This is a genomic window from Litchfieldella xinjiangensis, assembly GCF_000759345.1.
Taxonomy (GTDB): Bacteria; Pseudomonadota; Gammaproteobacteria; order Pseudomonadales; family Halomonadaceae; genus Litchfieldella_A; species Litchfieldella_A xinjiangensis.
This window is the reverse complement of record NZ_JPZL01000001.1, coordinates 114620-344189: the sequence shown is the minus strand read 5'-3', so window position 1 is coordinate 344189 and position 229570 is coordinate 114620. Positions and strand designations below refer to the sequence as shown.

General features: G+C 59.3%; 222 protein-coding genes and 7 tRNA genes (2 of these 229 cut by a window edge). 120 read left to right on the top strand and 109 right to left on the bottom strand.

The features are described from left to right. On the bottom strand, positions 1-1149 hold the 5' portion of the coding sequence (gene glpD, locus JH15_RS01635; protein WP_043526367.1) for a glycerol-3-phosphate dehydrogenase. Its footprint begins 357 nt before the window's first position; 1149 of the gene's 1506 nt are visible here — the first part of the coding sequence; it begins with the start codon at positions 1147-1149; the stop codon falls past the left edge of the window. A 217-nt stretch (positions 1150-1366) separates the two neighbouring features. Further along, on the bottom strand, positions 1367-2125 hold the full coding sequence (locus tag JH15_RS01630; RefSeq protein WP_043526366.1) for a DeoR/GlpR family transcriptional regulator: 759 nt from the start codon (positions 2123-2125) through the stop codon (positions 1367-1369). 224 nt (positions 2126-2349) lie between these two features. On the opposite strand from JH15_RS01630, the gene glpK reads away from it, so the two are divergent. The 3 genes from glpK to JH15_RS01615 all read left to right on the top strand — a co-directional run bounded on the left by glpK (position 2350) and on the right by JH15_RS01615 (position 4120). Beyond that, positions 2350-3831, top strand: a complete 1482-nt coding sequence (glpK, locus tag JH15_RS01625) for a glycerol kinase GlpK (RefSeq protein WP_043526364.1) — start codon at positions 2350-2352, stop codon at positions 3829-3831. Positions 3832-3934: 103 nt separating this feature from the next. Further along, a tRNA-Val gene (locus JH15_RS01620) sits at positions 3935-4011 on the top strand. 32 nt (positions 4012-4043) lie between these two features. After that, positions 4044-4120, top strand: a tRNA-Val gene (locus JH15_RS01615). Positions 4121-4212: 92 nt separating this feature from the next. On the opposite strand, the gene JH15_RS01610 is transcribed toward JH15_RS01615, so the two are convergent. From JH15_RS01610 to JH15_RS01595, 4 genes are all read right to left on the bottom strand, one after another. After that, positions 4213-4671, bottom strand: coding sequence for a GAF domain-containing protein (locus tag JH15_RS01610; RefSeq protein WP_043526362.1), 459 nt, complete (start codon positions 4669-4671; stop codon positions 4213-4215). 86 nt (positions 4672-4757) lie between these two features. Further along, on the bottom strand, positions 4758-5588 hold the full coding sequence (locus tag JH15_RS01605; RefSeq protein ID WP_081948820.1) for a MetQ/NlpA family ABC transporter substrate-binding protein: 831 nt from the start codon (positions 5586-5588) through the stop codon (positions 4758-4760). 67 nt (positions 5589-5655) lie between these two features. After that, positions 5656-6309 carry a methionine ABC transporter permease gene (locus JH15_RS01600; protein WP_043526359.1) on the bottom strand — a complete coding sequence of 218 codons (654 nt, stop codon included), beginning with the start codon at positions 6307-6309 and terminating at the stop codon, positions 5656-5658. After that, the gene (locus JH15_RS01595; RefSeq protein WP_043526358.1) at positions 6290-7333 is read right to left on the bottom strand and encodes a methionine ABC transporter ATP-binding protein; all 1044 of its coding nucleotides are present in this window, start codon (positions 7331-7333) and stop codon (positions 6290-6292) included. The genes JH15_RS01600 and JH15_RS01595 overlap by 20 nt, the downstream gene beginning before the upstream one ends. Positions 7334-7735: 402 nt before the next feature. On the opposite strand from JH15_RS01595, the gene JH15_RS01590 reads away from it, so the two are divergent. The 14 genes from JH15_RS01590 (at position 7736) to JH15_RS01525 (ending at position 19239) form a co-directional block, all read left to right on the top strand. Then, the gene (locus JH15_RS01590) at positions 7736-8362 is read left to right on the top strand and encodes a riboflavin synthase (RefSeq protein WP_043526356.1); all 627 of its coding nucleotides are present in this window, start codon (positions 7736-7738) and stop codon (positions 8360-8362) included. A gap of 231 nt (positions 8363-8593) precedes the next feature. Then, positions 8594-9898: an NCS2 family permease gene (locus JH15_RS01585; protein WP_043526353.1), complete on the top strand. Its 1305-nt coding sequence runs from the start codon at positions 8594-8596 to the stop codon at positions 9896-9898. 7 nt (positions 9899-9905) lie between these two features. Further along, positions 9906-10451 (top strand): adenine phosphoribosyltransferase, encoded by a 546-nt coding sequence (locus JH15_RS01580; RefSeq protein ID WP_043526352.1) that lies wholly within the window; start codon positions 9906-9908, stop codon positions 10449-10451. A 36-nt stretch (positions 10452-10487) separates the two neighbouring features. Continuing rightward, positions 10488-10976 carry a xanthine phosphoribosyltransferase gene (gene gpt, locus JH15_RS01575; RefSeq protein ID WP_043526350.1) on the top strand — a complete coding sequence of 163 codons (489 nt, stop codon included), beginning with the start codon at positions 10488-10490 and terminating at the stop codon, positions 10974-10976. A gap of 12 nt (positions 10977-10988) precedes the next feature. Continuing rightward, on the top strand, positions 10989-11687 hold the full coding sequence (ung, locus tag JH15_RS01570) for a uracil-DNA glycosylase (RefSeq protein WP_043526348.1): 699 nt from the start codon (positions 10989-10991) through the stop codon (positions 11685-11687). A gap of 105 nt (positions 11688-11792) precedes the next feature. Further along, entirely contained in the window at positions 11793-12422 is a 630-nt protein-coding gene (gene upp / locus JH15_RS01565; protein ID WP_043526346.1) for a uracil phosphoribosyltransferase, read from the top strand. A gap of 89 nt (positions 12423-12511) precedes the next feature. Next, complete coding sequence (locus JH15_RS01560) at positions 12512-13759, top strand: uracil-xanthine permease family protein (protein ID WP_052383845.1); 1248 nt, start codon at positions 12512-12514, stop codon at positions 13757-13759. A gap of 253 nt (positions 13760-14012) precedes the next feature. Then, positions 14013-14600: a molybdenum cofactor guanylyltransferase MobA gene (gene mobA / locus JH15_RS01555; protein ID WP_043526344.1), complete on the top strand. Its 588-nt coding sequence runs from the start codon at positions 14013-14015 to the stop codon at positions 14598-14600. Next, positions 14588-15187, top strand: a complete 600-nt coding sequence (gene mobB, locus JH15_RS01550; RefSeq protein ID WP_422730542.1) for a molybdopterin-guanine dinucleotide biosynthesis protein B — start codon at positions 14588-14590, stop codon at positions 15185-15187. Before mobA ends, mobB begins: the two co-directional genes overlap by 13 nt. Beyond that, a complete protein-coding gene (moeA, locus tag JH15_RS01545) occupies positions 15184-16452 on the top strand; it encodes a molybdopterin molybdotransferase MoeA (protein WP_043526341.1) in 1269 nt (422 codons plus the stop codon). Before mobB ends, moeA begins: the two co-directional genes overlap by 4 nt. Further along, the gene (gene moaC, locus JH15_RS01540; protein ID WP_043526339.1) at positions 16449-17249 is read left to right on the top strand and encodes a cyclic pyranopterin monophosphate synthase MoaC; all 801 of its coding nucleotides are present in this window, start codon (positions 16449-16451) and stop codon (positions 17247-17249) included. The genes moeA and moaC overlap by 4 nt, the downstream gene beginning before the upstream one ends. Position 17250: 1 nt before the next feature. Then, positions 17251-17703, top strand: coding sequence for a molybdopterin synthase catalytic subunit MoaE (gene moaE / locus JH15_RS01535; protein ID WP_043526337.1), 453 nt, complete (start codon positions 17251-17253; stop codon positions 17701-17703). Next, positions 17697-18689 carry a GTP 3',8-cyclase MoaA gene (gene moaA / locus JH15_RS01530; protein WP_156105262.1) on the top strand — a complete coding sequence of 331 codons (993 nt, stop codon included), beginning with the start codon at positions 17697-17699 and terminating at the stop codon, positions 18687-18689. Before moaE ends, moaA begins: the two co-directional genes overlap by 7 nt. A gap of 259 nt (positions 18690-18948) precedes the next feature. Beyond that, positions 18949-19239 carry an H-NS family histone-like protein gene (locus tag JH15_RS01525; protein ID WP_043526333.1) on the top strand — a complete coding sequence of 97 codons (291 nt, stop codon included), beginning with the start codon at positions 18949-18951 and terminating at the stop codon, positions 19237-19239. Between the two features lie 82 nt (positions 19240-19321). On the opposite strand, the gene JH15_RS01520 is transcribed toward JH15_RS01525, so the two are convergent. Further along, the gene (locus JH15_RS01520) at positions 19322-20902 is read right to left on the bottom strand and encodes a ribonuclease J (protein WP_043526330.1); all 1581 of its coding nucleotides are present in this window, start codon (positions 20900-20902) and stop codon (positions 19322-19324) included. Positions 20903-21120: 218 nt separating this feature from the next. On the opposite strand from JH15_RS01520, the gene purU reads away from it, so the two are divergent. Beyond that, positions 21121-21975 carry a formyltetrahydrofolate deformylase gene (gene purU, locus JH15_RS01515; protein WP_043526328.1) on the top strand — a complete coding sequence of 285 codons (855 nt, stop codon included), beginning with the start codon at positions 21121-21123 and terminating at the stop codon, positions 21973-21975. A gap of 6 nt (positions 21976-21981) precedes the next feature. Further along, positions 21982-22653 (top strand): energy-coupling factor ABC transporter permease, encoded by a 672-nt coding sequence (locus JH15_RS01510; RefSeq protein WP_043526326.1) that lies wholly within the window; start codon positions 21982-21984, stop codon positions 22651-22653. A 26-nt stretch (positions 22654-22679) separates the two neighbouring features. On the opposite strand, the gene dinB is transcribed toward JH15_RS01510, so the two are convergent. Both dinB and lexA read right to left on the bottom strand, forming a co-directional pair. After that, positions 22680-23732, bottom strand: coding sequence for a DNA polymerase IV (gene dinB / locus JH15_RS01505; RefSeq protein WP_043526324.1), 1053 nt, complete (start codon positions 23730-23732; stop codon positions 22680-22682). A gap of 17 nt (positions 23733-23749) precedes the next feature. Continuing rightward, positions 23750-24406: a transcriptional repressor LexA gene (gene lexA / locus JH15_RS01500; RefSeq protein ID WP_043526322.1), complete on the bottom strand. Its 657-nt coding sequence runs from the start codon at positions 24404-24406 to the stop codon at positions 23750-23752. A 176-nt stretch (positions 24407-24582) separates the two neighbouring features. Here lexA and JH15_RS01495 point away from each other — a divergent pair, with 176 nt between their 5' ends. From JH15_RS01495 to JH15_RS01475, 5 genes are all read left to right on the top strand, one after another. Then, a complete protein-coding gene (locus JH15_RS01495; protein WP_043526320.1) occupies positions 24583-25251 on the top strand; it encodes a TetR/AcrR family transcriptional regulator in 669 nt (222 codons plus the stop codon). 3 nt (positions 25252-25254) lie between these two features. Next, a complete protein-coding gene (locus JH15_RS01490) occupies positions 25255-25773 on the top strand; it encodes a L,D-transpeptidase (RefSeq protein WP_043526319.1) in 519 nt (172 codons plus the stop codon). 88 nt (positions 25774-25861) lie between these two features. After that, a complete protein-coding gene (gene nagZ, locus JH15_RS01485) occupies positions 25862-26884 on the top strand; it encodes a beta-N-acetylhexosaminidase (RefSeq protein WP_043526317.1) in 1023 nt (340 codons plus the stop codon). A 21-nt stretch (positions 26885-26905) separates the two neighbouring features. Then, positions 26906-27484: a hypoxanthine-guanine phosphoribosyltransferase gene (locus JH15_RS01480; RefSeq protein ID WP_043528605.1), complete on the top strand. Its 579-nt coding sequence runs from the start codon at positions 26906-26908 to the stop codon at positions 27482-27484. A gap of 51 nt (positions 27485-27535) precedes the next feature. Next, complete coding sequence (locus JH15_RS01475) at positions 27536-28273, top strand: S-methyl-5'-thioinosine phosphorylase (RefSeq protein ID WP_043526315.1); 738 nt, start codon at positions 27536-27538, stop codon at positions 28271-28273. Positions 28274-28281: 8 nt separating this feature from the next. On the opposite strand, the gene JH15_RS01470 is transcribed toward JH15_RS01475, so the two are convergent. Next, positions 28282-30084, bottom strand: coding sequence for an AMP-binding protein (locus JH15_RS01470; protein WP_081948818.1), 1803 nt, complete (start codon positions 30082-30084; stop codon positions 28282-28284). A gap of 60 nt (positions 30085-30144) precedes the next feature. After that, entirely contained in the window at positions 30145-30579 is a 435-nt protein-coding gene (locus tag JH15_RS01465) for a MerR family transcriptional regulator (RefSeq protein ID WP_081948816.1), read from the bottom strand. A 194-nt stretch (positions 30580-30773) separates the two neighbouring features. Here JH15_RS01465 and JH15_RS01460 point away from each other — a divergent pair, with 194 nt between their 5' ends. The 5 genes from JH15_RS01460 to JH15_RS01440 all read left to right on the top strand — a co-directional run bounded on the left by JH15_RS01460 (position 30774) and on the right by JH15_RS01440 (position 36675). Next, positions 30774-31943 carry an acyl-CoA dehydrogenase family protein gene (locus JH15_RS01460; protein WP_043526313.1) on the top strand — a complete coding sequence of 390 codons (1170 nt, stop codon included), beginning with the start codon at positions 30774-30776 and terminating at the stop codon, positions 31941-31943. Positions 31944-31972: 29 nt separating this feature from the next. Further along, positions 31973-33091, top strand: a complete 1119-nt coding sequence (locus tag JH15_RS01455; protein WP_043526311.1) for an enoyl-CoA hydratase/isomerase family protein — start codon at positions 31973-31975, stop codon at positions 33089-33091. Positions 33092-33128: 37 nt separating this feature from the next. Beyond that, on the top strand, positions 33129-34031 hold the full coding sequence (gene mmsB, locus JH15_RS01450; RefSeq protein WP_043526310.1) for a 3-hydroxyisobutyrate dehydrogenase: 903 nt from the start codon (positions 33129-33131) through the stop codon (positions 34029-34031). A 242-nt stretch (positions 34032-34273) separates the two neighbouring features. Continuing rightward, positions 34274-35458: an acyl-CoA dehydrogenase gene (locus JH15_RS01445; protein WP_043526308.1), complete on the top strand. Its 1185-nt coding sequence runs from the start codon at positions 34274-34276 to the stop codon at positions 35456-35458. An 11-nt stretch (positions 35459-35469) separates the two neighbouring features. Then, complete coding sequence (locus JH15_RS01440; protein WP_043526306.1) at positions 35470-36675, top strand: CaiB/BaiF CoA transferase family protein; 1206 nt, start codon at positions 35470-35472, stop codon at positions 36673-36675. A gap of 7 nt (positions 36676-36682) precedes the next feature. On the opposite strand, the gene ppsR is transcribed toward JH15_RS01440, so the two are convergent. Beyond that, positions 36683-37516, bottom strand: coding sequence for a posphoenolpyruvate synthetase regulatory kinase/phosphorylase PpsR (gene ppsR / locus JH15_RS01435; RefSeq protein WP_043526303.1), 834 nt, complete (start codon positions 37514-37516; stop codon positions 36683-36685). Positions 37517-37739: 223 nt separating this feature from the next. On the opposite strand from ppsR, the gene ppsA reads away from it, so the two are divergent. Both ppsA and ggt read left to right on the top strand, forming a co-directional pair. Beyond that, complete coding sequence (gene ppsA / locus JH15_RS01430; protein ID WP_043526301.1) at positions 37740-40112, top strand: phosphoenolpyruvate synthase; 2373 nt, start codon at positions 37740-37742, stop codon at positions 40110-40112. Positions 40113-40249: 137 nt separating this feature from the next. Beyond that, a complete protein-coding gene (gene ggt, locus JH15_RS01425) occupies positions 40250-42076 on the top strand; it encodes a gamma-glutamyltransferase (protein ID WP_043526298.1) in 1827 nt (608 codons plus the stop codon). 16 nt (positions 42077-42092) lie between these two features. Here ggt and JH15_RS01420 read toward each other — a convergent pair whose 3' ends face one another. The 4 genes from JH15_RS01420 to acnB form a co-directional block, all read right to left on the bottom strand. Next, positions 42093-43967, bottom strand: coding sequence for a glycerophosphodiester phosphodiesterase family protein (locus JH15_RS01420; protein WP_043526296.1), 1875 nt, complete (start codon positions 43965-43967; stop codon positions 42093-42095). Between the two features lie 64 nt (positions 43968-44031). Next, entirely contained in the window at positions 44032-44523 is a 492-nt protein-coding gene (rraA, locus tag JH15_RS01415; RefSeq protein WP_043526294.1) for a ribonuclease E activity regulator RraA, read from the bottom strand. A 90-nt stretch (positions 44524-44613) separates the two neighbouring features. Next, a complete protein-coding gene (locus tag JH15_RS01410) occupies positions 44614-45216 on the bottom strand; it encodes a porin family protein (RefSeq protein WP_156105229.1) in 603 nt (200 codons plus the stop codon). Between the two features lie 298 nt (positions 45217-45514). Beyond that, on the bottom strand, positions 45515-48118 hold the full coding sequence (acnB, locus tag JH15_RS01405) for a bifunctional aconitate hydratase 2/2-methylisocitrate dehydratase (RefSeq protein WP_043526291.1): 2604 nt from the start codon (positions 48116-48118) through the stop codon (positions 45515-45517). Between the two features lie 252 nt (positions 48119-48370). Here acnB and JH15_RS01400 point away from each other — a divergent pair, with 252 nt between their 5' ends. The 3 genes from JH15_RS01400 (at position 48371) to JH15_RS01390 (ending at position 53515) form a co-directional block, all read left to right on the top strand. Next, positions 48371-48826, top strand: coding sequence for a DUF1289 domain-containing protein (locus JH15_RS01400; protein ID WP_043526288.1), 456 nt, complete (start codon positions 48371-48373; stop codon positions 48824-48826). A gap of 18 nt (positions 48827-48844) precedes the next feature. Next, positions 48845-49501, top strand: a complete 657-nt coding sequence (locus tag JH15_RS01395; RefSeq protein WP_043526286.1) for a MiaE family protein — start codon at positions 48845-48847, stop codon at positions 49499-49501. A 120-nt stretch (positions 49502-49621) separates the two neighbouring features. Beyond that, positions 49622-53515: an ATP-binding protein gene (locus JH15_RS01390; protein WP_043526284.1), complete on the top strand. Its 3894-nt coding sequence runs from the start codon at positions 49622-49624 to the stop codon at positions 53513-53515. Position 53516: 1 nt separating this feature from the next. Here the strand turns inward: JH15_RS01390 and JH15_RS17690 are convergent, their stop codons facing one another. After that, on the bottom strand, positions 53517-53816 hold the full coding sequence (locus JH15_RS17690) for a YkgJ family cysteine cluster protein (protein ID WP_081948814.1): 300 nt from the start codon (positions 53814-53816) through the stop codon (positions 53517-53519). Beyond that, a complete protein-coding gene (gene queC, locus JH15_RS01380; protein WP_043526279.1) occupies positions 53806-54504 on the bottom strand; it encodes a 7-cyano-7-deazaguanine synthase QueC in 699 nt (232 codons plus the stop codon). Before queC ends, JH15_RS17690 begins: the two co-directional genes overlap by 11 nt. Positions 54505-54708: 204 nt before the next feature. Here queC and JH15_RS01375 point away from each other — a divergent pair, with 204 nt between their 5' ends. Together JH15_RS01375 and JH15_RS01370 are read left to right on the top strand one after the other, a co-directional pair. After that, positions 54709-55119, top strand: a complete 411-nt coding sequence (locus JH15_RS01375; protein WP_043526277.1) for an SRPBCC family protein — start codon at positions 54709-54711, stop codon at positions 55117-55119. 88 nt (positions 55120-55207) lie between these two features. Further along, the gene (locus JH15_RS01370; protein WP_043526274.1) at positions 55208-55396 is read left to right on the top strand and encodes a hypothetical protein; all 189 of its coding nucleotides are present in this window, start codon (positions 55208-55210) and stop codon (positions 55394-55396) included. Here JH15_RS01370 and JH15_RS01365 read toward each other — a convergent pair. The 4 genes from JH15_RS01365 to flgA all read right to left on the bottom strand — a co-directional run bounded on the left by JH15_RS01365 (position 55386) and on the right by flgA (position 58615). Beyond that, positions 55386-56924 carry a GGDEF domain-containing protein gene (locus tag JH15_RS01365; protein WP_052383844.1) on the bottom strand — a complete coding sequence of 513 codons (1539 nt, stop codon included), beginning with the start codon at positions 56922-56924 and terminating at the stop codon, positions 55386-55388. The genes JH15_RS01370 and JH15_RS01365 overlap by 11 nt on opposite strands. Before the next feature lie 168 nt (positions 56925-57092). Beyond that, the gene (locus tag JH15_RS01360) at positions 57093-57545 is read right to left on the bottom strand and encodes a flagella synthesis protein FlgN (RefSeq protein ID WP_043526272.1); all 453 of its coding nucleotides are present in this window, start codon (positions 57543-57545) and stop codon (positions 57093-57095) included. 4 nt (positions 57546-57549) lie between these two features. After that, the gene (gene flgM, locus JH15_RS01355) at positions 57550-57843 is read right to left on the bottom strand and encodes a flagellar biosynthesis anti-sigma factor FlgM (protein ID WP_043526270.1); all 294 of its coding nucleotides are present in this window, start codon (positions 57841-57843) and stop codon (positions 57550-57552) included. A 70-nt stretch (positions 57844-57913) separates the two neighbouring features. Further along, positions 57914-58615 carry a flagellar basal body P-ring formation chaperone FlgA gene (flgA, locus tag JH15_RS01350; protein ID WP_052383843.1) on the bottom strand — a complete coding sequence of 234 codons (702 nt, stop codon included), beginning with the start codon at positions 58613-58615 and terminating at the stop codon, positions 57914-57916. A gap of 201 nt (positions 58616-58816) precedes the next feature. On the opposite strand from flgA, the gene flgB reads away from it, so the two are divergent. From flgB to flgL, 11 genes are all read left to right on the top strand, one after another. Then, complete coding sequence (gene flgB / locus JH15_RS01345) at positions 58817-59230, top strand: flagellar basal body rod protein FlgB (RefSeq protein ID WP_043526267.1); 414 nt, start codon at positions 58817-58819, stop codon at positions 59228-59230. Between the two features lie 17 nt (positions 59231-59247). Continuing rightward, entirely contained in the window at positions 59248-59655 is a 408-nt protein-coding gene (gene flgC / locus JH15_RS01340) for a flagellar basal body rod protein FlgC (protein WP_043526264.1), read from the top strand. A 2-nt stretch (positions 59656-59657) separates the two neighbouring features. Continuing rightward, a complete protein-coding gene (gene flgD / locus JH15_RS01335; RefSeq protein WP_043526262.1) occupies positions 59658-60335 on the top strand; it encodes a flagellar hook assembly protein FlgD in 678 nt (225 codons plus the stop codon). Between the two features lie 105 nt (positions 60336-60440). Next, on the top strand, positions 60441-61811 hold the full coding sequence (flgE, locus tag JH15_RS01330) for a flagellar hook protein FlgE (RefSeq protein WP_043526260.1): 1371 nt from the start codon (positions 60441-60443) through the stop codon (positions 61809-61811). A 26-nt stretch (positions 61812-61837) separates the two neighbouring features. Next, on the top strand, positions 61838-62596 hold the full coding sequence (locus JH15_RS01325) for a flagellar basal body rod protein FlgF (RefSeq protein WP_043526257.1): 759 nt from the start codon (positions 61838-61840) through the stop codon (positions 62594-62596). Between the two features lie 22 nt (positions 62597-62618). Then, positions 62619-63401 carry a flagellar basal-body rod protein FlgG gene (flgG, locus tag JH15_RS01320; RefSeq protein ID WP_043526254.1) on the top strand — a complete coding sequence of 261 codons (783 nt, stop codon included), beginning with the start codon at positions 62619-62621 and terminating at the stop codon, positions 63399-63401. 17 nt (positions 63402-63418) lie between these two features. Next, positions 63419-64108: a flagellar basal body L-ring protein FlgH gene (locus tag JH15_RS01315; protein WP_043526253.1), complete on the top strand. Its 690-nt coding sequence runs from the start codon at positions 63419-63421 to the stop codon at positions 64106-64108. An 86-nt stretch (positions 64109-64194) separates the two neighbouring features. After that, entirely contained in the window at positions 64195-65283 is a 1089-nt protein-coding gene (locus JH15_RS01310; RefSeq protein WP_269319781.1) for a flagellar basal body P-ring protein FlgI, read from the top strand. Continuing rightward, entirely contained in the window at positions 65283-66458 is a 1176-nt protein-coding gene (gene flgJ / locus JH15_RS01305) for a flagellar assembly peptidoglycan hydrolase FlgJ (RefSeq protein ID WP_052383842.1), read from the top strand. Before JH15_RS01310 ends, flgJ begins: the two co-directional genes overlap by 1 nt. Before the next feature lie 97 nt (positions 66459-66555). Further along, on the top strand, positions 66556-68445 hold the full coding sequence (gene flgK, locus JH15_RS01300; RefSeq protein ID WP_043526251.1) for a flagellar hook-associated protein FlgK: 1890 nt from the start codon (positions 66556-66558) through the stop codon (positions 68443-68445). 22 nt (positions 68446-68467) lie between these two features. Next, positions 68468-69379 (top strand): flagellar hook-associated protein FlgL, encoded by a 912-nt coding sequence (gene flgL, locus JH15_RS01295; protein ID WP_043526248.1) that lies wholly within the window; start codon positions 68468-68470, stop codon positions 69377-69379. A gap of 77 nt (positions 69380-69456) precedes the next feature. Here the strand turns inward: flgL and fliR are convergent, their stop codons facing one another. From fliR to fliF, 13 genes are all read right to left on the bottom strand, one after another. After that, positions 69457-70254: a flagellar biosynthetic protein FliR gene (fliR, locus tag JH15_RS01290; protein ID WP_043526246.1), complete on the bottom strand. Its 798-nt coding sequence runs from the start codon at positions 70252-70254 to the stop codon at positions 69457-69459. A 13-nt stretch (positions 70255-70267) separates the two neighbouring features. Next, a complete protein-coding gene (gene fliQ, locus JH15_RS01285) occupies positions 70268-70537 on the bottom strand; it encodes a flagellar biosynthesis protein FliQ (RefSeq protein ID WP_043526243.1) in 270 nt (89 codons plus the stop codon). Positions 70538-70594: 57 nt separating this feature from the next. Continuing rightward, positions 70595-71344, bottom strand: a complete 750-nt coding sequence (gene fliP, locus JH15_RS01280; protein ID WP_422730541.1) for a flagellar type III secretion system pore protein FliP — start codon at positions 71342-71344, stop codon at positions 70595-70597. Next, a complete protein-coding gene (fliO, locus tag JH15_RS01275; RefSeq protein ID WP_043526241.1) occupies positions 71337-71783 on the bottom strand; it encodes a flagellar biosynthetic protein FliO in 447 nt (148 codons plus the stop codon). Before fliO ends, fliP begins: the two co-directional genes overlap by 8 nt. A gap of 14 nt (positions 71784-71797) precedes the next feature. Next, complete coding sequence (fliN, locus tag JH15_RS01270) at positions 71798-72301, bottom strand: flagellar motor switch protein FliN (protein WP_043526239.1); 504 nt, start codon at positions 72299-72301, stop codon at positions 71798-71800. Further along, on the bottom strand, positions 72301-73344 hold the full coding sequence (gene fliM, locus JH15_RS01265) for a flagellar motor switch protein FliM (RefSeq protein WP_043526237.1): 1044 nt from the start codon (positions 73342-73344) through the stop codon (positions 72301-72303). The genes fliN and fliM overlap by 1 nt, the downstream gene beginning before the upstream one ends. A gap of 48 nt (positions 73345-73392) precedes the next feature. Next, positions 73393-73875, bottom strand: coding sequence for a flagellar basal body-associated protein FliL (fliL, locus tag JH15_RS01260; RefSeq protein WP_043526235.1), 483 nt, complete (start codon positions 73873-73875; stop codon positions 73393-73395). Between the two features lie 184 nt (positions 73876-74059). Continuing rightward, positions 74060-75406, bottom strand: coding sequence for a flagellar hook-length control protein FliK (locus JH15_RS17430; protein ID WP_052383839.1), 1347 nt, complete (start codon positions 75404-75406; stop codon positions 74060-74062). 34 nt (positions 75407-75440) lie between these two features. Then, a complete protein-coding gene (fliJ, locus tag JH15_RS01250) occupies positions 75441-75920 on the bottom strand; it encodes a flagellar export protein FliJ (protein WP_043526232.1) in 480 nt (159 codons plus the stop codon). Continuing rightward, a complete protein-coding gene (gene fliI / locus JH15_RS01245; protein WP_043526230.1) occupies positions 75917-77308 on the bottom strand; it encodes a flagellar protein export ATPase FliI in 1392 nt (463 codons plus the stop codon). Before fliI ends, fliJ begins: the two co-directional genes overlap by 4 nt. Beyond that, complete coding sequence (fliH, locus tag JH15_RS01240) at positions 77301-78041, bottom strand: flagellar assembly protein FliH (protein ID WP_043526227.1); 741 nt, start codon at positions 78039-78041, stop codon at positions 77301-77303. Before fliH ends, fliI begins: the two co-directional genes overlap by 8 nt. Further along, a complete protein-coding gene (gene fliG, locus JH15_RS01235; protein ID WP_043526224.1) occupies positions 78034-79044 on the bottom strand; it encodes a flagellar motor switch protein FliG in 1011 nt (336 codons plus the stop codon). Before fliG ends, fliH begins: the two co-directional genes overlap by 8 nt. Next, the gene (gene fliF, locus JH15_RS01230; protein WP_043526221.1) at positions 79037-80782 is read right to left on the bottom strand and encodes a flagellar basal-body MS-ring/collar protein FliF; all 1746 of its coding nucleotides are present in this window, start codon (positions 80780-80782) and stop codon (positions 79037-79039) included. Before fliF ends, fliG begins: the two co-directional genes overlap by 8 nt. Positions 80783-81031: 249 nt before the next feature. Here fliF and fliE point away from each other — a divergent pair, with 249 nt between their 5' ends. Next, on the top strand, positions 81032-81361 hold the full coding sequence (gene fliE / locus JH15_RS01225) for a flagellar hook-basal body complex protein FliE (RefSeq protein ID WP_043526218.1): 330 nt from the start codon (positions 81032-81034) through the stop codon (positions 81359-81361). A gap of 11 nt (positions 81362-81372) precedes the next feature. On the opposite strand, the gene JH15_RS01220 is transcribed toward fliE, so the two are convergent. The 3 genes from JH15_RS01220 to folD form a co-directional block, all read right to left on the bottom strand. Continuing rightward, positions 81373-82413: an asparaginase gene (locus JH15_RS01220; RefSeq protein ID WP_043526215.1), complete on the bottom strand. Its 1041-nt coding sequence runs from the start codon at positions 82411-82413 to the stop codon at positions 81373-81375. A gap of 75 nt (positions 82414-82488) precedes the next feature. Beyond that, positions 82489-82854: a flagellar protein FlaG gene (locus JH15_RS01215; protein ID WP_052383838.1), complete on the bottom strand. Its 366-nt coding sequence runs from the start codon at positions 82852-82854 to the stop codon at positions 82489-82491. Positions 82855-82955: 101 nt separating this feature from the next. Further along, a complete protein-coding gene (gene folD, locus JH15_RS01210) occupies positions 82956-83825 on the bottom strand; it encodes a bifunctional methylenetetrahydrofolate dehydrogenase/methenyltetrahydrofolate cyclohydrolase FolD (protein WP_043526213.1) in 870 nt (289 codons plus the stop codon). A gap of 192 nt (positions 83826-84017) precedes the next feature. On the opposite strand from folD, the gene JH15_RS01205 reads away from it, so the two are divergent. From JH15_RS01205 to JH15_RS01155, 11 genes are all read left to right on the top strand, one after another. After that, positions 84018-84094, top strand: a tRNA-Pro gene (locus JH15_RS01205). A gap of 65 nt (positions 84095-84159) precedes the next feature. Then, a tRNA-Arg gene (locus tag JH15_RS01200) sits at positions 84160-84236 on the top strand. Positions 84237-84297: 61 nt separating this feature from the next. Continuing rightward, positions 84298-84372: transfer RNA gene (locus tag JH15_RS01195), tRNA-His, on the top strand. Between the two features lie 43 nt (positions 84373-84415). Further along, positions 84416-84490: transfer RNA gene (locus tag JH15_RS01190), tRNA-His, on the top strand. A gap of 272 nt (positions 84491-84762) precedes the next feature. Next, on the top strand, positions 84763-86124 hold the full coding sequence (tig, locus tag JH15_RS01185) for a trigger factor (RefSeq protein WP_043526211.1): 1362 nt from the start codon (positions 84763-84765) through the stop codon (positions 86122-86124). Positions 86125-86269: 145 nt separating this feature from the next. Next, positions 86270-86890: an ATP-dependent Clp endopeptidase proteolytic subunit ClpP gene (gene clpP, locus JH15_RS01180; RefSeq protein WP_043526208.1), complete on the top strand. Its 621-nt coding sequence runs from the start codon at positions 86270-86272 to the stop codon at positions 86888-86890. Positions 86891-86965: 75 nt separating this feature from the next. Then, positions 86966-88246, top strand: a complete 1281-nt coding sequence (gene clpX / locus JH15_RS01175; RefSeq protein WP_043526206.1) for an ATP-dependent Clp protease ATP-binding subunit ClpX — start codon at positions 86966-86968, stop codon at positions 88244-88246. A gap of 143 nt (positions 88247-88389) precedes the next feature. Further along, positions 88390-90798, top strand: coding sequence for an endopeptidase La (gene lon / locus JH15_RS01170; RefSeq protein WP_043526204.1), 2409 nt, complete (start codon positions 88390-88392; stop codon positions 90796-90798). 175 nt (positions 90799-90973) lie between these two features. Next, positions 90974-91246 (top strand): nucleoid-associated protein HU-beta, encoded by a 273-nt coding sequence (hupB, locus tag JH15_RS01165; RefSeq protein ID WP_043526202.1) that lies wholly within the window; start codon positions 90974-90976, stop codon positions 91244-91246. Positions 91247-91424: 178 nt separating this feature from the next. After that, positions 91425-93245 carry a SurA N-terminal domain-containing protein gene (locus JH15_RS01160; protein ID WP_043526200.1) on the top strand — a complete coding sequence of 607 codons (1821 nt, stop codon included), beginning with the start codon at positions 91425-91427 and terminating at the stop codon, positions 93243-93245. A 73-nt stretch (positions 93246-93318) separates the two neighbouring features. Then, positions 93319-94347, top strand: a complete 1029-nt coding sequence (locus JH15_RS01155) for a CobW family GTP-binding protein (RefSeq protein WP_043526198.1) — start codon at positions 93319-93321, stop codon at positions 94345-94347. Here JH15_RS01155 and JH15_RS01150 read toward each other — a convergent pair whose 3' ends face one another. Together JH15_RS01150 and JH15_RS01145 are read right to left on the bottom strand one after the other, a co-directional pair. After that, the gene (locus tag JH15_RS01150) at positions 94348-95109 is read right to left on the bottom strand and encodes a UDP-2,3-diacylglucosamine diphosphatase (RefSeq protein ID WP_043526195.1); all 762 of its coding nucleotides are present in this window, start codon (positions 95107-95109) and stop codon (positions 94348-94350) included. It abuts the gene before it with no gap. 84 nt (positions 95110-95193) lie between these two features. Beyond that, on the bottom strand, positions 95194-95700 hold the full coding sequence (locus JH15_RS01145) for a peptidylprolyl isomerase (protein WP_043526193.1): 507 nt from the start codon (positions 95698-95700) through the stop codon (positions 95194-95196). Positions 95701-95844: 144 nt separating this feature from the next. On the opposite strand from JH15_RS01145, the gene JH15_RS01140 reads away from it, so the two are divergent. The 10 genes from JH15_RS01140 (at position 95845) to JH15_RS01095 (ending at position 108285) form a co-directional block, all read left to right on the top strand. After that, positions 95845-97524 carry a glutamine--tRNA ligase/YqeY domain fusion protein gene (locus JH15_RS01140; RefSeq protein WP_043526190.1) on the top strand — a complete coding sequence of 560 codons (1680 nt, stop codon included), beginning with the start codon at positions 95845-95847 and terminating at the stop codon, positions 97522-97524. 1 nt (position 97525) lies between these two features. Next, positions 97526-98914, top strand: coding sequence for a cysteine--tRNA ligase (gene cysS, locus JH15_RS01135; RefSeq protein WP_043526188.1), 1389 nt, complete (start codon positions 97526-97528; stop codon positions 98912-98914). A 97-nt stretch (positions 98915-99011) separates the two neighbouring features. Next, entirely contained in the window at positions 99012-99902 is an 891-nt protein-coding gene (osmF, locus tag JH15_RS01130; RefSeq protein WP_422730550.1) for a glycine betaine ABC transporter substrate-binding protein OsmF, read from the top strand. A 72-nt stretch (positions 99903-99974) separates the two neighbouring features. Further along, on the top strand, positions 99975-101099 hold the full coding sequence (locus JH15_RS01125; RefSeq protein WP_081948812.1) for an ABC transporter permease: 1125 nt from the start codon (positions 99975-99977) through the stop codon (positions 101097-101099). Next, the gene (locus tag JH15_RS01120; protein WP_043526182.1) at positions 101096-102043 is read left to right on the top strand and encodes an ABC transporter ATP-binding protein; all 948 of its coding nucleotides are present in this window, start codon (positions 101096-101098) and stop codon (positions 102041-102043) included. Before JH15_RS01125 ends, JH15_RS01120 begins: the two co-directional genes overlap by 4 nt. Next, positions 102040-102789, top strand: coding sequence for an ABC transporter permease (locus tag JH15_RS01115; RefSeq protein WP_052383837.1), 750 nt, complete (start codon positions 102040-102042; stop codon positions 102787-102789). The genes JH15_RS01120 and JH15_RS01115 overlap by 4 nt, the downstream gene beginning before the upstream one ends. 175 nt (positions 102790-102964) lie before the next feature. Then, the gene (locus JH15_RS01110; protein WP_043526179.1) at positions 102965-104149 is read left to right on the top strand and encodes a thiamine pyrophosphate-dependent dehydrogenase E1 component subunit alpha; all 1185 of its coding nucleotides are present in this window, start codon (positions 102965-102967) and stop codon (positions 104147-104149) included. A 1-nt stretch (position 104150) separates the two neighbouring features. Beyond that, positions 104151-105128 (top strand): alpha-ketoacid dehydrogenase subunit beta, encoded by a 978-nt coding sequence (locus tag JH15_RS01105; RefSeq protein ID WP_043526177.1) that lies wholly within the window; start codon positions 104151-104153, stop codon positions 105126-105128. A gap of 25 nt (positions 105129-105153) precedes the next feature. Then, the gene (locus tag JH15_RS01100) at positions 105154-106434 is read left to right on the top strand and encodes a 2-oxo acid dehydrogenase subunit E2 (protein WP_043526175.1); all 1281 of its coding nucleotides are present in this window, start codon (positions 105154-105156) and stop codon (positions 106432-106434) included. A gap of 12 nt (positions 106435-106446) precedes the next feature. Beyond that, positions 106447-108285: a protein kinase domain-containing protein gene (locus JH15_RS01095; protein WP_043526173.1), complete on the top strand. Its 1839-nt coding sequence runs from the start codon at positions 106447-106449 to the stop codon at positions 108283-108285. Between the two features lie 5 nt (positions 108286-108290). Here JH15_RS01095 and JH15_RS01090 read toward each other — a convergent pair whose 3' ends face one another. The 4 genes from JH15_RS01090 to JH15_RS01075 are packed head-to-tail and all read right to left on the bottom strand — an operon-like array spanning position 108291 to position 111750. Then, positions 108291-108827, bottom strand: a complete 537-nt coding sequence (locus JH15_RS01090; RefSeq protein WP_052383836.1) for a winged helix DNA-binding protein — start codon at positions 108825-108827, stop codon at positions 108291-108293. A 2-nt stretch (positions 108828-108829) separates the two neighbouring features. After that, positions 108830-110125, bottom strand: a complete 1296-nt coding sequence (locus tag JH15_RS01085; protein WP_043526171.1) for a TRAP transporter large permease — start codon at positions 110123-110125, stop codon at positions 108830-108832. 15 nt (positions 110126-110140) lie between these two features. Then, positions 110141-110692: a TRAP transporter small permease gene (locus tag JH15_RS01080; protein ID WP_043526168.1), complete on the bottom strand. Its 552-nt coding sequence runs from the start codon at positions 110690-110692 to the stop codon at positions 110141-110143. 53 nt (positions 110693-110745) lie between these two features. After that, positions 110746-111750, bottom strand: coding sequence for a TRAP transporter substrate-binding protein (locus JH15_RS01075; protein WP_052383835.1), 1005 nt, complete (start codon positions 111748-111750; stop codon positions 110746-110748). A gap of 237 nt (positions 111751-111987) precedes the next feature. Here JH15_RS01075 and JH15_RS01070 point away from each other — a divergent pair, with 237 nt between their 5' ends. The 3 genes from JH15_RS01070 to JH15_RS01060 are packed head-to-tail and all read left to right on the top strand — an operon-like array spanning position 111988 to position 114406. After that, the gene (locus JH15_RS01070; RefSeq protein ID WP_043526166.1) at positions 111988-112740 is read left to right on the top strand and encodes a 5-oxoprolinase subunit PxpA; all 753 of its coding nucleotides are present in this window, start codon (positions 111988-111990) and stop codon (positions 112738-112740) included. Continuing rightward, a complete protein-coding gene (gene pxpB / locus JH15_RS01065; RefSeq protein ID WP_052383834.1) occupies positions 112737-113459 on the top strand; it encodes a 5-oxoprolinase subunit PxpB in 723 nt (240 codons plus the stop codon). Before JH15_RS01070 ends, pxpB begins: the two co-directional genes overlap by 4 nt. Continuing rightward, positions 113456-114406, top strand: coding sequence for a 5-oxoprolinase subunit C family protein (locus tag JH15_RS01060; protein ID WP_043526164.1), 951 nt, complete (start codon positions 113456-113458; stop codon positions 114404-114406). Before pxpB ends, JH15_RS01060 begins: the two co-directional genes overlap by 4 nt. Before the next feature lie 4 nt (positions 114407-114410). On the opposite strand, the gene csiR is transcribed toward JH15_RS01060, so the two are convergent. Next, a complete protein-coding gene (csiR, locus tag JH15_RS01055) occupies positions 114411-115097 on the bottom strand; it encodes a DNA-binding transcriptional regulator CsiR (RefSeq protein ID WP_052383833.1) in 687 nt (228 codons plus the stop codon). A 115-nt stretch (positions 115098-115212) separates the two neighbouring features. Here csiR and lhgO point away from each other — a divergent pair, with 115 nt between their 5' ends. Beyond that, the gene (gene lhgO, locus JH15_RS01050) at positions 115213-116409 is read left to right on the top strand and encodes an L-2-hydroxyglutarate oxidase (protein WP_043526162.1); all 1197 of its coding nucleotides are present in this window, start codon (positions 115213-115215) and stop codon (positions 116407-116409) included. 4 nt (positions 116410-116413) lie between these two features. Here lhgO and JH15_RS01045 read toward each other — a convergent pair whose 3' ends face one another. Further along, a complete protein-coding gene (locus JH15_RS01045) occupies positions 116414-118129 on the bottom strand; it encodes a SulP family inorganic anion transporter (RefSeq protein ID WP_043526159.1) in 1716 nt (571 codons plus the stop codon). A gap of 169 nt (positions 118130-118298) precedes the next feature. On the opposite strand from JH15_RS01045, the gene JH15_RS01040 reads away from it, so the two are divergent. Then, on the top strand, positions 118299-119894 hold the full coding sequence (locus JH15_RS01040) for a methyl-accepting chemotaxis protein (RefSeq protein WP_081948810.1): 1596 nt from the start codon (positions 118299-118301) through the stop codon (positions 119892-119894). Between the two features lie 162 nt (positions 119895-120056). After that, a complete protein-coding gene (locus JH15_RS01035) occupies positions 120057-121142 on the top strand; it encodes a hypothetical protein (RefSeq protein ID WP_156105228.1) in 1086 nt (361 codons plus the stop codon). On the opposite strand, the gene rarD is transcribed toward JH15_RS01035, so the two are convergent. Then, positions 121076-122017, bottom strand: coding sequence for an EamA family transporter RarD (rarD, locus tag JH15_RS01030; protein WP_043526155.1), 942 nt, complete (start codon positions 122015-122017; stop codon positions 121076-121078). The two genes, JH15_RS01035 and rarD, sit on opposite strands and share 67 nt — an antisense overlap. A gap of 96 nt (positions 122018-122113) precedes the next feature. Here rarD and JH15_RS01025 point away from each other — a divergent pair, with 96 nt between their 5' ends. Both JH15_RS01025 and JH15_RS01020 read left to right on the top strand, forming a co-directional pair. Next, positions 122114-122917 (top strand): amidohydrolase, encoded by an 804-nt coding sequence (locus JH15_RS01025; protein ID WP_043526152.1) that lies wholly within the window; start codon positions 122114-122116, stop codon positions 122915-122917. Further along, positions 122918-123619, top strand: coding sequence for a pseudouridine synthase (locus JH15_RS01020; protein ID WP_043526150.1), 702 nt, complete (start codon positions 122918-122920; stop codon positions 123617-123619). 51 nt (positions 123620-123670) lie between these two features. Here JH15_RS01020 and JH15_RS01015 read toward each other — a convergent pair whose 3' ends face one another. From JH15_RS01015 to gloB, 6 genes are all read right to left on the bottom strand, one after another. Continuing rightward, positions 123671-125263: an ABC transporter ATP-binding protein gene (locus tag JH15_RS01015; protein WP_043526148.1), complete on the bottom strand. Its 1593-nt coding sequence runs from the start codon at positions 125261-125263 to the stop codon at positions 123671-123673. After that, positions 125253-126344, bottom strand: coding sequence for an ABC transporter permease (locus tag JH15_RS01010; RefSeq protein ID WP_052383832.1), 1092 nt, complete (start codon positions 126342-126344; stop codon positions 125253-125255). The genes JH15_RS01015 and JH15_RS01010 overlap by 11 nt, the downstream gene beginning before the upstream one ends. A gap of 3 nt (positions 126345-126347) precedes the next feature. Further along, positions 126348-127421, bottom strand: coding sequence for a microcin C ABC transporter permease YejB (locus JH15_RS01005; protein WP_043526146.1), 1074 nt, complete (start codon positions 127419-127421; stop codon positions 126348-126350). 25 nt (positions 127422-127446) lie between these two features. Continuing rightward, entirely contained in the window at positions 127447-129210 is a 1764-nt protein-coding gene (locus JH15_RS01000; protein WP_052383945.1) for an extracellular solute-binding protein, read from the bottom strand. A gap of 136 nt (positions 129211-129346) precedes the next feature. Beyond that, positions 129347-130522 (bottom strand): transglycosylase SLT domain-containing protein, encoded by a 1176-nt coding sequence (locus JH15_RS00995; RefSeq protein ID WP_052383831.1) that lies wholly within the window; start codon positions 130520-130522, stop codon positions 129347-129349. A gap of 46 nt (positions 130523-130568) precedes the next feature. Continuing rightward, complete coding sequence (gene gloB, locus JH15_RS00990) at positions 130569-131336, bottom strand: hydroxyacylglutathione hydrolase (protein WP_043526145.1); 768 nt, start codon at positions 131334-131336, stop codon at positions 130569-130571. A gap of 165 nt (positions 131337-131501) precedes the next feature. Here gloB and JH15_RS00985 point away from each other — a divergent pair, with 165 nt between their 5' ends. From JH15_RS00985 to nudC, 4 genes are read left to right on the top strand one after another with little or no spacing between them, the layout of a single operon-like run. Further along, positions 131502-132275 carry a class I SAM-dependent methyltransferase gene (locus tag JH15_RS00985; RefSeq protein WP_043528553.1) on the top strand — a complete coding sequence of 258 codons (774 nt, stop codon included), beginning with the start codon at positions 131502-131504 and terminating at the stop codon, positions 132273-132275. Then, positions 132268-132729 (top strand): ribonuclease HI, encoded by a 462-nt coding sequence (rnhA, locus tag JH15_RS00980; protein WP_043526144.1) that lies wholly within the window; start codon positions 132268-132270, stop codon positions 132727-132729. The genes JH15_RS00985 and rnhA overlap by 8 nt, the downstream gene beginning before the upstream one ends. Positions 132730-132761: 32 nt before the next feature. Next, complete coding sequence (dnaQ, locus tag JH15_RS00975) at positions 132762-133529, top strand: DNA polymerase III subunit epsilon (protein ID WP_043526143.1); 768 nt, start codon at positions 132762-132764, stop codon at positions 133527-133529. Next, positions 133526-134308, top strand: a complete 783-nt coding sequence (gene nudC / locus JH15_RS00970) for an NAD(+) diphosphatase (protein WP_043526142.1) — start codon at positions 133526-133528, stop codon at positions 134306-134308. Before dnaQ ends, nudC begins: the two co-directional genes overlap by 4 nt. Positions 134309-134313: 5 nt before the next feature. Here nudC and JH15_RS00965 read toward each other — a convergent pair whose 3' ends face one another. Beyond that, positions 134314-134625 carry an SCP2 sterol-binding domain-containing protein gene (locus tag JH15_RS00965; protein WP_043526141.1) on the bottom strand — a complete coding sequence of 104 codons (312 nt, stop codon included), beginning with the start codon at positions 134623-134625 and terminating at the stop codon, positions 134314-134316. A 138-nt stretch (positions 134626-134763) separates the two neighbouring features. On the opposite strand from JH15_RS00965, the gene sohB reads away from it, so the two are divergent. Beyond that, a complete protein-coding gene (sohB, locus tag JH15_RS00960; RefSeq protein ID WP_043526139.1) occupies positions 134764-135801 on the top strand; it encodes a protease SohB in 1038 nt (345 codons plus the stop codon). A gap of 44 nt (positions 135802-135845) precedes the next feature. On the opposite strand, the gene JH15_RS00955 is transcribed toward sohB, so the two are convergent. After that, positions 135846-136163, bottom strand: coding sequence for an ArsR/SmtB family transcription factor (locus tag JH15_RS00955; protein WP_043526136.1), 318 nt, complete (start codon positions 136161-136163; stop codon positions 135846-135848). Between the two features lie 319 nt (positions 136164-136482). Here JH15_RS00955 and JH15_RS00950 point away from each other — a divergent pair, with 319 nt between their 5' ends. From JH15_RS00950 to JH15_RS00940, 3 genes are all read left to right on the top strand, one after another. Continuing rightward, positions 136483-138393, top strand: coding sequence for a propionyl-CoA synthetase (locus tag JH15_RS00950; protein WP_043526134.1), 1911 nt, complete (start codon positions 136483-136485; stop codon positions 138391-138393). 124 nt (positions 138394-138517) lie between these two features. Further along, positions 138518-139204: a 7-cyano-7-deazaguanine/7-aminomethyl-7-deazaguanine transporter gene (locus JH15_RS00945; protein WP_043526132.1), complete on the top strand. Its 687-nt coding sequence runs from the start codon at positions 138518-138520 to the stop codon at positions 139202-139204. 32 nt (positions 139205-139236) lie between these two features. Further along, on the top strand, positions 139237-140013 hold the full coding sequence (locus tag JH15_RS00940) for an alpha/beta fold hydrolase (protein ID WP_043526129.1): 777 nt from the start codon (positions 139237-139239) through the stop codon (positions 140011-140013). Between the two features lie 35 nt (positions 140014-140048). Here the strand turns inward: JH15_RS00940 and JH15_RS00935 are convergent, their stop codons facing one another. Continuing rightward, positions 140049-141278, bottom strand: a complete 1230-nt coding sequence (locus tag JH15_RS00935) for an ABC transporter substrate-binding protein (RefSeq protein ID WP_156105227.1) — start codon at positions 141276-141278, stop codon at positions 140049-140051. Positions 141279-141391: 113 nt separating this feature from the next. Here JH15_RS00935 and JH15_RS00930 point away from each other — a divergent pair, with 113 nt between their 5' ends. The 3 genes from JH15_RS00930 (at position 141392) to JH15_RS00920 (ending at position 143948) form a co-directional block, all read left to right on the top strand. After that, the gene (locus tag JH15_RS00930) at positions 141392-143101 is read left to right on the top strand and encodes a potassium/proton antiporter (RefSeq protein ID WP_043526123.1); all 1710 of its coding nucleotides are present in this window, start codon (positions 141392-141394) and stop codon (positions 143099-143101) included. Between the two features lie 83 nt (positions 143102-143184). Further along, positions 143185-143274, top strand: a tRNA-Ser gene (locus tag JH15_RS00925). 455 nt (positions 143275-143729) lie between these two features. Next, the gene (locus JH15_RS00920; protein WP_043526121.1) at positions 143730-143948 is read left to right on the top strand and encodes a hypothetical protein; all 219 of its coding nucleotides are present in this window, start codon (positions 143730-143732) and stop codon (positions 143946-143948) included. Positions 143949-144245: 297 nt separating this feature from the next. Here the strand turns inward: JH15_RS00920 and JH15_RS00915 are convergent, their stop codons facing one another. After that, positions 144246-144449, bottom strand: a complete 204-nt coding sequence (locus JH15_RS00915; RefSeq protein WP_043526119.1) for a hypothetical protein — start codon at positions 144447-144449, stop codon at positions 144246-144248. Between the two features lie 207 nt (positions 144450-144656). Here JH15_RS00915 and JH15_RS00910 point away from each other — a divergent pair, with 207 nt between their 5' ends. The 6 genes from JH15_RS00910 (at position 144657) to JH15_RS00885 (ending at position 147452) form a co-directional block, all read left to right on the top strand. Further along, positions 144657-145325: a Bax inhibitor-1/YccA family protein gene (locus JH15_RS00910; protein WP_043526116.1), complete on the top strand. Its 669-nt coding sequence runs from the start codon at positions 144657-144659 to the stop codon at positions 145323-145325. Positions 145326-145404: 79 nt separating this feature from the next. Further along, positions 145405-145797: a sulfurtransferase complex subunit TusD gene (gene tusD / locus JH15_RS00905; protein WP_043526113.1), complete on the top strand. Its 393-nt coding sequence runs from the start codon at positions 145405-145407 to the stop codon at positions 145795-145797. Positions 145798-145811: 14 nt separating this feature from the next. Then, positions 145812-146183, top strand: coding sequence for a sulfurtransferase complex subunit TusC (tusC, locus tag JH15_RS00900; protein ID WP_043526110.1), 372 nt, complete (start codon positions 145812-145814; stop codon positions 146181-146183). Positions 146184-146227: 44 nt separating this feature from the next. After that, positions 146228-146518, top strand: a complete 291-nt coding sequence (gene tusB, locus JH15_RS00895) for a sulfurtransferase complex subunit TusB (protein WP_043526107.1) — start codon at positions 146228-146230, stop codon at positions 146516-146518. Then, positions 146518-146871, top strand: coding sequence for a TusE/DsrC/DsvC family sulfur relay protein (locus JH15_RS00890; RefSeq protein WP_043526105.1), 354 nt, complete (start codon positions 146518-146520; stop codon positions 146869-146871). Before tusB ends, JH15_RS00890 begins: the two co-directional genes overlap by 1 nt. After that, positions 146871-147452 carry an acyl carrier protein phosphodiesterase gene (locus JH15_RS00885; RefSeq protein WP_043526102.1) on the top strand — a complete coding sequence of 194 codons (582 nt, stop codon included), beginning with the start codon at positions 146871-146873 and terminating at the stop codon, positions 147450-147452. Before JH15_RS00890 ends, JH15_RS00885 begins: the two co-directional genes overlap by 1 nt. Here the strand turns inward: JH15_RS00885 and JH15_RS00880 are convergent. The 11 genes from JH15_RS00880 to JH15_RS00830 all read right to left on the bottom strand — a co-directional run bounded on the left by JH15_RS00880 (position 147432) and on the right by JH15_RS00830 (position 157887). Next, positions 147432-148640 (bottom strand): molybdopterin molybdotransferase MoeA, encoded by a 1209-nt coding sequence (locus JH15_RS00880; protein ID WP_043526099.1) that lies wholly within the window; start codon positions 148638-148640, stop codon positions 147432-147434. The two genes, JH15_RS00885 and JH15_RS00880, sit on opposite strands and share 21 nt — an antisense overlap. Next, the gene (gene moaB, locus JH15_RS00875; RefSeq protein WP_043526096.1) at positions 148633-149163 is read right to left on the bottom strand and encodes a molybdenum cofactor biosynthesis protein B; all 531 of its coding nucleotides are present in this window, start codon (positions 149161-149163) and stop codon (positions 148633-148635) included. The genes JH15_RS00880 and moaB overlap by 8 nt, the downstream gene beginning before the upstream one ends. Then, entirely contained in the window at positions 149160-149477 is a 318-nt protein-coding gene (locus tag JH15_RS00870; protein ID WP_043526093.1) for a DUF1244 domain-containing protein, read from the bottom strand. The genes moaB and JH15_RS00870 overlap by 4 nt, the downstream gene beginning before the upstream one ends. Before the next feature lie 79 nt (positions 149478-149556). Continuing rightward, on the bottom strand, positions 149557-150612 hold the full coding sequence (locus JH15_RS00865) for a formate dehydrogenase subunit gamma (protein ID WP_052383830.1): 1056 nt from the start codon (positions 150610-150612) through the stop codon (positions 149557-149559). A 9-nt stretch (positions 150613-150621) separates the two neighbouring features. Next, positions 150622-151254 carry a formate dehydrogenase FDH3 subunit beta gene (gene fdh3B / locus JH15_RS00860; RefSeq protein ID WP_043526091.1) on the bottom strand — a complete coding sequence of 211 codons (633 nt, stop codon included), beginning with the start codon at positions 151252-151254 and terminating at the stop codon, positions 150622-150624. Between the two features lie 52 nt (positions 151255-151306). Further along, positions 151307-154159, bottom strand: coding sequence for a formate dehydrogenase subunit alpha (locus JH15_RS00855; protein ID WP_043526089.1), 2853 nt, complete (start codon positions 154157-154159; stop codon positions 151307-151309). Between the two features lie 25 nt (positions 154160-154184). Further along, on the bottom strand, positions 154185-154385 hold the full coding sequence (locus tag JH15_RS00850; RefSeq protein WP_043526087.1) for a ubiquinol-cytochrome c reductase iron-sulfur subunit N-terminal domain-containing protein: 201 nt from the start codon (positions 154383-154385) through the stop codon (positions 154185-154187). A gap of 89 nt (positions 154386-154474) precedes the next feature. Continuing rightward, positions 154475-155095, bottom strand: coding sequence for a TorD/DmsD family molecular chaperone (locus JH15_RS00845; protein WP_043526084.1), 621 nt, complete (start codon positions 155093-155095; stop codon positions 154475-154477). A 2-nt stretch (positions 155096-155097) separates the two neighbouring features. Then, positions 155098-156780, bottom strand: a complete 1683-nt coding sequence (locus JH15_RS00840) for a 4Fe-4S binding protein (protein ID WP_043526081.1) — start codon at positions 156778-156780, stop codon at positions 155098-155100. A gap of 112 nt (positions 156781-156892) precedes the next feature. Further along, a complete protein-coding gene (locus JH15_RS00835; protein ID WP_052383829.1) occupies positions 156893-157462 on the bottom strand; it encodes a DUF3306 domain-containing protein in 570 nt (189 codons plus the stop codon). Then, on the bottom strand, positions 157459-157887 hold the full coding sequence (locus JH15_RS00830; RefSeq protein WP_043526079.1) for a DUF3305 domain-containing protein: 429 nt from the start codon (positions 157885-157887) through the stop codon (positions 157459-157461). The genes JH15_RS00835 and JH15_RS00830 overlap by 4 nt, the downstream gene beginning before the upstream one ends. Positions 157888-157971: 84 nt before the next feature. Here JH15_RS00830 and JH15_RS00825 point away from each other — a divergent pair, with 84 nt between their 5' ends. Next, complete coding sequence (locus tag JH15_RS00825; protein WP_043526077.1) at positions 157972-158847, top strand: formate dehydrogenase accessory sulfurtransferase FdhD; 876 nt, start codon at positions 157972-157974, stop codon at positions 158845-158847. Positions 158848-158858: 11 nt separating this feature from the next. Here the strand turns inward: JH15_RS00825 and JH15_RS00820 are convergent, their stop codons facing one another. Next, entirely contained in the window at positions 158859-159491 is a 633-nt protein-coding gene (locus JH15_RS00820) for a helix-turn-helix domain-containing protein (RefSeq protein ID WP_043526074.1), read from the bottom strand. Between the two features lie 173 nt (positions 159492-159664). Next, complete coding sequence (locus tag JH15_RS00815) at positions 159665-160600, bottom strand: histone deacetylase family protein (protein ID WP_043528544.1); 936 nt, start codon at positions 160598-160600, stop codon at positions 159665-159667. A gap of 104 nt (positions 160601-160704) precedes the next feature. Between JH15_RS00815 and JH15_RS00810 the strand changes: the two genes are divergently transcribed. The 4 genes from JH15_RS00810 (at position 160705) to JH15_RS00795 (ending at position 166730) form a co-directional block, all read left to right on the top strand. Then, on the top strand, positions 160705-163452 hold the full coding sequence (locus JH15_RS00810) for a bifunctional acetate--CoA ligase family protein/GNAT family N-acetyltransferase (protein ID WP_043526072.1): 2748 nt from the start codon (positions 160705-160707) through the stop codon (positions 163450-163452). Between the two features lie 227 nt (positions 163453-163679). Next, positions 163680-164882, top strand: a complete 1203-nt coding sequence (locus JH15_RS00805; RefSeq protein WP_043526070.1) for a quaternary amine ABC transporter ATP-binding protein — start codon at positions 163680-163682, stop codon at positions 164880-164882. Between the two features lie 5 nt (positions 164883-164887). Further along, positions 164888-165721 carry an ABC transporter permease gene (locus JH15_RS00800; protein WP_043528542.1) on the top strand — a complete coding sequence of 278 codons (834 nt, stop codon included), beginning with the start codon at positions 164888-164890 and terminating at the stop codon, positions 165719-165721. Positions 165722-165854: 133 nt separating this feature from the next. Further along, positions 165855-166730, top strand: a complete 876-nt coding sequence (locus JH15_RS00795; RefSeq protein ID WP_043526067.1) for a glycine betaine ABC transporter substrate-binding protein — start codon at positions 165855-165857, stop codon at positions 166728-166730. A 72-nt stretch (positions 166731-166802) separates the two neighbouring features. On the opposite strand, the gene pdxH is transcribed toward JH15_RS00795, so the two are convergent. The 5 genes from pdxH to JH15_RS00770 form a co-directional block, all read right to left on the bottom strand. Next, entirely contained in the window at positions 166803-167444 is a 642-nt protein-coding gene (pdxH, locus tag JH15_RS00790) for a pyridoxamine 5'-phosphate oxidase (protein ID WP_043526064.1), read from the bottom strand. A gap of 81 nt (positions 167445-167525) precedes the next feature. Then, entirely contained in the window at positions 167526-167918 is a 393-nt protein-coding gene (locus JH15_RS00785) for a DUF2069 domain-containing protein (RefSeq protein WP_043526062.1), read from the bottom strand. Continuing rightward, entirely contained in the window at positions 167918-168538 is a 621-nt protein-coding gene (wrbA, locus tag JH15_RS00780; RefSeq protein WP_043526058.1) for an NAD(P)H:quinone oxidoreductase, read from the bottom strand. Before wrbA ends, JH15_RS00785 begins: the two co-directional genes overlap by 1 nt. Before the next feature lie 24 nt (positions 168539-168562). Beyond that, complete coding sequence (locus JH15_RS00775; protein ID WP_043526056.1) at positions 168563-168913, bottom strand: arsenate reductase family protein; 351 nt, start codon at positions 168911-168913, stop codon at positions 168563-168565. Between the two features lie 98 nt (positions 168914-169011). Then, the gene (locus tag JH15_RS00770; protein ID WP_231566350.1) at positions 169012-169464 is read right to left on the bottom strand and encodes a gamma-glutamylcyclotransferase family protein; all 453 of its coding nucleotides are present in this window, start codon (positions 169462-169464) and stop codon (positions 169012-169014) included. A 92-nt stretch (positions 169465-169556) separates the two neighbouring features. Between JH15_RS00770 and smrA the strand changes: the two genes are divergently transcribed. After that, positions 169557-170144 carry a DNA endonuclease SmrA gene (gene smrA, locus JH15_RS00765; RefSeq protein ID WP_043526053.1) on the top strand — a complete coding sequence of 196 codons (588 nt, stop codon included), beginning with the start codon at positions 169557-169559 and terminating at the stop codon, positions 170142-170144. Positions 170145-170233: 89 nt separating this feature from the next. Here smrA and JH15_RS00760 read toward each other — a convergent pair whose 3' ends face one another. The 4 genes from JH15_RS00760 to metH form a co-directional block, all read right to left on the bottom strand. Continuing rightward, positions 170234-170752, bottom strand: a complete 519-nt coding sequence (locus tag JH15_RS00760; RefSeq protein WP_043526050.1) for a DUF934 domain-containing protein — start codon at positions 170750-170752, stop codon at positions 170234-170236. Next, entirely contained in the window at positions 170745-172397 is a 1653-nt protein-coding gene (locus JH15_RS00755) for a nitrite/sulfite reductase (protein ID WP_043526048.1), read from the bottom strand. The genes JH15_RS00760 and JH15_RS00755 overlap by 8 nt, the downstream gene beginning before the upstream one ends. A 240-nt stretch (positions 172398-172637) precedes the next feature. Beyond that, entirely contained in the window at positions 172638-173966 is a 1329-nt protein-coding gene (locus JH15_RS00750; protein ID WP_043526045.1) for an MATE family efflux transporter, read from the bottom strand. Positions 173967-174027: 61 nt separating this feature from the next. Next, positions 174028-177729 (bottom strand): methionine synthase, encoded by a 3702-nt coding sequence (gene metH, locus JH15_RS00745; RefSeq protein WP_043528536.1) that lies wholly within the window; start codon positions 177727-177729, stop codon positions 174028-174030. Between the two features lie 230 nt (positions 177730-177959). Here metH and nfuA point away from each other — a divergent pair, with 230 nt between their 5' ends. Beyond that, on the top strand, positions 177960-178550 hold the full coding sequence (nfuA, locus tag JH15_RS00740; RefSeq protein WP_043526043.1) for a Fe-S biogenesis protein NfuA: 591 nt from the start codon (positions 177960-177962) through the stop codon (positions 178548-178550). Positions 178551-178673: 123 nt separating this feature from the next. Here nfuA and JH15_RS00735 read toward each other — a convergent pair whose 3' ends face one another. Beyond that, a complete protein-coding gene (locus JH15_RS00735; protein ID WP_052383828.1) occupies positions 178674-179639 on the bottom strand; it encodes a DNA-binding protein in 966 nt (321 codons plus the stop codon). 267 nt (positions 179640-179906) lie between these two features. Here JH15_RS00735 and JH15_RS00730 point away from each other — a divergent pair, with 267 nt between their 5' ends. Together JH15_RS00730 and JH15_RS00725 are read left to right on the top strand one after the other, a co-directional pair. Then, entirely contained in the window at positions 179907-181070 is a 1164-nt protein-coding gene (locus JH15_RS00730) for a tyrosine-type recombinase/integrase (RefSeq protein WP_422730549.1), read from the top strand. After that, the gene (locus JH15_RS00725; protein ID WP_043526040.1) at positions 181067-181480 is read left to right on the top strand and encodes a SufE family protein; all 414 of its coding nucleotides are present in this window, start codon (positions 181067-181069) and stop codon (positions 181478-181480) included. Before JH15_RS00730 ends, JH15_RS00725 begins: the two co-directional genes overlap by 4 nt. Here the strand turns inward: JH15_RS00725 and yidD are convergent. The 6 genes from yidD to JH15_RS00695 form a co-directional block, all read right to left on the bottom strand. Continuing rightward, entirely contained in the window at positions 181477-181770 is a 294-nt protein-coding gene (yidD, locus tag JH15_RS00720) for a membrane protein insertion efficiency factor YidD (protein WP_052383827.1), read from the bottom strand. The two genes, JH15_RS00725 and yidD, sit on opposite strands and share 4 nt — an antisense overlap. Further along, the gene (hisI, locus tag JH15_RS00715; protein WP_043526038.1) at positions 181770-182210 is read right to left on the bottom strand and encodes a phosphoribosyl-AMP cyclohydrolase; all 441 of its coding nucleotides are present in this window, start codon (positions 182208-182210) and stop codon (positions 181770-181772) included. Before hisI ends, yidD begins: the two co-directional genes overlap by 1 nt. After that, positions 182207-182683 carry a Fur family transcriptional regulator gene (locus JH15_RS00710; RefSeq protein ID WP_043526036.1) on the bottom strand — a complete coding sequence of 159 codons (477 nt, stop codon included), beginning with the start codon at positions 182681-182683 and terminating at the stop codon, positions 182207-182209. Before JH15_RS00710 ends, hisI begins: the two co-directional genes overlap by 4 nt. A 78-nt stretch (positions 182684-182761) precedes the next feature. Then, positions 182762-183748 carry an alpha-L-glutamate ligase-like protein gene (locus JH15_RS00705; RefSeq protein WP_043526033.1) on the bottom strand — a complete coding sequence of 329 codons (987 nt, stop codon included), beginning with the start codon at positions 183746-183748 and terminating at the stop codon, positions 182762-182764. Continuing rightward, on the bottom strand, positions 183745-185259 hold the full coding sequence (locus JH15_RS00700; RefSeq protein WP_043526031.1) for a UUP1 family membrane protein: 1515 nt from the start codon (positions 185257-185259) through the stop codon (positions 183745-183747). Before JH15_RS00700 ends, JH15_RS00705 begins: the two co-directional genes overlap by 4 nt. Before the next feature lie 8 nt (positions 185260-185267). After that, positions 185268-186122 carry an ATP-dependent zinc protease family protein gene (locus tag JH15_RS00695; protein WP_043526029.1) on the bottom strand — a complete coding sequence of 285 codons (855 nt, stop codon included), beginning with the start codon at positions 186120-186122 and terminating at the stop codon, positions 185268-185270. Between the two features lie 615 nt (positions 186123-186737). On the opposite strand from JH15_RS00695, the gene JH15_RS00690 reads away from it, so the two are divergent. Next, entirely contained in the window at positions 186738-187547 is an 810-nt protein-coding gene (locus JH15_RS00690) for a formate/nitrite transporter family protein (protein ID WP_043526026.1), read from the top strand. Between the two features lie 61 nt (positions 187548-187608). Continuing rightward, positions 187609-189330, top strand: coding sequence for a bifunctional protein-serine/threonine kinase/phosphatase (locus tag JH15_RS00685; RefSeq protein ID WP_052383826.1), 1722 nt, complete (start codon positions 187609-187611; stop codon positions 189328-189330). A gap of 69 nt (positions 189331-189399) precedes the next feature. Here the strand turns inward: JH15_RS00685 and JH15_RS00680 are convergent, their stop codons facing one another. The 4 genes from JH15_RS00680 to gorA form a co-directional block, all read right to left on the bottom strand. Continuing rightward, a complete protein-coding gene (locus JH15_RS00680) occupies positions 189400-189795 on the bottom strand; it encodes an ectoine synthase (protein WP_043526021.1) in 396 nt (131 codons plus the stop codon). 123 nt (positions 189796-189918) lie between these two features. After that, positions 189919-191184: a diaminobutyrate--2-oxoglutarate transaminase gene (gene ectB, locus JH15_RS00675; protein ID WP_043526019.1), complete on the bottom strand. Its 1266-nt coding sequence runs from the start codon at positions 191182-191184 to the stop codon at positions 189919-189921. Between the two features lie 94 nt (positions 191185-191278). Next, complete coding sequence (ectA, locus tag JH15_RS00670; protein ID WP_043526016.1) at positions 191279-191860, bottom strand: diaminobutyrate acetyltransferase; 582 nt, start codon at positions 191858-191860, stop codon at positions 191279-191281. A 245-nt stretch (positions 191861-192105) separates the two neighbouring features. Further along, the gene (gorA, locus tag JH15_RS00665; protein WP_043528526.1) at positions 192106-193467 is read right to left on the bottom strand and encodes a glutathione-disulfide reductase; all 1362 of its coding nucleotides are present in this window, start codon (positions 193465-193467) and stop codon (positions 192106-192108) included. 194 nt (positions 193468-193661) lie between these two features. On the opposite strand from gorA, the gene can reads away from it, so the two are divergent. From can to JH15_RS00620, 9 genes are all read left to right on the top strand, one after another. Then, on the top strand, positions 193662-194309 hold the full coding sequence (gene can, locus JH15_RS00660) for a carbonate dehydratase (RefSeq protein ID WP_422730540.1): 648 nt from the start codon (positions 193662-193664) through the stop codon (positions 194307-194309). 151 nt (positions 194310-194460) lie between these two features. After that, positions 194461-196035 (top strand): ABC transporter substrate-binding protein, encoded by a 1575-nt coding sequence (locus JH15_RS00655; RefSeq protein ID WP_043526012.1) that lies wholly within the window; start codon positions 194461-194463, stop codon positions 196033-196035. Positions 196036-196128: 93 nt separating this feature from the next. Continuing rightward, positions 196129-197178, top strand: a complete 1050-nt coding sequence (locus JH15_RS00650; RefSeq protein WP_043526009.1) for an ABC transporter permease — start codon at positions 196129-196131, stop codon at positions 197176-197178. Then, positions 197175-198116, top strand: coding sequence for an ABC transporter permease (locus JH15_RS00645; protein ID WP_043526007.1), 942 nt, complete (start codon positions 197175-197177; stop codon positions 198114-198116). The genes JH15_RS00650 and JH15_RS00645 overlap by 4 nt, the downstream gene beginning before the upstream one ends. 10 nt (positions 198117-198126) lie before the next feature. Beyond that, a complete protein-coding gene (locus JH15_RS00640; protein ID WP_043526004.1) occupies positions 198127-199149 on the top strand; it encodes an ABC transporter ATP-binding protein in 1023 nt (340 codons plus the stop codon). Further along, positions 199146-200216 carry an ABC transporter ATP-binding protein gene (locus tag JH15_RS00635; RefSeq protein WP_052383825.1) on the top strand — a complete coding sequence of 357 codons (1071 nt, stop codon included), beginning with the start codon at positions 199146-199148 and terminating at the stop codon, positions 200214-200216. The genes JH15_RS00640 and JH15_RS00635 overlap by 4 nt, the downstream gene beginning before the upstream one ends. Positions 200217-200227: 11 nt before the next feature. Next, a complete protein-coding gene (locus JH15_RS00630; protein ID WP_043526002.1) occupies positions 200228-201175 on the top strand; it encodes a LysR family transcriptional regulator in 948 nt (315 codons plus the stop codon). Beyond that, on the top strand, positions 201172-202476 hold the full coding sequence (pepQ, locus tag JH15_RS00625) for a Xaa-Pro dipeptidase (protein ID WP_043525999.1): 1305 nt from the start codon (positions 201172-201174) through the stop codon (positions 202474-202476). The genes JH15_RS00630 and pepQ overlap by 4 nt, the downstream gene beginning before the upstream one ends. Before the next feature lie 81 nt (positions 202477-202557). Next, positions 202558-203601, top strand: a complete 1044-nt coding sequence (locus tag JH15_RS00620) for a hydrolase (protein WP_052383824.1) — start codon at positions 202558-202560, stop codon at positions 203599-203601. Here the strand turns inward: JH15_RS00620 and msrA are convergent. The 4 genes from msrA to JH15_RS00600 are packed head-to-tail and all read right to left on the bottom strand — an operon-like array spanning position 203582 to position 211037. Next, positions 203582-204220, bottom strand: coding sequence for a peptide-methionine (S)-S-oxide reductase MsrA (gene msrA, locus JH15_RS00615; protein WP_043525996.1), 639 nt, complete (start codon positions 204218-204220; stop codon positions 203582-203584). The genes JH15_RS00620 and msrA overlap by 20 nt on opposite strands. A 44-nt stretch (positions 204221-204264) precedes the next feature. After that, the gene (gene tamB / locus JH15_RS00610) at positions 204265-208287 is read right to left on the bottom strand and encodes an autotransporter assembly complex protein TamB (protein ID WP_052383823.1); all 4023 of its coding nucleotides are present in this window, start codon (positions 208285-208287) and stop codon (positions 204265-204267) included. After that, positions 208284-210155, bottom strand: a complete 1872-nt coding sequence (gene tamA, locus JH15_RS00605; protein ID WP_043525993.1) for an autotransporter assembly complex protein TamA — start codon at positions 210153-210155, stop codon at positions 208284-208286. Before tamA ends, tamB begins: the two co-directional genes overlap by 4 nt. A gap of 15 nt (positions 210156-210170) precedes the next feature. Next, positions 210171-211037, bottom strand: a complete 867-nt coding sequence (locus JH15_RS00600; RefSeq protein WP_043525990.1) for a hypothetical protein — start codon at positions 211035-211037, stop codon at positions 210171-210173. A gap of 284 nt (positions 211038-211321) precedes the next feature. On the opposite strand from JH15_RS00600, the gene JH15_RS00595 reads away from it, so the two are divergent. Next, entirely contained in the window at positions 211322-211900 is a 579-nt protein-coding gene (locus JH15_RS00595; RefSeq protein ID WP_043525987.1) for a superoxide dismutase, read from the top strand. Between the two features lie 74 nt (positions 211901-211974). Here JH15_RS00595 and JH15_RS00590 read toward each other — a convergent pair whose 3' ends face one another. After that, positions 211975-213270, bottom strand: coding sequence for a nucleotide sugar dehydrogenase (locus tag JH15_RS00590; RefSeq protein ID WP_043525985.1), 1296 nt, complete (start codon positions 213268-213270; stop codon positions 211975-211977). A gap of 4 nt (positions 213271-213274) precedes the next feature. Next, positions 213275-214165, bottom strand: a complete 891-nt coding sequence (gene galU, locus JH15_RS00585; protein ID WP_043525982.1) for a UTP--glucose-1-phosphate uridylyltransferase GalU — start codon at positions 214163-214165, stop codon at positions 213275-213277. Positions 214166-214586: 421 nt separating this feature from the next. Between galU and JH15_RS00580 the strand changes: the two genes are divergently transcribed. The 3 genes from JH15_RS00580 to JH15_RS00570 are packed head-to-tail and all read left to right on the top strand — an operon-like array spanning position 214587 to position 217341. Beyond that, the gene (locus tag JH15_RS00580; RefSeq protein ID WP_043525980.1) at positions 214587-215936 is read left to right on the top strand and encodes a TRZ/ATZ family hydrolase; all 1350 of its coding nucleotides are present in this window, start codon (positions 214587-214589) and stop codon (positions 215934-215936) included. After that, a complete protein-coding gene (gene ubiG, locus JH15_RS00575) occupies positions 215936-216670 on the top strand; it encodes a bifunctional 2-polyprenyl-6-hydroxyphenol methylase/3-demethylubiquinol 3-O-methyltransferase UbiG (RefSeq protein WP_043525977.1) in 735 nt (244 codons plus the stop codon). Before JH15_RS00580 ends, ubiG begins: the two co-directional genes overlap by 1 nt. Next, complete coding sequence (locus JH15_RS00570) at positions 216667-217341, top strand: HAD family hydrolase (RefSeq protein ID WP_043525975.1); 675 nt, start codon at positions 216667-216669, stop codon at positions 217339-217341. The genes ubiG and JH15_RS00570 overlap by 4 nt, the downstream gene beginning before the upstream one ends. A 67-nt stretch (positions 217342-217408) precedes the next feature. Here the strand turns inward: JH15_RS00570 and JH15_RS00565 are convergent, their stop codons facing one another. From JH15_RS00565 to JH15_RS00505, 13 genes are all read right to left on the bottom strand, one after another. Then, positions 217409-218170, bottom strand: a complete 762-nt coding sequence (locus JH15_RS00565; protein ID WP_043525972.1) for a YciK family oxidoreductase — start codon at positions 218168-218170, stop codon at positions 217409-217411. 23 nt (positions 218171-218193) lie between these two features. Beyond that, positions 218194-218967 carry a tol-pal system protein YbgF gene (ybgF, locus tag JH15_RS00560; protein WP_043525970.1) on the bottom strand — a complete coding sequence of 258 codons (774 nt, stop codon included), beginning with the start codon at positions 218965-218967 and terminating at the stop codon, positions 218194-218196. Positions 218968-219003: 36 nt separating this feature from the next. After that, a complete protein-coding gene (gene pal / locus JH15_RS00555) occupies positions 219004-219537 on the bottom strand; it encodes a peptidoglycan-associated lipoprotein Pal (RefSeq protein ID WP_043525967.1) in 534 nt (177 codons plus the stop codon). Positions 219538-219585: 48 nt separating this feature from the next. Continuing rightward, positions 219586-220875: a Tol-Pal system beta propeller repeat protein TolB gene (gene tolB / locus JH15_RS00550; protein ID WP_043525965.1), complete on the bottom strand. Its 1290-nt coding sequence runs from the start codon at positions 220873-220875 to the stop codon at positions 219586-219588. Beyond that, positions 220875-222035 carry a cell envelope integrity protein TolA gene (gene tolA, locus JH15_RS00545; protein WP_043525962.1) on the bottom strand — a complete coding sequence of 387 codons (1161 nt, stop codon included), beginning with the start codon at positions 222033-222035 and terminating at the stop codon, positions 220875-220877. The genes tolB and tolA overlap by 1 nt, the downstream gene beginning before the upstream one ends. 9 nt (positions 222036-222044) lie before the next feature. Next, entirely contained in the window at positions 222045-222491 is a 447-nt protein-coding gene (tolR, locus tag JH15_RS00540) for a protein TolR (RefSeq protein ID WP_043525961.1), read from the bottom strand. A 12-nt stretch (positions 222492-222503) separates the two neighbouring features. Then, a complete protein-coding gene (gene tolQ / locus JH15_RS00535) occupies positions 222504-223193 on the bottom strand; it encodes a protein TolQ (protein ID WP_043525959.1) in 690 nt (229 codons plus the stop codon). Positions 223194-223204: 11 nt separating this feature from the next. After that, complete coding sequence (ybgC, locus tag JH15_RS00530) at positions 223205-223615, bottom strand: tol-pal system-associated acyl-CoA thioesterase (RefSeq protein WP_043525957.1); 411 nt, start codon at positions 223613-223615, stop codon at positions 223205-223207. Continuing rightward, entirely contained in the window at positions 223615-224643 is a 1029-nt protein-coding gene (gene ruvB / locus JH15_RS00525; protein WP_043525955.1) for a Holliday junction branch migration DNA helicase RuvB, read from the bottom strand. Before ruvB ends, ybgC begins: the two co-directional genes overlap by 1 nt. A gap of 55 nt (positions 224644-224698) precedes the next feature. Then, positions 224699-225304, bottom strand: coding sequence for a Holliday junction branch migration protein RuvA (ruvA, locus tag JH15_RS00520; protein ID WP_043525952.1), 606 nt, complete (start codon positions 225302-225304; stop codon positions 224699-224701). 116 nt (positions 225305-225420) lie between these two features. After that, positions 225421-225963: a crossover junction endodeoxyribonuclease RuvC gene (gene ruvC / locus JH15_RS00515; RefSeq protein WP_043525949.1), complete on the bottom strand. Its 543-nt coding sequence runs from the start codon at positions 225961-225963 to the stop codon at positions 225421-225423. A gap of 106 nt (positions 225964-226069) precedes the next feature. After that, positions 226070-227851: an aspartate--tRNA ligase gene (gene aspS, locus JH15_RS00510; protein ID WP_043525948.1), complete on the bottom strand. Its 1782-nt coding sequence runs from the start codon at positions 227849-227851 to the stop codon at positions 226070-226072. A gap of 76 nt (positions 227852-227927) precedes the next feature. Then, positions 227928-228200 carry an FmdB family zinc ribbon protein gene (locus tag JH15_RS00505; protein ID WP_043525946.1) on the bottom strand — a complete coding sequence of 91 codons (273 nt, stop codon included), beginning with the start codon at positions 228198-228200 and terminating at the stop codon, positions 227928-227930. Positions 228201-228401: 201 nt separating this feature from the next. Between JH15_RS00505 and JH15_RS00500 the strand changes: the two genes are divergently transcribed. Together JH15_RS00500 and JH15_RS00495 are read left to right on the top strand one after the other, a co-directional pair. Beyond that, positions 228402-229343 (top strand): D-2-hydroxyacid dehydrogenase, encoded by a 942-nt coding sequence (locus tag JH15_RS00500; protein WP_043525944.1) that lies wholly within the window; start codon positions 228402-228404, stop codon positions 229341-229343. Between the two features lie 25 nt (positions 229344-229368). Continuing rightward, positions 229369-229570, top strand: the 5' portion of a protein-coding gene (locus tag JH15_RS00495; RefSeq protein WP_043525942.1) for a ribokinase. Its footprint extends 719 nt past the window's final position; 202 of the gene's 921 nt are visible here — the first part of the coding sequence; it begins with the start codon at positions 229369-229371; its stop codon lies off the right edge, out of view.

Here is a 229570-nt window from a genome sequence, read left to right as displayed (position 1 = left end):
TGCATCACCCATATGCGGCAGGATGTCATTGATCTCGGAAAGGGCCGCTTCGGCCAGCTTGCGATACGTTGTGATCTTGCCCCCGAAGACCGATAGGAGAGGGGCGCCCTGACGGTCCAGGTCGAGGGTGTAGTCTCGCGTCATGGCCGAGGGATCCGCCGATTCGTCGTCGCATAACGGCCGTACACCGGTATAGGTCGAGACGACGTCATCTGGGCTGAGCTGTTGTTTGAAATGACTATTGACCACTTCAAGCAGGTAATCAATTTCTTCGCTGCTTATGGCCACCGAGGCGGGGTCGCCCGTATAGCGTCGATCGGTGGTTCCGATGAGGCTGAAGTCCTGCTGATAAGGCAGGACGAACACGATGCGGCCGTCACGGTTTTGAAGAATGTAGGCGCGCTCGTCGGTGTTGAGCCGGGGCACCACCAGGTGGCTGCCCTGAATCATGCGTATGCCGTAGCGTGATTCGCGCTTGGCCTGACCGCGAATGAAGCTTTCGACCCAGGGGCCCGCGGCATTGACCAGCACACGTGAACGCCGCTGAAAACGCTGTCCAGTATCGCTGTCTTCCAGCGTGATTCGCCACAGGCCTTCTTCTTCTTGCGCTTCGACACAGCGAGTACGGGTCAGGATCTCGGCGCCCTGTTCCCTGGCCTGGAGCGCATTCAGCACGACGAGGCGTGCGTCATCCACCCAGCAGTCGGAATATTCGAAGCCGTGGGTGATCTCGTCCTGCAGGGGAGAGCTTTCGTCGAACTGCAGTTGCCGAGAGCCAGGTAGGCTGTCCCGCTTGCCCAGGTGGTCGTACATGAAAAGCCCGATACGCAGCATCCATGCAGGGCGCAGGTGGGGACGATGAGGCAATATGAAGCGCATCGGCCAGACGATATGCGGTGCCTTGCGTAGCAAGACCTCCCGTTCCCGCAGGGCTTCGCGGACCAGGCGAAACTCCTTGTGCTCAAGGTAGCGCAGCCCGCCATGGATCAATTTGCTGCTTGCCGATGAAGTGGCGCTTGCCAAGTCTGCCTGCTCGCAGAGACCCACCGTCAGGCCTCGGCCCACCGCATCGTTGGCAATACCGGTTCCGTTGATGCCGCCACCGATGACGTAGAGATCGAAGATCTCGGGTGTGCTGACTGCGGGCATGCGGCCCTCCCGTGTAGTCGATTTCGCTGCGCCTATCGCAACGCGATGTTTGAAAGCGAAAATAGACTAATTATTTTCGAACATCAAGCGACCGCCACGGTCCGTTTACCCCCAAGTGATGAATGAATGCCAAAGCGATCAATTCATCGACGGCGTATTAAAGCGCGCTATACCCGGAGCGGCATGATGAGGCGTCGGGATGAGCAGACAGGCAAGATCAGGCCAGGTGAAGCGCGACGTCGTTGGTATCCAGGAGCTGGCAGATCGTGTCAGGAGGGCGGCGGTCGGTGAACAGCGCATCGAGTTGCGTAATGTTGCCCTGTCTGACGACCGGATTGCGGTGAAATTTGGAATGATCGGCAGCCAGGTAGACTTGGCGGGAATTGCGGATGATGGCTTGTGCGACGCGGGCCTCTTGATAGTCGAATTCGAGCAGCGAGCCATCTTCGTCGATACCGCTGATGCCGATGATGCCGAAATCGACCTTGAACTGATTGATGAAGTCGATGGTGGCCTCGCCAATGATGCCCCCATCCCGCGATCGCACCTGGCCACCGGCAATGATCACGTTGAAATCTTCTTTGTGTTGAAGGGTGGCAGCCACGTTGAGGTTATTGGTTATCACTTCCAGGCCGCGATGGTTTTGCAAGGCCTCGGCGATGACTTCGTTACTGGTGCCGATATTGATGAACAGGGAAGCATGATGGGGGATGTGTTGGGCGATCAGGTTGCCAATCCGCTGCTTGGCATCGAGATTGAGCGTCTTGCGCGTACTGTAAGCAGTGTTGACTGTACTGGATTCAAGCCCGGCGCCGCCATGCACTCGCCGTATCAGCCCTTCTTCGGCCAGGGCGTTGAGATCGCGTCGAATGGTCTGCGGTGTCACCGAAAAATGCAACGTCAGCTGCTCGATTGCAGCATAACCCTGTCGCTTGACCAGTTCGACGATCGCGTCTTGACGTTCTTGTTGCGTCATGGAGCCTCCCAATGCCTGAGCTGATTCTACGGCATTTTTTCCCGTTCTGCGGCCTGATGCTCACGCTACCTCCGACCAATGTTGTAGATAGCGTGACGGGTTGTGGTTTGAGCGCATTCCCCGGCTAGTTTACTCTTCGGTTATCGCTTTCGAACATCCGCGAACACGATCTTGTCGAAAAACGAACATATCATAAATCACTAATAAGACACCAAGGAACCGTCATGGCCTCATACCTACTTGCCATCGATCAAGGAACGACCAGTTCCCGAGCCGTCCTCTTCGATCGCGAGGCCAATGTGGTCGATATTGCCCAGAGAGAGTTTACCCAGCATTTTCCTCATGATGGATGGATCGAGCACGCGCCCGAGGATATCTGGGACACGGTGCTGGCCACGTGCCGAGACGTTATTGAACGTGCGGGCATCGAGGCGTCCGAGGTGGTCGGCATTGGCATCACCAATCAGCGAGAGACGACGCTGATCTGGGACCGCAGCACGGGGGAGCCGCTGTATCCAGCGATCGTCTGGCAGGATCGCCGCACCGCCGAATTGTGTCAGCAACTGCGGGATGCGGGGCATGGAGCCCTGGTTCAAGAGCGTACGGGGTTGCTGATCGATCCCTACTTTTCTGCCACCAAGCTGGTCTGGTTATTGGAGAATGTCGAAGGTGCTCGCGAGCGCGCTGAACGTGGTGAGCTTGCTTTCGGCACGGTGGATAGTTTCCTCCTGTGGCGTTTGACTGACGGTAAGGTCCACGCCACCGATGCCACCAACGCCTCACGCACGGCCTTGTTCAACATCCACTCGCAGCAGTGGGATCCGGCTCTGCTTGAACTCTTCGATATTCCCGACACATTGCTTCCGGAGGTCAAGGACTCCAGTGACGATTTCGGCATCACAGAGCCTTCCCTGCTCGGCGAGGCCATTCCCATTGCCGGCATCGCCGGAGATCAACAGGCGGCCTTGTTCGGCCAGGCCTGTTTCGAACCGGGCATGGGCAAGAGCACGTATGGCACCGGTTGTTTCATGATCCTCAATACCGGCGACAAGGCAGCAGTCTCGCGCAACCGCTTGTTGACCACGGTGGCCTATCGGCTCAATGGCAAGCCAACCTATGCCATGGAGGGCAGTATCTTCGTGGCAGGTGCCACGGTGCAGTGGCTGCGCGATGGACTGAAGTTGTTTAGCGAGGCCTCGGAGACTGAAGCCTTGGCCCAGCAGACCCGTAGCGGTCATAGTGTCTATATGGTACCGGCCTTCACGGGGTTGGGAGCGCCGCACTGGGACCCACAAGCACGTGGCGCCATCTTTGGCCTGACTCGCGATACCGGGATAGCCGAAATCGTGGCGGCAGGCTTGCAGGCCGTTTGTTATCAAACACGGGATCTGCAGGTTTGCATGAGCGACGACATGGCTGCCGCTACGGCGACCTTGCGTGTCGATGGCGGCATGGTGATCAATAACTGGCTGATGCAGTTCCTGGCAGATATGCTGGGCGTGCCGGTCGATCGCCCCAACGTGCTCGAGACCACGGCGCTAGGTGCGGCTTATTTGGCTGGCTTGCGTCTGGGGTGGTATCGCGATCTGGACGAGATCAGTCAATTGTGGCGCTGCGAACGCACCTTCGAGCCACGCATGAAGGCAGATGAGCGAGAGCGTCTCTACCGTGGATGGTTGGATGCCGTCGAGCGGGTGAAGTGCTGAATTCAAAGCATTAATGGCGATGCTCAAAGCTTGCATTCCAAGGCGAAATCAGTAGAATACGCATCCGTTGCCGAGGCAAGCATAACTGCTTTGAGTATCGTTTAGGACCATAGCTCAGTTGGTTAGAGCGCCACGTTGACATCGTGGAGGTCAGCGGTTCAAATCCGCTTGGTCCTACCAGTTTGGTATACTTCGAAGGCAACAGTCACTCTAGGACCATAGCTCAGTTGGTTAGAGCGCCACGTTGACATCGTGGAGGTCAGCGGTTCAAATCCGCTTGGTCCTACCAGATATACAAACACCCTGCAGCGACGCTGCAGGGTGTTTTCGTTTCGGCTCCGTTTTTGGCTGGTGCCTAGTGAGGGGCGATAGCGGCCTGCCTCACGCGACAAGGTCGCTGCAAGCCTTGAATACCTCGACCAAGGCTTCGATGCCGGCCTGGTCGTCCACACTGAAGCGGCCAGGAATGGGGCTGTCGAGGTCGAGCACGCCCCAGAGCCGCCCGTCCACCACGATGGGTACCACCAACTCCGAGCGCGAAGCGGCATCGCAAGCGATGTGGTCGGCCACGGCGTGCACGTCTTCGATTCGTTGGGTCTGACGCGTTCGCGCAGCTGCCCCGCAAACACCCTTGTTGAAGGGGATCGGGTTGCACGCCGGCTTGCCTTGAAAGGGCCCTAGTACCAATTGTTCGGGGAGGCGCTGCAGATAGAAGCCCGCCCAATTGAGATTGGGGATCTCTTGCTGGATGAACGCGCAGGTTTGTGCCGTGTTGGTCAGCCAGTCGCGTGTATCGAGCAGGGCCTCGAGCTGCCGGGACAGCAGAGAATAATCGGTCATGGTAGCTCTTCCTTCAGAAAGAGGCGGAGTAAAAAGAAAACGGGCCGGCCAAGGCCGGCCCGTCAGGGTGCGTCATGGCTGGCCGATCATTCTTCCCAGCCAGGTACTGCAGCGCCCTTGAACAATTCTTCAGCCTTGGCGGCGACTTCGTCACGCTGGTAGGAATCGACCAGCTGCTGGATTTCCTCACGCTCCTCGTCTCCGCCGCGGACGACGATCAGGTTGACGTAGGGAGACTCCGGCCCTTCGCGAATCAGGGCGTCGTCCAGGCTCAGGCCGGCCGGCTGGGCGAAGGTGTTGTTGATGAAAGCCATGTCGACATCGGGCAGTACACGCGGCAGCTGTGCAGCTTCGATTTCGCGGAAATCGAAATCGTGAGGGTTCTCTGCGATATCGATCGGCGTCGCTTCGAGATTGCTGGGATCCTCGAGCTCGATCAGGCCTTCGTTGTGCATCAGGATCAGCGCGCGGGCTTCGTTGGACGGATCGTTGGGCAGAGCTATGGTCGCACCGTCCGGCAGGTCCTCGATGCTATCGTAGCGCTCGGAATAGGCGCCGATCGGATACACGAAAGTGCGTCCCGCCACCGCGAAATCATACCCTCTATCTTCGACCATACTGCGCATGTACGGCTCATGCTGATAGGCATTGGCATCAAGGCTGCCATCGGCAAGGGCGGCGTTGGGTGAGACGTAGTCGGTGAATTCGACGATCTCCACCTCGAGGTCGTGCTCTTCCTTGGCAATGCGAGCGGCGACTTCCATCACTTCGGTCTCGGGACCGGCAACGGTACCGATCTTGATCGAGCGTGTTTCGCTCTCTTCGCTACCACAGCCCGCCAACGTCAGGGCGCCTAACAGGGTGGCGGCGCCAAGCAGGTGCGAGGGACGTATCCATTGGGCCAGCTTGCGTGTCATCGTGGTATTTCTCCTCTGTGCTTCCGGGGGAAGCGGTCGGTTCGGATGTCGCTTGGTATGAGTGATGCTACTTGTGGTCGGCCTTGCGTACCAGATGATCACCCAGGGTCTGGAAGCCCTGAACCATGACCACCAAGATCGCCACCGTGATCAACATGATCATGGGGTCGAAGCGGTTGTACCCGTAGCGAATGCCCAGATCGCCAAGCCCCCCGCCGCCAACGGCGCCTGCCATGGCCGAGTAGCTGACCAAGGTAACCACGGTGATGGTAAGACCGGTAATGATGCCGCCTCGGGCTTCGGGCAGCAGGACCTTGATTATGATCTGGTAGGGCGTGGCCCCCATCGACTGGGCCGCTTCGACCAGACCGGGTGGCACCTCATTGAGGGCGCCCTCGACCAGCCGGGCGACGAACGGGATGGCGGCGATGGTGAGCGGAACCACAGCGGCATTGATGCCGATCGAGGTGCCGGCGATCATCCGCGTGAAGGGAATGATGGCCACCATCAGAATGATGAAGGGCACCGAACGACCGATGTTGGTGACAATACCGAGGATTCGGCTGACCACGGGCTGGGCCAGCACCTGCCCCGGCCGTGTGACATAAAGAAGAACGCCGAGCGGCACGCCCAACAGGGCGGCGATGAGCCCCGATACGCCCACCATGTAGAGCGTATCGAGCGTTGCCTTGATAATCAGATTAAGCATCGCGCTGGACATGGCCGAGCACCTCCACATGCAAGTCGTGACGTTCGAGATAGGCGAGCGCTTCGTCGGTCTTGTCGGCGGTTCCGATCAGTTCGGCAATCATCAGGCCCAGAGTGCGATCCTGTATGGATTCGACCTTGGCCTGGAGAATGCTTACGTCGACACCGCTTTCACGGGCCAGTCTCGATATCAGTGGCGTCGATACGGCATCGCCACGGAATGCCAGACGTACCACCGGATGGGTACGCGGGCCGGGCGTCTCTTCCAGGCGATCGATCAGCCCCTTGGGGGGTTCGAGTTGCAGGAAGGCATTGAGGAATTCACGACCCAGGCGTGTGGCGGGCGCAGTAAAGAAATCGCCCACGTCGGCTTCTTCGACCAACTCGCCGTCGGATATCAGCCCCACGCGATGGCATATCGATTTGACCACTTCCATTTCGTGAGTAATCAGCAGAATCGTCAGCCCCAGCTTGCGGTTGATGTCCTGCAGCAGTTCCAGGATCGAGCGGGTGGTCTGTGGGTCGAGTGCTGAGGTCGCCTCGTCGCACAGTAATACCTTGGGTCGACTCGCCAAGGCCCGGGCGATAGCGACACGTTGCTTCTGGCCGCCAGACAATTGAGCCGGGTACTGGTCAGCCTTGTCGGTGAGACCAACCAGCTCGAGCAAGGGCTCGACACGCTCTCGGATCGCGGCGCTTTTCATATGCATCAGTTCCAGTGGCAATGCCACATTGCGATACACGGTGCGCGAGGCAAGCAGGTTGAAGTGCTGGAAGATCATGCCGATACGGTGCCGCGCCTGATTGAGTCTGTCGTTGGGGAGCGCGGTGAGATCCTGGCCATCGACCTCGACTCGCCCAGCGCTTGGCCGTTCGAGCATGTTGACACACCGAATCAGGGTCGACTTTCCTGCACCTGACAGGCCGATGACGCCATGAATGCTGCCGTGGGGAACATGCAAGTCCACATTCTTCAGAGCACTAACGGCGCTTGGGCCGCTGCCATAAGTCTTCGAAACGTTGCTGAGTCTGATCATGATCCTGTCGCGTCGGCTTGGCGGTTGACACCGGGGCGGGCGTGGCGAGCGGTGGCTGGAACGAAAAAAAGGCCACCCTGGCGGGTGGCCATCAACGCTGGACACACCCTTTTAGCTGCACTTCCCGCCGCCCAGGCATGACGCCAGGGCGGCGAGGGCGCCCGCAATCCGGGTACAAATCGGCGCCTCGATAATGAGCGCAAATAGTAGGCATCGCCGATGGGCGTGTCAACGTGGCCGCACATGTTGCGGTAGTTTCGTCCTATTAAAGGATTATCTTTTTACGCCTGCGGCGTCATACGATAAAAACACCTATAGCCAAGCAGACCGGATGGACGGCCCAGGGCACCTTGCCTAGACTGGCCGCCTGTTCGAGCGCCTACGCGCCGCAAGGAGACACTCATGTTTACAGGCATCGTTCAGGGCATGGTGCCCGTGGTATCCATCATCGAAAAGGAGCAATTCCGTACGCATGTCGTTGCCATGCCCGGAGCATTGGGGGAAGGGCTGACGCTCGGCGCCTCGGTGGCGCACAATGGGGTCTGCCTCACCGTGACCGCGATCGAAGGGGAGCGAGTAAGTTTCGACTTGATGCGTGAGACGCTTCGCGTGACCAATCTTGGTGCACTTCAGGTCGGTGATTGCGTCAATGTGGAGCGCGCTGCCCGCTTTGGAGATGAAATCGGCGGCCATGCCATGTCGGGCCATGTAATGTGCATGGCAACGCTGGTCAACCGCGAAGAGTCGCCCAACAACTGTCGATTGCAGTTCGAAGTGCCTGCCGATTATGGCCGCTTTCTCTTCGATAAAGGATACATCGGTGTGGATGGTATCAGCCTGACCATTGGTGAGGTTCACCGCACCGCAGGCGTCCCGCCCCGTTTTTCGGTCAACCTGATTCCCGAAACGCTGGCGCGCACCAATCTGTCGGAGCGCCGGCCCGGTGATGAGGTCAATATCGAGATTGACCCGCAAACCCAGGCCATAGTCGAAACGGTGGAGCGTGTCCTGGCCGACCGGTTGACATAGCGGGCGGCACTTGACCGTTTCGTCAACTTTTCGTTGGCGATAAACCATGGTCTGGCGCAGTGCTTGCTTATACCTTGGGGCTTATCCAGTGAGCACTCGCAAGATAAGACATAACAACCGATCAGGTTGCCAGGCAGCCAAGTTCATCTCGCGTCACGGGATGGCATTGGGTACCATGTGCGGCCTTTCTCGCACCCCAGGACGTTACGTCCACGCGCAGGACTGAAACCGATGTTGAGACGCTTCCTCGAGAACCATTTCAAGCTCGCCGAACACAATACCAATGTTCGTACCGAGGTCATTGCCGGGATCACCACCTTCCTGACCATGGCCTACATCATCTTCGTCAACCCCAGCATTCTCTCCGAGACCGGGATGGATTATGGCGCGGTATTCGTCGCGACCTGTCTTGCTGCCGCGCTGGGTTGCTTGATCATGGGGTTATGGGCTAACTACCCCATCGCATTGGCGCCTGGCATGGGGCTCAACGCGTTCTTTACTTACGGGGTCGTCATGGGGATGGGTTACACCTGGGAAGCGGCCTTGGGTGCGGTCTTCCTGTCCGGCGTGACCTTTTTCCTGCTGAGTATCTTCAAGGTGCGGGAGTGGATCATCAACTCGATCCCACATTCTCTGCGCTTGGGCATCGCTGCCGGTATCGGCCTGTTTCTGGCCATGATTGCCCTGCAGAATGCCGGCATTGTAGTGGACAACCCCGCCACCCTGGTGTCGCTTGGCACCATTGCACAGCCATCGGCCATTTACGCTCTGGTAGGCTTCTTCGCCATCGCTGCGCTTTCGCACCTGCGGGTGACCGGCGCGGTAATGATCGGCATCCTGGGCGTTTCCATCGTGGCCATGATCCTTGGACATAACGAATATGGCGGCATCGTTTCCATGCCGCCATCGATCGCTCCCACCTTCCTTGCCATGGATGTCGTCGGTGCGCTGGATGTCGCAATGATCAGCGTGATCTTCGCCTTCCTGTTCGTCGACCTGTTCGATACCTCGGGCACCCTGATCGGTGTGGCGCAGCGTGGTGGACTTCTCGACAAGCAAGGCAAGCTGCCGCGTCTGAAGAATGCCCTGATGGCCGACAGCACGGCCTCCATGACCGGTGCCGTATTGGGTACCTCGACAACCACCAGCTATATCGAGAGCGCCTCGGGTATCGCCGCCGGGGGGCGCACCGGTCTGACCGCCGTGGTCGTCGCCATCCTATTCCTGGTGAGCCTGTTCTTCGCCCCGTTGGCCGGCTCGATTCCCGCTTACGCCACCGCCGGGGCGCTGCTCTATGTTGCCGTGCTCATGGCGGGCAGCCTGGCGCATGCCAATTGGGACGACGTCACTGACGCCGCCCCGGTTCTGATCGCTGCATTGGCCATGCCGCTGACGTTCTCCATTGCCGAAGGGATTGCGCTAGGCTTCATCAGCTACGTTGCGATCAAGGCGCTGTCCGGCCGCTTTAGCGATCTCAACCCGGCAGTGGTAGTCCTGGCCATTCTGTTTCTACTGAAATACCTGTTCCTGGATTGAGATTCCGATGAGCATATACGGCGACTATATCAAGTCCGTCATTCGTACCGTCCCCGACTGGCCGCAGCCGGGGGTCAATTTCCGTGACATCACGCCGCTTCTGCAGAACAGTGCCGCCTTCCGCAAGCTGATCGACAGTTTCGTGCATCGTTATCAGGAGATGGAACTCAACGCCATCGCCGCCATCGATGCGCGTGGCTTCATCATCGGGGCGCCATTGGCCTACGAACTCGGCTGCAGCTTCGTGCCGGTGCGAAAGAAGGGCAAGTTGCCGTTCAGGACCATCAGCGAAACGTACACGCTGGAGTATGGCCAGGCCGAGGTCGAGTTGCACTCGGATGCGTTTCGCGAGGGCGATCGCATCCTGGTCATGGATGACCTGATCGCCACCGGCGGTACCATGCTGGCAGCCGCCAAGCTGATCACCCGCAGCGGGGGACATGTAGTGGAAACGGCCACCATCATCGACCTGCCCGATCTGGGTGGCTCGCAGAAGCTCCGCGACGCTGGCCATAGCGTCTTTGCGGTGTGTACCTTTACCGAAGACGAGTGATCCTCGTCTTCCTCCAGGCCTATCGGTAATCACGACATGAGCGCCAATCGCTATCAGCAGCACTTCACCGTGTCATGGGACCAGCTTCACCGTGACGTCCGTGCCCTGTGCCACCAATTGGTGGAACGCGACTTCAAGGGTATCGTCGCCATCACCCGGGGTGGGTTGATACCCGCCGCGCTGATCGCTCGCGAGCTCAATGTGCGGCTGATCGATACCGTGTGCATCAAGAGTTACGAGCACAAGGAGCAGGGCGGCCTCGACGTAATGAAAGGAGTCGACCACGATGGCGACGGTTGGCTGATGGTCGACGACCTGGTGGATACCGGCAAGACAGCTCGCGCCGTCCGCGAGATGCTGCCCAAGGCACACTTCGTCACGATCTATGCCAAGCCGGAAGGCCGCCCTCTCGTCGATCAATGCCTGACGGAGGTCGCCCAGGACTGCTGGATCCAGTTTCCCTGGGACATGGGCATTGCCTATGTCGAACCCCTGGTCGATCAGGTCCGCAGCCAGACACCCTGAGGAGCGAGGGCAATGGCATCGCCGCTACCCACGAGTTGGAACCGTTATCTGGGCGCCGAGTTCGAGGCGCCCTACATGCAGGAGTTGCGTCAGTTCCTGGCGCAGGAAAAGGCGGCGCACAAGATCGTCTACCCGCACTCGTCGGACTGGTTCCGTGCCTTCGAACTCACCCCCGTCGAGCAGGTCAGGGTGGTGATCCTGGGGCAGGATCCTTATCACGGTCCTCGCCAGGCTCACGGCCTGTGCTTCTCGGTGCGCCCGGGCATCCCCGCGCCCCCCTCGTTGCAGAACGTCTACAAGGAGCTCGCCCAGGATCTGGGTGTTGCACCGGTATCGCACGGCTTTCTCGAACCCTGGGCGCGCCAGGGGGTGCTGCTGCTCAATACCTCGCTGACCGTCGAACAGGGCAACGCAGGTTCGCATCGCGGCAAGGGGTGGGAGCGTTTCACCGACCGGGCCATCGAGGTCGTCAATGCGCATGCAGAGCCCAGCGTGTTCCTGCTCTGGGGTAGCCATGCCCGCCAGAAGAAGGCATTGGTCGATACCGATCGTCATCTAGTCCTCGAGTCACCGCATCCGTCACCCCTTTCCGCTCATCGTGGTTTTTTTGGCAATCACCACTTTTCGCGGGCCAATGAATTTCTGGTCTCGCAGGGAAGGGCGCCGGTGGATTGGCAACTGCCCGCCGAGCCAGGTCCGGAGCGGCCTTAACTTGAACGCACGATCAAGCTAGAATAGCGCGCAATTTATGCCCGCCCGCTCCGGTGATCCCGGTGCCGGTGGCACTTAACCTCCACCGAATCGAGGGCCATCGCCATGAGCGTCCACGCCATCAACCATCCCCTGGTCAAGCACAAGCTGGGGTTGATGCGAGCCGCTGATATCAGCACCAAGAGCTTTCGCGAGTTGGCGGGAGAAGTGGCCAAGCTGCTGACCTACGAAGCCACGCAGGATCTCGAAGTGCAGGCCACCACGATAGAGGGGTGGAGTGGCAAGCCGGTTCCCGTCGAGCTTCTCAAGGGCAAGAAAGTCACCATCGTCCCCATACTGCGTGCCGGCCTGGGCATGCTCGATGGGGTCACCGACCTAATTCCCAGCGCGCGCATCAGTGTCGTTGGGCTCTACCGCAACGAGGAAACCCTCGAGCCGGTGCCGTATTTCGAGAAATTTACCAATGACCTCGACGAGCGCCTGGCCATCGTCATCGATCCGATGCTGGCGACGGGAGGGTCGATGGTAGCAACCCTGGATATGCTGAAGGCGCGTGGCTGCCCCTTGATGAAGGTGATCGTGCTGGTTGCGGCGCCGGAAGGGATCAAGCGCGTGCAGGAGGCCTATCCCGAGGTGGAGATCTATACCGCGGCCATCGATGAGCGCCTCGACGAGAACGGCTACATCGTGCCCGGCCTGGGTGATGCCGGCGACAAGATTTTCGGCACCCGATGATACAATCTTCATGACAACCGCCCCTTTCGTCTTTGACGGCAGGGGCTTTTTTTTGCGCAGGCAATGCAACCATAACGGAGAATAAAGCAATGACAGACTCGTCCGCATCGGTGCCTAGCGGGTCGATTACCTCCTGGCCGAGAACCATACTGACCGGGGCGCAGATGCTCTTCGTGGCGTTTGGCGCGTTGGTGCTGGTTCCGCTACTTACGGGCCTCGATCCCAGCGTGGCCCTGTTCACGGCGGGGGCCGGCACACTGGTATTCCACGCCATCACCCGGCAGAGTGTGCCGGTCTTTTTGGCTTCGTCCTTCGCCTTCATCGCGCCGATTCAGGGCTCGGTCGCCAACTTCGGGGTTTCGGCGACGCTCGGCGGGCTGATGGCGGCGGGGCTCGTCTACGTCATCATGTCGCAAGTAGTGCGCCTGAAAGGCACGGGCTGGCTGAACCGTCTATTGCCGGCTGTCGTGGTGGGGCCGGTGATCATGGTGATCGGCCTCGCGCTGGCCCCCGTGGCTGTCAGCATGGCTACCGGGGAAACCAGCGAGAACATCGGTTATGGCCAAGCCATCGTGTTATCGATGTCGAGCCTGCTGGTCACATTGGTGTTGGCGGTTTTCGGCCGGGGGGTTCTCAGGCTGGTCCCCATTATGGGTGGTATCGTCACCGGCTATCTCTTGGCGCTGTTGATGGGCGTGGTCGACTTCACGCCCATTACGGAAGCCGGGTGGGTGGAGCTGCCCAATTTCGTTGCCCCGAGTTTTCATTGGGCGGCGATCCTGTTCATGATCCCTGTAGCCATTGCCCCCGCCGTGGAGCATATCGGCGATATGGTCGCCATCGGCTCGGTAACCCGTAAGAACTATCTGCAGTCGCCTGGGCTCCATCGCACCTTGCTGGGCGATGGTCTGGCAACCATGGTCGCCGCGCTTTTCGGGGGCCCGCCCAATACGACGTATTCGGAAGTCACCGGGGCCGTGACGCTGACCCGCGCGTTCAATCCGATGATCATGGTCATTGCCGCCATCTTTGCCGTCGTGCTGGCTTTTGTCGCCAAACTCGGAGCCTTGCTGCAGACCATTCCCGGTCCGGTCATGGGGGGAATCATGACGTTGCTGTTCGGTTCGATCGCGGTGGTGGGCATGAATACACTGGTGCGTGCCGGGCACTCGCTGACGGCGCCACGCAACCTGGTGGTGGTTTCGTTGATACTGGTGTTCGGCATTGGCGGCATGCAGATCGGCGGCGGTCAGTTCGTTCTCCAGGGCGTGAGCCTGGCAGCCCTGGTGGGGATTGCACTTAACTGGCTGCTCCCCCCAGCCAAGGAAGGCGAGTGAGCTTATCGCTCGGCTAGCGGTGATGCAGCGCCCCGCCGCCAACTGAGAAAGAAGGCGGGGCGCTAACGATGTCATGCCGCCTGATGTGCGTGAGCATAACCCGAGCGAACGCTAATGTGTCGTAACTTTCGCCTCGTTTCAGGTGCTTGGCGGTGTGAGGCAGGTTCTCGATACGTTAGGCTTGAGAAGATTGTTTGACCGCTTGAACCACTTTGGTGAAGACCGTTTCTCGAACCGTGCGATGTGGAGAGCTATGCAGGCAGAGCAAATGACCGGCCTGGTCCTGGCGGGAGGGCAGGGGCGACGGATGGGCGGCCGGGACAAGGGGTTGGAAATGTTCGCCGATGTGCCGTTGATCGAGCATGCCTTGCATCGGCTACGACCTTACGTAAACGAGATCCTGATCAATGCCAATCGTAGCCACGACGAGTATTCTGGTCGTGGCGCGCGCGTCGTGGCCGACATTGAAGGTGGCTACCAAGGACCCTTGATGGGTATCTGGACAGGCTTGACCTTGGCCCGAACGCCTTGGGTGGTCGTGGTACCTTGTGATAGCCCGGTTTTACCCGATGATCTGGTACCCAGGCTCGCTGCTGGCCTGGGGAATCACGACATCGCCATGGCCCACGATGGTGAGCGAGCCCACCCCGTGGTGGCCCTGATTCGTCGGAGCCTGGTCGATGACCTGGGCGCGGCGCTGGCGGAAGGCGAGCGCAAGATCGATCGTTGGTACGCCAGACACGCGCTATGCGAGGTGGACTTCAGCGATTGTCCGATGGGCTTCGCCAATCTGAATACCGAGCAGGACAAGGCACGACTGGAACGGCAATGGACGCAATGACAACCCCTTTTACGCTTGACCTCGACGGCGAGACTTTGCCATTGCTCGGTATCGCGGCGTGGAGTGGCACAGGCAAGACGACGTTACTGGAAGCGCTATTGCCGAGATTGCGCAGCCGGGGCCTGAAGGTCGCCGTGATCAAGCATGCCCACCACAGTTTCGATGTCGACCAACCCGGCAAGGATAGCCACCGCCTGCGTGAGGCGGGCGCGACGCCGATCCTTATCGCCTCCAGGGCACGCTTGGCTTTGATGATGGAGACGCCCGACCAGGAAGAGGCCGACCTCGCCATGCTCGTCGATCAGGTTCGTCCTTTAACACCCGACCTGGTGCTGGTGGAAGGCTTCAAGGCTTGGCCATTACCTAAGCTGGAACTCTACCGCAAGGCGGTAGGCAAGCCACTACGCGTCATGGAAGATGATTGGATACGCGCTGTCGCCTTGCCGGGCGACGAGACCCTGACGCTACCGGTTGGCGTCGATAGGCTCGACCTCGACGATATCGATGCCATCGCCGACTGGATTGCCGATTGGCCGCGACGCTGGTCACACATGACCTTACCCCGTGACGGAGCAAGCCGACCATGAGCCTCTCCTGTTTCGATCTTGGCGAGCGCATGCTTTCCCTCGAAGAAGCATTGGCGGCACTCGATCAGTTCACGCCTGCTGCGCTGGGCGACGAAGCCTGTCCCCTCGAAGCATCGCAGGGACGCATCCTGGCCGAGGACGTCCGCTCCACCCTGGACGTGCCGCAGAATACCAATGCCGCGATGGACGGGATTGCGCTTGCATGGCCGACGCGCGAGGATGCCGGCCCCGAGCGATGGCCACTCGTCGGAGAGTCCTTGGCGGGGCACGGGTACTCCGAGTCGGTGCCCCGTGGCACCGCAGTGGCGATAACCACCGGTGCGCCATTGCCCCCGGGAACTGATACGGTAATCATGAGCGAGCAACTTGAGTTCGTTGCCGAGGATGAAGGCACTTGGGTGGGGATCCAACAACCCGATACGGTGCGCCAGGGACAAAACGTTAGACACGCCGGGGAGGATGTCGCCCGCGGGCAACTGGCGCTTTCGCGTGGAACACGGCTTCGTCCTCAGCATCAAGGGCTACTGGCATCGCTCGGCGTGGCAGCGGTTCGAGTGCATCGCCGCCCACGGGTAGCGCTATTTTCCACTGGCGACGAAGTCGCGGCCCCTGGTGAGGCCCTCCCTGGGGCGGGTATCTACGACGCCAATCGTTTTTCGATACGTGGGCTGCTGGAACGGCTCGGTTGTGACATCGATGATCTCGGAATACTGCCCGACGATCCTCAACGGATCCGGGAAGGGGTAACGAGAGCGGCCGAAACCGCCGATTTATTGATCACCAGTGGCGGCGTCTCCGTCGGTCAGGCGGACTGGGTTCGTCACGTACTCACGGAAGCCGGTGACCTGGGATTCTGGCGCATCGCCATTCGCCCGGGAAGACCGCTGGCCTTCGGACAGCTGGGAAAACGCGGCATTCCTTTCTTCGGCCTGCCGGGCAATCCGGTCGCGGTCATGGTGACATTTCTGCAGTTCGTGCAGCCCATGTTGAGGCACATGCAAGGCGAGTGCGGCTGGTCGAATCCCCGGCTGAGTGCGATTGCCGACGAGCCCTTGGCAAGCCGCCGCGGTCGCGTGGATTTCCTGCGTGGCGTCTATCATTGTGATGAGTCAGGCCAGCTTCACGTGCGCAGTACCGGTCGCCAGGGATCGGGAATCCTGTCGTCCATGGTGGCGGCAAACTGTTTGATCGTGATCACCGCCGACCGTGAAGGGGTCGATCTCGGCGAGGTGGTTACCATACAACCTTTTGGTGAACTGACATGAGTCTGACCCATCTCAATACACGCGGCGAAGCCCATATGGTCGATGTCGCGGACAAGGCGGAAACGCGTCGCGAAGCCCGTGCCAGCGGCTACATCACCATGCAGCCCGCGACGCTGGCATTGCTATCCGCAGGCGGTCTCCCCAAAGGGGATGTACTGGCCACCGCACGTATCGCGGGGATACAGGCAGCCAAGCGAACCCACGAGTTGATTCCGCTGTGCCATATGCTCGCGCTGTCCAAGGTATCGATCGATTTTGAAATCAACGAGACTGAATCCCGCGTCGAGGCCACGGCAACGTGCCGCTTGAGTGGCCGTACCGGTGTGGAGATGGAAGCGCTGACTGCCGTATCGGTGGCCTGCCTTACCCTCTATGACATGTGCAAGGCCGTGGACAAGGATATGATCATTGGCGAGATCAAGCTCGAGGCCAAGACGGGCGGTAAATCGGGGGACTATTATCGAGAACCCGAGCGAGACAGTCCCATCGTGACCGGAGAGTATCGTAGTGGCGAGGTGACGGTGGGGCTACGTCAGGACACGCCTTGCGTGCATGTAAAATGCTTGGCGGAACTGCGTGAACGGTTGGGGATCAATGAACTCGATGTCCCTTTCGAGTCATTGAAGGAGCAAACCGTCGCCGGACTCAAGGCCATTCTTCGAGAGCGTGATGAGCGATTTTTTCAACTCGACGATTCTCGCGTGCTGTGTGCGGTCAACCAAGTGATGGGTAGCGACGGTACGCCATTGACGGCCGACGACGAGGTCGCCTTCTTTCCGCCGGTGACCGGAGGCTAGCATGATCGACGTTCAGCACGCCGCGTTCGATCCGGGTTTCGAACAGACCAAGCTGCTGCAAGGGCGACAGGATATCGGTGCGATCGTCAGCTTCACGGGGCTGGTGCGTGATTTCAATGAAAAGCCCGATATCCTGGGGATGACCCTGGAGCACTATCCCGGAATGACGGAGTCCGCCTTGAATGCTATCGTCGAGGAAGCCGAGTCGCGCTGGCCTCTGCAGGGGGTAAGGGTGATTCACCGCGTCGGATACCTGGCACCTGGCGACCCTATCGTCTTGGTCCTTGTCGCCAGCGCTCATCGGCGGGCCGCCTTCGAGGCATGCGATTTCATTATGGACTATCTCAAGACGCGTGCCCCTTTCTGGAAAAAGGAGCATACCGCTTCCGGTCATCATTGGGTGGCCGAGCGAGCCAGCGATCAGCGAGATGCCAGGCGTTGGGGGGAATCATGACCGCCTTGATCGACAGTTTTGATCGCCGGGTACGTTACGTGCGTATTTCAGTCACTGATCGCTGCGATTTTCGTTGTGTCTATTGCATGAGCGAGGACATGACTTTCCTTCCGCGTGCCCAGGTATTGACTCTCGAAGAGCTCGGGCTCGTGGCCAGGGCGTTTACCGAGCTTGGCGTAGAGAAGATTCGTCTGACGGGGGGAGAGCCTCTGGTCCGGCGGGGCATCGACTCATTGGTCGAGGAGGTCGGGGCCTTGCCAGGGCTGAAGGATTTCGCAATGACCACCAATGGGGCAGGACTCGGTAAATATGCCAAAGCCCTGCACGCAGGGGGACTGCGACGCCTTAACATCAGTCTCGATTCGCTGGATGCGGACAAGTTCCGTCGCCTGACCCGGACAGGGAACCTGAGCAAGGTCATCGAAGGCATTCACGCGGCACGCGAGGCAGGATTCGAACGAATCAAATTGAATGCGGTGATCCTGAAAAACCGTAATGATGACGAAGTGCTCGATCTGGTCGAGTTTTCACGTCATGAAGGTCTGGATATCAGCTTCATCGAAGAGATGCCGTTGGGCGATGTCTCGGATCACGATCGGGCCGAGACCTACTGCTCCAGCGACGAGGTCAAGGCGCTTATCGAGCACAGGCACGCCTTGCTGCCAACTGCAGAGTCGACACTCGGGCCTTCTCGCTATTACCGCATGCACGATAGCGATACACGTGTCGGCTTTATCTCTCCTCACAGTCATAATTTCTGCGATACCTGCAACCGTGTGCGCGTAACGGTTGAAGGCCGCTTGTTGCTTTGCCTGGGTAATGAGCACTCGGTTGACCTGCGTGCCGTACTTCGTCGGTACCCGGGCGACATCGAGGCACTGAAATCGGCCATTGTCGACGCCATGCCGTTGAAGCCGGAACGCCATCACTTCACGACTGACGGCGATGTACAAGTCGTGCGCTTCATGAACATGACGGGGGGGTGATCGAGTTTTTGTTGGCGACTACTGCAAATACCCCGAGTTATTCGGGGTATTTTTATAGGTATGTGTTGTCTCGATGAGCCATCCGACCCCATTTCTCGTTAGTTACCGCTCCGTTTTTATTGAACTTAACAACCGGGGGATTCCCCGAGACAATTGAAAGTTTATATCCTGAACTTCTTGCCAAGCGGGTAACCAAGCATATACTTTTTAGCATAAAGCCATGGAAGTCGTCATTCGACCCTAAGTACGGAGGAGGCAAATGTCTTCCGAAACCTTGGAACGCATCGCCCGTAACAAGAACGTTGCACGTGCCGCCGCGCGTCAGCTGAGCATGGAACAATTGCATAAGCTGGCGGAAGTCATCGGCGAAGTGATCGAGCAAAAGCAGGATGAAGACAAGCAGCGCCAGGAAGAGGAAGCGCAGAAGGAGCGAAAACTGGCTGAAATTCGCGAAGCCATCAATGATGCCGGATTATCACTCGATGATCTGGTGTCAGAGCAGCCGAAGCGGCGCCGTGGCCGGCCACCCAAGAACGCGCCTAAAGCCTGACCCCTCGTTCTCGAACAACGGGTCTCACCCTGGCAGGTAAAAGCGGACATCAGTCCGCTTTTTCTGTTCCTCCTTTTGCATTTTACGGGGCTTCGGCACCCACCACTTGTAGATGCACTTCAGGCATGTGGCGAAGACGCTCGCTGAGATATTGCATCAAGGGGCTGTGGAGTTCCCGCCGTAGTTCCATCAGGCTGTCAGCGTTAATCGTCGTCAGCCGTTCATCCAGCCAATCCGCGAAGGCATCCTCATCGAGCGTGCTCGAGGCACTGGTATCAATCAGCAAGCGACCGATACGAGCCCAGCCTTGTTCCATCGGAGCAACTGGCAGAGCAAGAAACAAACTCCCGTACCGTTGTTGCCGCCGCTGCGTCGTATCGGCTAGCCCAGGCAGCGGAACCACTGCATTCTGATCTACGATACACGGCCGTTGCGGATGCTTGGCCTCGCACGTCAGGCCATCCTGATCGAAACGAATCATGTCGCCGTCGGTGGGTGTCAGCGGGGCCTGGATACCTTGTGCCTGGGCGAGTTCACAATGGCTCTGCTGGTGTAATTGTTCCCCATGCACTGGTAGAAGATAGCGAGGCTCGACCCATTGATAGAACTGTTTCAGCTCTTCCTGGGCGGGATGTCCCGAGGCGTGCAACTCAGGATGGCTTTGTTCGTCATAGACCGCCACGCCTTTACGTGTCAGCGCCCGCTGTAATCGTTCGATGAGGCGCTCATTGCCTGGAATGGCCTTGGCGGAGAAAATCACGCTGTCCCCCGAAACGAGCTCGAAATTCGGGTGGCTACCGTGTGCCAGGCGGGTCAGGGCGGCGCGGGGCTCTCCCTGGCTGCCGGTGGCAATCACCAGCACTTCCTCAGGGGGGAGGTAGCCTAGATCGTTAACCGGCACCAAGGGAGGGAAATCGTCGAGATAGCCCAATCCTCGCGCAATGCCCACCATGCGTTCCATGGATCGGCCCATCAGACTGACACGCCGACCGCAGCGGGCCGCGGAGCGACCGATTGCCAGGACGCGATCCAGGTTGCTGGCGAAGCACGTCACGATGACCCGTCCCGCACATTGGGGAAGCTGCTCAGCGAGGGCTGAGGCGACCTCACTTTCGCTGCGGGAGTGGCCCGCGACCGGGGCATTGGTCGAGTCACCGACTACCAGATCGACGGGAGCCAGAGCACGGAAAGTGGCTGGATCGATGGGGTCACCGATCAATGGCTTGGGATCGAGTTTCCAGTCACCCGTATGCAGCACCCGGTAATCCGGCGTGGCGATCAACAGGGCGCAGCTTTCGGGGATCGAGTGGGTCACCGGAAGATAGCGCAGGGTAAAGGGCCCGCTCTCGAGCGCTTCACCTGGCTCGACGACTTCAATGGCGTCCGTGGCCAGGCCGCGGTCGATGAATTTGGCCCGCAGCAGACCGGCCGCCAGGGGGGTCGCGTAAATCGGGCAGCCCCAACGGGGCCATACCCAGGCGACCGCCCCGATATGGTCCTCGTGACCATGGGTGAGGAAGAGCGCCTGAGGCGTGATCTCCAGGCTATCGAGGGTAGCGGTATTAGGGACCTGCAGGGGACTTCCGGGAAGATCCTGGCGAATCATCATGCCGCAATCGATGGCGATCCAGTGTCCGTCATATCCGTACAACCCCAGATTCATTCCGATTTCACCACACCCGCCCAACGGCAGAAAATGAAGCGGTGGGCGTCGTCTGGGGCGAATCTGGACTCGTGGCTGTGGCATAGGGGAACGTGGGCTCGTTGATCGACTTTCCCCTACGATAAGGGATCGAAGGCCGACCTCACAACGCGCATGAACTTTTGCCCTCGAATTGGCTACACTATGCGCCCCGCAAATCACCCAACGGCAGTCAATCGATGTCTCACAGCTATCGTCTAGTCGTCTCCTGCCCCGATCAGCTCGGGATCGTGGCGCGTGTTTCGGGATTTATCGCAAGCCAAGGAGGCTCGATCACCGAAGCAAGCCAGCATTCGGATCTGGTGACCGGGCGATTCTTCATGCGTTACGAGATTCGTGTGGATTCCTTTGCCCTGGGTACCGAGGCATTCCGGCGCGCTTTCGAGCCCATCGCGGAGGAATTCTCCATGCAGTGGGCCTTGACCGATACGCGACGCCGCAAGCGGGTCGTGCTGATGGTCTCGAAGGCCTCCCACTGCCTGGTCGATCTACTCTATCGGTGGACCGCGGGTGAGCTCGACTGCGACATACCTTGCGTCATTTCCAACCATGAAGATATGCGCTCCCTGGTGGAGTGGCACGGCATCGCCTACCATCACGTGCCGGTGAACCCCAACGACAAGGCCAGCGCCTTCGCCGATGTCGAGCGTCTGGTGGAAGCCGCGGAAGCGGATACCGTGGTACTGGCGCGCTACATGCAAATCCTGCCGCCAGCGTTATGCGAGCGGTATGCCGGGCGCGTCATCAACATTCATCATAGTTTCCTGCCGTCCTTTGCCGGGGCCAAGCCCTACCATCAGGCCTATGAGCGTGGGGTGAAGTTGATCGGGGCGACCTGTCATTATGTGACTTCCGAGCTCGATGCCGGCCCGATCATCGAGCAGGACATTCATCGTGTCAGTCACTGTCATACGGCGGAGGATCTGGTGCGGTTCGGCCGGGATGTGGAAAAAGCAGTGCTGGCGCGTGGCCTTCGCTGGCACTTGGAAGATCGGGTATTGATCCACGGTAACAAGACCGTCGTCTTTGCTTGAGGTGACATGACCTTTACCCAAGTCGTACTGGCCCCATGGGTCCTGGTTGCCTGCGGCCTGGTCAGCCTGGCCATGCTGGGCTTGGTCTTGCGGTTGCGTCCGTGGCAGGCCCTCCTGGGCGATTCGGGCCTGCAGCATCGCCTGATGGCCGCTACGCTATGCGTGGCACTGTTCTGGCAACTGCGTGCCCAGGCCGTCGATTGGCTGAGCCTGCACCTCATGTTCACCGCGCTGTTGACCCTGATCTTCAAGGCGCCGTTGGCGCTGTTGGTGAACGTTCTAGTCAATATTGCGATGCTGGCCGTGGGCCGCACCGAGTGGCCCCTGCTGGGGGTCAATGTGCTGATGAGCGGTGTCGTTCCGGCGCTGGTCATGGTGATCGTCTGGCGATTGGTCGATCGGTACTTACCGGACAATGTGCCGATCTTCATCTTCGTCTGCGGTTTTCTGGGGTCGGCACTGTCCACGCTGGCTGGCGGGCTGACCATGGTCGGGCTGGCCTGGGTGGGGGCTAGCGACCTTCAGGTCTGGTACGTCACCCAGGAATATGCCTTGTTCCTGCCGCTGCTGATGCCCTCCGAGGCTTTCATTACCGGCATGCTATTGAGCCTGCTGGTGGTCTACCACCCGCATTGGGTCGCCACGTTCAATAGTCATCGCTATATCGATACGAAGTGACGACGTGGGGCAGCGCTACAATGTGATCACAGCGGAAGCGCCAATTGGCGTTGTCGGTCGGCCGGTGTGAGGCGTACGCCGACGCCCAGCAAGCGTACTGGACGACTGGCGCGTTGCCAGGCCTGGCTCAAGAGGTTGGCAAAGGTGCCGGCTTCAATGCGCTGACCACTCGTCTCCAATGTGGTCAAGCTGAAATCCTCGAAGCGAACCTTGACGAACAGCTTGTCGATAGCGGGGTGTCCGTGTCGCTGCATGCGCTCCTCGAGGCGTTGGAGCAGGGCAGGGAGGGCCGACTGGCAATGTTCGAGGTCAGGCAGGTCGTGCTGATAGGTCGTCTCGGCGCTGATGGATTTACGCTCGCGCTCGATCTTGATCTCGCGATGATCGATTCCGCGGGACAGTTCATGCAGGCGATAGCCGAACTTGCCGAATCGGGCGATCAAGGTATCGAGGCTGCACTCGCGCAAGTCCTCGCAGGTGACGATTCCCATTTCATCGAGCTTTGCGGCGTTGGCGGGGCCGACCCCGTGCAGGCGCTTGACGGGTAGCTGTCTGACGAAGGTATCGACCTGGTGGGGGGCGATGACGAACAAGCCGTCCGGCTTCTCCCAATCGCTGGCGATCTTGGCCAGGTACTTGGCCGGTGCAGCGCCCACCGACAGCGTGATGCCGGTTCGACGCAGGGATTCTTCTTTCAGCCAGCGTGCCATCCAGGTGGCGCTTCCCCGAAAACGGTCGACCTCGGTGACATCGAGAAAGGCCTCATCGAGGGATAACGGCTCAACCAGCGATGTCAGCTCATGGAAGATCGCCTGTATCTGTTGCGAAACCGAGCGGTAAAGGTCGAAGTTCCCTGGAAGCAGTATGAGGTGGGGACACAAGCGCAAGGCGCGCGCGGTGGGCATGGCCGAGTGCACGCCGAAGGCACGGGCGGGATAGTTGCAGGTGGAAATGACCCCGCGCCGTTCCACGCTGCCACCGATAGCCATGGGGACATCGCGTAGCGACGGATTGTCACGCATCTCTACGGCTGCAAAGAAGCAGTCGCAATCGGCATGCAGAATCTTGCGGGTCTTCATTTCCACCACGCCGGGTGTCAGCTCAGCGCCTGGCCGTTACCACCCCGAATCACGCCGACGCCAATCCCCTCGATCTCCAGGGGTTGCTGGCGCAAATCTACTTCGATCGGGGCGAAATCGGCATTCTCGGCCAATAACCAGACATGATGACCTTGCCGCTTGAAGCGCTTGACCGTGACTTCGTCTTCCAGGCGTGCCACCACGATCTGGCCATCACGAACTCGGCTGGTACGATGAACGGCAAGCAGGTCGCCTTCCAGAATACCCACGTCCTTCATCGATAGTCCGCGTACACGCAGCAGGTAATCCGCCCTTGGGGTGAAATACTCTGGCGGCAGGGGACAATAGCGATCGATGTTCTCGGCAGCCAGGATCGGGTTGCCGGCGGCGACTTCCCCGATGATGGGGAGCCCTTGCTCGGGCGGGCTCTCCGTTTCCGGAAGGCCGCGCTCGTTGTCCTGGTTGGCCAGGCGAATGCCGCGTGACGTTCCCGCCACCATGCGAATGACGCCTTTCTTGCTCAGCGCGCGCAAATGCTCCTCAGCGGCATTGGGCGAGCGAAAGCCCAAGGCTCGGGCGATCTCGGCACGTGTCGGGGGGTAGCCCAACTCTTGCATGGTCTTCACGATGAAATCGTAGACATTCTGCTGTCTTGGCGTGAGAGGGCGTGTCATGCGGCCTCCGCTATGGATGGGGATTGGTCAAGTATACAGCATGGAATTCCATCCAGTAATAGGATATGGCGCGTTTGATGTATCGTTTTAAACGGCTTGCATTGCCATGTGGAGTCATGCAGCGTTGTAGCCATGATGTTTAAAACAATCGTTTATAGCCAGTGAGAGACCAGATCATGGCCCAGACCGATACCGTGACGCGAATACTCGATACCGCCGAGGTGCTATTCGCCGAGCGCGGTTTCGCCGAGACGTCATTACGCAATATCACCAGCAAGGCCAAGGTCAACCTGGCGGCGGTCAACTACCACTTCGGGTCGAAGAAGGCCTTGATTCAAGCAGTATTCGCTCGGTACCTCGATCCTTTCACCGAGCGTTTCCATGCGGCGCTCGATGGGCTCGAGGCAGAATATGGCAATGAGGTCATTCCCCTCGAGATTCTTCTGGAGACCATGGCACGGTGCGTCCTGGAGGTACCTGCCGAACGTAACAGCCTCAAGGTCTTCATGAAGCTGCTGGGACTTGCCTATAGCCAGGCCCAGGGACACCTTCGGCGGTATATCCAGGAGCATTACGGTAGCGTATTCACCCGCTTTACCGGGCTGGTACGCCGGGCGACGCCGGAACTACCGGATGCCGAGCGCTTCTGGCGGCTGCACTTCATGTTGGGCACGGTGATTTTCACATTGTCGGGGCTCGATGCGCTGCGTGATATCGCAGAGAAGGACTATGGCGAGCATGTCAGCGTCCGCGAGTTGATCCGCCGCCTGCGGCCGGTCGTGGTATCGTCGATGCAAGCGCCATTGCCAGCGACCGTAGACGACGTTCTACCGGCGGCGGGTTGAGCCATGCAAACACCTACTCTGGTCGACCTGCCTCCCCGCGATGATGTGTGGATTGAAATTGACGTCCCAAGGCAGGCGCTGTTCGTCTGGCAGGGTGAGCGTCGGGTCGGCGAATACCCGGTTTCGACAGGTAAGGCCGGCACGGGACAGCAGGAGGGGAGTGGTCAGACGCCCTTGGGTTGGCACTATGTACGTGCCGCGATAGGCGGTGGCCTTCCCCCCGGCACGGTGTATCGTGGACGACGCCCGACAGGGGAATGCTATTCGCCGACATTGGCCCAGGCGTTCCCGAAACGCGATTGGATATTGACGCGTATCCTCTGGCTCTGCGGCCTGGAGCCGGGTTACAACCGCGGAGGCGACTGTGACTCTCAGCGCCGCTATATTTACCTGCACGGCACACCTCCGGATGAACCGATGGGGGTGCCGGCATCGCATGGCTGCATACGCATGCGTGACGATGCATTGTTGGCCCTGTTCGACGTAGCCACACCCGGAACCCCGGTCTGGCTGCATGAATGATAGACCTCGCTGGTCTTGCCCATGACGGCTGTCGTCTATCTTCCAGTTGGTCTAGAATCCCCTCCCTTCGTAGCCTAGGAAGCCGACCATGACTCAACCTCTCGGCCCGGTAATGCTGGATCTGGAAGGGCCCAGTCTCAAGCGGGCGGAGCGAGATCTGCTGCGTCAGCCCGAGGTGGGTGGCGTGATCCTTTTCTCGCGGAATATCGAGAATGCCGCACAGGTCCACTCCCTGTGCACCTCGCTGCGTCGACTGCGCCCCGACCTTCTCCTGGCGATCGATCAGGAAGGCGGCCGGGTACAGCGCTTGCGCCAGGGTGTCACGCGGTTGCCCTCCATGCAGCGTCTTGCCGAAGGGTACGACAGCGATCCTCAAGCGACGACACAACGCTGCCAGGATGCCGGTTGGCTACTGGGCATGGAAATGGCGGCATGCGGTCTGGACCTGTCCTTTGCACCGGTACTGGATGTCGATGGCGGGAGTTCGACGGTGATTGGCGATCGGAGCTTCTCCAGTGATCCCCGCACTGTAGCAACGCTGGCAGGCGCATTCCTCACAGGTCTTCACGAGGCGGGGATGGTGGGGGTAGGCAAGCACTTCCCGGGTCACGGAAGCGTGGCCGCCGATTCCCATCACGAACTGCCCGTGGATACGCGCCCACTCGAGGCGCTGCGTGGCCATGACTTGATTCCCTTTGCCGAATTGGCACCACGCCTGGACGGCATCATGCCCGCGCATGTGGTGTTCTCGGCGTTCGATGAGCGTCCGGCGGGCTTTTCTCCCAACTGGTTGGGATTGCTGCGCCAGGACCTTGGCTTCAAGGGCGCCATCTTTTCCGATGACCTGTCCATGGCGGGCGCCGCTGTGGCAGGTGGGCCAGGCGACCGGGCTCGCTCGGCGCTGGACGCCGGTTGCGATATGGTCCTGGTGTGCAACGACCGCGAAGCTGCACGCGAGGTCATTACCGCCTGTTCCGGCCGTTCGGGTAAGCGTCACGCCAAGTTGCGCTATGGTCGGGCGCGTCCCAGTCTCGAAGCCCTGCCAGCGCTGTCGCGCTGGCGCCGCGTCCACGCCCGGCTCGAAGCCCTGGTCGACTCTTCTTCCCACTGATTTCGTAACGCGATGAACTTCATGCCCAAGCTCGATACCGATTTCAACGAATCCCTGGCTACCATGCGCGAAGTCATGGATCACGCCGATTGCCTGATATCTCAGGAACAGGTCGAACGCGCCCTCGATCGCATGGCCGAGGAGATCACGGCCAATCTCGGTGACAAGTTGCCGGTTTTCTATTGCGTAATGAACGGCGGACTGATCACTACCGGCCATTTGCTGACCCGGCTGGGCTTCCCGCTGGAAGTCGATTACCTGCATGCCACCCGCTATCGCGGAGGCCTACGTGGCGGTGAACTGTTCTGGCGCGTCTCGCCTGAAGTGCCAATGGCGGGGCGTCATGTCGTGATCGTCGATGACATTCTCGATGAAGGTGCCACCCTGGGAGCCATACTGGAATACTGCCGTGAGGCTGGCGCTGCCAGTATTTCGACCGCGGTGCTCGTCGACAAGCAGCATGATCGAAAGGCCGTGCCAGGGCTCAAGGCCGATTATTGCAGCCTCGAAGTGGCCGATCGCTATGTCTTTGGTTTCGGCATGGATTACAAAGGCTATTGGCGTAACGCGCCGGGAATTTTCGCGCCCAAGGGGTTGTGATCGCCCTGGCGGCGTAGAAGCTCACAGCGAAAGCAAGCAACAGGAGGCAATATGCTGGCGATCATTGGCGGTACGGGGCTCACCGAGCTTGCCAACCTCACGATCACCCATCGCCATGATGCGACGACGCCGCTAGGCAATGCCTCGTGCGGCGTCATCCAGGGCACCCTCGATGGGTCTCCCATGCTTTTCTTGCCTCGCCACGGCGTCACGCACTCAATTCCTCCGCACCGGATCAACTACCGCGCCAACCTGTGGGCGCTGCAGCAGGCCGGTGCGACACGCATCGTCAGCTTGAATGCGGTGGGAGCGATCGATCCCTTTCTGAAGCCCGGTAGCCTGATGCTACCCGACCAACTGATCGACTATACCTCCGGCCGGGACGCGACCTTCTTCGATGGCGATTTCAAGCCGCTCGAGCACATCGAGTTTTCCCAGCCCTACGATGAGACGTTGCGACATGCGCTGTGCCTGGCGAGCGAGCAGGCAGGCATCGGCCTGGAAGAGGGCGGCACCTATGCCTGCACGCAGGGCCCCCGTCTGGAGACAGCGGCTGAAATCGCCAGGATAGCGATGGAAGGTTGCCGGGTAGTGGGGATGACTGGGATGCCCGAAGCGAGCCTCGCGCGTGAACTGGCGATTCCCTATGCCTGTCTGGCGCTTGTGGTGAACCCGGCCGCGGGCGTCGTGGATGAAACGATTCCCATGGACCGGATCCAGGCGGCGCTCTCCCTGGCCGCCCAACGTGCCGAGCGCGTTATCGTGTCGTTATCCCAGCAGGCGCTTTAAGCGCACCCTCACTCCAGCCCCAGCTCATGGGTGGCTTGCTCGCGCATCTTGTATTTCTGGATCTTGCCGGTCACGGTCATGGGAAAGTCATCAACGAACTTCACGTAGCGGGGAACCTTGTAGTAGGCGATCTTGCCATCGCAGAATTTCCTCAAGCCTTCCTCGTCAAGCGACTCGCCTTCGACCAGCTTGATCCAGGCCATCACCTCCTCGCCATATTTCTCATCTGGTACGCCGATGATCTGAACATCGGATACCGAGGGGTGGGTATAGAGGAAATCTTCGATCTCACGCGGGTAGATGTTCTCCCCACCCCGAATGATCATGTCCTTGATGCGTCCCACGATCGCTACATAGCCGGCATCGTCCATGACCGCCAGGTCACCGGTATGCATCCATCCCGCCGCATCGATGGATTTGCGAGTGGCTTCCTCGTTTTCCCAGTAGCCGAGCATGACACTGTAGCCGCGTGTACAAAGCTCGCCCCGCTCCCCACGGTTCACCAATCGGCCGCTGGAAGGATCGATCAGCTTGACTTCGGTGTGGGGGTGGATGGTGCCGACGGTCGTCACACGCTTGTCGAGTGGCGCATCGGTCTGGGTCTGGAGGCTGACGGGGCTGGTCTCGGTCATGCCATAACAGATGCTGACCTGCTGCATGTGCATCTTGTCGATGACCTGGCGCATGATTTCGATCGGACAGATCGAGCCGGCCATGATGCCGGTGCGCAGGGACGCCAGGTCGAACGAAGTGAACTCCGTATGTTCGAGTTCGGCGATGAACATGGTCGGCACGCCATACAATGCGGTGGCGCGTTCTTCACTGACGGCCTGTAGCGTGGCGAGTGCGTCGAAACCATCGCTCGGGTAGATCATCGTTGCGCCATGTGTCATGCAGCCCAAGTTGCCCATGACCATACCGAAACAATGGTAAAGCGGTACTGGGATAACCATTCGGTCCTGCTCGCTCAAGCCGATTCGCTCGGCGACGAAGAAACCATTATTGAGGATGTTGTGATGCGACAGTGTCGCGCCCTTGGGAGCCCCCGTGGTGCCGGAGGTGTATTGAATATTGATCGGCTCATCGAATTGAAGGTCGGCCTGGTGCGCGCTCAACGTGGCGTCGCTCACTTCCTCGGCGCGTTCAAGCAGTGCATCCCAACTCGACATCCCCGGCAGGGCACGCTGACTATCCAGGCACACGACACGCTTGAGTGAGGGCAGCCGGTCGCTATGCAGCTCGGTGGCGCCGTGGGCCAGCGCGGGGACCAGGCTCTCGATCATCTCAACGTAATTGGAGCGCTTGAATTCGCCTTGCAGAATCAGCGTCGAGGTGCCCGATTGCTTCAGGGCATACTCAAGCTCATGGGTGCGGTAACTGGGGTTGATGTTGACCAGGATGGCGCCGATCTTGGCCGTGGCGAACTGGACGATTGCCCATTCTGCACAGTTCGGTGCCCAGATGCCTACGCGATCGCCTTTTGTCACGCCACTGGCAAGCAGGGCACGGGCCGTGCGGTTCACGACCGTTTGTAGCTCGCGCCAGGTATATCGTTGTCCCTGGTGGCGACTGATGAGGGCGTCTCGCTCCGCATGGCGTTCCACCGTGGCATCGAAACATGCGCCGATGGTCTGCCCCAGCAGTGGCTTGCTGCTGGTGCCGCTGACGTAGCTCAGGGAGCCATCCGCTTGGCTCGGTGACGCGTTATCAGCATGCGTCGAAGATGCATCGGCTTGGGCAGAAGGAGACGTAGCGTTTTTTGTCGGTGTGGAAGCGTTTTTTGTCGGTGTGGAAGCGTTTTGGCGTGACATATCGATTCCCGTTTGTTGGACCGCCTTGTTGGGTTATCTGTCGTCGTGAATGTTCGCTCGTCAAGGCAGGTCGGCGAGGGCCTCTCGGCAGCGTGACTCGACATCGTCGAGCTCCCGTTGCATCAGGCGAATGTCCTCGAGCTGGCGTTGCATGTCGGCACGTTTTTGTTCCAGTAACTCGAGAAGCCGTTTCAACTGTCTTGCATTGCCATCCGGCATGGCATCGTACAGCTCGATGACTTCCCGGATCTCGGCCAGGGAAAATCCCAGGCGCTTTCCTCTCAAGGTAAGCTTGAGTCGGACGCGGTCCTTATCATGATAGATCCGTGTTTGCCCGCGGCGCTCGGGCTCCAGTAACCCTTCCTGCTCATAGAAGCGGATGGTACGAGGCGTGACTTCGAACAGCTTGGCCAGCTCCCCGATGGAATAGGTGCGCCGTTGGCGCGTGGGCAAGGGGGTGTCTGAAATCAGGCTGTCGTCAGTCGCGTCGTTCATCAGGGCCTCGAAAGAAAGGGCGTCGTTTAAACTAGACTAAAACTAGTTGACGTTTACGTAAAGTGCTTGTAGACCAAGGGGTGACTTACACCGAGCCGAGCAAATGCTAGGTTGAACGCCATTCGTTGCACCAGCTTGCGGTCGGCTCGGCATAGACAACCACGCCAGCGAGCGCCAGGCGAGAGGATGCATCCATGAATTTTTCCCTCACAGACGATCATCGCGCACTGCAACAGGCCGCTGCCGATTTCGCTTATGCAGAACTTCAGGCGCATGCCGCGCGCTGGGATGCCGAGTCGCATTTCCCCATCGATGTCATCCAGAGGGCAGGAGAGGCTGGCTTTCTAGGAATCTATATTCCTGAAGAATTCGGGGGACTGGGCCTATCACGATTGTCGGCCTCGCTGATTTTCGAGCAACTCGCCCAAGGGTGCATCTCGACGACGGCTTACCTGACCATTCATAACATGGCCAGTTGGATGATTGCACAGTGGGGGGAGCCTGCCGTACATGAGGCGTGGCTACCCAAGCTGATTGAGGGTCGGGCATTGGCGTCCTACTGCCTGACCGAGCCAGGGGCCGGGTCGGACGCCGCCAATTTACGCACGCGTGCCGTAAAGGACGGCGACGCCTATGTCATCAACGGCTCGAAGATGTTCATCTCAGGCGCGGGTGCTACCGATGTTCTGGTGGTCATGGCACGCACGGGCGATGTCGATTCGGGCGCGAAAGGTATATCCGCTTTTCTTGTACCCGCTGACAGTGCGGGCATCACTTACGGCAAGAACGAAGAAAAAATGGGTTGGAAAAGCCAGCCGACTCGACTCGTCAATTTCGACGATGTCCGCGTGCCGGTGGAACATCGACTCGGCGACGAGGGCGACGGCTTCAAGCTGGCCATGCGCGGTCTCGATGGGGGGCGGGTGAACATTGCCAGCTGTTCGTTGGGGGCCGCCCAGCTCGCCCTCACGCTGTCTCGCGATTATCTGCAAACCCGCAAGCAGTTCGGCCATGAGCTCGCGACCTTTCAGGCGCTACAGTTCAAGCTGGCCGATATGGCTACCGAACTTGCTTCGGCCCGGCTCATGGTACGTCATGCGGCCTGGCGCCTCGACCAGGGCGACCCCGAGGCAACGGCCCACTGCGCCATGGCCAAGCGGCTGGCCACCGACATGGGCTTCCAGGTGTGTAACGAGGCGCTTCAATTGCACGGTGGCTATGGCTATATCAAGGAATACCCCCTCGAGCGGCTCGTACGCGATACACGTGTGCACCAGATTCTCGAGGGCACGAACGAAATCATGCGTGTCATCGTGGCGCGCCGCTTGTTCGCCGAGGGCATGATCGAGGCAATGCAGGCCTGAAACCACTGTATACGAAGCGGAGGTTACCGATGTCCGAGTTGGGCGTGCTTTTCGATGAGCTGCCGGTGCGTGACGGCGGCAAGATCGGCGTGGCGACCCTCAATGCCCCCAAATCACTCAATGCACTGTCGCTCGAGATGATCCATCAGCTCGATGCCAAGCTGGTGGCCTGGGCGGATGACCGTCACGTGGTTGCCGTGTGGCTCGAAGGGGCGGGGGACAAGGCGTTCTGTGCCGGCGGCGACGTGGTGGCGGTATATCGTGCCATGACCGAGGACGATGGTCAGGAGAATGTCTTCCCAGAGACTTACTTTGCGGCGGAGTACTGTCTCGATTACCGCATCCATCGCTATCCCAAGCCACTGCTGGTCTGGGGTGACGGAATCGTCATGGGAGGCGGGCTTGGCCTGATGGCCGGTGCCGGCTATCGCTTGGCCACGGAAACGACGCGGATCGCCATGCCCGAGATCACCATCGGCTTGTTTCCCGACATCGGTGCCAGTTGGTTTCTCAACCGAATGCCACGGGGGGTGGGGGCTTATCTTGGCCTGACCGGCGCGCAGTTAAACAGTCGCGATGCGTTGGACCTGGGCCTGGCCGACCGGCTCATACCCCGAGCGAGCCGAGAGATGCTGTTAGGTACGCTCGAAGAGGCGGATTATGGTTCTCGTACGCCCAGCGAATTGCATGCCGGCGTCCAGGCTGCCCTCAACCGTCATGAGCGCCGGAGCTTGGCACCAGCGCCCCAGGTCTGGCCTTTGCTCGATCACATCCAGACGCTAATGGCCTGCGCGAGCGTTGCTACTGCCACGCGACGGATACTCACCGATACCCGGGATCACGCTTGGCTGGCAGCCAACCGGGCGCGGCTGGAGACCGGCTGCCCGCTAACTGCCCATCTCGTGTGGGACATGCTGGCGCGTCATCGCCTGGGTAGCTTGGCCGATGCATTTCGCGACGAATGGAACCTGGCTGTGCAGTGTTGTCGGCGTGGCGACCTGGTCGAGGGGGTGCGTGCCCTGCTGATCGATAAGGACAAGTCGCCTCGGTGGCGCCACGCCAGCGTGGCCAAGGTGCCGGATGCCGATATCCAGGCCCTGCTGGCTCCCGTTGTGGATCATGAAGAGCATCCGCTGCGCCGGCTTTGAATGCCGGTTCCAATAATTCCAATACAAGGACAACGCCATGCAAATTGCATTCATCGGCCTGGGCAACATGGGCTCACCCATGGCAGCCAATCTAATCAAGGCGGGACATCGCGTCAGGGTTTTCGACCTGGTGGAGAGTGCGGTCCAGGCCTTGAAGGATGAGGGAGCCGAGACCGCAACCAGCGCTGACGAGGCGGTAGCCGGTGCCGAGATGGTGATCTCGATGTTGCCGGCAGGTCGGCACGTAAAGGCCCTCTATCTTGGCGATGAAGACGGTCCCGGACTGCTCGAGCGGCTGAAGGGGCAGCCCTTGATCATCGATGCCTCGACCATCGAGCCGGATGCCGCGCGCGCGGTAGGCGACGCTGCCGCCGAGCGCGGCTATGCCTTTCTCGACGCGCCCGTTTCGGGCGGTGTCGGCGGGGCGCGAGCCGGCACGTTGACATTCATCGTCGGCGGGGAAGCCAGTGCCTTCGAGACGGCCCGTCCGGTACTCGAGTGCATGGGACGCAACATCTTCCATGCCGGCGGTGTGGGCGCCGGCCAGGTCGCGAAGATCTGCAACAACATGCTGTTGGGTATCCTCATGAGCGGTACGGCAGAGGCCTTGGCGCTGGGAGAAAGCCATGGGCTCGATCCTGCCGTATTGTCCGATATCATGAAGCAGAGCAGTGGCGGTAACTGGGCGCTCAACGTCTACAACCCCTGGCCGGGAGTTATGGAAAACGTGCCTGCCGCCAATGAGTACCAAGGGGGCTTTCTGACCGATCTCATGGCCAAGGATCTCGGGTTGGCCTGGGAGCTGGCATTGAAGAGCCACTCACCCGTGCCGATGGGGGGGCAGGCACGCAACCTGTTTGCCCTGCATGTAGCCCAGGGGAGCGGACGTCTGGATTTCTCCAGCATTCAGCGCCTCTACCGAAGCGAGACCTCACATTGAATGAATTCGCTCCAATGATAACGGCACCCTGCGAGGTGCCGTTGTCTTTTGGGCTAGACATAAGAGGAGGGACACCTTGCGCCAAGGTAGGGGTAGCTTTGGTATGTGTTTTATTCTACATTCCATAAAAATGTCGACATTATTTAGCCTGGCATTCAGCTTCGCATAGTGACACCCACAGTTAACTTGCACAGTAACCCGGCATGCCGCCAGCCATGCCAAGCCAACAAGAGGGCCCGACCATGAGCCAGATAACGCCGATGACCTGGGAAGACCCATTTCGCCTGATTGATCAGCTCGATGAAGATGAGCGGATGGTTATGCAAACCGCTCACGACTACTGTCAGGAGAAGCTGCAACCGCGTGTACTGGAAGCGAATCGTCATGAGCGCTTCGACCGCGAGATCATGAGCGAGATGGGCGAGCTGGGTCTGCTGGGGGCAACACTGGATGGCTACGGATGTGCCGGTCTTAACTATGTGAGCTATGGCTTGATTGCGCGTGAAGTCGAGCGTGTCGATTCCGGTTATCGCAGTGCCATGAGCGTGCAATCGAGCCTGGTCATGTATCCCATCCATGAGTTCGGCAGTGAGGCCCAGCGCGAGAAGTACCTGCCCAAGTTGGCCAGTGGCGAATGGGTCGGTTGTTTCGGTCTCACCGAGCCCGATCATGGCTCCGATCCCAATGGCATGAGCACACGCGCGGTCAGGACCGACAATGGCTGGCGCCTCAATGGCACCAAGACCTGGATCACCAATTCCCCCATTGCCGATGTTTTCGTGATCTGGGCCAAGGATCAGGATGGTGTGCTTCGGGGTTTCATCCTCGAGAAAGGCATGAAAGGACTCACTGCACCCAAGATCGAAGGTAAGTTCAGCCTGCGGGCCTCGATTACCGGTCAGATCGCGATGCAGGACGTTGAGGTCAGTGATGATCAACGCCTGCCGGGCGTCGAAGGCCTCAAGGGGCCCTTCTCATGTCTGAACCGGGCACGGTACGGCATCTCCTGGGGCAGCATGGGCGCGGCCGAAGCCTGTTGGCACGCGGCACGTCAGTACACCCTGGATCGCAAGCAGTTCGGTCGTCCTCTGGCTGCCAACCAGTTGATCCAGAAAAAGCTGGCCGACATGCAGACTGAGATTGCCTTGGGCCTGCAGGCCTCGTTGCGGGCTGGCCGGATGATCGATGACGGGCAATTGGTCCCCGAGGTCATCTCGCTGGTGAAGCGTAACAATTGTGGCAAGGCACTGGACATTGCCCGCGCTGCGCGTGACATGCATGGCGGTAACGGGATTGCCGATGAGTATCACGTGATCCGTCATATGATGAACCTGGAAGCCGTGAATACCTACGAGGGCACCCACGACATTCACGCCTTGATCCTGGGTCGTGCGCAGACAGGTATTCAGGCCTTCATGGCCGAATGAAGGAGCAAGCCATGGCAGGACCCCTGGAAGGCCGGTTGGTACTGGACATGTCGCGGGTTCTGGCTGGCCCATGGGCCGGCCAGCTACTCGCGGATCTTGGCGCCCAGGTCATCAAGATCGAACATCCCCAGCGGGGAGACGATACCCGCAGCTGGGGGCCGCCATGGCTTGAGGAGGCCTCGGGTGGCCCTCAGGAGGCGGCCTATTACCTATGCGCCAACCGCGGCAAGCAATCGTTGGCGGTGGATATCGCCCATCCCGAAGGGCAGGCGCTGGTGCGTGCGCTAGCGCAACGCGCGGATATCTTACTCGAGAATTTCAAGGTGGGCGGTCTCAAGCGCTACGGCCTCGATTACGCCAGCCTGGCGTCGCTCAATCCCCGCCTGATCGGGTGCTCGATAACTGGCTTCGGTCAGGAGGGTCCTTATGCTGGGCGGGCCGGCTACGATTTCATGATTCAAGCCATGGGCGGCCTGATGAGTGTCACGGGGGAGAGTGAGGGACTTCCGATGAAGACCGGTGTGGCCATCACCGATGTCATGACCGGCCTCTATGCCACGATCGGCGTACTCGCGGCGCTCGATGAGCGCGAACGAACCGGGCGCGGTCGTCACGTGGATGTGGCTCTCCTCGACGTACAGGTTGCCACCTTGGCCAATCAGGCCCTCAACACGCTGGTCACCGGGACGGATCCCGTCCGGCATGGCAACGCTCATCCCAACATCGTTCCCTACCAAGCCTTCGCCTGTGCCGATGGTCACCTGGTACTGACGGTGGGCAATGACACCCAATTCGCCCGCTTCGCCGAGGTTCTGGGTCACCCCGAGTGGGCGGATGATCCCGCTTATGCCAGCAATGCGGCGCGGGTGGCAAATCGAAACCAGCTGGTACCCATGATCGCTAAGGTTTTACTTAGCCAATCCCGGGATACATGGCTGGCAGCGTTCGAGTCGCGCGGCGTTCCTGCCGGTCCCATCAATACGCTCAGTGAAGCCCTGGACGACCCGCAGATACGTCACCGGGAAATGGTGACCCGTCTTTCACGCAATGGCACCGAGATACCCCAGGTCGCCAACCCCTTGCGCTTCGACGGCCAATCCCAGACCAGCGACACCGCGCCTCCGGCACTGGGCCAGGATAGCGACCGTGTCCTGCGTGAGATGGGGCTGGGTGTCGAGGATATCGCTCGCCTCAGGACAATGGGCGTTGTGAGATAAGGCCCGCTCAGCGGGGCGAGAAGCGGCGTTGCAAGCCTGCCTCGGCGATCATGCGCGTCGAGATCTCCTCGATGGAGAAACGCGTGGTATCGATAAAGGGTATATGCATGCGCCGGAACAGGGCTTCGGCCTGCTGAATCTCACGCATGCATTGATCCATGGAGCAGTAGCGGCTATTGGGGCGGCGCTCGCTGCGGATAGCCGCGAGGCGCCGGGCGTCGATCGTCAAGCCGAATAGCTTGTGCCGCTGGGCAGCGAGCGCCTGGGGCAGTTTCAGGTTCCCGTCCTCATCGAGATCGTCTTCGGTAAACGGATAGTTGGCGGCCCGGATGCCGAACTGTAAGGCAAGGTAGAGCGAGGTCGGGGTCTTGCCGCAGCGAGACACACCGACCAGTATCACATCCGCCTTGTCGTACTGGTGGGTTCTCGCGCCGTCGTCGTTATCCAAGGCAAAGTGGACCGAGTCGATACGATTCATGTAGATATCGTCGCGCCCGATGGAGTGGGTGCGGCCCACGCTGTAGGTCGAATGCGTCTTGAGCTCTTCCTCGAGCGGGGCCAAAAAGGTCGAGAAGATGTCTACCTTGAAGCCGGGCGCCGCCGAGATGATGCGACGCACGGTTTCGTCGACGATCGTGTCGATGATGATGGGCTGCTCGCCATCGCGCACGGCCGTGGCCTCGATGACTTCGGCCAGTGCCTTCGCCTTGTCTGTCGTGTCGATGTACGGTTTGGTCACCATGCGAATTTCGATGTTCTCGAACTGGGCCAGCAGGCTGCGTCCCAGCGTTTCGGCAGTGATACCGGTACCGTCTGAAATGAAGAAGGCGGTGCGCGTCATGGTTGATCTCGGCGGGTAAATGAAGCCTGATTGTCGGCATAGAAGGGGCCGTCGACAAGCGCCACTACAAAGACGCCGGGTTTCGTAGCGTTGTTGTAAAAAAACTCCAGTGATTACGCTGTTAGACGAATGGCGAATACGACTTTCGCCTGATAGGGTGACGAACATCAGCCAGCCGCGCTTCGCCTGGACGCGGATGCCAATAGCGAACAAGGGAGGTCTCGTGGAACCGTATATCCTGTGGTTCGATCAGCTCGGAATGAACGACGTCGAGCGCGTGGGTGGCAAGAACGCCTCGCTAGGCGAAATGATATCCAGCCTGGCCGATGCCGGGGTCAGCGTCCCGGGCGGGTTTGCCACCACCGCCCACGCCTATCGCGAATTCCTGGCGCACAAGGGCCTCAATGAGCGTATCAACGAGGCCTTGGCGAGACTCGACGTCGACGACGTCGGTGAACTCAGTCGAGTCGGCGCCGAGATCCGCCAATGGATCATCGACACCCCGCTACCGCCGAACTTCGAGGCCGAGCTGCGTGAAGCCTACGAGCAGCTGGCCAGCAAGCATCCCAACCTGAAGGCAGCGGTTCGCTCATCGGCCACGGCCGAGGATCTGCCGGATGCGTCGTTTGCAGGCCAGCAGGAAACCTTCCTGAACATCGAAGGCTTCGACAACATCAAGCGCGCCGTCCACGAGGTCTTCGCCTCGCTGTTCAACGACCGTGCCATCTCCTATCGCGTTCATCGCGGCTATCCCCACGAGAACGTGGCCCTATCCGCGGGCATCCAGAAAATGGTGCGCTCGGAAACCGGCGCGAGCGGCGTGATGTTCACGTTGGATACGGAGTCGGGCTACCGCGATGCCGTCTTCGTCACCGCCTCATGGGGCTTGGGCGAGACCGTGGTGCAAGGGGCCGTCAACCCTGACGAGTTCTACGTACACAAGCCGACCCTGGCCGCAGGGCGTCCCGCTATTCTGCGCCGCACGCTGGGTTCCAAGCTGATCAAGATGGTCTACGGCAGCGATGCCAGTGCCGGCAAGTCAGTCGAGACGGTAGACGTTCCGCTGGCTGACCGGGCACGTTTCTGTATCAACGACGCGCAGCTCGAATCCCTGGCGCAGCAGGCGGTCACCATCGAGAAGCACTACGGCCGTCCGATGGATATCGAGTGGGCGCTGGATGGCGATGATGACAAGCTCTACATCGTTCAGGCTCGTCCGGAAACGGTCGTCTCCAATCTCGAAGGCGGAAAGCTCGAGCGTTTCCACCTCAAGGAGAAGGGACGCACCCTGGTGAGTGGCCGTGCCATTGGCCAGCGCATTGGCAGTGGTGAGGTCAAGATCATCATGGCCCCCGAGGAGATGGACAAGGTCAACGCTGGCGACATTCTGGTGACCGACATGACCGATCCTGACTGGGAACCGGTCATGAAACGGGCCTCGGCCATCGTGACCAATCGCGGCGGGCGCACCTGTCATGCTGCGATCATCGCCCGCGAGTTGGGCATTCCGGCCGTGGTGGGTTGTACCGATGCCACCGAAGTCTTGCAGGACGGGCAGGAGGTCACCGTTTCCTGTGCCGAAGGCGATACCGGTAATGTCTACGAAGGCCTGCTCGATTTCGAATGCAAGACTACGAGCATCGATGCGATGCCCGAGATCCCCTTCAAGATCATGATGAACGTGGGTAACCCCGACCGCGCCTTCGGCTTCGCAGGGCTGCCTCATTCCGGGGTCGGCCTGGCGCGCCTGGAGTTCATCATCAATCGCATGATCGGTGTGCATCCCAAGGCATTGCTCGAATACGATCGCCTGCCGATCGACCTTCAGCAGACCATCGATCTGCGCACTGCGGGGTACAAGGATCCGGTGACCTTCTACGTCGACAAGCTGGTCGAAGGGATATCGACGCTGGCAGCGTCGTTCCATCCGCAGCGGGTCATCGTTCGTTTGTCGGATTTCAAGTCCAACGAATACGAGAACCTGCTGGGGGGCAAACTCTACGAGCCTGGTGAAGAGAACCCCATGCTGGGCTTCCGCGGTGCCTCGCGTTATATCTCCGAGAACTTCCAGGACTGTTTCCGTCTGGAGTGTCAGGCTCTGAAGCGGGTCCGTGACGAGATGGGGTTCGACAACGTCGAGATCATGGTGCCTTTCGTACGCACGCCGGGTGAAGCCAAGGCAGTTGTCGATCTGATGTCGGCGAACGGCCTGACTCGTGGCGAGAACGGCTTGAAGATCATCATGATGTGCGAGCTTCCCGCCAATGCGCTGCTGGCCGAGGAATTCCTGGAGTATTTCGACGGCTTCTCCATCGGTTCCAACGACCTGACGCAGCTGACCCTGGGGCTGGATCGCGACTCGGGCATCGTTTCGCATCTCTTTGACGAGCGAAATCCGGCCGTCAAGAAACTGCTTTCCATGGCGATTCAAGCCTGCAAGGCGCAAGGCAAATACGTCGGCATTTGCGGTCAGGGGCCGTCGGACTACCCCGACCTGGCCAAGTGGCTCATGGAACAGGGCATCGACTCGGTGTCGCTGAACCCCGATGCCGTACTTGAAACCTGGTTCATGCTGGCGGGCGAAACCATTTCCTGATCAGCGTTTAGCGCCACCAAAAGCACTCGACGATAACGTCGGGTGCTTTTTTTGTGTGTGTTTTACCCGTCTCGTTCCGCATTGCCTATGCTTAATGCGTGACAGTCATATGTAGTTAACACAAGGATCGTCCTGACATGCCGCACTCTCGCTCACTTCCCTTATCCTTCTTGAGGTCATCGCTGGTGACCGGCCTTGCCCTGGCGATGTCGGGGCCAACGATGGCAGAAGGGGGATTGGACTACTCGATGCCCGAAATGGCACCGGAGTCGGAAAGCGGCTATACGGAAAAGCCGGGCTGGGCCAGCGAGCGGTTTGCCGTGGCCACGGCCAATCCATTGGCGACCGATGCAGGGTATCAGGTACTCAAGGCCGGAGGGTCCGCGCTCGATGCGGCCATTGCCGTTCAGATGGTGCTGACCTTGGTCGAGCCCCAATCCAGTGGTATCGGAGGGGGGGCCTTTCTCATGCATTACGATGGTGAAGACGTCGCTGCCTATGATGGGCGGGAAATGGCTTCCCATGAGGCGAGTGAAACGCTCTTCCTCGATGATGAGGGAGAGCCCATGGAATTCTTGGATGCCGTCGTCAGTGGCCGTGGAGTCGGCGTGCCCGGTGTCGTGCGTATGCTCGAGAGTGCCCATGATGCCTATGGACAGTTGCCTTGGGCTGAGCTCTTCGAGCCGGCCATCACGTTGGCCGAAGAAGGCTTTCCGGTCAGTGAGCGTCTCAACCGGCTGCTTGCCGAAGAGGAGCATCTCGCTTCCGACCCCCTTGCAGCGCGCTATTTCTATAATGAGGGAGAGCCCGTCGCTGTTGGCGACACGCTGAAGAACCCCGCCCTGGCGGCCATCTTGCGAAAGATTGCCGAGGGCGGAAGCAAGGCCATGCACACCGGCGACATTGCCCGGGATCTCATTTCCCGGGTCCAGGAGCGCACCCAGCACGACGGGGTCATCTCCATAGAGGACATGGCGGCGTATGCGGCCAAGGAGCGCCAGCCCTTGTGCACCGAATGGCGCGAGTGGGAAGTCTGTGGTTTTCCACCTCCTTCTTCTGGCCATCTGACCGTTATGCAGATCTTGGGTATACAGGAGCAATTGGACGAGGTTGAGGAACCCCTTGTCGATGGCACCCCCTCACAGGACTGGCTACATGGGTTCCTGGAGGCCTCTCGTCTGGCCTTCGCCGACCGAGGCAAGTTCATTGCCGACCCCGACTTCGTCGATGCGCCAGGTGGCGATTGGACCAATATGCTGGACCCGCTTTACCTTTCGGGACGCGCGTCCTTGATCGAAGAGCAGAGCATGGGCAGCGGCGGGGCCGAGCCAGGCAATCCCGGCAGCATGAGCATGGCGTGGGGGATACATCCTCAGCAGCCCGAATACGGAACCAGTCACATCAGCATCATCGACGAGTCGGGCAACGCCGTCGCCATGACCACCTCGATCGAACAGGCCTTCGGGTCACGGATCATGGCGGATGGAGGCACTGGCCAGTCGGGGGGCTATATGCTCAACAATGAATTGACCGACTTTTCCTTTACCGGCGAAGACGAGAACGGGCAACCGATAGCCAATCGTGTCGAGCCTGGAAAACGGCCTCGTTCAAGCATGAGTCCGACCCTGGTCTTCGATCTGGAAAGTGGTGATCTGGTGGCCAGTCTCGGTTCCCCCGGTGGGGCGGCGATCATTCATTATACGGCCAAGGCCCTGGTTGCCATCTTCGACTGGGGGCTCGATGCCCAGGAGGCGCTGGACGTACCCCACGCCGTGACCCTGGGCGGGCCGGTCTGGCTCGAGGAGGGACGCTTCCCCGAGGAAACGCTCCAGGGACTGCGCGAGCGGGGGCATGAAGTCAGTGAACAGGAGCTGACCAGTGGCCTGCAGGCCATACGCAAGACCGACTCCGGTTACTTCGGGGGAGCCGATCCTCGCCGGGAAGGTACGGTCATGGGTGATTGAGCCAGACGATTCACGTTCAGCTGCGCAACCAGTTGCGCAGCTTGACGAGTAACAGGGCACCGTCACTCAGCTCGCGACGGTCGGCCAGCAATTCTGCAAGCAGGTCGGGTCGATCGGTAATGATGTTATCGACGCCAAGATCGATCAGTTGTGACATCCGGGCCCGATCGTTGACCGTCCAGGCATGAAGCTCATAGCCATAGCGTCGCGCCGTCTTCATTTCTGTCTCGGTAATCCGGTTGTGCCGCAGTCCCAGGGCATCGAAGCTGGTGCGATCGAGCGTACCCGGCAATACGAACTGAGCTAGCAGGGTGGTGCTGACCTGGGGCTCACGCGCCTTGATCTCCCGCACAATCGAGGGTGACATGGTGGCCAGGATGACGTCGTCCAGTACGTCGGCATCGCCGCAGGAATTGCTATTGGACGGCGAGCGTCGGCACGCCTCACGCGCTTGGTTTTCTCGATGCAGGGTCGCAATAACGGCATCGACCAGTTCCAGCTCCCTACCGGGATCGGGCTTGATGTCGATCATCAACGAACCCGCATCGCGGGTGACCGCAAGCGCCTCCTGCAGTGTTGGAATACGCTCGTCGATAAAGGCATCCCCGAACCAGCTTCCCACGTCGACATTGGTCAGTACTTCCAGCGGTAAGTCCTGCAGGTTTCGCTCATCCCCCGCCAGGCGTTGGAGACTGCGATCGTGAAACAGCACCACGTGATCATCGGCGGTCAAGCGCGCATCGATCTCCACGTGATCGGCCCCATGGGCTATCGCAAGCTCGATGGCGGCAAGCGTATTTTCCGGGGCGTCCATCGAACTGCCGCGATGGGCGGTAATACGTACCTCATCGCGTAGTTCGAAGCTATTGACGATGAACCAGGCCTGGCTGATCGCAAACAGCACGACGGCGATCTCCAACGCCCACGCCAGCCTTCCGGGCTTTGCATTACCCGGCGGGGAGGGGGGGCGAGGCTCGCTATGGGCTAACCGCAGGTATAAGCACGCTGAAAGAAGACTATTGAGGGCGATGCCTAGAAACGTGATGGCGAGCGTCACCAGAACGTAGAGCGTTAGGTATCCCAGCATGGCGGGAATCAGTACCGCATTGCGCTCAGGGAGCCACCATAGCAGCGGTGTACCCAAGGTATCGAAGAGTGCCGTTACCAGGATGGGCAGTGCGAGGATCAATACCAATACAGCGATGACGGCCAAGGCTATGTGACGCCTGCGCCCGCGCGTCAGCTGCTGACTACGCACCAGAGCCGCACGTGGCGACACCGTCTCCAGCAACAACACCGGCAATGCCAGCACCCAGCGGAAATAAAGGGTCGCAGCGAGCGACACCCATATGACGATGACAGGCAGGCTGACGGCCAGGAATAGCCAAAGCGCCGGTGGCCGGACGCGTTGTACGTAGTAAGGGTCGAGTCCACCCAGAAACAGCGAATAGAGCCAGCCCACGGTCAGTACCAGAGGGACCAGCAATAGCAGATGGGTTCCGACCTGGATGACGACCAGCCCGGCGAGCCCCGGCAGCCTGCGCAAGGCACCCCATAACGCCTCCGCTGCAAGCCGGATATGGTTGTCGCGTGGCCGGATCGCCACCAGGATCATTCCGGCCTGCTGGAGATACAGGATCAGGAACGAAAACCCCACGGCGGCCATCAGCCATAAGAAGCCCGCCGGCGATATCATGATATCGAGCAGCTCGCTGTTGCTGATGACGGGACGGCCAAATTGGTTCAGCAAGCTGGTCAGGGTCCAGGCCACGGCGGGTAGCAGTACAGCCGTGGCCAGAAGGGTAAAGAACAGATGGTAGGCCAGCAATGGACGGAAATGATCACGTAGTGAGCGGCTGGTATCGCTGGCCAACTGTGAGATGTGGAGCATGTCAGGCCAAATAAGATTGATAGAACAAGGATCTTAGCCTCGCATCACATCAACGGCTTGGCAATCAGATATCCTCCAGCGGGAGACGCTCCTGGCTGATGACAATGCCGTTATTGTCCGCGTAGAGCCACTGTCCGGGTGTCATCGTCACCCCTGCAAACGTCACGGCGATATCGCGCAGCCCTTCGCCACGTTTCTCACTCTTGCGAGGATGGGTACCGAGCGCCTGCACCCCGAGCTCGGTCTCGGCAAGTACATCGACATCCCGCACACAGCCATACATGACGACCCCAGCCCAGCCATTGTCGGCGGCTTGTTCGGCGAGCATGTCGCCCAGCATGGCGCAGCGTGAGGAGCCGCCTGCATCGACGACCAGAACGGCCCCTTCACCCGGTTCGGCCACCGCTTCCTTGACCTTCGAATTGTCTTCGAAGCATTTGACGGTGCGAATCGGCCCACAAAACGCATCTCGGCCCCCGAAATTGGCGAAGATGGGGTCGAGTACGTCAACATGGGGATGAGCGTCGCAGATATCCGGTGTCACGATATGGCTCATCGAACTCTCCTTGTTAAAAAGTGGGAGTACGAATCATGCCATAGCGACGCTATCCAGCCATCGTCCGTTGGTAGGGTGACGGAAGGGTGCCTAGAATCGCCAGCCCACCGAGGCCGAGAACGAATCGATCTTATAGTCACTATCGAAGTCGTAGCGCTCGTATTCGGCACGCACCAGGAAGGGGGCGAAATTCAATTGTGCACCAAGCCCGTAGACGGGGTCGGTGCCGTCGTTGTCCCTGAGATCGACACGAGCGTCGCCCAGGTTGCCATCGACCTCGGTCTCCCACTGCGCCATACCGGCCTTGGCGAACGCCGTGAACCACTGGGTGATGGGAAGCTGACCGACCACGCTAATGCCATAGGCATTGGATTTCAGCTCGGTATTGGCGATGTCGTTGCCCTCCAGGCGTGTCTTGCCCAGATCGGCATAAAACACTTCGCTGGAGAAGTAGGGATTGAACTGATAGCCGACAAAGCCTTTCCAGCTATTGCCTTCATCGTCAATCTCATAATTGCGCCCACCGCTTTCGATGAAGTTGTCGACGTCTTCCCGGTCGTTCTCCAGTGAACTGAACCCGGTACCGACTCCGAGATAGGGCCCCGCGTCCTGGCCGGGAGCGGCCATGGCATATCCGCTGCCTGCCAATATCGAGGTTGAAGCCAGTGTAATGAGGGCGTTTTTGATCGTCATGATTCTCTCCATGAACATGTGCTGAGCATCTGCGCCTCGTGTGGACGCTTGTCGTGAATCAAGGCTGGTGATGTGCACCAGCAGGCCAAGCTCCGTGTGACCGTACTAGGAATTTAGAGCGCTATCGGAATCCGCTCAATAGCCTGCATGTAAAGAAACGTACCGCAGCGTCGCCGCTTTTAGACAGTAAAAAAAGCGCCCCGCACGGGGCGGGGCGCTTCGGTCATCGACGATGGCTATCGAGGTGCATAGCCATTGATGTTGCGAGCATCGGCGACGATGGTGCTGATCCGGCGTCTCAGGCTTCCTGAGCCAGCGGAATCACGTTCGAGGCAGCGTTCTGGTACTCCTCGATTTCATGGAAGTTCATGTAGCGATAGATTTCACCTGCCATCGCATCGAACTGTCCCATGTAGCCTTGGTATTCTTCCACACTCGGCAGGCGTCCTTCCACTGCTGCAACCGCAGCGAGTTCTGCCGAGGCCAGGTAGACATTGGCCCCATCGCCCAGGCGGTTGGGGAAGTTACGGGTCGAGGTGGAAACCACGGTGGACTTGGCAGCGACACGGGCCTGATTGCCCATGCACAGCGAGCACCCCGGCATTTCCATGCGCGCCCCGGCACGACCGTAGATGCCATAATAGCCTTCTTCGGTGAGCTGGTGCTGGTCCATCTTGGTCGGAGGCGCCAGCCACAGGCGCGTCTTCAGGCTACCGGCCGGCTGCTTCTCAAGCAGCTTGCCTGCGGCACGGAAGTGGCCAATGTTGGTCATGCACGAGCCGATGAAGACTTCGTCGATCTTCTCGCCAGCGACGTCGGACAGCAGTCGGGCATCGTCGGGATCGTTCGGCGCGCAGAGAATCGGCTCCTTGATCTCGTCGAGATCGATCTCGAGTATCTCGGCGTACTCGGCGTCAGCATCGGCCCGCATCAGGCTGGGGTTGGCCAGCCAGGCCTGCATGGCTTCGATACGGCGGCTGATGGTGCGCTCGTCGCCGTAGCCGTTGTCGATCATCCACTTGAGCAGTGTGATGTTGGACTTGAGGTACTCGCTGACGCTCTCTTCAGACAGGGTAATGGTACAACCGGCGGCAGAGCGCTCGGCGGAGGCATCGGAGAGTTCGAACGCTTGCTCTACAGTCAGCTCTTCGAGTCCTTCGATTTCCAGCACTCGGCCCGAGAAGGCATTCTTCTTGCCGGATTTCTCGACGGTCAGAAGACCTTGCTTGATACCGTAATAGGGGATGGCGTGCACCAGGTCACGCAGGGTGACGCCAGGCTGGCGCTTGCCTTTGAAGCGCACCAGGATGGATTCCGGCATGTCCAGCGGCATGACACCCGTGGCCGCTGCGAAGGCCACCAGACCCGAACCGGCCGGGAAAGAAATGCCCATCGGGAAGCGGGTGTGCGAGTCGCCACCGGTACCGACGGTATCCGGCAGCAGCATACGATTCAGCCACGAGTGGATGATCCCATCGCCCGGACGCAGCGAGACTCCGCCCCGGTTCATGATGAAGTCCGGCAGGGTGTGATGGGTTTCCACATCGACCGGCTTCGGATAAGCGCTGGTGTGACAGAATGACTGCATGACCAGGTCGGCCTGGAAGCCGAGGCAGGCCAGGTCCTTGAGCTCGTCGCGGGTCATCGGTCCGGTAGTGTCCTGGGAACCGACGGTCGTCATCTTCGGCTCGCAGTACATGCCGGGACGGACCCCATCCATGCCGCAGGCTTTGCCGACCATCTTCTGCGCCAGGGTAAAGCCCTTGCCAGTGTCGACCGGCTGTTCGGGCGTCTTGAATACATCAGACGGGCTCAGACCAAGCGCCTTGCGGGCCTTGTCGGTCAATCCCCGGCCAATGATCAACGGGATGCGACCGCCGGCACGAACTTCGTCGAGAATAACGCGGGTCTTCAATTCGAACGTGGTCAGGACTTCGTCGGTCCCGTGCTTGCAAACCTTGCCTTCATAGGGATAGACGTCGATCACATCGCCCATGTCGAGCTTTGAGACGTCCATTTCCACGGGCAGGGCGCCAGCATCTTCCATGGTGTTGAAGAAGATCGGGGCGATCTTGCCACCGAAGCAATAACCGCCGGCGCGCTTATTGGGAACGTAGGGGATGTCGTCGCCGAAGAACCAAAGGACCGAGTTGGTCGCAGACTTACGCGATGAACCGGTACCCACTACATCGCCGACGTAAGCGACGGGGAAGCCCTTGGCCTTGACTTCATCGATCTGCGTCAGCGGTCCCTTGGTGCCGGGAACTTCCGGCTTGATGCCTTCGCGCTCGTTCTTGAGCATGGCGTTGGCGTGCAGCGGGATATCGGGGCGCGACCAGGCGTCCGGTGCCGGCGAGAGGTCGTCGGTATTGGTTTCGCCAGGCACCTTGAATACGCTCAGGGTGATCTTGTCGTCGAGCTTGGGCTTGGCCAGGAACCATTCCGCCTCGGCCCATGACCGCACGACATCCTTGGATACTGCATTACCCGCCTTGGCGCGATCGTCGACATCGTGGAAGGCATCGAACATCAGCAGCGTGTGCTTGAGCTGCTCACCGGCCTCCTTGGCCAGCTCGCTGTCGTCCAGCAACTCGACCAGCGTGGCGATGTTATAGCCGCCCTGCATGGTACCGAGAAGCTTGACGGCATGGATCTTGTCGATCAGGGGAGATTGCGCTTCGCCCTTGGTGATGGCGGTCAGGAAGCCGGCCTTCACATAGGCAGCCTCGTCGACACCGGGGGGAACACGATCGGTGATCAACTCAAGCAGGAAATTCTCCTCGCCGGCGGGCGGGGTCTTGAGCAGTTCGATCAGTTGTGCCACCTGTTCGGCGTTCAACGGCTTGGGTGGCACGCCTTCGGCAGCGCGTTCCTCGACATGTTGGCGATAAGCTTCAAGCACTATAGGGCCCTCATCAAGTATCTGATCCGAAGCGTGGGGTAGGTGTCGTGTCGGCTGGGAAGCCCGACAATCCACTGGGTGGGAGTGCGCTTCGGGACTGGCAAACCGTGTGACTCGGTGCGGCGAAGTCTACGGGAAACTGTCGACAATGTTAAGCGAGTCGTTGTCGACAATCCTTGAACTTTGGTCGGCGATGCTGGATGCCCTGGCCTGCGAGTCGCGATAAGATGAGCCCGGAACGAGAGGAGGCGCATGAATCAACGAATTGTTTCGCCCTGTGTGGGGCTATGTTCGACAACGGTCGGCGACTGCGTCTGCCGCGGTTGCCAGCGTCACGACGACGAGATCCGCGACTGGTTCGGTCTGCCCGCTGACGAGCGGGCTCAGCGTATGAACGACATCGATGCGATGCGGGAATCGGTGGCCAGCCGTTTTCTCCGTGTGATCGATCCGCAGCGGCTCGAGGCCCAGATGCGTCGGCACGGCATTCGCTTTCGCACCGACCAGCCCGCCTTGTCGCGTGTGGTCGAGCTGTTGCGGGTGGGGCGTCATCGCATCGGTGACCTGTCGCAGTATGGTGTCGAGCCGATTGATGATGAAACTTGGCTCGCGCCCGGCGAACTGCACGAGCGATTGGCCCACGCACTGCTGGAAGCGGGGCATGCCAGGCGTGATCGAGATAGGCGTAGCCAAACAAGTACCGAGTGACGAGTGAACGGGAATACGATGCAAGAAACGATAGATGAGTCGAGAGATACGCTAGACGAGTTGCTACCGCCTGACCTGCTGGCGTTCCTGCGCTGCCCCACGCCCCAGGAATGGGTCGATGCGGCGCTCGAACAGCAGGAGATATTGCTCATCGATCACGCCCAGTGCGAAAAGAAGGCGGCCTCCACGGCGATGAGCCTGATGTACCGGTACGTGGACCGTCCACTGCTGTTGACCAAGATGTCGCAGTTGGCGCGTGAAGAACTCTTGCACTTCGAGCAGGTCGTGAAGGTCATGGAGTCGCGAGACGTGGTGTATCGCCACCTGAGCGCTTCACGCTACGCCGAGGGCATGCGGCGTCACGTCAGGACTGAAGATCCTGGGCGTTTGGTCGATATCCTGATTGTCGGCGCGTTTATCGAGGCACGCTCATGCGAACGTTTCGCACGGCTGATCCCCCACCTCGACGCCGAGCTTGCCAAGTTCTATCGCACTCTGGTTAAGTCGGAAGGACGCCATTACGAGGATTACCTGATGCTGGCTCATCATTACGCCGAAGAGAGCAGCGCACAGGTAGAGGAACGAATAAATCGATTTGCCGAATGTGAGAGGGATCTGATCCTCGCGGCCGATGATACGTTCCGTTTCCATAGTGGCGTGCCCCGGGTGGCTTGACGGACAAGGATGGTTCGGCGGTTGCGGTGAGGCTCATTGCCGTGATCGTCCAGGTAGCAGACCGGCTCATGGCAGAGGCAAGCGAAATCATCGCCAACAAGATAACGCAGGAACCATACGATGAGGGACCCGTCTGTCAACGACCAGTTATCGCTGTTCGGCCATTTCTCGCTGAACCTTGGCGAAGATAGCCTGACACAATTCAGCTACGACAAGGTCAAGGCGTTACTGGTCTACCTGCTGCTCCATGAGCAACCGGTCAATCGTGCCACGCTCGCCGAGTTGCTGTGGCCGGATCAGGGCTTGTCCTCGGGGCGAACCAACCTGCGTCATGCGTTGCACTGCTTGCGTCAATCGCTGGGAGAAGAGGCCGACCAGGTGTTGGTCGTCACACGGCAGACCATCGCCTTCCGGTTACCCGATACCTGGCATTTCGACCTTCATGAGCTTCAGTCCTGGCTGGCTGCGCCGGCCGACATCGACACCCTGAATACGATCCTTGAGCGTTACCGAGGCGATCTCGTCGAGGAACTGCAACTTTCTTCGTGCGCCGAGTTCCAGCGCTGGCTGCTGAAAGTGCGAAGTGAATGGCGACAGCGTGTCATTGCGTTTGCCGAAGCGGTCCTGCAGAAACATGAAGAGATCCCCGACGGTTTGCTACGTACCTTGGTAAGCCGCTTCTCGGGGTACGGCCCTTTCCATGAGCGCCTGGTGCGCCAACTTGCCGAGCAGGGCCAGTCGGCGGCGGCACACGAACAGTACAACGCCTACTTGCAGCTCTTAGCGCTCTCGGGGCAGCAGCCTGAGCCGGGCTTCCTTCAGCTGGCTCGCTACTGGTCGGATGGCAAGCCCGATCTCCAGGGGCTTTCGCCTCAAGGTGCGTTTTCTCGCGCCGTGTCCATGGATAGCGCTCCGCTGAGCGAAGATGAGATCGAGCAGCGTCAGCTGTCGGTGATGGCCATACGCTTGCGTACTCAGGGCGAGTGGCAGGATCGTGCGGAAACGCGGGCTTGCCTGACCCTGCAATTCGAGCTGATTCGCTGGTTGGAGCAGCAATGCCACCATCTTGGTGGATTCTGGCTGCCAGGAGCCACCGGGGGGCTGGGCCTGGCATGTTTCGGTACCCATGGACCCGCGCATCAACTCGCCGAACTGGTTGCGTTGTATGAGCACTGTCGGCGGGCGCTGCCCGAAGAGTGTCTGAGGCATTGGAGCGGTGAAGGCGAACCCCCGCATTTCGATCTGGCTGCAGGGCTCAATAGCGGTCGTGTGGTCTACCTCCCCGAGCGCCAACTGGTCGATCCCTTGGGGCAAGTGACGCAGGGTGCCCTGGATTTGATGAGCGCCGCCGAGGGCAGTGAGCTGGTGATTTCCCATGAGGCCAGCCAGCACATGCCGCCAGCGCTCGACCTACAGCCGCGGCTATCATCGCGATTGGTAGCGAGCGATGGACGCGTACGTCTGCGGGCCCTGGTCCTGGGGACCAACGAAGGCGGGCGTGAGGCGGTACCCCCGAGCCTGGTAGGGCGGGAACCGGCATTGCGCAAGCTTCGCGATGCACTGGCCAGGGCCAGTATTGGCCTGCGTCAGAGTGTGCTCGTGCGAGGCGCCTCGGGAATGGGCAAGTCGGCGCTGTTGGTCGGGTTCCGCCAGCTCGAACAGAGCCGGGACGCGGCCATTTGCTGGCAGCCCACAACGCGTCTTTCGGCGCAACTTCCCTATGGTGTAGCGCGCACCCTGTTGCGTTGGCATCTGGGTGAGGATATCGATAGTGGTCGCCTCGAGCAGTTGCTAAACGACTATCCTTGCCTATCCATGGATAGTGCGCGGCGCCAATTGCTGGAGGAAGCGCTTGGCGTTCGCGAGCCGGAAGAGATCGCAGAGCTGACGCAAAGCGGTGAAGCCGTCGAGATGGTCGTCAAGCTGCTCCATGCCGTGATCGAATCGTTGACCGCCACTCGTGCTCTGGTCTTGATCATCGACGACCTCCAATGGCTCGACGAACCGTCCTTCAAGGTGCTGTCCGGGCTCCAGGCGCGTCTGCCCATCAACTCGCCGCTGTTGCTGGTCGCCAGTCATCATGGGCGCGAATCCCTGCCAACCAAACTTCACTGGGACCAGCAGATCACCCTGGGACGCCTGGATAGTGCACAGTCTTCGCGATTACTGACACAACTTGCCAGACGCTATCGCTTGCACCTCACGCCCCGGCTGCGTAGCCAGCTCATCGAGCGCTGCGATGGGGTGCCTCTTTACTTGCATGAGATATGTCGGCGTCTCGACATGGACCGTCGCGAAGGCCGCAACGTGAAGGTGGACGAGTTGCCGCGGGGTCTTCTCGGATTATTGGCGAGCCGCATCGATCAGTTGGATGGCGATCGTGAAGTGGCCCACGTCGCTGCCGTGCTGGGACGCCAGTTTCGTCTGGACTTCCTGGCTGAGTGCAGCGGCTGGGAAAACGGGCGCCTCAAGCAGGCGCTGGACCAAATGTGTCGGCTGGAAATCATCGAAGCCTGCACGGGCGATAGCGGTTGCGACTACCAGTTCAGCCATCAGTTGCTTCAGGAAGCCGCCTATCTCTCCTGTCCTCGGGATGTACGCGTCCGGATACACCGGCAGGTCGTCAGCCTCATCGAAGAGCGGTTTCCGATGTGGATCAGCCGTCACCCCGGCGACTTCGCAACGCATCTGCGTCGCAGTGGCCATTATGCCCGCGGGGCGCGATATTTCGAGCTGGCAGCGCGTGAGGCGCTGAAAGTGTGTGCGAATCGTACCGCACTGCGCATGTCGGATTTCGGCTTGGCCAGCCTGCGCCATGTCGAGGGGCAGATTGAGCGTGAGATCAGCTTGTTGACCGTACGCGGCCAGGCTGCGTTCGCCCTGGAGGGCCATGGCTCGCCGACGGCGCATGAAAGCTTCGTGCGTGCATGGGAGCTGCTTGATTGCGAGGGCAGCGACAATGACGAAGAAGCCGATCTCGAACAGCGGTTCCTCGTCAAATGGGGGCTGTGGGTCGGCTGCAGCCAACGCCATGCTCATGCAGATGCCTTTTCCCTGGCTTCGAAACTCGCCGATCTGGCATCGCATCTCGACGATCCGCGCTATCGCCGCCTGGCCGATTATGCCCGGGCCAGTTGCGAGTACTGGGCGGGGCGTATCCGCCAAGCCCATGAACATCTCGAGGAGATCGATCCTCTCAACCAACCCATGTTGATCGAATGGCTGCCATTCTCCGATCATCCTCAGGTCGCCGCTGCGTGCTTTCAGGGTTGGGCGCTATGCCTGCGTGGCGACTACGCCGGGGCCCAGCGTCAGGCGGAGGCCGCGATTCGCCTTGCAGAACGCTTCAACCACCCGGGGTCGCTGGCCATGGCATTGCTGTTCGCCGCGGCCCTGTATCGCCAGTTGGGCCATGTGCACCAGGCGGGCAGCCTGGCGCAACGGGCCGTCGACATGACGGGGACACCCGACCTGCATCTCTGGCATTTGTCGGCTCAGGGAGTGCTCGCCTGGCAGAGAGCCCTGTCTGGCGATCGCGAGGGACTGAAGTTGCTCGAGGCTGCCATGGAAGAAACCGATGAGCTGACCGGCCGCGACCGCTATCAGCGACCGGTATTATGGTATCCGGATGCCTGCATGGTGCTCGGTGAATTCGAGCGTGCCGACCATTACCTCGATCAATGCTTATTGGTCGCCCAGGAGCGTGGCTCGCTGTATCTACCCGAACTCGCCTTGCAACTGGCGCGGGTACGCCATCGCCTGGGGCACCCCAAGGAGAGCATCCACCAGCTTACCGAGCAGGCCATGAACCAGGCCAGGGAGCATGAGAACCTGCATCTGCTCCTGCAGGCCTTCGAGGTATGGCTGACCCTAATCGAGCCTGATGACGATGACGCTCGTGCTGCATTTCGCCAATTGCTGGGTGAGGTGACACATAGTGACGCGCCCATCCTGGCGCGCTGGCGCGCGCTGCTGGATTATCGCCTGGTTCGGCGCGAAGGGGTGGAGTCCTGACTTAGGTCAGACGCTCCAGCTCCGAGATATTGCTCAGGGCCGCATGACGGTCCTCTCCGCATAGTTCTCGGTCGAATGAGAAGCGTCGGCAGACCTCGGGGCGACGCGGATCGCCGAAGAGTCGACACAGGTTATCGTCATCGAGCTGGACGCAGCGAACCCCGGACGGTTTGCCCCCTGGCATGCCGGGAATCGGTGAGCTGATGGATGGCGCAATGCAGCACGCGCCGCAGCCAGGGCGGCAATCTTCTCCCTCGGGTGGCCGTGAGCTGGTCGCGATAAGCGTCACGTCACCTGCCATGGGCAGGCTCCCGGTACGGTAGGGGATCGGCGATACCATGGGCGGCGAAAGCGGCCAGTCGTTCCTTGCAACTCCCACACTGCCCGCAGGCCAGGGGCTCGCCGAGATAACAAGTCCAAGTGTCACTGTAATCAAGTCCCAGGCTGAGACCATCGCCCAGGATGGCCCGCTTGTCTGCATGCAAATAGGGGGCGCATATGTCGACAGGCTCGAAATTCGCAACGGCGGCGACGGCATTCATTCTGTCGACGAATTCGGGGCGACAGTCAGGGTAAAGGATGTGATCGCCACCATGCGCACCGTAGAACACCTTTTTGGCCCCGATATTCACTGCATGGGCAATGGCCAGCGACAATAGGATCATGTTGCGATTGGGGACGACTGTCGCGGAAAGGTTATCGCCGTCATAGTCGCCTTCGGGAATGGGACGCGAGGTATCGGTCAGGGCTGAGTGATCGATCAATTCGTGAATGGCGCGAATATCGATGATGCGATGCTCGATATCCAGCTGCCGACACACGCGCGCAGCAACCTCGAGCTCTCTTGCATGCCGTTGTCCGTAATCGAACGAGAGCGCGTGGAGGGCATATCCTTCATGCCGCGCACGATGCAATACCGTGAAGGAATCCATGCCGCCGGAATAGATGACGACGGCAGGGGTGGCCACAGGCGAAACTGAGGGAGTCATGAGGGGGTCCTGGCGGAGAATTTATCGAGACCCTGCGCGCAGCAAACAGGCTCGGCAGGGGGCTCCGGGATCCGGTCCGGAGGCGACACAGTCTAACGGCCTGCCGCCTGGCTGACCAGCGTAGGACCGAATACTCAAGCGCCGCTGGCAGTTTTTCGCCAAGCTGGTTACCCTCGTTTTGAACGTTCCGGATCAAGGAGTGATATGGCTACCATCGAGCACACCAGTATCGTGCATGCGCCGCCGGAGCGCGTCTTCGCGCTGCTGGAAAGAGTCGAGGATCTTTCCGAGTATTCCGATCTGATCCAGTCCATCGAGCCCTTGGGTAACCAGCGCTATCGGTGGTTCGTGCATGCGGTGGGTATGGACTGGACCTTCGACGTGGCGATCACCGAATGCGTGCCGCCGGAGCGGTTGGCCTGGGAATCACTGAGTGGCGTCAGTAACCGGGGGTGTTATCGCTTGAAGCGCATTCCTGAAGGCACCGAGGTCACGCTTTCACTGGAGTATCAGATAAAGAACAAGCTACTCGAACGTGCCGTGAATCGCGCTGCGCGGCCTTTGGTAAACAAGGTTAGCGGGCAAATTCTCAGCCGTGTCGAATCACGGCTGTAGGGTGCAAGAAAACGCTTCGCAGACGCGTTGGGCCGGGCGTAAGATGCGTTGTCGGAGCCGCCGGCTCCTTATTTGCGGATTTTTCATCATGGCTATGGGCCTAGTGGTGTGCTTCGCCTGTCTATTCATCCTGCTAGTGGCTTTATATCGTATTGACCGACGCCTGGCCGACCTCGAGCACAGTGCGCGCTATTCCAACCGGGAGCCGCTGGCGTCGACGACGCAAACGCTGCCGCTCTTTCAAAACGCTTCGATTGGCGACGTGGCTACTTCGTAGCGAGACCATGGCAGACCGAAATCCTCGCTCTGCCATCACGCTTGGCGGCGTACATCCCTTGGTCGGCGGCGTGTATCAGTTCACGAGCCTCCCTGAATGCCGCCCCTTGCATCTGAGCGATACCGATCGAAGCCGAGACGTACAAGGGCTCACCGTCTACTTGTACCAGGGGCGTTTCGGCAAGCATGTCCAATAATCTTCGGGCAACCGTTTCTGCCTCGGCACATGACCCGCCAGGCAGAATGAGCAAGAACTCCTCTCCGCCATAACGCCCTCCGATGACTTCTGGAGTGAGGAGGGTGCGCAGGAGCGTGCCAAAGTGCTGAAGCACTTCGTCACCCAGTCGGTGCCCGTACTGGTCGTTGAGTTGCTTGAAATGGTCCAGGTCGATGAATGCAACGGCGAGTGTCGTACCCTGTTGCATGGCATCTCTGAATGCTGTTTCGAGTAGTACTTCCAGATGGCCCCGATTAAACAGGCCGGTCAGGGCATCGCAACGAATCCGGCTATCCAATGCGATCTGCTCGCGCTGAAGCTGTTGCAGTTCTTCCTGTTGCATCAGCAGCGTTTCACTCAACTTCATGTTGTGCGCGTGCAATAACTGCTTGGCTTCCAGGAGCAGGTGGGTGGCATTGAAGGCCGGAGGCTGGGTTATTTCGAAGAGACGGGCCAGCGGCGGGAGTTCATCCTGGAGAGAAACCAGCAGAGCCTGGACATCCTTGGTCTCAAGCGAAAAGTACTCAAGCAGGATGGGGACGAGATCGACGAAGGCATGAGGAGGATGGGGCGCTAGCCAGGCATCGGCGATCAGTCCGGTAGCTACGATACAACGTTCCCTGATGTCGAGCGTTTCCAGCGGTCGATGGCTGTTGGCGATGCCTTTTACCAGCCGCGACGGCAACCCCCACTGGCCGGCTAGCCAAGCGCCCACCTGTGCATGATCGCAGCCTAGTCGCTGCTGCTCGTGCCAGGCGATTTCTGTATGGTTCAGCGCGTCAAGGGGGAGGTCGGCATAGAGCGTTGGCTCGATGGCATCGATGGCCAACATGCCGATATCCTGTACCAACGCTATGGTGAACAAATTACCGGTTTCTAGGCATCGCAGCGTCTCAGCGAGCCGATGCCCAACCAATGCACCGACCAGAGCACGTTGCCAGACGCGATCGAGGTCGAGCCGTGTCTTGCGGCGCTCTTGCCCGTGGACCAGTCCGAAGCCCAGAGCCACGGACAGGGTGGCGTCGATACCCAGGCGAGTGACAGCCTCCAGACAATGCTCGGCAGGTTTGTGATGCGCGTTGAAGACGCAATTGGCCAGCGACAGCAGACGCATGGTCAACGCGGGGTCTCTCTCGAGGCTGCGGGCCAAGTCGTGCAGGCTGGTTTCAGGTTCCCGGGCCAAGGCAACGACCTGCATTACCGTGGTCGGCAACGAAGGCAACGTCGGACAGCTCAGTAGGCGCGAGGCCACCGAATTCGGTATCGGATGCTTGGTGACAACTGGAATCGATGGAGAATGATCGTTGGCCATAACCCTGGGTTCTCCATAACGCCTTCAGGCCGTCCAAACGCTAGCCCTGTCTTCGGATGGCTACGTGTTGGTGACTAAATGTTACTTGATTGTCACCGAACTATCTCCGAAGGCCTAGAGAAGGTCAAGTAAAACCCAGTTATGCCACGAGCATTGTCTATCTACTGTCTAAGCACGGGAGTTGATGCCAGCAAAGCCGCGCCGATGAGATTGCCCATTGGGGCCATAGAAGCTGTTGCCTGCCGACTCGTGAAGAAAATCCAGAGTGCGTTGATTGTGTGACATACGCACTTGTAGCAGGGAGCCATTCAGTTCGTTCTGATGGCGAACCTGCTCGGCCTGTGTGCGCATGACATGCCATGACTCCAGGCAGCCGGCGTCTAACGCAGCACGCTCGGCACCGACACGCCCCGACTCGTAGCCAAGCTTCTGCTGGGCCGTTCGCCGCTGGCTTTCAAGGCGCTCGAGTTCGTCGAGAAGGGCGCGCTTGTGTGCCGCCAGATTATTCAGATGCTCGCCATCGATCTGGCCCTCGCAAAGGGCCTGGCGTTCCTCCTCGAGGAGTCCGGCCAGGGTGACCAGTCTATCGTGCTGACGTGCTAGATGCTGCCCGAGACCCATGGAATCAATCCTTGCCTCTAGTTTCCTGGCCAAGAAGGTCGCGCACGCTGTCGATGAGTCCATCGGCAATGCGTTCAGCGCTGATTTCCAGGCGGCCTTCGCTGATTGCCTGGCGAATTTCTTCGACACGTGCCTGGTCGATATCCTGACCGGCATTCTTGGCTGACTGGTTGAGATGGGTGACAACGGCAGGCGAGTTGCCCTTGGCGGCTGGGGCGGCACTGTTGGCCTTGCCAGCCTTGTCGCTCGACTCGCTCTGGTTGGGGCGGGCCAGCGTATGTGAGCTATCGATTTTCACGAGATGTCTCTCTTGATCAGGGGCTTTCCCCCATTATCGACCTGCTGAGTGGAAACTTGAATGCGATCTCTCAGAAATCCACGAGTAGCCGATTTCGGCCAGCCACTCGGGCACGCAGTGTCTCACGGTTATCCAGGCGGATGCGAATCTCGTCGCCCATGGCGCCGGGTTCCAGTGCTTGACCTTCCCGCATCACGGCGAAGCCGTTGCCCCGGGCTTCGACCCTGACACGAGCGCCCCGCTCGATCAGTGTCACGGGCTTCAACGTCTGCTCGCTCAATGCTGCGCCCGCGGCGAACGGGCGCGAGGCTTGCAAACCAATCGCATCTTCAAAGCGTGTCAGGGTGCCACGCGCCAGGCGGCCCAGTTCCGCGGGACGTAGGGCCAACATATCGGCCGTTATCACTGTCCCGGCGGGAATGGCTCTCGCGGCCACGACCTGGTCGCCGATCACGCTCACGTTGGCCTGAAGATAGCGTACCTGGCGGCCTTGGCTGCCACAGCGAACGCCGACCGAGACACGGCCGACCAGTGACTGGCCGGCATGAGGCAAGAAGGGGTCGGGGGATTCGCATATCGGTAGATGAGCCGAAGGGGGGTGAACCTCAATATTCACTTCATTGCCCAGGTCCATGGCGTGCTCATAAAGGAAGGCATGGACGCGTTCGATGAGATGTCTGTCATCGGCGTGGCCCGTCACGCTCAAGCACAGCATGAAGAGTGCCAGCAGTGCGGCACATAGGCGGGAATACGAGCGGGGCAGTAACAGCATGGGCGATACCGTGAAACGAGCCGCGACATGGGGTACGTCGTGGACAATGAGATTCTAGAGCGTGGCGAAAAAACTCAAAGCGTGAAATGACCGGCAAATGGGACCCTGTTCTTGAGTTTGGCAGGACAGGGGCTCGTCTATTCTCCACCCTGACCCAATACCCGTGCACGGGTGTCATGAGACTCAGGGAGGTCCGGGACGATGATCGACAAGCTCAATGGGGCGTTACGCTTTCACCAGGAAGCATTGAACCTGCGCGCCGAGCGACACGAGGTGCTGGCCAGCAACATCGCCAATGCCGATACGCCCAACTACAAGGCACGCGATATCGATTTTTCGAAGGAGCTATCGCGTGTCATGGATAACGGGCGCCGCAGCGACGCTGGGCTGTCCCTGAGCACGACGTCTTCACGTCATATCGAGGCCCGTACCACGTCACCGGTTTCCCCGGACTTGCTGTATCGCGTACCTGATCAACCGAGTCTCGACGGTAACACCGTGGACATGGATCGCGAGCGTACCCAGTTCACTGACAACGCCGTGCGTTACCAGGCGGCGCTGACCCTGATCAATAGCCGGATCCAGGGAATCAAGACGGCGATGCAGTCGGAATAATACCCAGGAGTTAAACGATGTCGATGTTTTCCGTATTCGATATTTCCGGTTCGGCGATGAGCGCCCAGGCCCAGCGCATGAACGTGACAGCAAGCAACCTGGCCAATGCCGATAGCGTGGCAGGACCCAATGGCGAGGCCTACCGGGCCAAGCAGGTCCTGTTCGAGGCTCAGTCCCAGGGAGCGCATGGCGTTGGTGGCGTGCGCGTGACCCAGGTGGTCGAGGATCCTTCTCCGATGCGCCTCGAGTACCGCCCAGAGCACCCGCTGGCCAATGAAGAAGGCTACGTGACGATGCCCAACGTCGAGCCGGTGCATGAAATGGTAAACATGATCTCCGCCTCGCGCTCCTATCAGGCCAATGTGGAAATCATGAACACCAGCAAGCAGCTGATGCTCAAGACACTCACCATCGGTGAGGGCTGATCATGTCGACGATCGACGCCAATGTCATTCATAAGCTGAACAATACCGGAAGCAACGCGGCCACCGCGAAGCAGTCCGACGATCTGCGTGGCAATTTCATGACCATGTTGGTCACTCAATTGCAGAATCAGGATCCGCTCAATCCCATGCAGAACGCGGAGATGACCTCGCAACTGGCGCAGATCAACACCGTCAGCGGCATCGAGCAACTCAATACCACGTTGCAGGGCATCACCGGCCAGATCGATGCCGGCCAGACCCTGCAGGCGGCCAGCCTGATCGGGCAGGGCGTGCTGGTCCCGGGCGACCGCTTGTTGGTGGGTGCGGAAGGCACTACGCCCTTCGGTGTGGAACTGAAGGAATCCGCCTCGGACGTCGTCGCTTCGGTACGTGATGGTGCCGGTCAGGTAATCCGCACGTTGAAATTGGGACCGATTCAGGCCGGTGTCGAGTCGTTCGCATGGGACGGCAAGCTTGAGTCAGGCGAGATGGCGCCCGCCGGTGCCTATCGCGTGAGCATAGAAGCTTCCTCGGGCGAAAAGCCCGTGGTGGCCTCGGCCCTGAACTACGCCATGGTGCGTGGCGTCTCCACGGGCAGAGACGGTTCGCCGCGCCTGGATCTGGGTGGCATCACCGAGCAGGCCAGCCTGAGCGACATCCGCCAGATTTTGAAGATGTAGGGTCGATTGGATCCACTGATTGAACTGCCCGAAGCGGCGCGACGATCGTCACGGGCTTAAAAGAACGAAATCGCAACGTACCCGAGGGTACGCAGGGAGAAAGACATGAGCTTTTCACAAGCATTGAGCGGCTTGAACGCAGCGTCATCCAAGCTGGGTGTACTGGGTAACAACATTGCCAACTCACAGACGGTTGGCTTCAAGAGTGCCAACACCCAGTTCGCCGATGTCTACGCCGGTAGTGTGGGTCTGGGTACACGCGTTTCTGCGACGCTGCAGAACTTCAAGGAAGGTAACCTTGAGTCCACCAACCGTGAACTCGACCTGGCAGTGAGCGGCCAGGGTTTTTACCGTTTCCAGCAAAATGGCGAGATTGTCTACTCACGTAACGGCCAACTGTCGATGACGCCGGACGGCTTTCTGGAAAACGCCTCGGGTGCACGGATCATGGGCTATGGCATAAATGCTGATGGTCAGGTGCAAGCGGGTGGTCAGCCGCAAGTGCTCAACGTACCTGCCGACGAAATGCCGGCCAATGCGACGACTAATGTCATGACCACCGTCAATCTCGACTCGAGGATGGTGGCCGGCAAGGATACCAATACCGCCCAGGTCAATAATGGGGCCGAAGAAATCGACTACCATTATTCGAATAACTTCACGGTTTATGATTCGCTGGGGAATCCGCGAAATATCACTGTTTATTACGAAAAGGCACAGGAACAAGCACAGGATGGTGCTGGTCGACTTGCATTTAGTGCGCAAAACGGTGTTTTGTATTATCAAGATGGTGCAGACTATTTTGACGGTGATGGGAATGGCGTCGCCCCTGAAGATGTTCCGGCTGGATTAAGCGCCGTCATGCAGGGCATCCCAAACACTTGGAATGCCAAGGTCGCCATGGATGGTACCTACAAGGAAGCCAATAACTTTACAGTTTCCTTCAACTCGAACGGCACCTTGGCTGCGCCCGCTGCGGGCAATATGCCCGGGCTTAACTTTACTGGCGCTGAATTAGGAGGAGATCCTGATCCCTTGAACTTCGAGTTGAATCTGGCTGGTTCCACTCAGTTCGGTAATACCTCAACCACCAGCCAACTGACCCAGAATGGCTACACTTCCGGCACCTTGGTAGGCATTACCATCCAGAGCGACGGTACTGTCATGCGCAACTACGCCAACGAGCAGCAGCGCCCGGCGGGCCAGATTGCCCTTGCACACTTCCGTAATCCCGAAGGCCTCAGGACCGCTGGCGACAATGCCTGGACCGCCTCGATCGATTCCGGCCAGGAATTGCTGGGCGCCCCGGGCACCGGGATCTTCGGCACCGTTGAGTCTGGCGCCGTCGAGAGCTCCAACGTCGACATGGCAGGTGAGCTCGTTCAGATGATCGTCTCCCAGCGGGCCTATCAGGCCAACTCGCAGACCATCAAGACTCAGGACGAGCTCCTGCAGACCGCGATCAACCTGCGTTGATGATGTCTGATCGAGGAGCTTGAACCATGGATCGCATTCTCTATACCGCCATGAGCGGCGCCAAGCAAAGCATGGACCAGCAGGCGGTGGTCAACAACAACCTGGCCAACGTCGCTACCAGTGGCTTCCGTGCTCAACTCCATGCCATGCGCGCGGTGCCAGTTCAGGGCGATGGGGCGCTGCCGACCCGTGTGTCGGTGGCGGCCACTACCCCTGGTTCGGATTTCTCGTCGGGTCCGCTCAGTACCACCGGGCGTGAGCTCGACGTGGCCATCGACGGGCGCGGCTGGTTGGCCGTGCAGACTCAGGAGGGCGGCGAAGCCTATACCCGCCGTGGCGATCTGCAGGTCGATGGCAATGGCCTGCTGATGAGTGCTGGGCGCCCTGTGCTCGGCGACGAAGGCCCGATCATCATTCCCCTTGGCGCGCAGGTTTCCGTGGGTTCTGACGGAACGATCAGCGCTATCGGTGCCGGCGAGGCGCCAGACGCCCTGGTTGCGGTGGGTCGCCTGAAGCTGGTCGATCCCGGCCTGGAGAATCTGCTTCGCGGTGACGACGGTCTCTTCCGCCCAGCGGCCAACGCCGAGGGCGAGATCCCGGTACTCGGCGCGAACGAAGAGGTGCGTCTGGTTTCCGGCGCGCTGGAAGGCAGCAACGTCAGCGCAATCGAGTCCATGGTGGCAATGATCGACACCGCACGTCGTTACGACATGCAGATGAAGGTCATCAGTAGCGCCGATGAAAACGCCCAACGGGCCAACAGCCTGCTCTCCCTCCAGGGTTGAGCCGCGTTAAAGGAATTCCGACATGATCAAGTCGCTGTGGACGGCCAAGACGGGCCTCGAGTCTCAGCAGGTGCAGATGGACGTTATTGCCAACAACCTGGCAAACGTCAGCACCAACGGGTTCAAGCGCTCGCGCGCGGTATTCGAAGACCTGCTGTACCAGAACATGCGCCAGCCCGGCGCCCAGAACGACGTCCAGAATGCCCTGCCTTCCGGCATGCAGATCGGCTCCGGTGTACGTCCGGTAGCCACCGAGCGCCTGCATACCCAGGGCGGACTGGAGGCCACCGAGAATTCACGCGATCTGGCGATCAACGGTCAGGGCTTCTTCCAGGTCCTGATGCCGGACGGTACCACCGCCTATACCCGTGACGGCAGCTTCCAGCTCGACGAGAACGGCCAGATGGTCACCGCCAATGGCTATCCCCTCGAGCCAGCGATCATTCTGCCTGCCACCGCGCTGTCGGTGAGTATCGGTGAGGATGGCATCGTCACGGTCACCGAGCCGGGTACCACCCAAAGCAATCAGGTCGGCCAGATCACCGTCTCGACCTTCGTCAACCCGACGGGTCTCGAGAGTATCGGGGGCAACCTGTATCGCGAGACGACCTCGTCGGGACCACGCAATGAATCCATGCCGGGCATGAATGGCGCGGGCCGTCTGTTCCAAGGGTATGTGGAAACCTCGAACGTCAATGTCGTTGAGGAGATGGTCAGCATGATCCAGACCCAGCGTGCATACGAGATCAATAGCAAGGCCGTGCAGACCAGCGATGAAATGCTGGCCCGTTTGAGCCAGCTGTAAGCGTTTCGGAGTCAGTGATGAAGTCTCGGTCTGCCTTGTGGCGTTTCGCCAGCCCGATATGCGTTGCATGGGTCATGTTGACCATGGCCGGTTGCGCTCAGATACCCCGTGCCTCGGTGGTCGGTGAGCAGGAAATGGTCATCATTCCCGATCGGCCGGCTCCCGCGGCCAATGGTTCCATCTACCAGGTGCAGCGAGGCTATCAACCGCTATTCGAGGACCGGCGTCCTCGGATGGTGGGCGATATCCTGACAATCGTTCTCGACGAGGAAGTCAGCGCCAGCAAGAACGCTCAAAGCAATGCCACGCGCGATGGCTCGGCGGGCCTGACCTTGGCTGAGTTGCCGGAGCCGCTGCAGCAACTGGCGGACTACGGTTTCAATGTCTCCGGCAACAGCGCCTTCCAGGGTGGTGGCGGCTCACAGGCCAACAACTCCTTCACGGGCACGATCACGGTGTCGGTACTCGATGTCATGAACAATGGCAACCTGCGCGTGCGCGGTGAAAAGCAGATCGCGATCAATCAGGGCGTGGAGTTCATACGCTTCTCGGGGGTCGTCAATCCTCGCACGATCACCGGACAGAATACGGTGCCATCGACGCAGGTCGCCGATGCACGCATCGAATATGTCGGTGATGGCTATATCAACGAGGCTCAGCACATGGGCTGGCTACAGCGCTTCTTCCTGAACGTGGCACCGTTCTGATGGGCCGGGGCAAGGTGGGGACCGAGCAAGTGAATGATTCGACCATGACCAACGTGCGTATTGTTTCCCTACGCGGTTTGTTTGCGATGCTGGTGGCGATCGTATGCCTGATGTTGGCATTGCCGGCACAGGCGGAACGGCTCCGTGACCTGGCGACCTTTGCCGGGGTGCGTGATAACGCTCTGGTCGGTTACGGCCTGGTGGTGGGGCTCGATGGCACCGGTGACCAGACCATGCAGGCGCCGTTCACGGGTCAGAGCCTGACCAACATGCTTTCGCAGTTGGGCATCACGGTGCCGCCAGGCACCAACATGCAGCTACGCAATGTCGCTGCAGTCATGGTCACGGCGGACTTGCCGCCGTTTTCTCAGCCCGGACAGCGCCTCGATATCGTGGTCTCTTCAGTGGGCAATGCGCGCAGCCTGCGTGGCGGCACCCTGTTGATGACGCCCTTGAAAGGTGCTGATGGCGATACCTATGCCATCGCGCAGGGTAACTTGTTGGTCAGTGGTGTTGGGGCCCAGGCGGGTGGCAGCAGCGTGCAGATCAACCAGCAGGCGGGTGGTCGTATCAGTGGTGGTGCCATGGTGGAGCGTGAGGTGCCGCTGGATCTGGGGGCCAATGGTGGGGTGCTTTCCCTGCAACTCAAGGAGGCCGATTTCGGCACCGCGCAGCGTGTCGTCACTGCGATCAATAACGATTTCGGCTGGCCAGTGGCCGCGGCGCAGGATGGCCGGACCATCCAGCTCCAGGGCCCACCCACGGCCAACGACCGTGTCAACTTCATGGCGCGTATCGAGAGCCTGGACGTGACGCCGGTCGAGGCGATGGCCAAGGTGGTGATCAATTCACGTACCGGCTCCGTCGTGCTCAACAGTCAGGTGACCTTGCATCGTGCGGCCGTGGCCCATGGCAACCTGTCGATCACCATCGATACCGATTATCAGGTCAGCCAGCCTGCACCTTTCGGCGACGGCGAGACGGTCGTGGTTCCTGACAGCAATATCGAGATTCAGCAGGAAGAAGGGACGCTTCGGATTGTCGAGGGCCGTGCTGACCTGGTCGATGTGGTCAATGCGTTGAACGCCCTGGGGGCCACCCCCGCCGATCTGATGTCGATTCTAGAAGCGCTGAAGGCGGCGGGATCGCTGCGTGCCGAGCTGGAGATCATCTGATGAGTGTGAACAATGAGCTGAGCGGGCAGTTCGCGCTCGACATGCAGGGGATCCAGCGCCTGAAGCACAGCGCGAGCCAGGATCCCAACGCTGGCCTGCCGGAAGCGGCCAAGCAGTTCGAGGCCATGTTTCTTCAGATGATGGTCAAGAGCATGCGCGATGCCTCGCCGCAGTCCGACCTCATGAATAGTCAGCAGACCGAATTCTATACGTCATTGCTCGATCAGCAGTGGTCCCAGCATATGGCAGGTAAGGGGGTCGGACTGGCGGAGCAGCTGATCAACCAGCTCGAGCAGCGTGGCTTGGTGCCAAGCAAAGCCTCGACATTATCGCAGTACGATGAACTGGTTGCAGGCATTCCGCGTGGGACACCTCGTGTGTTGAGTGATGCCTTGATCGAGGATGCCAAGACTACGTCATCGGAGACGGCTTCCAGCGCTGACGTTACACCGACCGAGCAACCCCCGGTCAGCGGTTTCATGAACGAACTGGGCGCAACGTCTGGTTCAGGTTTCCTTGACGCCATTGATGCACAGCGCGCTTCCCAAGCCGATGCGACGCAGGCCAATGCCCGTCCCGACGCCAGTCCTGCCACGACTATCAGCGCCACACAGCGCTCAGACGTCGCCGGCCAGCCCGCACATGTCGAGCAATTCCTCACCAAGCTGAGCGGGCCGGCCCAAGCCGCCAGCCGAGCCACTGGCGTGCCCGCAGAATTGATCCTCGCTCAGGCGGCTCTGGAAACCGGCTGGGGACGCCACGAAATCCCCACCGCACAGGGAGGCAACAGCCATAACCTGTTCGGCATCAAGGCGGGCTCCCAGTGGAAGGGTGCAACGACCGATATCACGACCCATGAATACGTGAATGGTCAGCGGGTGCGAGTCACCGATACCTTCCGTGTCTACGATTCCTTCGAGGCGTCCTTTACCGATTATGCGCGTTTGATTGGCGATAATCCGCGTTATGCCAAGGTCACCACTGCGTCCACACCGGAACACGCTGCGCGTGAGCTACAGCAGGCGGGGTACGCCACCGATCCGGCCTATGCCACCAAGCTGGTCGCGATCATGGATACTCTGGGACCGCTTGCTGAAGGCGACGCAGCCTTGGCAAGCAACCGCGTCGTGGAACGGAATATGGCGTTCTCGCGCACGCCGGGTAGTACCTTTTGAATAGTTCACTGGTCACTAGTCAGGTAGCGGTACCCATGACATTAAAGCCCACGGCGTTTGTGCCGATAACACAATCAATGGCCTAAGGAATGGAAGCATGAGCATTTTCTCCATTGGTTTGAGTGGTCTCAACGCGGCACAAAACGCCTTGAATACCACCAGCAATAACATCAGCAACGTCTATACACCGGGATACAATCGCGAACTGACGATCGTGGGCGAGGGTAAAGCCGGCGGTGTGCAGGTGAACGACATTCAGCGCCAGTTCAATCATTACGTGGCGAACCAGCTGAATGCGGCCTCGAGTTCGAGCAGCGGCCTGCGTGCATACTCGACGCAAATCAGTCAGATCGATAACTTGCTGGCCGATCGCGAGGCGGGCCTGGCGCCGTTGATGCAAAAGTTCTTCTCTGCACTCGAAGACTTGGCGGGAGCACCTTCGGATCCTGCGGCTCGCCAAGGCGTGATCGGTACGGCCGATACGCTAAGCGCACAGTTCCGTTCGTTCGATCGCTACCTGCAGGATATGCAGGAAGGCATCAATGGACAGATCCGTGACGAAGTCACGCAGATCAACAATGCTACCGACCAGATCGGCAAGCTCAACCGCGAGATTGCCCTAGCGCGGGCGCGCACAGGAGAGGCGCCCAACAGCCTTCTCAATCAGCGTGACCAGGCAGTGGCCGACCTGAGTGAGCGGCTGAACGTTCGCCTGACCGTGCAGGATGGCAAGACCTACAATATCTCGCTGCCCAACGGCCAGCCGCTGGTTTCGGGCACCAATACCTTCAAACTTGAAGCGATGGATTCACCGAGTGACCCCCAGCGGACGATAGTAGGCTATCGTGACTCGGCCGGTAACAGCGTGGCGCTAAGTGAGTCATCCATTGGCAGCGGTACCCTGGGCGGCCTGATGGCGTTTCGTAGCGAAACCCTGGACAAGGCGCAGAACCAGATTGGTCAGTTGGCGGTAACGTTGACGGCTAGCTTTAACGAGCAGCATCGCCTGGGGCGTGATCTGAACAACGAACAGGGTGCTGATTTCTTTGCTATTGGGCAGCCCGTCGCTTATTCAGATACACGAAACAATGGCAGGGCTACGGTAACCGCTGAATTTGGAGACATTGCCGATCTCCGTGCAACCGATTATACCGTGCGAGTGTCGACGGACTCAGGTGCAACGACCTTCGAAGTGGTACGAAAGGATAACGGCACGGTACTGAGCGGTGACCAGGTCGTACAAGAAGGGAACAAACTCAGTTTTGGCGGCATTGTTCTAACATTCGATACTTCAAAACACTCTCTTGCCAATGGCGACCGCTTCGAAGTACAGCCGGTCCGTAGGGCAGGTTCGGGTATGCAGAGCCAGATTCAAGATCTGGAGAAAATAGCGGCAGGGAGCTTCATCCAGACCTCAGGCGATATGCAAATCAGCGGTCTTGAAGCGGCCAATCCCGCCCTGACGAGCGGTAACCGTACCCTGGCATTGGATAGCAATGGCATGCTTGCGGAGAGCGCGGGAGTGCTGCATAACGGTAATGCTGTCGACCCAGCTAAACCCATTGTTGCCGGTGATGTTTTGACAGTTGATGGCATCAGTTTCTCGGTCAAGACGATCCCTGAGGGGGATAGTGTTGTTACTTTGACTTTGGGGCAAGCCGCTTCCGGCTCAGGCGACAATCGCAATGCCCTGGCGCTTCAGAAGCTGCAAGATCAACTCTCGGTAGGCGGCAAGGCCTCCTTCAACCAGGCCTATGCGGCCATGGTCAGCGATGTAGGTAACCGTACCAATATCGTCAAGGTCAACCTTTCTGCCCAGGAAGGCCTGACCGAGCAGTTGAAGGCCGTTCAGCAGTCAGAATCAGGGGTCAACCTTGATGAGGAAGCGGCGAACCTGATCCGCTATCAGCAGTATTACCAGGCGAATGCCCGCGTCATCGATATCGGGTCATCCATTCTCGATACCATTCTGGGCCTGCGTGCCTGATTCGTTTAGGAGCTAGAAGAACATGCGTATCAGCACCGTGACGATGTTCGACCAGAGCGTGTCGAGCATGAATCGTCAGCAGAGCGACTTCATGAAAGTCGGCCAGCAGATCGCCACTGGGCGCCGTGTCGTCAACCCCTCCGATGACCCGCAAGCCGCCTCGCGTGCCGTCGGCGTATCCCAGGCTCAAGCCACGACGCAGCAGTACGCCGATGCCCGAGTTTCTGCGCGTAGTTCTCTCTCGCAGACCGAGAGTGTGCTCAACAGCGTGGGCGACGCCCTCATTCGCGCCAAGACACTGGTGATTCAGGCCTCGAGCGATACCCTGAGCGACGTGGATCGTCAAGCCGTGGCCAGCGAATTGAAAGGGGTGTATGAAACCATTCTGGGCCAGGCCAACGCCACTGATGGCAATGGGCGTTACCTGTTTGCGGGATATAAAGATAATGCACCTCCGTTTGCCAAGGAAACTGGCAGCGTTATTTATAATGGAGACGAGAACGAGCGGGAGCAGCGAATCGATGCCTCACGATTGATGCCCGTTACAGTCAATGGCAAGTCCGTTTTTGAAGATAACGGTGATATATTCAAAACCATCGAAAATGCCATAGCTGTTCTGGATCAACAGGCTGATACACCTGAGCTGAAGGATGCTCGGCGTGAAACGCTAAAAACTACAATGAATAACTTGGATTCAAGCCTGGATAATGTACTGGTCAAGCGTGCGTCCGTCGGGGCCCGGCTCAACGAATTGGACGTCGTCGATGCCGTCGGCAGTAATCGAATGATCAACTACGAACAGACCATGTCTGATCTGGTCGATCTTGATTACGTCAAGGCAATATCCGACTACAGCTTGCGTCAGGTAGGCTTGCAAGCCGCCCAGAAAGCGTTCGTCGATATCAAGGGCATGTCCTTGTTCGATCGCCTTTAACCGGTAAGCTAGACGCATACGAAAAACCACCGCCGCTTTTAAGCGGCGGTGGTGTTTTGCATTGGTGTGTTGCTAATTCAACCGGGGGGCAAAGGCGCCAGTATCTCTAGAAACTGGCGCATGAACAGCAAGCTATCGCTGAAGAGACGCTGCATGAAGCGTCCAATATCGCTCATCAATACCATCAGCAGGGTCAGGCCGGTAAGCAGTGACATCGGAAAGCCGACATTGAATACAGTCAACTGCGGTGCCGAGCGATTGAGTATGCCAAGCGACAGGTTGATGATCAAAAGTGGACCAACCAGGGGCAGGGCCAGGAGCAAGCCGGAAACGACAATGGTACTGCCGAAGCGCACCAACAGTTCGAAGGCTCCCGGATTGAAGCCGCCGATGCCGACTGGAAGGGTAAAAAATGTACTGGCCAAGATCTCGATGACGACAAGGTGGCCGTTAAAAGCCAGGAACAGCAGCAAGGTGATCATATAGAGCACCCGCGACAGGATCATGGTATTGGCGCCGGTATCTGGCGCGAAGAAGGTGGCGAAGCCCAGACCCATTTGCAAGCCGATGAACTCACCTGCTGCTTGTACCACAGCAAACATGACCTGCAGGACGATCCCCATGGCGATGCCGATCAACATCTGCTCGATAATGATGCCCAGGCTCGCCCATGAAAAGAGCGGGGTGTCCGGCATGTCGGGTAGGGTGGGACCCAGTGCTACGGTCATGAGGAAGGCCAGTCCCAGTTTGGCCTGCCGTGGGACACTGGAGTGCCCCAGCAACGGCGCCGCCAGCATGAACGATGTGATTCGCACGAAGGGCCAGAAAAACAGCACTAGCCAGCCATGCAGCTGGTCGAAGGTCACCTCGATCATGAGCGCTCGCTCGTCACATCAACATCATGGGAATGTTGGTAAACAGCTCCCGCATGAAATCGGTGATGAGTTTCAGCAACCAGGGGCCGGTCAGGATGATGGCCGTGAAGACCCCCAGGATCTTGGGGATGAACGACAGCGTCATCTCGTTGATCTGGGTGGCAGCCTGGAACAGACTGACCAGCAGACCGATGATCAGGGCCGTCAATAATAATGGCGCGGCAAGCAGAAGGGTAATGCGCATGCCCTGGTAGGCAATGCTCATGACGGTTTCAGGACTCATTGTCACTTTCCTCGAGTGCCGAATTTGCCATTCGACTGGGGGCTTCGAAACGCAGGCTCACAGATAGAAGCTTTCCGCCAACGAACCAATCAATAGTTGCCAGCCGTCCACCAGCACGAACAGCATCAATTTGAACGGCAGCGATATGGTGGCCGGTGGCACCATCATCATGCCGAGGCCCATCAGGACGCTGGCTACGACCAGGTCGATAATCAGAAATGGAATGAAAATCGTGAATCCAATCTGAAAAGCCGTCTTCAATTCGCTGGTTACGAAGGCCGGCATTAGCACTCGCATGGGCACGTCTTCCGGCCCCTGCATTTCGCCGACATCAGCCAGGCGGGCAAATAGAGCCAAGTCGGGCTCGCGTGTCTGGGCAAGCATGAATTCGCGAAACGGCTGGCTACCGACCTGAATGAATTGTTCGAAGTTAATGGCATCATTTGAAAAAGGGACCCATGCCGTCTCGTAGACCTGGCTCAACACTGGTGACATGACGAAGAAAGTCAAAAACAGCGCCAGGCCAAGCAGTACCTGATTAGGCGGTGCCGACTGGGTGCCCATGGCAGTGCGTAGCAAGCTCATTACAATAATGATGCGCGTAAAACCCGTCATCATCAGAAGCAGGGCCGGTAGGAAGGCCATGGAGCTGAGCAGTAGCAAGGTCTGCAACTGAATCGACCATTGCTGTCCACCATCGGCCGTCGGCTGACTGACGATACCTGGTATTTCCTGGGCAACGGCGTGGGCTGGCAGCAGCGACACGCCGATCAGAAGCGCCAGAAGCGGTATGGCTCGGTTAATCACGCTGACCCCCACGCCGGCCTTTTCCCAGGGCCTGTCCGGTATTGTGCTTCATTGCCTGAGCAAACCGGCTGGCGAAACCGCCTTCTGCAGCATTAATGCCAGTCGAATCCAGCGTTTCGGATGGGGCAGGTCTGGGCAATTCATGCAGCTTGTTGACTTGCCCACTGCCGACACCCAACACCAGCCAGGTGTCCTCGACCTCGACGATGACAACGCGTTCGCGATTACCTACAGCAGTGCTACCGACGACCTTGAGCCGGCGCCCAGGCTGACCGCGACCGGGGCCCAAGCGTTTAACCAGGTAGCTACACAGAAAAATGATGGCCACGACAAGGGCCAAGGCGGCTGCCGTCTTGCCTAGCGCTGCCATGCCCAACAGTGCGTCGCTGCCCGAGGTGACTGCGTCGAGTCCGCCGGTTTGCGAACCGGCGGTTGACATCGGAGGGGTATCGCTCATCGGTTGAGTTTTTGCACGCGCTCGGAGGGTGTGATGATCTCGGTGATCCGGATGCCGTACTTGTCATCCACAACGACGACTTCGCCCTGAGCGATCAGGTAGCCATTGATGAGGATATCCATGGGTTCGCCGGCAAGCCCTTCGAGTTCAATGACCGAGCCCTGTGCGAGTTCCAGCAACTGCTTGATCGTGATGCGGGTACGTCCGAGTTCCACGGTAAGCTTGACCGGGATGTCCATGACCATTTCCAGGTCACGTGTACTGCCGATCTTCTCCTCGCGGTTCAGGGGTTTGAACACCTGATCGCCGGCCGCGCGCGCTGGGCTTGAATGGGTGGGCGCCGGTTCCTCGGGTTCGCTGACACCTTGCTCCGCCAAGGCTGCCGCCCAAGGATCGTCCTCGGGAATGTCATCGCTCCCCTGCTCGGCCATGGCACTTGCCCAGTCGTCCTCGACGCTGTTGCTGTCCGATTGCTGGTCGGGGTTCTTGGGATCTGTCATTAGTCGGATTCCTTGGCTTGCGGCGCTGATCCTTTGACAAAGGTTTCCTTGGCCGGCTTGTTCATCGTCGCGTGTTCTATGAGTTCCGAGACGCGCAGGGCGCGCTGACCTCGTTGGCTGCCATATTCGCAGCGCATGACCGGTACACCGTCGACCCGTCCGGTCACTATTTCAGGCAGTTCGATGGGTAGGACGTCGCCGACCTTCAGCGACATGACCCGGCCGACCGTCGAGGCGACATCGACGAAGTCGGCGATCAGCTCGATCTGAGAGTGTTTTATTTCACCTGCCATCCGTTGATTCCACTGTACTTCTTCTTCGGGATGGCTATCTGTCAAGGGACCGCTCAATTGATCGCGAAGAGGTTCGATCATCGAGTAGGGCATGCAGATCTGAAATTCGCTGTTTAGATTGCCGACTTCCAGATGGAAGGTACTGTTGACCACGATTTCATTGGGAGAGCTGGTGATGTTGGCAAACTTGACCTGCATCTCGGAGCGCAGGAAGTCGATTTCCAGCGGGTAGACCGAGCGCCAGGCTTCCTGGTAGGCATCGACGGCCAGCGCCAGCAAGCGACGAATGATGCGCTGCTCGGTATGGGTGAACTCACGGCCTTCAGACTTGGTGAGAAAACGCCCGTCGCCCCCGAACAGGTTGTCGACGACCATGAATACCAAGCTGGGAGGGAACACCACCAGGGCAGTACCCCGTAGTGGCTTCATGGCAATCATGTTCAGGTTCGTGGGTACCGGGACATTGCGCGCGAACTCGCTATAGCTCTGGTAGCGCACGTTATCCACGGTAATGTCGGCACTGCGCCGCAACAGGTTGAACAGACTCATGCGGAAGTGGCGCGCAAAGCGCTCATTGATGATGTCGAGCGCATGCAAGCGTTCCCGAATCACCCGGTGCTGAGTAGCCGGATCGTAGGGGCGAATCCGCGAGCCAACCTTGTCAGCGGAAGGCGCGGTATCCTCTTCGCCACTCACCCCCTTGAGGAGGGCGTCGATCTCATCCTGCGAGAGCAGATCGTCTTGGGACATGTCTCAATTGCACTTCTTTAAAGGGCTGGGAGGTCATTACCGACAAACTTACTGGACGATGAATTCCGTGTAGAGCACATCCTGTATCGACAACGGCGGCTGCGGGTCGGTCAGGGGGCGCTCGAAATCGGTCATGATCTGAGCCGATAGCGCTTGCTTGCCTTCCGGCGTGGTCAGGCTTTCTGCTTCCTGACTGGAAAGTAACATGAGCAGGCGACTCCGTACCTGGGGCATATGCTCGATCAGCAGATCGCGGGTCACTTCATTGCCCACCTTGAGCGACAGGCCGATGTAGAGCAAGCGCTGTTCGAACTGGCGGCTCGGGACATTGACCGTGAACGGCTTGATTTCGACGAATACCGGGGTCGGCGGAGTGACGGGCACGGGCTCTGCCATTGCCTGGGGATCCGCTTCGGCACGGTTATCCATGAAATAGAAGATGCCGACCGAGCTGCCCATCGACAGTAGGATTACCAGGATCCCGAGGAGCCACCAGGGTTTACGCGTTCCTGAGGTTGCAGTCTTTGCCATTGCGATGCCATCAACCAAGTGAGTGACCCTGTAGGGCCGTATGGGTGCAGTATGGCGACAGCGGGGCTGACACCATGGCTCGAAAAGACCGGGCTAAACAGCTTATCTTGTTGTTTTAAACTATTTGGCCAGGCGGTCTAGAGAACTATCGGCCGCCTGGCCAGGAAGTGAAGGCCGAACGGCCTCAGGCGTAAAGGTCGACGCGGCCGTCGAGAGCTTGTGAGCCGGGCTGGCTCGCCAATGATGTGGGGATTGCGTCTGCAGCAGGTTGCGCTTCGGTGCTGTTGCCGAAGCCGGGGCTGCGACGTGAAGCGCCGTTTTCTGCCTGTTGCTGCTGCTGTTGCGGGTGGTCGCTGACCATGGCTTCACCCAGCGCGATTCCCTGCTCCTGCAAGGCCTCACGCAATTGGGGGATGCCTTGTTCCAATGCGGAGCGTACCTGGGCATTGGCGGAAAGGAACTGTGCCTGTGCGCCTTGCTCGGTCATTTTCAGGCTAACCGAAAGCGGTCCCAGGTCCGCCGGGTTGAGGTGCAGTTCGATCTGCTGGCCACCCCGCTGATGCAAGCCAATGAGCTGCTGATTGATCTGTTGCTGCCATTGAGGGCTTGCCAGAGGTGCCGAGATCATGGCGGTCGTGGGTTGCCCCGCCATTGCGGTGGGCTGCGGCGCCGTGCCCTGTATCAGACCGGTGAAGTTGATGCCGCTTCCTTCTTTCGAGCCCGAGGCGATGCCGCCTTCGCCCGATTGCCCACGACGCATCAAGGACGCTTCCCGCGCGATCAGCGCCTCGGCAGGAAGATCGGAGGGGGGCGTCGCCGGCGTGCTGGCTGAGGCTGGGATAACGGTCGTCGGGTTGGCCATGTTCGCCCCGTCGACTGCGACGTGAGACTGATAACGGCCTTCAGTCGCTGCCATGCGGGGTTGAGTGCTTGGGTTCCCCGGTGTCCCGGAGATCGCTGCCAACATTGACGGCATGGCCGTCGAAAGTTGAGCGCCGGTGGGTGCCGGAGCCCTGGGAGTCACGTTGCCAGTCGTTCCCATGGGAGAGCTGACGGCCAGGGCGGGGGACGACTCACTTGCGGTCGTATCCGGCTTCAGCCCAGCCTGCTCGATGAGTGCCATACGCTCACGTACGACATCCAGTGCATCCTGTACCGGGATCGCGGCGAGTTCGACGTGGGTTGTCTCGATATCGGGCAGTTTGCCAGTGACCGGTTCTGGCAATGGCTGTTCAACGGAAGGGCTGACGCCGAGGCGAGCATTGGCTTGGGCAATACCCTGGGCCAGTGGGGCGAGTGCTGGGTCAGGCTGGGCCGAGGACTGGTCGAGGGGCTTCAGCGCATCGGCCACGCCGGGCTGAATACCGCCAAATGCAGAGGCAAGCTCGCCTGGGGGCAATGCCGCGCGGTCACTGGCCTGGGAAAAATGCTGTGCAAAAATGCCTTCTACAGGCAAGCCACCTGTCTTTAGGCCTTGGCCGTTAACGGGCAAGCCTTGTCCCGCGGGGGTCAATAGTAAATGTATATTCATTCAAGTCTCCCTGAACCGGCCCTGAAGCCGATTCTCATCGGATGCTACCATGGCCCGCGGTATCAGCGTCGCGTTGCCGCAATAGAGTATTACTGGCCAGCTCATCATTGCGCCGCATCTCACGGCGATTCTCGAGTTGCATGGACTGCATGTTTCGACGGCTAGCCAGGGTATCGAAGGAGGTCAGGCGTTGCTGCTGCTCGCGCCAGTGCTGCTGGCTATGTGAGACGCGTTGTTGCTGCTCGGAAACGGCTTTACGTGCCCGATCCAGCGCATCGTCCAGCGAACGCAGGAACGCCTGGTAATTCTGCATCGTGGCGGGGTCGATGCCGCCGAACATGGCTTGCTGCAGGCGCTGCGCATACTCCAGCCGGTATTGACCCAAGGTCTCGAGCTGGGTCTGAACCTGCTGCTGACTACGTCGCTCCGATGCCAATACCTGACTGGCGGTATCCCGCGCATCGCGAGCCTGGTCGATCAAGATATCGAGCGGTCGTTGCTGTGTCTGCGTCATCGCCTGCCTCCGAACAGCGCATCCATTGCATGTGATGATTGACCGGTATCGGCACGTTCATCAATACGTTGTTGCAGGAAGCCCTCCAGGCTGGGGTAGAGCTGCACGGCCTGGTCGAGCTGTGGGTCGTGACCGGGACTGTAGGCGCCGACACTGATCAGATCCCGGTTACGGTGATAACGAGAGAACGTCTGCTTGAATGCCTGGGCGCGGCGCAGCTGCTCACCATCGACGACTGCGGTCATGACACGGCTGATCGATGCTTCGATATCGATGGCCGGGTAGTGACCCGACTCGGCGAGCTGGCGTGACAATACGATATGGCCATCCAGAATCGCCCGCGCGGAATCGGCAATCGGGTCCTGCTGGTCATCGCCCTCGGTGAGTACGGTATAGAAAGCCGTGATGGAGCCACCGCCGCGCTTGGCATTGCCGGCGCGTTCCACCAAGCCGGGTAGCTTGGCAAACACCGAAGGCGGATAACCCTTGGTGGCGGGGGGCTCGCCGATGGCCAGTGCAATCTCCCGCTGGGCCATGGCGTAACGGGTCAAGGAGTCCATGATCAACAGAACATTCTTGCCCTCGTCGCGAAATCCTTCAGCCAGACGAGTCGCATAGGAAGCCCCTTGCAGGCGTTGCAGGGGAGAGGTATCGGCAGGTGCGGCGACCACCACAGACCGTTTGAGACCTTCCTCGCCGAGGATATTGTCGATGAAATCCTGTACTTCGCGGCCCCGTTCGCCAATCAGGCCCACGACGATCACATCGGCTTGGGTGTACCGGGCCATCATCCCCAGCAGTACCGATTTACCGACGCCGGAGCCGGCGAACAGGCCCATGCGCTGCCCGCGTCCTACGCTCAGCAGCGCATTTATTGCACGAATGCCGACATCGATCTGCGTTTCGATGGGCGCGCGTGACAACGGGTTGAGCGGAGGGGTTGCCAGCGGAGCGTGAGGAACGTCGAGCAAGGGCCCCTTGTCGTCCAGCGGACGGCCGTTGCCATCCAATACCCGGCCCAGCAGGCTTGCCCCGAGCGGGAAACGACGCGCGCTGCTGGCTTCCCCCTCATTCAAGGGAAAAACACGGGCGCCAGGCGTCAGACCGCTGATTTCGGCCAGCGGCATGAGAAACAGTTTTTCTCCCGAGAAGCCCACCACCTCGGCTTCGGCGAACTGTCCGTCGCGATCGGCTTCAGGGCCGCTCAGCTCGATCCGACAAGCACTCCCGAGGGGTACCCTGAGGCCAACCGCTTCGAGTACCAGTCCTGTCGCACGAATGATGCGCCCACTGGAGCGATAGCTCGGTACGCCTTCGACCCGCGTCTTAACGCGACCCAGGGCTTGTTGCCAGCGAGCCTGATGAATGTTCTGAGCAAGCTCACTCATCGGTTTGACCTGTTGCGGCCCCGGGTGATTGGGACCGCTTGCGTATCTGGCTGGCAATCGCTTCCCAGCGGCTTTCCCAGGTGGCATCGAGCTCACCACTGGGGCTGGTTACTCGGCAGCCTCCGCGGCTGATTTGATCGTCGGGTTGCAGCTTCCAGCCGGCGGCAGCGAATTCCGCGCCCAGGTGGGCCTGCACCAGGCTCAGATCGGCAGGGTGAAGCCACAGACGGGGCTGTCCGCTGAGGCTAGGCTCGACATGCAACAGCTCACGAACGATGTTAAGCACCTGTTCCGGGTGTGCCGCGAGCGCCTCGCCGGCAAGCTGGCGACCGGTGGTCAAGGCCAGTTCGACGAGATCGGCAGCGATATCCGCATCTAACTGCTCAAGGGCCTCGCTGAATCGTTGGGCGAGAGGGGCCAGCGGGGAGAGGGCTTGCTGCATCTGCTGTTGCATCTCCTTCTCGCCCGCCTCGCGACCTTCGCGATGCCCCTCGTCGAACCCGTCAGCACGGCCTGCCTCGAAACCGGCGTGATAACCTTCCTGACGGGCCTCCTCGATGGCTTTCTCGCGCAGCGTCTCGAGTTCGGCGTTGCGCTTGAAAACCTGCTGACGGATGGCATCCTGACGAGCCTGGTCGCGCTGCTGGCGTTCACGTGTCGGGTTGCCCAGCTCGCCCATGTGCCAGCGATGCCACTGACCATCGTCGTGTTGTGTCGGACGATGCTCAGACATAAGTATCGTCTCCGCCACCGATCACGATCTCGCCGGAATCCGCCAGGCGGCGTACCACCTGCAGGATGGTCTTCTGCTCTGCCTCGACCTGGGAGACACGGATCGGCCCGCGGCCTTCCATGTCTTCCTGCATGAGCTGGGCTGCACGCTGTGACATGTTGCGCATGAATTTCTCCATGAGTGCATCCGGTGCACCCTTGAGTGCCACCACCAGCGAGTTGGTATCGATTTCCTTGAGCACCAGCTGAATGCTGCGATCGTCGAGATCGAGCAGGTTCTCGAACAGGAACATTTCGTCGATGATCCGCTGGGCGAGATCCTCGCTGTGGGCGCGGACGGTCTCGATGATGACCTCTTCCTGACTGGAGTTCATCAGGTTGAGGATTTCCGCAGCGGTTCTCACGCCGCCCATCTTGCTGCGCTTGAGATTCTGACCGTCGAGCATGCCGCCGAGTACCTCGGTGAGTTCCTGCAGCGCCGCTGGCTGCACACCACTGAACGTGGCGATACGCAGAACGACGTCGTTACGAAGCTTGTCGTCGAACAGCTCGAGAACGCTGGCCGCCTGGTGGCGTTCGAGGTGAACGAGAATGGTAGCAATGATCTGCGGATGCTCGTCGCGGATCATTTCGGCCACCATCGAGGCTTCCATGAGGTTCAGCGCATCGATGCCAGAACTGGTCCCCGTGGACTCCAGGATATCCTCGATCAGGCTGGAAGCGCGTTCGCTGCCCAGTGCCTTGGTCAAGACCGAGCGAATATGCTCGCTGGAGTGGAGGTTGATGGCCGTGAACTGCTCGGATTCGCTATGGAAATCACTGATGACCTGGCGCATCTCTTCGTGCGAGACCTGATCCAGGGTAGCCATCTCCTGGCTTACTTCCTGAACTTCCTTGGGCGAGAGGTATTTGAAGACCTCGGCCGCACTATCCTCGTCGAGCGCCAGGAGCAGGATGGCGCCGCGGCGGGCGCCACTCATCTTGCTTGTATCGATATTAGTCATTCTTGTTAACCCAGCTTCTAACGATCATGGCAACCAGGCGAGGATCTTCCTGGGCGATTTCGCGCAGATCCTTGAGGCTCTGCTCATAGCCCTTCGAGCGGCGCTTGCGTGTCGGCTCTTCGTACGTATCGTCTTCCAAGCCATTCGATTCACTCTGCTCCTGGTCATCTTCGCCGACGGTGGCCCGGAACGTGGTGCTCAGGGGTGCCGGTGCGGGCAGTGCGGTCTGTGTATGGCGCTTGATCAACGGACGCAGGATCAGCAGGTAGAGCATCAGTGCCGCCAGGGCCACCAGCAGGTACCGACCCATGGTCAGTGCCAGGCTATGTACCTCGGGTGATTGCCACCAGTCACGCTCGGTCTGTTCGTCGGCCGATTGGGTGAAGGGGCTATTGACCACTTCAATCTCATCACCACGTGCGGCAGTGAAGCCCATGGCCTGACGTACGAGGCGGTCGATCTGGGCCAGCTCGACATCGCTGAGCGGCTCGCGAATCGTCTCGCCTTCCTCATTCAGCCCATCGCGATAGTTGACCACGACCGCTACGGTCAGTCGCTGGACGCGGCCGGTGCGATGCTGGATGTGCTCGACGTTACGATCAACCTCGTAGTTGATCACGTTGTCCTGACGCAGGCTGCTCGGCGGTGCATCGGCATTGGCCTGCAGGTTTTCCGCGCCATTGTCTTCGGCAGCCGGCAGCTCGATCGGGGAAGCGGCAGCGCCGGGCGGGGTATTGGTCAGCGCGCCGGGAATTCCACGTGCCAGCTCGTCGCCACCGGTATAGGAGGCGCTGGTCTGTGCACTGCGCACGGCAGCGCTGTCCGGCGTCTGGTTGGGCGCGTAACGTTCGGATGTTTCTTCACGACGCGAAAAATCGATCTGAGCCGCCACCTGGGCATGCACGTTCTGGGTGCCGAGGATGGGGCTGAGAATGTTCTCGATACGCTGGCGGTAGGAGCGCTCGACGTTCTCGATATATTCCAGTTGAGTACCGTCGAGGTCACGTCCCCCGGCGCCTGTCGGCAGCGAGAGCAGACGACCGTTCTGGTCGACGACCGTAACGTCTTCCGCAGCCAGCTCGGGCACGCTGCTGGAGACCATGTGCACGATAGCGTTGACCTGGCCATCCCCCAGGACACGGCCGCTTTGCAGGGTCACGACCACCGAGGCCTTGGCAGGTTCGCGATCGCGAACGAAGACGGAAGGCTTGGCCAAGGCCAGATGAATACGTGCACGCGATACTGGGCCCAAGGATTCGATCGAGCGTGACAGCTCGCCTTCCAGACCGCGCTGATAATTAAGCTGTTCGGCGAATTGGCTGATACCGAACGCCTGATTGTCCATGAGTTCGAACCCGACATTGCCTCCCTGGGGCAGGCCGGCTTCCGCCAGTTGCAGGCGCAGCAGATGAACCTGTTCGCCCGGCACCAGCAGTGCCTGGCCGCCTTCGCTGAAGCGGTAGGGGACGCTGCGCTTATCCAGTTCAGTAATGATGCGGCCACCATCAGCCTCGGACAGGTTGCTATAAAGCACCCGGTAGTCCGGACTCTGCGCCCACATCAATAGCGCCACGACGATGGCCAGTACGGCTGCACCGGCTATCAATAGCGGTACCAGCGGATTGGCGCGCAGCGGCCCAAGCACATCGGCAGCGGAGAAACCTTGGCGGCTCTCCTTGGTATCGCCGGTAGGGGCGTTCCCCTGCTTGGTATCAGTGGCGGAAGCTGCGTTACTCATGCGTGCCTCCGGCAGCGATCTCAAGGGATACGATCATATTCTCTACAAGCATCTGGCGTCCGGCTCCACATCCGTCGCGATAACCGCCTGACATGCACATTGGGCGGTCGTGTGATGGCAGCCATTATGCTGGGTCGGGGCAACGCTAAACGGTAGAAAAGCCGGTCTTTTATCAGTCAATTGCACGTTTGGCTTCACGGAGGGGCTTGGTAGGCTTGCACCATCTGAAAAACCAGCGGAGTGCATGGCATGAGTACACCCGCCATTCAAACGGCAGTGGCACAGCTTCAATCGATGGCCAGCCAGGCCGCGGGCGGCGCGGCCAAGGGACAGAACCTATCGGCAGCAGTCGGGCAGGGAGGGTTCGCTAGTGAACTCCAGTCCTCGATACAGCGCATCAATCGGCTGCAGCAGGCCTCGAGTGCCAAGACGGCCGCCTTCCAGTCGGGGGATCCCAACGTGTCGTTGAACGACGTGATGGTCGACGCACAGAAAGCCAGCCTGGCCTTCCAGATGGGAGTGCAGGTGCGTAACCGTCTGGTGACGGCTTATAAGGACGTCATGAACATGCAGGTGTGACGCCTCGCCGGTCAGCGCTCTCCGACCAGCGACGCAGAAAACCGACTGCGGCGCTGATCGTCGGGCAGCGGCAGTGCCAGTAAGTGAACCATCTTTGTCATAGTGGCTTCCGGGGTCATGCCGTCGCCAGATACCACGTCCGCCTCGGCGAGTGCGTTTCCTGCTGCATACGCCCCGAAGGCAATGCTACCTTCGGGGCACTGGCTGATGGCCGCCACTAGCTTGCCTTCGCCGACCGCCTTGGCCAGTACGCCTATCAACTGGGGATCGTCTGGAATGTTTCCGCCTCCCCATACCTCGAGCAATGCCCCCTTGGTCGTTTCGTCATCCAGCCATCTCGCTATCCTATCCGCCGAGATGCCCGGCCATAGAGTCATTCGTACCACCGGTGAATCGCCCAGTCCCCGGTAGTCGGGCAATTCGAAGCGCGGCGCACCTCGCTGCAAAGCATCCAGCCCCCGATTGGCATAAACGATAGCCTGATGCTCGACTATCTCACCCAGCACAGGGTAATTGGGGCTGATGAAGGCGTCGGCATCGTGAGTAGACCACTTGCGACTACGTACACCGCGCAGGAGCCGACCCGCAAAACACAAGCCGACCTCCTGCAAGGCGGTGTCGGCGGAAAAGCGCAGTGCGTCCTCGATATTGCTCAGAGCATCGCTGCCTGGCGATTCTAAGGGTGCCATGGCACCGCTGAGCACGACGGGCTTGTCGATCCCTTGTAGTTGATAAGCCAGGCTGCTGGCCGTCCAGGCCAGCGTGTCGGTGCCATGCAGGACGACGAAGCCCCGATACTTGGAGTAGTGCGTTGCCAGGAGCGAGGCGATAACTTGCCATTCGGTCGGCGTCGCGGCGCTCGAGTCGATAGGATGGTCCGTTTCGATGACGTCAAAATCTGGCAGCGAAGCACGCCTGGCTGGGGGGAGCGACGCAAGGCTATCTCGGAGCCGAGGTTCGAAATCGGTGCCGGGTTCGAGGCCGAATCGTCCCGGGACCATGCCAATCGTTCCTCCGGTATAAATGATCAGTACGGGCAGATTGGCGAACATGGGCTCTCCTGGCGGTTGGGCAAAACGCCATGATACGGCGTCGACAGCAGCACGTCAGGGTCGGTCTGTGGTGTGTTACGCTTCGAGGCGTATGAGACGACCTTGGAGCTCCCCCAGGTTTTCGGCAATGCGTAGTACCTCTTCGCCTGGAATTTGCCGAATGATCTCGCCACTCTCGCGATCGATGATACGTGTAATCGTCCGTTGATCGAATTCATTGATATGAAACTCGACACCGTAATTGCGCATCACTTCATTGATTCTTGCCACCGGTTCGGAAAGCTCACTCTGTGTGATGGCCTGGGCGGCCGGCGGCTTTTCAGCGTCGCTTTCCGGTAGCGGACGCTGGGTGCTGCCTAGTTGCGCCAGCATGCTGTCAAGGCGTTGTTGAGTGCTCAAGCCGCGTGTGGCCTGGGAAATGTCGTAAATCAGTTCGCTCATGATGACCCGCTCGTTGTGGCCAATGTGATAACTGCCCAGATGGGCTATCGGCGAAGTTCGGGGAAACTTGAGCGTTGTTGTCGCATTACTGGCTTGTCGCACTACAGCGAACGAGGTTCCGTATCGTGAACCTCGGCGGCAAACAGGGTGTTTTCCAATAGGGAGGCCACGGTCATGGGACCAACGCCGCCGGGAACCGGTGTGATATGGCTGGCGCGTGATGCTGCCGTTTCAAATTCTACATCCCCGATAAGCTGGCCATGCGCGTCGCGATTGATGCCGACATCGATGACGATGGCGCCATCGCGAACCCATTCCCCCTTGACCAGGCCGGGTTTGCCTACGGCAACGACCAGTAGCTCAGCTCGCTTTACGTGGGCTTCAAGGTTGCGAGTGAAGCGGTGGCACACGGTAGTGGTGCAGCCTGCGAGCATGAGCTCCAGCGCCATGGGCCGGCCTACGATATTGGACGCGCCGACAATCGTGGCGTCGAGACCACGAACGGAAAGCTGGCTCTCATGCAACAGCGTCATGATGCCCTTGGGTGTGCATGGGCGGAGTACAGGCAGGCGCTGTGCCAGACGCCCTAGATTGTAGGGGTGGAAGCCGTCCACATCCTTGTCGGGTCGGATGCGTTCGAGAAGCGGGCGTGCATCGATGTGCTCGGGTAACGGGAGTTGAAGAAGTATTCCGTCAATGGCGGGATCTCGGTTCAGGTTGTCGATGAGCGCTTCGAGTTCCGACTGTGTCGTTGTGGAGGGTAGGCGGTGCTGTGAAGAGGCTATGCCGGCTTCCTCGCAGGCCCGATGCTTGTTGCGCACATAGACGTCCGAAGCGGGATCATCACCGACCAGGATGACGGCCAGGCCTGGAATGCGTGCCTGTGTTCTGCGACGTTCAGCGACACGGTGAGCAACCTGCTGGCGAACCTTGGCGGCAATGGCCTTGCCATCGATCAATTGTGCTGACATCGGCATATCCCCTGGGGCTGGGCTGGCAAAAAAGAGCGCAGGATTTTCGCATGAGCGGCTCGCTAGTCAAAGCGATATGCCCAACGTAGGGCCCGCGATACGTAAAGGCTTGACCCGAGGCCGAAGATCCGTAGAATACGCCTCGCACTGACGGGCCTGATGCCAGCTGTCAGGGGCCGTGCAACATGCCGGCGGGGTGTAGCGCAGTCTGGTAGCGCGCCTGCTTTGGGAGCAGGATGTCGGGGGTTCGAATCCCTCCACCCCGACCACGACATGTCGATAAAAATGTCTTTTTTATCAACATGTTGAAGGGTTAAGGCTGAGGCCGTAGAATGCGCCCATAGCTCAACCGGATAGAGCAACGGCCTTCTAAGCCGTAGGTTGCAGGTTCGAATCCTGCTGGGCGCGCCACGCTTGTGTGCGTGTGATAGCAGGGCGGCTAAGGTCGCAGTTCGATAAGGTTTACGTAGTGGTGGATGTAGCTCAGTGGTAGAGCCCCGGATTGTGGCTCCGGTGGTCGTGGGTTCGATCCCCATCATCCACCCCATCTACGTGTGCGTCGTTATGCTAGTGTTCTGTCTTGTGTAGTGGTGGATGTAGCTCAGTGGTAGAGCCCCGGATTGTGGCTCCGGTGGTCGTGGGTTCGATCCCCATCATCCACCCCATTACACGTCGTGTCACATTCCTGTTGTGTTTTCTCTCGACTCCCTTCTCCTTGGTGCGCCAGTTGGCCTGCCGGGATTTCGCTATTCCTGCGAATCGATGCCGGTTACGGTCATTTTGCTTTTGCTTCGGCGCTTGAAAAACGCGCGCTAGCCCCCACGTAGCGGTAGGCAAGGGTTCGGTCGCTTGCCAGCACGTGCCGAGGTTCTTAGAATCACTCTTTTGATCATTTAACGCTTTCCAACAGAACGCCCTAGTCGGTAGAGGACTATTCATGCAAGTTTCCGTCGAAACGACCTCCCAGATCGAACGCCGTGTCACAGTTCAGGTGCCGGCGGAGGAGGTCGACCAGGCCGTCGCGGCCCGCCTCAAGGATACCGCCAAGAACATTCGCCTCAACGGGTTTCGTCAAGGCAGGGTACCCATGGAAGTGGTGCGTCAGCGTTATGGTCGCGACGTTCGCAACGAGGTGGTGGGCGAACTGATGCGTGAGCGTTACGTTCAGGCCATTACCCAGGAAAGCCTCAATCCGGCGGGTTATCCCGAGATCGAGCCTACCGTCAACGAGAGCGGCAAGGATCTCGAATTCGTGGCTACGCTTGAGATCTATCCGGAGATTCAGGTCAACGGTATCGAAGGTGCCGAAATCGAGCGTCCGGTCGTAGACGTGACTGATGCCGATGTCGAGGAGATGATCGAGACGCTGCGCAAGCAGAACGCGTCGTGGGAAGCCGTCGATCGTCCTGCCGAGCAAGGGGACCAGGTCACCATCGATTTCCAGGGTTTCCTTGGAAGCGAACCTTTCGAGGGCGGCCAGGCCGAAAACCACGACCTGGTATTGGGCTCTGGCAATTTCATTCCGGGCTTCGAAGATCAGCTTGTCGGCGAAAAGCCGGGTGAAGAGACCGAGATCAAGGTGACCTTCCCCGAGGATTACCAGGCCGAGCAGCTGGCTGGCCAGGAGGCGACCTTCAAGGTCAAGGTGCACAAGGTCAGCGCTCAGAAGCTGGCGGACCTCGACGAGGAATTCATTCAGCGCTTTGGTGTCGAAAACGGCGACCAGGAAGCCTTCCGCGCTGAGGTAAAGAAGAACATGCAGCGCGAAGCCAAGCAGGCTGTGGATAATCGCGTCAAGCAGCAGGCCCTCGAGGCATTGAAGAATGCCAATGATGTCGCAGTGCCTCAGGCGCTGGTCCAGCAGGAAGTCGACGGTCTCAAGCGTCAGGCTGCACAGCAATTCGGTCTGGGCGAGGATTTCGATGTTTCTCAGCTTCCCGATGAGCTCTTCACCGAGCAGGGCAAGAGCCGAGTTCAAGTGGGCCTGCTTTTGGCCGAGCTGATCAAGGCCAACGAGATGGATGCCAGCGATGATGAGATCAAGGCCAAGGTCGAAGAGCTTGCTCAGCAGTACCAGGAGCCCCAGCAAGTCATCGACTATTATCTGAGCAACGATCAGCTCAAGAGCCAGGTCAAGTCTGCGATCCTGGAAGAGAAGGCGGTGGATGCGCTACTGGCTCAGGCGACGGTCAAGGATGTCGAAATGAGCTATCAGGAAGCCCTGCAGGCGGCTCAGCAGCAGGCCGAGGGTGACGAGGAAGACGCCGAAGCGAACGTGGAAGACGACGCCAAGGCTTGAATAACCCATGAAACATGAGCCTGTCCCCGGTTAAGCCGGGGCAGGCGATATGCTTCAATGGACGATATGCTTCATGGATAGTGAATTGCAGGTCCGCGTCGATGGGGGCGCGGCTTAAGTCATCGGATGTAAGGACGCCAAACAGATGGGCAACGAGTTCGATATTCAAAATGCCGGCGGCCTGGTGCCGATGGTTGTCGAGCAGAGCGCTCGAGGTGAGCGAGCCTATGACATCTACTCGCGGCTGCTCAAGGAGCGCGTAATCTTCCTGGTGGGGCCGGTGGAAGATTATATGGCCAACCTGGTCGTCGCGCAGTTGCTGTTTCTGGAATCCGAAAATCCGGACAAGGATATCCACCTCTATATCAATTCTCCCGGTGGGTCGGTCACGGCGGGCATGTCGATCTACGACACCATGCAGTTCATCAAGCCGGACGTGTCGACCGTCTGCATCGGTCAGGCTGCCAGCATGGGCGCTCTGCTGTTGGCTGGCGGTGCTGCCGGGAAGCGCTTCTGCCTCCCCAATTCGCGGATGATGATTCACCAGCCGCTGGGTGGGTATCAGGGGCAAGCATCGGATATCGAGATCCATACCAAGGAAATCCTCAATATCCGTCACAAATTGAACCGGATTCTGGCCGATCATACTGGCCAGGACATCGAGACGATCGCCCGTGATACCGACCGTGACAACTTCATGGACGGGGAGCAGGCGACGAAATACGGCCTGATCGATGCCATGCTGGATAAGCGTCCGGCGACCTGATAGCGTGATTTTCAGACGTATCGGAGACAGGCAATTCTCGGCGGCGAGGGCCGCCATCCGTTAAGAGGTACGCGAATGGCCGACGGCAAAGGCAAAGACGAAGGTGGCAAGCTGCTGTACTGCTCGTTCTGTGGCAAGAATCAGAACGAAGTGCGGAAGCTGATAGCCGGCCCGTCTGTTTATATCTGCGACGAGTGTGTCGACCTGTGCAATGACATCATTCGCGAAGAAGTCCTCGAGGCCGACGCAGACGGCGATGAAGATCGCCTGCCGGCTCCGCGTGAGATTCGTCACACTCTCGATGACTATGTGATCGGGCAGGACCGCGCCAAGATGGTATTGTCGGTGGCTGTTTACAACCACTACAAGCGCCTGCGCGCCGAAGTGAAATCCGACGACGTGGAGCTTGGCAAATCCAATATCCTGCTCATCGGTCCAACCGGTAGTGGCAAGACGTTGCTGGCCGAAACCCTGGCGCGGCTCTTGAACGTTCCCTTTACCATCGCCGATGCAACCACGCTGACTGAAGCGGGTTACGTGGGCGAGGATGTCGAGAACATCATTCAGAAGCTGCTCCAGAAGTGCGACTACGATGTCGAGAAAGCGCAGAAGGGAATTGTCTACATCGATGAAATCGACAAGATCTCTCGTAAATCCGACAATCCGTCCATCACGCGTGACGTCTCTGGCGAAGGTGTTCAGCAGGCCCTGCTCAAGCTGATCGAGGGCACTACTGCCTCGGTCCCGCCCCAGGGTGGACGCAAGCATCCACAGCAGGAATTCCTGCAGGTCGATACCGGCAACATCCTGTTCATTGTCGGCGGGGCGTTCGCTGGGCTCGACAAGGTGATACGCGATCGCGCAGAGAAGGGTGGCATCGGTTTCAATGCCACGGTCAAGAGCAAGGATGAGAACAAGGGTGTCGGTAGCGTCCTGGCGGATGTCGAGCCGGAAGACCTGGTCAAGTTCGGCCTTATCCCTGAGTTCGTGGGTCGTCTGCCGGTCATCGCCACGTTGACGGAACTCTCGGAAGATGCGCTTATCCAGATCCTGACCGAGCCGAAGAACTCGCTCGTGAAGCAGTATGCCAAGCTCTTCGAGATGGAAGGTGTCGAGCTCGATTTCCGCGAGGATGCCTTGCGTGCGGTTGCCGCCAAGGCAATGGCGCGCAAGACGGGGGCGCGGGGATTGAGGTCTATTCTCGAGTCGGTGTTGCTCGACACGATGTACGAGATTCCCTCTCTGGAAGGTGTCAGCAAGGTAGTCATCGATGAGTCGGTCATCGCCGGCGAAAGTGAGCCGCTGTTGATCTATTCCCAGCAGGATGAGGGCAAGGTGGCCGGTAAGGACGGTTAACCGTCATTCTAGCCATCAGGGGCCGCCCAGCGGCCCCTTTTCAATCCGGCCAGCCATGGGCGCCAAGGGCTCGTCAGCCTTGCAAATCCATTAGCCTGCCCCCATCACCTGAGTAAATCCCGATTTGTTGAGGAACGTCTGCGATGCAGCAGAACGCTGATCAGACCCAGAGTCTGCCCCTTTTGCCCCTGCGCGATGTGGTTGTCTATCCGCAGATGGTCATTCCGCTGTTCGTCGGGCGTGAAAAATCGATCCAGGCCCTTGAAGCGGCCATGGAGGCGGATAAGCGTGTCCTTTTGGTAGCCCAACGCGAGGCTGGACAAGACGATCCCGATAGCACCGATCTGTTTGGCGTAGGTACCGTCGCCGAAATCATGCAGTTGCTGAAATTGCCCGATGGCACCGTCAAGGTGTTGATAGAAGGCACCTCGCGAGCCGATGTCGGCAAGATCACCGTGGTTGATGATACCTACAGTCGCGCTGAAGTGACCCTGCGTGAAAGCGAGCCCTTGACCGAGCGTGAGCGCGAGTCGCTGGTGCGCGTGCTTCTCAATCAGTTTGAGCAGTACGTCAAGCTATCCAAGAAAGTACCCAACGAGGTATTGAGCTCACTCCAGGGGATCGAAGATCCCAGCCGGCTGGTCGATACCATCTGCGCTCACCTTTCTTTGAAGATCGGTGACAAGCAACAGTTGCTCGAAATGGACCGCGTACGTGATCGCATCGAGCACTTGATGGCTTTGATCGAATCCGAGATCGACCTGCTGCAGGTCGAAAAGCGTATTCGCTCACGCGTCAAGGATCAGATGGAGAAATCCCAGCGCGAGTACTATCTCAACGAGCAGATGAAAGCCATCCAGAAAGAGATGGGCGAGCTTGAGAATGTACCGAACGAAGCTGAGAAGTACGAGAAGGCCATCAAGGATTCCGGCATGCCCAAGGAGGCTGCTGACAAGGCGCATCAGGAGCTGGGCAAGCTGAAGATGATGTCTCCGACCTCAGCGGAAGCCACGGTGGTTCGCTCATACCTGGATTGGCTGGTGTCGGTTCCCTGGAAAAAGCGGACTCGGGTCAAGCATGATCTGAAGCATGCCGCGGAAGTGCTGGACGAGGACCATTACGGGTTGGAGGAAGTCAAGGAGCGTATCCTTGAGTATCTCGCCGTCCAGAAGCGTGTCAAAAAGCTCAAGGGGCCAGTGCTTTGCCTGGTGGGGCCGCCTGGGGTAGGCAAGACCTCGCTGGGGCAATCGATAGCACGGGCGACCAATCGCAAGTATGTGCGCCTGGCCCTCGGTGGGGTGCGCGACGAATCGGAAATACGTGGTCATCGGCGCACCTATATCGGCTCTCTGCCTGGCAAGCTGATACAGCGCATGAGCAAGGCCGGGGTCAAGAATCCGCTGTTCCTGCTCGATGAAGTCGACAAGATCGGGATGGACCACCGGGGCGATCCTGCTTCGGCCCTACTTGAAGTCCTTGATCCCGAGCAGAATGACAAGTTCAGCGATCACTACCTGGAACTGGATTACGACCTCTCGGAAACCATGTTCATCTGTACCGCCAATTCGATGAACATTCCGGGCCCCTTGCTGGACCGTATGGAAATCATACGTCTGCCGGGGTACACGGAAGACGAGAAATTGGCGATTGCCCGGCGTTATCTCGTTGTCAAGCAACTCGAAGCCAACGGCTTCAAGGAAGACGAGCTGTCGTTTTCCGATGAGGCTCTGCTTGAATTGATTCGCTACTATACTCGTGAAGCAGGCGTCAGGGAGCTCGAGCGCCAGATCGCCAAGGTGTGTCGCAAGGTGCTTCGTGAGCGTCTCGAGGCAGAGAGCAAGACGGCGGCCCAGGCGTCCCGTACGCTGGCGGCCGAAGATATCGAAGCCTACGCGGGCGTTCGCCGCTACAGCTATGGTCTAGCCGACCAGGACGATCAAGTGGGTCGTGTGACGGGCCTGGCCTGGACTTCCGTGGGCGGCGAACTGCTCAATATCGAATCCGTGGTAACGCCTGGCAAGGGACGCATTAACAAGACGGGCTCTCTGGGCGATGTCATGAAAGAATCCGTCAGTGCGGCGCATACCGTCGTGCGGGCTCGAGCCGGAGAGCTAGGTATCGACCCCGAGCGCTTCGAAAAACAGGATCTGCATATTCACGTACCTGAAGGGGCGACGCCAAAGGATGGGCCGAGTGCGGGTATTGCCATGGTTACCGCCATGGTATCCGCCTATACCGAGCGGGCGGTACGCTGCGACATCGCCATGACCGGCGAGGTGAACCTGCGCGGTGAAGTGATGCCGATTGGCGGCCTCAAGGAGAAATTGCTGGCCGCACGGCGCGGTGGTATAAAGACGGTGCTTATTCCCGAGGAGAACCGCCGGGATCTCAAAGAAGTTCCGGATAATATAAAGGATGCCTTGGACATCAGGCCCGTCCGCTGGATTGATGAAGTTCTGAGCGTGGCACTGGTTGCAAAGCCGGAGGGGGAGAGTGATGATACTCGCACTGAAGATCCAGCAACTTCACGTTCAATGATCAGTACACATTGAGTGAAATAGCCCACCATGATCGTCGCTAAAGCCCGGCATGGTGGGCGTTGGTGCTAAAGGTTGCTTGACAGGCGTTTTACCGCATTGCTATAAATTGCGCTTTGCTATGAACGCGTAAGCCACCCGATTTAGCGCCGATTCAAAGCCAAATTCCGTAAAAGTCAAGGGGTGAAGTGTGAACAAGTCCGAGCTGGTTGAAGCCATTGCTGCGTCTGCCGATATTCCCAAGGCGGCCGCAAGCCGTGCACTCGATGCCATGATCGAGGGTGTTACCGAGAGCCTGAAGAAGGGTGACTCCGTGTCATTGGTCGGCTTTGGTACCTTCACCGTCAAGGAGCGTGCAGCTCGCACGGGTCGTAACCCACAGACCGGCAAGCCGATCGAGATCAGTGCGGCCAAGGTTCCCAGTTTCAAAGCGGGCAAGGCGCTCAAGGATTCGGTCAACTAATACGGGTCCGGTGCGGACTGCTGAACCACATCAGTACCGATTCTTAAAGTAGGCGCATCGCGAGTCGCGATGCGCCTTTTTAGTTTCATGTTCCCGACATGAGTTGTTTGGCGTTGGAACCGCCGTGCCGGGTATACTATTGCCGCGTTAACGAGCCAATAAATCAGCCGAGGGCAGCATGCTGCAGGATATTCGGGATCGTTCCAGGAGTTGGGGCGCCAAGATAATCATCGGGGCCGTTGTGCTCACCATGGCCCTGTTCGGGGCGGATGCGCTGATAGGGCTATTCACCAGCAGTGCCGATGATATCGCTAAGGTCAATGGTGAATCGATCACCCGGCAGCAAGTCGAGCGTGAGGTCCAGCGTGCGATCCGTAGTGGTCAGGTGCCTCCCGACCAGGAGCGGGCTTTGCGAGGCCAAGTGCTGGATGAAGTGATCACCACGACACTGCTTGATCAGTATGCGCAGGAGGGCGGTCTGTACCTGTCCGAAGCGCAAATCGACCAAGCCATCGTCTCACTTTCACAATTCCAGGATCAGGACGGTCGTTTCTCACAGGAGATTTTTCGGAATCGGCTGGCCAGCGCTGGCTACACTCCGTTGTCTTTCCGCGAGGCACTGCGCGTCGATATGCAGCGGCAACAGCTGCAGCAGGGCCTGGCATTCAGCGATTTTACGCTTCCCTCTGAGCGAGAACGCCTGGGCGAACTGCAGCGCCAAACCCGCACCTTTCGTTATCATATGTTGACTCCTGCGGATCTCGATAACCCCGTCGAGGTCAGCGAAGAGGAACTGCAAGCTTACTACGAGGCCCATCGTGACGAATACCAGCGTCCCGAGCAGGTACGCCTGAACTATGTGATCGTGGATCGGCTGCAAATGGCTGAGGACGTCGAGGTCGATGAGCAGGCGTTGCGCGAAGCGTATGAGCGCCGTGCTCAGGATGCCGAGCGTCGTGTCTCGCACATCATGGTGACCTTCGGTGACGACCGGAGTCGTGAAGAAGCGCAAGCTCGTCTGGACGAAGCGCGCGAACGTCTCGAATCCGGTGCCGAATTTGGCGAGGTGGCCGCAGAATTCTCGAATGACAGCTCCACTGCCGAATCGGGCGGCGATCTCGGCATCATCAGCCGTGGCTTCTTCGGGGACGCATTCGAAGAGGCGGCATTCAACCTCTCGGAAGGTGAAGTCTCCTCGATCGTCGAGACGGACAATGGCTTGCATCTCATCAAGGTGACCGAGATACAGTTGCCGGCTTTCGACGAAATGCGTAGTGAGTTGCGCGAGGAGGCCGCCTTGGCCACCGTCAGCGATGATTTCAATCAACGCGTTCAGCGGCTGATCGACGAAAGCTATGCAGCGGACGACCTGGAAAGTGTGGCCGATGACCTGGGGCTAGAGCTGCACCAGAGTGATTGGGTTTCTCGCGAGGGAGGCCAGGGTGTGCTTTCCGAGCCTGGCGTCATGAGCGAAGCCTTCGACAGTGATGTGCTCGAGGACGGCTTCAACAGCGATGTCATCGAGCTCGACGAGGACCGTCGTATGGTGTTACGGGTCGCCGAGCATCGTGATGCGACTACGTTGCCCCTCGATGAGGTTCGTGAGCAGGTAACAGACGCCGTTCGGGCCGAGAAGCAGCGTGAGGCCTTGTTGGCCCTGGCGCGAGAACGTGCTGCTTCGCTGGATGACGGTGAGGACCTCGACCTCGATTGGCAGCGTGCAGAAGAAGTTTCACGTCAATCGGAAGGAAGCATTCCCGGCCCCGTCCGTGAAGCAGCCTTCAAATTGCCGCACCCGGAAGACGCAAGCCCGGTTTACGGTCATGCCGAAGGTAACGAGCGTATTTATCTGATTGCGCTTGAAGCCGTTCAACCGGGTTCCCCAGATGAAGAAATGGAGCGTTTCGTTGCCCAGATGGCCGAGCGGCTTCGTGCTCAGATGGCCATTCAAGGCTTGCTCGAGACCCTGCGGCAGGAAGCAGATATCGAACGGCTCTGATTGAAGCAAGGCATGGCTGCGGCCATGCCTTTTTTTAGCCATATAGTGTTATAACATAACATCGAGGGTTGCCGTGTCTACCTCGCGTCGTGTTACCTCCATTCCGGTTCATGTCGTGACCGGCTTCCTTGGAAGCGGCAAAAGTACGCTTATCCGGGAGTTGATCGCGCAGAAGCCGCCCCACGAGCGGTGGGCCGTGGTCATCAACGAATTTGGCCAGATAGGGATCGATCAGGCGCTTTACGAGGACCGGGAGGATGTCATCGTCAAGGGTTTGCCGGGCGGTTGCCTGTGTTGCCAACTGGCTTTCGTTCTCCAAGCGTCGCTCGTCAATCTTATTCATCGCCATCAACCGGACCGCCTGCTGATAGAGCCGTCGGGACTGGGCCATCCCGCAGGGCTTCTCGAGATGCTTCGGGGGAATGCCTTTAGTCATGTACTGGAACTGCAGACGGTGGTGACACTGCTCGATCCGAGGCGCATGGATGATGACAGGGCACTGGCGTCAGCAACATTCACCGATCAGCTCGTTATGGCAGAGGGCATCGTGCTGACGATGCTCGACAAGGCAACGCCCGGGCAATTGGCGAAAACCCACGGCTATCTTGGCGAGCTATGGCCTCGCAAGCGTTGGATTGCCGAAGCCGATCATGGTCAGCTGCCGCTGGAGCAGCTGATCGAAGCAGGTGAACGTGCATCGGCGACCGTGCCCATGGCGACGTCGCCTCATGCCCATATTGCGCCTGCTACCGTTGAGCTCGATACGTTTCGCTATCGAGAGCCACAGCCAGGCAAGCCACACTTTGCGGAAGGTGAGTCGCTCGGACATGTCAGTGTCGGGTGGCGCTGGCATGCCGATGATCGCTTTGGGCTGGATCGCCTGACGGCTTTTTTGGATAGTTTGCCCAGAGGTCTGCGCGTCAAGGCGATTGTGCATACCGATGCGGGATGGAAGTTCTATAGCAAGGCGCCCGGCGTGGCCACGCTGAGTGATTCGGCCTGGCGGCGTGATTCACGGTTGGAAATCATCGGCGAGGCCGGTCTTGTCCCTGGAGCCAGCGAGATCGAGACGACCCTGCTTGAGACGTTGCTGACGGATTAGTTAGGAAGCCTCGTTCACCGGAGGCAGGGCAAACTGTCTGAGTTCAAGCGGTCCGTGGGCCTCGGCACGCACTTCCCAGCCATGGTCGGGCTGCCAGTCGCCAAGTACGATGCGTGTAGCAGGGGCACCGTTCACGGTCAGTTCATGTTCCGCAGGACGGTGGGTATGGCCATGGATCAATGTCGTCACATCGTGTGCTTCCATCACACGTTCGACCTCCTCCTGAGTGACATCCATGATGTCGCTGGCTTTGGTCGAGGTCGCTTCACCCGATTGAAGCCTCAGGCTTCTTGCGAGCTCGATACGTTGGTCGATGGGCATCGCCAGGATCTGGCTCTGCCATTGCGGATCCCGAGATTGCTGCCTGAATGCCTGATAGGCGACATCGCGCGTACATAGCGTATCGCCATGCATGAGCAGGGTGCGCTTATCACCTAACGTCACCACCACGGAGTCGTTGAGTAGCGTCATGCCGGCTTCACGGGCAAACCGTTCGCCGAGCAGGAAGTCGCGATTGCCATGCATGAAGTAGACCGCGGTTCCGCTATCACTGAGTCGGCGCAGGCCCTCTGCCGCCTGGCCAGCAATAGGGGCCAGGCCTGGGTGGTCGAGCACGTCATCACCAATCCAGGCATCGAAGATATCGCCCAGCAAGTAGAGGGCATCAGCGCCCTTCGCCTGCTCGAGGTAGGCTAGAAACCCCTGGGCAATTTCTGGGGTCTGGGTATCGAGATGAAGATCGGAAATCAGCAGTGTGGTCATGGGCACTTGGCTCGGCTATCGATACGACATGCGATGCAAACACGCCCGCATCAGCGGGCGTGATCGGTCCAGGTAAACGTGAGGTCAGCTATCGGCGCCATCCTTGACGTAGGCGCGCTGGATAACAACGTCTTCCGCTGGAACATCGGCATGCATGCCGCGACGGGTCGTCGGAACGTCCTTGATCTTCTCGACCACGTCCATTCCCTCTACCACCTTGCCGAATACGCAGTAACCCCAGCCTTGCAGGTTCTTGCCGCTATGATTGAGGAACTCGTTGTCGGCGACGTTGATGAAGAACTGAGCGGTAGCAGAGTGGGGATCCTGGGTGCGTGCCATGGCCAGGGTGCCGGTCTTGTTCTTCAAACCGTTATCGGCTTCATTCTCGATGGGATCACGGGTCGGCTTCTGATCGAAATTGGTGTCGAAACCACCGCCTTGCACCATGAAGCCATTGATAACGCGGTGAAATAGGGTGTCGTCATAGTGACCTTCGGTCACGTATTGCTGGAAATTCTCGGCTGTCTTCGGCGCATTGTCGAAATCAAGCTCGACATGAATGTCACCAAAATTGGTCTGCAGAACGATCATAGGACTTTCCCGAACGCTGTGGGTGGGTGCGCCTTGGCGTAGCGCGACTGCGTCACGCTATAATAGCGGTTTTGCATCGGCACGCGAAGCCGCAGCGAGCTGCGTGTCGATCCTTGCGAGCAACCAGAGGTTCCCAGACGCCCCATGAGCAATGAGAGCACCAGCGCCCCGAACTTCATTCGCAATCAGATTCGTGATGAAGTCGAAGCGGGCCGGGTCGACACCGTCGTCACACGTTTCCCCCCGGAACCCAACGGTTTCCTGCATATCGGCCATGCCAAATCGATCTGCCTCAACTTCGGCGTGGCCGAGCAATTTGATGGTGCCTGTCATCTGCGCTTCGATGATACCAATCCGGCCAAGGAAGAGCAGGCTTACATCGATGCCATCAAGGAGGATGTCAGCTGGCTAGGATTCCAATGGTCGGGCGGGGTGCGCTATGCCTCCGATTATTTCGACCAGCTCTATGCCTGGGCCCAGCATCTCGTGCGCGAGGACAAGGCATATGTCGACGATCTCTCCCCGGATGAGATCCGTGAGTATCGAGGCACCCTGACCGAACCGGGACGCCCGAGCCCCTATCGCGACCGTTCCGCTGACGAGAATCTCGATCTGCTCGAGCGTATGCGTGCCGGCGAATTTGCCGAGGGCGAGAAGGTACTGCGCGCCAAGATCGACATGGCCTCGCCCAATATCAATCTGCGCGACCCGATTCTGTATCGCATTCGGCATGCCCGGCATCATCAGACGGGTGACAAGTGGAAGATCTATCCATCGTATGATTTCGCCCATGGCCAATCGGATGCCATCGAGGGTGTCACGCACTCCCTCTGTACGCTGGAATTCGAGGACCATCGTCCGCTTTACGAGTGGTTCATCGAGAATTTGCCGGTCCCCAGCACCCCGCGGCAGATCGAATTCGCTCGGCTCAATCTCAACTACACGTTGACCTCCAAGCGTAAGCTGAAACTGCTGGTCGAGGAGGAGATCGTCGATGGATGGGACGATCCACGCCTGCCGACCATTTCCGGGATGCGGCGTCGCGGGTACACGCCGACGTCGATCCGCAAGTTCTGCGAGATGATTGGCGTGACCCGGGCAGATGGCGGCCTGGTCGATATCGCCATGCTCTATCACGCCATTCGCACCGACCTGGAGGACAACGCTCCGAGAGCCATGTGCGTGCTCAATCCTCTGAAGGTCGTACTCACCAACGTTGAGGCGTCGCATGAAGAGGTGTACGAGGTGCCCGGTCACCCCGCCCGCGATGATATGGAAACACGCCGTCTTCCCTTCACGCGTGAGCTGTGGATCGACCGCGACGACTTCATGGAGGAACCGCCCAAGAAATTCTTCCGCCTTGCCCCGGGCCAGGAAGTGCGGCTGCGCAACTCTTACGTGATTCGTTGCGACGAGGTAATCAAGGATGACGCTGGCGAGGTTGCCGAACTGCGCTGCTCGGTGGACTTCGACACGCTGGGCAAGAACCCCGAAGGGCGTAAGGTAAAGGGCGTTATTCATTGGGTGAGTGCGGCCCATGGAGTGCCTGTCGAGGTGCGCCTGTATGACAACCTGTTTACCGTCGAGCAGCCCGACAAGGATCGCGACGCCGATTTCCTCGAGCATCTCAACCATGAATCCCTGGTGACGGTTCAAGGCATCGGTGAGCCGAGCCTGGCCACGGCCAAGCCGGAAGAGCGCTTCCAGTTCGAGCGGGTCGGTTATTTCTGTGCCGACCGCCATGCCAGCCGCGAAGGGCGTCTGGTCTTCAACCGTACCGTGGGCCTCAAGGACAGTTGGGCGAAGATTCAGAAGAAGGGCTGACATGCAGATCTACAATACGCTGACGCGGCGCAAGGAAGAGTTCGTCCCTCTGGAGCCTGGCAAGGTCCGCATGTACGTATGCGGCATGACCGTTTACGATTATTGCCACCTGGGCCATGCCCGGGTGATGGTCGCATTCGATGTCATCACCCGCTACCTTCGAGCACGGGGCTATGATGTCACCTACATACGCAACATCACCGATATCGATGACAAGATCCTCAAGCGTGCGGAGGAGAATGGCGAAACCATCAGCCGTTTGACCGAACGCATGATCGATGCCATGCACGCCGACGAGGCACGTCTGTTCGTGAAACGGCCGGATCACGAACCCCGAGCCACGGGACACGTGGCGGAAATCGTCGCCATGATCGAAACCTTGATCGCGAAGGGCTTTGCTTACAGTGCTGAGAATGGCGATGTCTATTATCGCGTACGCAAGTTCTCTGACTACGGAAAGCTGAACAATCGCGATCCCGACGAGATGCGTTCCGGAGCCCGCGTCGAGGTCGACGAGCACAAGGAAGACCCGCTGGACTTCGTGTTGTGGAAGGCGGCCAAGCCAGGAGAAGCCAGTTGGCCCTCACCCTGGGGAGAGGGGCGCCCCGGATGGCATATCGAATGCTCGGCCATGTCGACTTGCTGTCTGGGCGAGACCTTCGATATTCATGGTGGCGGCCCCGATCTGACATTCCCCCACCACGAGAACGAAATTGCCCAGAGCGAGGCGGCCACCGGCAAGCGTTACGTGAATACCTGGATGCACGCCGGGGCGGTGCGGGTCAATCACGAGAAGATGTCCAAGTCGCTGGGCAATTTCTTCACGATCCGTGACGTCCTCGAGGTGCACGATCCTGAGGTGGTGCGCTACCTGCTCGTGGCGAGTCATTATCGTAGCCCGATTAATTATGCCCCCGATTCGTTGGGCGAATCGCGCAAGTCGCTCGAGCGATTCTACACCGCGCTCGAGGGTGTCGAGCCGAGCGCGGGCGATGTCGACCCGGTCTATGCAGAGCGTTTCATGACTGCCATGGATGACGACTTCAATACTCCCGTGGCGCTTGCCGCTTTGTTCGACCTGACTCGGGAGCTCAATCGAGCCCGTAAGGAAGCCCCGGAGCGTGCTCCCGCCATGGCTTTCGAACTCAAGCGCCTGGGCGAGTATCTTGGATTGTTCGGTCAGATGCCGTCGGCGTTCCTGCGTGGTAGCGGTGAGGCCTTACCCATGTCCGAATCCGAGATCGAGGAATGCATTGCGCAGCGTGCTGAGGCCAAGAAGTCTAAGGATTTCGCATCTGCCGATCGAATCCGTGACGAGCTCGAGGCTCAGGGCATCATTCTCAAGGATTCGCGCGAGGGCACGACCTGGGTCTTCGACCGGCCGCGTTGACGTGCGCACTGGCAGCGACACGTGACTTCCTTATACTGCTTATAGGGATGAATAAGCCAATCATGGAGTGGACTCGATGAGCAGAATGATGAAAGGAATGACCGCGGCTGTCTGGGGAACGGCGCTCACGCTGGGTGTCGCCCATGCTCAGGAGGTCGTCGTCTCGTCCAAGATCGATACGGAAGGAGCGGTCCTGGGCGAAATGATCATCCAAGTCCTCGAGTCGGATGGCATCCCCGTCGAAAACCGGCTTCAACTCGGTGCGACCAGCATCGTGCGCGAGGCGATTATCAATGGCGAGATCGATATCTATCCGGAATACACCGGCAATGGCGCCTTTTTCTTCGACCAGCAGGAGAGCGAGGTCTGGAAGGATGCGGAACAGGCCTACCAGGAGGTGAAGCAGCGCGATGCCGAAGCCAACGATCTGGTCTGGCTGACGCCTGCCGATGCCAACAATACCTGGGCGATGAGCGTGCGGCGTGACCTTGCCGAAGCAGAGGACCTCCAGACACTGGAGGACCTGGCGGAATACGTGAACGAGGGTGGCACGTTCAAGTTTGCGGCCAGCGCCGAATTCGCCGAATCCCCCTCGGCACTGCCGGCATTCGAGGAAGCCTATGGATTCGACCTCTCCTCGGATCAGTTGGTACTGCTCTCCGGCGGTAATACGGCGGCGACCATGCGTGCCGCCGCACAGCAGACCGACGGCGTCAATGGCGCGATGACCTACGGCACCGATGGCGGCATCCAGGCGCTGAATCTGGTCGTACTCGAGGATACGCTGGGCGTTCAGCCGGTCTACCAACCGGCACCGGTGGTCAGGCAGGAAATTCTCGATGCCTACCCGCAGATCGAGACGCTGCTCGAGCCGGTCTTCTCTTCGCTGGATCTCGAAACGCTACAGCGACTCAATGGCGAAGTGGCCGTTGGGGGTGCGGACCCCGGCCAGGTCGCAGCCGATTACATCGATTCGCTCGACCTCTGATCTTTGCGCACTGTGCGCCATCCAGGGATAAAGTCCGACTCCCCGGGCAGTAATCGCGTCATCATCGCGTTGATGGGACTATCACTGCTCGCCTTGCTTGGCCTCCCATTGGCTTCCAGCCAGCCCAACCGAATCGTCCCGGGGGAAGGGGTCTTCCTCTGGGAGATGGTGGGTTGGGTGGGGGCGCTCGGGATTGCCTTGCCATGGCTGGCTGCTGTCGGGCTGGCCGTCAGGCCGACTCGGGGGCGTTCATGGGCCGTACTTGGCTTCGTTGTGCTGATTCTGATCTCGGTTCCTTGGGGATTGGCCGCGTTCTGCCTTGCTTACGTCGATCTTGAGCAGCCTTACGCGCGGGGTGGCATCGGCGCTGGAACCTGGGTCGTGCTGTTCCTGACAGGTCTGTGTCTGGTGGAGCTGCGCTCCCGTCTGTCTCTTTCACGGCGTCACATCGTCTCGATTTTGGCGCTGACCCTGATCGCCTGGGCGACGGCACTGTCATCGGGATGGCTCGAGCCGCTTGCCTTGGTACGAGAATACGCGTCGCGAAGCGATCAATTCCTGGCTGCAGTGCTCTATCACCTGGCGCTAGTGGGGGCAGCGGTGGCGATCAGCTTGGTGATAGGCTTTTCGCTGGCCTTGGCGTTACGCCACAGTGAGCGTCTTCGAACGCCTGTCTTCGGGGTATTGAGCGTGATTCAAACCATCCCCAGTCTGGCCCTGTTCGGCTTGCTGCTGGCGCCCCTGGCCTGGCTATCCTCACGCTACGAATGGCTGTCCGATCTGGGTGTCCAGGGTATCGGCTGGGCTCCTGCGCTGATCGCCCTGGTGGGGTATAGCCTGCTACCCATGACGCGTAATGCCTATGTTGCTCTCGAAGGGGTCCCGGCTGTTGTCATTGAATCGGCTCGCGGCATGGGCATGGGGCCGGGGCACATCTTCTTTCAGGTCCGTTTACCGCTGGCCTTGCCGGTACTGCTCGAGGCCATCCGCATCACCACGATCCAGGCCATCGGCCTGGCTGCTGTTGCCGCATTGATCGGGGCGGGGGGGCTAGGCACGTTCATCTTCCAGGGGTTGGGCCAGTCCGCCATGGATCTCATCGTTCTCGGGGCGTTACCCATTCTGGTCATGGCGCTGATCGCCGATGCAGCTTTCAGTGCGTTGGCATCGCATTTCAGACAGGGAGGCCGTCCATGATCGAGCTACGAAACGTCACCAAGCGTTTTGGTGATGAGCGGGCCGTGAATGACTTCAGCCTGACCGTCGAGGATGGCGAATTCTGTGTCCTCGTCGGCACGTCGGGGTGCGGGAAGTCGACCACGCTGCGCATGATCAACCGGCTTATCGAACACAGCGATGGCCAGATTCTTATCGACCGCCAGCAGATTCGGTCCTTCAACCCCCAGGCACTTCGTCGTCGTATCGGCTATGCCATCCAGAGCACGGGGCTGTTTCCGCACTGGAGTGTCGCACGCAATATCGGCACCGTCCCCCGGCTGCTCAAATGGGACAAGCCACGCATCGAGGCCCGGGTGCGAGAATTGATGGAATTGCTGGGCCTGGATCACGACAATTTTGCCGAGCGCATGCCGTCGCAGCTATCCGGCGGGCAGGCGCAGCGTGTCGGTGTCGCGCGTGCCCTGGCCGCCGACCCCGATACGTTATTGATGGATGAACCCTTCGGTGCGCTCGACCCGATCACCCGGGTCAATCTGCAGGAGGAATTGCTCAGGCTTCAGTCGAGACTCAAGAAAACCATCGTCTTCGTGACTCACGACATGGATGAGGCGCTCAAGCTGGCCGATCGCATTGTGGTGATGGATGCGGGGCGTATCGTTCAGCAAGGCACGCCTTCGGACTTGCTAAGTGCACCAGCGAACGCGTTCGTCGAGTCGCTGTTGGGCGGGGCGGATCGAGGGCTCAAGCAGGCGGGGTTGATACGCGTCTCGAGTCGCATGCGAACCGATCTACCGGCCCCACAGGCTGTGGATCCGGCCACGGTTGCCGCTGACGATACGCTACGCGTAGCGCTCTCGTTGATGCTTTGGCATCGCTGCGACACGCTGACCGTGGTAGACCGGTCGAACACGCCAGTGGGCCAACTGTCCCTACGTGATTTGCTCCACTCGGGGTCGTCATGAGGCTCCAGGTGTCGCGCGTATCCAATAGTGCCCGACATGCCGCGGTCCCCCTCGGCTGGCTGCTGGTGCTGGGCCTGGCCATTGCCTGGCTGCCTGAGGCCGAGGCCTGGTTTCGCCAGGTCGCGCCTAACAGTCGCTCGGTCATCTATCAGCGTGATGGCTTTCTTGACTTGGTGCTTCAGCACTTACGCCTGGTCGGCGCGGCGTCGTTGGTGGCAGTCGTCGTTGGCGTCGGGGCATCGATTCTGGTCACGCGCCCGTTAGGACAGGATTTCCTGCCGCTGGTAGCCCAGCTTGCCTCGATGGGCCAGACGTTTCCTCCGGTCGCAGTGCTGGCACTCTCGGTGCCCATGCTGGGCTTCGGCACCCAACCGACCCTGCTGGCGCTGGTGCTGTATGGACTGTTGCCGATCGTGCGCAACACATTGGTAGGGCTGCAAGGGATTGATCCCACCGTGCTGGAAGCTGCCCGCGGCATGGGCATGTCGAACCGGCAGGTGCTTTGGCAGGTCGAGTTGCCTCTAGCCGCCAGGGTCATCCTGGCGGGCATTCGTACCTCAGTCACGATCAACATCGCGACCGCGGCCATCGGTTCGACGATCGGCGCCAAGACCCTGGGGGACCCCATCATTGCCGGCATCAGCAACGGCAATAATGCCTACATTCTCCAAGGGGCGATATTGATCGCCCTGTTGGCCCTCTTCATCGATAGCCTCTTCGAACGCCTCTCCCGTCTGTTCCAGTAATTCACATACCCGTTGCTTGCGACTAACGTCTGACGGCAAACACACCGTCTGCTCGTGTTCTTGAGCTAGATTTACGTTAACGTTAACTGGAGTCTGCCCGAGCACGATGCCAGTAGCGACCCTGCCCTCACGAGGGGCACGGCTTCTCCTCAGGCCATTACCTAGGAAGAGGACTATGACGACAACAATACCCGACGTGGTGCATGCCCCGTGTTTCACCGACGGCGCCGAATTCCGATTGCCGACATTCAAGATGCTGCAGCAGGACGGTACGCTCTTCGACGGTGCCAGTTCCCCGCCGTTGGATAAGGCGAAAGCCCTTCGCATCTATCAGGCCATGGTGTACACGCGCATTCTCGATGAGCGAATGTTGGCCGCCCAGCGGCAAGGGCGCTTGAGTTTCTACATGCAGTGCACCGGTGAAGAGGCCGCCGTCATCGGCAGTACCGCGGCGCTGGACGATCGGGACATGATCATGGCCCAGTACCGAGAGCAGGGCGCCTTGGCCTATCGGGGATTCACCACCGATGAGTTCATGAACCAACTGTTCGGCAATGAGTTGGATTACGGCAAGGGCCGCCAGATGCCGATCCACTATGGTTCTGCAGAGCTTCATTACATGACGATTTCTTCACCATTGGCCACCCAGATTCCGCAGGCGACCGGTTATGCCTACGGACAGAAACTGGCTGGACAAGGGTTGTGTACGATTACGTACTTCGGCGAAGGCGCGGCCTCCGAGGGCGACTTCCATGCGGCCTTGAACATGGCTGCCGTGCACAAGGTGCCGGTCATTTTCTTCTGCCGCAACAATGGCTATGCCATCTCGACACCGGCAATCGAGCAATATGCAGCCGATGGGGTGGCACCACGTGCCTACGGCTACAAGATGCAAGTCATCCGTGTCGACGGAAACGATATCCTGGCGGTTCACGAGGCGACCCTGGCGGCACGCAAAATGGCCGTCGAGGACAACTGTCCGGTATTGATCGAAGCCATGACCTATCGTCTGGCCGCGCATTCCTCGTCGGACGATCCTTCTGGTTACCGCAGCCGCAAGGAAGAGGAAGCCTGGCGCGAAAAGGATCCGATTCTACGTATGCAGCGCTGGTTGTTCGGTCAGGGTTGGTGGAGCGAAGAGGAAGAGAAGACCCTCCAGGAATCGCTTCGCCGTGAGGTGCTGGAAACCATGAAGCAGGCCCAGAAGCGGCCACCGCCTCCCCTGGAGAGTCTCGTCGAGGATGTCTATGACCAGGTATCACCGCAGTTGGCTGAGCAGCTAGCGCAGCTAAAGACGCATATCGGCAAATATCCCGAGGCCTATCCGCGCAGTGCGGGGCGACTGAAGGGAGGAGCATGACATGCCGACCATGAACATGCTGCAGGCCATCAACAATGCTCTGGACATCGCCATGCAGGCCGATGAACGCGTACTCTGCTTTGGCGAGGACGTTGGAATCTTCGGTGGCGTGTTTCGCGCTACCAGCAACCTGCAACAGAAGTACGGCAAGGCACGTTGCTTCAACACACCGCTGGTCGAGCAAGGGATCGTCGGCTTTGCCAATGGCCTCGCAGCCCAGGGTTCGGTGCCGGTGGCCGAGATTCAGTTCGCCGATTATATCTTTCCTGCCTTTGACCAGATCGTTAACGAGTCGGCCAAGTTCCGCTATCGCTCCGGTAGCCTGTTTGATGTCGGTGGGCTGACGATTCGCGCCCCCTATGGGGGTGGCATCTCAGGTGGGCTTTACCATTCGCAGTCCCCCGAAGCCTATTTCGCGCATACGCCAGGCTTGAAGGTGGTCGTGCCGCGCAACCCGCATCAGGCCAAGGGATTGCTGCTCGCGTCGATACGAGACCCTAACCCGGTACTGTTCTTCGAGCCCAAGCGGCTCTACCGCGCCTCCACCGGTGAGGTGCCCGAGAGCGATTACCAGTTACCGCTGGGCCAGGCCGAGGTCACGAAAGAGGGCAGCGATATCACGCTGTTGGGATGGGGTGCCCAGATGGACATGATCGACCAGGCCGTGGACATGGCCGAGAAAGAAGGTGTTTCCTGCGAGGTGATCGACCTGCGCACGATTCTGCCCTGGGATATCGAGACCGTGGCCGACTCGGTGCTCAAGACGGGACGATTGGTGGTGACCCATGAGGCGCCCCTGACCGGTGGCTTCGCTTCCGAGATTGCCGCGACGATTCAGGCGCGTTGCTTTCTCTATCTGGAAGCCCCGATCGCTCGGGTGACGGGGCTGGATACGCCGTTTCCGTTGACCCTGGAAAAAGAGTACATGCCCGATCACCTGAAGATTTTCGAGGCCATCAAGGCCAGCATCGACTACTGAACCGGTACGCGGACAGGAGAGAGAAATGAGTGATTTCATGCTGCCCGATATCGGCGAAGGTATCGTGGAGTGCGAATTGGTCAAGTGGCTGGTCGGTGAGGGGGATGCCATCGAAGAGGATCAGCCCGTCGTCGAAGTGATGACTGACAAGGCGCTGGTCGAGATTACCGCGCCCGAAGCGGGGCAAGTGACGCGCTTGTATTACGCCGAAGGCGAGAGTGCCAAGGTTCACTCCCCGTTGTTTGCCTATGAAACGGCCGATGCGCCACAGGAGCAATCAGCAGCATCCGACGAGGCCCAGCCCAGCGATAGATATGACGATGCTACACCGACCGCTTCACAGCCACCCTCGGCGTCGCCCGCCAGCCCGGCGGGGTCGACTGGCATGCCCCAGGCCGGGCGTATTCCCGCAAGCCCTGCCGTGCGGCGACTGGTTCGGGAGCATGGCCTGGCCCTGTCGGACGTGCCGGGGTCCGGCAGGGATGGGCGCGTCCTGAAGGAGGATGTGCTTGCCTACCTGGATAACGGTTCCGACCGCATGAAAGGCGCCAGCCAATCGGTCGAGACAGGGGGTATCCATCGGCGCGCGACGCTAGGTGAGACGACACGCATCGAACCGATTCGCGGTATGCAGGCGGCGATGGCACGCCACATGACCCACGCCGCATCGACGATTCCGCATTTCGTCTACGGGGATGAAATCGATGTCACCGAATTGATTGCGTTACGCGAGCGGCTCAAGCCCGATGCCGAGGCGCTGGGTAGTCGATTGACACTGATGCCGTTCATCATGAAAGCCATGGCCCTGGCAGTGGGGGACTATCCCGTCCTCAATAGCCGTATCAACGACGAAGTGACCGAGCTCCATTACCTGCCGGCCTGTAATATCGGCATGGCGGTCGATAGTCAGGCAGGCCTGATCGTTCCCAACGTCAAGGGAGTGGAGCGCCTCACGCTTCTGGAGATCGCCGCTGAAGTGGCGCGGCTTACCGAAGCGGCGCGGGAAGGCCGGGTCTCGAAAGCGGACCTTCAGGAAGGCACGATCAGTATTTCCAATATCGGTGCCCTGGGAGGAACCTATGCTGCGCCCATCATCAATGCCCCCGAGGTCGCTATCGTCGCGCTGGGGCGGGTCCAGCGCCTGCCGCGCTTCGATGATGAGGGCCAGGTCATCTCTCGGGCAATCATGACCGTGAGCTGGGCGGGCGATCATCGCGTGATCGATGGGGGGATCATCGCGCGCTTCTGCAATTGCTGGAAAGGTTATCTCGAATCGCCACAGACCATGCTCCTGCAGATGGGCTGATGGCAACCTGAAATGACCCAGACCGGTCTGCAGCAGTTTTACATTCCCGAAGAGCAGTCGATCTATCTGCTCAGCCACGACGATGCCAAGAAGCTCAGGGACTGGGTGGCACTATGCGCCACCCAGCTCGAGCAGCTTGGCTACCAGCACATCGCGTTGATCGGCAAGGGGGCCTATGGGTTCGTATTCTCGGGAACGACAGCCCATGGTGCCCAATACGTCTTCAAATTCACCCGTGTGACATTGCCCCAGCAGCTTCAAGACCGTCTCGAAGAAGAGGCGTTCATGCTCGATCAGATCGACCACCCGAGAGTGCCACGGCTGATCGCGTTCCAGCGTGTGCGAAACCAGTCGATCCTGGTCATGGAGCGCGCCCCAGGCATCAATCTTGAAGAGGTGTCGTTACGTGTCGGTCGGCTATCCCCCCGCTTGGTGGTGCGCATTGCTACCCAACTGGCGGATATTCTTCGTCATCTTCGCGCCCAGCCTAGCCCATCGGCACGGCCAGTCGTGCACGGGGACATCAAGCCCTCCAACCTGGTCTTCGATGCGGACCGTGAGACCATTGCCTTGATCGATTGGGGATCCTCGGTCTTCGCCCAGCTCGACGCCAAGGGGCAATTCCTCGATACCAATGTCATGGCGCTGATGTCGGACAACCTGCAGCAAACCAACGCACGGCTCGGCGACGTCTATTTCATTGGCGAAGAGCAGTTGAACGGGGCGCTATCGTCACCGCGCTTCGACGAACAGGGGGCAGCAGGTACGCTTTATGCCCTGGCCTCGGGCCAATCCTGTCGCTTTGGCCACCGGGCGATGCCGGCCACGTCGCTGGGGCTGCCGATGGAGTTCGCCCGGGTTCTCGATGGCATGCTGGATCCCGACCCCGACATGCGTCGACGCGCGGGCGACTACTTCTTGAAGGAAATGCCGCGCATGGGGCGCACGGTGATGATCGATCTTGCCGAGCCACCTGGGATGTCGTTGGTGCCGGTGTGGACACGGCCTGCACGGCGTGAGATCGATACGGTGGTATACAGCTCACGAAAGGCGTTCCTGCGAGAAGAGGGCGCACCGGATACCCTGAGTGAAGTGAACGATGTGCAACTGGATCGCTATTACAAGAACTTCATGCAGGGTATGGGGGAGACCGAGAAGGCCTTCCTGGCCGCGGTGAGCCGACTGGGTCGCTACCCGGTAGTGGGCGGGTTGGCGGTGCGCTGGGAAGCCGACGGTATCTATATCGATACGTCGCTGAGCCTGCACGATCCCTCACTCAAGGATGCCTTCGTAACGGCCGTCAACAATATGGTCAACCTGGCGCGTGCCATTTACCGCAAGGGGATCTTCAAGGGCTGTCTCTTCAATGCCCGGGATACGCTGCACATCGACCGAGCCGGACCGGATCGCCCCTTCGTTCTGTCCCCCACGATGCGTTTGCCCTATGAGGTCAGCTCGGTACCCGAAATCGAAGATCGCACCCGCATGCATTCCTATTTCGAGGATGGGCCGGATCCCGAGGAGTTCCTGGTACTTCCCGAGGAAATCATCACTGCGCTCGAGGCGCTCAACGGTATCCACCATACGGGCATGATCATCTTCGAGGCGTTGCCGACCCATCTGAAGATCCACAGCTACTACCGTCTGCTCGATCCTGAGCGGGAAGCCGCGTTCCGGGATCGGCTCAACGATATCCTGGCGGCGGTGGGGCTCATCGAAGGTTTAGGGGTGTCGGGCTTCATGAAAATGCCCTATAAGGATACCAAGAAATTCACTCATATCGAGCGTCTGCCCGAACGCTATTACCCCAAGAACCCCCGGTCGGAAACAGCCGACGGGGGGGCGGGGTAGGTGTCTCACAATGATGCCGCAGCACGTGCTGCCTGATCGTACAGACCGGACATGGCACGCAGCGCGCCGGCGATCTGATGCATGTCCTCTCTTCCGATACCCAGCGAAGCCAGCGAGTCCACCAGGCAGGCCTCGCGAATTTCCGCATAGCGCTGGCATACGCTGCGCCCCTCATCGGTGGTGCGAAAGAAGGTCTCCTTGCCGTTCTTTTCGCCGACCACCAGGCCCAGTTTGGCGAGTTTCTTCAAGGCGTAGGTCACCGTGTGGGTATCCTCGACATTGAGGACCAGGCAGATATCGGCCTGGCGCTTGGCGCGTTCGCGATGATTGACGCTATGTACGACCAGGATATCCAGAGCGCTCAATTCGGGAAACCCGCTGGCTGTCATGCAGCGAACCATCCAGCGATTGAAGGCGTGGCTTGAGATGATCAAACCGAACTCGAACTCCGAGAGCTCTTGAGCGTTGCGGGACAGGTGTTCCGAGGAAACGATCGGCCCGTGTCCCGTGGAGTAGCTTCGGGTGGGTATCTCTGTCGTCATCATCAGTTCCCCATGGACGCGGGCAGGTAGGTCACGATCTGCGGAAAGACGCTGATCAGGACGACGCCCAGCATCATCAAGAAGAAAAACGGCAGGGCGGCTCTGGCGATATACAGGATATTCTTCCCGGTCATGCCCTGCAAAACGAACAGATTGAAGCCGACCGGCGGCGTAATCTGTGACATCTCGACCACGATGACCAGAAAGATACCGAACCAGATCAGGTCGATGCCGGCCGCCTCGACCATGGGCAGCATGATCGAGGTGGTCAGCACGACGACCGAGATACCATCAAGGAAACAACCCAGCAGCACGAAGAACAGGGTCAAGGCTGCCAGCAGCATGAACGGCGACAAGTCCATGGAGGCTATCCATGCCGCGAGATCGCTGGGAATCCCGGTAAAGCCCATGGCGGCCGTCAGGAATGAAGCGCCGATCAGAATGAAGGCGATCATGGTCGAGGTCTTGACTGCGCCAAGCAGCGCATCACGGAAGATAGAGCCGTTCATGGCACCTTGCAGGCGAGCCAGCAGCAATGACAGCACGACACCGATCGCTGCAGCCTCGGTGGGTGACGCCAAGCCGGCGTAGATCGAACCGATGACGCCGACGATCAAGGCAAACATAGGGATCAATCGCTTCGAGCGCTTGAGCTTCTCGCCAAGGGTTGTGCTTTCGTCTGCGGCGGGTACCTTGTTGGGGTAGCGCCAGGACCACAGCATCAGATAGCCGGTGAACAACGCGATCAGCACGACCCCCGGGAGCACACCAGCGACGAATAGACGCGCGATGGAGAGATTGGTGGCCACCGCGTAGACGATGAGAATGATCGAGGGGGGAATCAGCAGGCCCAAGGTGGCCGAGCCGGCCAGGGTACCGATGACCAGCTTTTCATCGTAGCCCCGTCGGGTGAGCTCAGGGATCGACATCTTGCCCATGGTGGCACAGGTAGCCGCCGAGGACCCGGAGACAGCGGCGAAAAGGCCGCAACCGACCACATTGGTATGCAAGAGCCGGCCGGGGATCCGGGTCATCCAGGGAGAGAGGCCGGTAAACATGTCTTCGGCGAGTCGAGAGCGAAACAGGATCTCGCCCATCCAGATGAACATCGGGAGTGCAGTCAGATCCCAGCTGTAGCTGGCGCCCCAGACATCGGACGCCAACACATCGCCAGCAGGTATCGAGGTAAATTGGCTGATACCCAACCAACCGATCGCCAAAAGGGAAAAGGCCACCCAAACGCCGCTACCCAGCAGGACCAGCAGGGCGAGAGAAAGTAGCACTAACATTGTCAGCATGAGTGAGGCCTCGCGTTATTCTTGTGCGTTGTCGTCGATACGAAACGCGGACGGCCGGGTAACGGCAGTGATGAGGTAGGCGATCCAGGTTTCTACCAATGCCAGGCATAACAGCAGGATTCCGGCCAGCATCGCGCTTTGAGGAATCCATAACGGAATCTTGACCAGGCCATAGGAGGTTTCGTTGAAGGCGATGCTGTCCTGAACCAGCCAGATGACGTACCAGGCCAGGTAAAGGCACAGCGCCAGCGCAATGCCCACGCTCCATAATTCGACGAAGACCCGTATCCGCGCAGGTAATTGGCCTATCAGCAGGGTGACCCGGATGTGCCCTCCATTGACGAAGGTGTAGGCAAGGCCGAGGAAGCTGGCGCCCACCAGCAGGAAGCCGGCGATCTCAGCCAGGCCGGGGATGGCCAGGCCAATTCTGTCACCGCCGAGGGCGATGGAGAGTTTATCGACGATTCGCCCCAGAACCTGGGCGGTGATCATGCCGCAGATCAGGCATAGACACAGCGCCGCAAGATAGGCGCCAAGGTGATAAAGCGGACGGAGTCGGTAATGCATCGAGGTCACCACTGGGTGGGGCTGCCCCCGGGCTATTGCCGGGGGCGTGGCGCTTACTGGCGCAGTTCGCGGTAGGACTGGAGAATGCGCATGCCTTGTTCACCGGCGCGCTCGCCCCATTCCTGGGTCATGGTATCGCCGATCTGTTCCAGAGCCTCGGTGAGTTCCGGCGACGGCTCGGTGACTTCGATGCCGTTGTCACGCAGCGTTTGAAGGGCATCCTCGGTTTCCTGCTGGCTCATTTCCCAGCCACGTGCCTCGGCCGTCTCGGCTGCGTCGAGTACGGCTTGGCGCGTAGCTTCATCCAGTCGCGAGAAGGCCTTCTCGCTGACAATCACCATGTTCTTGGGAAGCCACAGCTGCGCATGGTTGAAGTGGCTTAGATAGTCCCAGGCCTGGGTGTCGGCGCCTGTGGCCGGCGAGGTCACCATTGCGTCGACGCGGCCGGTACTGAATGCCGTGGGAATATCGGGCACCTCGACCTGGGTGGGGACGGCACCCACCAGTTGCGCCAGTCGCTCGCTGGCGGTGTTGTAGGCGCGCATGTTGAGGTTGCGCAGATCGTCCGCCGACTCGACCGGCTGCTTGGTATAGATACCCTGCGGCGGCCAGGGTACCGCGAACAGCAAGCGCAATTGCTGCTCGGCGAGCTCTTCGGCGATGACGTCGCGAGAGGCTTCCCATAGCAGACGGGCGTTCTCGTAGTTATTGGCCAGATAGGGGACGGAATCCACTTCGAAGATGGGGTTCTCGTTGGCCAGGCGTGACATGATCAATTCACCGATCGGCACGATGCCACGACGCACGGAGTTCTTGATTTCGGCATGGCCGATCAGGGAGCCATTGGCATGCACTGTGATGTCCAGCTCGCCGTCGGTGCGTTCCCGGACGTCATCGGCGAATTCACGAATGTTGACCGTGTGAAAGGTGCGGTCGCCGTAAGGTGTCGGCATGTCCCACTGCGTCGCTGCCTGAGCGGCTGTCGATACACCCAGTACCGTCGCTAGACCTAGACCGGCGGCGGCCAGGCTGGCCAGGAAAGCATTTCGTGTGATCATTGACGATTCCTCTGAAACGGTTGTGTTGTTGTCATTGACGGCACCTGCCAGGCGACAGGTACCACAAACGGGCGCTTGCGACGATGCGAGGACACATCTTCACTGAGCATAGTCGCAGCGGCAGGCGCAAGGTTAGGCATCGTCTCTACGAAACGTCAACGCTATTAAGACTAATCGATAATGTTATGTAGACGATTTATCGATAAATTATATTAAATGTTTTCAAAGGGGGTCAGCATGGCACTGCTACTCAACGCGGACATGGGCGAAAGCCTGGGGCCTTGGGTCATGGGCCTGGACGAACAGGTCATGCCTTATGTGGACTTGGCCAACGTGGCGTGTGGCTTCCATGCCTCCGATCCCTCGACGATGCGTCGTACGGTGCGCCTGGCCAGGCAGAATGGCGTCACGGTCGGTGCTCACCCCGCCTATCCCGACCTGGTGGGATTCGGGCGCCGCTCCATGGCGTGCTCACCCGACGAGATAGAAGACATGGTGCTCTTCCAGGTCGGCGCGCTGTCTGCCATGTGCCATGCCGAAGGTGTGTCACTGGGTTATATCAAGCCGCATGGCGCGCTCTACAATGACATGATGCGCGACAGTGCAGTCCTGGCGGCGGTGATGCGTGCCGTCGCCAGCTTCGATGCGCGTCTACCATTGATGGTCATGGCGACCCGCGATCCAGGCCCCACGCGAGAACTCGCCGAGCGCGAGGGTGTCAGGCTGTGGTTCGAGGCCTTCGCCGACCGCGCCTACGATGGCGAAGGTCGCTTGGTGTCACGTCGTGAACCTGGCGCGGTACATCACGATGAGGCCACGATCGTGGATCAGGCGCGCCGGATTGCGCTGCGTGAGGCGCTGCACGCCAGTGATGGAAGTGAACTGGTGCTTGAGGCAGACACCCTCTGCGTGCATGGCGACAACCCTGAATCGGTGGCTGCCATCCAATCGATTCGCGAGACCCTGGCTCGCCTCGGGGCAACGCCATGACCGCGACCGCCCGTATGCCCCGTATCGAACAGGCCGGGATCGATGCCTGGCTGGTACGCCTTTTCTCCGATATCGATGAATCCAACATGCCTTGGTTGACGGCGCTGGTGCGTCGCTGCGAGGAGGACTTCGGTGCGGCGCTGATCGATCTGGTGCCGTCCTATACCACCGTACTGGTGCATTACGATCCGTTGATCCTGTCTGCAGGCGAGGCCCGAGCACGCCTTGTCGCGCTGCTCGAGACCCTATCGCCGGATAGCGGCGAAGCCGTGCAGGATATCAAGGAGCTTCCGGTGTGGTACGACCCCAGTGTCGGCCCCGAACTCGAGCGTCTGGAGCGACATACCGGCTGGGAGAGGGACAAGGTGATCGAGCTGCATTGCGAACATGTCTACCGTGTTTTCGCTCTGGGCTTCGCCCCGGGGTTCGCGTTCATGGGCAGTGTCGACGAACGACTTGCCCTGCCACGGCTTGAGACGCCGCGTCGACGCGTTCCACAGGGTAGCGTGGCCATTGCCGGGAGGCAGACGTCGGCCTATCCGACAATGTCTCCGGGGGGATGGAATCTTGTCGGACGAACCCCGGCCAAGCTGTTCGATCGGCAGCGTAAGGGGTTCAGCCTATTGCAAGTAGGCGATCAAGTGCGCTTCGTGAGTGTGACACGCCAGGAGTTTGAACGCTTGGGAGGCGAGGTGACGCCAGTGGAGGCCCGTTCATGACCGGCATCGTCGAAGGGGTGCGCGTCGAGCGTGCCGGACCGTTGGCACTGCTGCAAGATGCTGGCCGGTTCGGCGTGCGCCGCCTGGGCGTCACTCAGGGGGGACCCGTCGATATCCATAGCTGGGCGTGGGCCAACCGCTTGTTGGGAAATCGGTGGGGCGCAGCAGCACTCGAGATCAGTCTGGGAGGGCTGGAACTGGTCGCGTGCAAGACGCTGCGCCTGGCGCTATGTGGGGCGGATCTTGACGCGCGGCTCGACGGTAACGATTTGCCACGTTGGCGCGCGTTTACCGTCGAGCCTCACCAGCGCCTGACATTCGGAACCCCGCGTGATGGGGTGCGTGCCTACTTGGCAGTGGCAGGCGGCTTTCGTGCAGATCCCGTTTTGGGCAGCGTCGCCTGCGTTCCCCGGGAGGGGCTGGGCGGGCATGATGGTCTCGGCCATCCATTGAAAGCACAAGAGCGTCTGTTCGTTGATTCGCGCTCCCAGGACGAGGCAGATACTCGAAACACTCCGCAAGCGATCCCGCCCAGCGAAATGCCGCATTACGGTGAGCCGGCACAGCTGGCGCTGATTCCCGGCGCGCAGATCGCCGACTTCAGCGGCGCGAGCCTGTTCGATGCCTTCAATCGTTCGTGGCAGGTCGATGACCGAGCCGACCGCATGGGCGTTCGCTTGCTCGGGCCCAGGCTGGCATGCCGAATCAGTGCGCTGGTGTCCGAAGGCATTGGTTTGGGTGGGGTTCAGGTGCCTCCGGACGGGCAGCCTTTCGTCCTGCTAAACGACCGCCAGACCATCGGCGGGTATCCCCGGCTAGGGGCCCTGACACCGCTGGCGTGCGCTCGGCTCGCGCAGTGCATGCCGGGGCAGGAGGTCAGATTGATACCCAAGCCCCTGGCGGCTGCCCAGGACGAATATCGTCGCTTTAGGGCAGGGTTCGCCTGAACGCTCAGACCAACCCTTGGGTCTCGAGTACTTGGGTAATGATCGGAACGGGGGTCATCAGATGTTCGCGCATCATGGCGGAGGCTCGTTGCGAATCCCGGGCCAATACGACTTCGACCAGCGCGGTATGTTCCTGGCGCTTTCTCTCGAGGGCCTGGGCCGAGAAGACCGTTTCCCGCAACCAGAGGTGACGGTACCTCTCGGCCTGGTCGAAGAGGCCGTTGCGAAGCTGCATCAGGTGATGCGACCCGCAGCCGGCCACCATCGCAGTATGAAAAGCCTTGTGCCGCGTGTCCCATACATCCAGCATTTCATCGGCCGTCTCGACCTTCACCACCTTGGCAAGCGTGTGAGCCTTGGCCAGGATATCGGCTTCCCAGGCATCATCGCCGCGCTCGATGGCCAGCGCCAATAACATGGCTTCCAGCTGAGCGCGGGCATCATAAACGTCATGCAATTCATCGAGCGACATGCTTGCGACCCGGTAGCCGCGCTGGCTAACAGCCACGACGAGTCGTTCGGCCACCAGTTGCGACAAGGCCTCACGCAACGGGCCTACACCCAGCGAATAGCGGGCCTTCAAGCGACTCATGAGCAGCTTTTCGCCCGGCGGGAATACACCTCGAATGATGTCGGTCTTGAGCCAGGTATAGGCGCTTATGCCGAGGTTCTGTCGGGCAGGGGTGTCCATGGTTAACGGATCCTCGATTCGTCAGGAAGCGCAACGTGAGCCACACTGGCGAAACGATGCGAAACAATCTGATATTATGCAATAACGTCTACATTACCGACGAGGCGAGGCGCAAGTGTACGATTTCATAGTACTGGGAGGCGGCATCCTCGGCATGTCGACGGCAATGGAACTGGCCCGCACCTATCCGGATCGTCGGATGTTGCTCCTCGAGAAGGAGGAGGACCTGGCTCGGCACCAGAGCGGCCATAACAGCGGGGTGATCCATGCGGGGGTCTATTATGCCCCAGGTAGCCTCAAGGCCAAGTTCTGTACCGAGGGAAATCGCGCCACCAAGCAATTCTGCCAGGAGCACGGTATCCGCTACGACACGTGCGGCAAGCTCCTGGTTGCAACCAATGATCTTGAAATGGAACGCATGCGCGGCTTGTGGGAGCGAACCCAGGCCAACGGTCTGGAGCGGGAATGGTTGTGCGCTGAGGAATTGCGCGAGCGCGAGCCCAACATCACCGGGGTGGGCGCTATCTTCGTACCCTCGAGTGGCATCGTCGATTATGCAGCCATTGCACGGGCCATGGGCCAGGAGTTCGAGCGACTCGGGGGGGAGATCCTGCTCTCCTGTGAGGTATCGGGGGTCGAAGAGCGTCCTAATGAGGTCGTGGTCAAGACCGCGCGCGGCGAAATGAGCGCGCGTCACCTGGTCACCTGCGCGGGCTTGATGGCCGATCGTGTGGTGCGCATGCTCGGCAAGGACCCGGGCTTCACGATTTGCCCTTTTCGTGGCGAATACTATCAACTGGCTCCCGAGCACAACCGCATCGTCAATCACCTGATCTATCCGATTCCCGATCCCAGCATGCCCTTCCTGGGGGTGCACCTGACGCGAATGATCGATGGCAGCGTCACCGTGGGTCCCAACGCGGTGCTGGCACTCAAGCGAGAGGGGTATCGCAAGCGTGATGTTTCTCTGCCGGATACCGCAGCCCTGCTGACCCATCCCGGCGTGCTCAAGGTGCTCCAAAAGCATTGGCGGCCGGGTCTCAAGGAGATCCGTAATTCGATGTTCAAGGGGCGCTATCTCGATGAAGTGCGAAAGTATTGCCCTGGCCTGACTCTGGAAGACTTGAAAGCCTATCCCGCGGGGGTGCGTGCCCAGGCTGTCTCGCGTGAGGGACGTCTCGTCGACGATTTTCTGTTCGTGAATAGCCGCCGCACAGTCAACGTATGCAATGCCCCGTCGCCTGCGGCGACGTCGGCGATACCCATTGGCAAGCACATCGTTGCCAAGGTTCGCCAGCAGGTTGAGGGTTGATGGGTCAGTCGTCGCGGGGCGTCTTGAGTTCGCTCCAGGCTGAATAGGTGCTCAGGAAAACGCGTCCGGTCAGCTCGTCGAGCAGGTCGCTGTGCTTGAGGCGGTCCATGACCGGCCCCTTGACTTCTGCGAGGTGCAGCGTGACATCGGAGTCCTTGAGCCGCGCATTGATGGCATCGAGGCTTTCCAGGGCTGAGGCGTCGATAAGATTCACTGCAGAGCAGATCAGCACAACATGCTCGAGTTCGGGCCGGCTGGCCACGAGTTCGTATACCGTATCCTCGAGGTACCGCGCATTGGCGAAATACAGACTCTCGTCAACGCGGAGCAGTGCCACGTGGCTGGCGCTTTCCACTTCGTGACGTTCGACGTTTCGAAAATGCTCGGTACCCGGCACGCGTCCGACCAGTGCGCTATGTGGGCGGCTGGTACGATACAGGAAGAGACCGATCGAAAGGGCGACGCCGGCGATGATTCCCGCCTCCACCCCTTCCAGGAGCGTCAGGAAAATGGTCACGGCGATAGCGGCGAAGTCGCTCCGTGAGTAGCGCCATGTCTGGCGCAGCATCTTTATATCCACCAGCGTCAGGATCGAAACCGTGATCGTGGCGGCCAGTGTCGCGACCGGCAGATAGTGCAGCAGCGGCGTGAAGGCGAAGGTGACCAGGGCAATACCGGTGGCGGCGAACGTTCCAGCTGCGGGGGTCTGAGCTCCTGCATCGTAGTTGATGACGGTGCGCGACAGGCCGCCGGTCACCGGCATGCCCGATGAGAACGCTGCGGCGATATTGGCCCCACCCAGGCCAATCAGTTCCTGATTGGGAGAAATGCGCTGCCGGCGTTTGGCAGCAAGCATCTGACCCATGGACACCGACTCGACGAACCCCACCACGCTGATGAGGAGTGCTGGGATCAGCAAGTCGTGCCACAAGGTCACGTCGGGACTTGGCAGGGTCAAGGGCGGAAGCCCCTTGGGGATATCCCCAACGATCGCCACGCCGGCCTGATGCAAGTCGAGATGCCAGGTGAGCAGCGTCGTCGCCACAACGGCAAAGACGGGTCCAGCCTTGGCCAGCAGCGAGGCGATTCCCTTAGGCAAGCCGATACGCTTGAGTCCGGACTTGCCATGACGCCTGCAAAGCACCAGGAACGCCAGGCACCCCACGCCAATGGCGACCGTGGGCCAGTTCACTTCTGAAAGATGGGTCGCAATGGTGATTGTCTGGTCGAGTAGCGTGAAGCCACCGCCCTCGATTCCCAGAAGATTGGCGGCTTGGCTCGCGGCAATCAGGATGCCGGACGCACTCAGAAACCCGGAAATGACCGGGTGGCTGAGAAAATTGGCGAAAAAGCCCATTCGCATCAGGCCCATCGCCGTCAACATCAACCCCGACAGCATTGCCAGGACGATGGCAGCCTGCAGATAGAGCGGACTGCCTGGCGTGGCGATTTCGCTGAGTGCCGCACCGGTCATCAAGGCAAGGATCGCCACGGGTCCCACCGCAAGCGTGCGGCTGGTGCCGAACAAGGTATAGGCCAACAGGGGGAGAATACTGGCGTAGAGCCCCACCACGGGGGGTAGCCCGGCCAGAATGGCATAGGCCAGCGATTGGGGGATCACCAGTAATGTGACGATGATGCCGGCGAGCAGATCGGCCCCAAGCAGGCGCCTATTATAGTGAGGAAGCCAGGTGAGTATCGGAAGATAGCGCTTGAGCATCGCTTGCCTAGGGTGACGTTCATGGGTAGCCAGAGCGTAACCCAAACCGGCCCCCTTTTCAGTGCGGGAATGTGTCCTGAACTTAAGTCCATGCACCCAAAGTCCTACACAGGTTTTCAGCCGGCGGCCGATAGTCCGTTCAGAGAACAACCATAAAGAGAGCCGGTGTATGGATAAGATCGTGTGGGGGGTATCACTGGGTGTCGTTGGCGCTTCGTTCGCCATGATCGGATGGAATCCATTTGGCTTGGGGCCCTACCTGGCCATCCTGCTCGCTATCCTGGGAGGGATGGGCCTCGCCATGGCCGGTATGCTGTCGATCTACCGGGCGGGTGGCAATGCCCTCGCCGAAACACGGCGACAACCGTTATTCGGACCCCAACGGGACTATCTCTCGCTCAAGCGCATGGCACATCGTCTCATCGGCCGAGCCGGGCGCACGGCCATTGCCTCGGCGGAGGTGTCTCACCATGCCGATCGACTGGATCAACGACTTGCCCGCCAGGATAGCGTCGTCAAGGAAGCTGCATCCAGCATGGCTGCGATTACGGCGGCCATCGAACAGGTGTCGACGAGTGCCAGTCAGGTCTCGGAATTGGCCAGTCGTTCCAAGGCGTCAAACCTCAACAGCCGCGAAGCGCTGGAACGTGTCATCGACGAGATGCGGTCATTGGCGTCACGCTCGGAAGAAGCGCTTGCCCTGTTGGATGCGCTGGGACGCAAGAGCGAAAGCGTGCGCCATGTCACGGCGCTGATCGAGGAGATCGCCGAACAGACCAACTTGCTATCGCTCAACGCCTCCATTGAAGCAGCCCGTGCCGGGGAGCACGGACGGGGCTTTGCCGTAGTGGCCGGCGAGGTTCGGCAACTGGCCAAGCGGACCGCGGATGCCACGCATCAGGTCGAGTCGTTGGTAGGAGAAATCGGAGACAGTAGCCACAAGGTGGTGGATAGGATCGGGCATCTGATGCAGCGTGTCGGTGACCGAGCCAAGGAAGTCGAGTCGGTTGGGGGGCACCTTGCCGAGCTGACACGTGACTTCGATGATGTCGAGCAACAGATTGGCAGTATCGCGACTGCCATGGCCGATACAAGTGCTCATGGGCGCCAGGTGGCCGGGGTGCTGCGCACGCTCGAGCATGAAGTCTTCGAGGGTACGCGAGACATGCATGACCTGGCGGACCAGGCACGAGCGTTGATGGAGGCGGCGGAAGGCGTCGATGGCGAGCTTGCCCAGCAGCGTCTCGAGGGTCGCCACCAGCAGGTATTCATGGCAGCTCGCGCGGCCGCGGACCGTATCGGTAGCCTATTCGAACAGGCCATCAAGCGCGGGGAGCTGGACACGCGCACCCTCTTTGCCGATGAGTACGTTCCGATCGCAGCCACCAATCCGCCCATGTATCGCACACCCTACGACGAATTCACCGATCGCTACCTTCCGGATGTGCAGGAACCGCTGCTCGAGACACTGGGTGTAGCCTACGCCATCACCTGCAACCAACGCGGCTATGTGCCGACCCACAATCGCAAGGTCAGCCTGGCACCCACCGGCGATTACCAACACGACCTCAAGTACTGCCGAAGCAAGCGCATCTTCGACGATCCGACTGGAAGCCGATGTGGCGCGCATGACAAACCACTCCTGGTGCAGACCTACAAACGCGACACGGGAGAAGTCATGCACGATCTTTCGGTTCCGATTTTCGTTGGTGGCAAACATTGGGGAGGCTTTCGGGTCGGCTACCAGCCAGAGGCGGCCGGCTAGCAGGGCAGCGTGAATATGTCGTGCATTGCGAAAGCGAGTGATGCCGTTGATTCAAGTTTTCCCCCCAACGGCCGTTAATGTCTTGAATTGCATTTCGACTGTTCGTCGAACATCTAAAGAAAAACCTTATTCGAATAAGGGTAGGCGACAGCGGAGGGCAGGGTGAAAGACACCGGGACGGCAGGACAACGATTGCGGGACGAATGGCTGGGGAAAGCCATCGAATCCTTGTGGGACGAAGCGATGATCACGACGGCAGTCGCCATCGCCAGTGAACAGGTATCGAATCCGCTTCGGCGGCTTTCCGGTGCGGGAGAGGCAAGCGATCCAGGGGGTCTGAAACAGCAGATGATCTGGGCAGCCTTGCGTTGGAAGGCGCTGGCGGCGGGGCAGGAGACGCTGGAGCATTGGTTGAGCCAAGCGACCCAGCGTGAGGGAACGCTGCGGGATTTCGTTGATTTCGTGGCCTTGACGGGGGCGTTGATAGTCAAGGAAATAGAAACGGAGTGGTCGCGCCTGGAACATTTACTAGGCATGGCCGCATTACGCCTCAAGCTCGAGCCCAGCAAGGCCATGGCAGAAGACGCCGCTTCCCGGCTGGGCATTGTCATTCTGCGGCCGGGCCTGCTCGATCATCGCGAAATCGCGGCTGCCTGCTCGATTCGTCTGGCCACAGTGCGTAATGCCCTGTCGCGTAGAGAGATGCAATTACAGTCGGGTGGCGTCGAGATCGGCGAGGCCATGGATTGGATGGTCAAGCGCAAGGGCTTTCTGTACGCCGACATCAATGCCGTGATTCCCGAGCGCCGGATCAATGGGCGCCTGGCTGCGGGGTATCTCGCCCAATTGCCCAATGTTCGGCAGCGTCGGCTTATCAGCCGCTTGCGCCTCAGCGAATGGGAGACAATCCCCACTCAACAGCGCTTCGCGATAAATTCGCAGGGGGTCAAGCATTGTCTGATGATGCTGACCTCAGCCGATATCACGCCCTTGGTGGCGCTGGGCGCGGTGAGTGCCGAGAATCGCTCCCGAGATCCCAACGCCCGTCTTTATCAGGAAAGCTTCCCCTGTGCCGCCGGCGAACAGCTCTGGCAGTTTCAGGTGCCTAACATGGCCGTGCTCGACGCTCTGGTTGCATGGCTTTCGAGGCAGGTCCATGCGGTCGCTGCCCCGGTGGCGTCTCAGTCACATGCCGACGAAGGCTCTCTGGCGGTTCTCGGTCGGGATTGCCAGGCCGACCAGGAATAGAGCGCAAGGCCAATCCAGATGAGCACGAACGTCGTCAGCTGCACGGCGTTCAATGGCTCGTTGAAGACCAGCAGAGCAATGAAGAACTGGATGCTGGGGTTCAGGTACATCAGAAACCCCAATGTCGAAAGGCGTAGGCGTCTCGCTGCGCCTGCAAATGCCAGCAACGGCAGCGCAGTGATGACGCCGCTGGCCATCAATAGTGCCCCGATTTGTGCGGTATCGAAAAAGTGCGAATTCCCGCTCATGCCGAGCCAACTCAATGCAATAAGGCCCAGCGGCAGCAACAGCAGGGTTTCGACAAACAAGCCCGACATTCCATCCAGGGGCACCTGTTTGCGTAGTAGGCCGTAGGTTCCGAAAGACACGGCCAATGTAAGCGTGATCCAGGGGAGCTCGCCCAGCACAATCAATTGGATAGCGATGGCTAACGTGGCAAGTCCCAGTGCCACGACTTGAAGGCGCGCCATGGTTTCGCGCAGTACCAGCATCCCGAGCAGGACGTTTACCAAAGGCGTAAGGAAATAGCCCAGGCTGGCCTGGAACACGTGACGCGTCTCCACCGCGTAGATATAGATTCCCCAATTCAGCGCAATCAGCAGGGCGCAGGCCAGGACGCGACCGAGTCGGCTAGGTTCGCTCAATGCCTTGACCACGGGTGCCCAACGCCGCAGGAGCGTGACCAGCCCGACCAGGAACAGGCACGACCATATCACGCGGTGGATCAATATCTCCCACGCTGGAACCCCTTCGAACAGGGCGAAGAACAGCGGGAAGCACCCCCACATCAGATAGGCGGCCAGCCCGAAGCCGACTCCCTTGGTCGCTTCTGGATCCAGTGACGGGGCTGCCAGGGGGGCTGGGGAGCGCTGCATCGTGACCTCGTGATCGAAAACCCCTAATCTAGCATGGGCTGCGACAAGGCGCTGCTTCCTTTAGGCTGGGAGTCAGTCACGCAAGGAGAGACAACGATGAGCGAATTGAAGGTGACTCTGGTGCAGTGCGATCTGCGTTGGGAAGATCCGCACGCCAACTGCCAGATGCTGGAAGAAATACTGGGTGACCTGGGGTCCGATGACACCGACTTGATCGTGCTGCCCGAAATGTTCGCTACCGGCTTCACCATGAACTCCCGCGAAATGGCTGAGCCGATGGAAACCAGCCAGAGCGTGGCTTGGATCCGTGAGCAGGCTGAGCAGCGGGGTTCTGTCATGACGGGCAGTATTGCCGTGCAGCAGGAAGGGCAGTATTACAACCGCATGATCTGGGCCGAGCCCGGTAAAGCGCCTCTTCATTATGATAAGCGCCACCTGTTTCGCATGGCGGGCGAGCATGAGCGCTATGGGATGGGCCAGCGCCGCGTCGTCGTCGAACTGAAAGGGTTCCGATTGCTGCTTTCGGTCTGCTATGACCTTCGCTTTCCAGTCTGGCTTCGTCAGCAGCCAATCGAGCAGGATCACTTCGAGTACGATGCGTTGCTTTGCGTGGCCAACTGGCCTGCACCCCGCCGCCAACCCTGGCGTACGCTGCTTCAGGCGCGGGCGATAGAGAACCTATGCTACGTCATCGGTGTTAACCGCGTGGGGCAGGATGCCAAGGGGCTCGAGTACGCCGGCGATTCCATGCTGGTCGACTTCAAGGGTGAGCCGGTTCTCGACCGCCCCCGCAATGAGCCCTTTATTGAAACCGTCACGCTAGACCGGGATTCATTGTCTGAATTCCGCGAGAAATTCCCCGCCTGGATGGATGGCGACCGTTTCGAGGTATACCCCTGAATGCGATTGGACAAGTTTCTTTGCGAGACGACCGAGCTCACACGAACCCTGGCCAAGAAGGCCATGCATCGCGGTGAAGTGAGTATCGATGGTGAGATGGTCAAGAATCCGGCAACCCAGGTCGGTGAGGCTCAACAGGTCACCTGGTTGGGCCAACGCCTGTCGTTGGTTGGATTACGTTACCTGATGGTCTACAAGCCGGCCGGCGTGGAATGCACCGCCCGGCGGGGCCTATACCCACTGATTACCGATCTTGTCGATCTACCCAAGGCCGAGAGGCTGCAGACCGTGGGTCGACTGGATGTCGATACGACCGGGTTGGTCCTGCTCACCGACGATGGACAATGGTCGCATCGCGTTACCTCACCCAAGCGGCGCTGTGGCAAGGTCTACCGTGTGGCGTTGGCGGATCCCATCGAAGGGGACGCCGAGAAAGACGTGCGTAGGGCATTTGCCGAAGGCGTGTTGCTGGATGGCGAAGAGAAGCCCACGCGACCGGCCGAGTTGGAAATGACCTCGCCAACCGAGGCCAGGCTGACGCTCTTCGAAGGCAAATATCATCAGGTCAAGCGCATGTTCGCGGCCGTGGGTAACCGTGTCGAGGCACTACACCGCGAGTCGATCGGCGATATCAAGCTCGATGCCGGGTTGGCTCCCGGTGAATGGCGGCATTTGACTGACGAAGAAATTGCGTCGGTCTGAGGATTATACCGTTACCTTTGATGTTGCGTTTCTGTGTCTGACCTCCCGGTCCTAACCGGACTGTACAGTCAAGACGGAGGCATCCACCAACGCCTGTGTATAGGCCGTCTGCGGAGCGCCCAGTACCTCCTCGCAGCGGCCTTCCTCGACCACTCGGCCGTCCTTGAGCACCATGACGCGATGGGCCATGGCGCGTACCACTGCCAAGTCATGACTGATGAACAGGTAGCTGAGTCCTCGTTTCTGCTGGAGGTTGCGCAGTAGCTCCACGAGCTGTTTCTGTACGCTCCGGTCAAGTGCGGACGTGGGCTCGTCCAGTATCAGCAGTTCAGGTTCGAGTATCAGGGCACGAGCCACGGCAATGCGCTGTCGCTGTCCCCCCGAGAACTCGTGAGGATAGCGAGAGGCGCAATCCTGGGGCAGTCCGACCTCCTCAAGCGTCACCTGTACGCGATGGTTGACCTCGCTTTCGCTCAGTTCAGGGTGATGGAAACGCAAGCCCTCGCTGACGATCTCGGATACCGGAAGGCGAGGCGACAGTGAACCGTAGGGATCCTGGAAAACCACCTGGAAGCGGCGCCGGGCCTTTCGCAGGGTGGTGCCTGTGAGGGTGTCGAGACGCTCATTATCGAAATGGACTTCGCCCTGGCTCCGTACCAGGCGTAGCACGGCCATGGCCAGGGTCGTCTTGCCGGAGCCCGACTCGCCAACGATGCCCAAGGTCTCTCCGCGTGACAGTGTGAATGACAATGGATGTACGGCGACAAAGGGCGATGGGCGACGAGAAAACAGCCGCTTTGGGCGGCTGAAGTTCACTGATAAATCATGCGCCTCAAGCAACGTGTCTCGTTGTTTCAGGGGGGCCGCTCGGCCACTGGGTTCAGCATCGATCAGCGTGCGGGTGTACTCGCTTCGAGGCGTGGTGAACACCTGTTCCACGGGGCCGGTCTCTTGCTCACGCCCTCGGTAGAGGACACATACGCGATCTGCGTTGCGTCGCACGAGATTCAGGTCGTGGGTGATGAACAGCATGCCCATCCCATAGGCGCTACGCAGTTCGGCGAGCAGGGCCAGAATCTCCTGTTGTACCGTAACGTCCAGCGCAGTGGTGGGTTCATCGGCAATCAGCAGGACCGGATCGTTGGCAATGGCCATGGCGATCATGACACGCTGGCGCTGGCCACCGGAAAGCTGATGGGGCCACGCATCCAGCAGTTCATCGGGACGCGGTAGCTTCACCTGGGTCAGGAGCTCCCGTGTCCGATCCCTGGCGGCTCGTCCACTGAGCCCTTGATGCAGGCGCAGCGTCTCGCCGATCTGCTTGCCTACGGTATGCAGAGGATTCAATGAAGTCATCGGCTCCTGAAAGACAAACCCGACACGCCCGCCACGCAGGGCTTGCCATTGCCGTTGGCTAAGCCGGTCCAGGTCGCTGTCCTCCAGCCATCGCCCTCCGCTCACACGGGCGTTGCCTGGGAGCAGGCCCAAGGCCCCCAATGCGCTTACCGATTTGCCCGACCCGGACTCGCCGACCAGAGCCAGGGTTTCCCCGGGGCGAATCTCGATCGACAGACGGTCGACGACCGGGACACCATCGAATTCGATGCTGAAGTCCTCGAGCCGAAACAGACTATCACTGACCATTGGGCGTCATCCTTGTGGCAGTAGGCGCTGTTGGGCTGGCGCTGGGTGCGAACTGGATGTGGCGTGGGTCGAACGCGTCACGCAAGCCCTCGCCGATGAAGACCAGCAGCGACAGCATCACAGACAGACTGACGAACGCGGTGATCCCCAACCAAGGAGCCTGTAGGTTGTTCTTGCCCTGAGCCACGAGTTCTCCCAACGAGGGGGAACCGGGGGGTAATCCGAAACCCAGGAAATCCAGCGCCGTGAGTGTGGTGATGGCACCGGTGAAGAGAAACGGGATGAATGTCAGCGTGGCGACCATGGCATTGGGGAGTACATGACGCCACATGATCAGGCGAGAGGGCAGCCCCATGGCCTTGGCGGCACGTACATACTCCAGATTGCGCGCACGCAGGAACTCCGCTCGTACCACATCGACAAGTCCCAACCACGAAAACAGGAGCATGATGCCCAGTAGCCACCACAGGTTGGGCTGGACGAAACTGGCCAGGATGATCAGCAGGAACAACACCGGCAGCCCTGACCATATCTCGGTCAGACGTTGGCCGATGAGGTCCGTCTTGCCACCGAAGTAGCCCTGTATCCCGCCGAATACCACGCCCAGCAATAGCGAACCTGCCGTAAGCACCAGCGCGAAGAATACCGATAGCCGAAAGCCATAGATGACCCTCGCCAGGACGTCACGCCCCTGATCGTCGGTCCCCAGCCAATGCCGGCTATCCGGGGGGGAAGGCGAGGGGCGCCGCATCTGCATGTCGAGTGTTTGATAGGAGAACGGGATTACGGGCCACAGTGCCCAGCCGTGCTCTGCAATCTGCTGCTGGGTAAACGGATCGTGGTAATCCGCTCGGGTAGGCAGGAAGCCGCCAAATTCCATATCGGGATAATCGACGAGCAGGGGGGCATACCATTGGCCGTCATACCGCATCACCAATGGCTTGTCATTGGCGATCAGCTCCGCGAGCAAGCTGATCCCGAACAATACCAGAAAAAGCCACAGCGATACCCAGGCGCGTCGGTTATGGCGGAATACCGCAAGACGGCGCCGGGCGATGGGGGACAAGCTCAGGCGTGGCATGGTCTAGGACTCCCGGCTCTCGAAGTCGATACGAGGATCGACCCAGACATAGGTGAGATCGGAAACCAGCTTCAGGATGAGTCCGATCAAGGTATACAGGTAGAGCGTGCCGAAGATGACCGGATAGTCGCGCTGCATGACCGCCTCGAAGCCGAGTAGCCCCAGCCCCTCAAGCGAGAAAATGACCTCGATGAGCAATGAACCGGTAAAGAAGATGCTGACCAGGGCGGAAGGAAGACCGGCAATGATGATCAACATGCCATTGCGAAACACGTGACCATAGAGGATGCGGCGGTCACTGGCGCCCTTGGCGCGGGCCGTCAGCACATATTGCCTGTGTATCTCGTCTAGAAAGCTGTTCTTGGTCAGCATGGTCAATGTAGCGAAGCTGCCGATCGTCATGGCGATGACGGGTAGCGTGATGTGCCAGAAATAATCCTTGATCTTGCCCCATGTCGAAAGCTCATCGAAGTGGGGCGAGGTCAATCCGCGTAAGGGGAAAAGATCCCAATAGCTCCCGCCCGCGAACAGGACGATGAGGAGAATGGCGAACAGAAACCCGGGAATGGCGTAGCCGACGATGACCAGTCCCGAACTCCACACATCGAAAGGCGAGCCATGACGCAACGCTTTGCGTATCCCCAGCGGGATCGAGATCAGGTAGACCAGCAATGAAGTCCATAAACCCAGTGAAATCGAGACGGGCAAGCGCTCCAGCATCAGGGTGATCACGGGACGATCGCGGAAGAAACTGTTGCCGAAGTCGAAGGTGGCATAGTCGACCAGCATGCCCAGGAAGCGCTCATGGGCTGGCTGGTCGAAACCGAACTGGGCCTCGAGTCGCTCGATGAATTGTGGGTCGATGCCTCTGGCTCCCCGGGATTCGTCACGCACCACCACGTCGCCCCCGCCCGCATCGAGTCGGGTGCTGGACATCGACTCCATGCCTTCGAATCGCGCCAACAACTGATCGATAGGACCGCCCGGTGCCGCTTGAACGATAATGAAATTGAGCAGCATGATCCCCAGCAGGGTGGGGATCATCAGCAACAATCGTCTAAGGATGTAGCTGGCCACAATGTGTCCTTGTCTTGTCTACGACCTAGCGGCGACCCTGACGCTCAAGTATCTCTCTGGCACGTTGGGGATCGACCCACCAAGAAGCGAGATCGGTACCGAACTCAGGGAGTTCAGCGTATTCGAACTTGTCCCACATCGCGTACCGCGTCTCACCGGAATGATAATGGGGGATAACGTAAAAGCCATGACGTAAAACGCGATCCAGTGCCTGGGCATGGGCGTTCAGGGATTCGCGGTTACCGGCTCGGATCAGTTGCTCGACGAGCGAATCGACCACAGGATGGCTGAGTCCCATCAGGTTGCGCGCCTGGGGCTGCTCGGCGTAGTCGCTGGTCCAGTACTCGCGCTGTTCGTTGCCCGGGTTGTTGGATTGGGGGAACTGGGCGGTCACCAGGTCGAAATCGAAGCTTCGGAGACGATTCAGGTACTGGTTCACGTCGACGATGCGAATACTGCCTTGAATACCCAGTCTCGAGAGATTGCGCAATAAGGGCTGCACGACGCGCTCCATACCGGTGTCGTATAGCAGAACCTCGACCGTCAGCGGGGTGCCTCGTTCGGCATGCACCAGCGTTTCACCGCGGACCTCGTAGCCAGCGTCCAAAAGCAGTTCATAGGCACGCTGCAACCGATCCCGGAGCTGTATGGGGTGTTCGATAGGCAACGGCTCCTGGAAAACGCGATCCGGAAGCTGATCGCGAAACGGCTCGAGTATCTGGCGCTCACGCGCGCTCGGCAAGCCCTCGGCCGCCATATCCGAGTTCTGGAAAAAACTTTCGGTGCGCTGATAGGTGTCGTAGAAGATGTTGGCATTGAGCCATGGGAAATCGAAGGCCAGGTTCAGTGCTTCACGTACACGACGATCCTGGAATTTTTCCTTGCGCAGGTTGATGGCGTACGCCTGCATTCTGGCTGGCTGCCCATCGGGAATTGTCAGGCGCTTGACATAGCCTTCATGAAAGGCCGGGAAGTCGTAGCCAGTGGCCCAGGTCGCTGCTCGGGCATCGATACGCAAATCGATGATTCCCGCCTTGAACGCTTCCATGGCAACGTCTCGATCCCTGTAATAGTCATACACCAGCCGATCGATGTTATGCCGGCCGCGCTTGACCGGCAGCGTTTCTCCCCAATAGCCTTCGACACGCTCGAAGGCGATACGACGCCCGGGATCGACTTCGGCAATACGGTAGGGGCCAGACCCGGGGTGACGCGCCAAGGTAGGTGAGGAGAAGTCGCGATCCTGCCAGTAGTGCTTGGGCAGGATGGGTAATTGACCCACGATAAGAGGCAATTCACGGGATCCGTTATTGCTGAAGTTGAAGCGAACAGTGTGGGTATCCAGCGCTTCGGCGCTTTCCACGTCGGCATAGTAGGCCCCGTAGAAAGGGTTCCCCTGTTCCCGCAGCAGATTGAAACTGAATACGACATCCTCCGCCGTGACCGGCTCCCCGTCATGGAAGCGTGCTTCGGGACGTAGATCGAATTCGATCCAGTGGCGCTCGGGGTCGAGACGTATCCCCTTGGCGAGCAAACCGTAGACAGAGAACGGCTCACCTGGGTTGCTCTCCACCAGTGTGTCGTATATCTCGCCGATGCCAGTGGCCGGGGTGCCGCGAATGATAAAGGGGTTGGTCGAGTCAAAGCTGCTTCCCACTGCCGCCTGGATCATGCTTCCCCCCTTGGGGGCGTCCGGATTGACGTAGGGAAAGTGTGTGAAGTCGGGGGGCAGTTCGGGCTGATCGTAAAGGGACAGACCATGCACCGTTTCGGCGCCCGCATCTTCCATTGCCGGCTCGACAGCCAAGCACAGGCCGATCCCGGCAAGCCAGAGCAGAAGGATGGTCGCGAAGCCGGGCAGGGAGCGACGACAGGCAGCCATCATGCAAACATCCTCACTATTAGAGAAGGGGGCAACCTTCCAGTTAGCCATTCGATGCCTGGGCGCGGGTATACGAGTTCTCGGGAAGCTTGAGCATCTGGCCTACCCGTATCATATCGCCGCGGATGCCGTTCAATGACCGGATCGTGGCCGGACTGATACCGTGGCGGCTGGCAATGCGTGACAAGCTGTCTCCCCGCTGTACCTGATAACGCACCGTCTGGTCAGACGATTCGGCCTGTGAAGCCAGGTTGGTGACCAGCGTGTCGTAATGCTCGGACGGTACCAGCAGGACGTTATGGTTGGCCGGAGTCAGCTGTCCGTTAAGCAGGCCAGGATTGAGACTTTCAAGTGTCTCGACGCTGGTGCCCGCCAGAAACGCGGCATGTTCAAGGTTCAGCGGCCGCTTCAACTCTACTTCGGCAAAGGCTGGCACATCAGGGATTTCGGGCAAGGCAACCTGGTATCTGTCGGGATCTGCGATGATTGCAGAAATCGCCAAGAGCTTGGGCAAATAATGCATGGTCTCGCCAGGAAGCAATAGTTGCCAGTAGGTCTCCGACTTGCCTTGGCTTGTGGCAACCCGAAGGGCATTGTTGATGGTTCCTGCGCCGGCATTGTAAGCGGCTAGCGAGAGTTCGAGATCGCCTTCATACCACTGTTCGGCCTGCTCTTCGATGTAATCGAGCGCAGCATGGGTCGATGCGACGACATCCAGCCTACCGTCATAGCCCCCCGTGCGGGGGAGCCCCAGGGCATCTGCAGTGCCGGGCATGAATTGCCATAGCCCGCGAGCGCCCATGGAGCTGCGTGCCGTTGGGTCAAAGGAGCTTTCAACGAAGGGAAGCAGGGCGATTTCACCAGGAAGGTCCCGCGCTTCCAGCTGCTGCACAATCCAATGCAGCCATGGGGTGGCTCTCTCGGTAATCTCGGCAATATTCTCAGGATTGTTGCGATAACGCTCGATCCATTCCTTTACCCTGGGTCGGCGAATTTCTTCCTGCCATTGCATCGATTCTCGCAAGCGTGCCCATACATCCTGTGCAGCGGCCGGGCGCAGTGCCAGGGCCTCCCAGAAACTCGCGGGCAGACTCGTAACGCCATGAGGGTAATTGGTGAGTCCGGGATGGGCATAGGCGGCCGTGGACAGGCTGGCGGAGGCAATCGCGACGGCCCCCATGAGTGCTGCTGCCCTGTGACGGAAAGCGTGCGGTATCATGATGAAAGTCCTCTGGGGCGCTTATATGGCGTGGCGTCCATGGGATTCAAAATCGATCTTTCCAGGCTCTCAGGGTGGTAAAGGTAGCGAGCGAGGTCGTGGTGTCCCCCTGGGCGGACGCGGCGTTGCGTACGCCTGGTTGCTCGGTTCGAAGGAAAGGATTGACTTGCCGTTCTCGGGCGAGCTGCGTGGGCAGTGTGGGCTTGTCCTGGTCCCGGACTCGCTGACATTCCTCTAGATAGGCGCCAATGGCAGGGTTGTCAGGGTCGGCGGCCTTGGCAAAGCGCAGGTTGGCCAGGGTGTACTCATGCGCTGCAAAAATCAGCGTCTCGTCGGGTAACGCTGCGAGTTTGGCAAGTGAAGCATGCATCTGCTCCGGTGTGCCCTCGAATAGCCGACCACACCCTCCCGAGAACAGGGCGTCGCCAGCCAGTAACAGCGGCGGTATCCCTGCCGCGAAGAAGGCGATGTGGTCCAGGGTGTGCCCCGGCATCTCGAGTACTTCGAAACGGCGTCCTAGTACATGGCACTCGTCGCCTTCGGCCAGGCGCTCGTCGATGCCGACGATATCCGGATTTTGCGGTCCTATCACACGCGGCCGATACTGACGGATAAGCGCTTCGAGGCCACCGGTGTGATCGTGATGATGATGGGTTATGAGGATCGTGCCGAGTGTCAGTCCCTCACGTTCGAGCAATTCGATCACCGGGCGGGCGTCTCCGGGATCGACGACGGCAACTTCGTTACTCGTGTCCTGACGGAGAAGCCATATATAGTTGTCGCTCAGGGCCGGTATCGGGAGCACACTCAGCATGGGTTGCAGTCCTCGTTCCAGATTTCGAACGTCACTCACCAGGTCGATCCCGCTGTTATAGTAACTAGCGATTGACCAAGAACGGATCGACCGGTGATGCAGGAAAAGCGCTGCCATATGTAAATGACGACGCGAAGCCGCTTACTTTGGGGAGAACGCTACGCTGTGTCAAATTCTGGGATAGCAACGTCGCTGGCGCAGCTGGTACGCGATGGCCGTGAATACTGGAACAGTGCCGATGGCCAGGCGCACTGGCAAGCCGAACGGGCCTGCCTGGGCCCGGTTTGCGAGCGTATACACGGAGCGCATAGCCTGGAGTTGAGCATGGCTCCGCAACTCAGTGACATGTGTCCGATACGTCATGCGCTGAAATGGTCGCCGAATCGTGAGCTGGCCTTGTCACCGCAAACGCTGGTATGTCAGCCGGGGCAGTTGCCCCTGGCCGATGGCGTGTTGCAACTGGTCGTCGTTCATCACCTTCTTGAAGTGTTGGAAGACCCCCATCATGTTCTCCAGGAAGCGGCACGTGTAACGGCCGACGAGGGCCGGCTGATCATTTTCGGCTGGGGGCCCCTGGGGTTATCCGGCGTTTCGCGATTGATGCCCGGTCGCCGTCAACAGTGGCCCCTGAAGGGACACTGGCGTACACCGGGGCGGTTAGGCGACTGGTTGGCGTTTGTCGACTTCGAGATCGAGCGGGTAGACTACTGCGGTTTTCATCTCCCGGGGCGTATTCCCAACAATGCCATGCTCGAAACGCTCGGGCGGCGACATAACTTGCCACTGGGGGATGCCTTCATGATTCGCGCCCGACGCAAGTCGCAATTGGCGCAGATCCAACGTCCCCGCTTGTCGCTGGGCTCGTCGCTACGCGGTACACAGCTGGGCCATGCGACTCGATTGGGTCGCCAACCGGAAAGGATGACAGAGGGTGAATGAGACCCCGCTACCGCATGTAACCATCTATACCGACGGCGCTTGCCGAGGCAACCCCGGGCCGGGAGGCTGGGGGGCGGTAATGAACAGCGGTCGACATGAAAAGACATTGAAGGGGTTCGAGACCCCGACGACCAATAACCGGATGGAGCTGATGGCCGCGATCATGGCGCTTCGCGAACTCAAGCGAGCCTGCCAGGTCGACTTGTGGACGGACTCGCAGTATTTGCGCAAGGGGATCACGGAGTGGGTGCATGGCTGGCAGAAGCGTGGCTGGAAGACGGCGGCCCGCCAGCCAGTGAAGAATGCCGAGCTCTGGCGCATGCTGCTCGAGGAAGCTGGCCGCCACCAGATCCAGTGGCACTGGGTGAAAGGGCACAGTGGTCATCCCCAGAACGAACGGGCCGATGCCCTGGCCAACGAAGCCATAGACGAGCATCAGGCCGCCCGCGCCTGATTGTTGCGTACGACATGTAAATTGAGAGAGTTATGCGACAGATCATTTTGGATACCGAGACCACCGGCATCGATCCCCGTGATGGCCATCGCCTGATAGAAATCGGGGCCGTGGAGATGGTCAACCGTCGCCTGACCGGTAACCATTACCATCAGTACATCAACCCGGAGCGGGCGATCGAGGCCGAGGCCGTGGGAATCCACGGGATCACCGATGAGCGGGTCGCCCAGGAGCCGGTCTTTGCACTGATCGCCGATGCTTTCTGGGAGTTCATCTACGGCGCCGAGCTGATCATCCACAATGCGCCCTTCGACGTGGGCTTCATCGACCATGAATTGACCATGCTCAACAAGGCTCGGGGAACGAATCCCCTGGGCCCCGTTGCCGAGCACTGTCGCGTTCTCGACACGCTCAAGATGGCCCGCGATAAGCACCCAGGGCAGCGCAACAGCCTCGACGCCTTATGCAAGCGTTACGAGATCGACAACGGCCATCGCGTCCTGCACGGTGCATTGCTCGACGCCGAGATACTCGCTGAAGTCTATCTGGCGATGACCGGCGGTCAGACGCTGCTGTCGCTCGACGGTCTCAATCAGGACGCCAATGGACAGGCATCGACGACAGGCACGGCAGGCATTCGACGCGTGAGTAGCGAACGCCAACCGCTAGCCGTGGTGATGCCCAGCGATGATGAAATGGCCGCGCATCGTGCCAAGCTGGATGCCGTTCGCCAGAGTGCAGGCCAGTGTCATTGGGATACTTTCGCGACAGCGGAGCAAAGGGAACAGGCGGTAGAATGACGTTTCGTCGCGATTTACCGATTGAAGCGCCTCGCCATGGTTATCTGATTCAAATGGCGAGCGGGCGCCTCGCGCCAGGAAGCGAGGGCACGTTGTTACAGCCATCCCAGTCTTGGCCGGATCATGCCTTGGCCCTGGGGTGGTGGAACGACACACCGGTGGCCCTGGCACTGGAAGACGCACCGTCACCGGACTGGCTCGAAGCCAGAGAGTGGTTGCAACGGTTGCCGGAATCCCATTTTCCCCTGTTATCTACCGCCCTTCAGGTAGGCACATGGTGGCGTGATCATCGCTATTGCGGACGCTGCGGCAGCCCGACCGAACGTGTCGAGCATGAATTTGCGATGCACTGCTCGTCTTGTGGGCTAAGACAATATCCTCGGATATCGCCATGCATCATCACCTTGGTGACCCATGGCGATTCGCTGCTGCTGGCACGCAGCCCGCGCTTTCCTCCGGGACGCTATTCGACACTGGCTGGCTTCATCGAGCCTGGAGAGTCGGCGGAGGATGCCGTAAGACGGGAGATTTTCGAGGAGGTGGGCGTAACGGTAGGTCGGATCAGTTATTTCCGCAGCCAGGCCTGGCCGTTTCCGCATTCACTGATGCTGGGATTTTTTGCAGAGGCGGCCAGCCGACGCATCCATATCGATGGTGTAGAGATTGCCGATGCCGCATGGTTCTCGCCGGCACGTTTGCCCCAGCTTCCGCCTCTGTATTCGATTTCGCGCGCCTTGATCGAGACGCACCTGCGCGCCGTGACGCAGCAGGGGCGTTGAGGGGGTTATTCCTTGGGGAACAAGCTGGTCAGCTTCGTGGCCAGCATGACATTGCCCGTCGCCTTGAGTTTGCCTGTCATGAACGCGGTCATGCCGTTGATCTCATCGTTCATGATGCCCTTGAGGGTATCGGTACTCATGGAGAGAGTCACCGAAGGGTCATCATGGACCCCTTGCTGAACGTCCAGTGATCCATCCTTGACGACCAGATAGTAATCTTCCGTATCGCTGAAAGAGAATTGAAAGACCTCGTCCATGCCACGTGCAGCCTCAGGGCTGAAGCGAGCTTGCAGCTTGTCGATTACAGTGTTGGTCATTCGGGCTTCCTTATGGTCGGTGCGTTGGTGTCGAGAATATTTCAAACAACCGTTTGAGGCAAGTGTCTCGTCGTGCCTGGATGCCTCCCGTATGATGCCCCAATACGCTATGGGAATTGAACTCAAGGAGACGCCCCAGTGAGTGAATGGCTAGCGGAATACGGCATGTTCCTGGCGAAGGCCGTGACATTGATCGCCGTGCTGGTTCTGGTCGTGGCGATCTTGAGCCGCGCCAAGTCGTCCGGTAGCGAGCGCACGCGGCTACGTGTCGAGCGAATGAACGAACGCAATCGACAACGTCAGCGTCGTCTTCAATTGGCGGCGATGGATAGCGGGCTACGCAAGGCACAGATGAAGGCGTTCAAGCGCAGCGACAAGCAGGAAAGAAAAACAACCAAGGTACAGGGCGAAAGTACACCGGCAGTCTGGGTGCTGGACTTTCAAGGCGATCTAAAGGCCACTGCCACCACGCGTCTGGGCGAGGAGATTTCAGCCGTTCTCGGGGTGGCCAAGGCAGGGGATGAGGTGGTGTTGCGGTTGGAATCCGCCGGTGGCCTCGTACACGCCTACGGACTTGCCGCAGCGCAGCTCGATCGCTTGCGCTCGGCAGGCCTGAAAACCACCGCCTGTATCGACAAGGTTGCTGCTAGCGGTGGCTACATGATGGCCTGCTGTGCCGATCGTATTCATGTCGCTCCTTTCGCGGTCCTGGGCTCCATAGGTGTGGTAGCGCAACTGCCCAATCTACATCGGCTTTTGAAACGCCACGATATCGACGTGGAACTGCTCACGGCGGGGCGTTACAAGCGGACCCTGACGGTATTCGGCGAAAATACGCAGGAGGGGCGCGAAAAATTCGCCGAGGATCTCGAAAATACCCATGCCTTGTTCAAGCGCCATGTCGCAGAGCGTCGGCCGGTACTCGACGTGGAGGCCGTGGCGACCGGAGAGATCTGGTACGGCAGGGAAGCCATCGATAATCAGTTGGCTGACACATTAGGCACCAGTGAGCAGTATCTTCAGGATCGCATGCTCGAGGCCAAGGTCGTCAGCGTGAGTATCGAAACTCGACGCAGCATGGGGGAGCGCATGGGGCTCGGCCTCTCTAATGTTCTTGAACGTGGACTACAGCGCGTGCTCGAGGTAGCCGATGCAAGCCGTTGGCTGCGTCGCTAAGCCTGCTCTATCCGGCGGTGGCCGATCGCTGACCGTCGCCGTGCTTAGGCTCTGAAAAGGCTCGATAGCGTCTCGATGATAGATTTGGCCTGAGTGCCTCGCAGCGAGTAGTAGATCGTCTGTGAGGCACGGCGTGTTTCCACCATGCCTTCCCGACGCAGGATGGCAAGATGCTGCGAAAGGGCCGATTGGCTGAGGCTAAGCTTCCCGTTGAGTTCCGAGACCGATAACTCGTCATCCCCCAGAAGGCATAGGATCCGGAGTCGGTTTTCGTTGGCCATGGCTTTGAGAAGGGCGGAGGCTTGGTTAAGCGTCGACTCTCCCGCATCCAGCAAGACATGGGCGGATTGGCGAGTACTCATGGTCGTGTCTCCTGGCGCTTGGGCCCGTTGGACAGCGATCGGATTTGTTGTCAGCGTCCTTACCGGCTCTCGACTTCAGGGCATGTGCGACTGCCACCCTCTTTCTTGTTTAGTAAATCTTCAACAACTCGGCAAGCCGTTTTCCACTTGGGGTCAACGTTGTTTCAATGACTTCGTTGCAGGCCTGCGCTGCTCATGCCTCGCCATGTTGTCGACAATAGTCGAGTTTCGATCCTAGGTTAGTCCATAGTATGAGGTGCCCGAACGCGCGAATACTCTAGAGTGTCAACAATCGTTCCGCGTTGATTGAGCCTAACCCATGTCTGAATACAACAATACGTACCGCCATGCCATCGAACAGCCTGACACGTTCTGGGCGGAACAGGCCAAGCGAATCCCGTGGTATACCGAACCCTCGATCCCGCTCGAGTTTGATGAGCAAAATCATGCTCGCTGGTTCGTCGATGGGGTCATGAACACCTGCCATGCCGCGCTCGATCACCATGTAGATGCCGGACATGGCAACCAATTGGCGGTCATCTGGGATTCCCCCGTTACTGGAGGAAAGCGGAAGATCACCTACCGTGAAATGCGTGACGAGGTAGCACGTTTCGCGGGGGTGCTCGCGGGTATGGGGGTCGAGAAGGGCGATCGGGTGGTGATCTATATGCCCATGGTGCCCGAAGCGTTGGTGGCCATGTATGCCTGCGCTCGTCTGGGTGCCGTGCACTCGGTCGTGTTCGGCGGCTTCGCGCCGCATGAATTGGCCGTGAGAATCGAGGATGCCGAGCCGAAGGTGGTCGTGGCGGCCTCGTGTGGCATCGAGGTGGATCGTGTCATTCCCTATAAGCCGATACTCGATCAAGCGCTCGATGCCAGCCATCACCGTCCCGCGGCTTGCGTCATTCTTCAGCGCGAGCAGGCAAGCGCCATCCTGGGCGAGGGTGAGCACGACTGGCAAGCCCTGATGAGCGAAGCCGCGCCGGTCGACTGTGTCCCGGTAAAGGCCACGGACCCGCTATATATCCTTTACACCTCCGGCACGACTGGAAAGCCCAAGGGCGTTGTCCGCGACAACGGGGGACACGCCGTAGCCCTGCATTATTCGATGGAAACCGTCTACGGCATGCAACCGGGCGAGGTCTTCTTTTCAGCCTCGGATGTAGGTTGGGTGGTCGGTCACTCCTATATCGTCTATGCCCCGCTCCTCATGGGGTGTACCACGCTGGTGTACGAGGGCAAGCCAGTTCGAACCCCCGACTCGGGCGCGTTCTGGCGGCTGATTGAAGAATACCAAGTCAAAGCCTTCTTCACGGCACCGACTGCATTCCGAGCGATCAAGAAAGAGGACCCCGACGGGGACCTGCTTGCCAAGTACGACATCTCCTGCCTGCGTACATTGTTCCTGGCCGGTGAGCGGCTCGATCCACCGACCTTTCATTGGCTCGAGGATATGCTTGACGTCCCGGTAGTCGACCACTGGTGGCAGACGGAAACGGGCTGGCCAATAGCGGCCAACCTCCAGGGGCTGTCGCCGATGCCAACCAAGGCCGGTTCCGCGACAGTGCCGGTTCCCGGCTTTGATGTGCGCGTGCTGAACCGGAAAGGGGGCGCCGCTGAACCCTTTGAACAAGGAAGTGTGGTGATCCGCGAACCAATGCCACCAGGCAGCCTGGTGGGGATCTGGCGCGATGAGCAGCGCTTCCATGCGGCCTATATGGCGGCCTTTCCCGGCTATTACCTGACCGGTGATGCCGGGTACTTCGATGAAGACGGCTATCTGTTCGTCATGGGACGCACCGATGATGTCATCAATGTGGCAGGACACCGGCTCTCCACGGGCGAGATGGAAGAGGTCGTTGGGTCCCATCCGGCCGTAGCGGAATGTGCGGTCATCGGTATCCACGACGAGCTCAAGGGACAAGTGCCGGTCGGGCTGGTGATTCTCAAGGATGGTTCGACAGCAGACGAGCTTGAGCTCGAGCAGGCGTTGATTGGTCTGGTGCGAGAGCGTATTGGTGCCATTGCCTGCTTCAAGCAGGTACTGGTGGTCGACCGGTTGCCCAAGACACGCTCAGGCAAGATCTTGAGGAAGCTGCTTCGCCATATTGCCGATGGCAAGGAATACGGCATGCCATCGACCATCGACGATCCCACGAGTCTGCAGCACGTCCACGAAACGATGCTCGATCGTGACGTGGGCCAGGCCTCCCGAGCGCGCTTGATTTAGCAATTTGTACATCGGGCCCATGTCTTGATTATAATGCGGTCCCGAAACGCCACGGCGAACGCCGTGGCGTTTGCCTGTATGAGGGTTCCCTCACCCCTCCACACCAAAAAGGATACATTTCCTCATGTTTGTACTCTCATCCCTTCAGACGCGTCGTTTGATCGCCGCGCTCGTGACGTTTCACATTGTGGTCATTGCTGCGAGCAATTATCTGGTCCAGCTTCCCTTTACCCTGTTCGGCTGGCATACCACCTGGGGAGCATTCAGCTTTCCCTTCATTTTCCTGGCCACCGATCTCACGGTGAGGCTGTTCGGCAAGCCAGCCGCGAGGGCAATCATAGCGCGGGTGATGGTACCGGCCCTGGTCATTTCCTATGTGGTTTCGGTCATGTTTCCGAGAGGGGGCTTTGCCGGTCTCGAAGGGCTCACCGAATGGAACCTGTTCGTGGCGCGGATTGCTCTGGCCAGTTTCATGGCTTACGTTCTGGGCCAGTTACTGGACATTCACGTCTTCGATCGGTTGCGCCGCTTGAGCCTCTGGTGGGTAGCACCTGCGGTTTCCACCGTATTCGGCAATCTCGCGGACACGCTGGCCTTTTTCTCGATTGCCTTTCATAACAGCCCGGATCCCTTCATGGCCACCCATTGGCCGGAAATCGCCTGGGTCGACTATGTCATCAAGTTGATTATCAGCTTGACCTTCTTTGTCCCTATGTATGGTCTATTGTTGAGTTGGCTGAGTCGTCGGCTGGTGTCATTGACGGGACAAGTAGATCGCTCACCCGAGTATGCTGCCAAGGATGTCAGCTAGGCTAGGCAGCTACACGTTCACGGAGATAGGACATGGCGCTGGAACTGCATGCAACCGATAGCGAGGGAGAGGGTACTCCCCTCGTCGTCATTCATGGACTGCTAGGCAGTGCCGATAACTGGCGGTCGCACATCAAGCAATGGCAGAAGGAACGGCGGGTCATTGCCGTTGACCTGCGTAATCATGGGCGGTCTCCTCATGCCGAGGGCATGCGGTACGCACAAATGGCAGAGGATGTCCTGAGTGTGCTGGATCGGCTTGGCATCCAGCGCTGTCACCTGCTGGGTCACTCCATGGGGGGTAAGGTCGCCATCACGCTGGCACGCGACAATCCCGACCGCGTGGTTTCGCTGACCGTGGCCGACATTGCCCCGGTGCGCTACGGCCACGGTCACGACACGATCTTTGCCGCGTTGCGCCACGTCGAAGCCAGTGCGCCCTCAAACCGGCGTGAGGTGGATGGCCTGTTGGCCGAATATATCGACGAGCGGCCTATCCGTCTCTTTCTGGCAACCAACTTGCAACGCGATGCCAACGATGTGATGCGCTGGCGGGTAGGACTGGATGAAATAGAGCAGGCCTACGAGGATATCCGTGCGGAGCCGGATGGTGAACAGCCTTACGAGGGGCCTTCATTGGTCATAAGGGGCGCCCGTTCGGATTACGTCACCGACGAAGCATTGGAAGCCACTCAAAAAATACTGCCCCACGTGGATGTCGTCACGCTAGAGGCAGGGCACTGGCTGCACGCAGAGCAGCCCGAGGCATTTCAAGATGCCGTTGCCGACTTCCTGTCCCGGGTTGAATAGCTGTTTGCTTCACGTTGCAACCGGATCAGGTCGATTCAGGGAGCGCTGAGATCCACGGCCAGACGCGAAATGCTGTGTTCCTGGCGAATGAAGCCACGCTCAGCCAGGAAGGCCTGGAATGCGAGGTAACTTCTCGCATCCAGGGTCGCCGGCCGTAGTGACAAGCGCTTCACGATTCCTGGCCAGGCCTGTCGATTGACCGGTGTATCCAGCCCCGGCTCACTCTGAACCATCAGGTGCCAGGCCTCCTCCGGATGGCTGACGATCCAATGGGTGGCATCTTCCAGCGCTCTCACCAGGCGGCGAAAATCATCCTGTCTGCCGTGCAAGTGGTCTCGATTACCGATGAGAATGAGCTCTTCGTAGCGAGGCATGCCATGATCCTCGACCATGAAGCTGCGGCCTATGCGGCCTTCTTCCTCCAGCTGATAGGGCACGATATGACGCATTGTCCCGATCACTGCATCCACTCGTCTCTCTGCCAGTGCCGGTGAAAGGGCGAAATCGACGGGTTCCAGTTCAATATCGTCGAGCGTAAGCCCGTGGTGTTCCAGCATGACCGACAGCGTGGGCTGGATATCTTCCTTGAGTGCGTAGCCCACCGTACTTCCCTTCAGTTGGCTCGGGGTCTCTATACGCGAGCCTCCAAGGACGGTGAGGCTATTCAGGGGGGTACCCACCAATGTGGCAACACGAATCAGCGGTATCCCATTGTCAATCTGGCGATGCAATTGCGTCTGTTTTCCGAGTGCCAGGTCGATTCTGGAGTCAGCGACCAGCTTGGTGGGCACGCTCGGGTCTGCCGGGGTACTCAGGGTCACGTTTAACCCATGACGGTCGAAGTCACCTCGCGCGCGTGCCACGATGATTGCCGCATGGTGCGGGCTCAGGAACCAGTCGAGCATCAGGCTAACGTTGCGCATCGGTGGTGGGGCGATCGGCTCCGCCGGAGCGACTCTCAATGCGGATACAGGGGCATGCGCCGCGGAATGTTCAGGGGTATCGACTCCCGGCCCCCCTTCGCCACGCAAGAATATCGCACCGTTGGCCACACGCGTCGCAGCATCAATGGCGTAGGCATCGATGGTTTCGATGTGGGGCTCTTGATCTGGCCTATCGGCGAGCAACGGTGCAACCAGGCTGAAAGCGAAGAGGAGGGCGAGACATAGGCTACCCAAGCGGTGTTGCAGGAAGGTCATCAAGCGGTTCTCCACCAGCGTGTCCCCTGACGGTATACCCGCGACAGGGGTGGCACGGACTGCCAAGTGTATCCCTTGGTTACTTTTCCGCCTAGCCCAAGGCCTCTTTCCGCCTTGCGTGCCGAGTCCACCGTTCGCACATGTGGCATAATCCGGGTTTGCCCCGGTACGTGTTCGCCATGGATAGCATCAACACTCTTTTTCTTCTCAGCGGTTCCCTCATCGCTCTGAGCATCCTGGCAAGCCGCCTGTCGTCGGTGGTCGGCCTGCCTTTGCTACTGATCTTCCTGGGGCTGGGGATGCTGGCGGGTGAAGAGGGGGTGCTGGGCATCCAGTTCGATGATTATTCGCTCGCTTTCCTGATCGGGCATCTGGCCCTTGCGATGATCCTGCTCGATGGTGGGCTGCGAACGCGGCTCAAGACCTTTCGTGTCGGATTCAAGCCGGCGCTCTCTCTGGCCACCCTTGGGGTCTTTGTCACCAGCGCCGTGGTTGGCCTGTTTGCGATGTGGATTTTTGAACTCACCCTGGTGCAGGGGCTGCTGGTAGGCGCCATCGTTGGCTCGACGGATGCCGCGGCCGTGTTCTCGATGCTCAGCGGTCAGGGCGTCAACCTCAACGAACGTGTGGGCGCGACGCTTGAGATCGAATCGGGCACCAACGATCCGATGGCCATTTTCCTTACGCTGATGCTGGTCGAGTTGCTGGTGGGCGAGATCGGTGGGATTGGTGAGACGGTCCTCTTTTTCTTCAGCCAGTTCGGCTTCGGCACGCTGATCGGCCTAGGGGCCGGTTGGCTGATCGCCAAGCTACTACGTACCCTGGATCTGGCACCCGGTCTCTATTCGCTGTTGGCATTGGCTCTGGGGTTTTGCGTATTCGGTTTGACCAGTGCCATCGGTGGAAGCGGTTTCCTGGCGATCTACCTGACGGGGCTGATGATCGGTAACCAACCGGGCCGCCACCTCAACTTTATCCTTCCGGTCCATGATGGGCTCGCTTGGCTCAGCCAGATTGGACTTTTCCTGGTGCTGGGCTTGCTGGTAACCCCCACAGAGGTGCTTGATTATGCACTGCCTGCCGGACTGGTGGCGTTGGTGCTGATTTTCGTTGCTCGGCCACTGGCCGTCCTGTTGGCCATCAGACCGTTCTTCCGGTTCCGCTGGCGAGAGATTGGCTTCATTTCATGGGTTGGCCTGCGGGGCGCGGTCCCGATCGTATTGGCCATCTTCCCGGTCATTGGCGGCGTCGAGAATGCTGCGTTGTATTTCAATGTCGCGTTTGCTGTCGTGCTGTTCTCCTTGCTGATCCAAGGGGGAACGCTATCGATGATGGCGCGCTGGACGAAAGTCGAGGTCCCTGTGGGCGTCGAGCCCAACCGCCGAGGACCACTGGGCGTTCTGCCGGAAAACGATTTCGAGATGTTCGTCTACAAGGTCGAGAACGAGAGCTTGGACGATGTCCCGATCCGTCTCCTGCGGTTTCCTTCAGGTGCCTTGATTTCGGCCCTGTTCCGCCAGCATGTCATGCTGCATCCCAAGGGAAGCACACGGCTCAAGCTGGAGGATGTGGTGTGTGTCATAGGTCGCCCGGGCGATTTGCCTGCATTGAACCGGCTCTTCGACGGAGGCGCCAAGCTCAAGCGCGAACGTGCCTTCTTCGGGACCTTCACCCTCGATGGGGAGGCGCTGATGAGTGATGTCGCTGCGGCGTATGGGCTGACGCTCAGCCCGGGTGAGCGAGAGATGAGCCTGGGGGCGTTCGTTGCATTGCGAGTGGGCGGCCATCCGGTAGTCGGTGACGATGTCGGTTGGCACGGCTTCGAATGGGTCGTCAGTGAAATGGAGGGCAATCGAGTTACCAAGGTCGGGCTACGGCTATACCACTAGCCGATACCTTGCGTTTAACGCCTTGATCGCAAACCCGCTCTTGACGTCAGAAGTGAAACTGGTAATATTCTCCGCCGTGAGCCGGAGGGATGGCAGAGCGGTTGAATGCACCGGTCTTGAAAACCGGCGAGGGCGAGAGCCCTCCCAGGGTTCGAATCCCTGTCCCTCCGCCACCTTGTTATCAAAACCAGCCAAACATGGCTGGTTTTTTTATTCCCAATCCAGGCCGCCCCCTCCTCGTTACTTATCGTGCGTCGAATCACACCAAGTGACGTTACAGCGCTCATAGAGATCGCTTGGAGAGGCTGTGTTTGCCAAGCTGCGTTCTCAATGGTCAGGACCACGCTAGCCATTACTACACTCGCTCCCGTGACAGCGCGTTCCTTTCTGATATCAGATTGAGTATGTAGGTAGGGCGATACTATGGCTTATCCCAGCGTGTGGATATGTCGGCCCCTTTTTATATTTTTTTCTGTAAATACAAGGCGGAATTGTCATAAGAGTTCTAAACTACTGGTCAAGGCTCAATCTATGCAAAACTAGGCAGGTATGATCTCGGGATCAAAGGCCTCAAGGATGGGGAGCCGGTGCCGATAGGGTTTAATGAGAGGCAAGCCAAGGAGGGAACATGCCTAACTATACATATTGTGTCCGCAAGGCACAGATCGCTTCACGGGTGGTCGAGCCTGGTTACGAAGTCTATAACTTGGCCACGGGACGCCCCGCGGGTAGGTATGCGGATATGCATGAAGCCGAGCAAGAAGCCAATCTTCGTAATAGCTTTGCCTCCTTTGAGGGTAATGACGGCTGGAGTGGTTCAAAGAAAATAGCGTTCAGCTTTCGATAGCTGGCGGCCGTTTCACCATTCAGTTTTAAAAAAAGCGCCTTCGAAGGCGCTTTTTTATAGCTCGAACAGACTCAGGGCCGGCGTCCCCCGGTACCCCCGGATTTGCGTCCTTGAAAGCGGCTCCACACCTGTCTGGCGGTACGCTTCGCCTTTGCACGATTTGCCGGTTTGCGAAACCAGTTGGCCACGGCCATTCCGATCCACCGTTTCATTGTTCCCTCCTTGGCATTAGCCGGTCTACTAGTTCCACTTATGGTTGCCTGGGCGGGTGGCGTCAAGAGATACCGTGTAAGCGAATTATTCCACTGATGGATCCGGGTCGTTATCTTCCTCTTGCTCCGCCTTGGTCGATGACTTCATGCGCTGGCGCTTTTCTTCTGCCTCCTCCATGTCAGTAAAGATGCCTAGACTCGTACCGGTATCGGTGTCGTAGACCTCGTAGCGCGTCCCTTCGTCCCGTGCGTCATGAATTTTCCTGATTTCGATAGCGTCGCTTAACATTACATCCTCGCAGATGGGTGGCTTTCCCTAGAGACTAGCCCGAAGTAACTATTGTTCCTCAAGGTTTTGTGGCTTTTCGTGACATGGCGTGCGGCGGCGAGCCCTGCGCCTCGAGCCAATTGTAAAAACCGGTAATTCTTGCGTCGGGAACCGCGAGACGGCATCCTTGGTCCAAGCCTTGATTCAACCTATAGGGAGCATCATTAGATGGCCTATCAAGATACACACCTGACGCATGGTCAGGCGCGCGATGTCAGCGCCAACAAGGTACTACGTAACACTTACGGGCTGTTGGCGATGACATTGCTGTTCTCAGCGGTCACTGCCGGTGCCGCCATGGCCATGGGTGTCGAGCGCATCAATATCCTGGTGTTCTTCATCGGCGCCTATGGTCTGATGTTTCTGGTTCACAAGACAGCCAATTCCGCCTTGGGTCTGCTTTCCACGTTCGCCTTCACTGGCTTCATGGGCTTTACGCTGGGTCCGATACTCAGCGCGTACCTGACCCTTCCAAACGGGGCTTCTCTGATCATGACCGCCATGGCCATGACCGGAGCGACCTTTATCGGTCTTTCTGCGGTCGCGCTGATCACAAAGAAGGATTTCAGCTTCCTGGGGAATTTCCTGATGGCGGGTGCCATCGTGCTGATTCTCGCCATGGTGGCTGCGCTGATCTTCAATATCCCAACGCTGTCTCTGGCGGTATCCGCAGGCTTCGTGTTGTTCGCGTCGGCTGCCATCCTGTACCAGACGAGTGAAATCGTGCATCGCTCTGGTGAGACTAACTACATTCTGGCGACCATCACGCTGTATGTTTCTATCTACAACTTGTTCGTCAGCCTGCTTTCCTTGCTGGGCATCATGAACAGCGACTAAACGATGAATGCAAGACTCTCTGGCCCCGCCTTTGGTGGGGCCAGCGTTTTTCTAAATCGAATTTCAAGAGGCTGATGGCATGCAGTACGCGCTGTTGGTGCAAGGTTCACCCTATAGCTACCAGGCGTCACATTCCGCGCTCAGGTTCGCCCAGGCCGTAGTGAGGCGTGGGCATAGCTTGACGGCAGTCTTCTTTTACCACGATGGCGTTTACAATGCGGCGCGTCTAGCGGCTCCTCCCCAGGATGAGCCTCATCTGTACGATGCCTGGGCTCAACTGCATCGTGAGCACGATACCGAGCTGCTGGTTTGCATCGCCGCTGCCTTGCGGCGGGGCCTGATGGATGAGCGCGAATCGTCACGCCACGGCAAGGCCGGGCATAGTCTGGAACCCCCTTTTATACTGACGGGACTGGGCCAACTGATCGAAGCTAGTACAGCCTATGATCGGTTGATTTCCTTTTCACCTTGATACGTGATGATGCGATGACTGGCTTGAGTGGCGGCGACCTATTGGTCATCCTGCGCCATGCACCGCATGGCAGCAGCTGGTTGAAGGAAGGTCTGGATACTGCATTGGTGGCGGCCGCTTTCGGTCAACGGGTTAGCCTCCTCTTCATGGGCGATGGCGTCATGGCGTTGCTCCCGGGACAGGGCAGTGGGCCATTAGGGCAAAAGGGCACCCAGCCGACACTGCAGATGCTCGAGATGTACGACATCGATTCACTCTGGGTCGAGCACCAGGCTCTGCTTGAGCGTGGGCTCAACGACATGTCGCTCTCAGTGGATGCCACTCGGATCGAGAAGGACGCGATTTCCAGGTTGCTGGCAGAACATACTCAGATTCTCAACTTCTAGGCCGCCAGTAGGCGCATTCGGGCCGTCTCGAGGAACCGGACACCATGGTCTTGCATATACTCAATCGTTCGCCGTCCATGAGCCGTGTTTTCCAGCAGGCTCTGGACGCAATGGGAACAGACGACAGACTGCTACTCATCGAGGATGGCGTACAAGGGGCGTTACCGCAGCTGATTCCCTATCTTGAGCCGGTGCTAGGTCGGCTTTTCGTCTTGAAGGAAGATCTAGTTTCCCGAGCCCTTGAAGGGCACTGTGACGCTCGGGCTATTGTGGTCGATGTGGATGGCTTCGTATCGTTGACGGAAGAAGCCGACAAGACTGTGAGTTGGTTCTAATGGCCTCGACAGAAATATACCGTTATCTTGAAGTGGGTAAACAAGAAATCCCTCTAGACCCGGAAGGTTTTCTGGTCAATATGAACGATTGGTCCCCCCAGGTTGCCGAGGCGATGGCTGCCGAAGAAGGGCGCGAGCTGACCCAGGCGCACTGGGACGTCATTGGCGTACTTCGCGACTTTTATTCGCGTTATGAGGCGTCACCAGCAATGCGGCCGCTAGTGAAAGCCGTGGCCAAGAGCTTGGGTGAGGAGAAGGGCAAGTCGCTCTATCTGATGAAACTCTTTCCGGAAAGCCCGGCCAAGGTGGGTGCCAGGCTTGCCGGCCTTCCCAAACCGGCTAACTGTCTCTGATGAATTTTCTGGCGCATGCCTGGTTATCCCAGGATGGCAGCGATGATTTCCTTTATGGAAATCTGATCGCCGATGGGGTGAAAGGGCCTGACCTATCTCAATGGCGTGCCCCCATCGCTGCAGGTATCGTTCATCACCGCCGTGTAGATGCCTTTGTCGACCAGCATCCTGTCGTTGCCCTGGCGAAGCAGCGCGCACCGGCAGGGCATCGCCGTTATGCCGGTATTGCCCTGGACCTGGTATGGGATCACTTCCTCGCCCGACAAACGCAGCGCACCGCGGACCAGGCGCACCTCGTAGCCCGTTGCTATGCATTGCTTGCCGCACGACCGGCACCTCAGCGGCTGGGCATGATGATGCCGGCCCTGGTAGAACAGGACTGGTTGCGCCGCTACGCCGATTTCGGTTTTACCTGCTCGGCCATTGCCAATATCGGACGTCGGCTAAGTGGCCCCAACCGACTGGCGCTTCTGGTTCCTTGGCTCGAAGAGGACTACCCACGGCTAGAGCGGGACTTTCATGAGCTATGGCCCTTGCTCGAGACGAACCTGGGCGCGAGCTCACGTCTCGACCAGCCATAGGCACTTCACGGGATCGCCTACCGCTATTTCACTGTTGGCAGGAATCACCGCGAAGGCATTCGCCTCCACGCAGGAGGAGAGTACCGCCGAATTCTGGTCGGCATAGGCCGACGCTGTGGCACCCTTTTCATCAAAGGACAGCTTGATCCGCATGTAATGGCGGCGGGCCTGGGTGCGGGTCGCGAAATCGCTGCGTGCTGTCAGGCATGGCAGTGCCTCAAGCGCGGGGCAGGCCAGCAATGCACCCATTAGGGGTCTCAGGAACAGCCAGGCCCCGACGAAGCTGGATACGGGATTGCCCGGTAATCCGACGAAGCGTGCTTCTCCCAGGTCGTGCGGAATCCTACCGATGGCAAGTGGCTTGCCAGGACGCATGGCCAGACGCCACATGTCGAGCTGTCCCAGCGACAGCAGGGCGGCTCTGACATGATCTTCCTCGCCGACACTCACGCCGCCTGTGGTAATCACCACATCCGCGGCTTCAGCGGCGCTTTGGAGTCGTTTACAGGTGGCGCTGTAATCGTCGGGAACGCTTTCCGCCATGACCACCTCGGCGCCGAAACGTTCGAGCAGGCGTACCAGCATGGGGCGGTTGGAATTATAGATCTGCCCTTGCCTGAGTGTTTCACCCGGCGCGATGACCTCGTCGCCCGTCGAGAGCAGGGCGATACGCGGGCGTTGACGCACTTCGACCTCGGTGACCCCTTGGCCGGCAAGCTGTCCAAGGGCCGCAGCCTCGAGACGCGTCCCCGCGCGTAACAATATGCTATCGGCTTTCACATCCCGGCCTCGCCGTCGGACGTTGTCTCCGACAGGCACGTCGGGTGGAATGAAGACACCTTCCGGGTGAACCTCGGTACGTTCTTGCATTACGACACAATCTGCTCCGGAGGGGATTGCGCCACCTGTGAAAATGCGCGCACAACTCCCCGGGGAGAGTGGCTCGCCGGCATGGCCTGCAGCAATGCGTTGCGATACGGGCAGGACCTGTCCGGCATCTTCGCTGCGCAGGGCATAGCCATCCATGGCGCTATTGTCGAACGGCGGAACGTCAATACGTGCTGCCACGGGAGACGCAAGCACCCGCCCAGCGGCCTGATCGCTGGGCAGGATTTCCGATCCGATGGGTACGATGTCCTTGAGCAGTGCATCGAGGGCTGCTTCGACGCTCTGCAACGTTTCAGCCATGAGTGCCTCGCTCGGGTATGACCAGGTTGGCGTAATTGCATGGCCTATGGCGGCTGTCGAGCTGTTCCCGAAGTATGCCGTCCCAGGCGGTACGGCAGGCACCGGTCGAGCCCGGCAGGCAGAATACGACGGTCGAATTGGACAGCCCACCCAGGCAACGGCTCTGTATGGTCGAGCTGCCGATTTCTTGCCAGGAGAGGTGCCGAAACAGCTCGCCAAATCCTTCGATGGTCTTGTCGAGCAGGACCGATACGGCCTCCGGTGTGGAATCCCGGCCAGTGAATCCGGTCCCGCCGGTGGTCAGGATGACTTGGATTGCGGGCTCCGCGATCCAGGCGGCGACCTGGGCACGGATGCGGTAGACGTCATCGATGACGATACGTTTTTCAGCCAGGCTATGCCCCGCCTCAGTGAGGCGATCAACCAGGGTCTGGCCACTTCGATCGGTCGCTTCGGTGCGGGTATCGGAAATGGTCAGTACAGCGATGTTAAGGCCGATGAAATCGCTCTGATCCTGGCTCATGCCTTGGCCTGCTTGTTTTTCTGACGTGCCTCGAGTGCCTCGAGTTGTTCGGGTCTGGCTGGGGCCTGATGATGCGTTTTCCATTCTGAATACGGCATGCCGTAGACATACTCCCGTGCGGCTTCATAGTCGAGAGAAGTGCCTCGTTCCTCTGCAGCAGCGACGAGCCATTTCGATAGGCAATTCCGACAGAAGTCGGCCAGAATCATCAGGTCGATGTTTTGCACGTCCTTGTTGGCATCCAGGTGCGCCAGCAGGCGACGGAAGGCAGCAGCCTCGAGTTCGGTGCGGGTGGAAGGATCGAGATCGTGCATGGCAAAGTCTCCTTGGTGAATCGTCCCAGCATAACAAAAGACACCGCCCGTGGGCGGTGTCATGAAGCGTGTTGTGTCCCTAGCTCGTTCGCTGTGGCGCGGGTTCGTCATCCAGGCCGGAACGTCCCGCTTCTTCGGCGGATACGGTCTTGTCCTTGACCTCTTCGTACCAAAGGTTGTGGTGCTCCTTGGCCCAGCATTCATCGACATAGCCTGTGGCCATCCCTTCCAGGGAGCCTTCGGTACCCACGGTGCCGATATAGATATGTCCGAGTGCCACTGCGGTGAGCCCCAAGGCGCCGACTGCGTGAATCACGTTGGCCCACTGCATGGTGTCCCGGCCTTGACCGTAATTGGGGAAATCGAGCACCAAGCCGCTTGCGATGACCGCTATGCCGGCCGTGGCCAGTAGCCAATACCATCCCTTTTCGCCCGCATTGGCGAAACCGGCATCAGCATGGCCCTTGCCGATCAAGCCGCCGCCTTTCTTGAACCATGTCAGATCGTGCTTCCTGGGAATGTTATGCCAGAACAACTTGGCCAACAGGATCACCAGCAGGACACCGAAGATAGGGCCGAGATAATTATGCAGTATCTTGGTGCCCGAGATCATGGCGCCCCAGAAAGCATCACCCAACAGGCCGCGGAATACGAATTTGCCAAACAGCAGATTCAGGCCGGTCAATGCCAGGACGATGAACAGGGTCGCCACGGTCCAATGCAGCGAGCGTTCGAGCAGTGTCCAGCGCAAGAGCTTGCGGCCGGTACGCGGCTCATCGAGTTCCTTGCGGCCGAAGATCAGGTAGAACAATGTGATCAAGCCGAGCATGCCACCGATGGCGATCAGGCCGAAAGGCGAGACCCAACGGTTACGTATCTGACGCCAGCTTTCGCCGCTGGCGTTGATCAGGTTATACGTCGACTCAGCGCGAGAGTCCCGAAAGTTAGGTCCCGTCTCGCCGCTCCTGACTTGTCGCCAGGTATCGGGCGTGGCGGCCCCGACCGAGGTGGTGAGCTCGCGTTCTGGATCGGCGGATTGCGCCATTGCCTGGCTGGCGAAGCCCAGTGACATGACCATCATCAACATGATGGCCAGCCAGCCGGTCAACGTCATGGTCCTCTTTTGCTTCGACATGAAGCCTCCTCACCCTTGGCGGGTTGCATCGTATGCCAGGTGGTCCATGGCAGCGGCCGTATCCGGTCCCTGCCGGTTCACCTCGGACCATGCACCGTCCTTGTGACCGCGGTGCACGACACGTTGACGGAAGATGTCAGCCACCGTCTGGGCATCACCGGCAAGCAATGCCTTGGTCGAGCACATTTCGGCACACAGGGGCAGCTTGCCTTCCGCGATGCGATTGGCGCCGTATTTCTCGTACTCTTCTTCCTTGGAATCGGCCGGGCCGCCGGCGCAGAACGTGCACTTGTCCATCTTGCCACGTTCACCGAAGGCGCTCTGCTTGAGAAATTGCGGTGCACCGAAAGGACATGCGTACAGGCAGTAGCCGCAGCCGATACACAGGTCCTTGTCATGCAGCACGATGCCGTCATCGGTCTTGTAGAAACAATCGGTCGGGCAAACCGCCATGCAGGGCGCGTCATCACAATGCATACACGCCACCGAGATCGATACTTCGGAGGCTTCGCCATCGTTGAGGGTGACCACACGACGGCGCTGGACGCCCCATTCCACTTCATTCGCGTTCTTGCATGCAGTGACGCAGCCGTTGCATTCGATGCAACGTTCGGCATCACACATGAATTTCATCTGGGCCATGGTGTTCTCCTTATCGCCTGGCGGGTCGTTGCCCGCCAGGTCTCCTGCGTCGTCAGGCGCGCTCGATCCGACAGATCGTGCATTTGGTTTCCTGCATCAAGGTCACGGGATCGTAGCCATAGGTCGTCGCGGTGTTGGCCGCTTCGCCAAGAACGTAGGGGGCCGATCCTTCTGGATACTTGTCATGCAGGTTTTCACCCTGGAACATGCCGCCGAAGTGGAAGGGCATGAACGCCACGCCGCGATCCACGCGTGGCGTCACCATGGCCTTGACCTTGACCCGGCCACCTTCGGCTCCTTCGACCCATACCGTATCGCCATCGCCGATGCCCAGGTCGTTGGCGGTCGCTGGGTTGATCTCGACGAACATCTCCTGCTGAAGCTCGGCCAGCCAGGACATGGAACGGGTTTCCTCGCCGCCCCCTTCGTACTCGACCAGGCGCCCCGAGGTCAGGATGATCGGGTATTGATCGGAGCGGTCACGCTGCTGAACGCTCTTGTACATTGTGGGGAGGCGGAACAGTGACTCGAAGTCGTCCCAGGTGGGGTAGTCGGCCACCAGGTCGCGCCGTGTCGTATAGAGCGGTTCGCGATGCTTGGGGACGCCATCCGGGAAGGTCCAGACCACTGCACGCGCCTTGGCATTACCGTACGGGGCGCAACCATGCTCGATGGCGACCCGCTGAATGCCGCCCGAGAGGTCGGTCTTCCAGTTCTTGCCCTCGGCTGCGGCCTTTTCCTCCTCACTGAGTTCATCCCACCAACCCAGATCCTTGAGCAATTGGTCGGTGAACTCGGGGTGGCCGTCGTCGAGCTCCGACTCGACCGGGGCCGAACCATCGGCAAGCAGCGATACCCCGTCGCGTTCGATGCCGAAGCGGGCCCGGAACCCCATGCCGCCTTCCATGACAGGTACGCTGGTGTCGTAGAGGTTGGGCGAACCGGGGTGGCCGAACTCGGCCGTGCCCCAGCAGGGCCAGGGCAAGCCATAATAGTCGCCGTCGGCGGGGCCGCCTTCGGCCCGCAGGTTGCGGAAGCTGAAGGTATGCCAGTTCTTCTGGTGTTCCTTGAGGCGCTCGGGACTCTGGCCGGTATAGCCTACCGTCCACATGCCGCGGTTGATCTCGCGAAGGATATCGTCGATGAAGGGCTCATCGCCATTCAGGGCAATATTCTTGACCAACTGATCACCAAAGCCGAGCTTACGGGCGAAGAGATACATGATCTCGTGGTCGGGTTTGGATTCGAACATCGGCTCGATGACCTTGTCTCGCCACTGCAGCGAGCGGTTGGTCGCGGTCACGCTGCCTGTCGTCTCGAACTGGGTGCACGCGGGAAGCAGATAGACCCCGTCGGTCTTGCCGTGCATGACGGCAGCGACGGTCGGGTAGGGGTCGACGATCACCATCATGTCGAGCTTCTGCATCGCCTTCTGCATTTCCGGCCCGCGGGTCTGGGAATTGACCGCGTGGCCCCAATAGAACATCGCCTTTAGCGCGGTCCGCTGGGAGATATTCTCGTCTTCCTCGAGTACGCCATCTACCCAGCGGGACACGGTAATGCCGCTGGTGTTCATGGGCTTGCCATCGGCGTACTCGGTATCGTCGAAACGTGACTGCAGCCACGGGTAATCGACATCCCATACCTTGGACCAGTGCTGCCATGCACCTTCGGCAAGGCCGTAATACCCAGGCAGCGAGTCGGAGCCGAGGCCGAGGTCGGTGGCGCCCTGCACGTTATCGTGACCGCGCAGGATATTGGCACCGCCACCGGACTTGCCGATGTTGCCCAATGCCAATTCGAGAATGCAGTACGCTCGGGTATTGTTGTTGCCCGTCGTGTGCTGGGTGCCACCCATGCACCAGACGATGCAGCCCGGACGATTGTCGGCGAGGCGCTTGGCGGTATCGTACATGACCGATTCCGGCACACCGGTGATGTTTTCGACGACCTCAGGAGTGAACTGGGCTACTTCGGCACGTACTTCATCCATGCCATAGACACGTTGCTCAATGTATTCGGTGTCTTCCCAGCCGTTCTCGAAGATGTGCCACAGCAGACCCCAGACATAGGCGACATCGGAGCCGGGGCGGATGCGAACGTATTGAGTCGCCTTGGCCGCAGTGCGGGTAAAGCGTGGATCGACGACGATGATCTCGGCGTTGTTGCGTTCCTTGGCAAGCAGGAAATGCTGCATGCCGACCGGATGCGCCTCGGACGGGTTCGAGCCGATCAAAATGATGGACTTGGAATTCTGCAAGTCATTCAGCGAGTTGGTCATCGCCCCGTAACCCCAGGTATTGGCTACCCCGGCAACGGTGGTCGAGTGACAGATACGCGCCTGGTGATCGGTATTGTTGGTTCCCCACATCGAGGCCAACTTGCGCATGAAATAGGCTTGTTCGTTGCTGAACTTGGCCGATCCCAGCCAGTAGACGCTGTCCGGGCCATACTGGTCGCGAAGCTCGAGCAACTTGTCACCGATCTCGTTGACAGCATCGTCCCAGCTCATGCGCTGCCATTCGCCGCCCACCAGCTTCATTGGATACTTCAGGCGGCGGGTGGAATGCCCATGTTGGCGAAGCGAGGCGCCCTTGGCACAGTGCGCTCCGCGGTTGATGGGATGGTCGAAAGCGGGTTCCTGCTTGGTCCATACGCCTTCCTGCACTTCGGCATATACACCACAGCCGACGGAGCAGTGAGAACAGATAGTGCGCTTGGTCTCGACAGGCGCATCGGATACCGGTGTCTTGTCGGCGGCTTGCGCCGGCTGCATCATCCGGTTGCCAAGAAAGCCGGCGGCCGCCAACCCGCCGGTGGCCATGCCGCTACGCTGCATGAACTGCCGGCGTGAAATGCCCAGGCCGGTTGCCGGGGCCGTCGAAGATTTACGTGTCAATCGCATGGTCGCGGTCCTTTATCCCTGGCGGTCAGTCACGCAGCGAGGCGTAGAAAGCACGCACGTGCTCGGTTTCCCGGTAATTCTCATTCGTCTCGGTTTCCGTCGTCTTGGGAGTGTCGGCCTGAACGAAGGTGACATGGCCGATTGCAGCGGCAGCGCCTGCTGCCGCGGTACCGGCGCCGAGCGTACGCAGAAAGTCGCGACGCTGAGGGTTGTGGTTCTTGCGCATCTGTCGTTCTCCTCGGTGTTGCTTATCGTTTTTCTAGTGTTTCGTCACGGTCATGCTTGTTTAACGGTGAGTCGGCGATTGGCGAGCCGCTAACCTGGCGTGAGGTCAATCATCCTGACAGCGTCATGTTGTGGCCCGACAACCAGGCGCTCGTTCTCGAGTTCCAGGTAAGCACCCGCCAATCCACCCACGGCGGCGTAAAGGTCCGTATCGACAGCCGAAAGATCCTTCATGCAGGCCATCGCCCAGGGGGCGAGATGACGCTGGAAGAACCGGCCTTGTTCCTGGGAGCGGGTCTCGACCAACAGTGCCATGACTTCGCACAGGGCCGAGAAATGGTCTTCGGGGTCATGGGTATACTGCCGACGCTCAAAGCCCAGTTGCCTCAAGTCGGACCTGAGATGGACAAGAAATTCGTCCATTAACGTGCCGTGCAAGTACCAGGAGCCGTAAGGAACCACTTCGCCCTCGATCACGCCGACCAAGTGGCGGAAATGGGCGCGCTCCAGTGCCGTGCGATCGCTGCTTTTTGCCGCTTCGGCCAATAACGACCACTGCGTCGCAAGGGGGCCGCCGTCGGGTTCACCTTCCAGGCCCGACAGAAAGTCCATCAGGTCATTGTCAGGCGGGGCGACGATCAGCCGGGCGAGAAGACGATAGATGTCCGCTCGCAGTGCACTGTGTTCATCGAGCATCCGTGAGTCGATCATGGCTATACCTTCAGTTGAGCCTCGGGATTGCGTGCCATCTCGTGCCAGACATCCTTGACCCTGCAGTCCTCGCACATCTCGAGCCGTGACAGGGCATCGCCGGCGAAGTAGGGGTGTGCGGCAAGCTTCTTCTTGATGCTCTCGATGGTGCTGACCGTCGCGAAGGGTTTGCCGCAGTGAATGCATTCGAAGGCGGCCTCTTCCTTGCAAATGGAACGCTCGAGTCGCTCAGGCCCGGCAAGGAAACCGGGAACCAGGGAGATCGCCGTTTCCGGGCAGGCCTCGGCACACAGGCCGCACTGTACGCAGTCGGCCTCTCGGAAGCTGAGTTGCGGTTGATCCTTGCCTCCGGCCAGCGCCGGGGTGGGGCATACCGAGACACAGCTCATGCAAAGCGTACAGGCGTCGGTATCCACGGCCACGGCACCAAAAGGTGCCCCATGGGGCACGACACTGCGGGTATTTGCGGGGGCGCCGTGAGCAGCAAGCCAGGACAAGGTCTCGTTCAGCGCATCACGCTTGGCGCCAGTGGGGGCGCTTTCACGGCGCCCGATCGCGCTTAGCGAGGGCAGCGAATCCCGTGCATCCAGATCATGTTCGGCTAGATATTGGAGTCGCTGTGGCGCGTGGCCCAATGCATCCAGTAAGGCATGTGCCTGGGCGAGCTGGTCTTCCACCAGGCGCGTTAGACTTGGGGGTAGCTCCTCATGCGTTTGTACCCGGACTTCACACGCCCCGGCTGCGAAGGCGGCAAGCCATTGGTCGAGGCCTGCAGCGCCCAGTTCTTCAAGGGGGATATCGAGGACGTGTGTCGCGGGCTCCGAGGTTTCCCGTGCCCGATAACCCTGCTCGACGAAGCGCACGACCGGCTGCTGCCCGCCTGCTTCGAGGTACGCTCCGACCAGGCGCCAGACGAAATCCTGCTGACGCTGTGCATCGGGAACACGGTATTGTATCGCCCCAGTGGGGCAGGCTGTGGTGCAACTGCCCGCGCCATGACAAAGGAAAGGGTCGATCTCGATCCAGGCCTCGATACGCTTCTGACGGCTCACGATGGCATCGGCAGGGCAGACCTCGAGACAACGTGTACAGCCTGACTTCCCGCGACCGGCATGGGCGCACAGCGCATTGTCGATAGTGAAGTATCGGGGTTTTTCGAATTCGCCGACATGCTCGACCAAGGTGTCGATTATGCGCTGGCAGGCATCGCTCCCCCAGGCTGTTGTGAAATACCCGGGGGGAGGCAGCTCGTACGCCAGCGTGGGCATAGCGGCCAGGTCGAGAATGAGATCGAAGTGGGAGCGCTGCAGGCACGCCTTGGCCAGGTCGATCTCTCCTTGTTCATCGGGAACCGTGACGACGAACTGGCCCAGGTAGCCGCCTATTCGTGGTGACGAGGCGTAATGACAGGCCAACTGACGCGTCGCGTCATACATGGCCTCATCGGCGTCGTCGATTCCATTCAGGCGCTCGTTGACCAGCAGCGTCAGCGAGGCCAGCCCTTTGTGTTCGAGGGCGGCCGCAGCCAGGCGACAGTCCCGCTCATTGCCAATGATCAGGAGGTGACCCTGGGAGGTATAACTTACGGTGGCGGGCGTCAGGTTGACAGGCCAGGAGATACGCGCGTGCGCCTCTGCCTGCGCCTTCTGATTAGCCAGGCCAGCTAGGTCGAAGCGTAGATTCATAGGGTCTCATCGGGTGCCATGGTCATCAATTTCTTGTTGTAATAATTATTATATATTTGACCGCTTCGTCAGGCTACGCAAACCCTTCATTAGTCGATCGCGTGTCCGTTGATTAAACCTTGTGCGGCGCAGTATCTAACGTGTCTGGCGCAGGCTCGTCTTGGAACTGATCATCTGGCGTTGACGAGGCGTCTGCCATCGTCTGCTCGGTCTGGATTTCGTCAACACCAGGCGTGACTGACGCCGGCTGCTCTTCGCTGGCGTTCTCTTCGTCGAGTCGGGTGACGTTATCCTTGGCCCATTGGCGGATGCGCTCGCCGGCACCCTCGGCCAGGGTGCGCATCTGGCTGAAATCCTGATCGTAATCGTCGAGTCCGTCGCGCACGTTGTAATTGCCCATCGCATACATACGACGCAAGGCGCGGCGTTTGAGGCCCGCACTGACACCGGACACCAGGAAGGCCTTGAAGTCACTTCCCGGACCCAGCGTATCCGGGTCGGGCAAGGTATCATCCAGAGACCCTTCCGCGGGCGGCTCGGTAGCGAGGGGCGTGGCCTGCTCGTCAGCCTGTAGCGAAGGCGTTGCTTCTTGCGGGGCAAACGTCGTGTCAGGCTCGGGTCGTTGCGGCTCGGACTCGACCAACCCACGCTTGCGCTGCGACCAGCGCTCCCAGCGACTCATGCCAGATCCTCCCTGGCGCGGCCTGCACCCTTGCGTTTTTTCTTGCGTCCGGCATCCGGCGCTTCACCATGACGTGCCAGATAGGCTTCGAGCCAGATCTGAATGGCCAGTGGCATCGGTGTCTCGAGCACCTGTTGTTCACCATCCATCCAACCAGCGGCGACATCCTGACTCGCTGTAATGGCATCGGGGTGTGCCGCCTGGCCGGCAAAACCACAGCGGACGAACAGTTGCGGCTCCGCCGAGCCGAGATTGAAGCGGTAGGCACTTCGCTCGGTCATATAAAGTTGCAGATCCAGCACGTGTGGGCCGACGTTCCCCGGCTCGAGTCGTGCGATACGCCATTGCTCCAGCGAGAAGCCCTTGACCTGCTTGGGTTCACTGGCGAGGGTCAGGCTCAATGAGCGGCGGTTGGCAGTAGACATCCCGATCTCCGGTCGCAGAGGGCGTTAAAGACAGTAAGCGGTAGTGATGCGAAGATGGTCAATACCTCGAAAGGAGATTATACAATGGCAGCCATCAATCTAAGTCATGCGCGCCTGCCTACGACGCTGGAGATCGACGTGGTCGACGAATTCGGTGAGCTGCGTCGACAGCCGATTGCTGCCGAGCGCGCATTGACGGTCTATCTCAATCGGCGCGAGATCGTCACCCTGATGACGCTGGGCGCACAGCCTGAGGCGTTGGTGGCGGGCTATCTGCGCAACCAGGGGTTGATCGCTAGCCGAGACGATTTGTTGGCGCTGCACGTCGACTGGGAGGTGGAGTCGGCCGCTGTCCTGACCCGTCAGGTCCCGGAGGATCTGGAGCAGCGACTCGGTCAACGCACGGTCACAACCGGGTGCGGCCAGGGCACGGTTTTTGGTCGCTTACTGAACGTCACGTCCCTGAGTCCCTTGCCCGAGACGCGAATGTCTCAGTCGGTGCTGTACCAACTCCTGGACAATCTGGGCGCCTACAACGAAACCTATCGAAGTGCCGGTGCGGTACATGGTTGTGCGCTATGTCGCCAGCAGGACGTTCTGGATTTCGTGGAGGATGTCGGACGCCACAACGCGGTGGATACGCTGGCGGGGCGGCAATGGCTCGAGGAAGCCGGTAGTGCCGGGGCCGATATCTTCTATACGACCGGTCGCCTGACCTCGGAAATGGTTCTCAAGGTCGCCCAGATGGGAATCAGTGTGCTGGTGTCGCGCTCGGGCGTCACGCAGAAAGGGGTAGAGCTGGCCGAGCGCTTCGGGGTGATGCTGATCGCCCGGGCCAAGGGCAAACACTTCCAGGCCATTCACGCTCGGGACAGGCTTGTGCTCGATGCGGTGCCAGCCCGGCGACCGGGGGATCGGCGAAGCCAGGCGTCATCTGGGCGAGGCGGGGCCGGTGCGTGAGTCGACCGGGTTCATACCGTGTCGCCGCGTGTGCATACCGATAGCACCACGGCATCTTCCTCGCTGACCGAGACCAAGGCGTGGCCCATGGCACTGTCGAAATAGATACTGTCACCGCTCTCCAAGGGAAGCGGTTCATAGTACTCCGTGTACATCAGTATCTTCCCCTCCAGTACCATCAGGAACTCTTCACCATCGTGACGGACCCACTCACTGAACTCTTCGAAATGCCGCGCCCGCACAATGGTCTTGAACGGGATCATGCGCTTCTGGGCCAGCTGGCAGGACAAGAGCTCATGCTCATAGGTGGGGGTCGGATGGTGTTGCCCTTCGCCCGACCGGGTGAGGTCCCTTCGGCCTAGCGTCTGCGTTTGGGGCTTCGGCGGGCTGAGCAATTGCGGCAGGTCGATGGCGAGGCCATTGATCAATTTCTGGACGGCAGTGAACGTGGGCGATATCTGGTCGTTCTCGATCTTGGATAGCGTCGAGCGGGCCAGGCCGGTACGCTGGCTGACCTCTTCCAGCGTCCATTGGTTGGCAAGGCGAATTTCCTTGAGACGTTCTCCGAGTCGCAGGGGTTCGACGAACGCCTTGCGCCCCGAGGCGATGCGCACGGCAGCATCCTGATCGGTACTAGCGGTCATGACTTGTTCACTATCGGAAACCGAGTTTCCGAAAGCCTACCATAAAACCTTCGCGCTACGCGGGCAGAAGCGACGTGGCCATGCCTATTTTGACAGTCACGACGCTGCAGTGGCTGTCTCTCGCTAAAAGGCGCGTTTCCTGAATACAGGAAACTTTTGCCTATGGGCGATGGCTACAGCGAAAAGGGCTGTCCTAAAAGCGCCTTGATGTGAGCCTCAGCGCTACGTCCCAGGGAATCCAGGTCATACCCCCCTTCGAGCACCGATACCAGGCGGTTATTGGCGTACAGCGCAGCGATTTCCATGGCCAGATGGGTTACCCAATGAAAATCCGCTTCATCGAGGCAAATTTCCGCCAAGGGATCGTTACGGTGGGCATCGAAGCCGGCGGACACCAGTACGAGATCGGGTTTGAAGCGATGAAGCGCAGGTAGCCAATCATGCTCCACTGCTCGGCGAAACCCGTCGCTGTCGGTACCTGCCGGGAGCGGTGTGTTGACGATGTTATGCCATTCGCTACGCAAATAGCGCCAAGGATAGAAGGGAAACTGGAAGCTTGAGCAGACCAGCACATTCGGATCATCCTTGAATATGTCGACGGTGCCGTTGCACTGGTGGACATCGAAATCGAGTATGGCGATACGCTCGGCGCCGTAGCGGGCCCTGGCATGGGCCGCACCTACCGCAACATTGTTGAAGAAACAGAAGCCCATGGCTTCCGAGGCCTCGGCATGATGGCCCGGGGGGCGAACTGCACAGAATACGTTGTCGGCCTGGTGGCGGAACACTTGATCGACACCGCATATCACGGCGCCGGCCGCTAAACGAGCCACATTCAGACTGTCCGGGGTCATCAGCGTGTCGCCATCCAGTGAGACGATCCCATGTTCGGGAACGCACCGCTCGAGCGAATGCAGATGACGCTTGGGGTGAACGCGCGTGATGTGTTCGTCGTTGGCGAGCTTGGCATCGGATTGCATGGTTTGCTGAAGCACGCCTGCCAATGCCAGGCGGGCGCGTATCGCCTCCAGCCGCAAGGGGCTCTCGGGATGCTCCGGTCCCATGTGATGTTTGTCATAGTGCGGGTGGGTAATGTATGAGGTGATCATGGCTGACTCCGGAGGCGATACGGCGAACGATAGGGTCGACCGGCCTTGCATGACAGTCTCAATAAGTCGTACACAGGTACAATACTGAACGAGAGGAGGCACGTGTGGGTACCCGATTTCTGCGCCATTTCTTCGAACCCGGCAGCCTGGCTGTTATTGGGGCATCAGAAAAAACCCACTCGATGGGCGGCCTGGTGATCCGCAACCTCAAGGAGGCCGGCTTCCCCGGTTCGCTGTGGGCGGTCAATCCCAAGAACTACGACACCGTTTATGGCGTGCCCTGTATCAGACGTGTGCGGGAGCTTCCCGAGGTGCCCGATCTGGCCGTCATCTGTTCGCCGGTAGAGACAGTGCCGCGGCTAATCGAGCAATTGGGGCGCTTCGGTGTACGCGCTGCGCTGGTGCTCTCGGGTGGCGCCCATCTCGATGCCCGTCTCGAAGAGGAGGCCTCGCTTCGTGAACGCATGTTGAGTGCTGCGCGGCGTTCCGGTATTCGCGTACTTGGGCCTGAGTGCATGGGCGTCGTGGTACCTGGCCGCAAGCTGAACGCCACATATGCCAGTCAGCCGATTCGTCCCGGTAGAGTCGCCTACCTGGGGCAATCCGGCATGCTCGGCAATGCCATGATCGATTGGGCCGCCGGGCGTGGTATCGGCTTCTCCCATCTGGTCACACTCGGCGATAGTGTCGATGTCCTGCTCCCCGACCTCATCGACTATATCAATCAATACTCGCCTACCCAGGCGATTCTCCTGCATCTTGAGCGCATTCAAGACGCACAACACTTCATGACAGCGCTGCGGGACGCATCTCGTCATCGCCTGGTGTTGGCGATCAAGAGTGGAAGGACCGCCCAGTCGGAAGTGACCCCCCAGACCCCGACCCCGGGTATAGCCAATCGCGACGTGATCTTCGACGCAGCCTTGGCACGAGCGGGCGTGGTCAGGGTCAATGATTCCGATGAATTGTTCGATGCCTTGGAAACCCTATCGCGGATGAAGCCCCTGCGCGGCGACCGCCTGGCGATCGTTTCCAATGGCCTCGGTCCGGCGATGCTGGCCATCGACAAGCTGATCAGCTCGGGAGGGCGCCTTGCCGAATTCGAGACGACTACCCAGGATGCCTTGCGAACCGGCGACTTCGACATGACCCTGCCCGGAAAAAACCCGGTCGACCTGGGAGGGAATGCCACGCCCGAAAAGCTGGTCGATGCCCTGGAAATCGTGGCCGGCGATCCCAACGTCGATGCGGTGCTGGTCGTTCATGCGCCGACTCGGCTGGCGCCTTCCAAGGTGACTGCTGAAGCCATTGTCGCCAACCGCAAGCGCTTCAAGCGAAACCTGCTGACAAGCTGGATGGGATTGGAGGAAGCGCTCAAGGCGCGGCATGAGAGCAATCTGGCGGGTATTCCGACCTATACATCGCCCGAGAAGGCCGTGAAAGCATTCATGCACATGGTCGATTACCAGCGCGTTCAGTTGCTGCTCCAGGAAACGCCACCCAGCTTGCCTTTTGCAACCACGCCGGAGATCCGTTCCCGCTGCCATACCTTGATCGATCATGCCAAGGCCCAGGCGCGGACCAGCCTTTCACACTCCGAAACGTCTCAGGTACTCGAAGCCTACGGCATTCCCGTTGCAGCCAGCCATTACGTATCTACGCCCGAGGAGGGCGCAAAGGCGGCTTCAGCGTTTCATGAGCGGATCGCACTCAAGGTAGTGCATGACTTCAATTGCGTTCCGTACCGTTACCGCCGGCATCCGCACAAGCTCTCGGCTGGCCTGCTCCAGGATCTGGAAACGCCGGAACAGGTGGCCGAGGGCATACGGCGACTGGGCAACAAGGTGCAGGAGAAATTTCCTGAGATCACCATCCATGAGTACTGTCTCCAATCGATGCAGCGCGGCAAGCATTCGATGCAATTATGTGCCGGTGTTACGCGCGATGCCGTTTTCGGTCCGGTGATCGTCTTCGGGATAGGAGGATACAAGGTTAATGTATTGGCGGATCGTCACGTGGCACTGCCGCCTCTCAACATGAGCCTGGCCGATGATCTGGTCAGGCAGACTCATGCCTTCAAGTTGATTCAGGAACATTCCCGCGACCCCGACCGGGACATCCGACAGATATGCCAGATGTTGGTAAAACTCTCCCAGATGGCATCCGATCTGCCCGAAATGCAGGGGTTGGAACTCAACCCGCTTTTGCTCAACCGGGACGGTGTGGTAGCTGTCGACTTTGCCATGGATCTCGGCGCTCCAGCGCGCCACGCCATCATGCCGTACCCCGAAGAGCTGCGTGAATGGGTGACGCTAGCCAACGGCATGCGCGTTGAGGTCCGGCCCATACGGGCCGAGGACGCGCCGTTGATCACCAGTTTCCATACTCAGCTCTCCGAGGAGAGCATTCGCTTTCGCTATTTCCACAACAAGGCCGATCTGAGCAAACGGGATCTGTCCATGCTGGCAAGTATCAACTACGACCGGCAGATGGCCTTCATCGCTGAGCGTCACCGTGACGATGGCAGTCGGGAAATGCTGGGCGTGGTGCGTGTATGGAACGATCCAGACAATATCCGCACCGAATTTTCCATCATCATCCGCGATGACCAGCACGGGCATGGGCTAGGCAGTCTGCTCATGAACAAGATGATTCGTTACTGCAAGAATGTCGGGACGCTGGAAATGGTCGGCAAGGTCATGGTCGACAACCATCCGATGCGTGCCCTCATGAAGCACCTTGGGTTTGAGCTTCATTACAACATGGAAGAGCAGGTCGTAGACGCGACGTTACGACTTAACGAGCCCGAAAGCGACTGGCAGCGGCACCGCTTGGAAAGCCTACCTGACTAAGCGTCGCGCATCCATCGGCTGCCTTGTGCCCTGTGTCGCGGTGTCTCGAGGCCCGTGGGTTATTGAACCGCCGATTAATTATCTTGTGTTTTGATTTGAAGCACTTTCAATAAGAATGTATGCTTTGGTAACTATAATTCACAGTTATAGCAAGGGCGTAGGCATATGACTTTTAGAAATGTTCCCCGTGCCGCGTGCCTTGTTGTTACCTAGCAGGCACCCACACGATGAGTGACACACGACCCGTCAAGATCAAGGTGCGTGGCTTGAGCAAGGTGTTCGGTAGTCAGCCGAAGAAGGCGCTCGAGTTACGTGATCAGGGGCTCAAGCGCCCCGAGGTTCTCGAGAAAACCGGTCAGACGTTGGGCCTCTCCAATATCAGTTTCGATGTCTACGAAGGCGAGCTCCTGGTGATCATGGGGCTTTCAGGTTCGGGCAAGTCGACGCTGATACGTTGCCTCAACCGGCTGATCGATCCGACCGAAGGCGAGATCATCATTGAAGGGGAGAACATTCCCGAGCTTAGCGAGAAGCAGCTTCTCGAGTGCCGTCGTCGACATTTCTCCATGGTCTTCCAGAACTTTGCCCTGTTCCCGCACCGTACCGTTCAACAAAATGCGGAATATGGCCTTGAAATCCGGGGCGTGGATAAATCGACTCGCCAGAAGACGGCAGCCGATTCCCTCAAGCAGGTGGGTCTCGAAGGATGGGAAGACGCTTATCCCAACCAGCTTTCAGGTGGCATGCAGCAGCGGGTGGGGCTGGCACGTGCCTTGGCCAACGACTCCAGTGTGCTGCTCATGGACGAAGCCTTTTCGGCACTCGACCCGTTGATTCGCAAGGACATGCAGCAGGAGCTTCTCGAGCTTCAGCACAGCATGAAGAAGACCACCGTCTTTATTACCCACGATCTCGATGAAGCCCTGAATATCGGGGATCGAATCATCCTGCTCAAGGACGGTGAGATTGTTCAGATGGGTAGCCCCGAAGAGATTCTGACCTCGCCGGCTGACGATTACGTGGCACGATTCATCGAGGGCGTCGACATGTCGCGCATCCTGACGGCGCGTAGTGCGATGCATCCCGTTCGCGCCACGGCGCGTGAGGACGATGGCCCGAGAACCGTACTGCACAAGATGCGTGAAAATGGCATCGACTCCATTTACGTGACGACTCGCGAGCGCAAGCTTCTGGGGCTGCTCCAGGCCGACGATGCCGACCGTGCGGCCAAGGAGGGCCAGCAGAGCATCGCCGGCCTCATGACGCAGGATTTCCCAAGCGTGGGCCCGGACGAACCGCTGCATAATCTCTTCGCGATGTTCAGCGACAAGAGCTTCCCGATCGCCGTGGTCGACGACAGTCGTCGTCTGCTTGGGGTCGTGGTCAAAGGCGCGGTACTGGCGCAACTGGCCGAGACAGGAGAACAATAATGGCGATCGATATACCGCGTATTCCCTTGGGGGACTGGATCGAGAGTGGTCTGACGTACCTGACCACTGAATACTCTGTCGTTACACGGAGCATTTCCCGCCTGACACAGACCGGGATCAATGGTCTCAATGATGGGCTGATGTGGCTACCCGAATGGGTGCTCATGGCGCTGATCGCCCTGCTTTGCTGGCGCCTGGCGGGCACCCGTCTGGCCATCGGAGCAATAGCCGGGCTGGCACTGATATGGAATCTGGGCCTCTGGGACCCCATGATCAAGTCGCTGACACTCGTGGTCATCGCGACATTGGTGGCGGTGGTCATTGCCTTGCCAGTGGGAGTGGCGGCAGCGCTTTCCGAGCGCCTGTACCGTGTCATCATGCCCATTCTCGACTTCATGCAAACCATGCCGGCCTTCGTTTACTTGATACCCGCGATTCCATTTTTCGGTATCGGTTCCGTCTCGGCGATCTTCGCCACGGTGATCTTTTCCATGCCGCCTGCGATACGTTTCACCACGCTAGGTATTCGTCAGGTGCCGAAAGAACTGATCGAGGCCGCCGACGCTTTTGGTTCAACCCGCAGCCAGAAACTATTCAAGGTCCAGTTACCGCTGTCCTTGCCCACGATCATGGCGGGTATCAACCAAACCATCATGCTGGCCCTTTCGATGGTGGTCATTGCAGCCATGATCGGTGCCGACGGCCTTGGTAACGAAGTATGGCGAGCCATTCAGCGCTTGCGCCCGGGGGATGGTTTCGAGGCGGGCATTGCCGTTGTCATCCTGGCGATGCTGCTGGATCGTTTGACCCAATCGTTTCGTAAGGAAAGGAAGCAATAGTAAGCGGAGCTACAGCGCGGCGTGACGGTGTCGCGCCGCGCTGTAGCTCACCTAGGCAAGGGCGCGGTTCCGGCCCTTCCAGTCAAGGCCATGCTCTTTTTGGGCATGTGTACACGACAAGAGAGGGTAAGCAATGAGTAAACAATACACCATGATGACACGTGGGATTCGCACGGGTGCGCTGATGATGGCGGCTACGGCCGCGATGGCAGCGGGCGTCGCTCAGGCCCAGGACAAGGGCTCTGTTCATCTCGCTTATGTTGAATGGTCTTCTGAAGTTGCCTCGACCAATGTGATCCGGGCCGTACTGGAGGAGCAGGGTTACGAAGTCGACATGACGGCGCTTTCAGCCGCTGCGATGTGGCAGGCCGTGGCCAGTGGTGATGCTGATGCCATGGTCGCCGCATGGTTGCCCACGACTCACCAGGATTACATGGACCGCGTGGGTGACAGTGTCGAGGACCTCGGTCCGAATCTCGACGGCACCAAGCTCGGCCTGGTCGTTCCTGAGTATTCTGAGCTCCAAGCGATCGGTGACATCAACGACCACGCTGAGGAACTGAATAACCAGATCATTGGTATCGATCCAGGTGCCGGCCTGATGGGCCTGACCGAAGAAGTAATCGAAGCCTACGATCTCGATATCGATCTGCGTAGCGGAAGTGGCGCTACCATGACGGCGGCTTTGTCCAGTGCCATCAATAACGAAGAAGAAATCGTCGTTACCGGCTGGACGCCTCACTGGATGTTTGCTCGTTGGGATCTTCGCTATTTGGATGATCCGGAAAATGTTTACGGTGGGGCCGAGCAGATCCATACCGTGGCGCGAGCAGGTCTCAAAGATGATATGCCAGAAGCCTATGCCATCTTGGACAATTTCGAGTGGACCCCCGAGCAGATGGGGGAGGTCATGCTCATGAATCAGGAAAAGAATGCCGACCCCTACGAAACTGCCAAGCAGTGGGTCGCTGAAAACCAGGACGTGGTCAAGGAGTGGTTGGCGAAGTAAGCCAACCTTTGACTAGACCGTTCTGGAGTCGCCCGGCGCTATGCCGGGCGATTCTTTTAGTAAACAACGCCATCATGGCGCCAGTCGATACTTGACCCATTCTCCTTCACGGCGCTCATACCGAATCCGGTCATGAAGTCGACTAGGCTGACCTTGCCAGAATTCAATCATTTCGGGTACGACACGATAACCGCCCCAGTGCGCGGGTCGTTTCACATCCTGTCCTTCATAAAGTTGCTCATAGCGCTTCTGACGTTCGGCAATCCAGTTCCGGTCAGGGATCTCGACGCTTTGGGTGGCAATCCAGGTTCCCAGCTGGCTGCCTCTGGGCCGGCTGGCAAAATAACTGTCCGACTCCGCTTCGCTGACGATCTCTACGCTTCCTTCGATGCGCACCTGTCGCGATAGTGAGGGCCACCAGAAGACCAGGGCTGCATGCGGTACATTCGCCAGCTCACTGCCCTTGTGACTGTGGTAGTTGGTGAAGAAAACCAACCCTCTGTCATCCGAGCCTTTTAGCAGTACGACGCGAGCATGTGGCAGACCTTGGCTGTCGACCGTGGCCAGCGTCATGGCGTTGCCATCGTCACCTTCCGATTCGAGTGCAAGCGTTAGCCACTCCTGGAACAGATTGACCGGCGATTCAGGGGTATTGCCCTCATCGAGGCTGCCTCCCTCGTAATCGCGCCGGATGGCTGATATGTCTCGTGTCATGGCGATCTCCCTGGTAAGTAGGCTTATCTTCGCTTGTAGGATAGCGAGGCTCAATATGCCAGTGTCAGGCGATGGCTTTCTTCAGCGCTGCATTTGCCGGCTACGAAAACGGGCATAACACATGCTACCCGTGAACAGGACGAGCGAGGCCAGAACCTCCAGCATGCCCATCACTCCTTGGCCTGGAAGTGTCGCGATCATGACGCCTTGCATGAAGTAAAGCAGACTGACGAAGGCCAGCCATGCATGACCGCGGGGTCGCTTACCCAGAATGGAAGGGAGAAACAAGAGTAGGGGAAGGACTCTGACCAGTAAGGGGACCAGTGTCGAGTCGGAGGCCGTCTGGAGAGTGAACCCACCATAAACGAGTAGCAGCAGTAGCGAAAAATAACCAACCAGCACGCTGTGCCTTGATTTCGCTTCGAGGGCATCCAGCCCATGACGGGATTCGAGACGTTCGAAGTATTGGCGCATCAGTGCTTTGCCCGCATCGAGTCGAGTGCCAGCGCGAGTCGTGCCAGGCGCTTGCCCTGGGCAAAAGCCAGCTGTCTCTCGTGGTCGTCGAGGGGGCGATCGTTACGTCCACCTGCGACATGGCTTGCACCGTAGGGGGTGCCTCCGCTCGTCGTCGTGAAAAGCTCTGTCTCGCTATAAGGGAGTCCGGCATAGACCATGCCGTGGTGAAGGAGCGGCATCAGCATCGAGAGAAGCGTGCTTTCCTGACCGCCATGCAGGCTGGCGGTGGAAGTAAAGGCAGAGGCAGGGCGGTCGATCAAGTCACCGTTCATCCATAGCTCACTAGTGCCATCGAGAAAGTACTTGAGCGGTGCTGCCATATTACCGAAGCGTGTCGGACTGCCTAATGCCAAGCCGCTGCAGTGTCGCAGGTCGTCGAGCGTGGCGTAAACTGCGCCTTCAGCGGGAATTTCAGGCTCGGTGGCCTCACTGGTCGGTGATACCGGCGGCACCGTGCGTAGCCTCGCCTGAATGCCAGGCTGCGACTCGACGCCAGCGATGATTTGTTCAGCCATTTGCCGAGTGGCCCCATGCCGTGAATAGTAGAGCACCAGCACGTAGGGAAGCGGATCAGCCATAACGCAAGCTCCAGCAATAGGGATTCAAGGCTCGATGAGGGACAACACTGCCTCGGGAGGGCGGCCCACGATGGCACGCTGGCCGGTATCGAGGATAGGGCGTTGCATCAGCTTGGGATGATTGGCGATGGCCTCAAGTACCGCTTGAGGATCGGCAATATCTAGGTTAAGGGCTTTCCATTCCGTTTCGTTATCACGAACCATGGCTGCGAGGCCGCCATCGAGGCGCTCCGCCAACTCGCCCAATGCAGCTCGATCGAGAGGGGCCTCCAGGTAGCGCAGGGTCTGGAAGCTCACGCCGCGTTCTTCAAGCAGGGCAAGCGCCTGGCGCGACTTGGAACAGCGAGGGTTGTGATAAAGAATCAATGAAGGCATGCCATGGGTTCTTGGACAATGGGTTGTTCATTGTAAGGAGGCAGCCATAGCGTCACAACCCGGCATCTGTTTATACCGTTATCTATCTTATAAAAAAATCAATCCAATCGATGATAAACCCAAGCATCCGAACCATCGGCCAACGTCATCAGGACGCGTTCATAGCGAATGCCAAGACGCTCATAGCGATCAAGCCGGGCCAGTTCTCGTTCATCGACTTCAAGAACCAGTCCCTCGACTCGTTCACGTGCCGATTTCTCCAGATCGAGACCATCGCGTCGATAGCCCTCAAGGATCGCCTGGTCTGGATCGCCCTTTCTTCCATACACCAACCAGCGAACGGGCCAGTAAGTCAGCGTGCCATAGACGAAGACTTCATATTCGCCAGGCTCGATGTCTTGCAACTCCTTGGGCGGAGAGTAGGTGAACGGACTCAGCAGCACCCACCAGAGATAACCGGCTGCGAGGAAGCTACCGGTGAAGACAATCACCAAAAGATTACGGCAATATTTCAAGCCAACCTCCATGTTCCAGTATGGCCATGCTCTCATGGTCACTCTAGCGGAGCCAGGGGGCAGATAGCATGAACAGGTAGGGCAGGCTTTGCTAAGATGGAGGCTCCAGCGACGTGGGAGGCAGTGCCATGGCTCAGGATGACGTGAATTTCGAGACACTGATGGGTGATGTCACGCCTTTGATGCGTGGGCGAAACCGGGCCGATCTTCCACGACATCGTCGTGGTATGCCAACGGAAGCCCAGAGGGCCCGGCGAGCAAGCGCACAGGAAAGCCAGGGAGAGGACAACTTCCTGTCCGATGACTTCGTCGACCTGGTTGGCGAGCACGATCCAATTGAGTATCGCCACGACGGGATACAGACCGGTGTTCTTGAGCGTTTACGCCAGGGAGGGTATCCACCCGAAGCGCGACTTCACTTGCTGAAGCGGCCTCTGAGGGAGTGCCGGCAAGAGATCTTCACTTTTATTCGTGATGCCTACCAACATGAACTCCGCTGCGTGCTTATCGTGCACGGTCGCGGCAAGACCATCGAAAGCCCGGCCAACATCCTGCGCTCTTATCTCGTCAAATGGCTGTTGCAGTTCGACGAAGTGCAGGCCTTCGTTTCGGCGACGCCGATGCATGGAGGGTTGGGTGCAACCTACGTGATGATACGCAAGTCCGAGCGCGCACGATCACACAACCGTGAACGTCAGCAGAAGCGCCGAGGCTAGCTCTCTCTAAAAATGAAAAACGGCATCCCCTGGCTGGGGATGCCGTAGTACGGCCCAATAGGTCGTCCGGTCTGACCAAGTGCCACCGGCTAGGCGTGACCGGATTCCCGCAGGCGTCGTTCGAACAGTGCTTCCCTGACGTCGACGCCCGGTTGATAGCTGACACTGAAGGCGCCTAGCGCGCGCAACGCATCTTCGAGGTGCTGGTCTTCCCGCAGGGCCAAGGCATCGAAGCCGCACCGTGACATGTAGTACAGCTGATCGACCAACACGTCCCCAATGGCACGGATCTCGCCTTGATAACCAAAGCGTTCGCGTAGCAGGCGAGCCAATGTGTAGCCCCGGCCATCGGTGAACGCTGGAAAATCGATTGCCACGAGGGGCGATTTAGCCAAGTCGTTCGCCAGCGCCGGGGTCAATTCCGTATCGCTGGACAACCAAGGAGCCAGCTTCTCGTCTTCCTTGTTCTGCAGCCAGAGAGCCACCGGCACAATGACGGGACGCGTTTCAGGCAGCGCCTCCTCCACCCGAGACAGGGCCCAGGTATCGGTCTCCGGCTGGCCCAGCTTGATCAGGGTCTTTGACTGCTCGAGCTGATTGTCAGGCATAGACCCGCTCCTTGAAGGGTTTCAATCCGATACGCCGATAGGTATCCAGGAAATGTTCATCCTCGTGGCGCTGCTCGACATAAACTTTCAGCACCTTGTCGATTACATCGGGTACGTCTTCCCTAAAGAACGACGGTCCCAGGATCTTGCCGAGCGAAGCGTCATCACGGGCATTGCCGCCAAGGGAGACCTGGTAATATTCTTCACCTTTCTTATCTACCCCAAGAATGCCAATGTGCCCCACGTGGTGGTGGCCGCAAGCGTTCATGCATCCCGAAATGTTGAGATCGAGCGGGCCCAGGTCGTAAAGGAAGTCGAGGTCCTCGAAGCGTTCCTGCAGCGCCTGTGCAATGGGGATCGACACGGCATTGGCTAGTGCACAGTAATCGCCCCCGGGGCAGCAGATGATGTCATTGAGGGTGCCCACCGTGGGGTTGGCCATGCCCAATTCATCCAGTGCATGCCAAAGCGCCTCGATACGATCGACGGGAACGTCCGAAAGCACGAGATTCTGCTCATGGGTGACGCGCACCTCACCGAAGCTGTACTCGTCGGCAAGCTCCGCGACCGCCTCCATCTGATCGGCAGTGACATCGCCCGGGGCGTGTTCACGTCGCTTCAGGGATAGCGTGACGGCCTTGTATCCCGGAACGCGGTGGCTCGTCACGTTATTGGTCATGAAGCGGCCGAACGCCCGGTTCTCGGCCCGCAGTTGCTCGAAGGCAACGATGGCATCCTCGGAGACGGGGGCACGCTCGGGCTCAGGGAAATGGGCGCGGGCCGAAGCGACCGCCGCTTCGGTCAACGTTTGCGGCCCATCCTTGAGGTGGGCCCACTCTTCCTCGACACGACGCCGATACTCCTCGATGCCCAGGGCCTTGACCAATATCTTGATGCGCGCCTTGAACTTGTTGTCGCGGCGTCCGAACTGGTTATAGACGCGGACACAGGCTTCGAGGTAGGTGAGCAGGTGCTGCCAGGGAAGATCCTCACGCACGACATCGCCGATCATGGGGGTGCGCCCCATACCGCCACCGGCCAGGACCCGCACCTTGAGTTCTCCCTGATCGTCCCGCCACAGGCGCAGCCCGATATCGTGCACCTGTATGGCCGCGCGATCTTCGTGGGCCCCGGTCACGGCGATCTTGAACTTGCGGGGCAGATACGCGAATTCAGGATGCAGGGTAGACCACTGACGAATCAGCTCGCACCATGGGCGGGGATCCTCGATCTCGTCTTCGGCGATGCCCGCAAACTGATCGCTGGTGGTATTGCGAATGCAGTTACCGCTGGTCTGGATGGCATGCATCTGAACCTGGGCCAGCTCGGCCAGGATATCGGGCACGTCTTCCAGCGCAGGCCAATTGAGCTGAAGATTCTGACGCGTACTGAAATGCCCATATCCGCGGTCGTAGCGCCGCGTAATGGTAGCCAAGGCGCGCAGCTGTCGGCTTGAGAGCATGCCATAGGGAATGGCGATGCGAAGCATTGGAGCATGCTTTTGAATGTAGAGGCCGTTCTGGAGCCGCAACGGGCGGAATTCTTCTTCCCCCAGACGTCCAGCCAGATAGCGGTCCATCTGGTCACGAAACTGGGCGACGCGTTCGTCGACGAGCGTCTGATCGTAGGTGTCGTACCGATACATTCGGGCGTGTCCTGCTAGTCAGGGCGAATGAAGGAGTAAGCCGTAGACAGGCGGCCTTAGCCACCTGTCAGCAGGTTACCCCTCTTTATATATTCTATGAAAGAATAAATGATCATAGATTTTAACCGATAGGTTATTAAGAGGCCAGTCGGCATGCCTCCTCGCGCTATTGTGCGATGATACCTGTGGGCGACGTTCCTGCACAAAATTCAGCACCTCGGGTCATCGAGGCACAGCAGGTCAGATCACCACTTGCTGCCAGCGGCGTCGCTGCCAGATAACGCCGAACAAGGTGGAATTCAAGCATCGATACGCTAGCTGTACCCACCAGATTCCCACCAGGCCATGGCCGAGATGTATCCCCACCCACCAGGCCAAGGGCAGGAAGAGGAGCCATTGCATGGTGAGCGTCATCGTCATGACCGTGCGATTGGCACCGGCGCCCAATAGCGCCTGGCCCAATACCAGGGCGGCGGCATCCAGCACGATCATCACGGCGGTGATCTTTAGCGGTATCCGCCCCATGGCAACCAGATCCGGGTCATGCAGGAATAGGCCCAATACCTGATCGGGTACCAAAAACATAGGCAGCGCCAGTACCGCCAGGCAACCCCAGGCAACCCTGACCACATCCCACCCCCACCGATGGGCCTCGCTCATGGCATCGCGCCCCATGGCGTGACCGACAAGGCTCATTGCCGCGAGCCCCAGGCCGACTCCCGGCAAGATCAGAAACAGCGACAAGTTGACCAGGACATGGCCAATCGCGACGCTAGCCGTATCGAGCTGGCCCAGTATCCAGAACAGTACGGCATAACCTGCAGCAAACCAGAATTGCTGGAAGGAGTGGGGCGTTGCCAGGCGTAGCGTGGTCAACAGAGTCTCCCGGCCGGGCCAACAACCCAGAAAACCACAATGCGAAGCCCGTCGCCCACTGTGGTAGGCCCATAAGGCGAGGCCCAGGCATTGAGAGAGTAGGGTGCCGGCACCCGCGCCTGCGGGCCCCATCTCGGGCAGCCCGGCATGGCCGAAGATCAGCCCTAAACTGGCCAGGACATTCATCCCGTGCATTAGCATGGCTATGCGCAGGTAGACGCCTGTCTGTTGGACGCCGTTCCAGAAGCCACGAAAGCAGAACATCATCGCTACCGGCAAGAGGCCGATGATACGCCAGCGAAAGTATTCGACCGCGATGGCATTGACCGCTTGCTCTTGATTGATCAGCCAAAGCAATCGAGGGGCCTGCCAGAGACAGGTGGCTGTCAGCGGCAAGGCAATCGCAAGTGCAATCACCAACCCGGCATTGAGTGCCTGCGCCTTGCGATGGTCGAAAGCTTCACCATGCCGCCTGGCCGTCTGCGCCTGAACCCCCGAAGACAGGCCGAAGAGCAGGGCGGTGATCATGAACATGGCGTATCCGCCAATCCCCACCCCGGCAAGTGCCGTCTCGCCGAGCGAACCCACCAGCGCGGCATCCACCAGGTTGAGGACGCTTTGGGAGAGCATGCCGGCAATAATCGGCAACGCGAGCTTCAAGATGATGTCGCGGCGGGAGCGCTCGAGCAGCATTCGGTTCCAATAGACGCGGGGGCCGCTCATGCAGCCAGCCCCCGCTTCACCTCTATCACTATCATTCGGGGTCGTAGGAGAGTACCGGTGAAAGCCAGCGCTCGAGTTCCTTCAGTTCCATCCCTTTACGCTCTGCGAGTACTTCGACCTGGTCGCGCGTGATCTTGCCGGTCGAGAAGTACTTTGACTCGGGGTGTGAGAAATACCAGCCAGAAACCGCTGCAGCGGGCCACATGGCAAAGCTTTCGGTCAGTTCCAGCCCGCTATGCCGCTCGGCGTCAAGCAGCCGGAACAAGGTAGCCTTTTCGGTGTGGTCCGGACACGCCGGGTAGCCGGGCGCTGGGCGAATCCCCTGGTACTTCTCGGCGATCAATGCCTCATTGGGAAGCGCCTCGTCAGGAACGTATCCCCAATATTCCTTGCGCACGCGCTCATGGATTCGCTCAGCGAAGGCTTCGGCCAGGCGATCGGTCAGCGATTGCACCAGAATGGCATTGTAGTCGTCGCCAGCGGCTTCATAACGCTTGGCCAGTTCGTCGACACCGTGACCGGCCGTTACCGCGAAGCCACCGATCCAGTCGGGTTTGCCGCTCTCCTTGGGCGCGATGAAATCGGCCAGGCTGTAGCAGATGCCCTCTCGGTTCTTGGTGGTCTGCTGACGCACATGAAAGAGCCGCTCGAGGACCTCGGAGCGAGATTCATCCGTATAAACCTCGATGACATCGTCATCGACGCTATTCGCTGGCCATAGGCCGATCACCCCACGCGCAGTGACGTGCTTCTCATCGATCAGCTTGCGTAACATCGTTTGAGCGTCGGCAAACAAGTTGCGTGCGGCTTCGCCGACGACCTTGTCCTCGAGTATCTTGGGATACTTGCCACTGAGCTGCCAGCTCATGAAGAACGGCGTCCAGTCGATGCGCTCAATCAGCTCATCGAGGGGATAATCGTCAAACACCTCGAGACCCGATAGGGTGGGCTTCGTCGGAGTATATTGGCTCCAATCGGTACGAAAGCGACGCTTGCGCGCCTGTTCGTAGCTGAGGTCGGCGGCCTTGGGGCGTCGCTTGGCGTTACGCTCGCGGACGGATTCGTACTCTTCGCGAATCTCAGCGATGTACGCAGGCTTCTGGGCAGGCGACAGTAAGCGACCGGCGACACCTACCGCCCGCGACGCATCGGTGACATAAATGACAGGATGTTCGTACTGCGGTTCGATCTTGACTGCCGTATGCGCCTTGGAGGTGGTGGCGCCACCGATCAGCAAGGGGAGATCGAAGCCCTGACGCTGCATCTCCTTGGCAACGTGAACCATCTCGTCAAGTGACGGTGTAATCAGGCCTGATAGCCCAATGATATCCGCTTTCTCTTCCTTCGCGGTTTGCAGGATTTTTTCTGCCGGCACCATGACGCCGAGGTCAACGACATCGTAGTTGTTACACTGAAGGACGACCCCGACGATATTCTTGCCGATATCGTGGACATCACCCTTGACCGTCGCCATGACGATCTTGCCCTTGGCCTGGGTGTCCTCTGTCTTTTCCGCTTCGATGAAGGGGATCAGGTACGCCACGGCCCGCTTCATCACGCGAGCCGATTTAACCACCTGGGGCAGGAACATCTTGCCGGCGCCGAACAGGTCGCCGACCACGTTCATGCCATCCATCAATGGGCCTTCAATGACTTCGATGGGGCGCTCGGCGCGCTGGCGTGCTTGCTCGGTATCCTCTTCGATATGTGTAGTGATGCCTTTGACCAGTGCATGGGAAATGCGCTGCTCTACGGGCCAGGAACGCCACTCGAGGTCTTCCTTCTTGTTAGCGGTGCTTCCGTCGCCCTTATAACGATCGGCAATCTCCAGCAGGCGCTCGGTCGCATCGTCGCGCCGATTGAGAACGACATCTTCCACGGCGTCACGCAGTTCGGCGGGTAGATCGTCATAGACGGCCAGCTGGCCGGCGTTGACAATCCCCATCGTCAAACCGGCGCGGATCGCATGATAGAGGAAGACAGAGTGGATCGCTTCTCGTACCGGGTTGTTGCCACGAAACGAGAATGAAACGTTGGAGACACCGCCGGATACCATGGCATGCGGCAAGTGCTCACGAATCCATTGGGTGGCCTGGATGAAATCCACAGCATAGTTATTGTGCTCATCGATGCCGGTAGCGATGGCAAAGATGTTGGGGTCGAATATGATGTCTTCGGGGGGAAAGCCGATTTCATCGACCAGTATCCGGTATGCCCGTTGGCAGATCTGCGTTTTTCGTGCAAACGAATCGGCCTGACCCTCTTCGTCGAAGGCCATGACCACCACGGCGGCACCAAAGCGATAGCATGCGGTTGCCTGCTGGCGGAAGGCGTCTTCGCCCTCCTTGAGAGAGATTGAGTTGACTACGGCCTTGCCTTGAACGCACTTGAGCCCGGCGTTGATGATCTCCCATTTCGACGAATCGATCATGATCGGTACGCGCGCAATATCCGGCTCGCCAGCGATCAGGTTGAGAAAGCGCACCATGGCTTCCTCGGATTCCAACATGCCCTCGTCCATGTTGATATCGATGATCTGGGCGCCGTTCTCGACCTGTTCCAACGCTACTTCAAGCGCAGTGGTGTAGTCCTCTTCGACGATGAGGCGTTTGAAGCGTGCCGAGCCCGTGACATTGGTTCGCTCACCGACATTGACGAACAGCGAGTCGGTAGCAATGTTGAAAGGCTCCAGGCCTGCCAGGCGGCAGATATGCGGCCGCTCCGGAACCTGGCGTGGCGCAATCCCCTTGACCGCCTCGGCGATGGCACGGATGTGATCGGGAGTGCTGCCGCAGCAGCCGCCAATGATGTTGACGAGGCCGCTGCGCGCGAATTCGGCCACGATATCGGCCATTTCTTCGGGTGTCTGGTCGTATTCCCCGAATTCATTGGGTAGCCCCGCATTGGGGTGAGCGGAGACGAAGGTGTCCGCCTTGTTCGACAACTCCTCGAGGTAAGGGCGAAGCTCCTCGGCACCAAGGGCGCAGTTCAGGCCGATCGACAACGGCCGGGCATGCCGCACCGAATTCCAGAACGCTTCATTGGTCTGGCCTGACAGGGTGCGTCCCGAGGCATCGGTGATCGTGCCCGAAATCATGACCGGATAGCGTATGCCTCGCGCATCGAACAGCTCTTCCAGGGCGTAGATAGCCGCCTTGGCATTGAGCGTATCGAAAATGGTTTCGATCAAGATCAGATCGGCGCCGCCTTCGATCAGGGCTTCTGCGGCTTCCAGGTAATTCTCCCGGAGCTCATCGAAAGTGACATTGCGCTTTGCGGGGTCGTTGACGTCCGGAGACAGGGACGCGGTACGGCTGGTCGGACCCAGTACACCTGCGACGTAGCGAGGAATGCCTGTTTCCTCGGCAACGTCGTCGGCGATCTGGCGGGCGATGCGTGCCGACTCACGGTTCAGCTCCGGCACCAGCGCCTGCATGCCATAATCGGATTGTGACAGTCGAGTACTGTTGAACGTGTTGGTTTCTATGATTTCGGCGCCGGCTTCCAGATAGTCGCGATGAATATCGCGTACGATATCGGGGCGGGTCAGTGCCAGCAGGTCATTGTTTCCCTTGAGTTCCGATGGCCAATCCTGGAAGCGGTCGCCACGAAAATCGGATTCGTCGAGTCCGGCATTCTGGAGCATGGTCCCCATGCCGCCATCCAGGATCAGGATACGATTGGCAAGAGCATCGCGCAGGGTGACTGTCAGGGAAGTGGGGGCAGCGGCCATGGTCAGGTCGTTCTCCAACATCGTTATAGGCATCGCAACACGCAAGGAAAACGTCGAGGCGTCACCTCGTGTCTCGTGTGTTGAGTCAAGCTAGCATGCAGACTATGGTACCAGAAGCCCGGCGGGCTGGGCAGCGCGGGACAAAACCTAGTAATTCACTCGGGATTGTGTCCTGTCAGGCTTTTCCTTACCATGTAGGGATAACGTCACTGCGTCAGGATACCCCGCACATGAGTCAGCCCATACAAATCACCGACAGTGCCCAGGATTATCTTGCCGAGCTGCTTGAGAAGCAGAACGTCGAGGGCATTGCGGTTCGCATCTTCATTACCCAGCCCGGGACGCCTTATGCAGAGACCTGCCTTGCGTACTGTCGCCCCGGTGAAGAAGAGCCCAGCGACGAAAAGCTGAGTCTGGAAAAGATAACCGTCTACCTCGACAAGCACAGCGTGCCTTTTCTCGAGGAAGCCGTGGTGGATTTCAATGCCGACCGCATGGGCGGGCAGCTGACCATCAAGGCACCCAATGCCAAGATGCCGAAAGTCAACGCCGACAGCCCCATGGAGGATCGTGTCAATTACATCCTCTACAGTGAGATCAATCCCGGGCTTGCAGCACATGGCGGCGAGATCAAGCTGATCCAGCTCACTGAAGAAAATATTGCGGTACTGCAATTCGGCGGTGGCTGCCAGGGCTGTGCCGCGGTGGATCTTACCTTGAAGGAGGGCGTCGAGCGCACCCTGATGGAGCGTATTCCCGAACTCTCTGGCATTCGCGACGTGACCGACCACACCGATACCAGCCAAGCCTATTATCGCTGATCGCGATATTGCGCAATTAGCGTGACAAGAAAGGGCCGCCAGTAGGCGGCCCTTTCCATTTCTGCATGCCTCACTCGGGCATTGGACGCCCGGGTATAGAGCGAGTACACCTCTCCGGTCGCATCAATAAACCAGCGGGGGGAGCTGAATCCGGTCCAGGCGCGCTTCGGTCTGTTCTAGCTGCTCACGCAGACGAGTAATGGTTCGTGAGGCTTCAGCAAGCTCATCGTGACGCCGATCGAGTTCGTGCTGCAATGCCTGGGCCCGGTCATGGTTGGCCTGAGTCTGTCGCGCCTGCTCCAATCGGTTGCGCTCCTCGTCATTGAGTTTCTGCCGAAGACTCTGTACTTCCTGTTCCCGTTCGCTGAGGCGCTTTTCCCACTGTGCTTCGCGGCGAGCGTGCTGTTTTTCTGCCGCTTGGCGTTCCTGTCGGGCAGCGTCAAGAAGCGTCATGAGACGCGATTCCGCGGCTTCATGGCGTTGTTCTTCTTGATTCAACTGTTGCTGCTGCTGTGCCTGCAGCTCTCTCAATGCGTGCTGATGCTCGCTGTTCGACTGCTCGTTGCGTGCTTGCAACTGCTGCAACTGCTCGGACAAGCGATTCACACGCTCCTGCCACTGAGCTTCCTTGGCTGCGAGGCTGTCACGCTCAGCCTCCGCACGAGCGAGAAGGGAGCTGCGCTCATCGAGGCGTGCCTGAAGATGTGCCATATGTTCCGAAATAGCCCGCTCCCTCTGTAGGGCGTCTTCGGTTTGCCGGTTCGCATGTGCAATCTCGTCATTCGCCTGAGCGACACGTTGATCGGCTTCCTCTCGATAGTGGCTGAGACCTTCGGCGGCTTCCTGCTGTGCTTGATTCCATAAGGCGTGGGCCATGTCCTGCACGGATTCGGGCATGGACACAGGTGCAGGGACGTCCTGGTTCTGTGCCCGCTGTTCTCGCCACTGGCGTAGATGATCGCTGATGGTAGTGAAGCTCCCCGTGCCCAGTCGCTCCCGAACCTTTTGCACGCTGGGCGTTTCGCCCTGTTGTAGCAGGGCATCGATCGCCCGCTGCACATCCACGTATTGCACTCCTGTGCGCGCCATGACGGGTCTCCTGAGGCGTCAACTTGGTAAAGGCTGTGTGGAGTATAACGCCTATGGCACATCGTTAGTATTATTACGTAATATGTAATACGTAATATACATTATGCTTAAAGTGAAAAATTCAAGATTACGCGCATTATCTTGACTAACAGTGTCTACACACCATACTCGCGCTATCTAGAGACTGAACGAGGGCAGCACCCAGTGAGCGAATCGGAAGGCCCTCAGGCCGCTATCGAGGGTGACGCGGGCTTGCCGCTTCGACCCATCGATGCGCAACTTCTCGACGCTAGATGGCTACCGGGCGAAGACAAGCAGGGCGGGGCGCGCATTGCAGCACAGACCGATGCGCAGGCGGTCACTGCCTGGCTTGCGGAGTACCGCGATAGTCCACAAACCTGGCGGGCCTATCGCAAGGAAGCCGAGCGGCTCATGCTCTGGATGCAACCCGAGGGGCTCGCCCTGGCTGAGCTCCGCCGCAATGACCTGGACCGCTTCGACGCCTTCCTCGCCGATCCCCAGCCGGTCGGTGAATGGATAGGGCCCACACGGCCGCGTCAACACCCGCAATGGCGGCCTTTTCGTCACGCCTTGTCGGCGTCCAGTCGCCGGCAATCGCTGGTCATCCTGCAAGGTTTATTCAGTTGGCTAAATGAAGCGGGCTGGGTGAATCACAATCCTTTCCGCCTGATGCGAGGCCAGCGGCGTCGGCTCGACAATAGGCAAGCCACCGTCGAGCGCTATCTGGAGCGACCCTTGTGGGAGTGGCTATGGCAGCGCATCTCGACCGCTCCTGAAGTCCCGGTCACTGCACGCGGGATTGCCGTCTGGCATCGCCGACGCGTCCTCTTTGGCTTTGCCTATTTACTGGCTCCACGCATCAGTGAAATGGCCGAAGCTCGGATGAATGATTTTGAATATCGCGAAGGGGGTTGGTGGTGGCGTGTCATAGGGAAGGGCGGCAAGGCGGCGAGAGTCCCGGTGCCCAGCGATATGATGCGACTGCTCGGGGAGTGGCGTGAGCACCTGGGACTGCCTTATACACCGCAGCCTGATGATGCCTCACCGGTGCTACGTTCGCTGAATGGACAGCGGGGCCTGGGCGACAATCAACTGTATCGATTGATCAAGGAAGAATTTGCCGTCGCCGCGCAGGCGCTCGAGACTGATGAGCAAAACAGGTTGCCGGGCGGTGTTGCCTTGTTGCGGCAGGCCTCACCGCATTGGCTGCGGCATACCGCGATCACCCACCAGGCCCAGGCAGGTATTGAACTGCGATATCTGGCCAAGACAGCGCGCCATTCGCGAATCGATACCACGGCTCGCTACTTACACAGCGAAGCAGAAGAGTGGCAGCGCCAGATCGCCAGCCATGGAGTGAGTGCCCAAGCCCGGTATACTAGGGATACCGACAATGAGGAGACATCATGACCCCGCACGAGGCACAAGCCGAACTGCTCGACGAATTCGACATCTTCGACAACTGGATGGACCGCTACCAGTACATCATCGACATGGGCAAGCAATTACCGACCTTCCCGGAGGAATGGAAAGGGGCTGACACCAAGATCGAGGGCTGCCAATCCAATGTGTGGATGCACCATGAACTGCGCGAGGGGCGCATTCATTTCTACGCCACGTCGGATGCTGCCATCGTATCGGGCCTTATCGCCGTGTTGATGCGTATCTACGATGACCGCACGCCGGAGGAAATCGTAGCTACGCAGCCGACCTTCCTGAGAGCGCTGGGTCTGGACAAGCACCTGTCGCCGACACGTAGCAACGGTTTGCACGCCATGCTCGGCCGAATCTACCAGGTCGCCGAAAACGAAGCCGCCTAGCGGGGCGGCCGGTGGCTCTCGCAGCACGAATGGCTGGCCGGCGGCACCGGGTCGACACCGCCAGGATGCAATGGGTGGCATTTCGAAAGGCGCTTGAGGGACAACCAGCCACCACGCAGGAAACCATGCTCGCGCAGAGCCTCAAGGGCATAGTGCGAGCAGCTGGGCCAGAATCGACAGCGCGGGCCGAGCAGGGGGCTGATAACGTATTGATAGACCTTGATCAAGGCAACCAGCGGCCAGGCAAGCCAGTGCGACTTACGCGAGGGGGCGGTTCTGCAACGGCACATCATGAACCGCCATAAAGGGTATCCGGCGAGACGATGGGATCCCTATCGATGGTGGCGCCTTGATCGGAAAGGGACCAGTAAAAACAGCTGCGTCGGCCTGTATGGCAGGCTGGGCCAGTCTGCTCGACACTCAGCAATAACGTATCGCCATCGCAATCCAGGCGCGCCGCGTGCAGATGCTGTTCCTGCCCCGAGGATTCCCCTTTGCGCCAGAGTTTGCCCCGGGAGCGCGACCAATAGCAGACACGCCCAGTCCGGAGGGTTTCCTGAAGCGCATCGCGATTCATCCAGGCCATCATCAATACTTCGCCGGTATCGTGCTGCTGGGCAACGGCCGGGATCAGGCCGTCGTCATTCCAGGCGATGGCCTCGATCAACTCGGCAAGGGGGAGATGAGTACCGGTCGTTTCCTGTTCGAGTCGCTTCAATGCTGTTGTCATGGGTTCCCTGTTGCTGTCGATGTGCTGCTGGTTGCCTGGGTCAGACAGGTCTCGCACGCTCCGAGGAGTTCGATGGTCTGCCGCTCGACACGGAAGCCTTGATCTCGAGCGTGGCCTGAGAGCTGCGCATTAACCTCATCGAGATGCAGCTCCTCGACACGGCCGCAATGACGACAGATCAGAAGCTGAAAGCCATGGGCGTGTTCCGGACAGGGACACGCCACATAAGCATTGAGAGATTCAATGCGATGGACCAGGCCCTGCTCGATCAAAAAGTCGAGTGCACGATATACCGTCGGTGGACGGGCGGCCGTATGCTCGACAGCCAGCTTGTCGAGCAGATCGTACGCCTTCAGGCCGCCCCGGTTGCTCGCGATCATTTCCAGGACACGCCGGCGTATGGGCGTGAAGCGAACGCCTCGTTGGAGGCATTGACGCTCGGCCTGCTGCATCAGGTCATGGTGTTCGGACATGGGGTGCCTGGTCGACTTACTGTAAGCGTCCATTCTATCGTCAGGAGGCCCCTCACAGCCAGGCGCCCAGAAAAGCGATTAGGCAATGGCAGTATCGGTCGCCTGTTGCAATTCACCTTTACGAGCGAAGTGTTTCTGAGAGAAGGCGATGCGCCGGGCAACGTCGACACCGTCGGGCTGTCGTTCGATGAGGTCCAGGCGACGGCGCAGTCCTTCGCCATTGGCCATCTGGATCGCCAGGCCGGGGCGGGCATTGAGTTCGAGCAGCATCGGCCCGTGCTGGCGATCGAGCACCATGTCGGTGCCGAGATAACCCAACCCGGTCATTTCGTAGCAGCCCGCCGCCAAGGTGAGCAGCGTTTCCCAGTCTGGAATTCGTAAGCTGGCCAGCTCATGGCCAGTATCGGGATGGTCGGTTCGAGGCCGGTCGAACTGCACGCCGCGAATCGCCGTGCCTGTTGCGATATCAATCCCCACACCTACCGCGCCCTGGTGAAGGTTGGCCTTGCCATCCGAGGCTGCGGTCGATAAACGCATCATGGCCATCACCGGATAACCCTTGAATATGATTACGCGAATATCGGGAACCCCTTCGTAGGTGTATTCAGCGAAGGTTTCGTCGAAGGTGATCAACGTTTCGATCATGGCCACATCAGCAGCGCCGCCCAGGGAATAGAGCCCAGACAAAATATTCGAAACGTGGCGCTCAAGATCGTCTCGGTTAAGGCGCGCGCCGCTCGGCTTGATGTAAACATCGTCCTCGACGCGTTCGATGACCAGAATACCCTTGCCACCGCTGCCCTTCGCCGGTTTGATGACGAACCCAGGCAGGCCGTCCACCAGCTGTGTGACATGCTTGACGCCGAATTGGGTCGTCACGGTGCCGATCAGATCCGGTGTGGTGATTCCGTATTCGTGTGCTAACAGCTTGGTCTTCAACTTGTCGTCGACCAAGGGGTAGAGGCGACGATTGTTATAGCGGCCGATGTACCGGATATTGCGCCGGTTCATGCCGACAATCCCCTTGGCGCGGAGTTTTCCCGGGGTCGTCCAGCTACCCATCATGAATCCTCCGTCACCGGCTTGAAGCGTCGAAGCTCAAGCAAGCGATAGCCGGTGTAGTTACCCAGCAGCAGGATGCACGCCATTAGAATCATCTGCACGCCCAAAAAGTTGAACGTGATGTGCCGAACCCAGGGGTTATTCATCGCCAGATAGGCGAGCACGGCGGTAAGCAGGCTGCCGCCGCCTTGAATGATGACCTGCTTGGGGCCTTCTTCTTCCCAGAGAATGGACATCCGCTCGATAGTCCACGCGAGGATGATCATCGGGAAGAACGTGATCGTCAGGCCAGCATTTAGGCCAAAGCGGTAGGAGAGTACCGAGAAGATCGAGATGATGGCGATGACCGTGATGATCACCGCCGACACTCGGGCAACCAGTAGCAGATTAAGATGCGACAGGTAACTGCGTATCACCAGGCCCACGGAGACCACCAGCAGGAAGCCTATCAATCCAGTCGCCAATGAGGTCTGTATGAAGGCCAGGGCGATCAGGACCGGCATGAAGGTTCCCGACGTCTTGATGCCCACCAGCACGCGCAGGAATACCACAACCAGTGCGCCGATCGGAATCAGGAGAATGGTCTGGAAGAGCGCTTGCTCCTCGAGGGGCAGGCTATGGATTGAGAAGTTGAGCAAGGTATCGTCGGCCAACTGATTCCTGACCGCCGCGGCCGCCGGCTGGTTATGCTGGATCATCGAGAAGGTGACATTGGAATTGACGCCGCCCTGAACCTCGAGCACTGCCTGTCCTCGGTCTTCCCACAGCAGCAGGTTCTCAGGGCGACCCTGCTCGCCGGTACGCGGGTCGAACAGCACCCATTCGCCTTGCTGATTGAAGACCTGCAGCCATGAGGTCAGGCTTTGACGACGCCGTCCATCCTCGAGCAGTAAACCGCTAACTTCCCGCGCCTGGACGCCGGCTTCGTTAAGCAGCCTGACCAGCAGTGGGGTCCTGTCGAACTGGGTCAACAGCAAGCGAATATTCTCGCCCTGGCGATTACCAGTAAAATCCCTGACCAACTCGCGAGTAAACGTGAATGGATCGGCACTACGCTGGTAGGCGCGCTCGATGACCTGGCTTGCCGCCGTATCGAAGGGTCGCTCCCAAACGATGTCTCGGGGCAGGGGAGGCGGCTGGCTTTGCTGCTGGCGACTGCCAGGAGGCGTCTCCAGTAGCTGGGCACTGTAATAGAGCTGCTGTGAGCCGGATGCCTGCCGTATGGACCACTGAGCGCGACGTCCCCGTTCGTCTTCCAAAAAGGACAGGCCGTACCCGGACGAGGCTGTGTTTTCCGTCAGGATACGAAACCCTCGCTGATGCGACGGTAGCGCCATATCGACTACGACCGGATTGCCCTGGGCGGAGAATGTGATCAGGGATTCGATCTCCCAGACCTGGCGCTGTTCGCCTGGAGTCCAGGGGACCTCGAACTGGACGTGACGATGAACGCTCAATGCAATGCCGGCGACAAGCAGTACACCGACGATGATATAGAAAGGCAGGCGTGCCATGGATGTCCTTATTGCTCTGTCTCGACCGTTTCGTCGGTTTCGTCACTGGCCTGGTCGCGGTCGGCCTGCTCGGAAGGCGCCCCCCCGGGAAACTCCGGGCGGGGATGAATATAGCGCTGGGACACGTCGATGATGGCAATATCCATCACGAAACGGCGACCCAGTAGCACGGGGAAATTCATGTGGCTTCGATCGGTCAATGTGAACTCAACCGATTCGCGAATGGGCCCCAGCGTCATCAGTAGGCTGACCACCGGACGGCTCTCGTCGCCGGCGGCCTGAACGATACGAACTCGGCGCTGGACAGGCGCTTCGATCCACTGATCGCGAACGGGATCGACCACCACATCGTTTTCACTAAGAGCCAGCTTGAAGCGCACCCAGTTTTCACCGTCACGCTCGAAACGCGTGATGTCCTTGGCGGATAAGGACGATGTGTTGGCCCCGGTATCGATGCGGGCTTTCAGGTAGGTTCCCACATCGGGCAAGCCGATCCATTCGCTATTCCCGAGCAGCTCCTTGTTCTGCAAAGCATCGTTGTCTTCCTGCTTGCATTGTGTCGTGATTACCTGAGGAGCTTCGGTGATCTGTTCGACATCGGCACGCAGGTGACGTACCAGGCTGCCGATTTCCCGGACATCGCGATGCATCACGTGCAGCTTGGCGTTCTGATCCTGCACGCTAAGCTCACCCAGTTCGCAGCGGCTCAACAGGTTCTGCTCCAATGTATTGATGCGCTGTTCGAAGCGTTGCGGATCCAAGGGCGTGGGACGCTCTTCGGCGGGACTCGGTTGCAGTGCACAGCCCGCAAGCAGGCTTGTGGAGATAAACGTTGCGGGAAGCAGAAGCGGCCGAATTCGCATGACGAAAAAGCATTCCTTGAAGGATGTGCTGTAAGAAACCCCGTAGGGGTGAAAACCACCAGCGAATGTTAAGGTGCGCCTTGAAGCGTGTCCAATCTGGAACCTCAGAAATCGTGGCGAAGCGCTAATCTACTCACCTATTTAACATAATATATATTATACGAACCATCGGCTTGAGCTTTCTCATCCAGGCTGGCACCGCTGACGTGTCACCTTGTCGTGCTGGGACGCTCCCATGCACCAAATGGTGTCACGCCATTGTTAGCAATGCACTCTTGTAGACCGGATTCAGCCTGCTCGAAGGATACGCTCGCTACGCTGGTTGTCTGAGTCATTCTCTCTCTTCGTTTCGCAGCTAGACGATCTAAGCCGCTGCCCTATGTGTCGCCATCGGACCAAAGCCCTTGGCCAATGCGGTTGGCACACGGCTTGCTTGTTTAACTTCATGCCGTGACATCAATGGCATGCCCGACGGATCAATGGCGATCCATGAATAGCTCGGGTGTCAGCATGAACTATAGACACCAGGCAAAGGCGCCTGAGGCCGGACACAGCGGTCTCTGGCGCCTTTTTGCTTGTAACCGCTGCGATTGCGATTGAGAAAGAGAGAAAACGATGTCCTATCTAGTACCGACTGAGTTCGTCACCAAAATGGTGGATGCCGGGGAAGCCAAGATCTACATGTCGACCCGCGACGCCCTAATTCGTGCCTTTATGGCGGGTGCAATCCTGGCTCTGGCTGCGGTCTTCGCCGTGACGATAACCGTTCAGACCGGCAGCCCTATCATCGGTGCCATTCTGTTCCCGGTGGGCTTCAGCATCCTCTATCTCATGGGATTCGACCTGCTAACCGGTGTCTTCGTGCTCACGCCGCTGGCATGGCTCGATAAACGCCCAGGGGTCACGATCAGTCGCATCCTGCGCCATTGGGGCGTGGTCTTTACTGGCAACCTGCTCGGGGCCCTGACCGTTGCGGTGCTGATGGCCATCGTCTTTACCTATGGATTTTCCAAACAGCCCGACGCTGTCGGAGAAGCCATCGCCGGCATAGGCCATGCTCGTACCCTGGGGTACAAGGAGCACGGTGCCGGAGGCATGCTGACAATTTTCATACGCGGCGTGCTGTGTAACTGGATGGTGTCGTTGGGCGTCGTCGGCGCCATGATTTCTACCACCGTCAGTGGCAAGGTCATCGCCATGTGGATGCCGATCATGCTGTTCTTTGCCATGGGCTTCGAGCATTCGATCGTGAACATGTTCCTGTTCCCGTCGGCGCTGATCATGGGCGGTGATTTCTCGATCATGGATTATGTGATCTGGAACGAACTGCCGGTCGTGATCGGCAATCTCGTGGGCGGCCTCTCATTGACTGGCTTGACGCTCTATACCACCCATGTACGCACTGCACCCCAGCGCGCGCTCTAAATCATGACGACACGAGTCCCGGCCCATCCTTTCCGGGGCTCGTGCGCGAGACTGCCCTGCCATGACAGCCCGCCTCTCCGTTTCCGTCGGCCAGTATTCAGACAAAGGCCAGAAAGCGATCAATCAGGATTTTCACGGACTTTGCATTCCCGATGAGCCACAACTGAGCACCAAGGGAATTGCCATAGCCCTGGCGGATGGAATCAGCAGTAGCGACGTCAGTCAGATCGCCAGTGAGGCGGCTGTTGGCGGGTTTCTGGAAGACTACTACTGCACCTCGGAAGCCTGGTCCGTCAAGACCTCGGCCCAGCGCGTTCTGATGGCTACCAATTCCTGGCTGCACGCTCAAAGCCAGCGTGGGCAACATCGCTTCGACATGGACCGGGGCTACGTCTGTACGTTTAGTGCCCTCGTCATCAAGGCCCATACGGCGCATCTTTTTCATGTCGGCGATACACGTGTCTATCGTTTGCGCGACAATCAATCCGAATGCCTGACCCAGGACCATCGCTTATGGGTTTCGCAGGAGACGAGCTACCTCAGCCGAGCCCTGGGCATCAATACCCATCTGGAAATCGACTATACTGCGCTCCCTGTCGAAGCTGGCGATATCTTCGTATTCTTGACCGATGGCGTATACGAGTTTCTGGATGAGCATGCCATGGTCGAGATGATTCGGGCGCATCGTGACTCGCTTGACGAGGCGGCGAGTATGGTCGTCAATCAGGCCCTGGCCAATGGCAGTACCGACAACCTGACCGCGCAGATCGTACGCGTGGATACGCTGCCCCGGGCTCAGGCCAGTGACCTTCTGCCCTATCTCGATACCCTGCCGTCGCCGCCGATGCTGGAACCGAGGATGCGCTTTGAAGGGTATCGTATCCTGCGGCAACTTCATGCCAGCAGTCGTAGCCATGTTCATCTTGCCGTTGACGAAGCGACCGGCGCCACCGTCGTTCTCAAGACGCCGTCCATCGATTTGCGAGACGATGCGGCTTATCGTGAACGGTTCATGATGGAAGAATGGATTGCCCGGCGTATCGATAGTCCTCATGTCCTCAAGCCCTACGTTCCCGCACGGCCCCGCGAATCGTTGTATACCGTCGCCGAATACGTAGAGGGTCAGACACTGGATCAATGGATGCGTGACCATCCGAGCCCCGACCTGGAAACCGTCAGGGGGCTCGTCGAGCAGATCGCTAAGGGGTTGCGCGCGTTTCATCGACTGGAAATGTTGCATCAGGACCTTCGTCCCGCCAACGTAATGATCGACAGCACCGGCACCGTCAAGATCATCGACTTCGGCGCTACCCAGGTCGCCGGCATTCACGATATGCAACACGCACGAACCCAAGCCGAGATTCTGGGAACAGCGCCGTTCACGGCGCCGGAATACTTCCTGGGTGACGGTGGGTCTACCCGCTCGGATCAGTACTCCCTGGGCGTGATCGCCTATACGATGCTGACAGGCCGGTTGCCTTATGGCACCCAGGTGTCACAGGCAAGAACGCGAGCCGCCCAGAAGAAGCTCAGCTACCGCCCTGCCTGCGATGGTAAGCGGGGTATCCCGCTCTGGGTCGATGAGGTGTTACGCAAGGCCGTGCATCCGGATCCGCATCGCCGATATATCGTCCTCTCTGAGTTCACTCACGAACTACGCCACCCGAGCGAACATGCCCTGAAGCACACACGCCCTCCCTTGATGGAGCGCGATCCCGTGCTGTTCTGGAAGTGTGTGTCGCTCGTGCTAGCGCTTATGGTTATTGGTTTGCTGGTCAGATAACCGACAAAGAAAAGCCCCGGCAACAATGCTGACGGGGCATGAGCGGTATGCTGGCTGTAATACAGGCCTTTACTGCTCGTTGGGTGGCGCGTAGGAGCCATCTTCCCGATGGACTTCATTACCGGTGATCGGCGGTGTAAAGACGCACGCTAGATGCATGGTCTTGCTGGCACGCAACAGGTGCTCGTCATGCTGGTCGAGAATGTAGATATCGCCCGGCTTGATCGTCCAGATCTTGCCATCGGCCAATGTTTCGACTTCACCTTCGCCTTCAATACAGAACACCGCCTCATAGTGATGCTTGTAATGAATATGAGTTTCAGTCCCTTCATAGATACGGGTGATATGGAAGGAGAAACCACCCCCATCACTGGCCAGCAACAGACGCGTACTATCCCAGGCGCCAGTCTCGGCGGTAACCAGGCGTTCTGACTTGCGGGCTTCTTCAAGGTTGCGCACGATCATCGAGATAATCCCCTACTCTGCGGTTTGCGTTCAGCTTGTCTACCAAGCAGAAGCTCGACCCGCGAGAAAACGGGCCGAACTCGTCATTTACGTCCGTTGTCGACGACGGGCGCTCATGCAGCGTTAGCTAAATACATGTTTGACGCTAGACTCGAGGATGTCCAGGCCTTCGAGAAGATCTTCATCGCTGATCGTCAGCGGGCAAAGACACTTGACTGCCTGACCGTCGTGGCCGCTGGTTTCGATAACCAGACCGCGCTTGAAGGCCTCCATGGTGATCTTGTCTGCATTGTCGCCAGTACCGACATCCAGGGCGCGCATAAGACCACGGCCGCGCTCGGAGGCAGTGATCCCCTTCCCGCCCAGCCATTCGGCCAATTGCTGGAAACGCTCCTCGACGATGCGTGCCTTGCGCTGAACATCGCGCTCGAGGGTGTCATCGCTCCAGAAGTGACGCAGCGCCGCAGTCGCGGTAACCATCGCCAGACTGAAACCACGAAAGGTGCCGTTGTATTGACCCGGCTGCCACTTGTCCAGATCGGGACGCATCAGCAGGTGTGAGAATGGCAGGCCGTACCCTGAGAGCGACTTGGAATTGGTGACCATGTCCGGCTTGATGCCCGCATGCTCGAAGCTGAAGAACTTGCCGGTACGACCGCAGCCCGCCTGGATGTCATCGATGATGAGTAGAATCTCTTCACGCTTGCAGAGCTGGTCCAGGCGCTGCAGCCACTCGATACTGGCCGGGTTGATCCCGCCCTCACCCTGAACCGTTTCGACGATGACCGCAGCGGGACGATCAAGGCCACTGGAATTGTCGCCCAGCAGCTTCTCGAAATACGCGAGGGTATCGACGCCCTCACCCAGATACCCGTCGAAGGGCATGAAGGTGCCGCCTGAGGTGGGGATACCGCCGGTGGCCTCACGGAATTTACGATTGCCGGTGACCGCCAGCGAGCCCATGGTCACACCATGGAAGCCGTTGGTGAACGATACGACGTTGTGACGGCCCGTGGCCACACGAGCAAGACGAATCGCTGCCTCGACGACATTGGTACCCGTCGGCCCTGGCAACTGCACCTTGTAGTCCAGGCCACGCGGCTTGAGGATCACTTCCTCAAGCGCTTCAAGATAGTCGCGCTTGGCCTTGGTCCACATATCCAAGCCATGGACGATGCCATTGCTGGAGATGTAATCCATTAGCGCCTGCTGCAGCTTGGGATGGTTGTGACCATAGTTGAGCGTACCGGCGCCGGCGAGAAAATCGATGTACTGCTTGCCGTCCTCGGCGGTGAGGCGTGCGCCCTTGGCTTCGGTGAATACCACCGGAAACGAGCGTGAGTAGGTTCGAACTTCGGATTCCATGCGTTCGAGGATCTGGGTCAGCATCATGACCTCCTGGTCGATGGTCTAAACGAGAGGGAGAGGTCAGACGACAAAGGCATCGTCTGACTCAGGAAGGAAGAGAGTGATGAGCAGCGAATCAAATGTGCCCGGGGTCGAACGGCCCGATGCGCACCAGATTTTCGGGGTCATGCTCACCACCGAGTTGATCCGTTGAAAAGTACTCGCGGCTGTTCAGCGGGGCCTGCCAGCGGTTGGCAAGACGCTTGAACAACCCCCACGACGCCTCGTTGTCGGGCGTTATGGTGGTTTCTAGATGGCGAACGTCGGCGAGTTCCGGTCGCCCCATCACGGCCTCGACAAGACGCCGTGCCAGCCCAGTGCCCCGCGCTTTTTCGCCAACGGCCACCTGCCAAAGGAAATAGGTATCGGGGGCGTTGTTCTTCACGTAACCGGAAACGAAGCCCACGATATCGCCTTCCTCATCTGTCGCTACCGCACAGCTATCTCGGAACTGCGTGGCGAGCAGGAGATAGGCATAAGCGGAGTTCACATCCAAGGGGGGGCAGGCTTTGACCAGTTCGTAGATACCCCACCCGTCATCGGGGTTGGGCTTGCGAATAAAGAGGGACGTCTTGGCGCTGCCTACCACTGCATCGGCCACGCTAGGGCGCGCGAGATCAGCGGAAGGCGTGAAAGGCTGCGTCGTTGTCAGATTCATGTATATAGTTCGCTGTTGGCGAATTCGCGAATTAGTATAACAAGGACTTATGGACAGATCAAAGTGGTTTTTATCGTCAGGCGTGGAGTCTATAAAACAAAATTATACAAGCGTGATGAAACGTAACTTTTCTTAGGATCGTTTCCTCGCGCTCATCTCAAGAATAGTCGATGAAAACGAATTGGCGAGCCCGAAAACGACGAAGGCTACCCCATGGAGTAGCCTTCGCTAACGACCGAGAACCTTTAGCGACGCGTTATGCTGCGCATGGTGACGAACTCCTCGGCGCCGGTGGGATGAATACCCACGGTGGCATCGAAATCGGTCTTGGTAAGGCCGGCACGCACGGCAATGGCGATCCCCTGGATCACTTCTCCAGCCTCTTCACCAACCATATGGGCGCCGACCACGCGATCGCTGGCATCGTCGACAACCAGCTTCATCAGGCAGCGTTCCTCGCTACCCGATAGCGTATGCTTCATCGCCCTGAAGTCGGCCGTATAGATGCGCACCTGTTCGAATCGCTCACGGGCTTCCTCTTCCGAGAGCCCGACCGTGCCGATGTTGGGATGGCAGAACACGGCGGTAGCGATGTTGTCATAGTTCAGCGGCCGTGGCGTGGCATCACCGAAGTGATGCTGGACCATATGCATGGCTTCAGCGAGGGCCACCGGTGTCAGCTCCGGCCCCCCTGTCACATCCCCTAGCGCCAGAATGGAAGGAATGGACGTTTCATAGCGCTCATTGACGCGTAGTGTGCCATTGGGGTTGAGCTCGATGTCCATGTCATCCAGCCCGAGGCCTGCAAGGTGCGGTTTGCGGCCTGTTGCAGCCAGGACCGCGTCGACTTCCAGAGTCTCGCCATTGGTCAGGCTTACGCGTAGGCCCCCTTCGACCTTTTCGATACTCTCGATATTGGTCTCGAAATGCAGGTTGACGCCCTTCTTCTGCATTTCATCCCGAGTGAACTCGCGAACCTCTCGATCGAAGCCGCGCAGGAAAAGCTCGCCCCGATAGACAAGGTGCGCTTCGCTACCCAAGCCGTTAAAGATGCTGGCGAATTCGACGGAAATGTAGCCGCCCCCCAGCGCCAGGAAACGCTTGGGGAAATGATCCAGATCGAAGATCTGGTTCGAGTCGAGCACGTATTCGTTGCCGGGAAAATCCGGTACCCAGGGCCAGCCGCCGGTAGCGACGAGAATTTTTTCTGCACTGATGGTCTGGTCGCCTGCCTGTACCCGATGCGCATCGAGTATCTTGGCGCGAGCATTCAACAGGGTGACCCCGGCATTATCGAGCAAGCGGCCATAGATGCCGTTAAGGCGCTTGATTTCCTCGATCTTGTTGTCGCGTAGGGCCGCCCAATCGAAGCGTGGAGCTTCGCTGAATGACCAGCCGAAACCGGTGCTGTCCTCGAAGGCGTCATGGAAATGCGCTGCGTACGAATAGAGCTTCTTGGGAACGCAGCCGACATTGACGCAAGTGCCGCCGAGATAGCGGTCTTCGGCAACCGCGACGCGAGCACCTGTAGCTGCCGCAGTACGCGCTGCACGAACGCCGCCTGAACCGGCACCAATGACGAAAAGGTCATAGTCGAACTCGGACACAATGGTCTCCTGGCACTTGAAGGGATTGGTAGGTCTGGTTTGAATGGGCGACATCATACCAGCCAATGCTTTCAGTCGGGAGGGCTGGGTCGTTGACCGCGACCGATGCGGCAGGTAAAAGAACCACCACAGCCTACATCGAAGCGATATCGATCTCCCCCGACCCATGCGAGGCAGCCAGAATGAAAAAAGAAATGCAGCTGTTACTGGAGCGGAATCGCCAATGGGCCGATTCCGTACGTCGTACTGATCCTGAGTTCTTTTCGCGCCTTTCTCAGCAACAGAACCCCGACTACCTCTGGATAGGCTGCTCCGATAGCCGGGTGCCTGCCAACCAGATCGTCGACCTGCCACCCGGCGAAGTCTTCGTGCATCGCAACGTGGCCAACCTGCTGCACCACAACGATATGAACGCCTTGTCGGTGGTGCAATTTGCCGTCGATGTGCTCAAGGTCAAGCACATCATGGTCGTGGGACATTATGGCTGTGGCGGTGTTCGTGCCGCTGTCACGGGGGGCGAGTTCGGCATGGTCGACTTCTGGCTGCACTCCATTCGCGAGCTTTATAGCCGCCATCGCAAGGATCTGGAGGGAAAGAGCCTGGAGGAGCAAGTCGATCGCATGTGCGAACTGAACGTCAAGGCCCAGGTCGACAACCTGTGCCGCACCAAGATCGTCCAGCAAGCCTGGGTGCGTGGTCAGCCCCTTGCGGTACACGGCTGGGTATATGGCCTCGATGACGGTTGCGTGACCGATCTGGAATGTACAGTCGAAGGACTCGAGCAGGTGCCTCAGCTCTATCGTGTCGACCGTTTCTCACCGGTAGAGGACAACAGCAACTGAATTACCGTCTCGTCACAGTGGGCATCATTCGGTGAGTGAATGATGCCTGTCATTATTTCGATTGTGTCATCGATCCCCTGCTGACTATGGTGCGTGTCTGGGTACTGCGACCGTCGTGGTAACCAATAACAATCGACAACCGGGGATCAACATGACCTTTAACAAGACCTTGATGGCCACGCTGGTGGGTGCGGCCATGACCGGCTCCGCCTTGCTGCCGATGACTGCGCTTGCAGAAACCACCCTGCGTGTCGGCTACAATGCCGATCCTGAAACGCTGGATATTCACGAACAGCTTTCCGGCGGCATGCTACGTTTCTCCCACCTTTCGTTCGATCCCTTGGTTCGCTGGACCAAGGATTTCAAATTCGAACCTCGCCTGGCGACGTCCTGGGAGCAGGTCGACGAGACCACGCTACGCATGACTCTGCGCGACGATGTCACGTTTCATTCAGGCAATCCATTCACTGCCGAGGATGTGGCCTGGACCATCGAGCGGCTGAAAGAGAGCCCCGATTACCGGGCCATCTTCGAACCTATCACCCAGGTCGAAGCGATCGACGATACGACCGTCGAAATCAAGACCGCCGAGCCCTACCCGCTACTGCTTAACCTGGCGACCTACGTCTTCCCGATGGATAGCCAGTTCTATTCAGGCACGACGGACGGCGGTGACGAAAAGAGTGAAATCGTCAAGGCTGGCAACTCCTTTGCTTCGCGTAATGTCTCGGGTACCGGCCCGTTTGTCGTCACCGAACGCCGCCAGGGTGTCCGCGTCGATTTCGAACGCTTCGATGACTACTGGGACGAGGAATCACCGGGTAATGTCGATCGCATCGTACTCACCCCGATCAGCGAGAATGCGGCCCGTGTGGCTGCCCTGCTCTCCGGGGGTGTGGACTTCATCGATGCCGTACCGCCCAACGATATGGATCGCGTGCGTGAAGCCAATGGGGTCAACCTCATCGAAGTGCCCGGCACCCGCATCATCGGCTTTCAGCTCAACGAAGAATTGGTCGAGGCCTTCCAGGACCCCCGCGTCCGCCTGGCTGTCGACTACGCTATCAATCAGGAAGGTATCGCCGATCGACTCATGCGCGGCTTTGCAACCCCGGCGGCGCAGTTCTCTCCGGAAGGCTATTCAGGCCACAATCCGGACCTGACACCGCGCTACGACGTGGAACGTGCCTTGGAGCTCATGGCCGAGGCAGGCTACGAGGATGGGTTCGAGGTCGACATGATCGCACCCAACAATCGTTACGTGAACGATGCGCAGATCGCCCAGGCCGTGGCCAACATGCTGGCACGCATCAACATCAAGGTGAATCTGCGCACCATGCCGCTGGCACAATACTGGCCTGAGTACGATACACGCCAGTCCGACATCGCAATGATCGGTTGGCATGCCGACACCGAAGATAGCGCCAACTTCTTCCAGTATCTCTCTGCGTGCTTCGACGAGGAAACCGGGGCCGGCCAGTACAACTACGGCAGTTATTGCAACGAGGAAATCGACGCCCTGGTTGCCGCGGCCGACACCGAGACGGATACCGAGAAGCGCCAGGAGATGCTGCGTGAAGCCGAGCGCATGCTTTACGAAGATGCCGGCTACATCATGCTGCATTGGCAAAACCTGGCCTATGCGGCCCGTGAAGGTGTCGATGTCGAGCCTGTGCTCAACGCTCTCGATTTCCCCTACCTGGGTGATCTCGTCGTAAAAGAATAAGCGCTACCTGCGTTTCGCCTACCGCGCGTCCTCCGGCTTTGCCGGGGGGCGCTGCGACGTTGTCATGATTATTTTCTAAAGGTGGCGCAAGCCATGATTGCTTTCCTGACCAAGCGGCTAATGCACGCCATTCTGGTGATGTTCGTCATCAGCGTTCTCGCCTTCGCCATCCAGGGCAACCTGGGTGACCCTATCCAGCAAATGGTGGGCCAGTCGGTTCCCGAAAGTGAACGTGAGGCCCTTCGCGAGCGGTTCGGCCTCAACGATCCCTTCCACACTCAATACTTGCGCTTTGCGGCTAACGCGCTGCAAGGCGATTTCGGATTTTCCTACTTCTATCGTGAGCCGGCACTCGATGTCATCGCACGGCACCTGCCTGCCACGCTGGAGCTGGTGTTCGGCGCCACATTGATCATCGTGCTGCTCTCGGTGCCGATCGGTGTCTATAGCGCGATCAAACCCCGATCGCCGATTTCCCGATTCTTCATGGGGGTGTCGATCATCGGCATCTCGGTTCCGGTCTTCCTCACGGCGATCGTCCTGATCCAGATATTCTCGATCGGGATGACCGTATCGCTATTTCCCCAAGATACGGCCTGGGGTAGCTGGCTCAACGGTTTCCTGTCCACCGAAGGGGGGATGCCCTCCTTCGGTCGTGGGCAGGACTTGACCCACATGGTGGGTTACTGGGATTCGAACTTGTTCACCCTGGGGGGCTTGCGCCACCTGGCACTCCCCTCGATCGCGCTGGCATCGATCATGCTGCCCTTGTTCATCCGTTTGATTCGAGCGGAAATGCAGGAGGTTCTGCAATCCGAGTACGTCAAGTTCGCTCGTGCCAAGGGGATATCGCTTCGACGTATCTATTTCGTCCATGCGCTGAAGAATACCCTGCTCCCCGTCATCACGGTCGGCGGCGTCCAGATCGGCACCATGGTGGCCTACACCATTCTCACCGAGACGGTTTTTCAGTGGCCTGGCATGGGCCTGATGTTCATCGACGCCATCAACCGTGCCGACATCCCGCTGATCGTCGCGTACCTGATGATCGTCGGTGTGATCTTCGTGGTCACCAATACCTTGGTCGATCTGGTCTACGGCATGGTGAACCCCACCGTGAAACTGACAGGTAAGCCTGCATGAGTACCTACGCTTCCCCTACCCCGACCCGCTGGGCCAGGTTTCGCGACTCCTATTTCCTGTACAGCTTCAAGCGTACCTGGAGCGCCCAGCTTTGCCTGGCCATCTTTGTAAGCCTTGTGATCATCGCCTTCCTGGCGCCCTGGTTGGCGCCTACCGACCCCTATGATCTGCGTCAGATCGACATCCTGGCCTCGGAGTTGCCTCCCTTCTGGATCGCAGGAGCCGACGAAATGTATATGCTGGGCACGGATGCCCAGGGCCGCGACCTGCTGTCGATCATTCTATACGGCACGCGCGTCTCGCTGATCATTGGCTTCGGTGCGGTGTTGTTGCAGGCGCTGCTCGGCGTAACATTCGGCCTGTTGGCTGGCTACCTGGGGGGACGTGTCGATGCACTATTGATGCGTCTGGCCGATATTCAGCTCTCCTTCTCGACCCTGATGGTCGCCATCGTGGTCGGGGCCATCGTCAAGGCTACGCTGGGCAGCAGTTTTTACAGCGAATATGCCGTATTGATGCTGATTCTCATCATCGGTCTGGCGGAATGGCCACAATACGCACGTACCGTGCGTGCCTCGGTGCTGGCCGAGAGAAGCAAGGAATATGTCGATGCGGCCCGTGTCATGGGGCTTGGGAGTCGTCGCATCATGTTCCGCCATGTGTTGCCGAATACGCTATCGCCGGTCTTCGTCATCTCCACGGTCCAGATCGCCAACGCGATCATTTCCGAGGCGGCCCTCTCCTTCCTGGGTCTCGGCATGCCGGAGACCCACCCGTCCCTGGGCTCTTTGATCAAGTCCGGTTTCGACTACATCCAATCAGGATCGTGGTGGATCACCTTGATCCCCGGCGTGGTCCTGGTGGTATTGGTACTGACCATCAACCTGCTGGGTGATTGGGTACGAGACGTCATGAACCCACGCCTCTACAAAGGCTGAGGAGTAAACCATGTCCCTATTGAACGTCACCGACCTGGACGTGCGTTTCGCCCTTCGCCAAGGCGAGGTTCGGGCGTTGCGCAATGTCAGCTTCTCGCTCGATCGTGGTGAGCGTCTGGGTATCGTGGGCGAATCCGGCGCCGGGAAATCGGTCGCCGCATTCTCGTTGCTCAACCTGATCGCGAAACCCGGCTTCATCGCCGGTGGCAGCATTCGTTTCGATGGGCAGGAACTCAATGGCATGTCCGAACGCTGTTTGCGCAAGATCCGCGGAAACCGGATATCCATGATATTCCAGGATCCCATGATGACCCTGAATCCGGTGCTCTCGATCGGAGAACAGATGGTCGAATGCCTCAAGGCACACCGGCGTATCTCGAGCCGTGAAGCCAGGACCATTGCGCTTCACAAGCTTCAGCAGGTGCAGATACCCTCGCCTGAAACCCGGCTCGACCAATACCCGCACGAGCTTTCCGGCGGCATGCGGCAGCGCATCATCATTGCCATTGCCCTGCTACTTGATCCTGACATCATCATTGCCGATGAGCCGACCACGGCACTGGACGTCACCATCCAGGCCGAGATCATGGCATTGCTGCTCGAGTTGTGCGAAAAGCATAATGTCGGCCTGATCCTGATCACGCATGACCTGGGGGTGGTGAGCCAGGTGACCCAGCGCATGTTGGTCATGTATGCCGGTCGCGTCATCGAGGAAGGTCCTACCCGGGAAATCATCAATGACCCACAGCATCCCTATACCCAAGGGCTGATGAACGCCCTGCCGCAGATGGCCACGCCAGGCGAGCGACTCAATCAGATTCCCGGCAGCATGCCATCATTATCGAAGCTGCCTTCAGGCTGCGCTTTCCATCCACGCTGCGGCTTCGTCAAGCGTGCCGATGGGCAGCCACGTCGAGCCTGTCATGACGTGATCCCGGACTTCGTGGAATCGGGAAATTGCCGTGTCGCATGTCATATGGTTGCCGAGATGCTCAACGGCGAGCCTAGCCTGGCCAAGGAGGAGACCCCATGAACCGAGTTGCTCAGGCCCCCGCCCTGGATTCGCAGATCCCGGCTGCTCCCGAGCAGGACCGTCAGGCCTTGCTGGAAATTCGCGACCTGACCAAGCGCTTCTCCCTGTCCGGCGACTTCCTTGAACAGCTGCGCTTCAAGGGTGGCAAGCTCGTTCGCAAGCAGGAATTCGTGCATGCCATCAATGGCGTCAGCCTGGATATCCAGCGCGGGGAGGCGCTGTGCGTCGTTGGTGAGTCCGGGTGTGGTAAATCCACGGTCGCCCGCGTTGTGATGGGGTTACTTTCCCCGTCAGGTGGGGAAATTCGCTATGACGGTGCGCGCATCGACTCGCTGTCATCCCGTCAGTTGCTTCCCTACCGCAAGCGCATGCAGATGATTTTTCAGAATCCCTATGCATCGCTCAATCCGCGCATGACCATCCAGCAGACGCTTGAAGAACCGTTACGCCTGCATCATCCGGACTGGGATCGCCAGAAGGTGCGTGACAAGGTCGAGGAAGTCATGGCTTCGGTGGGCATCGCCCCCGACTGGGGAAAGCGCTTCGGTCATGAATTCTCGGGCGGCCAGCGACAGCGAATCGCTATCGCCCGTGCCCTGGCCGTCGACCCCGAATTCATCGTGGCCGATGAGCCGATCTCGGCACTGGATGTGTCCATTCAGGCCCAGGTGCTGAACCTGTTGATGGACGCGCAACGCGATAGACACCTGACCTACCTGTTCATTACCCATGACCTGGCGGTCGTCGAGCATTTCGGCACGCGGGTTGCGGTCATGTACCTGGGTACGGTCTGTGAGATCGCACCAACGGCGACCTTATTCGCCACGCCCCGTCATCCCTACACGCAAGCATTGATGTCAGCCATCCCCAAGCTCGAGGATGACCGTCCGCAACATATCCGCTTGAGCGGTGAGGTACCGACGCCGGTCAATCTCCCGTCGGGCTGTGTCTTCCATGCACGTTGCCCCCATGCCAACGAACGGTGTCGTATCGAGATTCCCCGTCTCATTGCCAAGGAGGATGGCAGTCAGGTGGCCTGCCACGCCGTCGAGGAAGGGCGTCTCTAGGAGACGAGGTTATGGAGTTACGCTGGCTGGAAGATTTCGTCGCTTTGGCGAGGACCCGGCATTTTTCTCGAGCCGCTGATGAACAGAACGTATCGCAGCCCACGTTCTCGCGGCGTATCAAGCTGCTCGAGGAGGAAATGGGCACCACCTTGATCAATCGTCAAACCTTGCCTCTCTCGTTGACGCCTGCCGGGGAGGAGTTCCTGGCGCTATGCGAGCAAGTGACAGAGCGCGTTCGCCTGACTCGTGAGCGCATCCAGCATCTGGCAGACGAGCAGGCACGCCGCGTGCTGGTGGCTGCGCCACAGAGCCTTTTGTCGCATGTTTTGCCAAATTGGCTCGCGACCCAAGGTCTGCAGGATCAGGTCTTTCCCTATCTGCGGGCCACGAGCTGGTTGCTCGCCGATTATTTCCAGGCGCTGGAGCGCGGCGAATGCGATATCTCGCTGTGCTACTGGCCGTTGGAGCGCTGCGAAGTCGACCTGGATACCAGTGGTTTTCGCTACCGGGTGATTGGAGAAGAGCGCCTGATTCCTTGCTCGATTGCCAACGATAGTGGTCAGCCTCGCTTCGTGCTGCCGGGCACGCGTCGCACCCCCCTGCCCCTGCTGGCCTATCATCCAAGGGGGCTATTCAGCGCAGCGCTGGCCGCCAATCTGGCCCGACAACCCGAGGCAAGCCATTTCAATGTGGTCAACGAAAGTATTCAGAGCGCCAATATCAAGGAGCTGATTCGCCTGGGCTATGGCATAGGCTGGCTGCCTCAGCGAATGGCACGTGAAAGCCTGGCTGACGGCACGCTGGCCAGAGCCGGAGACGCCCGTTGGGATGTGCCCTTTCAGATTCGCCTCTATCGCCATCGCGGACGTCAGCATCGCGGTCTCGAGGCGCTATGGGAGCATCTCGAGGGCAGCGATCCATCCACCCTCCTTTTCCCGTCGGTCGGAGAACGTACATGACTCGAATCGAGGCACAGCATCTCGCTCATCTGTCGGCCCTGGATGATGCCTACGCCGATAAGCTAGGCCGTTACGGGTATGATGGTGTCGTGATTTACAGTGGTCACGCTCACCTGCATTTCGGCGATGATCATGCCGGCAGCTTCGCCAGTTTCGGTCACTTCCTGCACTGGGTCCCTTTGGCGGGAACGCAGCATTCCTGGCTATTGATACGTCCCGGTCATCGGCCTGTACTGCAGTGGCACATGCCGCAGGATTTCTGGCATTTGAGTACCCCGGTGCCAGACGAGGCGTGGGTTAAGCATTTCGATATTATCGAGTCTAACGCGTCGTCGCCTCCCTCCTTGCCGCCAGGGCGTTATGCGCTGCTCGGCGACGTGCCGAGCGAGCAGGCCCAATCCATGGGTGTGGAGCTCAACCCAGAGCAACTTTGGATTGCGCTGGATGAATTGCGTGTACGTAAATCCCCTTATGAAGTGGCTTGCCTGCGTGAGGCCAACGGCCTTGCCATGGCCGGGCATCAGGCCGCACGCGACGCCTTCGAAGGGGGAGCGGCAGAGCTCGATATCCAACTGGCCTATCTTGCGGCCAGTCGGCAGCGTGAAACCGAGGTGCCCTACCAGAACATTGTTGGGCGCAATGAGCATGCCGGGGTTCTTCACTACCAGCATTACGATATTCGTCCAGCAGAACGCCGATACAGCCTGCTCGTCGATGCCGGGCACCGTAGCCGGGGCTATTGCGCAGACATCACTCGCACCTGGAGTGGTCACGATAGCGACGTGCGTTTCCAAGCGCTGCTGGAGGGGATGAACGCCCTTCAACAAAACCTGGTAAGGCGCATAGCGCCCGGGGTGCACTTCGTCGACCTGCACTGGCAGATGCATGAACAGCTTGGCCGTCTGCTGAAGGAACAGGGTTTGATCGATTGCAGTGTCGAAGCGGCTATCGAGCAAGGCGTGACCTATGCATTCTGCCCCCATGGCCTGGGCCATCTGTTGGGCCTGCAGGTTCACGATGTCGGCGGGCGCCGTGGTCCCGACGGGACAGCCCTGCCGCCACCCGATCGGGCCCCGGCACTGCGTCTGACACGGGAACTCGAAACCGGCATGGTGGTCACGATTGAGCCGGGATGCTACTTCATCCCCATGTTACTGGCCCCCTTGCGCGAAACGAAGGTGGCACACGATATCCACTGGGAGGCGATCGACGCGCTCACTTCGCATGGAGGAATTCGCGTCGAGGACAATGTGCACGTCACCGAGACGGCTTACGAGAACCTGACACCGAGCGCTGATTGAATTGCTGACGTCGTTTGTCAGTACCGTTTGACTGCCGGTATGGGCACGATAAGCTTAGGTAGAGTCAGCCATGAGGCCGGCATGTCACGCTCCATCGTAAACGCCGATTTTCGAGCCCCCTACGTGCTTGGCAATCGCCATGTGCAAACCCTGTTGCCGCGCCTATTGCCGCGGCCAAGGTTGGCTCGCGATAGTGAAATCCTCGAACTGCCTGATGGCGATTTCGTCGAGCTCGCCTGGGCACGCCCCGCACCGCTGGCAGCAGATGCGCCATTGTTCGTGCTTTTCCATGGCCTGGAGGGTTCGTTTGCCTCGCCCTATGCCCGTGCTTTGCTCGATATGGCAGCGAAGCGGGGCTGGCGCGCCGTGCTCATGCATTTTCGCGGTTGCGGTCAGACCCCTAACCGTCTTCCCCGGGCCTACCATAGCGGCGATACCGCCGATGCCTATTGGGTGATCGGCCAGCTGGCGAAGCGCTATCCGACAGCGATCAAGGTGGCTGCGGGCGTCTCGTTGGGCGGGAACATGCTGGTCAAGCTGATCGCCGAACAGGGGGGCGACGGGCTCAATCTATCGGGGGCCATTGCCATCAGTGCCCCACTCGATCTGGCTGCCAGTGCCGAGGCGCTGAACCATGGCTTTGCCAGGGTTTACCAGCGCCATCTGCTGGCTTCGCTGAAGCGTAAGGTAGCCGCCAAGATGGCCAAGGAAGCGCTTCCCATCGACTTGACGCATGAGCAACTCAGGCGCCTGGATAGCCTATGGGCCTATGACGATGCCGTGACGGCACCCTTGCATGGCTTCAGTTCGGCCAGCGACTATTACCAGCGATGCTCGGCAGGACGGCTGATCGGCGACATCGAATTGCCGACGCTGATCCTGCATGCCAACGACGACCCGTTCATGCCAAGCAATCTGTTCGACCGATTACCCGCGCCTGCGGAAGCCGTACGGGTGGAAATCACCCCACAGGGAGGCCATGTGGGGTTCATCGGCATTGAGCGGGGCCGTACCTACCCCTGGCTGGTTCGGCGTGTAGCACGTCAACTCGATGACTGGTCGCTCCTTTTGCCCAAAGCGCAAGCCTGGCTGAGAGAGACCCCCATCAGCCGATCGGACAGCTGACTCCGGTTCCTTTCAAGCCACAATAACCACCCGGATTCTTGGCCAGATACTGCTGGTGGTATTCTTCGGCTACATAGAAGTTATCCAGGGGAGCGATCTCCGTGGTGATGGTCGTGTCTCGGCCTGCGGCCTTGAGTGCCTCTTGAAACTGCTGACGGCTTTGTTCAGCCAACACTTTCTGCTCGTCGTGGGTGGTATAGATTACTGAACGGTATTGGGTACCGATATCGTTGCCTTGCCGCATGCCTTGGGTGGGATCGTGGGCTTCCCAGAAAACCCTCAGCAACTCCGGAAGACCGATGATGCGGGGATTGAATACCACGCGTACCACTTCCGCATGCCCGGTCTGGCCGCTGCACGTTTCCTGATAGGTCGGGTTGGGGGTATAACCGCCTGCATAGCCGACTGCCGTAACGTGGACACCCGGCAGTTCCCAGAAGAGTCGCTCGGCACCCCAAAAGCATCCCAGTCCCAGCACGATCTCTTCGTGATCTTCAGGAAACGGCGGGGTCATGCTGCGCCCCGTGACGTGATGAATACCGGTAATCTCCAGCGGGGTCTCGCGTCCCGGCAGAGCACGCTCAGGGCTGACCAGTCTCTCTTTGCTCGCTCCCCACATGATTACTGCCCTCGTCTTGAAACATGATCGAAGTCATCGCCGGCTCATGGCCGGGATGCTGCCTTGCCCAGGCTGAAACTGTAGATCAGGTCGACGGCCTGGGCTGCCCCCGATACTGCCTGTAGGTAAAGATTACGCATCAGCGTATAGCGCAGCGTCAATTCGGCAATCGGCGAGAAGATGCCCACCCCATAGCTGACCCGAAGATCTTCGAACAGATAGCCGCTGACCACGACCTGACTTTCTTCACCGGTCCCGGCTGTTTCGAGGGAAAGATCGTCGATGCCGAACGCTTCACCCAACTGACCCACAGCATTGCCCGTGCGCGATAAGGAAAGCCCGATCAGGGCCGATGCCAAGGCTCCGTCGGTATCGCCGTCCTCGGGCGCTCGCCCGCGCAACAGATAGGAAAGCGCACGCGCCTCGTCCATGGCCGGTTCGGAGAACACCTCTAGATTGGGTGCGTCGGCCGAACCACTGACGCGCAACCCTGCGATGACATCGTCCTCGGTCACATTGGGGTTTCGAATGGCCTCGAATTGAAGCAGCGGCTGATCGGCGGGGCCACTGAACAATAACTGTCCCTGACGAATCAGCAAGTCCTGCCCAAAGGCACGAAAACGCCCATCGGTGAGGTTCACGTCGCCGAACAGTTGTACCGGCCCCGATTGCTGTCGGACCTCGAGAGTCCCGCTGAGCCCGGTCTCGAGCCCATACGCCTCGAGCAGGATATCGGAGCCCAACACTAGATCTATTCGGACATCGATTTCCATACCGGCCTCGGCCAAGGCTTCGGCAGCCGCGACATCGGCGCCCTCCTGTGCTGCTTCGGTGGCGCGTTCGGCTTCCCGTTGTGCCTCGATCTCGTCACGCCGCGTAATAATGATCTCGTCACTGCTCGGGCTGACCGCTGAAGGTGGCGTCTGACCCACCTCGAGCCGAGCCCACGGGATCTCGACACGTCCACGGACCTGTAAAAGCTCCGGATCGATATCGATCTCAAGATCCGGGGCGATGCGCAAGCGACCGAAGTCGGGAAGAACCGCAAGGATCGGGTCGTCCCGGGCTTCGAGGTCGAGGGAAATCTCCCACGCATCGGTACTTGGCCAGGCCGCCTCGCCATCGATATTGAGGCGTCCTTGCTCCGCTGCGATGAACCCTTGGATAGTCGCCTGGTCCCCCGCCAGCTCGATACCTATCTCACCATCACGTATCTCGACGGGGATATCTCCGCCCCGCGCCTGGAGACCGTTCAAGCGAATGTCTCCAGTAAGAGATGGCGAAGTGAGATCGCCGCCAATAGCGACATCGCCTGAGATACCACCACGCAATCGCTCCATGCCCGCGACCAGACTACGATACGGTGACAAGCGGATGTCATCTAGGACAAGGCGACCCTCGAGTGCCCCCCGATTCATGGGATCATCGATGCCAAGATCAAGTCGCAATTCGCCGGACTCCGCCAGGGTCAGGGATAGCTCCGCTTCTGCACGGGCCTGGTTGGCATCCACCGTCAGAGAAGCTTGCGAAGCGGGAAGCTGCCAAGGCTGGCCGTAAGCGTCCTGACCACTGAGCACCACCTGACTATCGAGCTGTGTCTGAACGGACCAGCGCGTACCGCCCTGCTCCCAGCGAGCCACGACATCGGCATCACTTCCGCCTTGAATCTGCCAGCCCTCAGGCAACGCGTTATTCACCAGATCCATTGGCATGTCATTCAAGGCGAACACGGCGCTTCCTTGGGTGGCACCGGCCTGAAGCGGCTCCTCGATACACAACTCACCACCCTGCTCGCGGCGCAGGCAGAATGGCTCGACATCGACACTACTGGCGTTCAGGTTGGCCGTGAAATCCACAGGGGAAGACAGGCGTAGCTCGCCATAATCATCGCTGTCGATTTCCAATGGCGACACGCGGCCACGGTACCGGCTGCGATCGCTGTTCAGCCCCCCCGATAGGGCTAGCGAAAGACGCGACAGCGGCATGTCCTCGCTGGCATCAGCTTCCACAGTCAAACGGTGGTCGGATAACCGTCCGCTCAAGTCCAGATCGATAGTATCGAAGCGTTGGCCTGCCGCATCGACCTGTTCTATATCCACCTGAGCGTCGAGTTGTGGATCGTCGAATCCGCGGCTCGTCGCTGACAGGTTGAGTCGCTCGACACGATTGTCGGCGAAGCGTAACTGCTCACCCAAGAGTTCCACTTCCACCTGGGGTGACTCCAGGGTGCCCCTGACATCGAACTCGCCCTGCAGGCTCCCGGCCAGTTCGGGGGAAAGCGCTTCCAGTGCAGGAACATCTACGCTCCCGCTCAACGAAAGACGCTCGCCCAGTCGGCCCTGGGCATTCAGACGATTCTCGCCCTGCCTGAAATCAAGGCGCTCGATCTGCCAGTGCATGTCGCTATTGCCAGCTAAGCTGGCATCAAGGCGCATCGGCAAATCCTGCAAGCGGCCGTCCAGCGAAACGTCCGGTACGTCCAACTGCCATCCACCGGGGCCTTGGGCGAAGCGTACCTCGGCAGTACCGCTGATCTGGCCCGAAAGTGCCTCGGTAAATTGACCGGGATCGACCTGCGATAGCCGCAGGTCAGTATTCACTTGAAGACCGTCGCTCCAATCGATATCGCCGTGGCTGATCAAGGAGCCCTGTTCAAGCGCCAATGATAATGGCGACCAGGCAAAATGCTCGTGGTCGCCCTCACCCGTCAAGGCCAGGCGCGTGGATGGGATCTGCGGACCACTGGCCTCCACTGACAAGGCTGCTCGGTAGTCAAGTAGATCGCCTTCGAGACGGGCGAGAAGATTACGTATGCGATAAGGCGTGTCTTCAGGCGATTCGCCCTGCTCGCCTGCTTCCCCAGCGTCCCGGTCGTCATCTTGACCGCTGGGCAGCGGCCAGCGCGCTTCGTCGGAGCGCAGCGTTACGAGAAAGGGCAATGTGGGGTCAAGCGCATCTAACTGGCCATCCAGGCGAAGATCTACGGGGCCTTGCGCCTCGAGTTGAAAATCAAGGTCGGCCAAGCTTCCGTTGACATTCAATGTCAGTGATTCGCCCGATAGCTCCGGAAAGCGCTCCGGCAACCATAGTGTGGTGTTGAGTTCGGCCTCGAGGGGATAGTCGCCACTGAGTTCGATCTGCGCGCTGAGCTCGGCATCCGCTTCCACACTAGCGAGCGCGAGATGCATGATCTGGACGTGACTGTCCCGCGCAGCCAACATGAGCGACAAGCGGTCGACGGTATACTCGAATGGACCCTCGACAGCGAAGTCACTGATCAACAGATGGGGCACTTCGACCCCAACCGGTAGCGTAATGTCGGGGAGCGATAGGCGGGCCTGCTCTTCCAGGGGAACCGATACCTCCTCCTCTATCTGTTCCAGAGCAACGGCAGGAAGCGGAGATTGCCCGGCAATCGCTGAATCGATGGCATCCGCCTGAATCGGAGTAGGTTGATCGGCCTCGCCCGCGTCCAAAGCCAGCATGGACCCTGCCGATACCGGCAGCGTCAGCCGCGCCTCATGCCAAACGGTCGGTGCTAGCGTAACGGTATCACCGCGGGCGTGAACCCCCGTGATAAAGCGATCCCAGGCAAGGTGAGTCCCGTCGGCAAGACGCACATCCATATCGTCGACTATGGCCCTGCGCACCTCGACAGGGAATGGAAACGAGAACGAAAAAGGGCTATCGCCGGGCTCGTTAGGCGATTCCTGTTCCTGCGCCTCGCCACCCTCGAGAGAAACCCGGCCTCCCGCAAGGGTGAGCTCATCGATGCACAACTTGCCACTCAGAATACAATCATCGGCCCAATCCAGTATGAAATGGCGCAGGTAGATATCGGCGGGGCCTGCTTGAAGGCGAAACTCGTCGAGTACCAGTCGATCTAGCGGGGCTCCTTCGGCATGCTCATAGCTGAACCATCCACGTTGCTGCCCTTGCTCGAGAAGCAATCCGGTCCCCCAGGGGGATAACGCAAGGCCCAGGGCAAACAGGACCAGGCCCAATACCCAGATGGGAAGCCAGATGACGCCACGCAGGAGTGTCCAGGCAAAAGACAGTATTCTCAAAACTCAGGTCCGATCGCGAAGTGAATGCGCCACGAATTCTCCTCGTCATCGAAGGGATGGGCGACATCGAAGCGTACTGGACCCACCGGAGAAATCCAGCGCACCCCAAGCCCTGCGCCTGTATTCAAGGAGGCTGGCCCCCACGAATCGAAGGCGTCGCCAGTGTCGACGAACGCAGCACCCCACCAGTCACCAGTGACTCGACGCTGAACCTCCACGCTACCGGTCAACAATTGCTGGCCGCCCTCCAGGCGCCCCTCTTCATCTCTGGGTGCCAGGCTTTCATAAGAATACCCTCTCACGCTTCTGTCACCCCCGGCAAAAAACCGGAGCGAGGGAGGCATGCGCTCGAATTCGTCGGTCTCTATGGTGCCGAGACTAGTGCGTCCCACAAATCGCGTGTCATCTCCCCACATTCTGATCCACTGAGAATCGAGAGTGGCTCTCAGAAACTCGACCTGCGAGCCCCAGGCAGTATTCGAATACTCGACAGCGAGACGCTGTCGATCCCCCCAAGTGGGAAAGCGTGGGTTGCGTGTTCGTGTTCGAGACCAACTGATTCCGGGGTAGAGCAAGAATACCTGGTCCGATACACCTGCCTGGGTATAGTCCTCGAAGGTGGAGCGCAGATATAGATTCTGTACCCAGCCATTGTCGAACTGCCAGCGACGCCCGACTTCGACCGATGCCTCCAGGCTTCGAGTGTCTTCGTTGTCCCGGTGACGAAAACCGTACTGCAGGCGATAGCTGTCGTTGAGCGGGTCTTCCAGCGGCATGATGTATTCGCCGGTGAAGCGCTGCTCGGGTGCCGAGAGGTAAAGGTCGTGGTTCAGGCTGTGTCCGTACTCGTTGAGCCACGGCTGGTCCCAGGAAAAGCTCAACCGAGGGCCAACGTCAGTGGCATAACCGACGCCGACTTCGAACTGATGGCGATCTGCAGGCGTTAGCGTGACATCGAGCGGCACTACGTTGCGTTGCTCGCCACGGAGCTTGCTAGCGGTAACAATAGCGTCTGCCGAGACACGGGGACGCGAATAGGTCGCGAATGAGCGTGAGGGGGACACATTTCCCCCCCCTCGTTCTACTTCATCCCACCAATGGGTGCCGGACACCGGTAACGCCAGGGCGCTTTCCTGCTGCAGGCGCGGACGCACGCTGATCGATGAGAACCAATTGGTCTGTCCGAGGCGTTGATTGTATTCGGCAAGATGGCCTGCCAGGTAAGGATCCCCCGTTTCGAAAGGCAGCATCTGGCGTAAGCGTGCCTCCTCGATCTGGCTGCCTTCGAAACGCACTTCACCGAAGCGGTAGCGTGGCCCGCTGTCGAGCTGCAGGTAAATCCGGGCACTTTCCTCCCAAGGGCGTATCTCCAGGCGGCGGTCACTGAAACCGGAGTCGAAGTAACCTCGTTGCAGCGACAGGTTCTGCAACCGATTGCGCAACTGGTCGTAAGGAGCATGGCGAAGCGGGTCGCCTTTCTTGAGGGGGAAGCCCTCCAGGACTGCCTGAAATTCGTCGTCATCCTTGGCGTCGCCAGTGATGCCGAGTTCCATGTCGGTGATCGTGACGCGGGGCCCGGGATCGACCACGAGATTCACGGCCTCGGGCGCATCGCCGATAAACTCAAGGGTGAACCCAGGTTCGTAGTAGCCAAAGGCCCGCATCGCCTCACGTGAACGGCGCCTGATCTCCGCCTCGAGACGCGCTCGGCTGTATTGCGACGCTTCCAGCCCCGCCAGGTAGTTCTCTATGTTCGTCGCCGGCTCACCTGAGAGGCCATCGACTCGAGCATCCAGTGCCCAGCATGGCAGTGCCGCCAAAAGGCAGGTTGCTGCCATGCTCAGAGGCCCGAGTTTTCGATGTTCCATATCACCTCTTGTCCCTTAACGGCTCTGCAGGGCCTCCAGACTGGCGCTCAGGGCGACCTGGTTCTGGCGCAACTCGGTCAGTTCCGACTGGCTACCGCTCAGGCGGTCACGCAGGTTATCGAGTTCCTCACGCACAGTATCGCGTTGTTCCTGTAGTGTCTCAAGGGTCTCGGTCCGAGCGGCCAGTTGTTCTTCCAGGTTCTCGATGCGCTCGGGCTCGATAGCGGCACGCTCTTCCATGGACGCCTGCAATTCACGCTGCGTACTTCGAAGCGTGCTCAAGCTGTCCGCCATCCCTTCCATACGTTGAGATTGGAACTGTACGGATTCCTCGAAACTCGTCAGCCTCGCGTCCAACCGTTGGCGCCCTTCGTCGCTGGCTCGTTCGATCGCATCGAGGGATTGCCGCTGGGAAGCAACAAGATCCTCTACGGTAGCCAGGGCGGTTTCCAGCGACTCGACTCTCGATTCCAGCGGAGCAAGTTCGCTGTCTTCTATACTGGCGCGGCGTACTGACTCCAAAAGCTGCTCCTGCTCTTCGAGTCGTTCTCGCACCGATGTCTGCTGTTCGATGACGCTGTCGAGCCGCTCATCCAGTGAGTCGACATTATCGGAACGCTGATCGTCGAGAACATCGAACCGTGCGTGCACATTGGAGAGCTGCCCTTCCAGCCGCCGTACCTGTTCACTCATCGCCTGGCGCTCCACCCAGGTGAGATACCCCAGGGTTGCCAGGGCCAGAATCAATACCACCACGACGAACCAGAGTGGCCACTGCCTTGGCTGAGGCGGTTGCCGCATTCGCTGGGCGGCGGTGATGCTGGCATCGGCATCCGGCACGATGGGAGGCGTTCGGCGGTTCTCATCCGGGCGCTCGGCCATAAAAGGCTCCTTGCTCTTGCTCGGTAAATAGAGGGTGACATGCCGTCTACATGACATGGTGAGTTATGGAAACCGGCAACAAATTGGCGGCCCCAGGCCGTGCTGCTATGATGCCGCCACACCACCTCTCGCAGTGGTCGTTATTGTAAGATTTTTTTAGTCAGGACGGATAGCGGATCGATTCCTTGATCTTTACACGCCAACATAGACAGAAAAATCTACCGCTTGGCGGCGGCGTCGCATTGTTACAAAGCGTGGTTAAAGGAACGAACTAGGAGCCTGACATGGTATTCGAACTCCCCGCCCTTCCCTACGAGAAAAATGCGCTAGAACCGCACATTTCCTCTGAAACGCTGGAATATCATCACGGCAAGCATCATCAGACGTTCGTGGATACGCTCAATGAGCTGGTGGAGGGAACTAACGATACCGACCGTTCCTTGGAAGCGATCATCCAGTCTGAAACCGGGGCGCTTTTCGATCAGGCTGCCGAAGCCTGGAATCACACCTTTTATTGGCACTGTCTCTCGCCTCACGGTGGTGGCGAGCCTAAAGGCGACCTAGCCAAGGCGGTGGATACTCGGTACGGCAGTTTCAGTACCTTCAAGGAGCGCTTTAATAGCCAGGCCATGGACAACTTCGGTTCGGGATGGATCTGGTTGCTCAAGACCGAGGATGGCAGCTTGGATATCGTCTCTACCCGAGATACCGATACGCCAATTGCACGAGGTCTAACGCCATTATTGGCGATCGATTTGTGGGAGCACGCGTACTATATCGACCATCGCGATGCTCGCAAACGCTACCTTGAAAGCGTTTGGCAGATTATCAACTGGGATTTCGTCAGTTTGAATTTCTCGTAATTCAGCCGCGTAAGATACGCCTACGTGGCGGAACAAGGCCCCGCTTGCGGGGCCTTCACTGGCCTTTCAGCCGATCATGGATCGGCGCGTCGACCAATGCCGCGATAGGTCAATCCTCGGGCCGCCACGTAAGCGGGATCGAAGATATTGCGACCATCCAGCACCAGGCGTTCGCCGAGCATGTCGCCAAGGCGGCGCCAATCGGGATTCCAGTAGCACTTCCACTCCGTTACCAGCATCAGGGCATCTGCCCCTTCGCAGGCTTGGTAGGGATCCTCGTGGCACAGGGTCATCAATGGATGCGACCCAATTTCTGCCTCCAACGTCGCGAGTGCGGCTGGATCGTGCAATCGGACCTTGACCCCTTGAGCCCACAACGCTTCGAGCAACGTCAGGACTGGAGCATGATCGATACGAGTCGTCCCAGGCTTGAACGCCACTCCCCAGATCGCCACCGTGCGGCCTTCGAGCTGGCCATTGAAATGCGACCAGAGCTTGCGAAACAGGGTCTCCTTCTTGTGCTCATTGATGTCGAGCACACGATCGAGGAGCGCCGAGGCGCGTCCGCTCGCGCTCTGAACGTCAGCCAGACGCATCAGGTCACGAGAGAAGTTCGGCCCGCCGAATCCGCAACCGGGATACAGGTACTCGTAGCCGATCCGCGTGTCGGCTCCCATGCCGAGCCGAACATGCTCGACATCGACGCCAAGGGTATCCGCAAGTCCTGCGATCTCATTCATGTAGCTGATGCGTGTGGCCAACATTCCGTTGATGGCCAGCTTGGTCAGCTCCGCGGCACGACGCGGCATGAGCTGGAAATTGTTACTGCGCCGGTTGAAAGCGCGTAGCAACTCCCGAACCTGCCGACTCGCCTCTTCGTCCTCGCAACCCAACAGCCAGCGCGACGGGCGAGTGAAGACCTGCCAGGCACGCCCCTCCTCCAGCATGTCCGGTAACGCCATGGCCACTTGCCCGACATGACCCAGGCGCGACTCGAACTGCTCTGTCGTACCCACGGGAAACGTGGAATTATTGACCACTACCACGGGGGTCGACTGGCGCTCGGCAACGTGCTCGACAAGCGCTTCTGCGTCCTGGCGCTGGTCGGGCGCCAATGCGAGCCACAGAATGTCCAGGTCGCTCTCCGTCGGGGTGTCGCCCGTCGGATCGAGTATGCGTAACGTGCCGGTCTGACAGCCCGCTTCGAGGTGGTCGTTCAGCTCGGGCTCGCGTGCCAGCCATTCCGCATTGCGCAGGGACGGCCAGGGCAGGCTGCGGTGAGGTATCCACTCGACTTGATGGCCTACACTTGAAAGCGCCGCGGCAGCCGTGGCCGCGGCCAGTTCACTTCCATGAACGAGAACTCGCATCGCATCACTCCTGGCCGGCGTAACGAGCGAGTAGATTCTGGAAGTCGTTGCCGAACTTGGGGTGTTGCTTGCCAAAGGCCAGAATGGCTTCCAGATAGCCCAACTGGTGACCGCAATCGTAAGTTTCGCCGCGCATGCGATAGGCAGCGACCCCTTCGCGCTCGCGCAGGGTGTCGATAGCGTCGGTCAACTGGATTTCGTTCCCGGCACCGGGGGGGGTCTCGGCAAGCAAGGGGAAGATCGAGCCGGGTAGCAGGTAGCGACCGATCACCGCCAGCGTGGAAGGCGCCTCATCGACACTGGGCTTCTCGACCATGCTCGAGATGGCTGCAGATTGGCCAGGCTTCAGGTCTGGATCGTCCAGGCCGACGATGCCGTATTTATGGACCATGTCGCGCGGGACATTCTCGACCATGATCTGAGACTGGCCGGAGCTATCGAATGCATCGACCATGCCCGCCAGGTCGTTCTTATCGAGGCCATGGTCATTGACCAGCACGTCCGGCAACAGAACGGCGAAGGGTTCGTTGTCGCCAATCACAGGCCGCGCGCATAGGATCGCGTGTCCCAGACCCAGGGGTTCGGCTTGACGAATGCTGATGATATTGACGTCATCGGGAATGATACTGCGCAGTTCCTCGAGGAGCTCGGTCTTGCCCTTGGCCTCGAGTGAACTCTCTAGCTCGAAATGCTTGTCGAAATGGTTTTCGATGGCCCCCTTGCTTGAGTGGGTGACCAGAACGATCTCCTTGATCCCGGCTTCCACCGCTTCCCGCACGACATATTGGATCACCGGTTTGTCGACGATGGTGATCATTTCCTTGGGTATCGCCTTGGAGGCCGGCAGGCAGCGGGTACCGAAACCGGCAACGGGGAGAACAGCCTTACGAATCATGTACGGATCCTTCCTGATTTGGGTTAGTGCAGCGTTTTCTATGCCCGGCGGCATCCAATGTCTCGCCGAACCGCGTTATCCAGTCACGCGTGGGATTCGGCCATCCGCGGGGGCTTGCCAAGAGCGTTTCACTCGCTCCCGGCCAAAAATACCGGGGGTTTGCCGTTTGCGCCAGGGCCGATCATGTGCCCCTTATGCCAGCGTCATTCGTTCTTCCGAAAGCGCACCATGCCACAGCATGGGGCAACACAGCGAAACGGCCGAATCATTACCAAGGGTAACAGGTCTGTGCCATGGTGCCAGTTTCGGTAACGCTTCAGCCGGATTGGCCTTGTCTATCCGGCGTTTAACGTGACGTTCCGGATGGGAAAGCGCAGTTCTTAACGGGTAGAATGAAGCCAGTTTTGCAAAGGAGCCTGCGATGCCAGCCAATGTACCGCGAGACGTCGACCTTCTGATCGAGGCTCGCTGGATTCTACCCATGAGCGATGGCCTTCCGACCTTGGAGAACCACGCGATTGCCGTTCATGACGGCCGTCTTTTAGGCCCTTGGCCCCAGGCCGAAAGTGCCTTGCATGTACGGCCCGAGCGTGTCGTTCGCCTCGAGCATCATGCACTGTTACCCGGGCTGATCAACGCACACAACCATGCGGGCATGAGCCTCATGCGTGGCTTTGCCGATGATCTGCCCTTGATGACGTGGCTCAATCAGCATATCTGGCCGGCCGAATCGGCCTATGTGACCCATGAATTCGTCGCAGACGGCACGCGGCTGGCCTGTGCCGAAATGCTGCGCGGGGGGACGACGACGTTTGCCGATATGTATCTGTCGCCCGAAGCGGTCGCCGAGGTGGTGGCTCCGTTGGGCATGCGCGTGCAGTTATGTACGCCGCTGATCGATTTCCCGACCCCATGGGCACCGGACTTCACCACGGGGCTGATGAAGACCGATGCGCTGCGCGACCAGTTGGCGGGCTATCCTCGAATCTCCTTGGCATTGGGGCCTCACGCACCCTACACGGTCGGTGATGCGAGTCTCGATCGTTTGCTTGAAACGCAGCATCATCTCGGTCTGCCGATACAGATGCACGTGCACGAGACGGCTGATGAGGTGGAGCGCGGCATGGCCCAGGACGGTAAGCGGCCCCTTCGTCGCCTGTTTGATGCCGGCCTGCTTGGGCCGCATTTCCAGGCGGTACACATGACGCAGATTGACGATAGTGACCTGGAAATCCTGTGCGAAACAAAGACGCGTGTCATCCATTGCCCCCAATCCAACCTCAAGCTGGCCAGTGGCTTTTGCCCTGTCGCCCGCTTGCTCGACAACGACATTGCAGTCGCGTTGGGGACCGATGGCGCCGCCAGTAACAACGACCTCGACATGTTCGATGAAATGAAGTGTGCAGCCTTGCTGGCGAAGGGGGTCAGCGGCGACGCCGCCGCCTTGCCCGCCATGGCGGCGCTGGCCATGGCAACACGCGAGGGCGCCAGGGTACTCGGCATGGAGTCACACCTCGGCCGTTTGCAGGAGGGCTTCGAGGCCGACCTCATCGCCGTCGACCTCGACAAGATCAATAGCGTACCGGTACACCATCCGGCCTCGGCCATTGTCTATGCCGTCAATAGCCAGCAGGTCAGCCATGTCTGGATTGGCGGAGAGGCACATGTCGTGGATGGCCAGCTGACATCGTTGGATAGTGACGCTATCGTCGCTGAAAGCCAGCGCTACCGAGACATCATGCGGCACTTTCCAGCACAGGGAGATCACTGATGGATAATGTTACGAGCAATCCCCACCACGCCAATGTGGATCGGGTCGAGATCGCCAAGTTCGAATCCCTGGCGAGCCAGTGGTGGGACCAGGAAGGCGATTTCAAGCCCCTGCACGACATCAATCCGCTGCGTCTCGATTTCATCGACTCCCGGGCCGGTCTGGCTGGCAAGAAAGTCATCGACGTGGGTTGTGGTGGCGGCATTTTGAGTGAAGCAATGGCGCATCGTGGAGCCACGGTCACCGGTGTCGACATGGGCGAAGCACCTCTGGCCGTCGCCCGGCTGCATATGGCCGAGAGCGGGGTCGCCGTGGACTATCGTCAGGCCAGTGCCGAAGAGATGGCTGCCGCCCACCCCGGCGAATACGATGTCGTCACGTGTCTCGAGATGCTTGAGCACGTGCCAGACCCCCAGGCCGTGGTCCGCGCCTGTGCTGCGCTGGTCAAGCCCGGCGGGCATATCTTCTTTTCTACCATCAACCGCAATCCCAAGGCGTACGTCTTTGCCATCCTGGGCGCCGAGTATGTATTACGCTTGTTACCGCGGGGTACGCACGATTACGAGAAGTTCATTCGTCCTTCCGAACTTTCCGCATGGTGCCGTGCAACAGGCTTGAAAGTCGGCGAGCAGACGGGGTTGGTCTATAACCCCGTGACTCGCCATTACCGCCTCAACTCCCGGGACGTCTCGGTCAATTACATGATGCATTGCCGCCTGGAGATGCCGGTGTGAATCCAGACGACAGCCGACTGCCTCTGGGCCTGTTGTTCGATCTCGACGGTACGCTGGTGGACACGGCGCCGGACTTGGCCCGGGCGACCAACGCCCTGCGCGCCCACCACGGCCTGGAGGCATTGCCTTATGCCACGATACGCGCCCAGGTCTCGAATGGAGGGAGTGCCCTGGTGACCTTGGCGCTGGGGCTCGAAAAGGACACAGCCGGTCACGATGAAGCCCGAAACTTTCTCCTCGCGGCCTATGGCCGTGAGGTGGCCGTCGAGAGCCGGGTGTTCCCCGGTCTGGAGCGGCTATTGGAGGCATGGTCTCGTGAACCTCGAGGCTGGGGGATCGTCACCAATAAGCCGCGGGCGTATGCCGCGCCATTGCTTGAAGCGTTGCAGGTTTCGCCAGGCGCATTGCTATGCGCCGATGATATGCCGGTCAAGAAACCTTCCCCGGAACCGCTGTGGGAAGCAGCCCACCAATTAGCCCTCCCCATCGATCAATGCTGGTATATCGGGGACCATCGCCGCGACATGGAAGCCGCGAAAGCCGCAGGTATGCTGGCCGTAGCCGTAGGGTACGGTTACCTCGAAGAAAGCGAGGATCACGCCAGCTGGCCGGCTGATGTGTGGTACGCAACGCCAGAGGCGCTCGTGGAGGCGCTGTTAAAGGACGCATAGCCCCCCATCCTAGGGTTCCAGTACAAGAAAACGCCCCAAGCGGGGCGTTTGAAGGGGCTCGATATGATTATTGCCGAGGCGGCTGGGCATCGAAGCGTTGACCGTTATGTCCTCGGCTGTCTGGCCCCATCAACCACAGATAGGTCGGCATGATATCGGTGGGGATTCGCAACAGTTCGGGATCTTCCGCGGGATAAGCATCCTTGCGCATCTGGGTACGCGTCGCACCGGGATTCAGTGTGTTAACGCGCAAATGCCCCAAATGCTCGATTTCGTCCGCCAGCACTTCCATGAACCCTTCTGTCGCGAACTTCGAGACGGAATAGGCCCCCCAATAGGCTCTTCCCTTCCGCCCGACACCGGAGGAAGTGAATATGATGGAGGCGTCCTGAGAGGATTTCAGTAATGGTAGCAAGGCCTGGGTCATCCAGATGGGACCATTGATATTCACTTGCATGACTTGATCCCAGAGTTCCGGATTGTACTGCTCAAAGGGCGTAATCCGCCCCAGCAGCCCTGCATTATGCAGGATGCCATCCAGGCGTCCGAATTCCTTGTCCAGCGTTTCGGCCAGCGTATGGAAGTCGTTGAGGGTCGCCCCTTCAAAGTTCAACGGGAAAATAGCAGGCTGGGGGCCACCCCCTGCCTCGATCTCGTCGTAGACGCGTTCCAGCTTGGCAATGGTTCTGCCCAGCAGGATGACCGTTGCGCCATGTTGCGCATAGGCCAGCGCGGCAGCGCGGCCTATGCCATCGCCGGCCCCAGTGACCAGAACGACACGATCAGCGAGCAAGTCGCCAGGCGCCTGGTAGTCAATCATGCAACTCATCGATGCTCCTTCACGAACCCAAGCTACTGCGACTGGTTGAGGAAGTCATTGGCCATGCCTGCCGCACTACTATCGGGGTAATCGTCCCGCACCCGGGTCAAAAGCTCACGACTGGCATCGGGTTGACCCTGCCTGGCACGCAATAGCCCAAGCTTGTACAAGGCATCGGGTACCTTGTTGCTTTGCGGGTGGTCATTGATCACTCGCTGGAAGGCGTTTGCCGCCGGCTCAAGCTCGGATTGCGCCGAGTAGAGTTCGCCGAGCCAATAGTAGCCATTGGCCGTCAACGAACTATCGGGGAAGTTGTCGACGAACGACTCGAATGCCTGTATGGCTGCAGGGAAGTCACGGTCCTGGACATGCTGGAAGGCCTGTTGATAGGCGGCCTGGGCATTGCTGTCACCACCGGAACGCTGCGCAGACGCTGCGACATCGCGTGCTGCATCGCTGGGTACTTCCGCTTCAGGCGGGTTGCCGCTCAAGTTGCCACCACCTCCGGCAGTGATGCGTTCCTCAAGATCGACATAGCGTTCCTGGGAAACGCGCCGCAACTGCTCGAGTTGGTGCCTTAACTCCTCGAGCTGGCCTCGAAGCTGCTGGATTTCCTGCTGGTTTTTCTGCAGCTGATTGAAAAGCACCAGGTTGCCCCCGGCCTCTTCGCGAACTTGCGTCTGGTTATAGAAGCTCTGGGGTTGCTGCTGACGATCCGAGAGATCTTCCACAACAGGGGCGGCCCATACGGACAGCGGGAGCACCAGGGCTCCCGCGCCGCACAGTCCTTTCAGACTGTGTTTCATGTTCTACTCCCTTTGGAGCCGTTGGTTAGGCGGGCTTCAGTAGGAGAATACCACGCGACGATTCTGAGCATAGGCATCTTCGCCTTGTCCGCGAGCCGCCGGACGCTCTTCACCGTAGCTGACCACTTCGACCTGAGACGGGGAAACGCCCTGAACGCTCAGGAACTGCTCCACGGACTTGGCGCGACGCTCGCCCAGGGCCATGTTGTATTCACGGGTACCGCGCTCGTCGGTGTGACCTTCGAGAACCACTGTCGCATTACCGTTGTTACGCAGGTACTGCGCATGCGACTGGAGAACCGACTGGAACTCGCTGCGAATCTGGTCACTGTCGAAATCGAAATAGATGGTGCGCTCGCTGGGGATGCGCGAATCTTGGCTTCCACCCTGCATGGACGATCCGGACTGCTGGCCGGACGTACCTGCCCCTTGACCCGAAGCAGAGCCATAGCCGCTACCAGCCCCGCCTTCCATGGAACCGTCCTGAGTACCGCCGCTGCTGGAGCAGCCGGCCAAAACAGCGAGGGACAGCGCAACTGCCAGACTCTTCGCGTACGGCTTGAATTGCATGTTTGTCGACTCCTTATTAGGAACGTATGACAATAATGACGAATTACGTCAGTTCAAAAACGGTGACCATGCGGGCTCGCGAACGTCACCTTGCGCTGAGGGCAGACGGAACGAGGCTCTGCCATCGGCCGACACTGCTCCCAGCACCCCGCTACTTCCTTGCTGGGTGGCGAAGATTACCATGCTCCCATTGGGCGCGACACTAGGCGATTCATCCGCACGCGAATCTGTCAACGTTACCAGGCGATCGGTATCCAGATCCTGACGAGCCACTTGGTAACCGTTGCTACCACGATGGATCAGGAACAGGCTTTCGCCATCCGGTGAGTAACGACCACGTGCGTTGTAATTGCCAGTAAAGGTTATGCGTTCCGCCTGCCCGCTGGCAATATCGAGGCGATAAAGTTGCGGCCCGCCACTGCGATCCGACGTGAATACCAGGCTACGCCCATCGGGTGCCCAGCTCGGTTCGGTATCGATGGCTGAATTGTTGGTGAGCCGTGTGAAGCTGCGGTCCCCGATATTCAACACGTAGATTTCTGGCTGGCCGTCCTTGGATAGCGTCATCGCCAGCTGACGGCCATCGGGTGACCATGCAGGCGCACCGTTGAGCCCTTCGAAAGACGTGACACGTACGCGCTGGCTCGAGGCCAGGTTCTGTATATAGATGGCCGGGCGCCCGCTCTCGAAGGAGACGTAGGCCAACTTGCCGCCATCGGGAGACCAGGCCGGCGACAGTATCGGCTGACCGGAGCTCAGTATTTCCTGGCTATTGCGACCATCGGCATCGGCGATATACAAGGCATAGCGGATGTCGTCACCCACCCCTTGGGCCGTGACATAGGCGATGCTTGTCGAGAATGCGCCTCGCACACCGGTAATCGCTTCAAATATCTTGTCGCTGATGTGATGAGCCATGCGACGAAGGTCACCTGTCGTGTTCGTCAGGTACTCACCCAGCATACGGCTCTCACCATAGACGTCGAGCAGTTCGTACTGGATACGGTACCCGCCAGTTTCCGGTGTGACTTCGCCGACGACCAGATAGTCGCTATCTACCGCACGCCAATCGCGATAATTGACGCCCTCGCTACTAGAGGGCTGTGAAATCAAGGCATTCCGAGGCAATGGATCGAACTGACCACTACGTTCGAGGTCATCGCTGATGACCTGAGCGACATCTTCGGGTAATGCTCCCCCTCCGGAGGCAAACGGCACAATGGCAATCGGCGTCGCCCGGTCGCTGCCTCGCGTAATTTCGATGGTGAGATCGGCCTGGGCGGCCGAAGCCATCCACAGCAGAACCGCTCCTATCCCTAGGATCAAATAACGTTTCATCAGCGCACATCCCCTGGTTGGAATCTCAAATTGAATTGGCGGAACTGACTCTGTGCTGCTGCAGGCAGGCGACGGAGTTCGCCGAAAGGCTCAGCCCGACGAACCGCTTGCAGGGCCGATTGATCGAACGCACTGTCGCCACTACTTTGGCCGATGGAAGCTGCCAACAGCTCTCCGGAAGGCCCCAGCCTCACCGTCACTGTCACCGCCGCATTCTGGTCGCTGCCGGCAGGAATCGACCATGCCTGTTCCACGGCACGCCTCACCAGGTTGATGAAACCATTGGCAGCCTCCTGCGCCTGGCGGGCGTTGGCGACTGATTCGGATTCGCCCTCGATAGCCTGGTCCAGGCTTTGGCTGGCAGCCTCTGCCGCCCGTCGAGCCGCTTCCTGGCGCTGTCGCTCCTGTTCAGCCTGGCGTTGCCGTTCAGCTTCCTCCTGCTGACGTTCCTGCTCGGCTTCTTCCTGCTGACGCTGACGTTCCTGCTCGGCCTGCCGTTGACGCTCGGCTTCTTCCTCTTGGCGTTGGCGCTCCTGCTCGGCCTGACGCTGGCGTTCGGCTTCTTCCTGTTGGCGTTGGCGCTCCTGCTCGGCCTGACGCTGACGCTCGGCCTCTTCCTGTTGGCGTTGACGCTCCAGTTCTGCCTGACGTTGCCGTTCTTGCTCGGCCTGACGTTGTCTCTCGGCTTCCTCCTCCCGGCGTTGCGCCTGTTGCTCAGCCTCTTCAGCCCGTCGGCGCGCTTCTTCTTCAGCTTGCTGTCGAGCAGCTTCTCGTTCCTGCTGCTGTGCTTGGCGTCTGGCCTCTGCCTCGGCGCGCTCCTGCGCTGCCTGTAGCTCCTCTTGACGCTGTGCCTCGGCCTCTTCCGCGGCAGCTTGTTCGGCCGCCTCCTCTGCCTGAGCCTCCTCTGCCTGAGCCTCCTCTGCCTGAGCCTGCTCTTCTGCCTGGCGGGCTGCGGCCCGTGCCCTGGCCTCCTGGGCCCGTTGCGCCTGATCGGTCGTCGTCTCCGTACTCACCAGCGTAGCCTGTACGATGGATGTCGAGGGTTGCTCGACCTCATCCGCCGGCAGACTGATCACACTGAGCACGAAGATCAAAACGTGTAACCCGACAGCAAGAAGTGCCGGGAGGCCATAGCCTACACGTCGGTCGTGTTTGGCCATGCCGTATCCTTAGTTCTCATCAGCGCCCGAAGGCGGCTCGGAAATCAATCCGACGTTGCTTACGCCAGCAACCTGTAACGTGCTCATCAGTGTCACGACCTGCCCATAGGAAACATTGCGATCGCCACGCACCATGACCGGCGTATCGGGACGGCGGTCGAGTATGACAATGATGCGATCGGCGATATCGTCCAGAGAGACCGGTGTCTCCTCGTCCCCTAGCGACAGGTAATATTGCCCTTCGCGGTCCACCGACACGACGATTGGCTCACGGTCTTCCATCTCCTCGATCGGCTCCGAGGTGACCTGAGGTAGATCGACCTGTACGCCTTGGGTCAACATCGGTGCGGTGATCATGAAGATCACCAGCAGGACCAGCATGACGTCGATGAAGGGAACGACATTGATCTCACCCATCGGTTTACGGCTACTGCCGCGATGAAACGGTCCTTGCATGGTCGCTCCTCCTCAGGCCGCGCCGCTCTCGGCACGCCCCTGCAGATTACGGTGCAGGATGGAGTGAAACTCCTCGGAGAAATCTTCGTACTTGCCCAGTAACTTGCTAGATTCCGAGGAGAGGCGATTGTAGAAAATGACAGCCGGGATGGCGGCAAAAAGGCCCATCGCGGTAGCGATCAGGGCTTCGGCGATCCAGGGTGCAACGGTATTCAGTGTGGCAGCCTGGGCCAGCGACAGGCTCTGGAACGAACCCATGATGCCCCATACAGTCCCGAACAAACCGATGTACGGGCTTGCCGAGGCGACAGTTGCCAGAAATACCAGATGCAGATTCAGGCGCTCCTCTTCCCGTGACCAAGCCACGCGCATGCTGCGCTGAACCCCATCGAGGATGGCCTGGGGGCTCCGCGTCTTGGGTAGCAAGCGGTTGAACTCACGGAACCCTGCGCGAAAGATATGTTCGCCCCCCACGGTTTCCTGCTCGGCGGGCGTTTCCCGGTAGAGCTCATTGAGGTCGATACCTGACCAAAAACGTTCCTCGAACGCCTTGTGGGCTTGCTTGGCTCTTCGAAGCACGAAACTGCGTTGAAAAATGACGACCCAGGAGAGGATCGAACCCAACAATAGAATAAACATCACGATCTGAACCACGGTACTGGCGTTCAGGATCAGATGGGGTATGGACATGGAATCGTTCACGGGTGTCCTCGTCAGTCTTGCGGTTTGGCGTTGAGTGCCGCGGCAAGTGCCGCTGGCCAGCGTATTGGCTTGAGACGTGTCGCATCCAGGCAGGCAATCTCGACACTGGCCTCACATAGGGGTTCCCCACGGCATGTCACGTTTTGGATGAAGCGCATGCGGCAGGAACTCGCTTGCTCGACTTCGGCACTGACGAGTAACTCGTCATCGAGCCGGGCCGGCTTGGCGTAACGACAATCCAGGCGATGCACAACCAATTGGATGCCCGAATCGAGCAGTCCGCGCTGAGTGAAACCCAGTTTCTTTAGCCACTCACTGCGGGCCCGCTCCATGAACTTCAAGTAATTGACGTAATAAACGATGCCACCGGCATCGGTATCTTCGATATAGACCGTGATCGGCAGTGTAAAGGCGAGCGACATTATATTGCCCCCCCCTCCTGCGTGGCCTCTCCCATGGTCAGACCGAAATGCAAGTAGGCCTGACGCGTCACCACGCGTCCCCGCGCGGTTCGCATCATGAATCCCTGCTGGATCAGGTAGGGTTCAATGACATCCTCGATGGTATCGCGTTCCTCGCTGATAGCCGCCGCCAGCGAATCCACGCCGACCGGGCCGCCATCGAACTTCTCGATCATCGCCAAGAGTAGGCGTCGATCCATGTGATCCAGACCGTGGCTATCGACATGCAAGAGGTTAAGGGCCTGATCGGCAATGCTGGCATTCAGCTGCCCATTTCCCCGGACTTGGGCAAAATCCCGAACTCGCCGCAACAGGCGGTTGGCTATGCGCGGTGTGCCACGGGCTCGGCGTGCAATCTCCGCGGCACCGGCTCGGTCGGCATGGATGCCCAGCAGGCGTGCGGAACGAGCGACGATCTCGGTCAGGTCCTCTATACCATAGAATTCCAGTCGTTGAACGATACCGAACCGATCACGCAATGGAGAGGTCAACAAACCGGCGCGGGTCGTGGCACCTACCAGCGTAAACGGGGGCAGGTCGAGCTTGATCGAGCGTGCCGCAGGGCCATCACCGATCATGATGTCGAGCTTGAAATCCTCCATGGCGGGATAAAGGACTTCCTCGACCACCGGCGAGAGACGATGAATCTCATCGATGAACAGTACATCGCCCGGCTGGAGGTTGGTCAGCATGGCGGCAAGATCGCCCGCCCGCTCGAGAACCGGGCCCGAAGTGGACTTGATATCGACCTGCATCTCCGAGGCGATGATATTGGCCAGCGTGGTCTTGCCCAGGCCGGGCGGACCGAAGACGAGCGTATGATCGAGTGATTCGTCGCGCGCGCGGGCCGCACGGATGAATATGTCCATCTGCTCGCACACAGCGGCCTGACCGATATATTCGGCCAGGTTCTTGGGGCGTATGGCGTGGTCCACCCGCCCTTCGTCGCCCTGGGGCTGGGCCGCTATCAAGCGATCATTTTCGATCATGGGTCGTAACCTTCATCGCGTCGCGCCTCTCTTGCTTCATGCAAACCTGAGTGACCTATCCCGCCAGCTTGCGCGCCAGGGCTGCCTTGATCAGCGCTTCGGTGGGGAGCGAATCATCCAGGCCCGACACCAGGCGCGACGCTTCCGTCGGTTTATAGCCGAGCGACACCAGGGCCGCCTCGGCATCGGCCAGCGACGAGATACCCTGACTGCTCAAGGTCCCCTGGGGCTGTGCCGGATCGAGCCCGTGTTGCGACCAATGCGGGAAGCGATCACGCATCTCGATGACCAGGCGCTCCGCAGTTTTCTTGCCGACACCGGGCAGCCGTGTCAGAGACTTGACGTCGTCGTCCATGACAGCGCGTATGAATTGATCCTCATCCATGCCGGAGAGAATGGCCAAGGCCAGCTTGGGGCCGACACCGTTGACCTTGATCAATGCGCGGAAGAGCGTCCGTTCTTGCTCACGCAAGAACCCGAACAGGAGATGGGCGTCTTCGCGCACGGTGAGATGAGTGTAGAGATGCACCATTTCACCCATACCGGGAAGTGCCACCAGGCTCGTCATGGATACCTCGAGTTCATAGCCGATCCCCGCCACGTCAACGACGATCCAGGGGGGTTGCTTCTCGAGCAGCGTGCCGCGCAGGCGTCCGATCATGTAATCCGCACTATTATTCAATGATTGCAGGTCACTATACGCATCGCCTGAACGACTGACCAGCGATAGCGCAAACGCTGTTTGATAATGTGTTGAGGCCGGTAAAAACGTCAATATCAGTCTGGTCGGAAGTCACGCCAACGGCTGTGTCGTTGGCTCGAACGCCGTCCACCGAAGCTACCGCTGTGTACCAGACCTTGCCGGGCGTGGGCATGTGTCAGGGCGATGGCCAAGGCATCGGCAGCATCGGCCTGCGGTGTGCCGGACAGCCCGAGTATTGCCGTCACCATATGCTGTACTTGATGCTTGTCCGCGGCCCCGGTGCCGGTGACCGCTTGCTTGATCTGTCGCGGCCCGTATTCGCTCACCGGCAGCCCATGATTGGCCGCACAGACGATTGCCGTGCCTCGTGCCTGGCCAAGCTTGAGCGCAGAATCGGCATTCTTGGCCATGAATACCTGCTCGATGGCGAACTCTGCAGGACGGTGCACGGCAATGATCTCACTGATACCCGCATAGATCTGGGCAAGTTTTTGCGACAATTCACCAGGCTGGGTGCGTATGCACCCACTGGCCACGTACACAGGCTGGCTGGACGACACGTCAACAACGCCATAGCCCGTCAACCGCGAACCGGGGTCGATGCCGATAATCAACATGGGGCGTGCCCGACCCGCGAAACCTGGCCTGCCATTTTCTACTCCTTTACATGCAACACCGGCGCCCATTGGGCGCCGGTCGGGTTCATGGACTGGCTCGGGCAGGTCACTCGGCGGTCGGATCGACCTTGGCCTTCTGGCGAAGCCGGATGCTCAAGTCCTTGAGCTGCTCGGCGCTGACCTCGCCGGGTGCATCTGTCATGAGATCTGCCGCACTCTGGGTCTTGGGGAAGGCGATGACCTCGCGGATCGTCTTCGCCCCGGTCATTAGCATGACCAAGCGATCCAGGCCGAAGGCCAAACCGCCGTGGGGCGGCGCGCCGTACTTCAACGCGTCCAGTAGGAAACCGAACTTTTCCTCGGCCTCTTCCTGGCCGATGCCCAACACCTCGAAGACCACACGCTGCATCCCCTGGTCGTGGATACGAATGGAGCCGCCACCCAGCTCGGTACCGTTGAGCACCATGTCATAGGCACGGGAAAGCGCCGAAGCGGGGTCTGCCTTGAGCTCGTCCGGGGTGCATGATGGTGCAGTGAAGGGATGGTGCAGAGCCGACAGGCGGCCCTTGTCATCCGCCTCGAACATGGGGAAATCGACGACCCAGAGCGGAGCCCATGCTTGGGTATAGAGCTCGAGATCCTCACCTAGCCTGACTCGCAGCGCGCCGAGCGCCTCATTGACGACACGCGTCTTGTCGGCACCGAAGAAGATGATATCGCCATCCTGGGCATCGACCCGATCAAGCAGGGTTTCGATGATCCCTTCCATGAACTTGACGATCGGTGACTGCAGCCCTTCGAGCCCCTTGGCGCGCTCGTTGACCTTGATCCAGGCCAGCCCCTTGGCACCATAGATGCCGACGAACTTGGTGTAGTCGTCGATTTCCTTGCGGGACAGCTTGGCGCCACCGATGACCTTAAGCGCTGCAACACGGCCGTCTTTGGCATTGGCCGGGCCGGAGAACACCTTGAAGTCGACATCCTTCATCAGGTCGTCGACATCGGTGAGCTCCAGAGGAATACGCAGGTCAGGCTTGTCCGAACCAAAGCGGGACATCGCCTCGCTGTAAGGCATCCGCGAGAATTCGGGCAACTCAACCTCGAGCACTTCCTTGAACAGCCCTCGCACCATGGACTCGGTGATGGCCATGATGTCGTTTTCGTTGACAAAGGAGGCCTCAAGGTCGATCTGGGTGAATTCTGGCTGCCTGTCGGCACGCAGGTCCTCGTCACGAAAACATTTCGCGATCTGATAGTAGCGATCGAACCCGGACACCATCAGCAACTGCTTGAACAGCTGCGGGGATTGCGGCAAGGCGAAGAAGCTGCCTGGATGGGTACGACTGGGCACCAGATAGTCCCGCGCCCCTTCCGGGGTCGCACGCGTCAGGATCGGCGTTTCGATATCCAGGAAACCTTGCCCTTCAAGATAGGCGCGGACGTGGTGCGAGATACGCGAACGCAGGCGCAGCTTGTCGATCATTTCCGGGCGACGCAGATCGATGTAGCGGTACTTGAGCCGCACTTCTTCGCCGACCTTGCCGTGTTCATCGAGTTGGAACGGGGGTGTGGCGGCGGTATTGAGGACTTCGACATCCTTGGCCAGCACCTCAATCAGACCGGTGGGCATATTGGGGTTTTGTGTTCCTTCGGGACGCATGCGAATACGCCCCTGAATGCGCAGCACGAACTCGTTTCGCGCTCGGTCGGCTGTCGCGAAGGCCTCGGCGGTATCGGGGTCGACCACGACCTGGGCAATGCCGTCGCGATCGCGCATGTCGAGGAAGATTACCCCGCCATGGTCACGGCGGCGATGAACCCAACCACACAGTGTGACCTGCTGGTCCACCAAGGTTTCGTTGAGCTGGCCGCAATAATGGCTGCGCATGTCAAATCCTGTTCTGTTGCGTTAGGGAAAATTCGTTACATGCCGCTGGGGCACAAAGCCAGCCAGCGGCATGGCATCACGCCGCGGAGCCGCTCTCCGAGCTGGCGGCTGGCTTGGCTGAGGCCTTGCTGTCACTGCCACCGTCGCCGGCGAGATTCTTCTTGCTCCCCGACTTGAAATCGGTTTCATACCAGCCGCCCCCGGCCAGCCGGAACCCGGCGGCGGAAATCAGGCGTGATAGCTCGGAAGCGTGGCAATTCGGACAATCGGTCAGCGGTTGTGCGCTGATCTTTTGGATTTTTTCCAGACGATGGCCACAGGCCTTGCACTCATATTCATAGATCGGCATGGTTTTCATCCCTTGGATACGAAAGCGCCTGCAGAAACGCGAGATTGGATTTCGCGTGGACACTGACGGCAACTGGCAATATGTGGCCGCTCGTCATAGTTTCCAAGCTAGGCTCGAAAGCCGGTTATTATAGCGTGTTGCGCCCCCTGGCGGGCAAGTTGACACGGCCTATTGCCAAGTAAAGAAAAAGGAACCCACTCCATGAAAGCCGTGATACTCGATAGTGCCACGCTTGGCGACGATATCGATCTCTCGCCGCTGCGCAAGGAGGTCGATGATCTCGCTGTTCATCCCACCACTGCGCCCGAGGATCGATTGGAACGTCTGCGCGGTGCCCAGGTCGCCATCGTCAACAAGGTCGTGCTCGATGCGGAGCTGCTCGATGCCCTGCCCGATCTCGAGCTGATCTGCGTATTGGCGACCGGCACCAACAATATCGACATGCAGGCCGCCGAACGAAACGGCGTTGCCGTACGCAATGTGACGGCCTACGGCACCCAGAGTGTGGCACAGCACACATTGATGCTGATGCTGGCACTAGCCAATCGGTTACCGCTTTACCAGCGTGACGTTGCCGCCGGAAAATGGAATGACAGCGCCTTTTTCTGCCTGTTGGGTCACCGTACCCTGCAGTTGGCTGACAAGCACCTTGTCATCGTGGGACAGGGTGAATTGGGTCGACGCGTCGCCTCCCTGGCGGAAGCATTCGGCATGAAGGTCACATTCAGTGCCAGGCCGGGCAACGAAGCAAACGACCGGCGCCCGTCGTTGTCCGAGCTGGCCCTCCAAGCCGATGTCATCAGCCTGCATTGTCCACTTACCGAAGACACGCGCCACCTCATCGATAGCGACATGCTCGCACGCATGAAGCCAGGCGCGCTTCTTATCAATTGTGCCCGAGGGGGTGTCATCGACGAGGAAGCCGCACTCGTTAGCCTTCGCCAGGGCCAGCTTGGCGGGCTGGGTGTCGATACGCTGCCCAAGGAGCCCCCGAGGGAGGGTCACCCACTGCTGTCCGCGCTTGCCGACCCCCTCAATCTGATAACCACGCCGCACAATGCGTGGATCAGCCCCGAAGCTCGCGCCAACGTGGTCAAGCTGACGGTGGACAACCTGCGCCGCTGGCGCGACTCGCAAGCATGACATTGCCGCGGCGACAGGAGCAGCCATGATTTACAATTTTGGTTCGATCAATATCGACCATCTTTATCGAGTGCCCCACTTCGTGCGTCCGGGCGAAACGCTGGGCAGCACCCATTATCGCCAGGTGCTGGGTGGCAAGGGTGCCAATCAGTCGTTGGCGATTGCGCGTGCCGGCGGACGTATTACCCACTGGGGGCGTCTAGGTCATGGCGATCGCTGGGTCCTCG

Coding starts and splice junctions, on each gene's coding strand:
- JH15_RS01630 (WP_043526366.1), bottom strand. CDS start 2,125: ATGACGCAACAAGAACGTCAAGACGCGATCGTCGAACTGGTCAAGCGA.
- glpK (WP_043526364.1), top strand. CDS start 2,350: ATGGCCTCATACCTACTTGCCATCGATCAAGGAACGACCAGTTCCCGA.
- JH15_RS01610 (WP_043526362.1), bottom strand. CDS start 4,671: ATGACCGATTATTCTCTGCTGTCCCGGCAGCTCGAGGCCCTGCTCGAT.
- JH15_RS01605 (WP_081948820.1), bottom strand. CDS start 5,588: ATGACACGCAAGCTGGCCCAATGGATACGTCCCTCGCACCTGCTTGGC.
- JH15_RS01600 (WP_043526359.1), bottom strand. CDS start 6,309: ATGTCCAGCGCGATGCTTAATCTGATTATCAAGGCAACGCTCGATACG.
- JH15_RS01595 (WP_043526358.1), bottom strand. CDS start 7,333: ATGATCAGACTCAGCAACGTTTCGAAGACTTATGGCAGCGGCCCAAGC.
- JH15_RS01590 (WP_043526356.1), top strand. CDS start 7,736: ATGTTTACAGGCATCGTTCAGGGCATGGTGCCCGTGGTATCCATCATC.
- JH15_RS01585 (WP_043526353.1), top strand. CDS start 8,594: ATGTTGAGACGCTTCCTCGAGAACCATTTCAAGCTCGCCGAACACAAT.
- JH15_RS01580 (WP_043526352.1), top strand. CDS start 9,906: ATGAGCATATACGGCGACTATATCAAGTCCGTCATTCGTACCGTCCCC.
- gpt (WP_043526350.1), top strand. CDS start 10,488: ATGAGCGCCAATCGCTATCAGCAGCACTTCACCGTGTCATGGGACCAG.
- ung (WP_043526348.1), top strand. CDS start 10,989: ATGGCATCGCCGCTACCCACGAGTTGGAACCGTTATCTGGGCGCCGAG.
- upp (WP_043526346.1), top strand. CDS start 11,793: ATGAGCGTCCACGCCATCAACCATCCCCTGGTCAAGCACAAGCTGGGG.
- JH15_RS01560 (WP_052383845.1), top strand. CDS start 12,512: ATGACAGACTCGTCCGCATCGGTGCCTAGCGGGTCGATTACCTCCTGG.
- mobA (WP_043526344.1), top strand. CDS start 14,013: ATGCAGGCAGAGCAAATGACCGGCCTGGTCCTGGCGGGAGGGCAGGGG.
- mobB (WP_422730542.1), top strand. CDS start 14,588: ATGGACGCAATGACAACCCCTTTTACGCTTGACCTCGACGGCGAGACT.
- moeA (WP_043526341.1), top strand. CDS start 15,184: ATGAGCCTCTCCTGTTTCGATCTTGGCGAGCGCATGCTTTCCCTCGAA.
- moaC (WP_043526339.1), top strand. CDS start 16,449: ATGAGTCTGACCCATCTCAATACACGCGGCGAAGCCCATATGGTCGAT.
- moaE (WP_043526337.1), top strand. CDS start 17,251: ATGATCGACGTTCAGCACGCCGCGTTCGATCCGGGTTTCGAACAGACC.
- JH15_RS01525 (WP_043526333.1), top strand. CDS start 18,949: ATGTCTTCCGAAACCTTGGAACGCATCGCCCGTAACAAGAACGTTGCA.
- JH15_RS01520 (WP_043526330.1), bottom strand. CDS start 20,902: ATGAATCTGGGGTTGTACGGATATGACGGACACTGGATCGCCATCGAT.
- purU (WP_043526328.1), top strand. CDS start 21,121: ATGTCTCACAGCTATCGTCTAGTCGTCTCCTGCCCCGATCAGCTCGGG.
- JH15_RS01510 (WP_043526326.1), top strand. CDS start 21,982: ATGACCTTTACCCAAGTCGTACTGGCCCCATGGGTCCTGGTTGCCTGC.
- dinB (WP_043526324.1), bottom strand. CDS start 23,732: ATGAAGACCCGCAAGATTCTGCATGCCGATTGCGACTGCTTCTTTGCA.
- lexA (WP_043526322.1), bottom strand. CDS start 24,406: ATGACACGCCCTCTCACGCCAAGACAGCAGAATGTCTACGATTTCATC.
- JH15_RS01495 (WP_043526320.1), top strand. CDS start 24,583: ATGGCCCAGACCGATACCGTGACGCGAATACTCGATACCGCCGAGGTG.
- JH15_RS01490 (WP_043526319.1), top strand. CDS start 25,255: ATGCAAACACCTACTCTGGTCGACCTGCCTCCCCGCGATGATGTGTGG.
- nagZ (WP_043526317.1), top strand. CDS start 25,862: ATGACTCAACCTCTCGGCCCGGTAATGCTGGATCTGGAAGGGCCCAGT.
- JH15_RS01480 (WP_043528605.1), top strand. CDS start 26,906: ATGCCCAAGCTCGATACCGATTTCAACGAATCCCTGGCTACCATGCGC.
- JH15_RS01475 (WP_043526315.1), top strand. CDS start 27,536: ATGCTGGCGATCATTGGCGGTACGGGGCTCACCGAGCTTGCCAACCTC.
- JH15_RS01470 (WP_081948818.1), bottom strand. CDS start 30,084: ATGTCACGCCAAAACGCTTCCACACCGACAAAAAACGCTTCCACACCG.
- JH15_RS01465 (WP_081948816.1), bottom strand. CDS start 30,579: ATGAACGACGCGACTGACGACAGCCTGATTTCAGACACCCCCTTGCCC.
- JH15_RS01460 (WP_043526313.1), top strand. CDS start 30,774: ATGAATTTTTCCCTCACAGACGATCATCGCGCACTGCAACAGGCCGCT.
- JH15_RS01455 (WP_043526311.1), top strand. CDS start 31,973: ATGTCCGAGTTGGGCGTGCTTTTCGATGAGCTGCCGGTGCGTGACGGC.
- mmsB (WP_043526310.1), top strand. CDS start 33,129: ATGCAAATTGCATTCATCGGCCTGGGCAACATGGGCTCACCCATGGCA.
- JH15_RS01445 (WP_043526308.1), top strand. CDS start 34,274: ATGAGCCAGATAACGCCGATGACCTGGGAAGACCCATTTCGCCTGATT.
- JH15_RS01440 (WP_043526306.1), top strand. CDS start 35,470: ATGGCAGGACCCCTGGAAGGCCGGTTGGTACTGGACATGTCGCGGGTT.
- ppsR (WP_043526303.1), bottom strand. CDS start 37,516: ATGACGCGCACCGCCTTCTTCATTTCAGACGGTACCGGTATCACTGCC.
- ggt (WP_043526298.1), top strand. CDS start 40,250: ATGCCGCACTCTCGCTCACTTCCCTTATCCTTCTTGAGGTCATCGCTG.
- JH15_RS01420 (WP_043526296.1), bottom strand. CDS start 43,967: ATGCTCCACATCTCACAGTTGGCCAGCGATACCAGCCGCTCACTACGT.
- rraA (WP_043526294.1), bottom strand. CDS start 44,523: ATGAGCCATATCGTGACACCGGATATCTGCGACGCTCATCCCCATGTT.
- JH15_RS01410 (WP_156105229.1), bottom strand. CDS start 45,216: ATGACGATCAAAAACGCCCTCATTACACTGGCTTCAACCTCGATATTG.
- JH15_RS01400 (WP_043526288.1), top strand. CDS start 48,371: ATGAATCAACGAATTGTTTCGCCCTGTGTGGGGCTATGTTCGACAACG.
- JH15_RS01395 (WP_043526286.1), top strand. CDS start 48,845: ATGCAAGAAACGATAGATGAGTCGAGAGATACGCTAGACGAGTTGCTA.
- JH15_RS01390 (WP_043526284.1), top strand. CDS start 49,622: ATGAGGGACCCGTCTGTCAACGACCAGTTATCGCTGTTCGGCCATTTC.
- JH15_RS17690 (WP_081948814.1), bottom strand. CDS start 53,816: ATGGCAGGTGACGTGACGCTTATCGCGACCAGCTCACGGCCACCCGAG.
- queC (WP_043526279.1), bottom strand. CDS start 54,504: ATGACTCCCTCAGTTTCGCCTGTGGCCACCCCTGCCGTCGTCATCTAT.
- JH15_RS01375 (WP_043526277.1), top strand. CDS start 54,709: ATGGCTACCATCGAGCACACCAGTATCGTGCATGCGCCGCCGGAGCGC.
- JH15_RS01370 (WP_043526274.1), top strand. CDS start 55,208: ATGGCTATGGGCCTAGTGGTGTGCTTCGCCTGTCTATTCATCCTGCTA.
- JH15_RS01365 (WP_052383844.1), bottom strand. CDS start 56,924: ATGGCCAACGATCATTCTCCATCGATTCCAGTTGTCACCAAGCATCCG.
- JH15_RS01360 (WP_043526272.1), bottom strand. CDS start 57,545: ATGGGTCTCGGGCAGCATCTAGCACGTCAGCACGATAGACTGGTCACC.
- flgA (WP_052383843.1), bottom strand. CDS start 58,615: ATGCTGTTACTGCCCCGCTCGTATTCCCGCCTATGTGCCGCACTGCTG.
- flgB (WP_043526267.1), top strand. CDS start 58,817: ATGATCGACAAGCTCAATGGGGCGTTACGCTTTCACCAGGAAGCATTG.
- flgC (WP_043526264.1), top strand. CDS start 59,248: ATGTCGATGTTTTCCGTATTCGATATTTCCGGTTCGGCGATGAGCGCC.
- flgD (WP_043526262.1), top strand. CDS start 59,658: ATGTCGACGATCGACGCCAATGTCATTCATAAGCTGAACAATACCGGA.
- flgE (WP_043526260.1), top strand. CDS start 60,441: ATGAGCTTTTCACAAGCATTGAGCGGCTTGAACGCAGCGTCATCCAAG.
- JH15_RS01325 (WP_043526257.1), top strand. CDS start 61,838: ATGGATCGCATTCTCTATACCGCCATGAGCGGCGCCAAGCAAAGCATG.
- flgG (WP_043526254.1), top strand. CDS start 62,619: ATGATCAAGTCGCTGTGGACGGCCAAGACGGGCCTCGAGTCTCAGCAG.
- JH15_RS01315 (WP_043526253.1), top strand. CDS start 63,419: ATGAAGTCTCGGTCTGCCTTGTGGCGTTTCGCCAGCCCGATATGCGTT.
- JH15_RS01310 (WP_269319781.1), top strand. CDS start 64,195: ATGCTGGTGGCGATCGTATGCCTGATGTTGGCATTGCCGGCACAGGCG.
- flgJ (WP_052383842.1), top strand. CDS start 65,283: ATGAGTGTGAACAATGAGCTGAGCGGGCAGTTCGCGCTCGACATGCAG.
- flgK (WP_043526251.1), top strand. CDS start 66,556: ATGAGCATTTTCTCCATTGGTTTGAGTGGTCTCAACGCGGCACAAAAC.
- flgL (WP_043526248.1), top strand. CDS start 68,468: ATGCGTATCAGCACCGTGACGATGTTCGACCAGAGCGTGTCGAGCATG.
- fliR (WP_043526246.1), bottom strand. CDS start 70,254: ATGATCGAGGTGACCTTCGACCAGCTGCATGGCTGGCTAGTGCTGTTT.
- fliQ (WP_043526243.1), bottom strand. CDS start 70,537: ATGAGTCCTGAAACCGTCATGAGCATTGCCTACCAGGGCATGCGCATT.
- fliO (WP_043526241.1), bottom strand. CDS start 71,783: ATGTCAACCGCCGGTTCGCAAACCGGCGGACTCGACGCAGTCACCTCG.
- fliN (WP_043526239.1), bottom strand. CDS start 72,301: ATGACAGATCCCAAGAACCCCGACCAGCAATCGGACAGCAACAGCGTC.
- fliM (WP_043526237.1), bottom strand. CDS start 73,344: ATGTCCCAAGACGATCTGCTCTCGCAGGATGAGATCGACGCCCTCCTC.
- fliL (WP_043526235.1), bottom strand. CDS start 73,875: ATGGCAAAGACTGCAACCTCAGGAACGCGTAAACCCTGGTGGCTCCTC.
- JH15_RS17430 (WP_052383839.1), bottom strand. CDS start 75,406: ATGAATATACATTTACTATTGACCCCCGCGGGACAAGGCTTGCCCGTT.
- fliJ (WP_043526232.1), bottom strand. CDS start 75,920: ATGACGCAGACACAGCAACGACCGCTCGATATCTTGATCGACCAGGCT.
- fliI (WP_043526230.1), bottom strand. CDS start 77,308: ATGAGTGAGCTTGCTCAGAACATTCATCAGGCTCGCTGGCAACAAGCC.
- fliH (WP_043526227.1), bottom strand. CDS start 78,041: ATGTCTGAGCATCGTCCGACACAACACGACGATGGTCAGTGGCATCGC.
- fliG (WP_043526224.1), bottom strand. CDS start 79,044: ATGACTAATATCGATACAAGCAAGATGAGTGGCGCCCGCCGCGGCGCC.
- fliF (WP_043526221.1), bottom strand. CDS start 80,782: ATGAGTAACGCAGCTTCCGCCACTGATACCAAGCAGGGGAACGCCCCT.
- fliE (WP_043526218.1), top strand. CDS start 81,032: ATGAGTACACCCGCCATTCAAACGGCAGTGGCACAGCTTCAATCGATG.
- JH15_RS01220 (WP_043526215.1), bottom strand. CDS start 82,413: ATGTTCGCCAATCTGCCCGTACTGATCATTTATACCGGAGGAACGATT.
- JH15_RS01215 (WP_052383838.1), bottom strand. CDS start 82,854: ATGAGCGAACTGATTTACGACATTTCCCAGGCCACACGCGGCTTGAGC.
- folD (WP_043526213.1), bottom strand. CDS start 83,825: ATGTCAGCACAATTGATCGATGGCAAGGCCATTGCCGCCAAGGTTCGC.
- tig (WP_043526211.1), top strand. CDS start 84,763: ATGCAAGTTTCCGTCGAAACGACCTCCCAGATCGAACGCCGTGTCACA.
- clpP (WP_043526208.1), top strand. CDS start 86,270: ATGGGCAACGAGTTCGATATTCAAAATGCCGGCGGCCTGGTGCCGATG.
- clpX (WP_043526206.1), top strand. CDS start 86,966: ATGGCCGACGGCAAAGGCAAAGACGAAGGTGGCAAGCTGCTGTACTGC.
- lon (WP_043526204.1), top strand. CDS start 88,390: ATGCAGCAGAACGCTGATCAGACCCAGAGTCTGCCCCTTTTGCCCCTG.
- JH15_RS01160 (WP_043526200.1), top strand. CDS start 91,425: ATGCTGCAGGATATTCGGGATCGTTCCAGGAGTTGGGGCGCCAAGATA.
- JH15_RS01150 (WP_043526195.1), bottom strand. CDS start 95,109: ATGACCACACTGCTGATTTCCGATCTTCATCTCGATACCCAGACCCCA.
- JH15_RS01145 (WP_043526193.1), bottom strand. CDS start 95,700: ATGATCGTTCTGCAGACCAATTTTGGTGACATTCATGTCGAGCTTGAT.
- JH15_RS01140 (WP_043526190.1), top strand. CDS start 95,845: ATGAGCAATGAGAGCACCAGCGCCCCGAACTTCATTCGCAATCAGATT.
- cysS (WP_043526188.1), top strand. CDS start 97,526: ATGCAGATCTACAATACGCTGACGCGGCGCAAGGAAGAGTTCGTCCCT.
- osmF (WP_422730550.1), top strand. CDS start 99,012: ATGACCGCGGCTGTCTGGGGAACGGCGCTCACGCTGGGTGTCGCCCAT.
- JH15_RS01125 (WP_081948812.1), top strand. CDS start 99,975: ATGGGACTATCACTGCTCGCCTTGCTTGGCCTCCCATTGGCTTCCAGC.
- JH15_RS01120 (WP_043526182.1), top strand. CDS start 101,096: ATGATCGAGCTACGAAACGTCACCAAGCGTTTTGGTGATGAGCGGGCC.
- JH15_RS01115 (WP_052383837.1), top strand. CDS start 102,040: ATGAGGCTCCAGGTGTCGCGCGTATCCAATAGTGCCCGACATGCCGCG.
- JH15_RS01110 (WP_043526179.1), top strand. CDS start 102,965: ATGACGACAACAATACCCGACGTGGTGCATGCCCCGTGTTTCACCGAC.
- JH15_RS01105 (WP_043526177.1), top strand. CDS start 104,151: ATGCCGACCATGAACATGCTGCAGGCCATCAACAATGCTCTGGACATC.
- JH15_RS01100 (WP_043526175.1), top strand. CDS start 105,154: ATGAGTGATTTCATGCTGCCCGATATCGGCGAAGGTATCGTGGAGTGC.
- JH15_RS01095 (WP_043526173.1), top strand. CDS start 106,447: ATGACCCAGACCGGTCTGCAGCAGTTTTACATTCCCGAAGAGCAGTCG.
- JH15_RS01090 (WP_052383836.1), bottom strand. CDS start 108,827: ATGACGACAGAGATACCCACCCGAAGCTACTCCACGGGACACGGGCCG.
- JH15_RS01085 (WP_043526171.1), bottom strand. CDS start 110,125: ATGCTGACAATGTTAGTGCTACTTTCTCTCGCCCTGCTGGTCCTGCTG.
- JH15_RS01080 (WP_043526168.1), bottom strand. CDS start 110,692: ATGCATTACCGACTCCGTCCGCTTTATCACCTTGGCGCCTATCTTGCG.
- JH15_RS01075 (WP_052383835.1), bottom strand. CDS start 111,750: ATGATCACACGAAATGCTTTCCTGGCCAGCCTGGCCGCCGCCGGTCTA.
- JH15_RS01070 (WP_043526166.1), top strand. CDS start 111,988: ATGGCACTGCTACTCAACGCGGACATGGGCGAAAGCCTGGGGCCTTGG.
- pxpB (WP_052383834.1), top strand. CDS start 112,737: ATGACCGCGACCGCCCGTATGCCCCGTATCGAACAGGCCGGGATCGAT.
- JH15_RS01060 (WP_043526164.1), top strand. CDS start 113,456: ATGACCGGCATCGTCGAAGGGGTGCGCGTCGAGCGTGCCGGACCGTTG.
- csiR (WP_052383833.1), bottom strand. CDS start 115,097: ATGGACACCCCTGCCCGACAGAACCTCGGCATAAGCGCCTATACCTGG.
- JH15_RS01045 (WP_043526159.1), bottom strand. CDS start 118,129: ATGCTCAAGCGCTATCTTCCGATACTCACCTGGCTTCCTCACTATAAT.
- JH15_RS01040 (WP_081948810.1), top strand. CDS start 118,299: ATGGATAAGATCGTGTGGGGGGTATCACTGGGTGTCGTTGGCGCTTCG.
- rarD (WP_043526155.1), bottom strand. CDS start 122,017: ATGCAGCGCTCCCCAGCCCCCCTGGCAGCCCCGTCACTGGATCCAGAA.
- JH15_RS01025 (WP_043526152.1), top strand. CDS start 122,114: ATGAGCGAATTGAAGGTGACTCTGGTGCAGTGCGATCTGCGTTGGGAA.
- JH15_RS01020 (WP_043526150.1), top strand. CDS start 122,918: ATGCGATTGGACAAGTTTCTTTGCGAGACGACCGAGCTCACACGAACC.
- JH15_RS01015 (WP_043526148.1), bottom strand. CDS start 125,263: ATGGTCAGTGATAGTCTGTTTCGGCTCGAGGACTTCAGCATCGAATTC.
- JH15_RS01010 (WP_052383832.1), bottom strand. CDS start 126,344: ATGCCACGCCTGAGCTTGTCCCCCATCGCCCGGCGCCGTCTTGCGGTA.
- JH15_RS01000 (WP_052383945.1), bottom strand. CDS start 129,210: ATGGAAGATGCGGGCGCCGAAACGGTGCATGGTCTGTCCCTTTACGAT.
- JH15_RS00995 (WP_052383831.1), bottom strand. CDS start 130,522: ATGATACCGCACGCTTTCCGTCACAGGGCAGCAGCACTCATGGGGGCC.
- gloB (WP_043526145.1), bottom strand. CDS start 131,336: ATGCTGAGTGTGCTCCCGATACCGGCCCTGAGCGACAACTATATATGG.
- dnaQ (WP_043526143.1), top strand. CDS start 132,762: ATGCGACAGATCATTTTGGATACCGAGACCACCGGCATCGATCCCCGT.
- nudC (WP_043526142.1), top strand. CDS start 133,526: ATGACGTTTCGTCGCGATTTACCGATTGAAGCGCCTCGCCATGGTTAT.
- JH15_RS00965 (WP_043526141.1), bottom strand. CDS start 134,625: ATGACCAACACTGTAATCGACAAGCTGCAAGCTCGCTTCAGCCCTGAG.
- JH15_RS00955 (WP_043526136.1), bottom strand. CDS start 136,163: ATGAGTACTCGCCAATCCGCCCATGTCTTGCTGGATGCGGGAGAGTCG.
- JH15_RS00950 (WP_043526134.1), top strand. CDS start 136,483: ATGTCTGAATACAACAATACGTACCGCCATGCCATCGAACAGCCTGAC.
- JH15_RS00945 (WP_043526132.1), top strand. CDS start 138,518: ATGTTTGTACTCTCATCCCTTCAGACGCGTCGTTTGATCGCCGCGCTC.
- JH15_RS00940 (WP_043526129.1), top strand. CDS start 139,237: ATGGCGCTGGAACTGCATGCAACCGATAGCGAGGGAGAGGGTACTCCC.
- JH15_RS00930 (WP_043526123.1), top strand. CDS start 141,392: ATGGATAGCATCAACACTCTTTTTCTTCTCAGCGGTTCCCTCATCGCT.
- JH15_RS00920 (WP_043526121.1), top strand. CDS start 143,730: ATGCCTAACTATACATATTGTGTCCGCAAGGCACAGATCGCTTCACGG.
- JH15_RS00915 (WP_043526119.1), bottom strand. CDS start 144,449: ATGTTAAGCGACGCTATCGAAATCAGGAAAATTCATGACGCACGGGAC.
- JH15_RS00910 (WP_043526116.1), top strand. CDS start 144,657: ATGGCCTATCAAGATACACACCTGACGCATGGTCAGGCGCGCGATGTC.
- tusD (WP_043526113.1), top strand. CDS start 145,405: ATGCAGTACGCGCTGTTGGTGCAAGGTTCACCCTATAGCTACCAGGCG.
- tusC (WP_043526110.1), top strand. CDS start 145,812: ATGACTGGCTTGAGTGGCGGCGACCTATTGGTCATCCTGCGCCATGCA.
- tusB (WP_043526107.1), top strand. CDS start 146,228: ATGGTCTTGCATATACTCAATCGTTCGCCGTCCATGAGCCGTGTTTTC.
- JH15_RS00890 (WP_043526105.1), top strand. CDS start 146,518: ATGGCCTCGACAGAAATATACCGTTATCTTGAAGTGGGTAAACAAGAA.
- JH15_RS00885 (WP_043526102.1), top strand. CDS start 146,871: ATGAATTTTCTGGCGCATGCCTGGTTATCCCAGGATGGCAGCGATGAT.
- JH15_RS00880 (WP_043526099.1), bottom strand. CDS start 148,640: ATGGCTGAAACGTTGCAGAGCGTCGAAGCAGCCCTCGATGCACTGCTC.
- moaB (WP_043526096.1), bottom strand. CDS start 149,163: ATGAGCCAGGATCAGAGCGATTTCATCGGCCTTAACATCGCTGTACTG.
- JH15_RS00870 (WP_043526093.1), bottom strand. CDS start 149,477: ATGCACGATCTCGATCCTTCCACCCGCACCGAACTCGAGGCTGCTGCC.
- JH15_RS00865 (WP_052383830.1), bottom strand. CDS start 150,612: ATGTCGAAGCAAAAGAGGACCATGACGTTGACCGGCTGGCTGGCCATC.
- fdh3B (WP_043526091.1), bottom strand. CDS start 151,254: ATGGCCCAGATGAAATTCATGTGTGATGCCGAACGTTGCATCGAATGC.
- JH15_RS00855 (WP_043526089.1), bottom strand. CDS start 154,159: ATGCGATTGACACGTAAATCTTCGACGGCCCCGGCAACCGGCCTGGGC.
- JH15_RS00850 (WP_043526087.1), bottom strand. CDS start 154,385: ATGCGCAAGAACCACAACCCTCAGCGTCGCGACTTTCTGCGTACGCTC.
- JH15_RS00845 (WP_043526084.1), bottom strand. CDS start 155,095: ATGATCGACTCACGGATGCTCGATGAACACAGTGCACTGCGAGCGGAC.
- JH15_RS00840 (WP_043526081.1), bottom strand. CDS start 156,780: ATGAATCTACGCTTCGACCTAGCTGGCCTGGCTAATCAGAAGGCGCAG.
- JH15_RS00835 (WP_052383829.1), bottom strand. CDS start 157,462: ATGAGTCGCTGGGAGCGCTGGTCGCAGCGCAAGCGTGGGTTGGTCGAG.
- JH15_RS00830 (WP_043526079.1), bottom strand. CDS start 157,887: ATGTCTACTGCCAACCGCCGCTCATTGAGCCTGACCCTCGCCAGTGAA.
- JH15_RS00825 (WP_043526077.1), top strand. CDS start 157,972: ATGGCAGCCATCAATCTAAGTCATGCGCGCCTGCCTACGACGCTGGAG.
- JH15_RS00820 (WP_043526074.1), bottom strand. CDS start 159,491: ATGACCGCTAGTACCGATCAGGATGCTGCCGTGCGCATCGCCTCGGGG.
- JH15_RS00815 (WP_043528544.1), bottom strand. CDS start 160,600: ATGATCACCTCATACATTACCCACCCGCACTATGACAAACATCACATG.
- JH15_RS00805 (WP_043526070.1), top strand. CDS start 163,680: ATGAGTGACACACGACCCGTCAAGATCAAGGTGCGTGGCTTGAGCAAG.
- JH15_RS00795 (WP_043526067.1), top strand. CDS start 165,855: ATGAGTAAACAATACACCATGATGACACGTGGGATTCGCACGGGTGCG.
- pdxH (WP_043526064.1), bottom strand. CDS start 167,444: ATGACACGAGACATATCAGCCATCCGGCGCGATTACGAGGGAGGCAGC.
- JH15_RS00785 (WP_043526062.1), bottom strand. CDS start 167,918: ATGCGCCAATACTTCGAACGTCTCGAATCCCGTCATGGGCTGGATGCC.
- wrbA (WP_043526058.1), bottom strand. CDS start 168,538: ATGGCTGATCCGCTTCCCTACGTGCTGGTGCTCTACTATTCACGGCAT.
- JH15_RS00775 (WP_043526056.1), bottom strand. CDS start 168,913: ATGCCTTCATTGATTCTTTATCACAACCCTCGCTGTTCCAAGTCGCGC.
- JH15_RS00770 (WP_231566350.1), bottom strand. CDS start 169,464: ATGAGAGCATGGCCATACTGGAACATGGAGGTTGGCTTGAAATATTGC.
- smrA (WP_043526053.1), top strand. CDS start 169,557: ATGGCTCAGGATGACGTGAATTTCGAGACACTGATGGGTGATGTCACG.
- JH15_RS00760 (WP_043526050.1), bottom strand. CDS start 170,752: ATGCCTGACAATCAGCTCGAGCAGTCAAAGACCCTGATCAAGCTGGGC.
- JH15_RS00755 (WP_043526048.1), bottom strand. CDS start 172,397: ATGTATCGGTACGACACCTACGATCAGACGCTCGTCGACGAACGCGTC.
- JH15_RS00750 (WP_043526045.1), bottom strand. CDS start 173,966: ATGCTGCTCGAGCGCTCCCGCCGCGACATCATCTTGAAGCTCGCGTTG.
- metH (WP_043528536.1), bottom strand. CDS start 177,729: ATGGCCGCTGCCCCCACTTCCCTGACAGTCACCCTGCGCGATGCTCTT.
- nfuA (WP_043526043.1), top strand. CDS start 177,960: ATGAGTCAGCCCATACAAATCACCGACAGTGCCCAGGATTATCTTGCC.
- JH15_RS00735 (WP_052383828.1), bottom strand. CDS start 179,639: ATGGCGCGCACAGGAGTGCAATACGTGGATGTGCAGCGGGCGATCGAT.
- JH15_RS00725 (WP_043526040.1), top strand. CDS start 181,067: ATGACCCCGCACGAGGCACAAGCCGAACTGCTCGACGAATTCGACATC.
- yidD (WP_052383827.1), bottom strand. CDS start 181,770: ATGTGCCGTTGCAGAACCGCCCCCTCGCGTAAGTCGCACTGGCTTGCC.
- hisI (WP_043526038.1), bottom strand. CDS start 182,210: ATGACAACAGCATTGAAGCGACTCGAACAGGAAACGACCGGTACTCAT.
- JH15_RS00710 (WP_043526036.1), bottom strand. CDS start 182,683: ATGTCCGAACACCATGACCTGATGCAGCAGGCCGAGCGTCAATGCCTC.
- JH15_RS00705 (WP_043526033.1), bottom strand. CDS start 183,748: ATGATGGGTAGCTGGACGACCCCGGGAAAACTCCGCGCCAAGGGGATT.
- JH15_RS00700 (WP_043526031.1), bottom strand. CDS start 185,259: ATGGCACGCCTGCCTTTCTATATCATCGTCGGTGTACTGCTTGTCGCC.
- JH15_RS00695 (WP_043526029.1), bottom strand. CDS start 186,122: ATGCGAATTCGGCCGCTTCTGCTTCCCGCAACGTTTATCTCCACAAGC.
- JH15_RS00690 (WP_043526026.1), top strand. CDS start 186,738: ATGTCCTATCTAGTACCGACTGAGTTCGTCACCAAAATGGTGGATGCC.
- JH15_RS00685 (WP_052383826.1), top strand. CDS start 187,609: ATGACAGCCCGCCTCTCCGTTTCCGTCGGCCAGTATTCAGACAAAGGC.
- JH15_RS00680 (WP_043526021.1), bottom strand. CDS start 189,795: ATGATCGTGCGCAACCTTGAAGAAGCCCGCAAGTCAGAACGCCTGGTT.
- ectB (WP_043526019.1), bottom strand. CDS start 191,184: ATGCTGACCCAGATCCTCGAACGCATGGAATCCGAAGTTCGAACCTAC.
- ectA (WP_043526016.1), bottom strand. CDS start 191,860: ATGAATCTGACAACGACGCAGCCTTTCACGCCTTCCGCTGATCTCGCG.
- can (WP_422730540.1), top strand. CDS start 193,662: ATGCAGCTGTTACTGGAGCGGAATCGCCAATGGGCCGATTCCGTACGT.
- JH15_RS00655 (WP_043526012.1), top strand. CDS start 194,461: ATGACCTTTAACAAGACCTTGATGGCCACGCTGGTGGGTGCGGCCATG.
- JH15_RS00650 (WP_043526009.1), top strand. CDS start 196,129: ATGATTGCTTTCCTGACCAAGCGGCTAATGCACGCCATTCTGGTGATG.
- JH15_RS00645 (WP_043526007.1), top strand. CDS start 197,175: ATGAGTACCTACGCTTCCCCTACCCCGACCCGCTGGGCCAGGTTTCGC.
- JH15_RS00640 (WP_043526004.1), top strand. CDS start 198,127: ATGTCCCTATTGAACGTCACCGACCTGGACGTGCGTTTCGCCCTTCGC.
- JH15_RS00635 (WP_052383825.1), top strand. CDS start 199,146: ATGAACCGAGTTGCTCAGGCCCCCGCCCTGGATTCGCAGATCCCGGCT.
- JH15_RS00630 (WP_043526002.1), top strand. CDS start 200,228: ATGGAGTTACGCTGGCTGGAAGATTTCGTCGCTTTGGCGAGGACCCGG.
- pepQ (WP_043525999.1), top strand. CDS start 201,172: ATGACTCGAATCGAGGCACAGCATCTCGCTCATCTGTCGGCCCTGGAT.
- JH15_RS00620 (WP_052383824.1), top strand. CDS start 202,558: ATGTCACGCTCCATCGTAAACGCCGATTTTCGAGCCCCCTACGTGCTT.
- msrA (WP_043525996.1), bottom strand. CDS start 204,220: ATGTGGGGAGCGAGCAAAGAGAGACTGGTCAGCCCTGAGCGTGCTCTG.
- tamA (WP_043525993.1), bottom strand. CDS start 210,155: ATGGAACATCGAAAACTCGGGCCTCTGAGCATGGCAGCAACCTGCCTT.
- JH15_RS00600 (WP_043525990.1), bottom strand. CDS start 211,037: ATGGCCGAGCGCCCGGATGAGAACCGCCGAACGCCTCCCATCGTGCCG.
- JH15_RS00595 (WP_043525987.1), top strand. CDS start 211,322: ATGGTATTCGAACTCCCCGCCCTTCCCTACGAGAAAAATGCGCTAGAA.
- JH15_RS00590 (WP_043525985.1), bottom strand. CDS start 213,270: ATGCGAGTTCTCGTTCATGGAAGTGAACTGGCCGCGGCCACGGCTGCC.
- galU (WP_043525982.1), bottom strand. CDS start 214,165: ATGATTCGTAAGGCTGTTCTCCCCGTTGCCGGTTTCGGTACCCGCTGC.
- JH15_RS00580 (WP_043525980.1), top strand. CDS start 214,587: ATGCCAGCCAATGTACCGCGAGACGTCGACCTTCTGATCGAGGCTCGC.
- ubiG (WP_043525977.1), top strand. CDS start 215,936: ATGGATAATGTTACGAGCAATCCCCACCACGCCAATGTGGATCGGGTC.
- JH15_RS00565 (WP_043525972.1), bottom strand. CDS start 218,170: ATGAGTTGCATGATTGACTACCAGGCGCCTGGCGACTTGCTCGCTGAT.
- ybgF (WP_043525970.1), bottom strand. CDS start 218,967: ATGAAACACAGTCTGAAAGGACTGTGCGGCGCGGGAGCCCTGGTGCTC.
- pal (WP_043525967.1), bottom strand. CDS start 219,537: ATGCAATTCAAGCCGTACGCGAAGAGTCTGGCAGTTGCGCTGTCCCTC.
- tolB (WP_043525965.1), bottom strand. CDS start 220,875: ATGAAACGTTATTTGATCCTAGGGATAGGAGCGGTTCTGCTGTGGATG.
- tolA (WP_043525962.1), bottom strand. CDS start 222,035: ATGGCCAAACACGACCGACGTGTAGGCTATGGCCTCCCGGCACTTCTT.
- tolR (WP_043525961.1), bottom strand. CDS start 222,491: ATGCAAGGACCGTTTCATCGCGGCAGTAGCCGTAAACCGATGGGTGAG.
- ybgC (WP_043525957.1), bottom strand. CDS start 223,615: ATGTCGCTCGCCTTTACACTGCCGATCACGGTCTATATCGAAGATACC.
- ruvB (WP_043525955.1), bottom strand. CDS start 224,643: ATGATCGAAAATGATCGCTTGATAGCGGCCCAGCCCCAGGGCGACGAA.
- ruvA (WP_043525952.1), bottom strand. CDS start 225,304: ATGATCGGACGCCTGCGCGGCACGCTGCTCGAGAAGCAACCCCCCTGG.
- ruvC (WP_043525949.1), bottom strand. CDS start 225,963: ATGTTGATTATCGGCATCGACCCCGGTTCGCGGTTGACGGGCTATGGC.
- aspS (WP_043525948.1), bottom strand. CDS start 227,851: ATGCGCAGCCATTATTGCGGCCAGCTCAACGAAACCTTGGTGGACCAG.
- JH15_RS00505 (WP_043525946.1), bottom strand. CDS start 228,200: ATGCCGATCTATGAATATGAGTGCAAGGCCTGTGGCCATCGTCTGGAA.
- JH15_RS00500 (WP_043525944.1), top strand. CDS start 228,402: ATGAAAGCCGTGATACTCGATAGTGCCACGCTTGGCGACGATATCGAT.